The organism is Candidatus Poriferisocius sp. (assembly GCF_965219775.1).
GTDB lineage: Bacteria > Actinomycetota > Acidimicrobiia > Acidimicrobiales > Bin134 > Poriferisocius.
In genome coordinates this window covers 690,985-920,037 of record NZ_OZ244793.1, presented here as the reverse complement: position 1 = coordinate 920,037, position 229,053 = coordinate 690,985, and the positions used below count along the sequence as shown (strand labels likewise).

At 68.3% G+C, this 229,053-nt stretch carries 215 protein-coding genes and 1 pseudogene (2 of these 216 cut by a window edge); 118 read left to right on the top strand and 98 right to left on the bottom strand.

What is annotated here, in order from left to right:
* Positions 1–4, top strand: the 3' end of a protein-coding gene (locus ACOQPQ_RS04185) for a phytanoyl-CoA dioxygenase family protein (protein WP_420638192.1). The gene continues 1,205 nt to the left of window position 1, outside the view; only the last 4 of its 1,209 coding nucleotides appear in the window; its start codon lies off the left edge, out of view; its stop codon occupies positions 2–4.
* Between the two features lie 39 nt (positions 5–43).
* Here ACOQPQ_RS04185 and ACOQPQ_RS04180 read toward each other — a convergent pair.
* From ACOQPQ_RS04180 to ACOQPQ_RS04165, 4 genes and pseudogenes are all read right to left on the bottom strand, one after another.
* A pseudogene (locus ACOQPQ_RS04180) lies at positions 44–274 on the bottom strand (UGSC family (seleno)protein); the annotation flags it as partial.
* Positions 275–286: 12 nt separating this feature from the next.
* The gene (locus ACOQPQ_RS04175; protein WP_420638191.1) at positions 287–592 is read right to left on the bottom strand and encodes a hypothetical protein; all 306 of its coding nucleotides are present in this window, start codon (positions 590–592) and stop codon (positions 287–289) included.
* A 3-nt stretch (positions 593–595) separates the two neighbouring features.
* Positions 596–1,651 (bottom strand): hypothetical protein, encoded by a 1,056-nt coding sequence (locus tag ACOQPQ_RS04170; protein ID WP_420638190.1) that lies wholly within the window; start codon positions 1,649–1,651, stop codon positions 596–598.
* 4 nt (positions 1,652–1,655) lie between these two features.
* Entirely contained in the window at positions 1,656–2,732 is a 1,077-nt protein-coding gene (locus ACOQPQ_RS04165; RefSeq protein ID WP_420638189.1) for an amidohydrolase family protein, read from the bottom strand.
* A 128-nt stretch (positions 2,733–2,860) separates the two neighbouring features.
* Between ACOQPQ_RS04165 and ACOQPQ_RS04160 the strand changes: the two genes are divergently transcribed.
* Entirely contained in the window at positions 2,861–3,763 is a 903-nt protein-coding gene (locus ACOQPQ_RS04160) for an LLM class F420-dependent oxidoreductase (protein WP_420638188.1), read from the top strand.
* A gap of 52 nt (positions 3,764–3,815) precedes the next feature.
* Entirely contained in the window at positions 3,816–4,673 is an 858-nt protein-coding gene (locus ACOQPQ_RS04155) for an MBL fold metallo-hydrolase (RefSeq protein ID WP_420638187.1), read from the top strand.
* Positions 4,674–4,693: 20 nt separating this feature from the next.
* On the opposite strand, the gene ACOQPQ_RS04150 is transcribed toward ACOQPQ_RS04155, so the two are convergent.
* Positions 4,694–5,530 carry a YhjD/YihY/BrkB family envelope integrity protein gene (locus ACOQPQ_RS04150; RefSeq protein ID WP_420638186.1) on the bottom strand — a complete coding sequence of 279 codons (837 nt, stop codon included), beginning with the start codon at positions 5,528–5,530 and terminating at the stop codon, positions 4,694–4,696.
* An 86-nt stretch (positions 5,531–5,616) separates the two neighbouring features.
* Entirely contained in the window at positions 5,617–7,458 is a 1,842-nt protein-coding gene (locus ACOQPQ_RS04145; protein ID WP_420638185.1) for an FAD-binding protein, read from the bottom strand.
* Between the two features lie 83 nt (positions 7,459–7,541).
* Between ACOQPQ_RS04145 and ACOQPQ_RS04140 the strand changes: the two genes are divergently transcribed.
* Positions 7,542–8,501: a cupin domain-containing protein gene (locus tag ACOQPQ_RS04140; protein WP_420638184.1), complete on the top strand. Its 960-nt coding sequence runs from the start codon at positions 7,542–7,544 to the stop codon at positions 8,499–8,501.
* The gene (locus tag ACOQPQ_RS04135; RefSeq protein WP_420638183.1) at positions 8,488–8,970 is read left to right on the top strand and encodes a hypothetical protein; all 483 of its coding nucleotides are present in this window, start codon (positions 8,488–8,490) and stop codon (positions 8,968–8,970) included. The genes ACOQPQ_RS04140 and ACOQPQ_RS04135 overlap by 14 nt, the downstream gene beginning before the upstream one ends.
* 81 nt (positions 8,971–9,051) lie before the next feature.
* Here ACOQPQ_RS04135 and ACOQPQ_RS04130 read toward each other — a convergent pair whose 3' ends face one another.
* From ACOQPQ_RS04130 to ACOQPQ_RS04105, 6 genes are all read right to left on the bottom strand, one after another.
* Positions 9,052–10,917, bottom strand: coding sequence for a flavin-containing monooxygenase (locus ACOQPQ_RS04130; RefSeq protein WP_420638182.1), 1,866 nt, complete (start codon positions 10,915–10,917; stop codon positions 9,052–9,054).
* 142 nt (positions 10,918–11,059) lie between these two features.
* Complete coding sequence (locus ACOQPQ_RS04125) at positions 11,060–11,542, bottom strand: (2Fe-2S)-binding protein (protein WP_420638181.1); 483 nt, start codon at positions 11,540–11,542, stop codon at positions 11,060–11,062.
* On the bottom strand, positions 11,539–13,878 hold the full coding sequence (locus ACOQPQ_RS04120) for a xanthine dehydrogenase family protein molybdopterin-binding subunit (RefSeq protein WP_420638180.1): 2,340 nt from the start codon (positions 13,876–13,878) through the stop codon (positions 11,539–11,541). Before ACOQPQ_RS04120 ends, ACOQPQ_RS04125 begins: the two co-directional genes overlap by 4 nt.
* Positions 13,879–13,946: 68 nt before the next feature.
* On the bottom strand, positions 13,947–15,224 hold the full coding sequence (locus ACOQPQ_RS04115; RefSeq protein ID WP_420638179.1) for an ABC transporter permease: 1,278 nt from the start codon (positions 15,222–15,224) through the stop codon (positions 13,947–13,949).
* Positions 15,225–15,265: 41 nt separating this feature from the next.
* A complete protein-coding gene (locus ACOQPQ_RS04110; RefSeq protein ID WP_420638178.1) occupies positions 15,266–16,912 on the bottom strand; it encodes a sugar ABC transporter ATP-binding protein in 1,647 nt (548 codons plus the stop codon).
* 22 nt (positions 16,913–16,934) lie between these two features.
* Positions 16,935–18,191, bottom strand: a complete 1,257-nt coding sequence (locus ACOQPQ_RS04105; protein WP_420638177.1) for a substrate-binding domain-containing protein — start codon at positions 18,189–18,191, stop codon at positions 16,935–16,937.
* Between the two features lie 272 nt (positions 18,192–18,463).
* Between ACOQPQ_RS04105 and ACOQPQ_RS04100 the strand changes: the two genes are divergently transcribed.
* Positions 18,464–18,676: a hypothetical protein gene (locus ACOQPQ_RS04100; protein ID WP_420638176.1), complete on the top strand. Its 213-nt coding sequence runs from the start codon at positions 18,464–18,466 to the stop codon at positions 18,674–18,676.
* Entirely contained in the window at positions 18,618–18,977 is a 360-nt protein-coding gene (locus ACOQPQ_RS04095) for a type II toxin-antitoxin system PemK/MazF family toxin (protein WP_420638175.1), read from the top strand. The genes ACOQPQ_RS04100 and ACOQPQ_RS04095 overlap by 59 nt, the downstream gene beginning before the upstream one ends.
* Positions 18,978–19,035: 58 nt before the next feature.
* Here ACOQPQ_RS04095 and ACOQPQ_RS04090 read toward each other — a convergent pair whose 3' ends face one another.
* A complete protein-coding gene (locus ACOQPQ_RS04090) occupies positions 19,036–20,163 on the bottom strand; it encodes an aromatic ring-hydroxylating oxygenase subunit alpha (protein WP_420638174.1) in 1,128 nt (375 codons plus the stop codon).
* 95 nt (positions 20,164–20,258) lie between these two features.
* Positions 20,259–21,506 (bottom strand): DUF222 domain-containing protein, encoded by a 1,248-nt coding sequence (locus ACOQPQ_RS04085; protein WP_420638173.1) that lies wholly within the window; start codon positions 21,504–21,506, stop codon positions 20,259–20,261.
* A gap of 223 nt (positions 21,507–21,729) precedes the next feature.
* Here ACOQPQ_RS04085 and ACOQPQ_RS04080 point away from each other — a divergent pair, with 223 nt between their 5' ends.
* From ACOQPQ_RS04080 to ACOQPQ_RS04070, 3 genes are all read left to right on the top strand, one after another.
* The gene (locus ACOQPQ_RS04080) at positions 21,730–22,104 is read left to right on the top strand and encodes a hypothetical protein (RefSeq protein WP_420638172.1); all 375 of its coding nucleotides are present in this window, start codon (positions 21,730–21,732) and stop codon (positions 22,102–22,104) included.
* A gap of 13 nt (positions 22,105–22,117) precedes the next feature.
* A complete protein-coding gene (locus ACOQPQ_RS04075; RefSeq protein WP_420638171.1) occupies positions 22,118–22,576 on the top strand; it encodes a VOC family protein in 459 nt (152 codons plus the stop codon).
* A 71-nt stretch (positions 22,577–22,647) separates the two neighbouring features.
* A complete protein-coding gene (locus tag ACOQPQ_RS04070) occupies positions 22,648–23,541 on the top strand; it encodes an NAD-dependent epimerase/dehydratase family protein (protein WP_420638170.1) in 894 nt (297 codons plus the stop codon).
* Between the two features lie 23 nt (positions 23,542–23,564).
* On the opposite strand, the gene ACOQPQ_RS04065 is transcribed toward ACOQPQ_RS04070, so the two are convergent.
* A complete protein-coding gene (locus ACOQPQ_RS04065) occupies positions 23,565–24,344 on the bottom strand; it encodes an enoyl-CoA hydratase-related protein (protein ID WP_420638169.1) in 780 nt (259 codons plus the stop codon).
* A gap of 290 nt (positions 24,345–24,634) precedes the next feature.
* Between ACOQPQ_RS04065 and ACOQPQ_RS04060 the strand changes: the two genes are divergently transcribed.
* From ACOQPQ_RS04060 to katG, 9 genes are all read left to right on the top strand, one after another.
* Complete coding sequence (locus ACOQPQ_RS04060; protein ID WP_420638168.1) at positions 24,635–25,486, top strand: ABC transporter ATP-binding protein; 852 nt, start codon at positions 24,635–24,637, stop codon at positions 25,484–25,486.
* A 121-nt stretch (positions 25,487–25,607) separates the two neighbouring features.
* A complete protein-coding gene (locus ACOQPQ_RS04055; protein WP_420638167.1) occupies positions 25,608–26,393 on the top strand; it encodes an ABC transporter permease in 786 nt (261 codons plus the stop codon).
* Between the two features lie 165 nt (positions 26,394–26,558).
* Entirely contained in the window at positions 26,559–27,905 is a 1,347-nt protein-coding gene (locus tag ACOQPQ_RS04050; protein ID WP_420638166.1) for an ABC transporter substrate-binding protein, read from the top strand.
* A 51-nt stretch (positions 27,906–27,956) separates the two neighbouring features.
* The gene (locus ACOQPQ_RS04045) at positions 27,957–29,195 is read left to right on the top strand and encodes an amidohydrolase family protein (RefSeq protein WP_420638165.1); all 1,239 of its coding nucleotides are present in this window, start codon (positions 27,957–27,959) and stop codon (positions 29,193–29,195) included.
* 72 nt (positions 29,196–29,267) lie between these two features.
* A complete protein-coding gene (locus ACOQPQ_RS04040) occupies positions 29,268–29,510 on the top strand; it encodes a type II toxin-antitoxin system VapB family antitoxin (RefSeq protein ID WP_420638164.1) in 243 nt (80 codons plus the stop codon).
* Positions 29,507–29,896: a type II toxin-antitoxin system VapC family toxin gene (locus ACOQPQ_RS04035; RefSeq protein WP_420638163.1), complete on the top strand. Its 390-nt coding sequence runs from the start codon at positions 29,507–29,509 to the stop codon at positions 29,894–29,896. The genes ACOQPQ_RS04040 and ACOQPQ_RS04035 overlap by 4 nt, the downstream gene beginning before the upstream one ends.
* Positions 29,897–30,022: 126 nt before the next feature.
* Entirely contained in the window at positions 30,023–31,234 is a 1,212-nt protein-coding gene (locus ACOQPQ_RS04030) for a cytochrome P450 (RefSeq protein ID WP_420638162.1), read from the top strand.
* A gap of 108 nt (positions 31,235–31,342) precedes the next feature.
* Positions 31,343–31,798 carry a Fur family transcriptional regulator gene (locus ACOQPQ_RS04025; protein ID WP_420638161.1) on the top strand — a complete coding sequence of 152 codons (456 nt, stop codon included), beginning with the start codon at positions 31,343–31,345 and terminating at the stop codon, positions 31,796–31,798.
* 81 nt (positions 31,799–31,879) lie between these two features.
* Positions 31,880–34,063 carry a catalase/peroxidase HPI gene (gene katG / locus ACOQPQ_RS04020; RefSeq protein ID WP_420638160.1) on the top strand — a complete coding sequence of 728 codons (2,184 nt, stop codon included), beginning with the start codon at positions 31,880–31,882 and terminating at the stop codon, positions 34,061–34,063.
* Between the two features lie 4 nt (positions 34,064–34,067).
* On the opposite strand, the gene ACOQPQ_RS04015 is transcribed toward katG, so the two are convergent.
* Positions 34,068–35,372, bottom strand: coding sequence for a cytochrome P450 (locus ACOQPQ_RS04015; protein ID WP_420638159.1), 1,305 nt, complete (start codon positions 35,370–35,372; stop codon positions 34,068–34,070).
* A gap of 76 nt (positions 35,373–35,448) precedes the next feature.
* Between ACOQPQ_RS04015 and ACOQPQ_RS04010 the strand changes: the two genes are divergently transcribed.
* Positions 35,449–36,483, top strand: a complete 1,035-nt coding sequence (locus tag ACOQPQ_RS04010) for a zinc-dependent alcohol dehydrogenase (RefSeq protein ID WP_420638158.1) — start codon at positions 35,449–35,451, stop codon at positions 36,481–36,483.
* A gap of 69 nt (positions 36,484–36,552) precedes the next feature.
* Here ACOQPQ_RS04010 and ACOQPQ_RS04005 read toward each other — a convergent pair whose 3' ends face one another.
* On the bottom strand, positions 36,553–38,487 hold the full coding sequence (locus ACOQPQ_RS04005) for a glycogen debranching N-terminal domain-containing protein (RefSeq protein WP_420638157.1): 1,935 nt from the start codon (positions 38,485–38,487) through the stop codon (positions 36,553–36,555).
* A gap of 134 nt (positions 38,488–38,621) precedes the next feature.
* On the opposite strand from ACOQPQ_RS04005, the gene ACOQPQ_RS04000 reads away from it, so the two are divergent.
* The 5 genes from ACOQPQ_RS04000 to ACOQPQ_RS03980 all read left to right on the top strand — a co-directional run bounded on the left by ACOQPQ_RS04000 (position 38,622) and on the right by ACOQPQ_RS03980 (position 44,163).
* On the top strand, positions 38,622–39,674 hold the full coding sequence (locus ACOQPQ_RS04000) for a LacI family DNA-binding transcriptional regulator (RefSeq protein ID WP_420638156.1): 1,053 nt from the start codon (positions 38,622–38,624) through the stop codon (positions 39,672–39,674).
* A gap of 17 nt (positions 39,675–39,691) precedes the next feature.
* On the top strand, positions 39,692–41,086 hold the full coding sequence (locus ACOQPQ_RS03995) for an extracellular solute-binding protein (protein WP_420638155.1): 1,395 nt from the start codon (positions 39,692–39,694) through the stop codon (positions 41,084–41,086).
* Positions 41,087–41,243: 157 nt separating this feature from the next.
* Complete coding sequence (locus tag ACOQPQ_RS03990; protein ID WP_420638154.1) at positions 41,244–42,152, top strand: carbohydrate ABC transporter permease; 909 nt, start codon at positions 41,244–41,246, stop codon at positions 42,150–42,152.
* Positions 42,149–43,165 (top strand): carbohydrate ABC transporter permease, encoded by a 1,017-nt coding sequence (locus tag ACOQPQ_RS03985; RefSeq protein WP_420638153.1) that lies wholly within the window; start codon positions 42,149–42,151, stop codon positions 43,163–43,165. Before ACOQPQ_RS03990 ends, ACOQPQ_RS03985 begins: the two co-directional genes overlap by 4 nt.
* A 2-nt stretch (positions 43,166–43,167) precedes the next feature.
* A complete protein-coding gene (locus tag ACOQPQ_RS03980; RefSeq protein WP_420638152.1) occupies positions 43,168–44,163 on the top strand; it encodes a glycosyl hydrolase family 32 in 996 nt (331 codons plus the stop codon).
* A gap of 36 nt (positions 44,164–44,199) precedes the next feature.
* On the opposite strand, the gene ACOQPQ_RS03975 is transcribed toward ACOQPQ_RS03980, so the two are convergent.
* On the bottom strand, positions 44,200–45,516 hold the full coding sequence (locus ACOQPQ_RS03975) for a DUF427 domain-containing protein (RefSeq protein WP_420638151.1): 1,317 nt from the start codon (positions 45,514–45,516) through the stop codon (positions 44,200–44,202).
* Positions 45,517–45,560: 44 nt separating this feature from the next.
* Here ACOQPQ_RS03975 and ACOQPQ_RS03970 point away from each other — a divergent pair, with 44 nt between their 5' ends.
* Positions 45,561–46,331 (top strand): TauD/TfdA dioxygenase family protein, encoded by a 771-nt coding sequence (locus ACOQPQ_RS03970; protein ID WP_420638150.1) that lies wholly within the window; start codon positions 45,561–45,563, stop codon positions 46,329–46,331.
* A gap of 29 nt (positions 46,332–46,360) precedes the next feature.
* Here the strand turns inward: ACOQPQ_RS03970 and ACOQPQ_RS03965 are convergent, their stop codons facing one another.
* The 4 genes from ACOQPQ_RS03965 to ACOQPQ_RS03950 all read right to left on the bottom strand — a co-directional run bounded on the left by ACOQPQ_RS03965 (position 46,361) and on the right by ACOQPQ_RS03950 (position 49,962).
* Entirely contained in the window at positions 46,361–47,944 is a 1,584-nt protein-coding gene (locus ACOQPQ_RS03965; RefSeq protein ID WP_420638149.1) for an acyl-CoA dehydrogenase family protein, read from the bottom strand.
* Between the two features lie 65 nt (positions 47,945–48,009).
* Complete coding sequence (locus ACOQPQ_RS03960) at positions 48,010–48,420, bottom strand: MaoC family dehydratase (protein WP_420638148.1); 411 nt, start codon at positions 48,418–48,420, stop codon at positions 48,010–48,012.
* Complete coding sequence (locus ACOQPQ_RS03955) at positions 48,417–48,875, bottom strand: hypothetical protein (protein ID WP_420638147.1); 459 nt, start codon at positions 48,873–48,875, stop codon at positions 48,417–48,419. Before ACOQPQ_RS03955 ends, ACOQPQ_RS03960 begins: the two co-directional genes overlap by 4 nt.
* 4 nt (positions 48,876–48,879) lie before the next feature.
* On the bottom strand, positions 48,880–49,962 hold the full coding sequence (locus tag ACOQPQ_RS03950) for an LLM class flavin-dependent oxidoreductase (protein WP_420638146.1): 1,083 nt from the start codon (positions 49,960–49,962) through the stop codon (positions 48,880–48,882).
* A 131-nt stretch (positions 49,963–50,093) separates the two neighbouring features.
* Between ACOQPQ_RS03950 and ACOQPQ_RS03945 the strand changes: the two genes are divergently transcribed.
* Positions 50,094–50,861, top strand: a complete 768-nt coding sequence (locus ACOQPQ_RS03945; protein WP_420638145.1) for an enoyl-CoA hydratase family protein — start codon at positions 50,094–50,096, stop codon at positions 50,859–50,861.
* 16 nt (positions 50,862–50,877) lie between these two features.
* The gene (locus ACOQPQ_RS03940) at positions 50,878–52,401 is read left to right on the top strand and encodes a GMC family oxidoreductase (RefSeq protein ID WP_420638144.1); all 1,524 of its coding nucleotides are present in this window, start codon (positions 50,878–50,880) and stop codon (positions 52,399–52,401) included.
* A 22-nt stretch (positions 52,402–52,423) separates the two neighbouring features.
* On the opposite strand, the gene ald is transcribed toward ACOQPQ_RS03940, so the two are convergent.
* Complete coding sequence (gene ald / locus ACOQPQ_RS03935; protein ID WP_420638143.1) at positions 52,424–53,548, bottom strand: alanine dehydrogenase; 1,125 nt, start codon at positions 53,546–53,548, stop codon at positions 52,424–52,426.
* A gap of 200 nt (positions 53,549–53,748) precedes the next feature.
* On the opposite strand from ald, the gene ACOQPQ_RS03930 reads away from it, so the two are divergent.
* From ACOQPQ_RS03930 to ACOQPQ_RS03920, 3 genes are read left to right on the top strand one after another with little or no spacing between them, the layout of a single operon-like run.
* Positions 53,749–54,210 (top strand): Lrp/AsnC family transcriptional regulator, encoded by a 462-nt coding sequence (locus ACOQPQ_RS03930; protein ID WP_420638142.1) that lies wholly within the window; start codon positions 53,749–53,751, stop codon positions 54,208–54,210.
* 16 nt (positions 54,211–54,226) lie between these two features.
* Positions 54,227–55,210, top strand: coding sequence for a hypothetical protein (locus ACOQPQ_RS03925; protein WP_420638141.1), 984 nt, complete (start codon positions 54,227–54,229; stop codon positions 55,208–55,210).
* Between the two features lie 35 nt (positions 55,211–55,245).
* Positions 55,246–55,794 carry a UGSC family (seleno)protein gene (locus tag ACOQPQ_RS03920; protein WP_420638140.1) on the top strand — a complete coding sequence of 183 codons (549 nt, stop codon included), beginning with the start codon at positions 55,246–55,248 and terminating at the stop codon, positions 55,792–55,794.
* Positions 55,795–55,855: 61 nt separating this feature from the next.
* Here the strand turns inward: ACOQPQ_RS03920 and ACOQPQ_RS03915 are convergent, their stop codons facing one another.
* The gene (locus ACOQPQ_RS03915) at positions 55,856–56,176 is read right to left on the bottom strand and encodes a hypothetical protein (RefSeq protein ID WP_420638139.1); all 321 of its coding nucleotides are present in this window, start codon (positions 56,174–56,176) and stop codon (positions 55,856–55,858) included.
* Between the two features lie 104 nt (positions 56,177–56,280).
* Here ACOQPQ_RS03915 and ACOQPQ_RS03910 point away from each other — a divergent pair, with 104 nt between their 5' ends.
* The 3 genes from ACOQPQ_RS03910 (at position 56,281) to ACOQPQ_RS03900 (ending at position 58,412) form a co-directional block, all read left to right on the top strand.
* Positions 56,281–57,639 (top strand): phosphotransferase family protein, encoded by a 1,359-nt coding sequence (locus ACOQPQ_RS03910; protein ID WP_420638138.1) that lies wholly within the window; start codon positions 56,281–56,283, stop codon positions 57,637–57,639.
* Positions 57,640–57,753: 114 nt separating this feature from the next.
* Positions 57,754–58,017 (top strand): hypothetical protein, encoded by a 264-nt coding sequence (locus ACOQPQ_RS03905; RefSeq protein ID WP_420638137.1) that lies wholly within the window; start codon positions 57,754–57,756, stop codon positions 58,015–58,017.
* Positions 58,014–58,412: a type II toxin-antitoxin system VapC family toxin gene (locus tag ACOQPQ_RS03900; RefSeq protein ID WP_420638136.1), complete on the top strand. Its 399-nt coding sequence runs from the start codon at positions 58,014–58,016 to the stop codon at positions 58,410–58,412. The genes ACOQPQ_RS03905 and ACOQPQ_RS03900 overlap by 4 nt, the downstream gene beginning before the upstream one ends.
* A gap of 22 nt (positions 58,413–58,434) precedes the next feature.
* Here the strand turns inward: ACOQPQ_RS03900 and ACOQPQ_RS03895 are convergent, their stop codons facing one another.
* On the bottom strand, positions 58,435–58,569 hold the full coding sequence (locus ACOQPQ_RS03895; RefSeq protein ID WP_420638135.1) for a hypothetical protein: 135 nt from the start codon (positions 58,567–58,569) through the stop codon (positions 58,435–58,437).
* Positions 58,570–58,734: 165 nt separating this feature from the next.
* Between ACOQPQ_RS03895 and ACOQPQ_RS03890 the strand changes: the two genes are divergently transcribed.
* Together ACOQPQ_RS03890 and ACOQPQ_RS03885 are read left to right on the top strand one after the other, a co-directional pair.
* Positions 58,735–59,901, top strand: coding sequence for a hypothetical protein (locus ACOQPQ_RS03890; protein ID WP_420638134.1), 1,167 nt, complete (start codon positions 58,735–58,737; stop codon positions 59,899–59,901).
* The gene (locus ACOQPQ_RS03885; protein WP_420638133.1) at positions 59,898–63,347 is read left to right on the top strand and encodes a patatin-like phospholipase family protein; all 3,450 of its coding nucleotides are present in this window, start codon (positions 59,898–59,900) and stop codon (positions 63,345–63,347) included. Before ACOQPQ_RS03890 ends, ACOQPQ_RS03885 begins: the two co-directional genes overlap by 4 nt.
* A 121-nt stretch (positions 63,348–63,468) precedes the next feature.
* Here the strand turns inward: ACOQPQ_RS03885 and ACOQPQ_RS03880 are convergent, their stop codons facing one another.
* Entirely contained in the window at positions 63,469–64,314 is an 846-nt protein-coding gene (locus tag ACOQPQ_RS03880; protein WP_420640351.1) for an SMP-30/gluconolactonase/LRE family protein, read from the bottom strand.
* A 99-nt stretch (positions 64,315–64,413) separates the two neighbouring features.
* Between ACOQPQ_RS03880 and ACOQPQ_RS03875 the strand changes: the two genes are divergently transcribed.
* The 3 genes from ACOQPQ_RS03875 to ACOQPQ_RS03865 all read left to right on the top strand — a co-directional run bounded on the left by ACOQPQ_RS03875 (position 64,414) and on the right by ACOQPQ_RS03865 (position 66,904).
* Positions 64,414–65,313 carry an oxygenase MpaB family protein gene (locus ACOQPQ_RS03875; protein WP_420638132.1) on the top strand — a complete coding sequence of 300 codons (900 nt, stop codon included), beginning with the start codon at positions 64,414–64,416 and terminating at the stop codon, positions 65,311–65,313.
* A gap of 112 nt (positions 65,314–65,425) precedes the next feature.
* Positions 65,426–66,223, top strand: coding sequence for a glucose 1-dehydrogenase (locus tag ACOQPQ_RS03870; RefSeq protein WP_420638131.1), 798 nt, complete (start codon positions 65,426–65,428; stop codon positions 66,221–66,223).
* Positions 66,224–66,247: 24 nt separating this feature from the next.
* Positions 66,248–66,904 (top strand): PaaI family thioesterase, encoded by a 657-nt coding sequence (locus ACOQPQ_RS03865; RefSeq protein ID WP_420638130.1) that lies wholly within the window; start codon positions 66,248–66,250, stop codon positions 66,902–66,904.
* Positions 66,905–66,923: 19 nt separating this feature from the next.
* Here ACOQPQ_RS03865 and ACOQPQ_RS03860 read toward each other — a convergent pair whose 3' ends face one another.
* Positions 66,924–68,183 carry a sulfotransferase family protein gene (locus tag ACOQPQ_RS03860; protein WP_420638129.1) on the bottom strand — a complete coding sequence of 420 codons (1,260 nt, stop codon included), beginning with the start codon at positions 68,181–68,183 and terminating at the stop codon, positions 66,924–66,926.
* A gap of 73 nt (positions 68,184–68,256) precedes the next feature.
* Here ACOQPQ_RS03860 and ACOQPQ_RS03855 point away from each other — a divergent pair, with 73 nt between their 5' ends.
* Positions 68,257–68,982 (top strand): hypothetical protein, encoded by a 726-nt coding sequence (locus ACOQPQ_RS03855; RefSeq protein ID WP_420638128.1) that lies wholly within the window; start codon positions 68,257–68,259, stop codon positions 68,980–68,982.
* 622 nt (positions 68,983–69,604) lie between these two features.
* Positions 69,605–71,938 carry a DUF2339 domain-containing protein gene (locus tag ACOQPQ_RS03850; protein ID WP_420638127.1) on the top strand — a complete coding sequence of 778 codons (2,334 nt, stop codon included), beginning with the start codon at positions 69,605–69,607 and terminating at the stop codon, positions 71,936–71,938.
* A 30-nt stretch (positions 71,939–71,968) separates the two neighbouring features.
* On the opposite strand, the gene ACOQPQ_RS03845 is transcribed toward ACOQPQ_RS03850, so the two are convergent.
* The gene (locus ACOQPQ_RS03845) at positions 71,969–74,143 is read right to left on the bottom strand and encodes a malate synthase G (protein ID WP_420638126.1); all 2,175 of its coding nucleotides are present in this window, start codon (positions 74,141–74,143) and stop codon (positions 71,969–71,971) included.
* A gap of 133 nt (positions 74,144–74,276) precedes the next feature.
* Here ACOQPQ_RS03845 and aceA point away from each other — a divergent pair, with 133 nt between their 5' ends.
* The gene (gene aceA / locus ACOQPQ_RS03840) at positions 74,277–76,547 is read left to right on the top strand and encodes an isocitrate lyase ICL2 (protein WP_420640350.1); all 2,271 of its coding nucleotides are present in this window, start codon (positions 74,277–74,279) and stop codon (positions 76,545–76,547) included.
* 6 nt (positions 76,548–76,553) lie between these two features.
* Here the strand turns inward: aceA and ACOQPQ_RS03835 are convergent, their stop codons facing one another.
* A complete protein-coding gene (locus ACOQPQ_RS03835) occupies positions 76,554–77,762 on the bottom strand; it encodes a CynX/NimT family MFS transporter (RefSeq protein WP_420638125.1) in 1,209 nt (402 codons plus the stop codon).
* 47 nt (positions 77,763–77,809) lie between these two features.
* On the opposite strand from ACOQPQ_RS03835, the gene ACOQPQ_RS03830 reads away from it, so the two are divergent.
* The 12 genes from ACOQPQ_RS03830 to ACOQPQ_RS03775 all read left to right on the top strand — a co-directional run bounded on the left by ACOQPQ_RS03830 (position 77,810) and on the right by ACOQPQ_RS03775 (position 88,151).
* Positions 77,810–78,523 (top strand): SDR family NAD(P)-dependent oxidoreductase, encoded by a 714-nt coding sequence (locus tag ACOQPQ_RS03830; RefSeq protein ID WP_420638124.1) that lies wholly within the window; start codon positions 77,810–77,812, stop codon positions 78,521–78,523.
* Between the two features lie 645 nt (positions 78,524–79,168).
* A complete protein-coding gene (locus ACOQPQ_RS03825) occupies positions 79,169–80,005 on the top strand; it encodes a hypothetical protein (RefSeq protein ID WP_420638123.1) in 837 nt (278 codons plus the stop codon).
* On the top strand, positions 80,002–81,411 hold the full coding sequence (locus ACOQPQ_RS03820) for a hypothetical protein (RefSeq protein ID WP_420638122.1): 1,410 nt from the start codon (positions 80,002–80,004) through the stop codon (positions 81,409–81,411). The genes ACOQPQ_RS03825 and ACOQPQ_RS03820 overlap by 4 nt, the downstream gene beginning before the upstream one ends.
* The gene (locus tag ACOQPQ_RS03815; RefSeq protein WP_420638121.1) at positions 81,408–82,067 is read left to right on the top strand and encodes a hypothetical protein; all 660 of its coding nucleotides are present in this window, start codon (positions 81,408–81,410) and stop codon (positions 82,065–82,067) included. The genes ACOQPQ_RS03820 and ACOQPQ_RS03815 overlap by 4 nt, the downstream gene beginning before the upstream one ends.
* Entirely contained in the window at positions 82,060–83,649 is a 1,590-nt protein-coding gene (locus ACOQPQ_RS03810; RefSeq protein ID WP_420638120.1) for an ATPase, T2SS/T4P/T4SS family, read from the top strand. The genes ACOQPQ_RS03815 and ACOQPQ_RS03810 overlap by 8 nt, the downstream gene beginning before the upstream one ends.
* Positions 83,646–84,461, top strand: a complete 816-nt coding sequence (locus ACOQPQ_RS03805) for a hypothetical protein (RefSeq protein ID WP_420638119.1) — start codon at positions 83,646–83,648, stop codon at positions 84,459–84,461. Before ACOQPQ_RS03810 ends, ACOQPQ_RS03805 begins: the two co-directional genes overlap by 4 nt.
* A 31-nt stretch (positions 84,462–84,492) precedes the next feature.
* Positions 84,493–85,206 (top strand): hypothetical protein, encoded by a 714-nt coding sequence (locus tag ACOQPQ_RS03800; protein WP_420638118.1) that lies wholly within the window; start codon positions 84,493–84,495, stop codon positions 85,204–85,206.
* Between the two features lie 34 nt (positions 85,207–85,240).
* Positions 85,241–85,441, top strand: coding sequence for a hypothetical protein (locus ACOQPQ_RS03795; RefSeq protein ID WP_420638117.1), 201 nt, complete (start codon positions 85,241–85,243; stop codon positions 85,439–85,441).
* 6 nt (positions 85,442–85,447) lie between these two features.
* Positions 85,448–85,849 (top strand): hypothetical protein, encoded by a 402-nt coding sequence (locus ACOQPQ_RS03790; RefSeq protein ID WP_420638116.1) that lies wholly within the window; start codon positions 85,448–85,450, stop codon positions 85,847–85,849.
* Positions 85,850–85,871: 22 nt separating this feature from the next.
* Complete coding sequence (locus tag ACOQPQ_RS03785) at positions 85,872–86,291, top strand: hypothetical protein (protein WP_420638115.1); 420 nt, start codon at positions 85,872–85,874, stop codon at positions 86,289–86,291.
* Positions 86,292–86,294: 3 nt separating this feature from the next.
* Positions 86,295–86,666 (top strand): hypothetical protein, encoded by a 372-nt coding sequence (locus ACOQPQ_RS03780; RefSeq protein WP_420638114.1) that lies wholly within the window; start codon positions 86,295–86,297, stop codon positions 86,664–86,666.
* 60 nt (positions 86,667–86,726) lie between these two features.
* Positions 86,727–88,151: a hypothetical protein gene (locus ACOQPQ_RS03775; protein WP_420638113.1), complete on the top strand. Its 1,425-nt coding sequence runs from the start codon at positions 86,727–86,729 to the stop codon at positions 88,149–88,151.
* Here ACOQPQ_RS03775 and ACOQPQ_RS03770 read toward each other — a convergent pair whose 3' ends face one another.
* The 9 genes from ACOQPQ_RS03770 to tatB form a co-directional block, all read right to left on the bottom strand.
* Positions 88,152–88,655, bottom strand: a complete 504-nt coding sequence (locus ACOQPQ_RS03770) for an NUDIX hydrolase (RefSeq protein WP_420638112.1) — start codon at positions 88,653–88,655, stop codon at positions 88,152–88,154.
* Positions 88,652–89,188: a GNAT family N-acetyltransferase gene (locus ACOQPQ_RS03765; RefSeq protein ID WP_420638111.1), complete on the bottom strand. Its 537-nt coding sequence runs from the start codon at positions 89,186–89,188 to the stop codon at positions 88,652–88,654. The genes ACOQPQ_RS03770 and ACOQPQ_RS03765 overlap by 4 nt, the downstream gene beginning before the upstream one ends.
* Before the next feature lie 3 nt (positions 89,189–89,191).
* Positions 89,192–89,434, bottom strand: a complete 243-nt coding sequence (locus ACOQPQ_RS03760; RefSeq protein WP_420638110.1) for a hypothetical protein — start codon at positions 89,432–89,434, stop codon at positions 89,192–89,194.
* Positions 89,431–89,940 carry a hypothetical protein gene (locus ACOQPQ_RS03755; protein WP_420638109.1) on the bottom strand — a complete coding sequence of 170 codons (510 nt, stop codon included), beginning with the start codon at positions 89,938–89,940 and terminating at the stop codon, positions 89,431–89,433. Before ACOQPQ_RS03755 ends, ACOQPQ_RS03760 begins: the two co-directional genes overlap by 4 nt.
* A gap of 47 nt (positions 89,941–89,987) precedes the next feature.
* Positions 89,988–91,604 carry an FAD-dependent thymidylate synthase gene (locus tag ACOQPQ_RS03750; RefSeq protein WP_420638108.1) on the bottom strand — a complete coding sequence of 539 codons (1,617 nt, stop codon included), beginning with the start codon at positions 91,602–91,604 and terminating at the stop codon, positions 89,988–89,990.
* Between the two features lie 48 nt (positions 91,605–91,652).
* The gene (locus ACOQPQ_RS03745) at positions 91,653–92,831 is read right to left on the bottom strand and encodes a M20 family metallopeptidase (protein ID WP_420638107.1); all 1,179 of its coding nucleotides are present in this window, start codon (positions 92,829–92,831) and stop codon (positions 91,653–91,655) included.
* 99 nt (positions 92,832–92,930) lie between these two features.
* Complete coding sequence (locus tag ACOQPQ_RS03740; protein ID WP_420638106.1) at positions 92,931–93,542, bottom strand: hypothetical protein; 612 nt, start codon at positions 93,540–93,542, stop codon at positions 92,931–92,933.
* Between the two features lie 5 nt (positions 93,543–93,547).
* Complete coding sequence (gene tatC / locus ACOQPQ_RS03735) at positions 93,548–94,357, bottom strand: twin-arginine translocase subunit TatC (RefSeq protein ID WP_420638105.1); 810 nt, start codon at positions 94,355–94,357, stop codon at positions 93,548–93,550.
* Complete coding sequence (gene tatB, locus ACOQPQ_RS03730; RefSeq protein ID WP_420638104.1) at positions 94,354–94,620, bottom strand: Sec-independent protein translocase protein TatB; 267 nt, start codon at positions 94,618–94,620, stop codon at positions 94,354–94,356. The genes tatC and tatB overlap by 4 nt, the downstream gene beginning before the upstream one ends.
* A gap of 110 nt (positions 94,621–94,730) precedes the next feature.
* Between tatB and ACOQPQ_RS03725 the strand changes: the two genes are divergently transcribed.
* Positions 94,731–95,480, top strand: coding sequence for a glycerophosphodiester phosphodiesterase (locus ACOQPQ_RS03725; RefSeq protein WP_420638103.1), 750 nt, complete (start codon positions 94,731–94,733; stop codon positions 95,478–95,480).
* Positions 95,481–95,485: 5 nt separating this feature from the next.
* Here the strand turns inward: ACOQPQ_RS03725 and lepB are convergent, their stop codons facing one another.
* The 9 genes from lepB to arc all read right to left on the bottom strand — a co-directional run bounded on the left by lepB (position 95,486) and on the right by arc (position 104,481).
* Positions 95,486–96,073 carry a signal peptidase I gene (lepB, locus tag ACOQPQ_RS03720; protein ID WP_420638102.1) on the bottom strand — a complete coding sequence of 196 codons (588 nt, stop codon included), beginning with the start codon at positions 96,071–96,073 and terminating at the stop codon, positions 95,486–95,488.
* Positions 96,066–97,022 (bottom strand): helix-turn-helix transcriptional regulator, encoded by a 957-nt coding sequence (locus tag ACOQPQ_RS03715; RefSeq protein ID WP_420638101.1) that lies wholly within the window; start codon positions 97,020–97,022, stop codon positions 96,066–96,068. Before ACOQPQ_RS03715 ends, lepB begins: the two co-directional genes overlap by 8 nt.
* A complete protein-coding gene (locus tag ACOQPQ_RS03710) occupies positions 97,022–97,933 on the bottom strand; it encodes a helix-turn-helix transcriptional regulator (RefSeq protein WP_420638100.1) in 912 nt (303 codons plus the stop codon). Before ACOQPQ_RS03710 ends, ACOQPQ_RS03715 begins: the two co-directional genes overlap by 1 nt.
* Positions 97,934–97,974: 41 nt before the next feature.
* Positions 97,975–99,333 (bottom strand): Pup--protein ligase, encoded by a 1,359-nt coding sequence (gene pafA / locus ACOQPQ_RS03705; protein WP_420638099.1) that lies wholly within the window; start codon positions 99,331–99,333, stop codon positions 97,975–97,977.
* Positions 99,333–100,010 carry a proteasome subunit alpha gene (gene prcA, locus ACOQPQ_RS03700; RefSeq protein WP_420638098.1) on the bottom strand — a complete coding sequence of 226 codons (678 nt, stop codon included), beginning with the start codon at positions 100,008–100,010 and terminating at the stop codon, positions 99,333–99,335. The genes pafA and prcA overlap by 1 nt, the downstream gene beginning before the upstream one ends.
* Entirely contained in the window at positions 100,007–100,807 is an 801-nt protein-coding gene (gene prcB / locus ACOQPQ_RS03695; RefSeq protein ID WP_420638097.1) for a proteasome subunit beta, read from the bottom strand. Before prcB ends, prcA begins: the two co-directional genes overlap by 4 nt.
* A 64-nt stretch (positions 100,808–100,871) precedes the next feature.
* Positions 100,872–101,066 (bottom strand): ubiquitin-like protein Pup, encoded by a 195-nt coding sequence (locus tag ACOQPQ_RS03690; RefSeq protein ID WP_420638096.1) that lies wholly within the window; start codon positions 101,064–101,066, stop codon positions 100,872–100,874.
* A gap of 124 nt (positions 101,067–101,190) precedes the next feature.
* Positions 101,191–102,714, bottom strand: coding sequence for a depupylase/deamidase Dop (dop, locus tag ACOQPQ_RS03685; protein ID WP_420638095.1), 1,524 nt, complete (start codon positions 102,712–102,714; stop codon positions 101,191–101,193).
* Between the two features lie 9 nt (positions 102,715–102,723).
* Positions 102,724–104,481, bottom strand: a complete 1,758-nt coding sequence (gene arc, locus ACOQPQ_RS03680) for a proteasome ATPase (RefSeq protein WP_420638094.1) — start codon at positions 104,479–104,481, stop codon at positions 102,724–102,726.
* A 201-nt stretch (positions 104,482–104,682) separates the two neighbouring features.
* Between arc and ACOQPQ_RS03675 the strand changes: the two genes are divergently transcribed.
* The gene (locus tag ACOQPQ_RS03675) at positions 104,683–104,916 is read left to right on the top strand and encodes a ferredoxin (protein WP_419851045.1); all 234 of its coding nucleotides are present in this window, start codon (positions 104,683–104,685) and stop codon (positions 104,914–104,916) included.
* A gap of 68 nt (positions 104,917–104,984) precedes the next feature.
* Here the strand turns inward: ACOQPQ_RS03675 and ACOQPQ_RS03670 are convergent, their stop codons facing one another.
* The 8 genes from ACOQPQ_RS03670 to ACOQPQ_RS03635 form a co-directional block, all read right to left on the bottom strand.
* Positions 104,985–105,764, bottom strand: coding sequence for a tRNA (adenine-N1)-methyltransferase (locus tag ACOQPQ_RS03670; protein WP_420638093.1), 780 nt, complete (start codon positions 105,762–105,764; stop codon positions 104,985–104,987).
* A gap of 10 nt (positions 105,765–105,774) precedes the next feature.
* Entirely contained in the window at positions 105,775–105,999 is a 225-nt protein-coding gene (locus ACOQPQ_RS03665) for a hypothetical protein (protein WP_420638092.1), read from the bottom strand.
* A 4-nt stretch (positions 106,000–106,003) separates the two neighbouring features.
* On the bottom strand, positions 106,004–106,225 hold the full coding sequence (locus ACOQPQ_RS03660; RefSeq protein ID WP_420638091.1) for a hypothetical protein: 222 nt from the start codon (positions 106,223–106,225) through the stop codon (positions 106,004–106,006).
* Positions 106,188–106,562, bottom strand: a complete 375-nt coding sequence (locus ACOQPQ_RS03655) for a hypothetical protein (RefSeq protein ID WP_420638090.1) — start codon at positions 106,560–106,562, stop codon at positions 106,188–106,190. Before ACOQPQ_RS03655 ends, ACOQPQ_RS03660 begins: the two co-directional genes overlap by 38 nt.
* 61 nt (positions 106,563–106,623) lie before the next feature.
* On the bottom strand, positions 106,624–107,253 hold the full coding sequence (locus tag ACOQPQ_RS03650; RefSeq protein WP_420638089.1) for an LON peptidase substrate-binding domain-containing protein: 630 nt from the start codon (positions 107,251–107,253) through the stop codon (positions 106,624–106,626).
* Between the two features lie 60 nt (positions 107,254–107,313).
* Entirely contained in the window at positions 107,314–108,798 is a 1,485-nt protein-coding gene (locus tag ACOQPQ_RS03645) for a D-alanyl-D-alanine carboxypeptidase (RefSeq protein WP_420638088.1), read from the bottom strand.
* Positions 108,799–108,802: 4 nt separating this feature from the next.
* Positions 108,803–110,266 (bottom strand): CoA-binding protein, encoded by a 1,464-nt coding sequence (locus tag ACOQPQ_RS03640; protein WP_420638087.1) that lies wholly within the window; start codon positions 110,264–110,266, stop codon positions 108,803–108,805.
* Positions 110,263–110,907 (bottom strand): acetate--CoA ligase family protein, encoded by a 645-nt coding sequence (locus tag ACOQPQ_RS03635; protein WP_420638086.1) that lies wholly within the window; start codon positions 110,905–110,907, stop codon positions 110,263–110,265. The genes ACOQPQ_RS03640 and ACOQPQ_RS03635 overlap by 4 nt, the downstream gene beginning before the upstream one ends.
* A gap of 151 nt (positions 110,908–111,058) precedes the next feature.
* On the opposite strand from ACOQPQ_RS03635, the gene ACOQPQ_RS03630 reads away from it, so the two are divergent.
* The 5 genes from ACOQPQ_RS03630 to cofH all read left to right on the top strand — a co-directional run bounded on the left by ACOQPQ_RS03630 (position 111,059) and on the right by cofH (position 118,553).
* Positions 111,059–111,826, top strand: coding sequence for a fatty acid desaturase (locus ACOQPQ_RS03630; RefSeq protein WP_420638085.1), 768 nt, complete (start codon positions 111,059–111,061; stop codon positions 111,824–111,826).
* A gap of 114 nt (positions 111,827–111,940) precedes the next feature.
* Positions 111,941–113,056, top strand: a complete 1,116-nt coding sequence (locus ACOQPQ_RS03625; protein ID WP_420638084.1) for an FIST signal transduction protein — start codon at positions 111,941–111,943, stop codon at positions 113,054–113,056.
* Between the two features lie 81 nt (positions 113,057–113,137).
* A complete protein-coding gene (gene tkt / locus ACOQPQ_RS03620) occupies positions 113,138–115,120 on the top strand; it encodes a transketolase (protein WP_420638083.1) in 1,983 nt (660 codons plus the stop codon).
* Complete coding sequence (tal, locus tag ACOQPQ_RS03615) at positions 115,117–116,220, top strand: transaldolase (RefSeq protein ID WP_420638082.1); 1,104 nt, start codon at positions 115,117–115,119, stop codon at positions 116,218–116,220. The genes tkt and tal overlap by 4 nt, the downstream gene beginning before the upstream one ends.
* Before the next feature lie 41 nt (positions 116,221–116,261).
* Positions 116,262–118,553: a 5-amino-6-(D-ribitylamino)uracil--L-tyrosine 4-hydroxyphenyl transferase CofH gene (cofH, locus tag ACOQPQ_RS03610; protein ID WP_420640349.1), complete on the top strand. Its 2,292-nt coding sequence runs from the start codon at positions 116,262–116,264 to the stop codon at positions 118,551–118,553.
* Positions 118,554–118,580: 27 nt separating this feature from the next.
* On the opposite strand, the gene ACOQPQ_RS03605 is transcribed toward cofH, so the two are convergent.
* Genes ACOQPQ_RS03605 through ACOQPQ_RS03590 form a run of 4 tightly spaced genes read right to left on the bottom strand, consistent with a single transcriptional unit; the run spans position 118,581 to position 122,399 of the window.
* Complete coding sequence (locus tag ACOQPQ_RS03605; RefSeq protein ID WP_420638081.1) at positions 118,581–118,757, bottom strand: hypothetical protein; 177 nt, start codon at positions 118,755–118,757, stop codon at positions 118,581–118,583.
* A gap of 33 nt (positions 118,758–118,790) precedes the next feature.
* Entirely contained in the window at positions 118,791–119,990 is a 1,200-nt protein-coding gene (locus ACOQPQ_RS03600) for a (Fe-S)-binding protein (protein WP_420638080.1), read from the bottom strand.
* Positions 119,987–120,940, bottom strand: coding sequence for an FAD-binding protein (locus ACOQPQ_RS03595; protein WP_420638079.1), 954 nt, complete (start codon positions 120,938–120,940; stop codon positions 119,987–119,989). Before ACOQPQ_RS03595 ends, ACOQPQ_RS03600 begins: the two co-directional genes overlap by 4 nt.
* Positions 120,941–120,947: 7 nt before the next feature.
* Positions 120,948–122,399 carry an FAD-binding oxidoreductase gene (locus ACOQPQ_RS03590; RefSeq protein ID WP_420638078.1) on the bottom strand — a complete coding sequence of 484 codons (1,452 nt, stop codon included), beginning with the start codon at positions 122,397–122,399 and terminating at the stop codon, positions 120,948–120,950.
* Positions 122,400–122,433: 34 nt separating this feature from the next.
* Here ACOQPQ_RS03590 and ACOQPQ_RS03585 point away from each other — a divergent pair, with 34 nt between their 5' ends.
* A complete protein-coding gene (locus ACOQPQ_RS03585; RefSeq protein WP_420638077.1) occupies positions 122,434–124,134 on the top strand; it encodes a chloride channel protein in 1,701 nt (566 codons plus the stop codon).
* A 41-nt stretch (positions 124,135–124,175) separates the two neighbouring features.
* On the opposite strand, the gene ACOQPQ_RS03580 is transcribed toward ACOQPQ_RS03585, so the two are convergent.
* The 7 genes from ACOQPQ_RS03580 to pyk form a co-directional block, all read right to left on the bottom strand.
* Entirely contained in the window at positions 124,176–124,394 is a 219-nt protein-coding gene (locus ACOQPQ_RS03580) for a hypothetical protein (RefSeq protein ID WP_419851027.1), read from the bottom strand.
* Between the two features lie 167 nt (positions 124,395–124,561).
* Entirely contained in the window at positions 124,562–125,074 is a 513-nt protein-coding gene (locus tag ACOQPQ_RS03575) for a phosphoribosyltransferase (RefSeq protein ID WP_420638076.1), read from the bottom strand.
* Complete coding sequence (locus ACOQPQ_RS03570; protein WP_420638075.1) at positions 125,071–126,270, bottom strand: ribonuclease D; 1,200 nt, start codon at positions 126,268–126,270, stop codon at positions 125,071–125,073. The genes ACOQPQ_RS03575 and ACOQPQ_RS03570 overlap by 4 nt, the downstream gene beginning before the upstream one ends.
* Positions 126,271–126,280: 10 nt before the next feature.
* Positions 126,281–126,865, bottom strand: coding sequence for a molybdenum cofactor guanylyltransferase (gene mobA / locus ACOQPQ_RS03565; RefSeq protein WP_420638074.1), 585 nt, complete (start codon positions 126,863–126,865; stop codon positions 126,281–126,283).
* A 6-nt stretch (positions 126,866–126,871) separates the two neighbouring features.
* On the bottom strand, positions 126,872–127,435 hold the full coding sequence (locus ACOQPQ_RS03560; RefSeq protein ID WP_420638073.1) for a flavin reductase family protein: 564 nt from the start codon (positions 127,433–127,435) through the stop codon (positions 126,872–126,874).
* 1 nt (position 127,436) lies between these two features.
* Positions 127,437–127,883, bottom strand: a complete 447-nt coding sequence (locus ACOQPQ_RS03555; protein WP_420638072.1) for a DUF3151 domain-containing protein — start codon at positions 127,881–127,883, stop codon at positions 127,437–127,439.
* A 105-nt stretch (positions 127,884–127,988) separates the two neighbouring features.
* Positions 127,989–129,407, bottom strand: a complete 1,419-nt coding sequence (gene pyk / locus ACOQPQ_RS03550; protein ID WP_420638071.1) for a pyruvate kinase — start codon at positions 129,405–129,407, stop codon at positions 127,989–127,991.
* 100 nt (positions 129,408–129,507) lie between these two features.
* Here pyk and ACOQPQ_RS03545 point away from each other — a divergent pair, with 100 nt between their 5' ends.
* Together ACOQPQ_RS03545 and ACOQPQ_RS03540 are read left to right on the top strand one after the other, a co-directional pair.
* A complete protein-coding gene (locus ACOQPQ_RS03545) occupies positions 129,508–130,263 on the top strand; it encodes a glycerophosphodiester phosphodiesterase (protein WP_420638070.1) in 756 nt (251 codons plus the stop codon).
* A gap of 43 nt (positions 130,264–130,306) precedes the next feature.
* Positions 130,307–131,242, top strand: coding sequence for an alpha/beta hydrolase (locus ACOQPQ_RS03540; protein WP_420638069.1), 936 nt, complete (start codon positions 130,307–130,309; stop codon positions 131,240–131,242).
* A 6-nt stretch (positions 131,243–131,248) separates the two neighbouring features.
* On the opposite strand, the gene ACOQPQ_RS03535 is transcribed toward ACOQPQ_RS03540, so the two are convergent.
* Positions 131,249–132,022 carry an SDR family NAD(P)-dependent oxidoreductase gene (locus ACOQPQ_RS03535; protein WP_420638068.1) on the bottom strand — a complete coding sequence of 258 codons (774 nt, stop codon included), beginning with the start codon at positions 132,020–132,022 and terminating at the stop codon, positions 131,249–131,251.
* A gap of 34 nt (positions 132,023–132,056) precedes the next feature.
* Positions 132,057–132,926, bottom strand: a complete 870-nt coding sequence (locus ACOQPQ_RS03530) for an SDR family NAD(P)-dependent oxidoreductase (RefSeq protein WP_420638067.1) — start codon at positions 132,924–132,926, stop codon at positions 132,057–132,059.
* Between the two features lie 87 nt (positions 132,927–133,013).
* On the opposite strand from ACOQPQ_RS03530, the gene ACOQPQ_RS03525 reads away from it, so the two are divergent.
* The 3 genes from ACOQPQ_RS03525 (at position 133,014) to ACOQPQ_RS03515 (ending at position 136,422) form a co-directional block, all read left to right on the top strand.
* Positions 133,014–134,150, top strand: a complete 1,137-nt coding sequence (locus tag ACOQPQ_RS03525) for a sulfotransferase family protein (protein ID WP_420638066.1) — start codon at positions 133,014–133,016, stop codon at positions 134,148–134,150.
* 2 nt (positions 134,151–134,152) lie between these two features.
* The gene (locus tag ACOQPQ_RS03520) at positions 134,153–135,217 is read left to right on the top strand and encodes a hypothetical protein (protein ID WP_420638065.1); all 1,065 of its coding nucleotides are present in this window, start codon (positions 134,153–134,155) and stop codon (positions 135,215–135,217) included.
* Between the two features lie 521 nt (positions 135,218–135,738).
* A complete protein-coding gene (locus ACOQPQ_RS03515; RefSeq protein WP_420638064.1) occupies positions 135,739–136,422 on the top strand; it encodes an alpha/beta fold hydrolase in 684 nt (227 codons plus the stop codon).
* Positions 136,423–136,448: 26 nt separating this feature from the next.
* Here the strand turns inward: ACOQPQ_RS03515 and ACOQPQ_RS03510 are convergent, their stop codons facing one another.
* Positions 136,449–137,909 (bottom strand): glutamate synthase subunit beta, encoded by a 1,461-nt coding sequence (locus ACOQPQ_RS03510; protein WP_420638063.1) that lies wholly within the window; start codon positions 137,907–137,909, stop codon positions 136,449–136,451.
* Positions 137,902–142,521, bottom strand: coding sequence for a glutamate synthase large subunit (gltB, locus tag ACOQPQ_RS03505; protein ID WP_420638062.1), 4,620 nt, complete (start codon positions 142,519–142,521; stop codon positions 137,902–137,904). Before gltB ends, ACOQPQ_RS03510 begins: the two co-directional genes overlap by 8 nt.
* Positions 142,522–142,687: 166 nt before the next feature.
* On the opposite strand from gltB, the gene ACOQPQ_RS03500 reads away from it, so the two are divergent.
* A complete protein-coding gene (locus ACOQPQ_RS03500; protein WP_420638061.1) occupies positions 142,688–143,950 on the top strand; it encodes a M18 family aminopeptidase in 1,263 nt (420 codons plus the stop codon).
* Between the two features lie 47 nt (positions 143,951–143,997).
* On the opposite strand, the gene ACOQPQ_RS03495 is transcribed toward ACOQPQ_RS03500, so the two are convergent.
* From ACOQPQ_RS03495 to ACOQPQ_RS03480, 4 genes are all read right to left on the bottom strand, one after another.
* Positions 143,998–145,527: a TrkH family potassium uptake protein gene (locus tag ACOQPQ_RS03495; protein WP_420638060.1), complete on the bottom strand. Its 1,530-nt coding sequence runs from the start codon at positions 145,525–145,527 to the stop codon at positions 143,998–144,000.
* 7 nt (positions 145,528–145,534) lie between these two features.
* Complete coding sequence (locus tag ACOQPQ_RS03490; RefSeq protein ID WP_420638059.1) at positions 145,535–146,839, bottom strand: TrkH family potassium uptake protein; 1,305 nt, start codon at positions 146,837–146,839, stop codon at positions 145,535–145,537.
* 7 nt (positions 146,840–146,846) lie between these two features.
* Entirely contained in the window at positions 146,847–148,190 is a 1,344-nt protein-coding gene (trkA, locus tag ACOQPQ_RS03485; RefSeq protein ID WP_420638058.1) for a Trk system potassium transporter TrkA, read from the bottom strand.
* A 78-nt stretch (positions 148,191–148,268) separates the two neighbouring features.
* Positions 148,269–148,874, bottom strand: coding sequence for a 5-formyltetrahydrofolate cyclo-ligase (locus ACOQPQ_RS03480; RefSeq protein WP_420638057.1), 606 nt, complete (start codon positions 148,872–148,874; stop codon positions 148,269–148,271).
* 226 nt (positions 148,875–149,100) lie between these two features.
* On the opposite strand from ACOQPQ_RS03480, the gene ACOQPQ_RS03475 reads away from it, so the two are divergent.
* The 3 genes from ACOQPQ_RS03475 (at position 149,101) to ACOQPQ_RS03465 (ending at position 152,950) form a co-directional block, all read left to right on the top strand.
* Complete coding sequence (locus ACOQPQ_RS03475; protein ID WP_420638056.1) at positions 149,101–151,197, top strand: sodium-translocating pyrophosphatase; 2,097 nt, start codon at positions 149,101–149,103, stop codon at positions 151,195–151,197.
* 63 nt (positions 151,198–151,260) lie between these two features.
* A complete protein-coding gene (locus tag ACOQPQ_RS03470) occupies positions 151,261–152,049 on the top strand; it encodes an alpha/beta fold hydrolase (RefSeq protein WP_420638055.1) in 789 nt (262 codons plus the stop codon).
* 388 nt (positions 152,050–152,437) lie between these two features.
* On the top strand, positions 152,438–152,950 hold the full coding sequence (locus tag ACOQPQ_RS03465) for an alpha-ketoglutarate-dependent dioxygenase AlkB (RefSeq protein WP_420638054.1): 513 nt from the start codon (positions 152,438–152,440) through the stop codon (positions 152,948–152,950).
* Positions 152,951–153,143: 193 nt separating this feature from the next.
* Here the strand turns inward: ACOQPQ_RS03465 and ACOQPQ_RS03460 are convergent, their stop codons facing one another.
* Positions 153,144–154,388, bottom strand: a complete 1,245-nt coding sequence (locus tag ACOQPQ_RS03460; RefSeq protein ID WP_420638053.1) for a DUF222 domain-containing protein — start codon at positions 154,386–154,388, stop codon at positions 153,144–153,146.
* A 494-nt stretch (positions 154,389–154,882) separates the two neighbouring features.
* On the opposite strand from ACOQPQ_RS03460, the gene ACOQPQ_RS03455 reads away from it, so the two are divergent.
* Together ACOQPQ_RS03455 and ACOQPQ_RS03450 are read left to right on the top strand one after the other, a co-directional pair.
* Positions 154,883–155,419, top strand: a complete 537-nt coding sequence (locus ACOQPQ_RS03455; RefSeq protein ID WP_420638052.1) for an alpha-ketoglutarate-dependent dioxygenase AlkB — start codon at positions 154,883–154,885, stop codon at positions 155,417–155,419.
* Positions 155,420–155,957: 538 nt separating this feature from the next.
* Positions 155,958–159,134: a type ISP restriction/modification enzyme gene (locus tag ACOQPQ_RS03450; protein ID WP_420638051.1), complete on the top strand. Its 3,177-nt coding sequence runs from the start codon at positions 155,958–155,960 to the stop codon at positions 159,132–159,134.
* 263 nt (positions 159,135–159,397) lie between these two features.
* Here ACOQPQ_RS03450 and ACOQPQ_RS03445 read toward each other — a convergent pair whose 3' ends face one another.
* The 6 genes from ACOQPQ_RS03445 to ACOQPQ_RS03420 form a co-directional block, all read right to left on the bottom strand.
* Complete coding sequence (locus ACOQPQ_RS03445; protein WP_420638050.1) at positions 159,398–159,619, bottom strand: hypothetical protein; 222 nt, start codon at positions 159,617–159,619, stop codon at positions 159,398–159,400.
* 232 nt (positions 159,620–159,851) lie between these two features.
* Positions 159,852–161,114 (bottom strand): DUF222 domain-containing protein, encoded by a 1,263-nt coding sequence (locus ACOQPQ_RS03440; RefSeq protein ID WP_420638049.1) that lies wholly within the window; start codon positions 161,112–161,114, stop codon positions 159,852–159,854.
* 252 nt (positions 161,115–161,366) lie between these two features.
* A complete protein-coding gene (locus ACOQPQ_RS03435; RefSeq protein ID WP_420638048.1) occupies positions 161,367–162,464 on the bottom strand; it encodes a Zn-dependent alcohol dehydrogenase in 1,098 nt (365 codons plus the stop codon).
* Between the two features lie 25 nt (positions 162,465–162,489).
* Positions 162,490–163,272, bottom strand: a complete 783-nt coding sequence (locus tag ACOQPQ_RS03430) for a 3-hydroxyacyl-CoA dehydrogenase family protein (protein WP_420638047.1) — start codon at positions 163,270–163,272, stop codon at positions 162,490–162,492.
* On the bottom strand, positions 163,269–163,985 hold the full coding sequence (locus ACOQPQ_RS03425; RefSeq protein ID WP_420638046.1) for a dienelactone hydrolase family protein: 717 nt from the start codon (positions 163,983–163,985) through the stop codon (positions 163,269–163,271). The genes ACOQPQ_RS03430 and ACOQPQ_RS03425 overlap by 4 nt, the downstream gene beginning before the upstream one ends.
* Before the next feature lie 36 nt (positions 163,986–164,021).
* Complete coding sequence (locus ACOQPQ_RS03420; protein ID WP_420638045.1) at positions 164,022–164,582, bottom strand: nuclear transport factor 2 family protein; 561 nt, start codon at positions 164,580–164,582, stop codon at positions 164,022–164,024.
* Positions 164,583–164,696: 114 nt separating this feature from the next.
* Between ACOQPQ_RS03420 and ACOQPQ_RS03415 the strand changes: the two genes are divergently transcribed.
* The 3 genes from ACOQPQ_RS03415 (at position 164,697) to ACOQPQ_RS03405 (ending at position 167,007) form a co-directional block, all read left to right on the top strand.
* Entirely contained in the window at positions 164,697–165,005 is a 309-nt protein-coding gene (locus tag ACOQPQ_RS03415) for a DUF2510 domain-containing protein (RefSeq protein ID WP_420638044.1), read from the top strand.
* Between the two features lie 94 nt (positions 165,006–165,099).
* On the top strand, positions 165,100–165,843 hold the full coding sequence (locus ACOQPQ_RS03410; RefSeq protein WP_420638043.1) for a hypothetical protein: 744 nt from the start codon (positions 165,100–165,102) through the stop codon (positions 165,841–165,843).
* A 39-nt stretch (positions 165,844–165,882) separates the two neighbouring features.
* Positions 165,883–167,007, top strand: a complete 1,125-nt coding sequence (locus ACOQPQ_RS03405) for a zinc-binding dehydrogenase (RefSeq protein ID WP_420638042.1) — start codon at positions 165,883–165,885, stop codon at positions 167,005–167,007.
* Positions 167,008–167,049: 42 nt separating this feature from the next.
* Here the strand turns inward: ACOQPQ_RS03405 and ACOQPQ_RS03400 are convergent, their stop codons facing one another.
* Entirely contained in the window at positions 167,050–168,216 is a 1,167-nt protein-coding gene (locus ACOQPQ_RS03400) for an amidohydrolase family protein (RefSeq protein WP_420638041.1), read from the bottom strand.
* Positions 168,217–168,273: 57 nt separating this feature from the next.
* Here ACOQPQ_RS03400 and ACOQPQ_RS03395 point away from each other — a divergent pair, with 57 nt between their 5' ends.
* Positions 168,274–169,554, top strand: a complete 1,281-nt coding sequence (locus ACOQPQ_RS03395) for an alpha/beta hydrolase family protein (protein ID WP_420638040.1) — start codon at positions 168,274–168,276, stop codon at positions 169,552–169,554.
* 94 nt (positions 169,555–169,648) lie between these two features.
* The gene (locus tag ACOQPQ_RS03390) at positions 169,649–170,464 is read left to right on the top strand and encodes a sugar phosphate isomerase/epimerase family protein (protein WP_420638039.1); all 816 of its coding nucleotides are present in this window, start codon (positions 169,649–169,651) and stop codon (positions 170,462–170,464) included.
* A 31-nt stretch (positions 170,465–170,495) separates the two neighbouring features.
* On the opposite strand, the gene ACOQPQ_RS03385 is transcribed toward ACOQPQ_RS03390, so the two are convergent.
* From ACOQPQ_RS03385 to ACOQPQ_RS03375, 3 genes are read right to left on the bottom strand one after another with little or no spacing between them, the layout of a single operon-like run.
* A complete protein-coding gene (locus tag ACOQPQ_RS03385) occupies positions 170,496–171,536 on the bottom strand; it encodes a Gfo/Idh/MocA family protein (RefSeq protein ID WP_420638038.1) in 1,041 nt (346 codons plus the stop codon).
* Between the two features lie 31 nt (positions 171,537–171,567).
* Positions 171,568–172,329, bottom strand: a complete 762-nt coding sequence (locus tag ACOQPQ_RS03380; protein ID WP_420638037.1) for an inositol monophosphatase family protein — start codon at positions 172,327–172,329, stop codon at positions 171,568–171,570.
* Positions 172,326–173,267, bottom strand: a complete 942-nt coding sequence (locus tag ACOQPQ_RS03375) for an acyl dehydratase (RefSeq protein ID WP_420638036.1) — start codon at positions 173,265–173,267, stop codon at positions 172,326–172,328. The genes ACOQPQ_RS03380 and ACOQPQ_RS03375 overlap by 4 nt, the downstream gene beginning before the upstream one ends.
* 91 nt (positions 173,268–173,358) lie before the next feature.
* On the opposite strand from ACOQPQ_RS03375, the gene ACOQPQ_RS03370 reads away from it, so the two are divergent.
* The gene (locus ACOQPQ_RS03370) at positions 173,359–174,261 is read left to right on the top strand and encodes a 3-keto-5-aminohexanoate cleavage protein (RefSeq protein WP_420638035.1); all 903 of its coding nucleotides are present in this window, start codon (positions 173,359–173,361) and stop codon (positions 174,259–174,261) included.
* A gap of 90 nt (positions 174,262–174,351) precedes the next feature.
* Here the strand turns inward: ACOQPQ_RS03370 and ACOQPQ_RS03365 are convergent, their stop codons facing one another.
* Positions 174,352–175,176: a fumarylacetoacetate hydrolase family protein gene (locus ACOQPQ_RS03365; RefSeq protein ID WP_420638034.1), complete on the bottom strand. Its 825-nt coding sequence runs from the start codon at positions 175,174–175,176 to the stop codon at positions 174,352–174,354.
* A gap of 51 nt (positions 175,177–175,227) precedes the next feature.
* Complete coding sequence (locus tag ACOQPQ_RS03360) at positions 175,228–177,234, bottom strand: FAD-dependent oxidoreductase (protein WP_420638033.1); 2,007 nt, start codon at positions 177,232–177,234, stop codon at positions 175,228–175,230.
* Positions 177,235–177,323: 89 nt separating this feature from the next.
* Between ACOQPQ_RS03360 and ACOQPQ_RS03355 the strand changes: the two genes are divergently transcribed.
* The 9 genes from ACOQPQ_RS03355 to ACOQPQ_RS03315 all read left to right on the top strand — a co-directional run bounded on the left by ACOQPQ_RS03355 (position 177,324) and on the right by ACOQPQ_RS03315 (position 187,103).
* Positions 177,324–178,271: an ABC transporter ATP-binding protein gene (locus ACOQPQ_RS03355; protein ID WP_420638032.1), complete on the top strand. Its 948-nt coding sequence runs from the start codon at positions 177,324–177,326 to the stop codon at positions 178,269–178,271.
* 70 nt (positions 178,272–178,341) lie between these two features.
* Entirely contained in the window at positions 178,342–179,136 is a 795-nt protein-coding gene (locus tag ACOQPQ_RS03350; protein WP_420638031.1) for an ABC transporter permease, read from the top strand.
* A gap of 34 nt (positions 179,137–179,170) precedes the next feature.
* Positions 179,171–179,947: an ABC transporter permease gene (locus ACOQPQ_RS03345; protein ID WP_420638030.1), complete on the top strand. Its 777-nt coding sequence runs from the start codon at positions 179,171–179,173 to the stop codon at positions 179,945–179,947.
* A gap of 170 nt (positions 179,948–180,117) precedes the next feature.
* Entirely contained in the window at positions 180,118–181,137 is a 1,020-nt protein-coding gene (locus ACOQPQ_RS03340; RefSeq protein WP_420638029.1) for a cyclase family protein, read from the top strand.
* A gap of 77 nt (positions 181,138–181,214) precedes the next feature.
* Positions 181,215–182,324, top strand: coding sequence for a zinc-binding dehydrogenase (locus ACOQPQ_RS03335; RefSeq protein ID WP_420638028.1), 1,110 nt, complete (start codon positions 181,215–181,217; stop codon positions 182,322–182,324).
* Positions 182,325–182,400: 76 nt separating this feature from the next.
* Positions 182,401–183,153 carry an SDR family NAD(P)-dependent oxidoreductase gene (locus ACOQPQ_RS03330; RefSeq protein WP_420638027.1) on the top strand — a complete coding sequence of 251 codons (753 nt, stop codon included), beginning with the start codon at positions 182,401–182,403 and terminating at the stop codon, positions 183,151–183,153.
* Between the two features lie 41 nt (positions 183,154–183,194).
* Entirely contained in the window at positions 183,195–184,694 is a 1,500-nt protein-coding gene (locus ACOQPQ_RS03325) for a sugar ABC transporter ATP-binding protein (RefSeq protein WP_420638026.1), read from the top strand.
* Positions 184,695–184,789: 95 nt separating this feature from the next.
* Positions 184,790–186,010, top strand: a complete 1,221-nt coding sequence (locus ACOQPQ_RS03320) for a sugar ABC transporter substrate-binding protein (RefSeq protein ID WP_420638025.1) — start codon at positions 184,790–184,792, stop codon at positions 186,008–186,010.
* Positions 186,011–186,071: 61 nt separating this feature from the next.
* Positions 186,072–187,103, top strand: a complete 1,032-nt coding sequence (locus ACOQPQ_RS03315) for an ABC transporter permease (RefSeq protein WP_420638024.1) — start codon at positions 186,072–186,074, stop codon at positions 187,101–187,103.
* A 49-nt stretch (positions 187,104–187,152) separates the two neighbouring features.
* Here the strand turns inward: ACOQPQ_RS03315 and ACOQPQ_RS03310 are convergent, their stop codons facing one another.
* From ACOQPQ_RS03310 to ACOQPQ_RS03300, 3 genes are read right to left on the bottom strand one after another with little or no spacing between them, the layout of a single operon-like run.
* On the bottom strand, positions 187,153–187,788 hold the full coding sequence (locus tag ACOQPQ_RS03310; protein WP_420638023.1) for a nucleotidyl transferase AbiEii/AbiGii toxin family protein: 636 nt from the start codon (positions 187,786–187,788) through the stop codon (positions 187,153–187,155).
* A 7-nt stretch (positions 187,789–187,795) separates the two neighbouring features.
* Positions 187,796–188,116 (bottom strand): hypothetical protein, encoded by a 321-nt coding sequence (locus ACOQPQ_RS03305; RefSeq protein ID WP_420638022.1) that lies wholly within the window; start codon positions 188,114–188,116, stop codon positions 187,796–187,798.
* A 36-nt stretch (positions 188,117–188,152) separates the two neighbouring features.
* Positions 188,153–188,506, bottom strand: coding sequence for a hypothetical protein (locus ACOQPQ_RS03300; RefSeq protein ID WP_420638021.1), 354 nt, complete (start codon positions 188,504–188,506; stop codon positions 188,153–188,155).
* Between the two features lie 116 nt (positions 188,507–188,622).
* Here ACOQPQ_RS03300 and ACOQPQ_RS03295 point away from each other — a divergent pair, with 116 nt between their 5' ends.
* Positions 188,623–189,828 (top strand): amidohydrolase family protein, encoded by a 1,206-nt coding sequence (locus ACOQPQ_RS03295; RefSeq protein WP_420638020.1) that lies wholly within the window; start codon positions 188,623–188,625, stop codon positions 189,826–189,828.
* An 89-nt stretch (positions 189,829–189,917) separates the two neighbouring features.
* Here the strand turns inward: ACOQPQ_RS03295 and ACOQPQ_RS03290 are convergent, their stop codons facing one another.
* The gene (locus tag ACOQPQ_RS03290; RefSeq protein ID WP_420638019.1) at positions 189,918–190,583 is read right to left on the bottom strand and encodes a hypothetical protein; all 666 of its coding nucleotides are present in this window, start codon (positions 190,581–190,583) and stop codon (positions 189,918–189,920) included.
* 36 nt (positions 190,584–190,619) lie between these two features.
* Positions 190,620–191,072, bottom strand: a complete 453-nt coding sequence (locus ACOQPQ_RS03285; RefSeq protein WP_420638018.1) for a glycine/sarcosine/betaine reductase selenoprotein B family protein — start codon at positions 191,070–191,072, stop codon at positions 190,620–190,622.
* Positions 191,073–191,184: 112 nt separating this feature from the next.
* Between ACOQPQ_RS03285 and ACOQPQ_RS03280 the strand changes: the two genes are divergently transcribed.
* The 4 genes from ACOQPQ_RS03280 to ACOQPQ_RS03265 all read left to right on the top strand — a co-directional run bounded on the left by ACOQPQ_RS03280 (position 191,185) and on the right by ACOQPQ_RS03265 (position 194,851).
* Positions 191,185–192,363 (top strand): amidohydrolase family protein, encoded by a 1,179-nt coding sequence (locus ACOQPQ_RS03280; RefSeq protein WP_420638017.1) that lies wholly within the window; start codon positions 191,185–191,187, stop codon positions 192,361–192,363.
* A 4-nt stretch (positions 192,364–192,367) separates the two neighbouring features.
* Positions 192,368–192,823, top strand: a complete 456-nt coding sequence (locus ACOQPQ_RS03275; protein ID WP_420638016.1) for a YbaY family lipoprotein — start codon at positions 192,368–192,370, stop codon at positions 192,821–192,823.
* 102 nt (positions 192,824–192,925) lie between these two features.
* Positions 192,926–193,507: a hypothetical protein gene (locus ACOQPQ_RS03270; RefSeq protein WP_420638015.1), complete on the top strand. Its 582-nt coding sequence runs from the start codon at positions 192,926–192,928 to the stop codon at positions 193,505–193,507.
* 219 nt (positions 193,508–193,726) lie between these two features.
* Positions 193,727–194,851: a YaaC family protein gene (locus tag ACOQPQ_RS03265; protein WP_420638014.1), complete on the top strand. Its 1,125-nt coding sequence runs from the start codon at positions 193,727–193,729 to the stop codon at positions 194,849–194,851.
* 1 nt (position 194,852) lies between these two features.
* Here the strand turns inward: ACOQPQ_RS03265 and ACOQPQ_RS03260 are convergent, their stop codons facing one another.
* Positions 194,853–195,098: a hypothetical protein gene (locus ACOQPQ_RS03260; RefSeq protein ID WP_420638013.1), complete on the bottom strand. Its 246-nt coding sequence runs from the start codon at positions 195,096–195,098 to the stop codon at positions 194,853–194,855.
* Positions 195,099–195,405: 307 nt separating this feature from the next.
* On the opposite strand from ACOQPQ_RS03260, the gene ACOQPQ_RS03255 reads away from it, so the two are divergent.
* The 5 genes from ACOQPQ_RS03255 to ACOQPQ_RS03235 all read left to right on the top strand — a co-directional run bounded on the left by ACOQPQ_RS03255 (position 195,406) and on the right by ACOQPQ_RS03235 (position 199,672).
* Positions 195,406–195,714 carry a hypothetical protein gene (locus ACOQPQ_RS03255; RefSeq protein ID WP_420638012.1) on the top strand — a complete coding sequence of 103 codons (309 nt, stop codon included), beginning with the start codon at positions 195,406–195,408 and terminating at the stop codon, positions 195,712–195,714.
* A gap of 71 nt (positions 195,715–195,785) precedes the next feature.
* A complete protein-coding gene (locus ACOQPQ_RS03250) occupies positions 195,786–196,745 on the top strand; it encodes an IS481 family transposase (protein WP_420638011.1) in 960 nt (319 codons plus the stop codon).
* 230 nt (positions 196,746–196,975) lie between these two features.
* The gene (locus tag ACOQPQ_RS03245) at positions 196,976–197,458 is read left to right on the top strand and encodes a hypothetical protein (RefSeq protein WP_420638010.1); all 483 of its coding nucleotides are present in this window, start codon (positions 196,976–196,978) and stop codon (positions 197,456–197,458) included.
* Between the two features lie 423 nt (positions 197,459–197,881).
* A complete protein-coding gene (locus ACOQPQ_RS03240; protein ID WP_420638009.1) occupies positions 197,882–198,058 on the top strand; it encodes an antitoxin Xre/MbcA/ParS toxin-binding domain-containing protein in 177 nt (58 codons plus the stop codon).
* Between the two features lie 366 nt (positions 198,059–198,424).
* Entirely contained in the window at positions 198,425–199,672 is a 1,248-nt protein-coding gene (locus ACOQPQ_RS03235; RefSeq protein WP_420638008.1) for a DUF222 domain-containing protein, read from the top strand.
* A gap of 108 nt (positions 199,673–199,780) precedes the next feature.
* Here the strand turns inward: ACOQPQ_RS03235 and ACOQPQ_RS03230 are convergent, their stop codons facing one another.
* The 4 genes from ACOQPQ_RS03230 to xylA all read right to left on the bottom strand — a co-directional run bounded on the left by ACOQPQ_RS03230 (position 199,781) and on the right by xylA (position 203,360).
* Entirely contained in the window at positions 199,781–200,125 is a 345-nt protein-coding gene (locus ACOQPQ_RS03230) for a type II toxin-antitoxin system PemK/MazF family toxin (RefSeq protein WP_420638007.1), read from the bottom strand.
* Entirely contained in the window at positions 200,109–200,288 is a 180-nt protein-coding gene (locus ACOQPQ_RS03225; RefSeq protein ID WP_420640429.1) for a hypothetical protein, read from the bottom strand. The genes ACOQPQ_RS03230 and ACOQPQ_RS03225 overlap by 17 nt, the downstream gene beginning before the upstream one ends.
* 128 nt (positions 200,289–200,416) lie before the next feature.
* A complete protein-coding gene (gene xylB, locus ACOQPQ_RS03220) occupies positions 200,417–201,952 on the bottom strand; it encodes a xylulokinase (RefSeq protein ID WP_420638006.1) in 1,536 nt (511 codons plus the stop codon).
* A gap of 46 nt (positions 201,953–201,998) precedes the next feature.
* Positions 201,999–203,360: a xylose isomerase gene (gene xylA, locus ACOQPQ_RS03215; RefSeq protein WP_420638005.1), complete on the bottom strand. Its 1,362-nt coding sequence runs from the start codon at positions 203,358–203,360 to the stop codon at positions 201,999–202,001.
* Between the two features lie 219 nt (positions 203,361–203,579).
* Here xylA and ACOQPQ_RS03210 point away from each other — a divergent pair, with 219 nt between their 5' ends.
* The 18 genes from ACOQPQ_RS03210 to ACOQPQ_RS03125 all read left to right on the top strand — a co-directional run bounded on the left by ACOQPQ_RS03210 (position 203,580) and on the right by ACOQPQ_RS03125 (position 226,094).
* Entirely contained in the window at positions 203,580–205,277 is a 1,698-nt protein-coding gene (locus ACOQPQ_RS03210) for a formate--tetrahydrofolate ligase (RefSeq protein WP_420638004.1), read from the top strand.
* A 60-nt stretch (positions 205,278–205,337) separates the two neighbouring features.
* Positions 205,338–207,350, top strand: coding sequence for a molybdopterin oxidoreductase family protein (locus ACOQPQ_RS03205; protein WP_420638003.1), 2,013 nt, complete (start codon positions 205,338–205,340; stop codon positions 207,348–207,350).
* Positions 207,343–209,103, top strand: coding sequence for an NADH-ubiquinone oxidoreductase-F iron-sulfur binding region domain-containing protein (locus tag ACOQPQ_RS03200; protein WP_420638002.1), 1,761 nt, complete (start codon positions 207,343–207,345; stop codon positions 209,101–209,103). The genes ACOQPQ_RS03205 and ACOQPQ_RS03200 overlap by 8 nt, the downstream gene beginning before the upstream one ends.
* A 74-nt stretch (positions 209,104–209,177) precedes the next feature.
* Positions 209,178–210,017, top strand: a complete 840-nt coding sequence (locus ACOQPQ_RS03195; protein ID WP_420638001.1) for a 2Fe-2S iron-sulfur cluster-binding protein — start codon at positions 209,178–209,180, stop codon at positions 210,015–210,017.
* 81 nt (positions 210,018–210,098) lie between these two features.
* Positions 210,099–210,992 (top strand): bifunctional 5,10-methylenetetrahydrofolate dehydrogenase/5,10-methenyltetrahydrofolate cyclohydrolase, encoded by an 894-nt coding sequence (locus ACOQPQ_RS03190; RefSeq protein ID WP_420638000.1) that lies wholly within the window; start codon positions 210,099–210,101, stop codon positions 210,990–210,992.
* Entirely contained in the window at positions 210,985–212,139 is a 1,155-nt protein-coding gene (locus ACOQPQ_RS03185; RefSeq protein WP_420637999.1) for an acetyl-CoA C-acetyltransferase, read from the top strand. The genes ACOQPQ_RS03190 and ACOQPQ_RS03185 overlap by 8 nt, the downstream gene beginning before the upstream one ends.
* Positions 212,140–212,179: 40 nt before the next feature.
* Entirely contained in the window at positions 212,180–212,713 is a 534-nt protein-coding gene (locus ACOQPQ_RS03180; RefSeq protein WP_420637998.1) for a VOC family protein, read from the top strand.
* A gap of 48 nt (positions 212,714–212,761) precedes the next feature.
* Positions 212,762–213,760 carry an LLM class flavin-dependent oxidoreductase gene (locus ACOQPQ_RS03175; protein ID WP_420637997.1) on the top strand — a complete coding sequence of 333 codons (999 nt, stop codon included), beginning with the start codon at positions 212,762–212,764 and terminating at the stop codon, positions 213,758–213,760.
* A 91-nt stretch (positions 213,761–213,851) separates the two neighbouring features.
* Positions 213,852–215,237, top strand: a complete 1,386-nt coding sequence (locus ACOQPQ_RS03170; RefSeq protein WP_420637996.1) for a phytoene desaturase family protein — start codon at positions 213,852–213,854, stop codon at positions 215,235–215,237.
* Positions 215,238–215,344: 107 nt separating this feature from the next.
* Entirely contained in the window at positions 215,345–216,505 is a 1,161-nt protein-coding gene (locus ACOQPQ_RS03165; protein ID WP_420637995.1) for an acyl-CoA dehydrogenase family protein, read from the top strand.
* A 39-nt stretch (positions 216,506–216,544) separates the two neighbouring features.
* Positions 216,545–217,348, top strand: coding sequence for a glucose 1-dehydrogenase (locus ACOQPQ_RS03160; protein ID WP_420637994.1), 804 nt, complete (start codon positions 216,545–216,547; stop codon positions 217,346–217,348).
* Positions 217,349–217,382: 34 nt separating this feature from the next.
* Positions 217,383–218,270 (top strand): CoA transferase subunit A, encoded by an 888-nt coding sequence (locus ACOQPQ_RS03155; RefSeq protein WP_420637993.1) that lies wholly within the window; start codon positions 217,383–217,385, stop codon positions 218,268–218,270.
* Positions 218,270–219,136 carry a CoA-transferase subunit beta gene (locus ACOQPQ_RS03150; protein ID WP_420637992.1) on the top strand — a complete coding sequence of 289 codons (867 nt, stop codon included), beginning with the start codon at positions 218,270–218,272 and terminating at the stop codon, positions 219,134–219,136. Before ACOQPQ_RS03155 ends, ACOQPQ_RS03150 begins: the two co-directional genes overlap by 1 nt.
* A gap of 13 nt (positions 219,137–219,149) precedes the next feature.
* Entirely contained in the window at positions 219,150–220,256 is a 1,107-nt protein-coding gene (locus tag ACOQPQ_RS03145) for an LLM class flavin-dependent oxidoreductase (RefSeq protein ID WP_420637991.1), read from the top strand.
* Positions 220,253–220,651 carry a nuclear transport factor 2 family protein gene (locus tag ACOQPQ_RS03140; protein ID WP_420637990.1) on the top strand — a complete coding sequence of 133 codons (399 nt, stop codon included), beginning with the start codon at positions 220,253–220,255 and terminating at the stop codon, positions 220,649–220,651. The genes ACOQPQ_RS03145 and ACOQPQ_RS03140 overlap by 4 nt, the downstream gene beginning before the upstream one ends.
* 87 nt (positions 220,652–220,738) lie before the next feature.
* Positions 220,739–222,313: an FAD-dependent oxidoreductase gene (locus ACOQPQ_RS03135; RefSeq protein ID WP_420637989.1), complete on the top strand. Its 1,575-nt coding sequence runs from the start codon at positions 220,739–220,741 to the stop codon at positions 222,311–222,313.
* A 98-nt stretch (positions 222,314–222,411) separates the two neighbouring features.
* Entirely contained in the window at positions 222,412–224,352 is a 1,941-nt protein-coding gene (locus tag ACOQPQ_RS03130) for a YfbK domain-containing protein (RefSeq protein ID WP_420637988.1), read from the top strand.
* 101 nt (positions 224,353–224,453) lie between these two features.
* Positions 224,454–226,094, top strand: coding sequence for a class I adenylate-forming enzyme family protein (locus ACOQPQ_RS03125; protein ID WP_420637987.1), 1,641 nt, complete (start codon positions 224,454–224,456; stop codon positions 226,092–226,094).
* Between the two features lie 18 nt (positions 226,095–226,112).
* Here ACOQPQ_RS03125 and ACOQPQ_RS03120 read toward each other — a convergent pair whose 3' ends face one another.
* Entirely contained in the window at positions 226,113–226,697 is a 585-nt protein-coding gene (locus ACOQPQ_RS03120; protein ID WP_420637986.1) for a VOC family protein, read from the bottom strand.
* Between the two features lie 70 nt (positions 226,698–226,767).
* On the opposite strand from ACOQPQ_RS03120, the gene ACOQPQ_RS03115 reads away from it, so the two are divergent.
* Positions 226,768–228,381 carry an AMP-binding protein gene (locus ACOQPQ_RS03115; RefSeq protein WP_420637985.1) on the top strand — a complete coding sequence of 538 codons (1,614 nt, stop codon included), beginning with the start codon at positions 226,768–226,770 and terminating at the stop codon, positions 228,379–228,381.
* A gap of 124 nt (positions 228,382–228,505) precedes the next feature.
* On the top strand, positions 228,506–229,053 hold the 5' portion of the coding sequence (locus ACOQPQ_RS03110; RefSeq protein WP_420637984.1) for a CoA transferase subunit A. 325 nt of this gene lie beyond the right edge of the window; the window shows 548 of its 873 coding nt (coding positions 1–548); it begins with the start codon at positions 228,506–228,508; its stop codon lies off the right edge, out of view.

Below are 229,053 nucleotides of genomic sequence, written 5' to 3'. Positions count from 1 at the left end.
CTGAGGTCTACCTGACCGAGGAGGAGACAGGGGCTCCCGGCGGTCAGCGGACCAACAGCCGCTCCAGCATCTCGTCCAGCAGGGGCTCCAGCTTCTTGGCGATGGCCTCGTCGTCCTCGCTCAGGTAGTCGTGGGGCACCACCACCCGGGGCACCTCGGGCATGCCCAGCGAGCGGGCCACCGTGTCGGCCGCCTGGCTGAACGGCTCGGTGACCACGGTGACGGTGGGGATGCCCCGCCTCTCCAGATTCACGGCGTCGAGCACACTGCCCGACGTGCAGGAGCCTCATTTGGCCAGGCCGTTCACCACCCCGGCACAGGCCCGATAGGAGGCCAGCAGGTCGTCGCCCGCCGGTCGGCTGAGCACCGGCTTGTGCTGGCGGACCACGGCGTCCACCTCGAGGCGGTGGCGGAACTCCCGCTCCAGCACCTCGGTGTAGCGGGTGAAGTCCGGTCCCGAGGAGGGGTTGAACTCGTTCACCAGAAAGCCGATGGTCACCGGCCCCTGGGTGTGGCCCCGCCGGGGGGCCAGGGCGGCGTGGTCCACCACCACCTCGCCCCGGGGATCGATCAGCTCGCCGGAGATCTCCATACCTCAATCCTGCCAGGAGCGGTCGTCGAGTGCCCGACTCACGGCGTGGCCCCCCAGGTTGCCCCACCCGGCGCACACCGCCATCCAGGGGATGGACTCGGCGCCGGTGACCAACACGTGGATGTCCTCGGGCCGCTCGGTGACCGGCACCAGGAAGTCGGGGTCGTCGCCGTCCACCCAGTGGGGCCACCAGGAGTACGGGGCGACGCCGGGGGCCAGCAGATCGCCGATCCGCCGCCGGGCCCGCTGCCACAGTTCCCGTTGCACCTCGGCTCGGCCGTACCCCTGCTCGGCCAGGTGGCGGGCCTCGTTCGGGGTGAGCACCACCAGGGTTTCCCCCATGGTGTGGGTGTTGTTGCCCCCCTTGACGGCCATGGCGTCGGCCAACTGGTCCAAGCGACGGGAGGGGGAGTCGTCGGTACCCCACAGGGCCACGCTGGTGGGGGATTCACAGGCGAACACCGTGACGCCGCTGTCGGTGTCGATGCCCCGATCCCGGTGCAGGGCAGGCCACGGGCTCACCGGCGATTCGGCCACGCAGTAGGCGTAACGGCCGGGGTGGCCGAACACCTCCTTGACCGGCTCACCGGGGTGGGCCCCACCCACGTTCCACAACAGGAGCTTGACGGCGCGCCCGATGGCTGCGTTGGCGTGGGATCCGCCGCCGCTGAACACCGACTCGGCGTGGGCCATGCCCAGTCGCTCCACCACCGGGCCCGACACGATCACCAGGGGCCAGCACGGGTGGGTGGTGGTCACCACCCCCCGCAGGTTGAACTTTTCCTCCAGCATGGCCTCCACCGCGCCCAGCGCCGTCGGGAAGTGCTCGGGCCGACAGCCGGCCATGGCCGCGTTGGCCGCCACCACCTCCACGGTGGCTGCCCCACCCCTCGGGGGAATCACCCCCAGCAACCGGCCCGGGTCATCCCCCGAGGTCGCCACCAGTGCATCCACCGCCGCCCGAGTCGGCGGATACACCGGCAGCCCGTCGGTCAGCCCCTCGGCGTGGGCCAACGCCACCCACTCCTCAATGGTCGTTGCCGTGGTCAGCGTGCCCATTGGGTCACTCCCAGCCGAACAACCGCTTCGGGTTGGTCTCGAAGATGGCTCGCTTGGCCTGATCTTCCAGATCGGGCCGCCGGGTCACCTGGGTCACGCTCGCCGGGAAGTCGCTGTCCCAGTGGGGGTAGTCGGAGGCCCACACGATCAGGTCGCCGCCGATCTGGTCGATCACCTGGGGGAGCCCCGCCTCACCCTCGGTGGACACGAACAACCGTCCCTCGGCCACGTAGTCGCCGGGCGATTTGGAGACGGCCGGGAACTCGTGGCCCCGGTACTCGTAGTGCTCGTCCAAGCGCTCGAGCGTGTGGGGCAGCCAGCCCACGCCCCCCTCCAACAGCACCACCCGCAGCTTCCGGAACCGCTCGAACACCCCGCCGCACAGCAACGTGGTGGCGGCGAACATCAGGTTGAACGGGAACTCGATCACGTGGAGCTGGGCGTAGGCGTCGGTGAACCGGTGGTTGGCGAAACGGCAGCCTCCGGCGTGGAACCCCACGGGCACGTCCAATTGTTCGGCCACCTCGTAGAGCGGGTGGTTGTCGGGGTGGTCAGGGTTGCGATCGCCGACGGCACAGGGAACGGTCAGCGACACGAAGTCCAACTCGGTTACGCAGCGCTCCGCTTCCGCCACTGCCACCTCCATCCACTTGAGAGGGAGGGCGGGCGTGCCCCGGAGCCTCCGGGGGTCGGCGGAGCACCAGTCGGCCAACCAGTTGTTGTAGGCCCGGCAGCAGGCCACGGTCAGGTCCCGGTCGGTTCCGGCGTAGAGGCCGAGGGACACGGCCCCGTACAGCACGGCAATGTCGATGCCCTCGGTGTCCATGTCGGCCAGGCGGAGTGCCGGGTCGAGCCCGCCCTCGCGATGGGTGGTGGACTCCCGGATGCCCTCCGGGGCCCAGGCCCCGACCCCGGTGCCCGGCGGAATCACCTTGCCCTCCACCACGTACCGGGTGGTCCCCCGGTCGTCCTCGATCAGTCGGGGTCGCCGGTCGTGGAATCGCCGCGGCAGGTACTGCTCCCACAGTTCGTCGGGCTCGAAGACATGACCGTCCACGTCGATGACCAGATGACCGGACATCGCCCCGACGCTATCGGGTGATCGCCGAGCGGGCATCGGCGGCGACAGCGGGGTGGGGGAGAGGACTGATCCCGCCGCTGGAGGCCGCCCGCCGGTGGGGTGGTGCGGCACACCACTAGGGTGGGGGAATGGTCAAGCTCGGCATCCTGCCCCCCATGCACGAGTCGGTGATCACCGATGGGCGCTGGGTGGCGGAGTTCGCCCGGGCGATGGATGCCGACGGGGTGGAGTCCATCTGGACGGTCGAGCACGTGGTGGTGGCCAAGAACTACGAGCCGCGCTATTCCTACTCGGAGTCGGGCCGGATGCCCAGCGCCCCTGGGGTGGTGATGCCCGACCCGTTGGAGATGCTGGCCTTCATGGCTTCGGCCACCGAGCGGGTGAAGCTGGCCACCGGCGTGATCGTGTTGCCGCTGCACCCCGCGGCGGTGATGGCCAAGCGAGTGGCCACGCTGGACGCCCTCAGCGGCGGCCGGGTCATCCTCGGGGTGGGCAGCGGCTGGCAGATCGAGGAGTACGCCGCCTGCGGTGTGCCCTACGAGGGGCGGGGCGAGCGGCTCGACCAGTGCATCGGCGCCCTGCGGGAACTGTGGGCCCCGGGCCATCGCACCTACACCAGCGATGCGGTGAGCTTCACCGAGTGCGAGAGCCTGCCCGATCCGGCCCAGCCCGGTGGGCCGCCCATCGTCATCGGCGGGAGCACCCCGAGGGCGGCCCGGCGGGCCGGTCGTTTGGGTGACGGGTTCTACCCCTATGTGATCTCCCCGGAGGACTACGCCGACCGAGTGGCCACCATTCGGGCCACGGCGGTCGAGCACGGTCGGGATCCCGACGCCGTCGAGTTGACCGTGTGGCCCGGCAGCTACCGGCACGGAGGCTCGTTCGACCTCGCACTGATCGAGGAGTACGCCCAGTCGGGCGTGGACCGCTTGATCGTGTCGGCCGCCGAGTCGGGCGGGGCCGACATCGACGGCATCCGTCGCTTCGTCGGTCGTTACCAGGCCGACGTGTTGGACAAGATCGGAGGCTGACCCCCCTGAGCGTCTTCGGGGTGGTCAGCACGACAGAACAAGGAGGCCGAAGATGGCGCTGACAACCCAAGTGGGCGACGTGAAGGTCACGCTGGTGCGCGAGACCCTGCAGGGCGTGTCCGCCGACGGGCTCTACGTGGACCCCGAGCCCGCGGTATTCGACGCCAACCGCGATTGGTTGTGTCCCGAATTCATGGACGAGTCGGGTGAGTTGCCGCTGTCCATCCACGCGCTGGTGCTGGAGTCCCAGGGCCAGATCATCATGGTGGACACCTGCATCGGCAATCGGCCCATCGACATGATCCCCCAGATGAGCAACCTGGGTTCCGGCTTCCTCGACGAGCTGGCCGCGGCCGGCTACGAACCGGAGGACATCGACGTGGTGTTGTGTACCCACCTGCACTTCGACCACGTGGGGTGGAACACCGTGCTGGTCGACGGGCAATGGGTGCCCACCTTTCCCAACGCCAGGTACCTGTTCAACCGCACCGAGTACGAGTACTGGGATTCCGGTGCCGAAGGGGCGGCCATCACCTTCGGCGACGCGGTGCGACCGGTCCTGGAGGCCGGACTGGCCGATCTGGTGGACAGCGACCACGCCGTGACCGACGAGATCCGACTGGAACCCACCCCCGGCCACACCCCCGGCCACGTCAGCGTGGGCATCTCCTCGTCCGGCCAGCAGGCGGTCATCACCGGGGATCTGGTCCATCACCCGGTGCAGTTCGTGGCCCCCGAGTGGGTGATGACCGCCGACGACGACCCGGACCGGGCGTCAGCCACCCGGGTGGCGTTCCGTGAGCGCTACGGCGACTCCGGCATCCTCATCTTCGGCACCCACTTCGCCGGGCCGAGCTGCGGCCACCTCTCCCACACCGACGGCCGCTGGACCTTCACCGCCCACCACTGACCACCCCACTCGCAACCCGTCTACTGGTCGTCGTCCGGTGGTGAGGCGGCGGGGGGGAGTTGGCGGTCGAGGGCGCCGGCGACGGCGGCTCCGGCGGTGATGCTGCAGGCCGCGGCCCACAACCAGCTCAATGCGGCCAGGGTTCCGGCGGTGGCCACGGTGACCGCGGTGCCCCCGACGGTCCAGTTCACCGCCACCGCGGCGACGGCCGACACCGCCGAGAACCACACCGCGGACACCAGCCCTCCGACCACATGGTGCCGGCGAGGTCGATTGGGGCAGGCCATCTTCTGGACCAGGACGAAGACGGCCACCGCCGACAGGAAACCGACCATCGGGCCGAGCCGAGGGTCGACCCAGACGGCCACCACCGCCGGAACGGCCACCAGGGGAACCGCCCCGGCCAGCAGTCCCAAGCCGGTGATCCGCTCCAGCCACCACGAGCGGCGCGGCGCTCCCCGCACCCGTCGCACGGCCCGGCAGGCGGTGGCCGCCGCTCGCATCGAACCCCAGAGGGCGACCGCGGCGGCAATGGAGGTGGCCGCGGGCGGTGCCGAGACCACCGCGGCGAACTCCTCTCCGATGGTCGGGTCCACGTCACCCAGTGCGGTCTGCCCGGCGTCGGCCAGCCACTCGTTGAACCGGTCGGCGATGCGGTCGGACACCGCCCGAATTGTGGAGGCGATGGCGGCCGCGGCCACCGCAGCGGGAAACAGGGACACCGCCGACCAGAAGGCGATCTCGGCGGCCCCGGTCCCGCCTTCCCCCGATCGCCAGCACGACACCGACTGGGAGACCAGTCGGCTGCTTCCGGACAGCCCTCGTCCCACTGCGGTCGCCCATCTGCCGACGGCCACGATCACGACCCCATGGTCACCACGGCCGCATGGGCCGGTGGCTCACGGGCAAACGCACCGAGAACAGGGCGCGCGTCACGCGGGGTTCATGGTGACGCTTGGGCGGCGGCCAGGCGGGGGATGAGCACGTCGAGCACCTCGGCCCAGTCGCCCACGATGCCGATGTCCACCACGTCCCACAGGGGGGCATCGGGGTCGGTGTTGATGCCCACCACGGTGCCCGCGTTGCGGACCCCGACGGTGTGGTTGAACTTGCCGCTGGTGCCGATGGCCACGTACAGCCGGGGGCTGATGCTGTGGCCGGTGATGCCCACCTGGCGGGCGCGGGGCATCCAGCCGTAGTCGGTCACCTTGCGGGTGGCGCACAGGGCGGCGCCGATGGCGGCCTGGTGCTTCTCCAACGTGGGGTAGTCGGCGGGGTCCACCCCTTGGCCGACGCCGATGACCACCGCGGCATTGACCATCTCGTCACTGTCGTCGTCGCGAAACCGCCCGGTGACTTCCAGTCGGCTGTTACCGGGGGCACTGAGCACCGTACGCCGAGCCGCCGGCCGGTCGGGATCGGGGCGGTACAGGGGGAGCACACCCGGGCGCACGGTGGCCATTTGCACGGCCGACGAGCAGTGGATGTCGGCCACCAGCCAGCCCCCGAAGGCCGGCTTCTGGGCGATCAACCGGCCGTCGTCGCCCACCTTCAGCCCGACGGCGTCACCGGTGAGCCCCGCCCCCAGAGTGGCCGCCATCCGGGAGGCGATCTCCCGCCCCCAGGCCGTACCGGGGGCCAGCACCGCCCAGGGCTGTAACTCGCCCGCCCACCCCGTGACGGCGGCGGCCAGATCCTCTTCCACCGGAGGCCGCTGCGCTCGGGTGCCGTTGACGTTGATCTGCTCGTCGGCGCCCCAGCGGCCGAGATCATCGTCGGGGTCGTCCAGGCCGGGACCGAGAGCGGCCACCCGACCGCCGATGTCGCCGGCGAGCCGGGCGGCGGTCCCCAAGAGTTCTCGGGTGACCCGGATTCGATCGGGTTCCACCAGAACGGCCACCACCGGGCCGCCCTCGTTGGTGGCCGCAGGGCCGGGAACCGTGGGTGGCGCGGACTCGGCACCGGGGTGTAGCGCCCCCCTCTCGGTGAGGATGGCCATGGCCTCATCGACCTGCTGGTGGAGCGATCCCGCCAACATCCGGCGACCCCGTTGGACGTCGACCATCTCCACCGATCCCACCGTGGTGGGGCTGGCCGCCTGCCCCCACGGGCCGGGGCCGAGTTCGGCGGCGCTGACCGTTCGGATGAGCGAAGGGTCCACCGTCGCCCAGGCCTGCGGGTCCTTGATCTTGCAGGGGTCGCACAACCGTTCGGCGCACGACACCACCGCGGGGAGGTCCACCGAGACGTCCACCCACTCGTCGTCGTGCTCCAACCGCAGCGACAAGCGGTCGCCGTGCAGGGACAGGTGGCGGGCCCCGGTGGCAAACGGCAGCCCCAACAATTGGGCGAGCTGCGGGGGCACCTGTCCGGTGTCGGCATCCACCGAGTTGCGTCCCATCATGACCAAATCGAAGGGTCCGAACCGCTCCAAGGCGGCGGCCAAGGCCTTGGCGGTGGCCCAGGTGTCGGAGCCCGCGAACTCCGGGTCGCAAATGTGGACGCCGCCGTCCGCCCCGTAGAGGATGGCCTCCCGGCACACGTTCTCCGCCGAGGGCGGCCCCAGGGTGAACACGGTGATCTCCCCGCCTCCGGCCCGGGCCACCTCCGTGCCCTTGGCCACTGCCCGCCGGCAGTAGTCGTTCATGTGCATGTCGATGCCGTCTCGCACCATGCGGCCGTCGGGTCCGAGCACCATGTCCTCGAAGACGGGGATCTGCTTGGCCAGCACGGCCACTCGCAAGGGGCGGCTCGGGGAGATGTCGTCAACGGGAGGCTCGGCCATCGGACCCGAGGCTACTTTCCCGCCTTCCCTGCCTAGGGGTTGGACGGCGGCGGTCGGCCCCCACACACCACTAAGGTGATCCGATGGCTTTCACCAAGCGGCGAGTGGTCACCGGGCACAACCCCTCGGGCGATCCGGTGATCACCTCCGACGCAACCGCGGCCCCCAGCATCCTGGGGCCGAGCACGGTCAACATGTGGTACCTGGGGGAACGGCCCGCCACCGCCGCCGACGGCGGCGATGAGCCCGACGGTCTCACCGACTTCGTGCCCCCGCCGGGGGGCATCTCCTGGCGGTTCCTGGTGTTGCCGCCCCGAGGGGGCGAGCCCGCCGGACCCAAGCACGACCCTCGGTTCGACAAGGAGCGGGTGGGCTTCCACGCCACCGACACCATCGACTTCATCGAGATCGTCTCGGGACGGATCCTGTTGGAGCTGAACGACCACTCGGTGGAGCTGGGGCCCGGCGGCTGCGTGATCCAGCGGGGTACCTGGCACCGGTGGATCGTGCTGGGCGACGAGCCCTGCGTGTTCAGCGCCGTCATGCTGGCGGTGGGCGACGGTGCTTCGCCCGGCTTCGTGGGGGCGAGTTCCGGCACCACCGGACCTCGTCGGGTGGTGACCGACGGCGACGGTGTGTGCGCCGATGGTCCCCCGGCCACGGTGTCGGCCTCGGCCGGCGGGGTGGTGACCGCCGAGCTGTGGCACACGTTGGCCCCGGTGGCCGACGCACTGCAGGGGGGCGACGCCCCGGTGTCGCAGATGCAGCTCAATCCTCCCGGCGGGGGTGTGACCTGGAAGCACGTGACCATCCCGGCGTCCATGGCCGAGCAGGCCGCGTTGATGCACCGGACCCCGACGATCGACTTCGTGCGGATCACCGAGGGGACGGTGGACTTGGAATTGCCCGACCGGCCCCCGGTTCACCTCACCGCCGGCGATTGCGTGGTCCAGCGGGGGACGGAACACGCCTGGCGCAACACCGGCGATGGCCCGTTCACCCTGTCGGCGGTCATGGTCGGGGTGGGGGATGGCCCTCGATAGGCGTCCGGTCCGCTTCGAGCCCGCCGACCCCCAGGAGGTCGTCCACGAGATGCTCACCCTGGCCACCCGAGGGGACGGCTCGGGCTGGCTGAACGTGCAACCGTTGGTGGCCGACGAGGACCGTCCCCCGGAGTCGCCCATCTTCAAGCTGTTCACCGCCAAGGGCCCGGCGGTGCCCCTGGGCACATGGGTGCCGGGGCACCATTACCGCGACAAGTGGCAGCCCGCGTCGGTGGGGCTCCAGCACGCCGGGGGGCGGCACGCCTCCAAGCTTCTGGAGGAGCGGGGGGTGACGGAACTGCCGGGCTGGAACCGCCGCCAAGACCACATCAAGCGGGGCTTGGTGTACGAGTTGCCCGACGGCCACGACCCCACCGTGGCCCTGGGGTTCCTCACCGACGCCATGGCCCAACTGGTGGACTTTCCGATCAGCGGCACCTGGCAGGCGGTGATCCTCACCCAGCACTAGCCAGACACGCTACCGGGGCGGGGGGCCGTGATCCGGTGGGGAGGCCGTCTGGCTGCTGCGTAGGAGCCGGTGAGGAGCCGGCTAGGAGATGGTGATGTCGTCCCATTCCACGTCGGTGCAAATCCGGTGGAACTCCGGGCCGTACCAGGGGGCGTTCATCTGCAGCCGACGGTGGGTCTGGTTGAGGTAATAGTTCTTGTCCGGGGCGCCCATGTCGTTGAGGAGCAGGAGCTTGGAGGCCTCCTTGTCGAGGGCCTCGTTGTAACGCTCGTAGGCGTCCATGGTCACCTCGACTTGGGACTTGCCCTCCTCCAGCATCCGCACGATGAGCTGGGCGGCGTAGCCCGACCACACCTGATACCAGATGGGCAGCCCGGTGCCTCCCGAGAGGGGCTGCGAGTTCGGGCCGTAGATCATGAACATATTGGGGTAGTTGGGCACCATCATGGACAGGTAGGCCCGGGGCCCGTCCTTCGACCAGAAGTCGTGCACGCTGAGCCCGCCGCGCCCGAAGAAGTCGGCCGGCCACAGGTACTCGGCGATCTCGAAGCCCACGGCGGCCACGATGGTGTCCACCTCCCGCACGGTGCCGTCGGCGGTCTCCACCCCGGTGGAAGTGAATCGGGTGATGGGGTCGGTCACCAGCTCCACGTTGTCGCGGACAAGGGCCCGGTACCAGCCGTTGTCCACCACCGGTCGCCGGGAGAACGGGGCATAGTCGGGCACCAGCTTGTCGGCCAGTTCCGGACACTCGGCGGTCTGCTCGTGGATGTAGTTGGTGAGGAAGTCCCGGAGCTGGTCGTTGACCTGGTTCCAGTGGCCGCCCTCGGCCTGCCATTCCTCGTCGGCGATGAGCTGGTCGTGGGTCTTGAACAAGGCGGCGATGGACATGTAACGCCACCAATTCCAGTAGCCGGGGAAGTTGTCCAGCAGCCACCGGATTTCCGGTTCGATGGGCTGCCCGTACTTGGGGCGGGGGCTGATCCACTGCTTGGAGCGCTGGAACACGAACACCTCGTCGGCCGCCTCGGCGATCGGGGCCAGAAGCTGTACCCCGGTGGAGCCGTTGCCGATGACGGCGACGCGGTCGCCGCGGTAGTCGTAGTCCTCCGGCCACCGGGAGGGGTGGATGATGCGACCGGGAAAGTCCTCTTGACCCTGGAAACTGATGGGCCGGGTGTTGGCAAAGGCCCCCACCGCATTGATCACCACGTTGGCCTCGATGGTCTCCACCCCGTCGGGGGTGGCTGCTTCCAACACCCACACGCTGCGGGCTTCGTCGAAGGTGGCCCGCTGCAGTTCGTGGTTGAAGCGGGTGTTCTCGTACATCCCGTACTTCTGGGAGATGTGCAGCAGGTAGTGCCGCACCTCCTCGCCCTGGCCGAAGTACTCCGACCACGGATAGTTCTTCTCGAAGGCGAACTCGTAGGTGACCGAGATGGTGTCCACCCGGATGTCGGGATAGCGGTGGCGGCTCCACGTGCCGCCGGGTTCGGACCGCCGCTCCAGGATCACGTACGGCAGCCCCAGCAACTCCATCTGAATTCCCGCGGCCAAGCCACTGAAGCCGCTGCCGACGATGGCCACCCGGAAACCCTCGGGCAACTCGGGCTTGTCGTTGGTCCAGTCGACCGTCCAGGGGAAGGGCTTGAAGGCCATCAGATCCCGCCGGGCCTCAAACTCCAGGTCGCCCATGTCCTCACTGGTGGCCAGGTTCATCAGCTTCCGCAAGCGGGGTACGGGCGGCTCCTCGGGCATTCCCGGACCGGCGTGCTCGCTCAGCCAGGCCACCGCCTTGCTGATGAGCAGCTCCCGTTGGTCGTCGTCGAGGGTGGCCGACGTGGGCAGCGCCTCGATCTCGGGATCGTCGGTGTGCTGAAACAACGCCACTCGCACGGCGTCCAAATCGGCCAGCTCCACCGCTCGTCTCACGAATCCTGCGTCCATGCCTCCCAGCCTTGCAAAGTCTCCGTCACCATCCCGCATTGCAGCGGCTCTCCACCCCCGCCCCGGTCGCTCCAGCCCACGGCGCCTCGCCCGGCTCTGTGCGGGGAAGAGACGGCCGCTACCGGTTGGGCCACCGGATGGCCTACTGGTCGGGCTGGGGGTGCTCGGCGGCCCATCGGATGGACCGGACGATCATCTCGTACCCGGTACACCGGCAGAGGTTGCCCTCCAGGCCTTGGCGAATCTCCCTGTCGGTGGGGGAGGGGTTCTGGGCCAACAGCGAGGTGGAGGCCATGATCATGCCGGGGGTGCAGTAGCCGCACTGCAGGCCGTGTTCCTGGCGAAAGCCCTCCTGCACGGCGCTCAGCCCGTCGTAGGGTCCGCGCAGGCCTTCGATGGTGGTCACCTCGGCGCCATCGGCCTGCACGGCCAGCACGGTGCAGCTCTTGGCCGAATCCCCGTCGATCAGCACCGTGCAGGCCCCGCAGTTGGAGGTGTCGCAGCCCACGTGGGTGCCGGTCAGGCCCAGTTCGTCCCGCAGGGTGTGGACCAGCAGGTGGCGGGCCTGCACCCGGAGCTCGTGGCGTCGACCGTTGACGATCAGCTCGACATCGTGGCGGCTCATGGGGCGGTTCCCTCCGGTGGTCGGGCGGGGGCATGCATGGCCCGCCAGATGCGCTGGGGGGTCAGCGGCATGTCCAGGTGGTCGACGCCGAAGGGGTCCAGGGCGTCGACCACCGCGTTGACCACCGCCGGGGGTGCGCCCACGGCCCCGGATTCGCCGATGCCCTTGGCCCCCAAGGGGTTGTTGGGGCAGGTGGTGGAGATGCGCCCGGCGGTGTAGTCGGGCAGATCGGCGGCGGTGAGGATGCCGTAGTCCATGAAGGTGGCGGTGACGTTGCTGCCGAACTCGTCGTAGGCCACCACCTCGGTGAGAGCCTGGGCGATGCCCTGGGCCACCCCACCGTGGACCTGCCCTTCGGCCAGCAGGGGATTGATGACCGTCCCGCAATCGTCGACCACCACGTAGCGGAGGATGTCCACCGCCCCGGTGTCGGGGTCCACCTCCACCACGCAGGCGTAGCAACCCGACGGGTAGGTGAAGTTGGGGGTCTCCTGGTAGAGCCGCTCCTCCAGCGCCCCGGCGGTGAGTTCCTCGGGAAGGCTGAGGGGCTGGTACGAGGCCCAGGCCACGTCCGACCAGGCGACGGTCCGCCCCGGCGTGCCCCGCACGTTGAAGGCGCTGTTGTTGACCTCGATGTCGGCGGGATTGGCCTCGAGCAGATGGGCGGCGATCTTCTTGGCCCGCTCCAACACCAGAAGGGCCGCGTTGTGGACCCCGACCCCGGCGGTGGTCACCCCCCGGGATCCCATGGTGCCGACCCCTTGCAGCACGGTGTCGGTGTCGCCGTGCACGACCTTGACGTCCTCGAAGGCGATGCCGAGGGCGTCGGCCGCGATCTGGGCGTAGGTGGTCTCGTGGCCCTGCCCGTGGGCCGAGGCGCCGGTGAACACCACCGCGGTCCCGTCGGGTTGCACCCGCACCTGGGCCGATTCCCAGGACCCCAGATGGCCGAAACCCTCCAGCGAGCCGTTGGGGCCGAAGCCCCCGATCTCCAGCCACGAGGAGAAGCCGATGCCGAGCAGCTTGCCCGACCCCCGGTCGCGCCGGAGTTGCCGCTCCGCCTTGAGGCCCTCGTAGTCGAAGAGCCGCAGACATTCGTCGAGGGCGCCGGCGAAGTCGCCGCTGTCGTAGACCACGGCCGGTTGGTGGGGAACCTCGTAGGGGAAGCGCTCGGGGGGGATGAAGTTCCGCCGGCGCACCTCGGTGGGGTCGAGGCCCGTGCGCTTGGCCACGAGGTCGACCACCCGCTCCACGGCGTAGGCCGCCTCCGGTCGGCCCGCACCCCGGTAGGCGGCCACCGGGGTGGTGTTGGTGACCACCGTCCGGTGCGACACCGAGACGTGGGGAATGCGGTAGCAGCCCGCCGCCATCCAGGTGGTCAACACGGGCAGGCCGAGCCCGGTGGGATCGGGGTAGGCACCCAGGTTCTGGCTGACCACCAGGCGCAAGGCGTTGATGGTGCCGTCGTCGCGGAAGCCGACGTCGATGCGGTGGGACTGGTCGCGCCCGTGGGCCATCTGCAGCATGGCCTCGGAGCGGGTCTGGGTGAACTTCACCGGGCGTCCCAACCACTTGGACAGCAGGGGGGCGATGAAGAGTTCGGGGTACCAGACGATCTTCGAGCCGAAGCCTCCGCCGACATCGGGCGCGATCACCCGACAGCTCGTCTGGGGGAGGTCGAGCCAGGCGGCCAACTGGTTGCGGAGGTGGTGCGGGGCCTGCACGCTGGCCCACAGCGTCAGGCCTCCCGGCTTCCAGTCGGCCAGCACCGACATGGTCTCGATGGGCGCGGCAACACAGCGCTGATTCCTCAGCTCCAGGGTGGCCCGCCCGGAGGACCGTTGCAGTTCCCGCTCCAGGTCGTCGTTGGTGGGCACCGCGGTGATGATGTTGCTGCCGTGGTGCTCGAACAGCCGAGGGGCGTCCGGTGAGGTGGCCGCCTCCACATCGGTGACCGCGGGGAGGGGTTCGATGTCCAACGCCACCGCAGCGGCCCCGTCGGCGGCGGCATACTGGTCCTCGGCCACCACCACGGCCACGGGCTCGCCCGCCCACATCACCTTGTCGCGGGCCAGCACCGGGCGCTCGAAGCCCTCCATCCCCTGGGGCAGGTCGGGATGGTCGGTGAAGTCGTGGGCCGTCCACACCCCCAGCACTCCGGGTATGGTCAGCGCCTCGCGGGCGTCGATGGACAGGATGCGACCGTGAGCGTCGTTGGTGGCCACGAAGGCCATGCACACGGTTTCACTCAACCGCACGTCTTCGACGAATTGCCCTTTGCCGCTGATGAGGTTCGGATCCTCCTTGCGGACCACTCGGGCTCCGACCAGGCTCATCGGCGGGCTCCGTGACGTCGGCTTCGGCTTCGGCCCCTGATTCGTCGGATGTGGTTCACGGCCGGTTCCTAGTCCTTCGGTGGCTTGAGGTGGTGGCCCTCACGGTCGGCGGGGTCGAACCACCACTCCTCCGCATTCTGGCGCGACTGGGCGGTGCGGGGACGACCCCAGCCCAACAACCGTCCCAAGAGGCGGTCGGGCCCGGACTCGGTCCGACGCCACCACCGGCGCTCCCCGCCGTACACCTTCTTGCGGTAGGTGGACAGCCCCACCGCCACCACCAGGGCCAGGCCGAAGAAGAGGTCGTCCAGCCAGCCCTCGTTGCCCCACCCGGCCAACTGGAAGCCCTTCACGCCGGCGGCCATGACGAAGACGGCCAGCAGGGTGCCCACCACGTTGAATCGGCCCTTGAATTGGGTGGATCCGAAAAAGGCGGCGGCAAAGGCGGGCAACAGGTAGGGAGGCCCCGCCGACGAGTTGACCGAGGAGAAGTTGGAGGCGAACAATACCCCGCCGAGGGCCGCGGCGAACGACGAGGCCAAAAGGGAACCCACCACGTAGCGGTCGACCTGCACCCCGGCCAGTCGGGCGGCCTCGCGGTCTCCGCCGGTGGCGAACAGGTAGCGACCCAGGGCGGTGTGCTCCAGCACGAACCACACCACCACCGACAGCACCACCAGGTAGACGAAGGTCCACTTGAAGCCCCACTGGGCCACCCCCGTGATGGCCTTGAAGCCGTCGTTGCCGTTGATGATCGACCGCCCGCTGGCCAACCACAGGGCGTACGCCCCGAGCACCGAGGTCATGCCCAAGGTGGCGATGAAGGAGTCGATGCGCACCTTGACGATGAGAAACCCGTTGATGCACCCGGTGGCCAGGCCGATCGAGAGGCCGAGGGCCACCGCGGTCGGCCACGGCCAGTCCATGATGGTGAGAGCCCACGAGGTGGTCACCGCGCTGGCGGAGATGACCCCGCCGATGGAGAGGTCGAACACCCCGGCGGACAGTGGAATGATGAGCCCGAGGGCCACGATGGCCCGTACGGCCTCGTTGTTGAGGTAGAAGCGATGGGTGCCCCACACCAGCCAGGTGTCGGGGATCCAGATGGCGAAGCCGATCACGATGATCAGCGCCAGGTAGATGACGCTGATGTTGCGTGGATGCAGCATCCGCCAGCGAAACGGGGAGCGTCGCACGTCGAAGCGACTCTGGCGCGAGTCGCGTCGGCGCTTGTCCAGCCAGTCGATCCTCTTGGCCCTCACCCGGAACTTCCGGCGGCGCAGCCTGCCCTTTTCCAAGGTGAGCTTCTTGGCCACCTCGCGGGTGTGGGGGTCGATCTCGGTCACGTCGTGGTCACCTGTGGGTCAATTCGGTGGTCACTTCGCGGTCACTTCGTGATTCCGGCGGCCACCGGGGCGTCGCCGGCCCGGTTGGCGTCATCGTTGTCGGCGTCGGATCGGAGCACGGAGAAGGCAACCGGCCGCTCGCGCCGGTGTTGGCGGCGCCGCAGTGAGGATTTGCCCAGCACGCCGGCCACCACGGCTGCCTCGGTCAGGTTGGGCCCGGCCAGCTCGGCCACGATCTGTCCGGCCCGCATGATGACGACACGGTCGCAGAGGCGCACCAGCTCGCCTGCGTCCGACGACGACACCAGAACGGCCACGCCCCCGGCGGCGGCCTCGTCGATCAAGCGATACACCCCGGCCTTGGCGCCCACGTCCACGCCTTGGGTGGGCTCGGCCAACAGCAACACCCGGGGCTCGGTTCGCAGCCAGCGGGCCAGCACCGCTTTTTGCTGGTTGCCGCCGCTGAACTTCTCCATGCGGCGCCACACGTCGAGGGGCTGCAGGTCGACCCGTTCGGCCCAGTGGCGGGCCTCGGCCTTTTCCCGGCGGCCGAGGAGCCGCCCCAGCCGTTGCAGGGGTCCGAGGCGGGGGAGGGTCAGGTGCTCGAACGCCCGGTGGCGCGGCAGCAGGCCCAGTTGCTTGCGTTCGGCCGGCACGTAGGCCATCTGGGCCCCGATGGACTCGTGCGGATTGGCGAACACGAGCTGTTTGTCCACCAGCACCTTCCCGAAGAACCGGGGCGTGGCCCCGAACACCGCGCCCGCGATCTCGTCTCGGCCCGATCCGAAGAGGCCGGCCACCCCGACCACTTCGCCGGAATGCACCTTGAGCGACACGCCCCGAAGGGTGATGCCGAACACGTTCTCCACTTCAAGGACCGGGGTGGCGACCGTTGCCCGGCTCGGGCGGGCGCCCAACTCCACCTCGTCGCCGACGATGGCGCGAATGAGGTCGGACTCGGAGAGTTCGCTGGTCAGCCCGGCGGCCAGTACCACCCGACCGTCGCGCAGCACGGTCACCCGGTCGGCCAAGCTGAGTACTTCGTCGAGCAAATGGGAGACGAAGATGACGCCGATGCCGCGTCGGGTGGCGGCCCGCACGGCGGCGAACAGGGCGTCGACCTCGCCGCGATTGAGCGAAGCCGTCGGCTCGTCGAGGATCAGGATGCCCCGGTCGCCGAGGCCGCGCAGGGCCCGCACGATGGCCACGGCCACTTGCTCGGCCGCCGACAGCGCACCCACGGGGGTGCGCACGTCAGGCATGACGCCGAAGTCGGCCAGGAGTCGCTGGGCGTCGGCGATTTCGCGACGCCACCGGATGCGGCCCAGCCCCGTGGTGGGCCCGGTTTGGCCCAGGCCCATGTTGTCCACCGCGCGCAGCGTGGGGACGAGGCCCAGGTCCTGGTGTACCACTCGGATGCGGTCCGATCGGGCGTCACGGTGCCAGAGGTCGGCGGGCGATCCGTAGAGGAGGACGTCGGCGCCGTCGTCGGCCTTGAGGTAGCCGGCGAGCAGTTTGATGAGGGTGCTCTTGCCCGACCCGTTCTGGCCGACCAGCGCGTGGACCTCGCCGGGCCTCAAGTCGAAAGCGGCCCGGTCGAGCGCCACCTGTCCGGGGAAGGTCTTGCTCAGGGAACGGATTTCGAGCAGGCAGTCCCCGTGGGTGGTTGCCGCCGGTCCGTTCGCCATCGCTTCCGTCGACCGGGTGTGCTCAGCCGCCCCAGAGTTCGCGGTAGAGATCCTGGAATCCCTCGACGCCGGGCCACAGCAGGTTGGGGTCGGTGGCCAGGAAGCCCATGTCGTCGGCCTCCAACACCTGCAGAGGCAGGCCGGCGGCCAGGATGTCGGGACGGCCCTCGAACTCGGCGGCCTCGGGCAACTCCGAGCGGCCGACCGGTTGGCCCGCCAGGGCTCGGGCGGCGGCGTCCATGGCCCGCCACCCCAGGAACTCCGAGGCCAGGCCCATCTCGGCGGTCTGCACGTTTCCTTCGGCGATGAAGCCGAAGTTCAGTCCGCCTCCGGCCTGAGAAGCGGCCGGAACGTCGAGGCCTGCGTCGGCCATGGCCTCGGGCACGCCGAACAGCATGCCGCCGAACGCGAACACCAAATGCGAGGGGTCGGACTGGGACTGGATGGTGGACACCACCTGTCCGGGCACCTCGCCCGCGAGCAGCGCGGTCAGGTCGATGCTCACGTTGGTGAGGCTGCAGTCGGGGCATACGTCGGCCATTTCGGCGAGGAAGCCCTCCTCCAGGAGGCCGAGGACGGGGAACGCGGGCAGCCCGAAGAAGATGATGTCGCCCTCGCCACCGGTCTGCGCCACCGCGTAGTCGGCGAGGAGCACGCCGTAGAAGTAGTAGTCGTCGGCGGTGAGGAGGTTGGCGGTGATGCCGTCTCCGGGCTCGTAGCCCTCAGGGATCGACCACACCACGACGGGCACGCCGCGCGACTCCAGAACGGCCAGTTGCTCGGCGAAGAACTCCCGGGGGTTGCCCGAGGCCAGCACCACGTCCACGCCGGCGTCCACCGCGCCCTGCCAGGCGGCGGCCACGTTCTCGGGGGTGTCGTCGTGGTTGAACACCTCCACGGACATCCCCAGTTCATCGGCCGCGCCCGCGATGCCGATGCGGATCTCCTCGCACACCGGCACGCCGCACTGGATGTAGGCCGCGGTCTTGCCGGTGGGGAGCTCGGTCAGGGGTTCGGCGATGGGAAGTTGGCCTTGGGGTTGGCGGAAGGCCTCCACCCGGGCGGTTGCCACCTCGATGCCGGTGGGCTCGGGATCGGCGGCGGGTTCGGGCGCCGCGGTGGTCTCCGGTGCCTGCGTGGGTTCCGGGGCCGGGGTGCTCGGCGCTGCGGTTGGCTCCGAGGCCCCGGCATCACCGCTGTCGTCGTCGTTGCCGCAGGCCATCGCCACCAGCGACAAGCCCAGCAACAACGCGAGCAATTTCGCCACAGTCTTCCTCATGGTTGGTTCCTCCTGGGCCCCGCAGACCGGGCCCTGTTGATCGCATCGGTGGCCGCAAAGCTGATCGCATCGGCGACCCACGCGGACGTGACGGGCACCCTTCCGGCCCGACGCCGAATGCTAACGGACAACAATCCCCGTTGGTGAACCGCCATCCCCGCATGGTTGCCCACTTCGGGCCCCTTGCTCTGTTGGCGCGGCTCATTCCCCTTGCATCCCTCCCCTGGCGAAGTGTGGGTATGCTGTGTGGTATGCCAACTGGGATGCCGAAGGTGACCACCATCAAGGTTTCGGTCGAGAGCCGGGATGAGTTGCGGCGGCTGGCCGACCGGGAGGGGCTCACCCTCGAAGGGCAGCTCAAGAAGCTGATGCAACGAGAGCGGCGACGCATCATTGGTGCCCAGGTGGCGAGCGCCCCGCTCAGTGATGACGACAAGGCGGTGCTCGATGCGTCAGCGAGCGATGTGGCTGATGCGAGCCGGTGACGTCGTCCGCTGCGATTTCGGGACTCCGGCCCGAGGCGAACCTGGCTTTGTCCGACCGGCCGTCGTCGTCACTTCCGATGACGTGCTCGAATTCCGCCAGCAAGCGATCTTGGTCGTGCCGTGTACCACCACAAAGCGGGGGTGGCTGAGCGAGGTTGACATCACCGAGTTCGGAGTGGCCCAGGCGCACCTGCCCACCACGATCAGCGTGGACCGCATCATCGAAGCGGCGGGCATCAACATCGGGCCCGTCGCCCTACAACAGATCCGAGAGGTCATCGCCGACCTCCTCGAACTCTGATTGCACCCCGTCAACCGAGGACCAACCGAGCACCAAGGGTGCGAGTGTGTTTCTGCAGCTAGTGGGTGGGGCGGTAGTGGTCGAGGAGGAGGCCGTGGAAGTGGTGGACGGCGTGCTCGGAGAGCCCTGAGCCCGATGGGTCGTTGACGATGCGGCCCTGGGTGAACGCCGGAGTGGTCATGCCCCGCTGCACGCTCTCCACGAGGTTGATGTCCTCCACCTGGAGCACCTCGTCGAGGTAGCGAATCGACTCCAGTTCGGCCTCGGTGGGCTCGGGTGACTCCAGGAAGAAATCGTAAGTCTCCCGGGTGAGGGCGGGGCCCACGGGGACGACCTTGAGGACGATCACGTTGTTGCGCCCCGGATACCGCATGAGGCAGGTGTTGGGCCACAGCCACCACACGGCGTGGTCTCTCACCGTGGCTGCGCTCACGTCGTAGGCGGTGTTGTGGCCGTGGCCAGCCTCGGCCATGTGGCTGGAGTAGATGCCGTGGGTGGTGACCGTGTAGGTGTCCATGTCCACCAGGGACACGAAGTCCTTGTGGGCGATGTGGCAGTGGTAGCACTCCAAGAAGTTGTCGATCACGTTCTTCCAGTTGCTGCGGATCTCGTAGGTGAGCCGGTGGGCGAAGGTGAGCTGATCGATGCCGGGGGCTCGCTGGGCGATCTCGGCGCCGAGGGAACCGGCCTGTTCGGCCAGCGGGGCCGCCTGGGTGTCGAGGTTCACGAACACGAACCCGGCGAATTCCTCGATCGACACCGGCTCCAGGCAGATGGCGTCGCCCTCGAAGTCCCGGAGGTGGGTGGTGTGCCGGGCGGAACGCAACCGGCCGGTCAGGTCGTAGCGCCAGCCGTGGTAGGGGCACACCAGATTGGACACGGTCCCTGAGCCCTCCAGGAGGTGGTGGGCACGGTGTTGGCACACGTTGTAGAAGGCCCGGAGTACCCCGTCGTGGTCCCGTATGGCCACGACGGGCATCCCGGCAATCACCTCGGTGACAAAAGCCCCCGGCGCGGCGAGGCTCTCCGTATGGCAGACCCACTGCCAGGATCGTCCGATGACGGCCCGCTGGTCTACGTCGAACCACCGAGGCTCGGTATAGGCGTCAGAATGTAGCGTGTGTGAGGCACCGGGATCGGGTGTCCACCCCGTGGCGATGTCGACAGGACTCGGTCCGCTGGTCACGCCTTTCACCGGCCAGTGTCCGCAGGTCGATCGTAGGGCAATTCCCGCCGCAGCAACCCCCGGGCCATGGCGAAATCCTAGCGGTGTGTCTCGGGTCAGGAGAGGGAGACGGTGTCGTACGGCTTGGCTGGATCGGGGTGTCGGTGGTGATGGGTGGTCGGGGGTGTGGTTCGGTGGCGGCGCTGCTTGTGGTAGGCGTGTTGGTGGTCGTCGCGGTGGGCTCGGCGGTGGCATTTGGGGCAGAGTAGGACCAGGTTGTCGATGTTGGTGGGCCCGCCGTGCTCCCAAGGGAGGATGTGGTGGACGTCGCAGGCTTGGGCGGCCAGCCCGCAGTCGACGCAGGCCTGGTCTCGGGCGAACAACGCCATGCGTTGGGCTTGGTTGGGAGCCCGCTGGGTGCGACCCAGGTAGAGGGGTTGGCCATCGGAGCCGAAGATGGCGGGGATGATGTCGGCGTCACAAGCCAGGCGGCGGAGTTCTTCCACTTCGATGGGGGTGCCGTCGATCAGTTCGGCGTCTTGGAGCACCCCGTAGATGGGATCCCACTCGGCGGTGACCACCAACACCGTCTTCTGGGGCGCCGGACCGGCCGCAGTGTCCCGCTTCTTTTCTGACTCGTCGGCTGCGGGCGGCAGGGCCAATCCGTTGGCCGGCTCACCCGTCCCGCCGGCCTGCCCACCTGGTTGTTGGGTCATCAGAGCCACGAGGGCATCCGCGTTGCGTTGGTGGTAGGTGCGGTCGTGGCCGTTTCGGGTGTCGTGGTGGAGGAGGCGGGTGTTCATGGCGGCCATGGCGGTCTTGACGCGTTGGCCTGCGATGGCGTCGAGTTCGGCGTGGAGGATCACCATGTCGTCGTCCCCGTCGAACACGCCGGCGGTGCGCCGGGCCCGTTGGCGTTCGGTGCGGGACAACCCGTCAACCGAGGCCCGCTGGTCCTCACGGGTGGCCAGGGTCTTCTTGAACTGGTCGCAGTCCAGGCGCATAGCCTCGAGAATCAAGTCCAGAGGCTCCCCTTCGGCCAACGGTGCTCGGGCGTGGGAGGCGGAGATCATCTCGGCGTGGTCCATGGTGATGTACCCGTCCTTGACCGCCCCCAACACGTCGGGCAACGCCCGCAATCCGGATGCCACCTTGCCTTGGCGGTTGGCCTTGTGGGCCTTGATGCCGAACTGCTTGCACACCGCGAACATGGCGTCATCACCCTCGAGGTCGCCGAACCGGCCCAACACCCCCGCCAGGTACCCGTCCAACTGACGGCGGGCCACATCACCCTGCAACGCCACCTTCATCAAATCCGACGCACCCAACCCCGAATAATCCACCAACTCAAAACCAGCAACCACCGGCCCGCCACCACCACACGTACAACAACCCCCAGCGGCAGATCCCTGAACGGAAGCCCCGTCAGATGCCGCTGCGGATTCGTTGCCGGAAGAGCCAAACTCCATACCTGTCATTGTACCAAGTAGGGTGACAACATCCCCCCAGAATTAGAGAGAAATCTCGGAATCTGCACGAGATTTCTAACCTGCGTGCATTCGTAGAGAAAATTCGCCAACTCTCGGAATGAACTCAAGTTCCGAAATTGCAGAAGGAACCGCCTCTTGGAGTGAATCGGCCTCCCGGTGGAAGTACACACCACTAGACCCCACTGGCCTGGCCGTTGAGGGCATCATCGCATCCAGCCTCGAACAACGCCGTGATGCTTACTTCTGCTTGCAGATCACGGCCGTCTACAATCAGGGCGAGAATGTGGCTCATCTTCATCATTCCACCTCTTCCCTGGCTGAACAGCTCCTGGCGGACGCAGAATTCGCGGGAGGATGGCAGATGACCGCCGAGGATGCCCGAGCGATCGGTGAGCGGATGGAGCGATCTGCGCCATGGGACTATGAGGGGCGATCCACTGGGCAGGAGTCGACAACCCTGGAGGGTCCGTGAGGAAGTCCTTCCCATGACGAGTATCACGCCGTGTTTGTGGTTCGACGGGAACGGGTTGGAGGCCGCGGAGTTCTACGTCTCGTTGTTTCCGGACTCGAGCATTGACAGCGTCAGCCCCGGCCCGGACGGCTCGCCGTTGTTGGTGAGCTTCATGCTCATGGGCGGCCCCTTCCAGGCCCTCAACGGCGGACCGATGTTCCAGTTCACCGAGGCGGTGTCCTTGGTGGTTCCCTGCGAGAGCCAGGCCGAAGTCGACCGGTACTGGGCCGCGCTGACCGAAGGCGGCGAGGAGAGCATGTGCGGATGGCTGAAGGACCGGTACGGTGTGTCGTGGCAGATCGTGCCTACCGTCCTCGGTGAGATCCTCGGTGATCCCGACCCAGAGCGCGCCGCCCGCGCCACCGAGGCCATGCTGAAGATGCGACGCCTCGACATCGCAGCCCTCCGAGCCGCCGCCAACGGAACCATGTGACAGTCTGTAGGGCTGAGCCATGAGGACAGAGCCATGGCGGTTGCCGTAGGAGAGTGCGGGAGGAGTGAGACGTGGGGTTGAAGGGGAAGACCATTGTGGTGACGGGGCCGACGGGGATGGTGGGGCCTGCCCTGTCCAAGGCGTTGGCCGTTGACAATCGGGTGATCGCGCTGGCCCGGTTCTCCGATACCGCGGTGCGGGCCGATCTGGAGGCCTCCGAGGTGGAGTGTCTGGCGGTCGATCTGGTGGCCCCGGACTTTTCGGCGGTGCCCCGAGAGGTGGACGTGGTCCTGAATCTGGCGGTGATCAAGTCGGGCGACTGGCCGACCGACTTGGCGGTGTGTGCCGAGGCCACCGGCCACCTCATGAGCCACTTCCGGGACGCAGAGGCGTTCCTGCACTGTTCGTCGGGTGCGGTGTACCAGCCCAACGGCGGGGAGCCGTTCACCGAGGACAGCCCCCACGGGAACCACCACGAGCACATGATGCCCACCTATTCGATAAGCAAGATCGCCGGGGAATCGGTGGCCCGGTTCGGGGCACAAGAGTTCGACCTGCCGACGGTGATCGCCCGCCTCAACGTGCCCTACGGTGACGGCGGCGGCTGGCCCTATTTTCATCTGCTGATGATGCGGGCGGGCATGGCCATCGAGGTCAACCCGGACGGGGCCCGCTACAACCTCATTCACGACGAGGACATTGCCGCCGATCTGCCCGCCCTACTCGGCCAGGCTTCCGTACCGGCCGCCACGCTCAACTGGGCCAGTCCGGAGTTGGTGTCGATCGCCCAGTGGTGCGAGTTCATGGCCGAGGTGGACGGCTGCGATCCCCCTCAGATCGTGAAGGCCGACGCCGCCATTCCCAGCACGGTGATGGACACCACCCACATCCGGGAGCTGCGACCGGAGCGTCTGGTGGGTTGGCAGGACGGGCTGCGCCGCATGGTGCAGAACAACCCCGCCTGACGGAGTACTCGGTTTCGGACTCGTCAGGCTTCGGGCGTCGCCCAGGTGGCCTTCCGCCGCTCGAAGAAGGCGGCGATTCCTTCGGCGGCCTCCGGGGTGGCCCGCTGGGCGGCGATGAACGGAGGGGTCACTCGGGTGGCCTCGGGCAGCGGCAGCCCGTCGACCGCGGCCACCAGTTGCTTGGTGGCCGTGTGGGCACCGGGTGCCCCCTGAAGGAGGGAGCCGCAGACCCGTTCAACGGCGGCATCGAGGTCGTCGCCAACCTCGTCTACCAGACCCAGGCGGTGGGCCTCCACGGCGTCGAATCGGTCACCGGTCAAGAACAGCCGCTTGGCCGCGGGCAGTCCGATCCGGCGCACGACGAAGGGGGAGATCACCGCAGGCACCAAGCCGAGGCGGACCTCGCTGAAGGCGAACACCGCGTCGCCGGAGGCCACCGCCACGTCGGAAGCAGCCACCAAGCCGACGCCACCGCCGATGGCCGGACCCTGAACGAGGGAGACCACCGGACAACGGCAATGCTCGATGGCCTCGAACAGCGCCCCCAAGCGGCGGGCATCGGCCAGGTTCTCGGCCTCGTCGAAGTCGGCCATACGCCGCATGTAGGCGAGGTCGGCCCCGGCGCTGAAGGCCAAACCGTTGGCTCGCAGCACCACGATCCGAACGTGACGGTCCTCGTCCACCGCCCGGAAAGCCTCGGTCAGGTCCTGGATCAGCGCCTCATCGAGGGCATTGCGCCGCTCCGGCCGGTCGAGCGTGATCGTCCGGCTGGCTCCGTCGTCGGTGACCTGTAGATCAGCCATCGGCGGAACGTCGATCGAAGCTACGTCCACCGGCAGAAGAGCCATCGGGGCTGGCGATGATTCGTGGGGTGCCGCTCATGGGTGGTGTACATCTTCGCCGGGATGACCCCAACAGGGAAAGTCCCTCGGCCAGTGCGCCAGCTCATGACTCTGGAGCCCCGACTACCCGGCCACACCGGTTGCGCCCCGCCTCCCGATTGGCTGCCCACACTTTCCGCTTTGCCGCACGCATCGGCTGATCTGCCTATGCTCTGATTCCCAGTTGCTGCCGCACGGACCCGGAGGCTTGGGTGGCCGACACGTCAGTGAAGATTTCGGCTCGCGATGTCGAGCGCCACTTCGGCATCGACGGCAAGCACCGCCTGCATGCCCTCGGACCCTTCGATTTGGATGTGAACGAGGGAGAATTCGTCTGCATCGTCGGCCCCTCGGGGTGCGGCAAGTCGACCTTCTTGCGCATCCTCGCCGGGCTGCTGCGTCCCTCGAACGGCTCGGTTGAGCTGTTCACCAACGCGGCCACTGAGACCCCGGTGTCCATGGTGTTCCAGGACTACTCGATCTACCCGTGGAAGACGGTGGAGCGCAACGTGAGCTTCGGCTTGGAGCTTCGGGGGGTACCCAAGACCAAGGCCGTGGCCCAGGCCCATGACTGGTTGGAACGCCTCGGCCTGGCCGACTTTGCCCGGGCGTATCCCGACACCCTCTCCGGGGGCATGCGCCAGCGGGTGGCCATTGCCAGGGCTCTCACCGTAGAGCCCGAGATCCTGCTCATGGATGAGCCGTTTGCCGCCCTCGACGCCCAGTTGCGCCAGGTAATGCAAGACGATCTCCTGGAGATCTGGCAGTCGGATGCGGGCCGCACCGTGGTGTTCATCACCCACAGCCTGGAGGAAGCCATCGTCCTGGGAGACCGGGTGATCGTCATGTCGGCTCGTCCGGGAACGATGGTGCGGTCGGTGGACGTGCCTTTTCCCCGGCCCCGCACTCCCGAGCTTCGGGCGCAGTCCGAATTCAACGACTTCAAGAACGAGCTGTGGGACCTACTGAAGAGCGAGGTCGCCCACTACATGGCTGAGATACGGGCCGGCACCGGCGACACCCACGCCGCCGTCGGTCCGTCGCCCGCCGAGCCGGAGGACTGACATGAGCCAAGAAGACACAAGCCGGCTCAGCCCCCCGCAGGCAGCCGCTGCGGCCGGCGCCGAGTCACGGGAAGTGGCCGTGCTGAGGCGAACCTCGCCCAGCGCCGACCAGGATCCATTGGTGGCGGCTCGACGGAGCCGAGAGCTGATGGTCGTGCTTGCCGTGTTGGGCCCCATTGCCTTTCTCGGACTCTGGGAACTGGCGGTGCGCAACGACTGGTGGCTGGACGGTCGATTGATTTCCTCCCCCTGGGAGATCATCAGTTCTGAACGGCTCCGCCAAGCGGAGGTGTGGACGGCGGTGAGAGTCACCACTTTCCGGATGCTGAAGGGTTTTGCGCTGGGTACCGGACTGGGATTGCTCTTCGGGGTGGTGATGGGCGTGAACCGCTACATAAGGGCGGCCCTGAACAGCACCCTCACCGCCCTCTACACCGTTCCCAAGATCGCCCTGTTGCCGGTATATCTACTGCTGTTCGGCTTCGGGGAGTCGCCGCGGGTCTACCTGATCGCCACCGTGGTGTTCTTCTTCGTGTGGATCTACACCATGGCGCCGATCATGGCCGTGGATCCCGGCTACCGCGAAGCGGCGGCATCATTCGGTGCGTCCCGAGGGCAGATGTTCCGTCACGTGCTGTGGCCTTCGGCGCTGCCCCAGATCTTCGTGGGTCTCCGGGTGGCGGCCGGGGTGGCGGTCCTCATGGTCATCGCCGTGGAGCTGATCCTTCCCCGGGACGGCATCGGTTACTTCGTCGAACGGGGGCGGTCGCTGGGACTGCCGGACAACACCTTCCTCGGAGTGCTTCTGGCGGCGGCCCTGGGCATTGTCTTTGTGGGACTCGTGCGGTTGATCGGCACCCTGCTCACCCCGTGGGCCCCGGAGGACAACGCGCCCAACCAACTGTGACCCCACGGCCAAGGGCTCTCGGCCTGCGGGCCTTTCCTTGCATGCGCCGGTCACCCTTGAATGTGCAGGCTGAACGGCAAGAGACTAAACAGCAAGGCAGAACGGCTAACTCATCTGGGGGGAACCATGTCCGAGCAACACCCGTCTGAGCGGCACCATTCTCGGTTGACGTGGACGAGACGAGCACTCGCGTTGCTACTGGCTTTCGGGCTGGTGGCCGCCGCGTGCGGCAACGATGACGACGAGGCCGGCGACATCGGTACGGCTCCAGCACCCACGGCGGCGGAGGAAGCTCCTGCACCGGCCGGCGAGGAGGACATGGCCGACGATGGCGCCGACGACGCCGACAGTGGCATGGCCGACGACGGCGATGCTGATGCCGACGATGGCGCCGACGATACCGACAGCGACGCCGACGGTGGCATGGCCGACGATGGCGACAGCGACGCCGACAGTGGCATGGCCGACGAAACCAGCGGGTGCGCCGAGAACGGCTTGACCGACCCCAGCGACATGTCCAGCGATCGGGTGATCGCCCGGTGTGAGCCCGGCTATCCCGTGCCGCAACCGCTGGCCGAGCGACAGACCGTCCGGTTGGCGAACCGGTTCCGGGCCGAATTCGTGGCCCCGATCCTGTTGGCCGAGCACTACGGGCTGTTCGAGGAAGAGAACATCGAGGTCGAATGGGTGGAGTTGAGCCTCACCGACAGCATGGTGCCGTTGGACAACTGCGACGTGGACTTCGCGGTCGGCGGCACCGAGGCGTCCTTCCACAACGGGGTGGCCCAAGGCCTCGACGTGAGGATGGTGGTGGGCAACTTCTTCCCACCCGATGCCGGGGATGCCTCCATTGCCCAGACCGGCTTGTGGGTGCGCCGGGACGTGTTCAGCGACCCGCAGAACCCCGACATCACCGAGTTGCAGGGCGCCCGAGTGGCCTCGGCGGTCGGCTTGGGGTCGGTGATCGTCTACCCGATGGCTCAGGCCTTTGCCGACGCCGGGTTCTCGCTGCTCGACCTGGAGTTCGAGCGGATTCCCTCCTCGGAGATGCTCATCGCCCTGGAGAACAATGCGGTGCAGGGGGCCTGGTTGCTCGACCCCTATTGGATTGATGCGTCGGAGAACCCCGATGACTACGTCTTGATGGTGACGCAGACGCCAGGCGAGCCCCTCGGCGGCTTGTACGCCGGGCCCTGTGTGCGCACCGGTGACCGTCGCGAAGCGGGCGAGGCGTTCGTCCGGGCCTACATCCGGGCCATCAACACCTACCTCCCGCCCGACTATCAGGACAATGCCGAGGTCATGGAGGCGCTGGTGGAACAGACCGGGGCGCCGCTGGAGTCCCTGGAGCGGACGCCGGGGCTCTACTTCGACTGGGAAATCCGGGACACCACCTCGCAGAACGCCCAGGGGTTCTTCATCGAGTTCGAGACCGTCGAGTACGAAGAGGTGCTGCCCGACGACCAGGTCATCGACCGCTCGCTCTACGAGGCGGCCGTCACCGGCGGCTGAGGTAGCCGTCCTCAGCTCCAGAGCGGCCTCGCGGTCTTGGAGTGACCGGCCATGACCGCACGTGAAGGCCGTCGGTCAACCGGTCGGGTGACGGTGGTGTCGGCCGACACCCATGGTGGGGCCGACCTGCCCGAGTATCGGCCCTACCTGGACCCCGCCCTGCGGGCCGAATTCGACGGGTGGGCCGAGCACCACGCCACGGACTGGCGCGACCTGGAGGGTCCCGATGCCCCCCGCAACTGGGACAGCGACCGACGCCGGCGCGAGCTGGAAGCCGACGGCATCGTGGCCGAGGTGGTGTTCCCCAACACCATTCCGCCCTTCTACCCCGAGCCCCACCTGGCCGGCACGCTGCCCGCCACCGAGGCCGACTACCGGCGCCGGTGGGCCGGGCTGCAGGCCCACAATCGGTGGGTGGCGGACTTCTGCGCCCAGGCGGCCGGATTTCGCCGGGGGCTGGTCCAGGTGTTCCCCAACGTCGTCGAGGACGCGTTGGCGGAGATCCGATGGGCCATCGACCAACCCGATCTGTGCGGGGTGCTCTTGCCGTCGGTACCGCCCAACACGCTGGAGCCGCTGTATCGACCTGCGTACGATCCGCTGTGGCGCCTGTGCGCCGAGACGGGTTTTCCCGTGGTCACCCACGCGGGCGGTGGCGCCCCCACCCTGCCGGACGACCCCGCCACCCTGCCGGTGCTGATCTACGAGTACGGGTTCTGGTCGCACCGGACCCTGTGGCACCTGGTGCTCGGCGGGGTCTTCGAGCGACATCCCGACCTGCGGTACGTGATCACCGAGCAGGGCGGCCCGAGCTGGCTGTCGCGGCTGGCCACCGCCCTCGACGCCAAGTTCGACACGCTGGTTGATCCCTCCAAGCAGACAGCCCGGATCGACGGGAGCGCCATGGCCTCGATGTCGATGCTGCCGTCGGAGTACATCGCCCGCAACTGTTGGCTGGGGGCCAGCTTCTGCCAGGCCCACGAAATGGCCTACCGCTACGACGTGGGCGTCGACCGGATCATGTGGGGGAGTGACTACCCCCACCGGGAGGGCACCACCCCCCACAGCCGAGAGGCGCTGCGGGCCGCGTTCGCCGATGTCCCCGCCCCCGAGACGCAGGCCATGGTGGGTTCCAACGCCGCCGAGTTGTACGGGTTCGATCAGGCCGCGCTGGACGAGCGGGCGGCCCAAGTCGGCCCCGAACTCGCCGAGTTGGCCGTACCCCTGGACGAGCCCCCCGCCGATTCCACCTCCTACGCCTTCCACCCCGAGTACATCGCCACCTACTGAACGGCGTGCCGAGCGGCCCATTGACCGATCCCGGTATGAACCCATTCTACCTTGACTGGTATATTGGTACCTATGGTGTTGAGCATCAAGAGCGAAAGAGCGGACCAGCTTGCTCGTGAATTGGCGGAGATGACAGGGGAGTCCATCACCCAAGCGGTTGTTGCGTCCCTTGAAGCTCAATTGGACCGGGAGCATCGCCGGCGTCGCCGCGATGACCTGAGTGACATCGTGGACCGGTTTCGGGAGTTGCCTGAGCTTGACGATCGCTCTGCGGAGGAGATTCTGGGTTACAACGCTCACGGGCTGCCCGAGTGATCGTCGTCGACACATCGGCCGTTGTCGCGGTACTCTTCGGCGAGCCGGGGAGCGCGGATGTCGAGCAGCAACTCTTGAGTGCGCCCTGCGTGATGTCCGCGGCCACCCGGGTGGAACTCGGCATCGTCATCGAGGCCAAAAGAGGAGCCGCGGGTGTCCTGCTCCTCGATGAACTCATGGCCCGCCTCGACATCCGCATAGAACCGGTAGACGAGGGTATGGCCGAGGAGGCCTTGGCTTGTTGGCGGCGATTCGGAAAGGGTCGACATCCCGCCGCACTGAACTTCGGAGATGTCTTCTCCTATGCGCTGGCCCGCCAGCATGGGCTGCCCCTGCTGTGTGTCGGCGACGACTTCTCCCGTACCGACATTCCACTCGCCGGCTGACCTGGCCTGGAGGCGGAGGGGAGGAGCAACTGGGCTCCTGGCGGGGCATGCGATTGATTGTGGCGGTGGTCGGGAGGGGGTACTGTGCGGGCGCGACGGAACAGGAGCCGTCTCGAAGGGGGAGTGATGGCCGCGATCGAACCGGACGTCCTGTCGGAGGCCTTTGCCGATGACCCGAACGCGGTGTTGGCCGTCATGCGCGAAGAACACCCGGTGGTGTACCACGAGGCCACCCAGGCGTGGCTCATTTCGCGCTATGACGACGTGGAGCGGGCCTTCAAGGACAAGGTCTTCACCTCCAAGAACTACGAGTGGCAGCTCGAGCCGGTTCACGGGCGGACCATCCTCCAAATGGAGGGCCGCGACCACTCGGCTCACCGGAATCTGATCGCACCCGCCTTTCGGGGCAGCGAGCTGACGGCCAAGTTCGTGCCGGTGATCGAGGCCAACGCCCGAGACCTGATCGACGGCTTCCGCACCGACGGCAAGGTGGACCTGGTGGACCAGTTCACCATCCGATTCCCGATCAACGTGATCGTGGACATGCTGGGGCTGGACAAGTCGGATCACGCCCGCTTCCAGAAGTGGTACCACTCGATCATGGCGTTCCTGAGCAACCTGACCGGCGACGAGGACGTCATGGCCGCCGGGCTGCAGACCAAAGAGGAACTGCAGGCCTACATGATGCCGATCATCGCCCAGCGGCGGGCCGATCCCGGTGACGACCTGTTGAGCACCCTGTGTACCGCGGTGATCGACGGGGAGCAGATGACCGATCTGGAGATCAAGGCGTTCGTGTCGCTGCTGTTGGTGGCCGGGGGAGAGACCACCGACAAGGCCATGGCCAACATGATGATGAACCTGATCGCCAACCCCGATCAGCTCCAGGCCGTCCGCGACGACCGGCGGCTGATCGACAACGCCTTCGCCGAGACGCTGCGCCACTCGCCTCCGGTGCAGATGATCATGCGCCAGCCCGAGGCCGACGTGGAGATGCACGGGGTGACCATCCCGGCGGGATCGACGGTGACCTGCCTGATCGCCGGGGCCAACCGGGACCCCCGCCACTACGACGACCCCGACCGGTTCGACATCTTCCGTGACGACCTGGACGTCTCCAAGGCCTTCTCGGGAGCGGCCAACCACACCGGCTTCTGCCTGGGCCGACACTTCTGCATCGGGGCCATGTTGGCCAAGACCGAGGTGGAAATCGCCACCAACCAACTGCTTGACGCCATGGACGACATCGCCTTCGACGGCGTGGCGCCCACCCCGGTGGGCGTCTTCACCCGGGCACCCAAGTCGATGCCCCTCACGTTCACCCCCACCGGCCGGTAAGGCGTCCAGCGCATCACCCGGCGGTGGCCACCCCGCAGGTGGGTGCATTCGGCTATCAGATTTCTTCGATTACTTGACTCAGTCCAGAATCAGTGTCAGACTGACGTCATGACACCGGAGGTCGCCAACCCGACCGACCCGACCGAATTGCTGCGCCACCACGGGGTGCAGGTGACCGCCCAGCGCTTGGCCGTCCTGCGAGCGGTGGCCGCCCGACCCCACGGCACCGCCGACGACGTGGCCGAGACCGTGAACGGCGACATCGGGGCCATTTCCCGCCAAGCGGTGTACGACTCGCTGGGCCTGCTGGCCGACAAGGGCCTGATTCGCCGCATTCAACCGGCCGGCTCACCGGCCCGCTACGAGAACCGGGTGGGCGACAACCACCACCACCTCATCTGCCGTTCCTGCAACCGAATGGTCGACGTGGACTGCGCGGTGGGATACACCCCTTGTCTGACCGCGTCCGACGACGCCGGCTACGACATCGACGAGGCCGAGGTCATCTACTGGGGCCGCTGCCCCGAGTGCGCCCCGGCCAAACCCGAAGCGGTGGCCCGATGATCGCCAACGCCAAACCGATGACCACCAACGCCGAACCAATGACCGACTCACCTGCCAACCCCAAACTTCAGGGAGGAAACCATGACTGAATCCACCAGCCAGTGCCCGTTCTCGGGGGCCAACACCACCACCGGCACCTCGGCCACCCAGCAGTGGTGGCCCGAACAGCTCAACCTCAAGATCCTGCACCAACACTCGCCCGAAGCCGACCCGATGGGGGCCGACTTCGATTACGCCGCCGAGTTCGAGTCCCTCGACCTGGCTGCGGTGAAGCAGGACATCGCCGCCGCGTTGGTGGACTCGAAGGACTGGTGGCCCGCCGACTACGGCCACTACGGCCCCCTCATGATCCGCCTGACCTGGCATGCCGCCGGCACCTACCGGATCGGCGACGGCCGGGGTGGGGGCGGGACCGGGGCCCAGCGCTTCGCCCCGCTCAACAGTTGGCCCGACAACGCCAGCCTCGACAAGGCCCGACGCCTGTTGTGGCCGGTCAAGCAGAAGTACGGCCGCAAACTCTCCTGGGCCGACCTGCTCATCTTGGCGGGCAACGTGGCCCTGGAGTCCATGGGCCTGAAGACCTTCGGCTTCGGCGGGGGCCGCCCCGACATCTGGGCCCCCGAGGAGGACATCTACTGGGGCACCGAGTCCGAATGGCTGGGTGACGAGCGCTACACGGGCGACCGAGAGCTGGAGACCCCGCTGGGGGCGGTGCAGATGGGGCTCATCTACGTGAACCCCGAGGGGCCCAACGGCACCCCCGACCCCATCGCCGCGGGCATCGACATCCGGGAGACGTTCGGCCGCATGGCCATGGACGACGAGGAGACGGTGGCCCTCATCGCCGGCGGCCATACCTTCGGCAAGGCCCACGGGGCCGCCCCCGACACCTACGTGGGGGCCGAGCCCGAAGGCGCCTCCCTGGAGGAGCAGGGCCTGGGCTGGCGCAACACCTTCGGTTCCGGGGTCGGCGGTGACGCCATCACCAGCGGTCTGGAAGGGGCGTGGACGAGCGATCCGGCCACCTGGGACAACGGGTTCTTCGACAACCTGTTCGGCTACGAGTGGGAGCTGACCGAAAGCCCCGCCGGGGCCAAGCAGTGGCGACCCACCGACCGGGCGGCCGACAACACCGTGCCCGACGCCCACGACCCCAGCGTGCGCCACGCACCCATGATGCTGACCACCGACCTGGCCTTGCGGTTCGACCCCGTCTACGAGCCCATCTCGCGTCGGTTCCACCAGGATCCCGACGCGTTCGCCGACGCCTTCGCCCGGGCCTGGTTCAAGCTCACCCACCGGGACATGGGGCCGGTGGCGCGCTATCTCGGACCCGAGGTCCCCGACGAGGATTTGATCTGGCAGGACCCGGTGCCCGCCCCCGAAGGAGAGCCGATCAACGACGCCGACATCGCCGACCTCAAGGCCAGGATCATGGGCTCCGGTTTGTCGGTGTCCCAGCTCGTGGCCACCGCGTGGGCTTCGGCGTCCACCTTCCGGGGCACCGACATGCGCGGGGGCGCCAACGGTGCCCGCATCCGGCTGGCCCCCCAGAACACCTGGGAGGTCAACGTGCAGGCGGGCGTGGCCCCGGTGGTGGCCACCCTGGAACAGATCCAGGCCGACTTCAACGCCGCCGGTGGCCGCCAAGTGTCCCTGGCCGATCTGATCGTGCTGGGGGGCAACGCCGCAGTGGAGAAGGCCGCGGCCGACGCAGGCTGCCCGGTGGCGGTGCCGTTCACATCGGGTCGTACCGACGCCACGCAGGCCCAGACCGACGCCGACAGCTTCGCGGTGCTGGAACCCACCGCCGACGGGTTCCGCAACTACCTGGCCGACATCCACAAGCGGCCCGCCGAGGAACTGCTGGTGGACAAGGCCTTCCTGTTGAACCTGACCGCCCCGGAGATGACCGCGCTGGTCGGCGGGATGCGGGCCCTCGACGCCAATGCCGGTGGGACCTCACACGGGGTGCTCACCGACCGGCCGGGGGTGCTCACCAACGACTTCTTCGTCAACCTCCTCGACATGGACACCACATGGCAGGCCTCCCTCGACCAGCCGGGGGTGTATGAGGGCAAAGATCGAGCCACCGACGAGATTTGCTGCACGGCCACCGCGGTGGATTTGGTCTTCGGATCGAACTCCCAGCTCCGGGCCCTGGCCGAGGTCTACGCCTGCGACGACGGCCACCGGAAACTGGTCGATGACTTCGCCGCCGCCTGGGCCAAAGTCATGAACCTCGACCGCTTCGACGTCTCCTAGAAGATCAGCGGCCCTCGGCCCCGTCGTGGCCGACGGGGTCGAAGGTGACCAACAGCCGGGTGCGACCCCGGAGGATGTAACTGTCCATGAAGGCGTCGGTGTGGTCGGGCGCCAGCGCCAGGTTGGGCAAATCGAGCAGGGCTTCGGTGCCCACCTTGGCCTCCAACCGGGCCAGGCCCTGGCCGATGCAGTAGTGCTCGCCGTACCCGAAGGCGACGTGCTCGTTGGGATCCCGGTCGATGTTGAACTCGTGGGGTACCGGGCAGGCGGCGGGGTCGCGGTTGGCGGCGGCGAAGGACAGCCAGGCGAACTCGCCCTTGGCCACGGGCAGGTCCCCGAGCCGGGTGTCGCAGGTGGCGACCCGGAACAGCCCGGTCACCGGTCCCTCGTGGCGTAGCGCCTCCTCCACGAAGTCCGGCACTTGCTCCCGGTCGGCGGCCAATCGGGACCGCAGTTCGGGATCGGTGGCCAGACGGTGGCCGATGTTGGCCAGCAGGGTGGTGGTGGTCTCGTTGCCGGCCAGCAGGAACTGACGCAACGCTCCCATGCGTTCCTCGTGGGTCAGCGGTTGTCCGTCCACCTCGGCGTTTGCCACGTCGGAGATCAAATCGTCGCGGGGCTCGTGTTGGCGCTGTTCGACCAGGGCCGAGAAGTAGTCCTCGAATTCGGACTCCGATCTGATGTAGCTGCGCACCTCGTCACGGCTGGGTTTGGCCCGCCCGATGGGAATGGCGAAATCGTCCGACCATCCCTTGAACATCTCCAACTCCTCCTCGGGCACGCCCAGCATCCGGGAGATCATCACCATGGGCAGCAACACCGCGTACTCGCGCACCAGGTCGGCTCGGCCCCGATGGGCGAACGCGGCGACCAACGCATCGGACACCGACCTCACTTCGGGTTCCAGGGCCCGCAGCCGTGCCGGTCGAAAGGCCCGGTGCAGCGCCCGGCGCTGGCGCACGTGTTCGGGGGGATCAGCGGTGTTCAGCACCCGGCCCCGGGAACGGCTTCGGAATCGCCGTACGGCGTCGGCCATGTCCGGCTCCTGGGCGATGGCGTCGGCGTGTTCGGCCACCGGATCCCGAAACTCGTAGGTGGCCGTCGGCGACCGATTGGACCAGGTGTCGGTGTCCACCACAATGTCGTGAAGCAGTTGGTAACCGGTGATGACCCAGGCCCCCATGGCCTCGCTGTAGTACGCCGGCTCCGATGCCTCCCGGACGTCGTCGAAGAGTTCCCAGGGCGAGGCCAGCAACTCTTCGTCGCGGTCCAGCAGCCTGCGGATCCGCTCATCCAGCCCCCCGGTCACCACCGGTGAAGACTAACGTGGTCGGTGCTGCGGCACCGGCTGCCCACCGGGCAGGCAGGTGGCGACAAGGGGTGCGATGAAGACCGTCATGTTCACCGGCGAACGCCGGGCCGAATGCGTGGAGGTGGAGGATCCGGCCATCGGCGCTCCCCATGAAGCCATCATTGCGGTGGAACGCACGGCGATCTGCGGCAGCGACCTGCATCCGTACCGGGGTGAGTGGGGCGACCCGACCGGTCAGCGGCCGGGCCACGAGTTCATGGGCGCCATCGTCGAGGTCGGGGCCGAGGTGGCCTCCTATCGGGCCGGCGATCGCGTCCTGGTGTCGGGCGCGGTGGGCTGCGGGCGCTGCGCTTCCTGCGGTCAGGGACTGTCCTCGGCCTGTCCGCAGATGCAGGTTCTCGGCATACCGGCCCTCACCGAGTATCCCGGAGGGCAAGCCGAATTCGTCGTCGTTCCCCATGCCGACACCAGCCTCCTGCCCATTGCCGACGGCATGAGCGACGAGGCCGCCCTCCTGTTGACCGACAACTTGGCCACCGGCTGGCAGGGTGCCCGCCGGGCCGGCATTACCGAAGGCGACCGGGTGGCGGTTGTGGGCCTCGGACCGGTCGGCATGTGTGCGGTCATGTCGGCCCGTGCCCTCGGGGCTTGGGAGGTCTTCGCCCTCGACCCCATCCCCACCCGACGGGACTTTGCCGCGGAGTTGGGGGCCATCCCGATGGAGTCCACCCCCGATGCCGTGGCCGAAGTACTCGACCGCACCGGCGGTGGCGTTGACGCCGCGGTGGAAACCGCCGGGCGAAGCGCCTCCGTGGCCGCCGCAGTGGAAGTGACCCATGCTGCCGGCCGCATTTCCTCGGTTTCGGTGGCCAGCGAGCCCTACGAGCGCACTCCGAAGGATCTCCTGGCCCCCACTCAGCGCTGGGTGGAATCCGTGGCCTCACCCCAGCGGGCCTGGCCCCAACTACTGCCGGCGTTGGACTCGGCTGCCTTCTCCGAACTCGACCGGATCTTCAGCCACCGATTCGACCTCACCGATGCCGCCGCCGCCTATGAGTTGTTCTCCGAACACCCGGCGAACTGCCGCAAGGTGCTGTTTGCCCCGTAGGTGAAATTGACAGCCACGTAGGTTGCACCGATCGACAATCGGCAGTCCGGGGGGGATCCCTGGAGACAGTCAGTCGCCGATGGTGATGGTCAGGCCGGCGAAGTCGCCGCGGACCTCGGCGTCGGACCCTTGCGCCTCGATGTCGAGCGTCCGGTCGCCGAGGCGCAGGCCACTCACGATGATCCGCTGGTCGGCATCGAGCACGGGGCGGAGCTCGAGCCGGTTGTGGTGCATTTGCGGCTGCACCCCCAGCAGGGCGCTCACGATCTGGAAGGGGACGGCGGCCGCCCAGGCCTGGGGGCGGGCCGAGGCGGGATAGGGAATCGGCTCGGGGAACTGATCCCGGGCAAAGCCGCCCAGGAGTTCGGGGAGCTGGTAGCGCTCGGCGGCGGACAGCTCGATGAGCGCTTTGGCCAGCCGGCGGGTGGCGTCGTCGAAGCGCCGACCGGCCAAGCCGCGCAGCAGGACGGCGTTGTCGTGGGGCCACACGCTGCCCACGTGATAGCCGAGGGGGTTGTACGCCGCCTCGGAGGCCGCCAGCGTGCGGACTCCCCACCCGGAGAACTCCTCCTCGCTGAACAGGCGCCGGACGAGCCGGGCGGCGATGTCGTCGTCCACCAGGCCGGTGTCGAGGAGGTGGCCGACATTGGACGCCCGAACGGGAATCGGCTCACCGGCTGCATCCAGCGCCAAGGCCACGATCACCGGTTCGTCCACCACGAAGTGCTGGTGGAAGAGCGCCTTGAACCGGTCGGCCTCCTCGAGCAGCGTCGTGGATCGGTCGGGACTCCCCAGGGCGGCTTCCAGTTCGGCCAGCCCGCACAGCGCCTGGTGAAAGTACCCCTGTACTTCCACCGGCGAGGTGACCTCCTGCACGACGGTGCCGTCGGGACGGACGATGGAGTCGCCCGAGTCCTTCCAGTTCTGATTGGTGATGCCCCCGTCGTGAGGTACGGAATGCATGAAGCCCCGGACGTCGGTGTGGGACCGGCACCAATCCAGCGCGGCCCGAGCGGCGGGCAGCAAGCGCTCCAGACGGGAGCGGGGTGCGCCCCAGCGGAGGCACTCCGCCATGGCCACCACGAACAGGGGAGTGGCGTCGATCGACCCGTAGTACGCCGTGCCCGGGTCGAGACCGAAGACGCCCATGTCGCCGATCCGCAGCTCATGGAGCACCCGCCCGGGGCTCTCGAGGGTGCGAGGGTCGTGCGCCTTGCCCTGGTAGGCAGCCAGAACCTCCAGGGTTTCGAGGGCCCGGAGTGGGTCGGCCAACATGGCCATGACCGAGGAGCACAGCGCATCTCGGCCGAAGAGAGCCAAAAAGTGCGGGGCTCCGGCGGCCAAGAAGGGAAGTCCGGTCCTCGGTTCGCAGACCGTGAGCGACTCCAGGATCCAACCGCTGGTGTGTACCGCTTGCTGTAAAGACCCGACATCGGCCCGAACGGTGGTGGCCGGGCGGTGTTCGGGCGAAGTGGTATCGAGTTGGACGCCCCACGAGAACGTCGCCGGGAGGCCCGGCTGGGCGGTGAGGGTCCGGGAGATCGTCTGCCCGGACACGGCTGCGCCCTCGGCCCACACCGAGCGGCTCAGGTCAGCCGAATCCGGCGGGGGCTCGCCCTCCTGATCGAGGTGATACACGGTGGCGCCTCCCGGGGCGAGCTGCAACTCCACCCGCAGGGTCACGGGTCGGCGGAAGCAATGGATGCTGACGCGCTCTTGGTAACCCGAGTCCAGCGAACGCTCACGCACGATGACGGCCTGGGGGTCGGGCTCGCCGTCCCAGTAGCCGTACGTCAACCGGTCGGCCGCCGCTCCGGTGGGCGCGCCGTTCAGGTACACCGGCGGGTGGCCGTTCACGTGAAACCGCAGCCGGGAGAGGACGCGCCGGTCGCGGTGGTACAGCCCGGTGGCCTGTTGACCGCTGATGGTGCCGTCGGCATCGGTCACCAGGGCGACCCCGGCACGGGTCAAGCTCCAACCGTCGTCGGGTATGGGTGCGGGCATGGGCTCCTGACGAGTATGGCCAACGGGCTGACCATCGAATCGGACCTGACGGGGGATTCCCTACAGCGGTGCCAGTCTTGCACATTTTGAAACGTTTCTTGAAACGCTTCAAAGGCTGTAGTAGATTGCCCGCCATGCCTGCTGGGCGGCGCCCCACGATACGCGACGTGGCCGAGTTCGCCGGTGTGTCCACGGCCACCGTGTCCAACGTGGTCAACGGTCATGCCCATGTCCGCGACCGGACCAAGCAACGAGTGCTCGACGCCATCGAGGTGTTGGGCTACCAGGCCAGCCGGGCGGCCAGGAGCTTGCCCGCCGGCCGCACGTTCCTGCTGGGCTACTGCCTACCCGACGACACGTCGCCCAACGCGGCACTGGACGTGTTCTTGCACCACGTGGTGTCCACGGCCGCTCGGGCCGACCTGGAGGTTCTCCTCTTTACCCAGAAGAATCGTGACCGCGTGCAGCCGTACGCCGAGATGCTGCGTCGGGGGGGTGCCGACGGCTTCGTTCTGTCGGGGATCGACTACGAAGACCCCCGAGTGGAGTTCCTCCGCCAGCGGGGCATCCCGTTCGCCTGCTTCGGTCGGGTAGGGGACGACTCCGTGATCTCCGTCGATGTGGACGGTGCCGCCGGCATACGCGCCGCGGTGTCCCACCTGCACGCCGTCGGTCACGAGCGGATCGCCTTTGTGGGCTGGCCCGAGGGCTCGGCCACCGGCGACGACCGGTGTGGCGGATTCGTATCGGCCACGGCCGAACTCGGACTGGAAGGCGGGCGGGTGGTCCGCACGGTGGACGACTTCGATCTTGCCCGGAAGCTGGTGCCCGCGCTGGTGGCCGAGCACCAACCGACGGCGGTGGTGTGCGTATCGGACACCGTTGCGTTGGGGGTGATGTCCGGCTTGCGAGATGAGGGCCTGATGCCGGGTGCTGAAATTGCCGTGGCCGGCTTCGATGATGTCCCGGCCGCCTCGTTGAGTGCCCCGTCACTGACGTCGGTGCGCCAGCCCATGGATCGGGTTGGCTCGCTGCTCGTCGAACGGCTGGTGGGACGACTCACCGGCGAGGGCACATCCGGCTCCGTACTCGTTGAGCCCGATCTGATCGTTCGTGAATCAACCATTGGCGCTGCCGAGGCCAATTCGGCCCCAGGGGCGCCCCTGACCCAGGAGGGATTGTTGTGAGAGATTGCTGGAAGGGCGTGCTTGCGCTCGTACTGGCCTGTTCGTTGATTGCCGTTTCGTGCGGCAACGATGACGACGATGCGGGTGCGGCCGATCCACCGGCCGCAGCACCGGCGGCCGATGAGCCGATGGACGAGCCCGCAGGCGATGAGCCGATGGATGAGCCCGCGGCCGACGAGCCGATGGATGAGCCCATGGACGAGCCCGCAGCCGATCAGCCGATGGATGAGCCCGCGGCCGACGAACCCATGGACGAGCCGATGGAGGAGCCGGCCCCGGGTGTTGACCTGACCGGCGCCGACCTGGTGGTCTGGGGATGGGCGTCCTCGGAGGCCGAGGACGTCCAGTTGACGGCTCTCGTCGACCAGTTCAACGCCGACACCGGCGCAGACGCTTCCTTTGAGCCGCAACCCGAGTTCGACACGTCGCTGCAGGCCGCCCTGGTCGCCGGCGACCCCCCGGACCTGTTCTACGTGGACTCGTCCCGGCTGCCCGACCTGGTGGCATCGGGGGCGTTGGCCCCGGTACCGGACGGGGTGTTGAGCGATCCCGATGACATCTACCCGGCGTTGCGGGAGATCTTCACCATCGACGGCACCTGGTACTGCCCGCCCAAGGACTTCTCCACCCTCGGCCTGGTGTACGACCCGACGGCCTTCGCCGAGGCGGGCGTGGACGTGCCCACCACCTGGGAGGAGTTGGCCGCCGCCGCCGAGGCGCTCACCACTGATGACCGCGTAGGCCTGAGCTTCGGCGCGGAATACGCCCGGGCCGGAGCTTTCCTGTTCCAGGCCGGCACCAACATCCTCACCCCCGACGGCACCGCGGTGGCCATTGACTCCGACGGGGCCCGGGCCGCACTGGGGTTCCTGGCCGACCTGTTTGCCGCCGGACACGCGGCGACCCCGCAAGCCATCGACACCGGTTGGGGTGGCGAAGCGTTCGGCTCGGGCAACGCGGCCATGACCATTGAGGGCAACTGGATCGTCGGCTACCTCAACAACAGCTTCCCCGATCGCGAATGGGCGGTGGCCGAGCTGCCCTCCGGCCCTGCAGGTCCCGGCACTTTTGCCTTCACCGTGTGCTACGGGGTGGCCGCCAGCGCCGACGACCCGGAGCGGTCGTGGGCCTTTGCCGACTACCTGACCAACGCGGCGGGAGCAGCCGCCTGGACCTCCGGGTTCCAGGTCATGCCCGCCCGGGCGTCGGTGCGCGACGGGTGGGTCGCCGACAACCCCGAGCTGGGCGCGTTCATCGCCGGCGCCGCCTACGCTTCGCCGTTCCAGTTCCCCACCGGGGTGGGCGACATCCAGGGCGTGTTCAATGACAACTTCCAGCAACTCATCTCCGGGGACGTCACCGTCGATGAACTCATCGAGGAAGTGGTCGAGGCGGGCGAAGATCTCTTGTAGCACTTCGTTGCGGCGGACCGGCGGGTGGTTCCGGCGGGCGAGAAACCAGAGCCAGCCTCACAGGGCCCAAATCTTCAAAAGAGAGGGACTGTGGGGCTGGCTCTTCATCTCCCCCGCGCTACTGGGGCTGCTCGTCTTCTTGGCCATCCCGGTGGTCATGTCGATACTCGTCAGCCTGCGCGATTGGACGGGGATCACTGCTCCGTTCAACAGCCAGTTCGTCGGCCTCGACAACTATCGGGAGTTGCTGACCGAGGACGGGATCCGGCGCAAGGACTTCGCCATCTCGATCCGCAACAACCTGTACTACGTGCTGGGGGTGGTGCCCACCCAGACGTTCGTCGCCCTGGTGTTGGCCGTGATCGTCAACCAGAAGCGGCTCAAGGCCAAGGGTTTCTTTCGCACCGCCTACTACTTCCCCTCCATCACCGGGTCGATCGCCATCTCGCTGATTTTCCTGTTCTTGTTCCAGACCCACGGTGCGGTCAACGCCATCCTCCCCTTCCAGGACATCAACTGGTTGGCCAACGCCAACGGGGTGATCCACAACTTCCTGGGGGTCCTGGGGCTTGAGTCGCCCCCCGACTGGATGGACGACACCGAGGTGATGAGCCTGTCCCTGTGGGAGTGGGTCAGCGGGCCCTCCATCGCCATGGTCTCGATCATGATCCTGACCACGTGGACCACCATCGGCACGTTCATGCTCATCTTTTTGGCCGCCCTCCAGAACATCCCGCCGTCGGTCGAAGAGGCGGCCGAACTGGACGGGGCGTCGGCCTGGCAGCGGTTCCGTTACGTGACCATCCCGCTCATGAAGCCGACCATCACCTTCGTGGTCACCCTGGGCTTGCTGGGGACCTGGCAGGTCTTCGACCAGATTTTTGCCATCAGCTTCGGTGGGCCGGAGAAGACCACCATGACCCCTGCCTTCCTCACCTACTTCCAGACCTTCCAGAACGGCAAGGCCAGCCTGGGAGCGTCGATGGCCGTGCTGCTGTTCTTCATCATCATGGCCTTCACCGGGCTGCAGCGATTGATGATGCGGAACAAGGAACTGCTCTCGTGACGGCGGACACGACGGCAGCCGAGGGCTCGACGGATACGACGGCAGTCGAAGACCTGCCGGCCTTCCTCGAACGGGAAGAGGTGCAGCGGTGGCTGCGACCGCGCCGGATGTTCGATGATCTCACCGAAGCCGTCAAGAGCTTCTTCGAACGGGAAGATGTGCAGCGGTGTCTGCGCCTGCTCAAGATGCTGGCGTCGTATGCCGTGCTGGTCCTGTTCGCCTTGGCCTTCGTGATGCCCTTCGTGCTTGCCGGTGTCTCCTCGTTCAAGTCGCTGCCCGACATCGCCCAGAATCCGACCAGTCTGATGTTCGACGGGGAGCTGGACAGCCCCACCCTCGACGGGCTCGACCGGCTGGACAACGATCGGGTCCGGATTCCCCGCTGGGCGCTCAATTCCACCATCCAGACGGTCTCGGTCACCCTCGGCCGGCTGTTCCTGGCCACCCTGGCGGGTTACGCCCTGTCGCGGCTGCGGTTTTGGGGGCGCTGGTTCGTCTTCAGCGCGGTCATCGCCGTGCAGGGCATCCCCGGCATCGTGCTCATCATTCCCCGATTCCTGGTGCTGAAGGAACTCGGCATCCTCAACACCTACTGGGCGCTGATCCTGCCGCTGGTGTTCGACGCCTTCGCCATCTTCATGATGAAGGGATTCTTCGACTTGGTACCCCGTGAACTGGAGGAGGCCGCCGCCCTGGACGGGGCGTCGCTGTGGCAGACCTACAGCCGGGTCATGCTGCCCCTGGTGAGCCCGGGCCTCATCGCGTTGACGGTGCTGAGCGTGCAGGGGGTGTGGAACGAGTTCCTGCAGTCGCTGCTGGCTGCTCCGAGCAATCCCGACATCCGCACCCTGCCCGTCGGGCTGGCGCTGCTCCGCGGCGCCTTCGGGGAGAACAATCCGTGGAACACCCTTATGGCGGCCAGCCTGATCACCACCATCCCGATGGCCATCATCTTCTTCACCTTCCAGCGCTACTTCCGCCAAGGCATCGCCACGGTGGGCATCAAAGGCTGAGGGTGTACCGGCCAGAGGACCGGTGGGTGTGGGACTTCTGGCTGGTGCAAGAGGAATCCCTCTGGCACCTGTTCCACCTGCAAGCGCCTCGCTCGCTGCCCCCGGTGGAGCGTCATTGGCACGCCACGGTGGGTCACGCCGTCTCCTCGGACCTGGTCGAGTGGACGCCACGGGCCACCGCGGTGGTGCCGGGGGCCGCGGGGGAGTGGGACGACCTCGCCATTTGGACGGGATCGGTGATTCGACACCACAGCGGGCGGTGGCTCATGGCCTACACCGGGATGACCCGCCGGGGCGGTCACCATGTCGAGCGCATCGGGCTGGCCTGGTCCGACGACCTGGATTCCTGGGAGAAGGACCCGTCGAATCCGGTGCTCGCATCAGATCCCCGTTGGTACGAACGGCCCGGTACCACGACGTGGCAGCACGGGTGGCGCGACCCGTTTCTGACGCGAACCCACGGCGACGGCTACGCCATGTTGCTGAGCGCCCGGGTGGCCGACGCCGAGGACCCCTATCGCGCCGGAGCCGTGGGGCTGGCCACCTCACCGGACGGACTCCGTTGGACGGCTCGGCCGCCCCTGCCCGGTACCGGAGGGCACTTCGCCCAACTGGAGGTCCCGCAGCTCGTGGAGGCCGGGGGCAGGCACCATCTGATCTTCTCGACCAACAGCGACGGGCCGTGGCCTCGCAATGACCCCTCGGGCTCGCCCCGGATCGGAACCGCCGAGCTGATCGGTGACCGGCCCTTCGGTCCCTACACCGAGCCCCCGTCGTTCATCGACGCCGACGCAACCGGTGCCCACTACGCCGGTCGGGTCGTCCCGGTGGGATCGCAACGGTACGTGTACCTGGCTTTCTCCGACGGAGGCAACGACGCTTTTCGGGGCGGCGTCTGCGACCCCGTCGAGGTCCACCTGGACCACGAGTCCGGTCGCTTCGTTCTCGGTCATCGCCTTGCGCCGGTGCCCGACGGGGAACACGTCGCCGACCGATAGGCGACGGTCCCGGCACCCGACCCGTTCGGCGAGGGGCTACATGGCCGAGGTGTAACCGCCGATTCGGTTGGGGTCGGTGTCGAAGGAGCGGACCATGGCGTGGACGCTGTAGGTGGCCACCAGGCGACCGTCTTGAGCGAAGATGCGGCCTTGGCCCTGCACTTGGCCCTTCCCGGCGTAGACGGCGGGGTTCTCGTAGAGGTGCCAGTCGGCCACATCGGCCTCTTCGTGAAAGGCGATGTCCACCGACATCGGCCCGGTGGACAAGGTGACATGGGCCTGGGCCTCGGTGATGCCCCGGTGGGGCCGCATGGATGCCGCGATGGTGTAGTGGGTGGTGGCCTGGGCCAACAGGGCCGCCTGGAGGGCCGGGCCCTGGGGGCGGTTGCGATAGCGCATCCACACGTGAAGCTCGGCGGGGCCCACCTCGTCGGGATCGCTGTTGTAGGCACCGTCCACCACGCGGATGTCGCGCCCGATCACGCCGAAGTCCCGCAACGGGCAGTCCAGGGGTGAGGGCACGTCGGGCATGGAGGCCGCTCCCCGGTACACGTCGTCGGCCCCTCGGTCCAACAGCACCAGGCCGACGGCGCACAACTTCTCGTGTTGGACGGTGCGGGTCTGCACGGTGGAGTAGGTGCGCCCCCGGCGCAACATGTCCACCTCCACGGCCAAGTCGGCGTCGAAACGGGCTGCTCGGGTGAACACCATGGAGGCGGAGACCACCCGCTGGTCGGGAACGGTCTTGGAGGCGGCCACGATGGCCTGGCCCAACAGGTGGCCGCCCTCGATGACCTGGCGGGGTCGGCGATGGTCGGGGATGTCCAGGAAGGTGCCCAGGGGAGGATCGGGATACGACGGGCTGGTGAAACGGCCGCCGCTCTCTTGGTCGACGTCGATGAGTCGGGTGAGGTCCTCCGCGGTACCCCACACGGGGAAGGGGTAGACCACCTCGGCACCGTCGTCTTCGGGCACCGCCTCGAGGAATTCGAGTTCCACACGATGGGCGTAGAAGCCGATATGACCCTCGAGCCCGGCGACTTCGGGGAACGGCTGCGGGTAGGACCACGCCACGTTCTCCTCGGTGGTTTCCCCGACGGTGAGCGACCAGTAGTCGGCCTCTCCCTTGAAGGGACACACCGTGTGCTCATCGGTCTTGGTGAAGTGCTCCCAGTTGACGTCGGCGACGGGGAAGTAGAGCTGGTCCTGGTGGTCGGATTCCTTCACGATCACGCAGGCATCGCTCTCGGCCAGCACCACCGAGCCGAGGCGGGCCCGGCCCCGCCCCTCCCAGGGCACCAGGTCGACGGCGTAGCCGGGGTAGCGGTCCCACGCGGAAGCAACAGAAGCCATCGCCCGATAGTACGGGCATCGGCCCACCAGTAGTGTCTCCCACCATGGAGATTCGACCGTTGGCCGGGGCGTTGGGGGCGGAGGTGCTGGGGCTGGACCTGACCGGCGACCTCGATGGCGCGGCCTTTGCCGCCGTGCGCGGTGCGCTGCACGACCGGGGCGTCATCTGCATACGGGATCAGGCGGCCATGTCCCCCGAGGATCAGCTCGGCTTTGCCGCCCGGTGGGGAGAGATATCCATCCATCCCTACGTGCCGTCGATCGAGGGGTATCCGGGGATCATGAAGATCTACGACCCCAACCCCATCACCCAAACGTGGCACTCCGATTCCACCCACATGCAGCGTCCTCATGCCTACACCCTGCTGTTGGCCCGGGTGTTGCCCTCGGTGGGGGGCGACACCATGTTCGCCAGCGCCACCAAGGCATTTGAGTCGCTGACTCCGGGATTTCAGGCCATGCTCCGCGGCCTGTCCGCCGTCCACGAGGGCACCGATTTGGCCGCCAGTGCCGGATTGGACCACGACGCCGTGGTGGCCGTGCATCCGGTGGTGCGGGCCCACCCCGACACCGGGGCCGAGGCCCTGTTCGTGAACGACAACTACGTGACCCGAATCGACGGCTGGACTCCCGAGGAGAGCCGCCCGCTGCTGGAGTACCTCTATGGGGTGATCGGACGGTACGAGAACACGTATCGCCATCGCTGGCGCGACGGCGACTTGGTGATCTGGGACAACCGCTCCACCCAACACGCGGTGGTGGGGGACGTGTCCGGTGAGGAGCGGGTGCTCCACCGGGTCACGATTGCCGCCTAGGGGTAACCCCCGGCGGACTGGGGATGCCCCTACGGGGGAGTGGTCAGGCGGGCCAGGCGATCCAGGTGCTCGGCGGTGGTGCCTGCTTGGGCTTGGGCGGCCCAGGCCCGGCGGGCGTAGGGGGCCAGCGGGTGGTCGCGGTAGTAGCCGTCGGCCCCGTGCAATTGGTGGGCCCCGGCCACCACGTCCAGCAGGTTCTCGTTGGCGGTGACCTTGGCGGCGGACGCCAGGTAGTCGCGCGGCGGACCGGCGGGGACGAGGGCGGCTTGGCCGGTGGTGAGTTCCATGGCCTCCACCGCGACGGCCATGTCCACGAACCGGTGGGCCGCCGCCTGAAACTCGCCCACCCGCTTGGCGTACAGCGGGCGGCTGAGGGCGTGCTGGGCGGTCAGGGCCAGGACCTGGCGGGCGTCGGCGGCCATCGTCGCACACGCGGCCAGCACGGGGTCGTCGCCGACGTCGGGGAGGGGTGGGGCCGCCGACAGGTCACGGTCCGCCAACGCGGCGGCGATCATGTCGCGGTGGGTCTCGTTGGCTCCCACCGAGAGAGTGGGGTGGATGGCCTCGAGGGCGTCGTAAACATACGGAGGCCCTTCCTCGAACATGGCCGTCCAGCCCCGTTCGTCCGGTGGCGCCGCAGCGGCGGCCGCCCGGGCGATGTCCTGCAGCAACTCGGTGGCGGTCACTTTCACCACCGACGCCTCGTAGCCCACCGGTGCGTCGGCCAGTTCGAGGTCGATGAGCCGTTGGGAGAAGGCCCGGACCCGGCTGGCCGAGGCGTGCAGCCGGGCCCGCTCCGGGCCGGACATGGTGACCGGGAGGCGCCCCAACCAGCACTCGGCCCAGCCGTAGTAGGCCAAAGAACCCCGCTCGGCCGCCACCGCGGCCATGACCTGGGACCAGCCTCGACCTGTCTCGCCCAACACGCAGTGGTCGTCGAGGCGGACCTGGGTGAACGTGATCTCGCCCAGCGTCCACCCGTTGAGGGTGGGGCGGCGCACCACCTGCACGCCGGGGGCATCGAGGGGCACGAGGAACATGGTCATGGACGACCGGGGTGGGCCACCGGGATCGGTGACGGCCAACACCACCGCCACCTCGGCCTTGTGCGCCCCGGTCACGTGCGACTTGGTACCCGACAGCACCCAGCCGCCGGCGTCGCGAGTCGCGGTGGTGGCGATGGCCGCCAGGTTGTTGCCCGCTCCGGCCTCGCTGTAGGCGATGGCGCCCAACGTGTCGCCGGTCACCATGGGGGCCAACCAGCGGGCCCTTTGGGGGTCGGTGCCGAAGCGGGAGAGCACGAAGCCGCACAAGGTCACGCCGGTGTCCACCGACGGGGCGCCGTGGTAGGCGGCCTCCAGGTCGTAGACGTGCTTGTAGGCCCGTGACCGGCCACCGCCCCCGTCGGCTACCGGCAACGACACGGCCACGAATCCTCGCCGGGCGGCGGCCTGGTGGTGTCGTCGCTCGAAGTCCCGGTCGAGACCGGTGAGGTCACCGGGATCGGTGTGGCCGGACACGTTGCCGGGGGCCATCTCGGCGCGGAGAAACGCGCGCACCTCCTCACGCCAGCGGTCGAACTCGGTGTCGAGCCACAGCTCGGTCAGCCGCATCGCCGGAGAGAGCCTGCCGTCGGGTCAGCGGTGGTTGCCGCTGCCCGGTTGACCGGGGTAGGCGGTCAGCCCCACTGGAGCGTCGCGGTACCGGCCAGCACCGGGTGGGTTCCGTCGCGGGCGAGCCACACGTCGCACTCGACCGACCCGTCCTCGGAGACCGAGGTGACCGACCCCCCGGCCTCCAGGCGATCGCCGGCGAACACGTTGTCCAGGAATCGGACTCGGAAGTGAGAGATGCGCTCGGTGCCGCCGGCCCACTGGCCCAGCATGTTCATCACGTAGGCCATGTTGTTGGGCCCCTGGTTCACCGGCTGGTCGCCCATGCCCAGTTCCTGGACGGTCTCCACGTGCCAGTGGATGGGATTGGGGTCGCCCAAGAGGGCGGCCATGGTCTTCATCTTCTCGGCGTCCACCGACTCTATGACCAAGCGGGGGATCTCCTCGCCCACTGCGGGGACTGGGGGCGTGCTCATGGCGTCCTCCGGGGGTAGATGAAGGAGTTGGACACCACCGCGGACACCTCTCCGTCGGGGGCCACCACCTCCAGGCGGAAGGCCACGATGTCGAAGGTGCCGGTGCGGGCTCCCTGTTTGCGGACCGCGCTGGTGATCTCACCTCGAACGGTGTAGGTGGTGCCGATCTCCAGCGACCGGTGCTGGGTGATGTCCGACTCGCCGAACATGGGACCGTCGTCGGCGGAGGCCGAGCAGAGGGTGAACAGCTCGGCGATGCTGAGGCCCATGCCGGCCATGGCCGCGTAGTAACAGAACATGGGGTGGGCCACGCCGTCGGTGCGCTGGTCGGCGCCCACCACGTCGTTGGTGAGCCACACCCGCCACGGCTCCACGGTGTAGGTCCCGCCGGGGAAGCGCCAACCCACCAGGGCCTCCAACTCCTCGGTGGTGGGGACAGCCAGATCGGAGGTCATCGGATCACCACCGGCAGGCCGCGGGGATGGCCGGATGGTCGGGGGCGGGGTACTTGCGGTGCAGGGGCTGCACCACCTCCTCGCCGAAGCGCTGAATCTGTTCCCGGGTGGCCTCGAAGGACGGGCCGGTCACCATGCGGAACTGCACGGTGAAGTACTGCACCCCCAGCTCCTCGTGGTACCGCTCCAACCGTTCTCGGCACTGGGCGGGCGACCCCACCACGATGTGCTCGCGGGCCGATTCGGTGGTGATCTTCTCCGGAGAGTCGAACTCGGGGTGGTGGGCCAGGATGCCCTGTTCGCAGTAGAAGCGCATCTCGGGCACGTAGTGGGCGCCGTACTGCTCGGCGGCCTGCTCGAAGGTGTCGGCCACCCAGGCCTTGCGCATCAACACGATGAACGGCTCCTTGCCGCATTCGACCGCCTTGGCCCGGTACGCCCCGGCTTGTTGGTCCCACACCTCCTGGAGGATGGGGAAGTCGTCGCAGGTCCACGACTCGGCGTAGGTCCCGCACCGCTCGATGGCCGCCGGGAGCTGGCCGCCGCCCCAGAACGGGAATCGGGGCTGTTGGTAGGAGTTGGGGGACAGTAAGCCGTCGTTCACCTGGTAGAAGTCGCCGTCCCAACTGAAGCGCTCCCCCTTGGATCGCAGGGCCCGGTCGATGATGGCCACGTTCTCCAGGTAGCGGCCCAGCATCCGTTCGGGCGGAACCCCGAACTGGCCCCAGTAGCCGGCGTGGAAGCCCCGGCCCCACGTCATGTACAGCCGTCCCCGGGAGATGTTGTCGATGATGGCGCACTGCTCGGCCACGTGCATGGGGTGATAGAGGGTGTTGACCAGGCAATAGGAGCCGATGGCCACCTTGGAGGTCTCCCGGGCCAGGATCATCAGCAGGTTCAGGGGCGAGCCGAAGTACGACTCGGTGCGGCCGTGGCGGTCGGGCACCTGAATGGAGTGGAACCCGGACTGCTCGGCCAGGATGCCCTCCTCGATCATGGCGTCGAGGGCGTCGGCGGCGTTGGCCGGATCGGGGAGCGGTTGGTCGTAGGTCCCGTGGTTGGTGTCGATCAGATAGCCGATTCGCACACTGGGCTCGCTTTCTGAGGCTGGTCGGAGGGGTGGAGGCTCGTGGCCCCGCCGGGTGGGATGGCACCAGAAGGGTAGTCGCCGGGCCGTGGCGGGCCTACGCTGGCAGCCGCGAGGCAAAGGAGTTCACCGTGGCCATTCACACCGAGATCGATGAGCAGGGCATCGCCGTCGTCACCATGGACAACCCCCCGGTGAACGCCCTCAACATCGCCGACACCTACCGGCTGGCCGAGGTCTTCCGCGGCTTCAAGCACGGCACCGACGTGCGGGTGGCCATCCTCACCGCCGTGGGCCGGGGATTCAACGCCGGGGTGGACATCAAGGAGATGCAGGCCATGGAGGGGTTCGACGGCGTGCTGGGCACCGGTGACGCCTGCTACGAGGCGTTCGGGGCGGTGTACGACTGCGCGGTGCCGGTGATCGCCGCCGTGCAGGACTTCTGTTTGGGCTTGGGCATCGGGCTGGCCGGGAACTGCGACCTGGTAGTGGCCGCCGAGGGGGTCAAGTTCTCCATGCCCGAAGTGGACAACGGCGCCCTCGGGGCGGCCACCCACACCGCCCGGCTGGTGCCGGAGAAGGTGATGCGCTGGATGATGTACTCCTGCGAGCCGGTGGCCGCCGAGGACTTGCACCGCTGGGGGACCATTCTTCGGGTGGTCCCCGCCGACCAGCTCATGGAGGAGGCCCGGACGGTGGCCGGGGTGATCGCCGCCAAGCCGCCCGCGGTGATCCGCAAGGCCAAGTGGTCCATCAACGGCATCGACCCGGTGGACGTCCACCGCAGTTACCGCTTCGAGCAGGGCTTCACCTACGAGCTGAACCTCATGGGGGAGGGGGACAAGGCCCGCGACGCCTTCTTGGCCGGGGAGCGGGAGTCCAACAAGGCCGCTCGCTAGGGCGGGACTGTTCCCTGTGCAGGCCGGGCCGCCGTGGGACACGGTGATCGTGGGCGGGGGTTCCGCGGGGGCGGTGTTGGCCGCCCGATTGTCCGAGGATCCCGACCGCCGGGTGGTGCTGCTGGAGGCCGGCCCCGACTACGGCACCCGCCTGCCCCCGGAGCTGGCCGACCTGGCGGTGTCGTCGCATCCCGACCACGACTGGGGCGACGAGGTGCGGTTGCCCGGCGGGCGGACCCAGGCCTATCCCCGGGGTCGGGTGCTGGGCGGCGGCTCGGCCGTCAACGGCGGCATCGCGGTGCGGGCCATGCCGGGCGACTTCGACGCGTGGGGCTTCCCCGAGTGGCGGTGGGAGGCGATGCTGGACAGCTTCCGGCGCCTGGAGTGCGACCGGGAAGGCGAAGGCCCCTGGCACGGTCGCCAGGGGCCGCTGCCCATCGAGCGCACCCCTGAGACCGAACTGCACCCGGTGCAGGCCGCTTTCTACGACGCCTGTGGCGCGGCGGGCTTCGGCTACGTGGCCGATCACAACGCGCCCGATTCCGAGGGTGTCGGACCGTTGCCCCGAAACCGGCGGGGCCGCCGGCGGGTGTCGGCCGCCGACGCCTACCTGACGCCGGCGGTTCGGGGGCGCCCCAACCTGGAAGTGCGAGGCGATTGCCTGGCGCGGCGGGTGCTGTGGCGGGGAACGCGAGCGGTCGGGGTGGAGGTGGCGTTCGACGGGCAGACGGAGGCCGTTTCCGCGGGTGAGGTCATCGTGGCCGCCGGAGTGGTCCAGTCCCCGATGCTGCTGTGGCGCTCGGGGATCGGTCCGGCATCGGAGCTGGCCGGAATGGGCATCGAGGTGGTGGTCGACCGGTCCGGGGTGGGGGCCAACTTCTCGGACCACCCCGCGGTGTACCTGTTCGCCGCCCCCAAGCCGGGCATGGTGGCCGGCGATGACGTCACCATCCAAACCCTGCTGCGGTACACCAGCTCCTCGGGGCCGGACAACGACCTCCAGTTGTTCCCGGTGGGTGCCGTCGACCTGTCGTCCAGTCCACGCCGGCGGGCCGAAGCCGGCGGGCTCGACACCGTGTTCGCCTTCATCGCCGCCCTGCAGCAGGTGGACACCCGCGGATCGGTCCGCCCGGTGTCGGCTGATCCGCAGGACCGGCCGTCGATCACCTATCCGTTTCTGGCCCACCCACCCGATCTGGCCCGGCTGACGGAGGCGTTCGCCCTGGGGCTGGACCTGCTGGGCTCGCCGTCGTATCGGCAAGTGGCCGACGGGACGGTGTTCCTACCCGACCGCTTGGGCCACGAGGATCTCCTGGCCCACGTGTTCGGGCACCACGTGGCCTTCTACCACGGGGCGGGCACCTGTGCCATGGGTGCCGATGACGACCCCGCCGCGGTGGTCGGCCCCGACGGTGCGGTGTGGGGGACCGAGGGGCTTCGGATTTGTGACGCTTCGATCATGCCGCAGACCCCGAGGGCCAACACCAACCTGAACGTCATCGCGGTGGCCGAACGAATGGCCGAACTGCTCTCGGGGTGACCCGAGAATTGCCTGGTGCCGTTCAGGCGGCCAAGCCCAAGAGCCTTTCGGGCGGGGTGTGGTCGAGGCCGAGCGAATCGGCCACCGCGGGCTCGGTCACCTGACCCCGGCACACGGTCAACCCGGCCCGAAGGCCTCCGTCGGCGGCCATGGCCTCGGTCGCCCCCAGATCGGCCAACTGGGCCACGTAGGGAAGGGTGGCGTGCTCCAGGGCAAACGTGGAGGTGCGGGGAACGGCGCCGGGCATGTTGGCCACGCAGTAGTGCACCACGTCGTGGGCCACGTACGTGGGATCGGCGTGGGTGGTGGGGCGGGAGGTCTCGAAGCAGCCCCCCTGGTCGATGGCCACGTCGACCACGGCGGAGCGGGGCCGCATGGTCTTGACCATTTCGGTGGTGACCAGACGGGGGGCCCGGGCCCCGCGGACCAGGACCGCGCCGATGACCAGGTCGGCGCCGAGCACCGCCTGCTCGAGGGCGCCGCCACTGGAGTGCAGGGTGCGCAGCGCGGGTCCGAACCGGGCATTCAGACCCTCCAGCACGGAAAGATCACGGTCGATCACCGTCACATCGGCACCCAGGCCGATGGCCATCTGGGCCGCGTTGCGGCCCACCACCCCTCCGCCCAACACGACCACCTTGGCCGGGGCCACACCGGGGACGCCGCCCAACAGCACCCCTCGGCCCCCGGCGGAAGACTCCAGGCAGTGGGCGCCGGCCTGGATGGACATGCGCCCCGCCACCTGCGACATGGGGGCCAACAGGGGCAGGCCCCCGTTGGGTCCGACCACCGACTCGAATGCGATGGCGGTGACCCCCTGGTTGATCAAGTCGGCCGCCTGGGCCTCGTCGGCGGCGAGGTGCAGGTAGGCGAACAGGACATGGTCGTCGCGGAGCCGAGCCCGTTCCTCGGCCTGGGGCTCCTTGACCTTGACGATCATCTGGGCCCAGTCGAAGACCTCCTCGGGTGAATCGGCGATGCGAGCGCCGTGGGCGGCGTATTCCTCGTCGGCAAAGCCTGCTCCCTCGCCGCAGTGGCGCTCCACCAGGACCTGGTGGCCCCGGTGGGCCAAGTCGGCGGCGCCTCCGGGGGTCAACGCCACCCGATGCTCTTCGTTCTTGATCTCCTTGGGAACCCCGATGCGCATGGCCAACCTCCCCCGTCGGTCTTAGTCAGTGATGACATCATATCCGCGGGGTGGGCGAAGAATCTTTGATAATATTGCTCAGATTCTCGTGATTGTGGTGAAATATTGTACAGATCGCCCTAGATTCGGATAAATTGCCTGTTCAGGGCAACCACCGCACCATCAGGTGGCTCGTCACCGCCCAGGGGGGAGGCCGATCAATGCCGGACTTCGACGAGATCGACCGGTCCATTCTCAACGAGCTGCAGGGGGATGCCCGGATGTCCAACGCCGAGTTGGCCGACCGGGTGGGCCTGTCGCCGTCGGCCTGCTACCGGCGGGTCCGCCGTCTGGAGGCCGACGGCGTGATCGCGGGGTACGTGATGATTCTCAACCCCGAGGCCATCGATCGGTCCCTGGACGTGTTCGTGGAAATCTCTCTGGTCAGCCAGAGCGAGCCCTCGCTTCGTCAGTTCGAGAAAGAGGTGGTGGAGTGCCCGGAGGTCATGTCCTGTCACTTGATGGCGGGCGACGCCGACTACCTGTTGCACTTGGCGGTGGCCGACCAGCGCGATTTCGAGCGCATCCACAACCAGTACTTGTCGCGGTTCACCGGTGTGGGTCGCCTGCGGTCCAGCTTCGCCATCCGCTCGGTGTGGGACACCACCCGCCACGAGCTGTAGTGGCTAGGTTGAAGAGATGACCGCCACGGCCCAGCACGCCTACGACACTGCCGACGACCTGATCGAGGACTACCACCGCCGGGGGTGGACCGACGGGCTGCCCATCGTCCCGCCGACCCCCGAGAGGGTGGCCGGGTTCTTGGCCCACGCCGGATTGGGGGGCCACGAGGTGTTGGGCACCGTGCCCACCCGGGAGGTGACCTGCACCGCCGAGCAGGTGGCCGCCAACGCGGTGATGGCCGGTTGTCGACCAGAGGACTTCCCGGTGGTGGTGGCCGCCGTTCGGGCCCACCTGCATCCCAAGGGCAATTGCCACTCCACCACCGGCACGTTGTCGGGGGCGGCCCAGGCGGTGATCGTCAACGGCCCGGTACGCCACGACCTGGGCGTGGCGTCAGGGGCGGGGTGTTTCGGACCGGGATTCCGGGCCAACGCCACCATCGGTCGGGCCCTGCGCCTGGTGATCCGCAACGTGTGCCGAGGGATTCCCGGCTTCTTGGACCGGGCCAGCTTCTCCACGCCGGCCCGCTACTCCTTCTGTTTCGGGGAGAACGAGGAGGCCTCGGCTTGGGAGCCGCTCCACGTACAACGGGGACTGGCCCCCGACCAGAGCGCGGTGACCGTCCACTCGCTGATGAAGATGGTGGAGGCCACCGACTTCACCAGCCGCTCGCCCGAAGGGGTGTGCGACTCGTTGGTGACCTGCATCCGGGCCAACGGCATCGCCGGGGACTCCTGGCTGGGCGAGGACGGCAACGTGGTGATCGTGATCGGCCACGAGCATCACCGCTACTTCATCGAAGAGGGGTGGTCGAAGGCCGACCTGCAGGAGTACCTGTGGCCCCGCCTCAACGCCCCGGCCACCAGCGCCACCGACCGAATGGCCCGTATCGGCAAACCCGAGGGCATCCTGGTGGTGGCCGCCGGGGGAGCGGGCATGGCCGCGAGTTGGCTGTTGCTGCCCCATCTGGCCTTGGCCATTACCGAGCCGGTCGTATGACAGCACCGCAGCAGGCCACCGGCTAATCTCCGGGCATGACGCAGCTCATCGGTCTCGATCCCACCTCCGGCCCGCTCGACCGGGCCGGTGATCACGACTTCTCCCCTCGGCCGGCCAGCCTGGACGGGGCGGTGGTCGGCTTGGTGGCCAATGGCTTGGGCGAGGGGGAGATCTTCCTGGATGCCCTCTACGACGAGCTGGCCAAGCTGAGCGACCTGCAGGCCCCGCTCAAGGTGGTCAAAGGTTCGGTGTCGATACCCCCTGATCCGGGGGATTGGAGCCGCCTGACCGAGGAGGCCACCGTCGCCATCACCGGCTTCGGGGGTTGAGGAAGCTGCAGTGCCCGCAGTTTGCGGGACGCCGTCGAGTTGGAGTGGGCCGGGGTGCCCAGCATCGCCATCGTTCACGAGGAGATGCGGGGTTCGGCCCAGGCCATCGCCCGGGTGAGCGGATGCCCCGACTACGAGTTCCTGGCCGCCGACTATCCGTGGATTCCCACGGCCATCTGGTCGAAGGAGGAGTGCCTGGAACTGGCCGAGATCATGGCCCCCAAGGTGCTGGCCGCGCTGACCGGCCAAAACTGACGGTTCGCCCGGTCGAGATCTCCTCGTCGAGGGCCTCGGGCCTGCTGTCCGGCGCTGGGGTTTAGTCTTTCAGTTCGACCAGGATTTCGTAGTAGGGCTCGGTCCCGGTGTTGACCGCGGTTTCGATACCGCCCTTGGCGATGAACATGGCCTGACCGGGGACCACCTCGCCCTCCACCAAGCCGGAGAACTCGCCCGCGGTGTCGGGTTCGAAGTCGCCCGCGATCTTGTCGCCGGCCACCTGCACCAGCACGTAGTCGTGGTCGTGGCGGTGGAGGTCGGACCGCTCGCCCGGTTCGAGGCGCATCTCCCAGATGCGCACCCGGTCGTTTTCCATCAGCAACGTGGTGGCCACGTCGCCCAGTACTCGCTCTGCACTCATGGCAGGCAGTTTAGGCGTGGTACGCCTTTCGGGTTCCGCCCTGGCAGCGTCACGCCGTGTCCCGGTTTTCCTGCCGGGTAGCGTCGGCGTGGTAAGCCTTTCGGATGGCTGAGGAGTTCACACACGATCTGCCCGACGGGATGACCGACTGGATCGCCGAAGCGGGAGGTGGTCGCATCACCCGGCTGGAGCGCCACATTGCCCGGCGGGAGGCCTGGGTGGTGGACGTGACCCGCCCTGACGATTCGGTGGGGGAGTACTTCTTGCGGTTGGACCGCGAGGGCGACGGCAGCGGCACGCATTCGGTGAAGCACGAGGCCAAGGTGCAGACCGCCCTGGCCGAGGCCGGGCTGAAGGTTCCCGCCATCTGTGCGTGGAACGAGGGTCTGCAGGCCGCCCTGCACGAGCGGGTGCCGGGCCGGGCCGATCTCGACAACGCCGAGCCCGCCGAGCAGGCCGCCGTGCTCGAGGACTTCGTGCATCAGCTTGCGCACTTGCACTCGTTGGATCCGGCGGCGTTGAGCCTCGACCACATGCCGGTTCCCACCACCTCGGCGGAGTGCGCCCTGGGGGAGATCGACTTCGTCGAGAAATTCCTGGACGGCATGGTCACCGATCCGCTGTACACGTTCGCGCTGCAGTGGATTCGCAACCAGGTGCCGGAACACCTGGACCGGGTGTGCCTGTTGCAGGGCGACACCGGGCCGGCCAACTTCCTGTTCGAGGATGGCCGGGTGAGCGCCATCGTGGACTGGGAGTGGGCCCATTTCGGCGACCCCATGGAGGATCTGGGCAACATCTGCACCCGGGAGTTCTTCGCTCCTTCCACCCCGGACGAAGGTCTGGGGCCGGTCTTTCGCCGCTACGGGGAGCTGTCGGGTATTCCCGTCGACCTCGACTCCGTGCGCTACTACCGGGTGCAACAGTTCGTGCGGTCCATCGTGTCGTTGGCCCGCATCACCGAGATCAACGACCCGCAGATGCCCAACGCCATGAACCGGGCCTACCGCTACATCTGCGAGCGGGCCACCTGCGAGGCCATGGCCGACGCCATGGGCATCGAGCTGGAGCGCCCCGAGCTGCCCGAAGTGGAGACGACGGCCACGTTGGAGGGGGTGATCGCCACCAACCTGATGGACGAGGTGCGGCCCGCGGTGGCCGACGACTTTGCCCGCCACCGGTTGGAGCACGCTGCCCTGTTGGCCGAATGCCTGGACCGCCAACGGGGGCTCGGCCCCCACCTGGAGCACATCGAGAACGAAGAAATAGCCGCGCTCACCGGCCGGGTGCCGAGCAGCCTGGCCGACGGGCTGATGGAGCTGGACGGCGCCATCCGGGAGGGCGACGCCGGTCCCGACGCCGAGGTGCTCCGCTATCTGGCCCGCCGGGCCTGGCGGCTGGAGTATCTCTGGAAGCCGGTGGTGGATCTCTTCCCCGGCCGCACTTTCTCCCGCATCGACTAGGGGAGGCCGGCGGCGAAGCCGAAGCCGGGTCGGTGGCTGGTCCGGGATCGGGCCGTGGGTGACTCATACCTTGAGGTACAATGACTCATCAGTGAGTCACCCTAGGAGGCCGCTATGGAGCAACTGACCGTTCGAGGCTTCGGCGACGAGTTGGGCGCGGCGGTGCGCGACCTCGCTGACCGTGAGAGGATCTCGCTCAATCAGGCTGCGCTCAGGCTGCTGCGGCGTGGGGCCGGCCTGGAGGGTGGCAGAGGCAACCCGAAGGCGGTGGGTACGTCCCTCGACCACCTGATCGGCAGTTGGACTGCAGAGGAGGCCGACGAGTTCGACGCCGCCCTCGAGGATCTCCAGAACCTCGACGAAGACCTCTGGACGTGAAGGCCCTCCTGGACACCAATGCCTATTCCCTGCTTATGCGGGGAAATGCGCAGGCCGCAGAGATTGTGCGGGCGGCGGATGAGTTGCTGTTTTCCGCGGTTGTCATCGGTGAGCTTCTCTACGGATTCCGCCGCGGGTCGCGTTTTGAGGAGAACACCGCTGATCTTCGTTCCATGCTCGACAGCCCGTTTTCCCGATTCGTGGAGGTGGGTCCGGTCACCGCCGACCGGTATTCCCGTATCGCAACCGCGCTTCGAGCCAAGGGCCGCCCCATACCCACCAATGATGTCTGGATCGCCGCCCACGCCATGGAGACCGGCGCCGACCTCATTTCGGCGGACGGCCACTTCACCCACGTCGACGGAATCGCCTGGGTTCCCCTGGGGGTTACGTGAGGAGGAACTCGACAGCCCCCGACTAGGGGAGGCCGGCGGCGGGGATTTCTACGGTGACGGTTTCGATGCGGCCCTGGCCGAGGCCCTGCACTTCGTCGGGGTGGGAGCCGGGCGCGGTCACCAGAAAGAGCGTCCTGGCGTCGTCACCGCCCAGCATCACGGCGAAGAGCCAGTCTTGTCACGAGGTCAAGGTGGGGGCCACTCCTACCCACAGTTGCCTCATGGCTCACCTGTAGTGAAAACCAGTTGGTGCCGGTAGCCTGACTCGAATGACACGAGTGCAAGTACATATCCGTGATTTGATGACCCCAAAGGAGGCGACGTGAAGAAGCGTGATGACTTGCCCGACGTGGGCCTAGTGGCTTGGTACGTCGGCGCTGGAGACAGCCTGACGCTGCTGACCGGTCAGGAGCGCGATGGCGCTGAGTTGATCGTGCAAGTTGATCTGAACCACATGTCGCTTGGCGAAGACGATCAAGAACCTCATGTGCCGGTCATCCGTCAGCTCGTTGAGATCCTGCCGGTAGTGGACGAACGCCCATATCTCGCGGCTTTTGTCCTCACTCACCCGGACCAGGATCATTGCCGGGGTTTCAGACAACTGTTGGAGGAGGAAAAGGTCCTGATAGGCGAACTCTGGATGACGCCGCGCATCTTCGAGGAGTACCAGTCTGAGCTTTGCGACGACGCCATTGCTTTTCGAGAGGAAGCAGACCGGCGGCTCGCAGCGATCAAAGTTGGAGCGTCAGGATCCGGCAATCGACTGCGAGTCGTGGGCCGTGACGATCTCTTTGAACTCAGTGACCTCCAGGTGCTGCCTTACGACGCGAGGTCGTCGATCGGGTCGGTGACCACGTTCTTGGATGGTTGGGATCTCGAGGGATCCTTCGAGGCCGGGTTCCACGGGTTGCCCGATGTCGGGGAGGACGTGGATCGCAATGACACCAGCTTGGTGATGCGGGTGACGATGTCGGCCGGAGATTGTGCACAGCGGGTGTTGTTCCTCGGGGACCTAGCCCACGACCGCTTGGGCTCCATCTTGGGCGGTTCAGAGAGCGATGAGCTTGAATTCGATGTTCTTATCGCGCCGCACCATTGCTCCAAGCGTGCCCTGTTCGATGACGACGGCAACGAGGCAGGCGCCGTCATCTCGGGCCTCACGGCGAACGCGGCGGACGGAGCTTGGATGGTCGCCAGCGCACCTCCGATCCCGTCATCGGACACCGACGGTGCCGACCCTCCTCACCGAGTCGCATGGGACAAGTACTCGGAGATCTTTGGTGTTGATCATCAGGTCTGCACCGGTGAGCACGGCAGTGAGATCAATCCTGACCCCGTGGTCTTCGGTGTAGGCCATGAGTCCTCCGGCTACCTCAAACCGTCTACCGACGCTGCCATCGGTGCCTCCGCCCTTATCGGAGCCGCGGCTGCTGCTCGATCGCGCCCGCGACCCACCGACCGGCGCGGGTACGGCATAGCCACCCAATGACACCTGGCCAAGCCCGGGCTGTCGCCGAACTCCGCGCCCTGGACCGGTGGAGCGACGGCATCGTCACGATCCGCGGCGAGGTCGAAGACTCGTCGACGTTCGTCAAGGTGCCGATCACCGTGTCGACTCAGGGAGTCCGTCGGTACCCGGGCGGCATTCCGGTCAAGACTCTGGAAGACCTTGAGGTCTGGATCCCCGACGACATGCCCCTCAATCCACCACACCTGCTCGCTTCGGACTCTCGTTGGGCGGCCCATCCACACGTGACTGGCCGCTGCCTGTGCCTCTACATTGATCCAACCAACCAGTGGTCCCCGTCCGATGGAATGAACGGATTCGTTCAGAGGATGGGGGAGTGGTTCGTTGCCGCAGCAGCAGGCGAACTCGATCCGCACGGGGGTCCGATCCATCCGCCCGTTCCGTTGGGAATCGGATTCAGCCAGACCCGCCTCGTCATAGTCCGGGACATCCCGGAGCGCGAACGCAACCGCCTCTTGTGGGCAAATCTCGTACCCCACGGTGACCACCGCCTCGACGTAACCGAGTTTCACCGGGAGGCACCCAGGGCCACCCCAAGAATCGCCGCCGCTGTCGTTTCGAACCGACCGCTTGAGGGCGACTACGCCTCCACTTACGGCGCCCTGGTCACCCAACTTGAATCCCTGGGCTATTCCAGTCGGGAGCTAGGTCGCCACATTGTCGAGACCGCCCAACGTAATCCAAACGGCACTCCGCTCGTGGTCTTGGTCGGGACCCTGAATCGCGGCCAGGATGGCCGCCGATTCCATCACCTCGTCGCATGGGAACTCCCCGCAGGTCTTGCCGACCGGTTCCGATCCCCGGGCGAGGCCGAACCCGAAGTTGATGACGCAGAGTCCCTCGAGAAGTTCTACCGGTGGGCTGAGGGCGACCCACTCAAGTGGGCCCAAATCTACGAGGCACGACCACAGGTGACCCGGGGCCGAGACCAGCAGAGCTCCACCTCCGTGTTCGCCAACAAGTCGATCGAGGTATGGGGTTGCGGTGCCCTCGGAGGATGGATCGCCGACTTCATTGCCCGAGCCCGGCCGCGCGCACTCATGCTCCGCGACAGGGCAACGGTCGGTCCGGGCCTGGTTGTGCGTCAACCCTATGACAACTGTGACGTCACTCTGACAAAGGCTGGCGCCCTCGCCAAGCGACTGCAACGGATCCATCCCGATTCCTCTGAGATCAAGTACTCTCCCTGTGACGTCATCGGAGTAGAAGGAATCACCGCCGACCTCACCGGCGTCGACCTCGTTATCGACGCAACCGCGAGCCGAGGCGTCGGCGCCGCCCTTGACCGCTACGCCGCCTCGCACCCAGAGCACCCGCCGATAGTCTCTGTCGTCACCGACGCCCGCTGCGAGTTCACCGCGATCTTCGCGGCCCCGACAGGCAGCGCTGGCCCAGGGTTCAGTGCCCGCGACGCGCTCAAGCAGCTTGAGTCCAGCCCTCACGGCCAGCGCTTCATCGAGGCTTTCTGGAAATCCCCCGAAATCGAGGATCTCGTCCACCCCGAGCCCGGCTGCTCCGCACCGACGTTCCACGGCTCTGCTGCCGACGTAGCCAGTGCCGCATCCACCCTCACCAACCAGACTGCTCAGTTTCTCGAAGACCCGACTGGCCACCAAACACTCCTCACCGCCCTTCCACACGCCAAGTCCCCTCCACGACGGAGTCCGTGGACGATCAGGACTCCGCTACCGACCCGGGTCGACTCCGCTGGCGACTACCCAGTATTTCTGACAGAACGCGCACGAGCGGTCATACACGACATTGCATCCCAGACTTTCGAGGCGGCCCGACCAGTTGAAACCGGAGGCCTTCTCTTCGGTGAGCGCAATGACGCCACCGAAACGATCACCATCGACTCAGCCTCGGGCCCGCCCGCCGACAGCAGTCACAGCCACCTCGGATTTGACCGCGGCACCGCCAACCTTGACGAGATCTTGTCCGCCCTCCACCACAGGTCCACGGATGGAGCGCAGTACCTCGGAGACTGGCACACCCACCCCCATGGCCCAGCCGCCCTTTCGACAACGGACTGCAACGCAGCGAAGGGGCTGTGCAGCGACGGAGCGTCCGTCCTCCTCATCTGGGCTGGGACTCCAGATGACACCAAATGGACCGCTCGGGTGCTCCACCCCGACATTGTTTCGCAACCACCCCGCAAGGAGTCCACTGCCGCCTGGAATCCCACCGAAGCCGTAGCCCCACGCACGCGACCCACTCCCCAGGTGAAGGCCAGCCAACGCCACTGCGGCGCACCCATGCCGCCCCGACGCCCCCTCGAACCACCCCGTAGCGGCAGGCCAGCGATCCTGCTAGCTCTGTCCGGGGGTGGGTTTCGAGCAACACTCGCTGCCCTGGGTGTACTCAGGTTTCTGGCCGACGCCGTGCTGCTCGATGACGTACGCATCATTTCCAGCGTGTCCGGCGGTTCGCTCGCCAACGCCGCCATCGCTACCCGCTGGAACGACGCCCGAACGCAACCCGCATTCGATTACCTCGTCCTCAACCCCTTCCTCACTTCCGTCACCACGAAGTCATTTCTTGCCGATCTCCTCCGAAATTGCTGGCGCGCCGCGAAACCACGAGCAAGCCGAACGACAGTCCTCGCCGACCGACTGGACCGACGATTCCTAGACGGCCATATCCTGGAGGATCTCCCCTCCGGATGCTGGTTCATGTTCAACGGGACCAATATCAACGAAGGCATCCGCTTCCGATGCGATGCCGACGTCGTCGGCGACTACGTCAACGGAAGCGTGCCGACTCCTGGCACTGGCCTCCGGGTCTCTACGGCCGTTGCCGCTTCCGCTGCCGTCCCCGGCTTATTTCCGCCCCTACGATTCGATCACCTCGATTTCCCCTGCAATGCCGGCACTTCAGTTGAGGTCGCCGACGGCGGCATCTACGACAACCTTGGCCTCGAAGCAATCCAGAGGGAACGACTCGAGTTCGAGCATTCTTTCCTGATCTCCCTCAACGCTGGATCACGACTCCCTTCCGACACCCGGGCCGGCCTTGGTCGCCTCCCCATCGCAGGCGCGCTCTGGCGCGCCAACGCAGTGATGTACCGCCAAACCAGCGCCTTACGCACCAGACGACTCTTTCGTGAGGCCGACACGACTCACGGACGACCCTTCGTTGCTTTCAACCTGGCGACGGAGTTCTCCGCAAGCGCACCTGAGATCGAGCGGGAACGAATCGAAGAGTGGCGAAGCCGCAATCAAGAACACAGCCGCCCCGAGCGGGATGCAATTGTGGCGATCCCGACTAACTTCGCAAAGCTGGCACCCCAGGACGCCCTAGCCCTGGTCCAGAGGGGGTGGTGGCTCACGGGAGCGACCCTGGCGGTGCACCACCCCGAGCTGTTGACGAATCGACCGGTTTGGACAAACCCGCTCGAACCCCAATGATCTCCCAAACTCCGCTGGAGGCCATTTGCCGTCACAGGCAAGGGCCCAGACTGGGACTTGCGGGCCTTAGTAGCGTGGGTCTCCCTGGGGGTTACGTGACGAGGAGCTCGGCAGCTCCCGACTAGGGGAGGCCGGCGGCGGGGATTTCTACGGTGACGGTTTCGATGCGGCCCTGGCCGAGGCCCTGCACCTCGTCGGGGTGGGAGCCGGGGGCGGTCACCAGAAACAGCGTCCTGGCGTCGTCACCGCCCAGCATCACGGCGAAGCAGTGCAACTCCGTCTCCACCCGGTGGGTGATGTCGCCACCCTCGGTGACCCGCTGGGCCGCCCGGCCCACGGCGTCGGCGTACCAGATGCCCCCCTCGGCGTCGAGACAACAGCCGTCGGGAATGGTGCCGGGCACCGCCGCCCACAGTCGACGGTTCTCCAGTCGGCCGTCGGCGGTGATGTCGAAGGCGGTGAACTGCCCGGCGAAGCTCTCGCCCACGATGAAGGTGGCACCGTCGGGGGTGATGACCGCCCCATTGGGGAACAGCAGGTTGTCGGCAGCCGCCTCGACGGTGCCGTCCGGTTGTACCAGGGCCAAGGTGGCGGGGCAGACGTCCTCGCCGCCATGGAGGTCGAACCCGAAGTTGCCCACGTAGGCCCGACCGTGGGCATCCACCGTCATGTCGTTGCAGTGGGCAGTGGCAATGGGGGACAGGTCGGCGTGTTCGCGCAGGCCGGCGCCGTCGTAGCGCATCACCCGGCGATCCAGCATGGAGACCACCAGCAGATCGCCGTTGGGCATCCACCCCAGACCGGACGGCTGGCCGGGAACCTCCACGACGATCTCCACGGAACCGTCAGGGGCGGCCGCCTTCACGGCGTGCTGGTAGAAGTCCGAGAACCACAAGCGGCCGTCATGCCAGCGGGGGCCCTCGCCGAAATCGACGCCTCCGATGAACGGCTCCGGGCGGGCAAGCATCTCCATGCCGGGCACAATAGCCACCGCGGATGACGGCGACGGCTCCGTCACCGCAACCGGGGCCAAGTAGCAGGCGCAGGCCGGTAGGGTGAGGCCGCCATGTTTCGATGGGTGCAGTCTCGGGTGGTGGACTCGGTGAGCGGCATGTTCGCCCACGCCGAGATGCCGCTGCAGCACACCGGCGACTTCCCGGGCGATCCCGGCTTGTGCGGCCCTGATTCGGTGAGCTGGCGGGTGATCGGCGACGTGAGCGTGTTCGTGGGCGGCATTCGGGCTCTGTTGATCCAGGCCGCCCACCCGGAGGTGGTGGCCGGGGTGGACGAGCACAGTCGCTACCGGGAGGACCCACTGGGACGGCTGAGTCGTACCTCGTTCTATGTCACCTCATCCACCTACGGTGCCCGTCCCGAGGTGGACGAGGCCATCAAGCTGGTGCGGTCGGCCCACCAGGGCGTGAGCGGCACCTCCCACCGGGGTCGGTCCTACTCGGCGTCGGCTCCCGAGCTGGCCGCCTGGGTCCACAACACCCTCACCGACTCCTTCTTGACCGCCTACCAGCGGTTCGGAGGCCGACTGAGCACCGAAGAGGCCGACCGCTTCGTGGCCGAACAGACCCAAGTGGGGGCGCTGCTGGGGGCATCCCCGTTGCCGACCACCGCCGGGGATCTGCGGACGTGGATCACCGGACATCCGGCCCTGGCCCCCAGTCCCGGGATGCGAGCCGCCATCGACTTCTTGCAGAATCCCCCCATCCCGGCGGCGCAGCGCACGGGCTATCGGCTGCTGATGCAGGGGGCCATCACCACCATCCCCCGAGACCTGGCGGGCATTTTGGGGCTGGTCGCGCTCCCCGGTGCCCGACTCAGCAGTACCACGTTGGTGCTGGGTTTGCGCCGCCTGATGAAGAACAGCCCGGCCTGGCAGGCCGCCCTGGAGCGATGCCACGTGCCCTACGATCCCCGGCTGTTTCGCGACCAACCCAACGGCGCCGCAGCCTGATGGCCGGGGTCAAGCCGGCGCCGCAGCCCTGACTCCCCCCGGTTCGGGCGGTTGTCGTCGGGCCGATAGGGTGGCCCGACAATCCGAACCGGTTAGCGAAGGAGGCACCAACATGGGACGACTGGACGGCAAGGTGGCAATCATCACCGGGGCGGCCCGGGGACAGGGCGAAGCCGAGGCACGGCTGTTCGCCTCCGAGGGTGCCCAGGTGGTGCTGGGCGATGTGCTCGACGACGAGGGGCAGCAGGTGGCCGCCAACATCGGGGACCAGGCCCGATTCGTACACCTGGACGTCTCCCGGGAAGCGGACTGGGCCGCGGCCGTGGAGGTGGCCACCGGCATGGGTTCGCTGCGGGCGCTGGTGAACAACGCCGCCATCTTGATGCCCGCGGCCATCGAGGACACCAGCCTCGAGGACTACATGAAGGTCATCAACGTCAACCAGGTCGGCACTTTCCTGGGGATGAAGGCGGTGTTGGAGCCCATGAAGACCGCGGGCGGGGGCTCCATCGTGAACATCAGCTCCATCGACGGACAACAGTCCAAGAACGGGCTCATCAGCTACACCGCCTCGAAGTCGGCCATCCGGGGCATGACCAAAACGGCGGCCATCGAGTGGGGCCGGTTCGACATCCGGGTCAATTCCATCCACCCGGGCGGGGTGAACACCGCGATGGGGAATCCCACCAATGACCCCCGGGCCGAGAAGGAACCCTACGTGTACCAACCCATTCCCCGCATCGGCGAGCCCATCGAGATCGCCTACGCCGCCCTGTTCCTGGCCAGCGACGAGGCGTCGTACGTCACCGGGGCCGAGCTGAACGTGGACGGCGGTTGGCGGGCCGGTGCGGTCACCCCCGGTTTGCCCGGCACCGACCACGTGATCGACTACGGCTACAGCCCCGGCTGAGCACCGCAGACCCGGTTGCGCATCTTGAACAAACAGCCCCTCTGGGACGCCCCCAGCGCAGGGAGCGGTCCCGATTACGGGGCGGGACCCCAGCGCTTGGCGGTGGCCGAAGCCGCTCGGCGGGTGGTCCGCGCCGTACGGGTGACCGCGGTCGGTGACGACGAGTTGGCCGACGCCACCGCGTTGTTGGACCAAGCAGCCGCCCTCATCGAGTCGAAACAGGTGGGCAACGCCCACACGCAGGGCGTGATGGGAAACCAGGAGCCCGATTTCGAGTCCCGTGACCCGATGGCGTTCTTCCCCTACAGCCCGATCATCGGGCGCTTGAATCCGGCGTCACCCCCGGTGGAGTTCTGGGCGGATCAGGATCAGGTGCGGGGACGCATGAACCTGTCGCCGGTGTACGCCGGTCCGCCGGGGATGATTCACGGCGGGGTGATCGCCGAGGTCTTCGACGAGCTGTTGGGGGTGGTGAACGTGGTCAACGGGACCGGCGGCTACACCGGCACCCTGAAGGTGGTGTATCGACGGCCCACCCCCTTGCTCCAGGAGATATCCCTGCGGGCGTGGCCCGCCGGAGCGAAAGGGCGCAAGCAGTACGTGGCCGGTGAGATGGTGTGTGACGGCAAGGTCACGGCCACCGCCGAGGGCACTTTTGTGCGGGCCGAGCTGCGGGCCTAGCCCCTCGGGCTCGGGACCCCTAGTGCTCCAGCTCGACGGCGAAGCGATCGGTGTAGAAGCTGAGGGCTCGACGGCGCTCGGCCGGATCCATGCCGAAGTCGGCCAAGTCGTAGATCACCCGGCCGTGGCGGCCTCGGGGATGGTCGGCCATGTAGTCGTCCATGGCCGCCTTCACCCCGGAGTCGAACGGCTGATCGGCCAGCCGGTAGATGCGCTCCACCGTGGCCACGTCGTCGGCCATGAACTCGTGGAACAACACGTCGATCGACTGCTCCGGCGGCACCAGATCACGGTCGTTGGTGCAGGAACGGAGCATGTCCTCGATGAGTTGGCCCCACCACTGCCCTATGCGGTGGGTGTCCACCGGGTGGGCGGCGCTCATGCGGGCCGAGTAGCAGATCATGGTGGCGAACGAAGCGGTGATGGAGACGGGGTCGCGGTGGGTGAACACCACGGTGGCGTCGCCGAACACGTTCATCAATGGGCCGATCTGTTCGAGGTGCTGGGGGGACTTGAGCACCCAGCGCTCCCGGGGAGGCCGCTGGTGGGTGAGCACCTGTAGGAGCCGCTTGAGGTACCGGTAATGGGGGGTCTGGTCGTGGGACTGGTAGTAGGACCGCCAGGTGGGCATGGGGGCCATGCAGTCGAACAGCATGGTGGAGAAGTCGATGCCCAGCAGGTGGATCTCCTCGTGCACGTGATCCCAGGTCATCTCGTGCATCCGGTCGTAGTGGGGCAAGGCGGTGTGCAGGACGGCGAGGCCGGCCTTGGCCCGCTCGATGCGCCCTTCGGTGGTGCCCGCTTCCTCGGGCGGGGGCACCGGCTCCATGGCCTCCCACCAGGGGAGGGAGCGCAGCGCCGGGTCGGCGGACATGAGATTGTGCAGGTGCGTGGTACCGGTGCGGGGCAACCCGGCGATCACGATGGGTCGGTCGATGGGCACTTCGAGGGCCTCGGGATGGTCCTTGATGTACTGCTCCACCCGCAGCCGGTTGGCGGCGAAGGCGGCAAGCTGGCTGAAGCTGCTGACCCTGCCCATGGGGGAGAGGTCGGACTCGGTGTCCAGGGCGGCGCACAGCACCTCCAGCGGGGCCCGGAACTCGTCGGAGCCGAAGTCGTGGAGCCCGGTTTGGGCGGTGGCGGCGCCCAGGACCGCCTCGGGGCTGAGTTCGATCTGCTCGGCCATCGGGGCGGTCTGTTCCATCATCTCCACGATCTCGGCGGGCAACTCCGGCTCGGCCAGGTCGTCGATGCGAATGGGGGCGGGGCGGTCGTTCACCCTGGGCAGGTTAGCGTTGCGGTGCGGGCCCGAGCGGCCCTCGGGTCCGTAGGGGGGGCAGTAGCATCGCGACATGCCCCAACACGTACCGGAGATCGAATGGACCGATGACGCCCTGGTCGTGCGCAAGTTCGTGTTCGACTTCTGGGCCGAACACGGGCGGGCGCCCAACCTGGCTGCCATGCACGCCGCCACCGGGATCGACCGCCGCTGTCTGATCGAGGCGCTCAAGCTGCTCCAGCTCGGGATCGTGTTTGTGATCGACGAGACCTCCCCCAACTGCGACATCCTGAAGGCGCCGCCGTTCTCGGCCTTTCCCAGCCAGGTGGAGATGTACATCGACGGGGAGTTCCACAGCTACATTGGGTGCGCCCACGAGGGCGTCGGGGTGTCGTGGACGCCGCACTTCCGGGACACCGAGGTGGAGTTGCGAACCTACGACGCCCACACGCTGGAGCCCATCACCTTGGTGTCGAAGGACTTCGTGTTGCAGTCGGCGGAACCGTCAGAGCCTCTGGTGCTGTGTACCGAGGTGGTGTGGGACTGGGTGAACACCGACATGAAGCACATGTGCGACCACACCAATTTCGTGCTCAGCCGTGAATCCGGGGCGGCCTACGAGGCGTCCATCGGCCGACGCGGCATCTACTTCACCATCGAGCAGGTGTCGGAGTACATCTCCTTCGTGCTGGAACAGCGCATCTACGACTACCACTGGCCCGCCATGACCATGGATCCCCCCGCCATCATCACCCGCCTACGCGAACTCAACGTGGACCTCTCCCCCTGGGGCCTGTGATGGGGTGGGTCCCACCGGGTATGGTGGAGGAGCCCCCATTCCTGTCCGGCGCGACGGCATGGGGGCCCCTGAGACCGCTGGTCGGAGGGACACCATGACCGTTGACGGTGGACAAATTTCAGTGAGAAGGCCCAAACGGGAAAGGCCGTCCCGGAGTGGCGGGTGGGTTCTGTCCCTGGGCCTCGCCGTGGTTGGGGCGATCGTGGGTTCGGCGATTGACCCAGGCCTGGGGACGCTCATCGGGGCGGCTGTCGGCTACCTGTTGGGGCGGGAAATTGCCAACCAAAGTAGGATCCGCCGCATTGAGCAAGTCAACGCGGCACAGTCCGTCGCCCCGCCGAGCGGGCAACCCATGTTTCCCCCGCCGTTGACCCCGCCGAGCCAGATCCCGCCGCCGCCCGGTGCCCCGCCGAGCCAGTTCCCCCCGCCGGCGACCCCGTTGAGCGAGATTCCGCCGCCGCCCGGTGCCCCGCTGAGCCAGATCCCGCCGCCACCGGGTGCCCCGCCGAGCCAGACGCCCCCGCCGCCGCCCCGGCCCTTGACCGGATCGGGGAAGGGGTTCGCGACATCGGCGCCTGCAAATGACTTCTCAATTCGCCTGAAGACAGCTCTCAAGCGCTGGGTGGCCACCAGCAACCTGCCGGTCAAGGCCGGAATCGTGGTGACCCTGGTGGGCCTGGGCCTCCTGCTGGGGGAGGCCAACCGGCGAGGCATTGTCACCATCACGGCCAGGTTGGTCTTGATTGCGGTGGGGCTCGTCGGTGTCGCGTTGTTGGTGTTGGGCTGGCGCTTCGCTCGACGCCAGCCGATTTACGGGCTCAGCCTTCAGGGGGGCGGACTCGCCACGTTGTATCTGGTCACCTTTGTGGCCTACGCCGGCTATGACCTGTTGGCGGCTGTGCCGGCCCTCGGGTGTGTGGTCGCCATCACCGTGACGGCTGGCGTGTTGGCCCTCGTCAACGACTCCCGTTCCCTGGCAGCTCTGGGACTCGCCGGTGGACTCTTGGCACCGGTCCTCACCCATTCCGGTGTTGACGACCAATTGAGCTTGTTCAGCTTCTACGTGGTCCTGAACGTGGCAATCATCTGGATATCCCGGCAACGGAGATGGCAAGAACTCTATCTGCTGGGCTTCGGCTTCACCTTCGGAGTCTCATCATTCTGGCTCTTGCATCGGCACGTGGAAGAAGACTGGTCGGTCACCCAACCGTTCATTGCCTTGTTCATTGTCACATATTCCATGATTCCCGCTATACAGCCACCGGGTATCGACCAAGGTCAAGACACAAAGATACGGGCACTGTGGTGGCTGCCACTCGTCTTCGGAACCGCCCTGGCAGGTATCCTGCTGCAGGGAGGCCTGGTTGGTCACCTCGAATATGGCATGACCGTCAGTGCCCTTGGTCTTTCTGCGTTGTATGGGGCACTTGCCGCGTATGTGCAAAGGACCAGGCCAGCTACGCGAGAACTCCTGTTGTCCTATGTGGCACTTTCTGTCGTCTTCCTGGTGTTGGCCGTACCCCTCTCTTTCGGAACACCTTATGGTGCAGTGATTGGGACGGCTCAGGGGACTCTCCTGGTGTGGGCAGGTAGTCGTTACCGACAAGAGGCGGTGATGGCCATCGGAGTGTTCTTGCAGGTGCTGGCCGGAATTGTCTTCGCTTCCGACTTGACCATCTATGTTCCAGGGTTGCAAGACGAGGTACCGGTCGCCAACGGATTCTTCCTCCGTGCTGCTGTTGTCGCGGTTGCAGGGTTGCTGAGCGGCTGGTTTGCGTTCAGGGCTTCAAGGTCCAGGGACCTCTCGGTAGCCATCAGTTGGATTGCCCTGGCGTGGGGCAGTGGCTGGTTGCTGGCGGCCGGCCTGCTCGAGATCGGTGCCCACGTGACAACCGTACAGCTCTCCGCTTCCTCGGGTTTCGTCATCGCGTACTTCTTGCTGGCGGCGTGGGCCGCAAGACGACTCCAGTGGCCGGATCTGGGTGTGGCGGGCCTCTTGGTGTTGCCCACCATGGCGGTGTCGTTGGTGGTTGCTCTCAGCGTGCAGGCCCATCCCTTCGAGGACTACGGATGGGCGGTATGGCTCCTCGCATTCGGTGCCCATTTCGCCGTCTTGCGCTGGAGGACGCATTTGCCCTCTGAACTACTGGATGGACTGCACGCAGGTGGACTTTGGGTGCTGGTGCTGCTGGTGTGCACTGAGGTGCGTTGGCAGGTGGAGCGGATAGGAGATGGCGTGTGGCCGACGGCCGCGGCGTTGCTCGCCGGAGTGTTGATCGTCGGTTCGATCCTGGCCGGCCGCTGGGAAGGGACGTGGCCGATTGGGGCGTTCCGAAGCGCCTACGTGCTCCCGGGATGTGGGGTTGTGCTCGGCGGGTTGTCCTGGCTCGGAGCAGTGATGCTCCTGTCCTTCGACGGTGACGCGCCGCCGCTTCGCTATGTGCCGGTGTTGAACCCGTTGGAGGTGAGTGGCTTGGCCCTGGCCGCAGTGGTGGCGTTGTGGGGCAGGCAGGCCAAGTTGGTCGGCGGCCAGGATCTCAAGAGGTCGCTGGGGGTGATCTGGGCTCCGGCGCTAGGTGCGTTCGGCACCGTCTTCGTCTCCATGGCGCTGGTGAGGACCGTCCACCACTGGGGTGGGGTGTCTTTCGACACCGTATCGATGTTCGACTCCACGGCGCTGCAGGCATCACTTTCCGTTGCCTGGGCCGTGTTGGGGCTGTCGGCCATGGTGAGCGGTGTTCGCCGGATCAGTCGTCCGCTGTGGATGGTCGGCGCGGCATACATGGCTGTGGTCCTGCTCAAGCTGTTCCTGTTTGACCTGGGCAACCAACCAACGGAAGGGCGGTTGATCTCGTTCCTCTCCGTCGGCCTGCTGTTACTGGTAGTGGGCTACTTCGCCCCGTTTCCCCCGGCCGCGCAAGAGCAGCCTGATCAGTTGGAGGCCACCGGAGTCTGAGACCGGTGATGGGGTGGGTCCCACCGGGGGTCAGGGGGTGGCTTTTTGGCGGAGGCGGTGGGCGGTGAGGATGGGTTCGGTGTAGCCGTTGGGCTGAACCCGGCCCTCCAGCACGAGGGCCAGGGCGGCGGCGTAGGGGATGTGGGCGTCGAGAGCGTCGCTCATGGGCCGGTAGTCGGGGTCGTCGGCGTTTTGACGGTCCACCACCGCGGCCATGGTCTCGAAGGCGGCCACCACCTGCTCCCGGGTGAGCACGCCGTGGTGGAGCCAGTTGGCGATGTGCTGGGAGGAGATCCGCAGGGTGGCCCGATCCTCCATGAGGGCCACGTCGTCGATGTCGGGCACCTTTGAGCATCCCACCCCTTGGCCCACCCAGCGGGCCACGTACCCCAAGATGCCCTGGACGTTGTTCTCCAGCTCCCGCCGGATTTCCTCGGGCGAGAGTTCCCGACCCGGTTCGAGCACCGCGGGCCTCAGCATCTGTCGGGCCAGCTCATCGGCGTCAGGGGGATCGGCGGCCAACTCGGCCTGGCGGGCGGCCACGTCCACGTCCAGATAGTGGAGCGCATGGAGGGTGGCCGCGGTGGGGGAGGGGACCCAGGCGGTGGAGGCCCCCGACCGGGGATGTCCGATCTTCTCGGTCAACATGGCGGCCATGTCGTCGGGCCGGGCCCACATGCCCTTGCCGATCTGGGCGTGTCCGGGCAAACCCATGGCCAGACCCACGGCCACGTTGGCCTGCTCATAGGCGGTCAGCCACGGCGACGACTTGATCTCGGCCTTGGGGACCACCGGGCCGGCTTCCATGTTGGTGTGGATGTCGTCACCGGTGCGGTCCAGGAATCCGGTGTTGATGAAGACCACCCGATCGGGGGCTTGGGCCAAACAGGCGGCCAGGTTGAGCGACGTGCGGCGCTCCTCGTCCATGATCCCCATCTTCAACGTGGTGTCGGGCAGGCCCAGCAGGGTCTCGGTGGCGGCGAAGATGTCCCGGGCCACGGCCGCTTCGGCAGGGCCGTGCAGCTTGGGCATCACGATGTACGCCGAACCGGTGGTGCTGTTGCGATGCGGTCCCCGGCCCGACAGATCGTGGCGGGCGCACCACGCGGCCATGGCGACGTCCACCAGGGTCTCGGGAATCGGGTCACCGTGGAGGCGGACCATGTCGGTGTCCATGTGCAGGCCGACACTGCGGATCATCATCACGCTGCGCCGGCGCACGTCCATAGCGCTGCCCGCAGGGTCGAAGGCCGGGGTGTCGGGGTTCAGACGGCGGATCACGCTCTCGCCACCCTTGGTGAAGGTGGCCTCCAGGGTGCCCTGCATCAAACCGAGCCAGTTGCCGTAGGCCACCGTCTTGTCGTCGGCGTCCACCGCGGCCACCGAGTCCTCCAGATCCATGATGGTGGTGAGAGCCGACTCCATCATCACGTCGGCCACGCCCGCCCGGTCGTCGCGACCGATGGGGTGGTGGCGGTCGATCACCACCTCGAGGTGCAGCCCGTGCTTGGTCAGCAGCACGGTGTCGGGGGCCGACGGCGCCCCGGTGTAGCCGGCAAACCCCGCGGGAATGGCCAATCCGGTGGTGCTTTCGTGGGCCTGCGCCACGTGAAGGCGGCCGTCCGCCACCGTGTAGGCGTCGGCGTCGCCGTGGCTACCGGTGGCCAGCGGGAAGTGGGTGTCCAACAGGGTTCGGACCCGCTCGATGACCCGGGCGCCCCGCACCGGGTTGTAGGGCCCCGACCGATGGGCCCCGCCGGACTCGTCGATGACGTCGGTGCCGTAGAGGGCGTCGTACAGGCTGCCCCAGCGGGCGTTGGCCGCGTTCAGGGCGTAGCGGGCGTTGTCCACCGGCACCACGAGTTGGGGACCGGCCAGGGTGGCGATCTCGGGGTCCACGTTCTGGGTGGCCACGGCCACGGCACCGGGATCGCCCACCAGATAGCCGATGGCGCGCAGGAAGGCGGGGGCCTCCTCCCGCTGGGTTTCCGGGAGTTGGTGCCAAGCGTCGATACGGGCCTGCAGGTCGTCCCGCTCGTCCCGGCAGGCATGAATGCGGGGCCGGAATCGGCCGACCATCTCGGCGAAGGCCGGCCAGAATCGGTCGGGGGGAATGCCGGTCTCCGGGGCCAGCCGGTGCTCGGTGAAGCGGGCCAGCGGCTGAGCCACCTCGAGGGAACCGAATGTCTGGTAGGTCACTGCCACCGCCACAGGGTAGAACCGCCGCGGGTGATAACTGCGGCCAGAATCCGGGTCGGCGGGATATTGGTGCCCGCCACGCCGGCTCGGTTGCTAGCCTCGGCACAACATCCCTCACGTGATCAACGAGGTATCCGCCATGGCCGCCAATGCTGTCGGTTCGTTCGATGCCGAGGTCCGCTCCACCCAGGCGTGGATGGCCTCGCCCCGCTTCGAGGGGGTGACCCGGCTGTACTCGGCCCGCCAAGTGGTGGAGCAACGAGGGGTGATCGGCCAAGACCACACCGTGGCCCGCCAGGCGGCCGAACGGTTTTACGCCCGGCTGCGGGAGCTGTTCGAGGCCCGGCGCTGCATCTCCACGTTCGGGCCGTACTCGCCGGGCCAGGCGGTGGCCATGAAGCGGGCTGGTATCGAGGGCATCTACCTGGGGGGATGGGCCACGTCGGCCAAGGGCTCCCTGCACGAGGATCCCGGCCCCGACCTGGCCAGCTACCCGTTGAGCATGGTGCCCGACGAGGCCGCCGGGTTGGTGCGGGCCTTGCTGACCGCCGACCGCAACCAGCGGTTTGCCCGCTCCCGGATGAGCCCGTCGGAGCGTCAGGCCGCACCCGAGGTGGACTACACCCCCAGCATCATCGCCGACGCCGACACCGGCCACGGCGGCGACGCCCACGTTCGCAACCTGATCCGCCGCTTCGTGGAGGCCGGGGTGCCGGGCTACCACATCGAGGACCAAAAGCCCGGCGTGAAGAAGTGCGGTCACCAGGGGGGCAAGGTGCTGGTGCCCTGCGACGAGCAGATCAAGCGGCTGAACGCGGCCCGCTTCCAGCTCGATGTGATGGGGGTGGCGGGCATCATCGTGGCCCGCACCGACGCCGAGGCCGCCAACCTGCTCGACGGGGGCACCGACGAGCGGGACCAACCCTTCATCATGGGGGCCACCCAGCTCTCGGTTCCCTCCTACAAGGACGCCTACCTGGCCGTGCTCCGCCGCCTCTCCGAAGTGGGCATCGACGGGGTGAACGGGCACCTGCTGTACGCCGTGCCCGATCACCGCTACAAGCGGGCCATGGGGTGGCTGGACCAAACCGGGGTCAACCAGATCATCGAGCGGGCCGCGGTGGCCTACCACTCCGCACCCGATCCCCGGGCCGACGAGGCGGTGGACGTGGCCTCCGATGCCCTGGCCGAGGCCTGGCATCGGGCGTCCGGGTTGGCCACGTACTCCCAGGCGGTGGCCGACCAACTGGCCCTGCGATCCTCGGAAGGGGAGAAGTTCGGCATGGACGTGGGGGAGTGGCTGGCCTTCTCTTCCACGGTGGACTCCGAGACCGCCCGGGAACGGGCCGCCGAGATGGGGTTGGACGTGGCCTGGGATCCCGAGATCGCCCGGACCACCGAAGGCTACTACCAGGTGCAGGGCGGCATTCCCTTTGCCGTGGCCAAGTCGCTGGCGGTGGCCCCGTACTGCGATCTGTTGTGGATGGAGACCAAGACGGCCGACCTGGCCGACGCGCGGGAGTTCGCCGAGGCCGTACACGCCGTGTATCCCGACAAGATGCTGGCCTACAACCTGTCGCCGTCGTTCAACTGGGACACCACCGGCATGAGCGAGAGCGAGATGCAAGAGTTCCCCGCCGAGCTGGGACGGTTGGGATTCGTCTTCAACTTCATCACCTACGGCGGCCACCAGGTGGACGGCATGGCCGGTGAAGAATTCGCCGCCTCGTTGCAGCAGGACGGGATGTTGGCCCTGGCCCGGCTCCAGCGGAAGTTCCGTCTGGTGGACTCCCCGTACCGGACCCCCCAGACCCTGGTGGGCGGGCCCCGCCTGGACGCGGCGCTCATGGCCAGCTCCGGGCGCACCGCCACCACCTCGGCCATGGGCAAGGGCTCCACCCAGTTCCAGCACCTGGTGCAGACGGAGGTGCCCACCCGGGAACTGGAGGTGTGGCTGGAGCGGTGGGCGGCCCACAACCAGGTGGACGCCGAACTGAAGGTGCGGCTCCGGCCCTACACCGCCGGATCGGAAGTGCTCGAACTGGTGGTGTACAGCGGGGCCAACGACCTGGCCAACGTGGTGTTCGGTGTGCTGAACGACCGCCGGGGCCGGGCCATCTTGTCGGTGCGGGACCAGAACACCCACAGCCCGGCGCTGCGCCGCAAGCGGTTGATGGCCCTCATGCACCTGTACCTGATCCGGCGCTACAACGCGGTCTCGGTGCAGTACCTCACGCCCACCGAGGACAACTACCGTCAAACGGCAGGCATGAAGGAGTTGGGCTTCTTCGCCTCGGTGTCCGACGAGGTGGGCGAGATCATCGTAGCCGACGTGGACGAGGCCCTGGTGTCCAAGCTCATGAACGACGAGGAGACCCTCCAGGGGCTCATCCAGGGACGGGGGGCGTAGTCAGCGTCAGGGGGCGCGGGCCAGGGATGACTGCAGGGCCAGGGCCAAGGCGGCGGTGGTCGCGGCCACCGCGGTGAGCAAGACCAGTCCGGCCGTGGATCCCCCCACGTCGGCCATGACCCCGAAGAGGATGGGGCCGGTCACCCCGCCGATCTCCCCGGCGGTGAAGAACAAGCCGCCGGCCACCCCCAGGTTCCTCTGCGAGACACCGGGGAGCAGCATCATCCCCAGCAGGGCGATGGGCGCCGCCATGCCCCGGCTGAGGCCGACCAGCACCAACCCGGCCAGGGTCGACGGTCGGCCCTCGATCATGATCAAGATGGTGGCGGTGCCGAGCACCGACATCACCGCGCCCAGGGCGGCGAAGCGCCGGTGGGCGGGGATCAGCCGTGGTCCGAACAGGGCGCCGACGATGCTCAACGAGATGACGGCCCCCACCAGGTAGCCCGCCGTCGAGCTGGCGAACCCCCGGTCCTCGATCACCGTCGGCAGCCAGCCGTTGAGGGCATGGCCGAAGAAGAACATCCCGATGGCCATCAAGAGCAGGTTCTGCACGGGGCGGAGGCCGAGGAGTTGCCAGGCGCCGGCGAAACCCGGACTGGACTGTTGGCTGCGATCCGCACCGGGGGCAACGCGCTCGGCCACGGTGGCCGCCGCCAGCCAGATGGCGATCACCGCCACCGCGACCAAGGCGTAGACCAACAACGTGGTCCGCCAGTTTTGGTCGAAGGCGGGCATCAGCACGCTGTTGGCGGTGACCAGGGGCAGCACGTTGCCGATGGTCGGGGCGGTCAGGGTGATGCTCATGGCCAGCGCTCGCTCCTCCTCGGCGAACCACACGCTGACCAGCTTGGGGGCGCCCACCGAGACCAGCGGCCCGCCCAGCCCGAACATCGCCACCGCACCGAACATCGGCCAAAAGTCGCCGGCCAACGGTCGCAAGAGCGCGGAGATGGCGATGATCACCGTGGCTATGGCCAGGGAATGGCGCAGTCCCAGTTTGTCGATCAACGTGCCGGCGGGGAGGGCGGACACCAGGTACACCAGCGGCCACGCCCCCAACACGGCTCCCATGGCGCCCTTGCTGATGCCCAGATCGGCTCGGATGGTCTCCAGCAGCGGCGCCATGGACAACACGGTCAGCCCGAAGGAGAAATACACCATCCACAAGGCGCCCAGCAGCACCCAGCGGTACCGCTGGTGGTGGGGATTCACGCCGGGACCGTAGCAATCGCCGGGAGAGTTTCTGCCATGCTGGGTTGATGGCAACTGCGGTGGTCACCGGAGCGGGACAAGGGATCGGGCGGGCCATCTCCCGACGATTGGCCGCCGACGGCTACGACGTGGTGGCCGTGGACCGGGATGGCGATGCCGTTCGGGAAACGGCCGAGATGGTTACGGGCGACTGGCGCCGTTGCGATGTGGCCGACCCGGCGTCGGTGGCGGCCTTGGCGGAGTCCCTGGACCGGGTGGATGTGCTGGTGAACAACGCAGGCATCTGGATCTTCGCCGACTTGGCGGGCACCTCCAGCGACGACGTGCGCCGGGTGTTGGAGGTGAACGTGATGGGGGTGTTCCACTGCACGCAGGCGTTGGCCCCGCTCATGGGGCCGGGGTCCTGCATCGTCAACCTCTCGTCGAACGCCAGCTTCTCCAACTCGCCGGGGATCGGCATCTACCCCCCGTCCAAGGCCGCGGTGGAGAGCCTCACCAAGCAAACGGCCCTGGAACTGGGCTCCCGGGGCATCCGGGTCAACGCGGTGGGCCCGGGCATGATCCAAACCGAGGGCACTCAGGCCAACTACGAGGGCGATCGGGGTGCCCAGCGGGCCCGGGCGGTGCCGCTAGGCCGTACCGGGTGGCCCGAGGACATCGCCGACGTGGTGGGGTTCTTGGCCTCCGACGACGCCCGCTACGTGACCGGCCAAGTTCTCTACGTGGACGGCGGCCTCAGCGCCGGTCGGGCCGCCCTCTAGGTCGCCAGCGGAACCAGGCCAGCACGATGGAAGCGGTGCTGGGAATCACCCCCCCATAACTAAACATAAGCCCGCCCGCGAAACCACACCCCATAACTAAACATAACATACATTCTCAACGTTCAGGGATCGAAAGCAGGAGAGATATGGAAATTGCCCCTGGACAATGAGAATGGGCTGAGCTAGGGTGACGAGGCCGGTCAGAGCCGGCGCTATCGGCCCTTTGGGGCCCCTGTCGAGTCACGTTGAAACGAGGGCCTCATGGGTACTACCCGACACGCTGCCATTCTTCTCCTGCTGGTGCTCGTCCTCTGCGTGAGCTGCGGCAACCCCGATGAGGGGCCGCTCGAGGGTGCGCCGACGCCTCCGGCGGAGGCCTCCCCGTCGGAACCCCCGGTCATGGCGTCACCCACGGTGACTCCGACGGCCGTCCCGGCCCCGACATCCGAGCCTTCGGAGGCGCCGCCGGCGACCCCGGCGGCCACGCCGGAAGCCACCTCCGCCCCGGAACCAACGCCGGAGCCCGTGGTGACGCCCGCAGTGACCCCAGAATCCACACCCGAACCGGACCCGACCCCGGAGCCGGCAGGGACGCCGGCGGCGACCCCGGAGGCAACCCCGGCATCCACGCCCGCGTCCACCCCGGTGGCGGAGCCTGAGGTGACCCCGGCGGCAACCCCGGAATCCACGCCCGCAGCCGAGCCGACGCCGGAGCCGGGTTCCGTCGCAGCCCTGCGGGAGGCGGCCCAGGCCAGCCCGCTCCACGTGTTCGGCGACGGGGTCTACACCTGGGACGACGACCGCCGTCCGGTCATCCTGGCCGTTCCCGCTGATCACCCGGCCCTGGCGGAAATCCGGTGGCTCCGGGGCATCCAGCACGGGACGGTGGAGGACAGCCCGGAGTCCCGCTCGTGGGTGCAGGAGTGCGTCCGCGGCTACGCCCAAGCGGCTTACGACGCTCCCGACGTGGTGTTGGGCACCATCACCGCCCAGGGGGTACACGCCTGCATGGGTGCGCTGGCCTACCTGGCCGAACTCCGGGTCGGTTTCTGGTGGGGTGAGGGGGCCGACGCCTGCCTGACCCCGGCGGTCAGGGCTCTTGCCTTTCGGGGCGACGCCGTCACCCGCCCGCTGGCCGCCTGTGCGTCGATTGGGTACGACCCGGCCGCCCCCCGCCCGTCCGGCTGGCTGGCCGCCCGGTGTGCCGACATCGTGGCCGCCCACCCCAACGAGCGCTATCCCACCGACCCGGCGGGGTTTTTTCCCACGGGGGAACCCCTCCCCTCCTGTTGGGAACCCCGGGTGGGCATCATCGAGGCCCACGCCGACGAACGGGTAAGCCTCGGGCTTCCTGACAGCCCCCACGAGTGCTACCACGCCTTCCTGGGCTATGTGTGGGCCCGCCAAACCGACCGCGACCGCCGCTCCCCCCACGGTCTGGTCGTCGGCTGCGACTACCGCGCCTTTCAGGCCCTCCCATGACCAGAACCCGAGGGGCATTGGCCACCAGAGCGCTCCTCGGGCTGCTGCTGGTGGCCATCTTGGCCCTCGGCTTGGTCATTTCCTCCTCCGACACCGCTCCCCTGCTGGCCCACCGCCAGACGTCCACCGTGGACCTCGACGGCATGGGTCGGTGCCCGGCCTCGGTGCAGCAATGCGTGGAGACGTGGACCCACATCAACTACTGGACCCACTACACCACCCACGTGCCCGACCACTGCACCATCGACATCATCGGGCTGTGTGGCATGGAAGTGATTGCCGAACCAGCCACAAGCTCGTGCTACAGCCGCAACAACTGTCATCACGGTCCCCACGACAGCACCCCCCGCCCGACCGGCGAGGGCACCTGGACCGTGTGGAACGGCCACAGCAACACGAACTACCAATGGTCGGGGAAGGTGACCACCGAGGTTGAGCACGAGCACACCTGTCCTCCAGGGCAGGTGCCGGGCAACTTCGGCATCTGCCTGCGGCCGTGCCCCGACGGCACCTACGTGATCCCGCCGAACAACTGTCCCACCCCTGACCCCAGTCCCGATCCGAGCCCGTCGCCCAGCCCTGAGCCGACCACCGCCCCGACGGCGGATCCCACGCCCTCGCCCACCTCGGGGCCGGTTGTCCCCCCAACCCGACCCAATCCCTGCTACCACTGCACCCGACCCACCAATCCGGTTCCGGATCCCGATCCCGAACCCATCGACAAGCAGTGCACCACCACCTGGGGCGACGCCACCCATCGGGAGGTGCTCAGCCGCCTGCGTTGGGAGTCGGTGGTGCCCTACGCCGCCGACTTCACCGATTACCACCACCCGGAGGTACCCGGTGGGCGGCTGTTCCTGACGGCCGCGTCCTCGTCGGCCGGGCCCGCCCGCCACTGGACGGCGCGCCAACCCGGCACCTCGCTGGACGTGCAGGACAACTCCGACGACCAGTGCCTCTGGGAGGCCACCGAGGTGGGGGTGTCGCTTCGCCAACTCCTCCCCTACCAAGCCGCCGACCTGGCCACCCTGCGATCGGCCTTCGACACCGCGGCGGCCGACGCCGCCGCCCAGGCCGCCGCGCTGTGGGATCGGCTCAGCAGCCAACGCCGCCAGTGGTACCGAACCGCCTTTCCCCGGGTCGATCCGGCCACCGTGTGGTGCGCACCGGACGACCTGCCCCCGTGGACCGAGCCGACCGACGAGGTGTTGTCCCTGTCGGCCGACTGGCAGCGCCGCCACGGGGACTGCCGGTGGACCATTCCCCGGCGCGGCCTGTGGGAATGGGAGCTCCAGGTCCGCTACACCTCCGAGGCGGGCGACCGGCACACCGCGGTGGTGGCCGCCGATTTGTCGTGGTTCCGGGAGCCCACCGGCTACCTGGGCCCGCAGGTGACCCTGTGGTGAGCGGTACCGAGCAGGCGTCGTGGTCCCCCACCTCGTGGCCGGTCAGCTTTCGCCGCCGCCTGTTGGCCACCGCGGTGGTGCTGGTGGCCACCCTGGTGACGATCATCGCCCTGTCCCGAGACGGCGAGGGGTACCGAGAGGTCTCGGTGGTGGCCACCACTCAGCGGTGGCCCGCGGGGTTTCCGCCGGGCGAGCACGCCACCGTCGACGTGCCCACCAATTTGGCGGTGCTCTTCGTCCGACCGGCCGACCTGGCCGACACCGTGGTCACCGTGGAGATTCCCGCAGGCACATTGATCTCCCCCGGGATGCTGCGCCCGCGCCAGGGGGAAAGCGGGCAAGGCGACGCCCGCACCACCTCGCTGTTGGACTTCACCGTCAACGCCGCCATGTGGCCCGCCCCCGGCCCCCAGCCCGGACGCCGGGCGGTGTTCGCGGCCGCCCCGGGGGGATGCGCCGTGGCGCTGGTCACCCTGGCCGGGGTGGCGGGCGACGGCTCCGGCACCGCCGCCACCGTGGAAGCCGGCCCCGACCTGGCCGCCCGGCTGGCCGATGAGGAATGGTGGATTTGGGAGTCGCCTCCGGGCGGTTGGCCGCTGTGCGACCGGCCGCCACCCCAGGCCGACCAAGGCGTCAACGGCGAGAGCGGTGGCTGAGCCGGTGCTGTGCGCGATCGGGGATCAGTGGCTCCCCCCGGATTCGGTGGATCGGGTGCTGAGCCTGGTGTTGGAGGGAATCGCCACCTCGGCCCCCGGCGTCATCCTGGCCACCTCCCCCACCGAAGTGGATCAGGCCTCGGCCGCGGGCCATCCCACCGTGCTCAGGCTGCGAGACGATGAACCCGCCCAGCGCCTGGAGGCGGCGGTGGCGTCGTCGGCAGCGGTACTGCGGATCACCACCGCCGACTGGACCGATGTGCGGTCCCAGCTCCGGCTGGACAGCGGATCACGTCGGGCCACCCCCATCGTGTCGGTGATCGTCTCCGAGGAGCCTCCCGACACCGACCGCTTCCGCCGCCAACGGATCGTCAGCCTGTGGGTTCCCCCGCAGCTTGCTCGCACCCACCGCCGCCGCCTGCACCGGTTGGGCCGCCAATTGGCATGGACGGCGGCGGCTCCCCGGCGGCTCGACCCGCTCGACCGGGAAACCCACCTGTGGTCGGCCTCCCAAGCGGCCCAGACCCGCCTGGCCGCTCTGCTGGACGAATCCGGGGTGGAGGAATTCCAGATCCGAGGGGGCGAGTGCATGATCGTCCACCACGCCCGGGGTCGGCGGGAACGCCGACAGTCCCCGTTCGCATCCAACGAGGAGTTGATCGAAACGGCCCGGCACCTGGCCAGCTTCTCCGGAGGCCACCCGCAACGCTTCGACGTGCTCGACAGCCGCCTGGACATCCGACTCGGGGATCGCTGGCGGCTCCACGCCGAGGCGTTCATGTGCCATCCCCCCACCATGGTGCTGCGATCCAACATGGCGGGCAAGGCCACCCTCGACGACTTGGGCGTGGCCGGACCGGAACTGCAGAAGCTGCTGGTGGCCGCCGTGTCGGGGCCGGTCCGGGCCAACATGGTGATCGCCGCCGCCATGGGTGGGGGCAAGACCACGTTGTGCCAGGCCCTGTTGGCCACCGTGGACGATTCCGAGCGGATCGACACCATCGAGGACACCCCCGAGCTGCGGCTGGCCCAGTACGGCATCCACCCCAACAGTTACGAACGCCTGACCCGGGACGCCAACAACGACGGTGTGGGGAAGCTCTCCATGAGCGACCACATACGCGACGCCAAACGGGCCAACTCCTCCAAGCTGGTCATCGGCGAGACCCGAGGCGAGGGCACCCTGGCGCTGCTGGACGCCATGAGCAGCGGCCTCAACGGCTGCCTGGTCACCCTCCACAGCCAACCGGGGCCGGGGGTCTTGGCCAAGCTCTTGTCCTACGCCTGCAGCGAAGGGGCCGACCCCCGCTTCGCCCGCCAACAGATCGCCATTGCCGTCCACCTGCTGGTGTGGATGGGCCGAAACGAGCGGGGGGAGCGGGTCATCTCCGATGTCTCCCAGATCGTGAGCTACGACGATCGCCACGACACCATCGACACCCGGTGCCTGTGGTCACTGAGCCCCGGCCGGCGGTGGGCCGAGCCCGTCGCCGGCCCGCACGGCCGCATCGAGCGGCTGTACCGGTCGGTGGGCCTCGGCGGACGACACCGGCCGGCCGCGTCCTCCCGGGTGGCTCCGTGAGCTCGCAGGCCGTGGTGGTGGTGGCCGCCGCCCTGGTGTTGCTGGCCGTCTGCTGGTGGCCGACCTCGACCGGGAGCCCGCAGGCCCTGCTGGTGGGCAGTCTCCTGATGGCCCGTCGACACTCCTTTCCCGTCGGTCCGGTGGTGGCGACCCTGCTGGTTGGAACCGGATTCCTGGCCGGGCTGGTGCTGGTGGGCGTGGCCACCGCGCTGGCCACCATGGTGTTGACCGGCACGTCCGTGGGGGCCATGGCCGTGCAGGCCCGGTCGCGTCGCAGCCTGGGGGAGGCCGACGAACTCGCTCAGCTCACCAACGGGCTGGCCAACCAAGCCCTGGTGGCCCCCACGGTGGTGGAAGCCGTCCGGCAGTCGGCACCGTTGGTCACGGGCCGAGTCGGGGCGGCCGCCCGGCTGATGGCCGACGAGTGTGAGACCGGCGGCCTCATCGAGGCGGCCAATCGGTTTTCCACCACCGTTCGCCGACCGATCGCCGAGATGTTGGCCACCGTGTTGGCCGAGGCCTTTCGGGGGGGATCCCAGTGGGTGGGGCTGGCCGGCGTCCTGGCCGAGGAGGCCACCGAGGCGGCGGAGACCGCTCGCCACTTCCACCGCTACGTGGCCGCGCTGATGCCGCAGGTGGCGGTGACGGTGGCCATGGCCGCGGGGATGTTGGCCCTGACCGGCTTTGCCGCCAAGGACGTGGGCCGCTGGCTGCTCTCGCCGGTCGGGCAGCAACTCCTGTTGCTCATGGCCGTGTTCACCGCGGTGATCTGTGCCCGCGTGCTGGTACCGGCGTGGCGGTTGAGCCGATGACGGCGGTGGTCTCGTACCCTGGGTCGAGCCGATGACGGCGCTGGTGGGGTTGTCGGGGATGGGTGCGGTGGCGGTGCTCCTGTTGGCCCGACCGGCCGGTCGCGGCACCGTCGTGCTCCAGGCCGCGGCCATGGGGTGGACGCCCAATCGAATCGCCAACGCCGGCCACGTCCTGGCCGGGGCGGGCGCACCGGCCGGGGCCCTGGTCGGTTGGGTGGTCTGGGACTGGCCGCAGGGACTGGCGTTGGCGGTGGTGGCGGCCACCTGGCTGCCCGGCACGGCATCGGCGGCCATCCGGTCGCTGGTGGCTGCGTCCTACCGTGCCGAACGCGACCAAAGGATGATCGAGTGGATGCGCAAGCTGCGGCTCTTGACCTCCGCGGGCCAGCCCATCAACGCCGCCGCGGTCAACGCCGCGCTCACCGTCACCGGACGGGCCTTCACCGTGGCCCGAGGGGCGATCGGGGCGGCCCTGGACGCGGGCCGGGATCCCCTTCCCGCGGTGTCCGCCGTGGTGGCCGGCTCCCCCGCCGGACCGTTGTTGGCCTCGGTGGTGGCCGCCGAGCGGGCCGGCGCGGCCTCATCGGAGCTGTTGGACGCGTCCCTTTCCCGATCCGTTCGGAGTCTGGATTCCGAACGGCGCCTGGCGATCGACCAGCTCAGCCGGGCCATCGGAACCACGGTCACCCTGGTGGCCGCCCTCGCTGGTCTTGTTGTCATGGCCGCCGTGGTCTTCGTGCTCTGAAGACCGTGTCGGCACCGAACCAAGGAGAACCCCCATGCAATCAGCCATCGTCCAATTGATCCTGACCGTGGTCGGCATTGCCGCCGCGGCCATCGTGTCCATCATCGTCTACGCCCAGCTCAGCTCCAGTGCCCCCGAGTCGGGGGACAACATCGACCACTCTCGGATCACCACCGAGACCCTGTGCGATGCCGTGGGCGGCACGTGGAGCAGCACCAGCAAGACGTGCGCGTGAGCGGTTGTGGCCTCCTCGCTGATCGTGCTGCGCACCTCGGCGCTGCTGCTGTTGCTGCTGGCGGTGATCACCGGGCTGTACGTCGGGCACGTCACCCGGATGGCCGCCGACGCCGCGGCCCAAGCGGCCGCCACCGCGGCCGCTCACGTGGCGGTGGCCGAGGGATGGCCGTGCGGGCCGAATCCTCCGGGCGCCGCGGTGACCGCCGCCGCGCAGGCCTCCCTGGAACAGATGGAGCACCTGGCCGTGCAGCCGGTGGCGGTCGACCTTGCGGCCGAGGGCTGCAATCTGGTGGCCACCGTGACGGCGGTGCCCCTGGATGCTCGGGTATCGGCCTTGCAGACCACGGCGGTGGCCTGCCGGGCGGCCACCGGCCAAGCCCCCCTCAGCGTGCCCGGCTCGTGCTGAGCGCGCCGCCAGGGTCGAGACCGTGAGCGAGGCGCTGGGGTTTCTGTTGGTGCTTCCCGTGCTGGTGCTGGGCATCGCCGTGCTGGACGCGGCGGGCTCGCTGGGCACGGCCCGGCACCGCACCGCGGTGTTCGCCGAGGCGGCCGCCACCCAGGCGTCCGACGCGCTGGCCCAGACGCCGGCTTCCCCCGTCCCACCCTCCGACCGGGATCGGTGGGACGAGGTGGCGGCCACGGTCGAGCAAGCCGGCCGGGTGGCCACCGCCGGGGTCTGTGATCAGACCGACGGGGCGTTCCACGTGGGTTTGGTCTCACAACCGCCGGCAGCGGGGGACGACCAGTCGTCGCCCACGGTGGCCGCGGTGGTGACCTGCCCGGTTGCGCTGGGCCGAGGCCTCGTTGTGGACCGAGTGGTGGCCACCGCCATTGTCCCGGTGCGCTAGCCGGTGTCGACCGCGGTGACCCTGTTGGCCCTGGGCCTGGCGGTGGCCGTGGCCGCCGGATCGTTGGGTGACCACGCCACGGTGATCACCAACCGCAATCTGGCGGCCCACCGGGCGGAACGGGCGGCCACCACGTTCATCGCAAGCTGCGCCGGTGGCGGGTGCGATCCCTCCACGGTGAACTCGGACCGCAGCGACGGCACCGTGTTGTCCGGTTGTTTGAGCGGGTCGACCGGTTCGCCTGCCATGCGGGTGGTGGCCCACGTCCCCTGGAATCCCCGGGTGCTCTCCGGGCTGGCTCCGGCCACGGCGACCACCGTGGTGGAATTGGCGGGTTTCGGGGCGTCGGCCTACGAGGTCCTGGAGTCGTGCTGATCCCGATCGCTCGGCCCAGCAGTTCTGCCCTCAGGTGTCGATGCGGTAGCGTGACCGCCGGTGTCCCGCAGGATTGAAATCGAGCTGACCAGCCAGCGGCCCGATGGCTCCTGGACCTGGAGAGCCGCCGGTGCCCGTGAGCCCAAGGGCGAACTGGCCAATGAGTTGCTGGGCTTCCCCGCCAGCGTGGGTGACGAACTCACCGTCGAGGCCGACTTCCACATGGACGGCATCGAGATCATCGAGGCGTTCGCCCACAAGGAAAAGCGGCCCATGCCGGAGACGCTGGAGATCCTGGGGTCCGGTCGGGATCAGCCCCTGGTCACCACCCAGTTGGTGTCCGGAGGCAAGGGCCGCGACCGTGACCGGGGTGACCGCCGGGGCCGTGACCGGGGTGACCGCCGCGACGGTCGTGACCGGGGTGATAGACGGGATGGCCGCGATCGGGGTGACCGCCGGGAGTTCCGTCGGGAGGATGACCAGCCCAAGGCCAAGCGACTGCGCCCCGGGCGGACCCACCGGCAGGCACTGATCGACAGCTTGCCCGAAGAGCAGAAGCCGGTGGCCGAGAAGATCATGCGCGACGGCGTCGCCTCGGTGGAACAAGCCCTGCGCGACCAGCGGAAGAAGGCCCGCGACGAGGCCCAGGCCCGCCGGGAGGCCGCCAAACAGGCCGCCGAGGCCCAGGCCGAGGACCAGACTGTCCAAGAGGAGGCCGAGACAAAGGCCGCCGAAGCCCAGGCCGAGGACCAGACTGTCCCAGTGGAGGCCGCCAAAGAGGCCGCCGAGCCTGTTCCGGCCCAGGCCGAGGAGCTGGACAAAGCCGCTAAAGAACAGGCCCCGGCCCCCGAGAAGGCAACAACCCCTAAAACCGAAGAACCGGACAGCTTCCTGCGGGCGGCCGCCAAGCTGCTGTCGCGGATGCAGGCGGCGGAATGGCGGGATCGGGTGGAGGCCGCTCTGGCCGGCATGGACGAGATCGACCTGCGTGACCTGCGATCCGTGGTGGTCGCCGCCGAGACGGGGGCCACCGACGACGAGGCCAAGGCCCTGGCCGAGGAGTTGCGCACCAAGCTGAGCGAACGGGTGGATCGGGAACACGCCGAATGGTTGGCCGAGGTGGCCGCCACCTTGGCCGACGGACGCATGGTTCGGGCGTTGCGGCTCAGCTCCCGCCCGCCGAAGGCCGGGGTCCCCCTCCCCCAGGACATGGTGACCCGGCTGACCGAGGCGGCCAACGCCGCGTTGACCAGCGAGACCCCGACCAAGCGCTGGGCCACGGTGTTGGGAGCGGTGGCCTTCTCCCCGGTGCGTCGCACCGTGCAACCCCAGGGAATCCCGGAGAAGCCCGACCAGGAGTTGCTCGGCGAGGTGACCAAGCTCTCCCAGCGCGTGCCCCACATCGCCGCTCTCTTCGGCGTGGAGCCCACCCCTCCCCCCAAGCGACCGCGCCGGGGCGGCAACCCGAGAGCGGCCCAGAGGTAGCTACGTTTCGGTCGCCTGCTCCACCGCCTGCTCCGCCACCTTCTCTATCACGTGGTGGTCGGCCAGGAATTGGCGCAGGCCGTCCACCAAGTCCCACCGGTCGACATCATCGAGCCCAACCCAGGCGGCATCGGTGGCGTCGCTGCCCGCCCTGGGGGGCCCGTCGGGGGTGACGGTGACCCAATAGTCCACCACCACGTAGTGGCGGCGGCGGCCGATGAGTTCGGTCCAACCCATGGCATCCCCCACGTGGCCGTCGAGCCCGGTTTCCTCCCGGAGTTCCCGGCGGACGGCGTCCACCAGGCGCTCACCCCGGTGCACGCGGCCGCCGGGTACCGACCACCGGCCCTCACCGGGAGGGTTGCCCCGGCGGATGAGCAGGATCGAGCCTTCCCGGACCACCACCGCGCCCACGCACAGTTCGGGGCCGTTCACCGAACTCACCGAAGGGGTTCGGAGGGGGCCGACTGCCGCTGCCTCCTCGTCCGGTTCGGGGCTGCTCATGGGCGCTCGCCCTCGCCGATCGGGGTGTGCATGATCAGGGCGTGGGCGGTCATCTTGAACGTCTCGAAGAAGTTCTTGGCCTCGCGGTGGCCGGGCAACACCACGGCGTCCATGGCCACCGCGCCCTGGTCGACGGCCCACCGGGTGAGCGCGTCGAACAACGACTCCCCCACCCCCACGGAACGGGCCTCCGGGCTGACGAACAGCTCCTCGATCCGGGCGATGGCGGCGCCGTCCACCCGGACCTGGCGTCGAGCCCAGCCGTACCCCACCACCGCCGTATCCCAGACGCCCACCATCACCATGGCCTGAGGATCGGCCAACTGGGCGCCAAAGTGATCCTCCAGAGGTTCCGAGGCCGCCTCGGTGGCGATCCACCGCTGCCCACCCCGGTACTCCAGGGCCTCTTGGCGGGCCTCACGGGCCAATTCGGCCACCCCGGCAACGTCGTCGGGGCGGGCGGGCCGGGCTGTGGCCTCAACCCCCCGCCGCCGGTCTCCCCCCTTCGGGGCCTCGGCGGGACGCTCCCCCACCGGTCAGCCCTGGTCGGCGGGCGATGCTGTTGGCCCACCGCCGGCGGGAGCGGGGGGCGCCGATGCCTGCCCCAGGGCCATCCGCCCGAGCAGGCGAGCCGCCTCCAGTTGGCGCCGACCGTGGGCGGCCAACTCCGCGGGCGGTGCATGGGTCGACAACAGCAACCCCAGCGGGGCGTAGACCACCGCGTCCAGCAGCTTCTCGAGGCCCTCCCGGTCGATGGCCGGGTCGCCGGCGCTGCTCACAGTCGGGCCAGCGACGGGCAGGGCTCCTCACCGGACGGACACCGAGGGTTGCTTCGCGGCCCGAACTGACTGGAACTGACGATCAAAAAGCACCCCTCGCACATCCATTCGTTGTCGCGCTTGGGGGCCACCTGGCCGGAGGCTTCCGGGGCGGGCTCGGGGGTGTCCTCGTCTTCGTCCTCGTCGTCACCGGCGGCCAGGCGATCCTTCAGGATGGTGTCGAGATCGGCCTCCACGTTGTCGGGGTCGATGTCCTCCCCGTCGCCTTCCTCGTCCTCGGTTGCGGTCGCGTTGCGGCCCGCGCCGTTGTCGGCGTCGTCCTCTTCCTCGTCGATGTCGTCGATGTCGTCGTCCAGGTCGTCATCAAGATCGTCCTCGAGGTCGTCGTCCAGGACCCCGTCGAATTCTTCGTCGATGTCCTCGTCGATGGCCTTGTCGAGGTCTTCCATGGCTTCCTGGTCGAACTCCTCTTCGGCCATGTCGTCGTGTTCCTCAGGGTCTGTCATCGTGCCCCGCCACCTCCTCCGCCATTATGCCCGAAGACTCGCGCAAATCAGGCCTGCTCGCGAACGTGTCGGCGAAGATCGGCCTTGCGCTCCGCCTCCAGGCGGCCCAGGGAAGGCTCCTCCGTCAGGTCGACGAACTTCATCATCTCGGCCACCACCGGGTGCCCGGCCTCGTCGCGAATGAGCCGCCACATGTCCTGGCCGATGCCGCGGTACACCGAATGGCCCTGCGGCGTGGTGCGCAGCTCGATGAGGTGCATGGCCGCCCGGGCGTTGAGGGTCATGGCGAAGCGCACCTTGTAGGCAAAGCTCACCGCGTAGGACGCCTGCTCGGGGAAATCCCGTTGCAACAGGTCGTACAGCGCCGAGGAACGCTCCATGACCTCGTCGAATTGGGGGGCGCACCCGGCGGCGTCCACCGCCGACGGTCGGGTGTAGCCGTGTCGGGTGCTGAGCTTTTGCCACTCCAGCGTCAACATGCGGTGGCGCTGCAGGTCCCGGAAGGCCCCGTAGTCGGCCAGGATGTCGAACCGGTAGTACGGTCGCTCCAGGGCGCGGCCGGGCTTGTGGCGGCGATTGGTGCGATTGCCCACGTAGGCCCGCATCACCGAGAACCGGTCGTCGACGCTCATCGCCTCCACCTCCCGCTCGAGCTGCTCCTCGGGCAGGTGGGTGTAGGGGTAGAGCATGGAGGCCACCATCTTGACCTCGGCGTCGGGGTCGAAATCCACCAACTGCACCGTCGGGACCTCGTCGGCGGCGGTGTCGGGGGGTACCAGGTAGTCGACCACGCTCTCCATCGACTCCTGGACGTCGCTCAGGTAGCCGGTCCAGGCCACGCCCCGATCGGCCAGGTCCACCCGCTTCAGAAAGGAGGGGATGACCTTGCGCAGCTCGGCCAGCATCATGGCGGCGTAGTCCTGGACCTCGGGCAGCTCATGGGCTCGCATCCGCAACAGGAGCAGTTCGTAGGACTGACCGGTGCCGTAGATGCCCACGTTGGAGACGGTGGCCGCGGGCAGCACGCCCCGCACCGAGTCCAGGGCCTTGGCCTGCACCGCCTGGCGGTAGGCGAAGTCGGAGGAGCGGTCGTCCTTGGGCGTGTGCTGCCGGTAGAAGTCGGCCATCCGCGGCAGGAGCCGGCCGTAGGACTCGAACATGCGGTCCATGTCGCTGACGTAGCGGCCCGACAACGGCGACTCCCCCACCTGGGGATCCCGGTAGTAGCGGTAGCGGCCGCCGATCCGAGCCATGTAGTCGATATAGCGGGTGGACTGTTCCAAATAGGACATCAAGCGGCCCCACTCCAACACCTTGGTCAAGATGTTGGAGGCCTGCTCGCAGGCCAGGTGGACGCCGCCGAGCTGGGCCACCGAATCGTCCCCGTACTCGAAGAACACCCGGTCGTAGAGTTCCTCGGCCCGCCGCAGCCCGACGGTGGCGTCGATGGTCAGGTCCCCGCTGATGTCCAGCTCGCCCACGAACTCGTCCAGGAACAGGCGGCGCAGGGACTTGGCCGACCGGCTGTAGCGGGCGAACAGGGCGCCCTTGACCACCTCCGGCAGGTTGACCAGGGCGAACACCGGTCGGTCCAGGTTGGTGAAGTACCGGCGGAGGATGTCGGCTTCCTCGGCGGTGAACTGTTCGGCCACGTACTGGGTCATGGCCGTGGGCTCGAGATCACCTTCGATGGGCCGGTTCTCGACAACGTCTCAGCTCCGGACCGAGTCCAACTCGCAGCCGGCCCGGTCGGCGGCCTCGGGGTGGAGCCACAGGTCGGCGGTGGTCATGGCCATGATCTTGGCCCCGTCCAGCACCGCCTGGTCACCGCTCTCGGAGGCGGCGTAGTGGGCGAACTCGGGGGTGTGAATGGCCACGTCGTCGGGGGCGATCTTGATGATGGGGTGGATGGAGGGAACCGCGTAGCTCACGTTTCCCATGTCGGTGCTGCCCACCACCGCGGCCGCGGCTTCGGGTTCGGCCATCTGCCGTCCGGTGAGCGCTGCGTTGTGCCGGTAGAGGTCGAGCACGACCTGGTTGTCGAGCATGTCGGCGTACACCGGCGCCACCTGCCGGCACTCCACGGTCACCCCGGCCGCCGCCGCCCCCGCTTCGAGGCAGGCCAGCACCCGGGGGCGCAACTCGCCGAGGCTGTCCAGGGTGGGAGAGCGCACGTACCAGTGGGCGGCGGCATCGTGGGGCACGATGTTGGGCTTGTCGCCGCCTCGGGTGAAGACGCCGTGGATGCGTTCGTCGGGGCGGATGTGCTGGCGCAGCGCGGCCACGTTCATGTACCCCAACACGGCGCCGTCGAGGGCGTTGCGGCCCTTGTGGGGCGAAGCGGCCGCGTGGGCCGACCGACCGGAGTAGACGGCTTCGAATTGCTCGACGGTGATGGCGCTGATGCGGGTCAGGTCGTGGTTGGCGGGGTGGATCATCATGGCCGCGTCGATGCCGTCGAACGCGCCCCGTTCCAACAGGAAGCACTTGCCGCCACCGCCTTCCTCGGCGGGCGTCCCGACCACGCTGATGCGCCCCCCCAGCGCCTCGGCCAGAGAGGCCGCCGCCAACCCCGCCCCCAGTCCCGCGGCGGCAATCACGTTGTGGCCGCAGGCGTGCCCGATCTCGGGCAGGGCGTCGTACTCGCAGATCACCGCCACGTGCGGACCGGTGTGCCCGGCCCGGGCCACGAAGGCGGTGTCGAGGCCGTAGGCCGATCGCTCCACCTCCAGTCCGGCGTCCTCCAGAGCCGAGCACAGCACGTGATGGGCGGTGTGCTCCTCGAAGCACAGCTCGGGTTGGGCGTGGATCTGGTGGGAGATGTCGATGAGGCGGGGGGCCTGGGCATCAACCGCGGCGGCCACGTGCTGCTTGGCCTGGTCGGGGGTCACGGGCCGGATGTTAGTGGCCACCCTTGCCGGGGTGGGTCTTATCCGTCGCCGGTTTCCGCCCGGCCATCGGCTGTTCGGCCGGCCGGGCCGCGGCGGGACTCATACCACCACGGTGAGCGCGGCGGGCTCCACCCGAATGGACAGGGTTGTGGCCCGCTGCACCGGGCGTCCGTCCAGCTCCACCAGCAAGGGTTGCTCCAGGTCCACCTGGAAGGCCGAAGTGCGACGGACGCGAATCTGGGGGTGGGGCAGGTGGTCGCCGGTGCGAACCCGCCGCCGGGCCCGCAGCCGGTCCCCGGCGCTCAGACGGCCATGGGAGATGTCCAGCAGGCCGTCGCCCGGGTGGGCCTGGGGTCCGAGGCGCCAGCTTCCCCGCCACGCGGCGTTCATGGCCACCAGCGCCTCGCCCGCCCACCCTCGTCGGCGGGCCACCAAATGGGCGCAGAACCAGAACAGCCGCCCGTCCAGCAACACCGCGCCCAGGTCCACGGCGAACCGCCAGGCGTCGGGGGAGCGAATGGCGTCGGCCCGGCCCCGGCCGCCGAGGGTGCGGCACAGATCACCGCCCACCAGGCCGATGTCGGGCACCGGTTGGTTGGACCGGCGTGCCTCCTCGATCAGGGTGCGGGCTTGGTCGTCGCTGCTCACCAACACACCGTCGGGTCCCAGCCCGCCGGGTTCCCCCCAGTCTTCCCCTCGTTGAATGGGCACGGTCTTCAGTCGGCGGCGTCGCGTCGTTGGCGGCGAGCCCGCGTCCACCCGAAGGCGATGGCCAATTCGTAGAACACGTACATGGGCACCGACAGCACCATGAGGGTGAACGGGTCCCCGCTGGGGGTGATCACCGCCACCAGGGCCACGATGCCCACGATGGCGTAGCGCCGGGCTCTGATGAGCTGCCGGTAATGGATGATCCCGGCCATCTGCAGGAACACCAACAGGATGGGGAACTCGAAGCCGATGCCGAACGCGGCCATCATCTTGACCACGAACGACAGGTACTTGGCCGGGGAGAACCCCGTCACCAGGTCCTCACCCCCGATGTCGGCCAGGAAGCTGAGCGCCCGGGGGATGCTCCAGTAGGCCAAGGCGGCCCCCAGTGCGAACAACAGGGCGCCGAGCACGGTGAAGGCCGCCGCGTGGCGACGCTCCCTCGGATAGAGGCCGGGCTGCACGAACCGCCAGACCTGCCAGAGCACCACCGGAATGGCCAGGGCCAGCCCCCCGTAACCCGCCACCGTCAACCGGACCGAGAACGGCTCCAGGGGATCCAGCACCAATAGCTCGCACCCGCCGAAGAGGTTCTGGCGAGCCTCCTCCTCGGCCAGGGCCTCGTCGGGCACCACGTCGCAGTACGGCTGGACCAAAGCGTCCAGAATCCAGGGGTAGAACACCCAGCAGACCACCGCCCCCACCAGCACCGCCAGGATGCACTTGATGAGCCGGGCTCGCAGCTCCACCAGGTGCTCCATCAAGGGCATCGTCCCGTCGCCCGTCCGGGAGGTGCCGGTGTCGGAGGTGCTCACGGGCGGGGCGCGGGTGGGTCGCCGTTGGAGGGGCTCTCCGACGGGCCTTGCGCCACGGCCTCGTGGCCCCGGCGTCGGGCCTCGGCCTCAATGGGTTCGTCCAGCGCGTTCTGCAGTTCCTGCTGGAACCCAGTGGAGATCTTCCGAAGCTGACGGACCACGTTGCCCACCTGTCGGGCGGCGGCCGGCAGCTTGTCCGGTCCCAGAACGACCAGGGCGACCACCATGATCACCGCGATCTCGGCCCAGCCCAGGTTTCCCACGCCCCGAGGCTACCGCCGCGGATGGGCGCTGGGGTTGTCCGGGGGCGCGAGGGCAACCGATGATGGCGTCATGGCCAGTGGCGAGTCGCCCCGTCGGCGCCGGGATTGAGATGCCCTCTCGGATCGCCTCCCTGCGCACACCCCCGATCGGTTTTGCCCATCGGGGGGCTCGGGCGCACCGGCAGGAGAACACCCTGGGGGCCTTCGAGTTGGCCCTGGAGATGGGGGCGACCGGTTTGGAGAGCGACGTCTGGGTCACCGCCGACGGCGAGGCCGTGCTGGACCACGACGGTTGGGTGCGCCGGGGGCCCCTGGCGAGGAAACGGTCGATGGTCGCTTGCCGCCGCGCGGAGCTCCCCGACCACATCCCGACCCTGGCCGAGCTCTACGACGCTTGCGGCGGTGATTTCGAGTTGTCGCTGGACCTCAAGGACCACGAGGCCGCCCCGGCGGTGATCCGCAGCGTGGACGCCGCCGCCGAGCGCACCGGGAGGGCGTTGCGCGACCGGTTGTGGCTCTGCCACCCCGATGTGGACCTGCTGGCCGACCTGCGCCGGCAGTGGCCCGACGTGCGGCTGTGCAACTCCACCCGGCTCAGCCGTATGGGCAAGGGGCCGGAGCGGCGGGCGGCGGTGCTGGCCGAAGCGGGCATCGACTCGGTGAACCTGCACCAAACCGACTGGACGGGGGGTCTGGTCACGCTGTTTCACCGGTTCGGGGTGTGGTGCTTCGGCTGGGATGCTCAGCAACCCCGCGTGCTCGATGAGTTGCTGGACATGGGCATCGACGCGGTGTACAGCGACCACGTCGACCGCATGACCACCGCCCTGGGCCGGTGGTACCCCGACCGGCCCGGCTGATCAGGTTAGATCCGCCCGAACTCGTTCACGGGCCACAGCCGCAGGAAGGCCCGCCCCACGATCAGGTGCTCGGAAATGGGGCCGAACATCCGACTGTCGGTGGAGTTGGGCCGGTTGTCGCCCATCACGAATACCTCACCGGCGCCGACCAGGCAACCGTCGTCCACGATGGCCGCACACCCCGAGGGCATGGCGCCCTGGGTGATACCGGGTGACTCCAGGTAGGGCTCGTGGAGTCGGCGGCCGTCCACGTACACGTGACCGCCAACGAAGGTGATGATCTCCCCCGGCAGGGCGATGACCCGCTTGATCAGATCGTCCTCCTCCTGGCCACGGATGTCCTGGGGTCGCTCGAACACCACCAGATCGCCACGATTGATGTCGTGCAGGTCGTAGCCGAACTTGTTGACCAGGACCCGATCGCCGTTGCTCAAGGTCGGCTCCATGGAGGTGAACCGGATGTAGTAGGCCTGAAACAGCACCGTGCGCAGCACCAAGGCCAGCACCAGGGCCCCGGCCAACACCAGCACCCACTCGGCCAGCACCCGCGCCGGTGACTTCTCCCGACGATCCTCGCCGCGCTCTTCAGCCATAGCGAGCCAGCACCCGTCGGGCCGCCCGGCGGGCCTGGTCCATGGCCACCGGCGGATCGGCCTGTCGAATCTCGGCCTGCGGTCCGAGCTGGAGCAGGAGCCGTTCCAGCCGGCCCACCTGGCTCACCGGCAGGGTCACCTCGATGTCGCCGCCCTCGAGGGGTACCTGATGCTCGGAGGGGTAGCGCTCGATGGCCCAGGCGGCACCCGGCGCCAAGCGCAGCACCACCCGGGGGTCGGACGGGTTGGCCTGGAAGGCGGTGGGGATGCCGGTTTCCCGGGGCGGATCGAACGTGGCCTCCAGCACCTCCAGGTGTCGGATCCGGTCGAGGCGGAACACCCGCACCCCGAGGGCCTGTTCGCAGTACCCGTGGACGTACCAGTTGCCCATCTCCGAGAAGACCCGGTACGGGTGGATGACCCGATCGGTTTCCTGGCCCCGTCCGAAGCTGAAGTACCGGACGTGGACCTGCCGGCGACCTCGGGCGGCCCCCAACAGGGGTTCCACCCACTCGTCGGCCGAGTCACCCAGGCTCACCACCAGGTCCTCGCCGACGCTCACCCCCAGGCCGGCCGCCAGCTTGGCCAGCCCCCGGCTGAGCGGGCCGTCGGGGTCGGCTCCGGTCAACAGCGCCTTGGCCGCGCCGATCAGTCCCAGGGCCTGGGCCGGGGTCAGTCGCAGCGGCCGGGAGAAGTAGTCGGCGTTGCTGATGGCCACCTGGCTGCCGTTGTCCTCGTCGTCCAGGCCGATCACGTTGATCAGCTCGTCGGGGGTGAACGGGTGCAGCCCGACCACGAACAGCACCCGCACCAGGTCCTCCCGCAGATCGGCCTCGGGGTAATCGAAACGCTGGGCCACCTCGGTCAACTCGGCGCCGCCCTGGGCCATGACCCACGGCACCAGCTCCAACATGCGCCGCAAGCGGTCCCCGGCGCTCAGGCGACCCATCAGCTCATCTGCTCCAGCCAGGCCACCATGTCGGCCCGCAATTCCGGCGGTCCGAGGACCTCGGCATGGTCCAGGAACTCCAGCACCAGCGACCGAAACGCCTCCGGACTGCGAACCGCCACGTGGAACACCGAGGAGCCGTCGGGTTGCACCAGCGCGGGCTCTTGGCCCAGACGCCGGGCCGCCCACGCGGACTGGTCGGAATCCACCAGGAGCTGGGCGGTCACCGCCGGGGCGGTGCCGAACTTCCAGGGCTGGAGGGCAACCCAGCCCCCCGCCTCGCCGGTCTGGGTGAACCCGTTGGGTGGACCCAGGGCCACGTCGCCGTCCAGTCGGTCGATTCGGAAGGTGCGCCGTTCGCCGCGATCTCGGTCGTGGCCCACCACGTACCAGTGACCTTGGTCGAAGGCCAGGGTCCAGGGCTCCAATCGACGGGACTCCCCGCCGTAGGTGAAGGCGGCCACCCGCTGTTCGGTGACCGCCCGGAACAGGTCGGCCAACGCGGGCAGCACCGGCACGGCGGCCAGCTCGGTGTCGGTCCCCTCCCCCACTCGGCCCCCCAGCTTCCAGAGAGCCTCGGCCCCCGACACCCCCTCGAAGCGCACCGCGGTGGCCGCCCGGTGCAGGGCGGCCAGCTCGGGGGCCTCCAGGTCCATCTCCGGCAGTGAGTAGTCCTGCTTGCGGATGCGGTAGCCCCACACCGGCGGGTCCTCGCCGGGGACCGTTCCGGAGATGACGGGGATGCCGACCTCGGCCAATTCGTTCATGTCCCGGTGGAAGGCCCGTTTGGCCGACTTCCGGTCTCTGGGGTAGCCCGCGGAATCCGGCCCCCGGGACACCCCCACCCGGGTGTGCAGTTCGTCGATGGACAAGAAGCGGGTGGTGTCGATCAACGCGGCGATGAGTCGCAACAGGCGCTCTAGCCTGACCTGCTCCGGCTTGCGGACGGAGGTCACAGCGATTCGATCAGCTTTTCCACCCGTTCGTCGTGGGCCCGGAACGGGTCTTTGCACAGGACGGTGCGTTGGGCCTGGTCGTTGAGCTTCAGGTGAACCCAGTCCACCGTGTAGTCCCGCTTGCGCTCCTTGGCCCGCCGGATGAACTCGCCCCGGAGACGGGCCCGCGTGGTGGCCGGGGGGTGCTCCACCGCGGCTTTGATGTCGTCGTCGAAGCAGAGACGCTCGGCCAGCCCCCGTTGCTGCATCCGGTAGAAGAGGCTGCGGGAGCGGTTGACGTCGTGGTACTGAAGGTCCACCAGGGCCACCCGGGGATCGCTCAGCCCCAGATCGTGACGGGCCCGATAGCCCTCCACCAGGTGGTACTTCATCACCCAGTCGCATTCCCGGGTCAGGCTCAGGGGGTCGTCGGCGATCCGGGTCAAACAGTGCTCCCACATGTGCAGGGCCTGCTTCTCCTGGGGATCCAGATCCCGGGTCTCGGCGTACTTGAGGGCCCGGTCCAGGTACTCCGACTGGATCTCCAGGGCGCTCACCTCGCGGCCGCCGGCCAGCCGGATGCGGCGGGTGCAGGTGGGGTCGTGGCTGATCTCGCGGATGGCCCGGATGGGGTTGTCCAGCGTCATGTCGCGCAGCGCCACCGACGGATCCTCCAGCATCCGCAAAAGGATGCCGGTCGCCCCCGCCTTCAGGAAGGTGGCGTACTCGCTCATGTTGGAATCGCCCACGATCACGTGGAGCCGCCGGTAGCGCTCGGCGTCGGCGTGCGGCTCGTCGCGGGTGTTGATGATGGGCCGCGACCGGGTGGTGGCGCTGGAGATCCCCTCCCAGATGTGCTCGGCCCGCTGGCTCATGCAGTAGGTGGCCCCCCGAGCCGTCTGCAGCACCTTGCCCGCCCCCGCGTAAATCTGGCGGCTGACCAGAAAGGGGATCAGCACCTCGGCGTACTCAGCGAAATCGTCGCGGCGGGTGGTCAGGTAGTTCTCGTGACAGCCGTAACTGTTGCCCGCCGAGTCGGTGTTGTTCTTGAAGAGGTAGATGTCGCCCTGGATGCCCTCCTCCCGGAGCCGCTGCTCGGCGCTCTCGATGAGCGTTTCCAGGATGCGCTCCCCCGCCTTGTCGTGGGCCACCAGGTCGTACACGGAGTCGCACTCCGGGGTGGCGTACTCGGGATGCGAGCCCACGTCGAGGTACAACCGGGCGCCGTTGACCAGGAACACGTTGCTGCTGCGCCCCCAGGACACCACCCGGCGGAAGAGATAGCGGGCCACCTCGTCGGGGCTCAACCGGCGGTGACCACGCAGCGCGCAGGTCACCCCGTACTCGTTCTCAATCCCGAAAATGCGTCGGTCCATCAGCCCAACAGCTCGGCCAGCTCGTCGCCCTCGATCCTCTGGAAGGCCCGCCGACCGGTTTCCCGCACCAACACGGCCACCTCCAGATCCTCGGCCCCCAGGGTCCGCTCCTGGCCGGACAACGCCGCGGTGGCCGCCTGCAGGGCGTTGGCCACCTCCCAGTCGGCGTCGAAGCCCTGACCCAGTTGCTCGGCGATGGTGTCGGCCTCTCCCCCCAGCACGGTGAAGCCGGACTCGTCGTTGACCGTGCCGTCGTAGAGCACGTGGAACATCTGGTCGCCACCGGGATCCGAGGCCACCTCCGCCACCAGGATCTCCACCTCCATGGGCTTCATCTCGTGGGTGAAGGTCTGGCCCAGCAACTGGGCGTACTGGTTGGCCAGGCTGCGGGCGTCCACGTCCTCGCGGCTGTAGGTGAACCCCTTGAGGTCGGCGTGGCGCACCCCGGCGATGCGCAGTTGGTCGAACTCGTTGTAGCGGCCCACCCCGGCGAAGGCGATCCGGTCGTAGATCTCGCTCACCTTGCGCAACGTGCTCGACCGGTTCTCGGCGCAGATCAGGATGCCGTCGCGGATGCTGAGCGCGGCCAGCGCCCGACCTCGGGCGATGCCCTTGCGGGCGAAGTCGGCCCGGTCCTTCATCAACTGCTCGGGGGCGACGTAGAAGGGCATGTTCATGAGCGGTCGCCCCCGTCGGTCTCCAGGCTGGCCAGGAGTTGGCGGAACCGGGCCTCCACGTCGGAGTCGGCCACCCGCTGGAAGCCGTCGGCCCCGATCACCGCCACCACCGGATAGATGCCCCGCACCAGGTCGGGGCCCCCGGTGGCCGCGTCCTCTTCGGCGGTGCGGAACAACGCCGACACGGCCAAATCGATCATCTGGTCGGCGTCGGCGTCGGGCCGATGGCCCAGCTTGATCACCGTTCCGGCGTGCAGGCTGCCCGATCCGCCCACGGCGTACTCCCGCTCCTCGTAGCGGCCGCCGGTGACGTCGTACTGGAACAGCCGGCCGATGCCCCGGGCGGTGTCGTAGCCCGCGAACAGCGGGACCACGGCAAAGCCCTGCAGGGCCGCGGGCAGGTTGTTGCGCACCATCATGCCCAATTGGTTGGCCTTGCCGTCCAGGCTCAGCACCTTGCCCTCCACCTTTTCGTAGTGCTCGAGCTGCAACTGGAAGAGCCGCACCATCTCCATGGCCGGTCCCGCCGCACCGGCAATGGCCACCCCCGACCAGCGGTCCGCCGGGAAGACCTTTTCGATGGTCCGGTGGCTGATGAGATGGCCCGCGGTGGCCCGGCGGTCCCCGGCCATGACCACACCTTGACGACAGCGGATGGCCACCACCGTGGTGGCGTGGGACAGCATCAGGTCGGAAGCCGGGACGTCGGGTGGAGCCGGTAGCTTGCCGGTGGAGCGCAACAGCGCGGCGAAGTCGGGGCCCGGGTCGCCCCCGGCTTCAAAGAGGGGCAACGTCACGGCGGCCAGGCTACCCCGAACAGCGGCTCGGCGCGGTTGTCCAAGGGGGGGATCCGAGGGGGTGTTACTGCCCACCCTTTTGGATGTACGACTTCACGAAGTCCTCGGCGTTGGACTCCAGCACCTCGTCGATCTCGTCGAGCAGGTCATCGAGTTCGGCCTTCAGGTCGTCGCCTTGACCGGTGACCGCGGGGGCCTCTTCCGGTTGGGACTGCTCCCGTTGCGGTGCCGGTCGCTTGATCTGCTCTCGTTCGGCCATGTCACTCCCTCATCGGCGGGCTCATCTGCGGGTGCTCGACGGTCACGATATCGCAGCAAGCCCCTGAGGTGGTCATAGTGGCTCGTCGCTCCCCCGGTCCGGCCGAGGGGTCGACGCCCCCGCTCTACCGGGGGCGGGACTCGTCCAGTCGGGTGAGCAGCGCGCCGGCCGTCGCACATTCGGCCAAGAGGGGGCCTACGTGCTCTCGCGTGCCTCTCGCCGGCTCCATCATGGGGACCCGCCTCAGTGGTTCGTCACCCACGTCGAACACCATGGAGTCCCAGTTGGCGGCCACGATGTTGGGGGCCCACCGCCTGAGGCACTGGCCGCGGAAGTAGGCCCGAGTGTCGGTGGGCGGCTCGGAGATGGCGGCCTGGGCCTCCTCCGGGGGCACCAGCGTCTCCAGGCCCACCCGAGCGGCCACCGATCGCTCGGGCCGCAAATCGTGGTACTGCAGGTCGAGGGCGGCCAACCGGGGATCGTCGGGGCCGAGCCCGTGGCGCTGGGCCAATCCCTGGATCAGGCGGTACTTGGCCACCCAGTCCAGTTGGCGGGCCAAGCCGGAGGGGTCCGTCTCCAGACCGGCCAACACCTGCTCCCAGCGGTCGATCACCATGTGGCCCACCGGTCCGCCCACCGAGTCGAGCCCGTGGCTGTCGGCGAACTTCCGGGCCTGGTCCAACAGATCCCACTGAATCTCCAACGCGGTGGCCGAGCTACCGTCGGCCAGTTCCAGCGGCGTGGCCAAGCCCACGTCGTAGGACACCTGGCGCATGGCTGACACCGGGGATCGCAGACGGAACTCCCGCACCAAGGCGTTGTCCTCCACCATGGCCAGCACGATGGCGGTGGTGCCCACCTTCAGGAAGGTGGCCACCTCCGACATGTTGGCGTCACCGGTGATGACGTGCAGCCGGCGATAGAGCCGGGCGTCGGCGTGGGGCTCGTCGCGGGTGTTGATGATGGGCCGCTTGAGGGTGGTCTCCAGCCCAACCTCCTCCTCGAAGAAGTCGGCCCGCTGGGTGATCTGGAAGGGAATGTCGGCGGTGGTGAGCCCCGGCGCCTCGGAGCCCACTTTGCCCGCGCCGGTGAAGATCTGGCGGGTCACCAGATGGACGGTGGCGTTGACGGCGATGCGGGAGAAGGGGGTGGCCCGCGCCATGAGATAGTTCTCGTGACAGCCGTAGCTGTTGCCCTTGCCGTCGGAGTTGTTCTTGTAGACCACCAGCTCCTGGCCGCTGGGCAACAGCTTGGCGGCCGCCTCCATGGAGCGCCGCAGGATCAGCTCGGCCGCCTTGTCGTAGCGGGTCACGTCCAGGGCGTTGCTGCACTCGGGGGTGGACAACTCGGGGTGGGCGTGGTCCACGTAGTACCGGGCGCCGTTGGTGAGCACCGCGTTCACCAGGTGGGTCTCGATCTCGGGGGCCAGCGACCCCACCGGGGCGATGCCCCGGATGTCGTTGCCCGGCATCTCGTCCTCGAAGTCCCAGGTGACCCCCACCGCCGGTCCCCCCTCGCCGGTGCGCTCCACCTCCGACAGGTAGGAGTTGATGAGCAGGGAGGAGGCGGTGATGGGGTTGGCGTCGTCGGTCCCGGTGTGGGCAATCCCGAATTCGGTCTCGATCCCGCAGATCTTGGGAACCGCCATGGGGAAACGCTACAGGTACTGGCCGGGGCCGATGGCCTCGATGGAGCGTCCGCCCTGGCTGACCTCCTCGTTGGACAGCAAGGTGCGCACGAACACGATGCGCTCGCCCTTCTTGCCGGAGATCTTGGCCCAGTCGTCGGGGTTGGTGGTGTTGGGCAGGTCCTCGTGCTCCCGGAACTCCTGGTTGACCGACTCCAAGAGGTCGTTCACGTGGATGCCGGGCCCTCCCCCGGCGAGCAGACGCTTGATGGCCAGCTTCTTGGCGCGGCGAACCACGTTTTCGATCATGGCCCCGGAGGCGAAGTCCTTGAAGTACATGATCTCCTTGTCACCGTTTTGGTAGGTGACCTCCAGGAACTGGTTGCGTTCCTCCTCCAGGAACATCTCGTCCACCGTTTGCTCGATCATGGCCTGAATGGCCTTGCCCACATCCCCCCCGCCGAGCCCCTCCACCATCTCGGCGGCGATGGGCAGGTCGGCGGTGAGGTAGCGGGCGAACACCGCACAGGCGGCTTCGGCGTCGGGCCGCTGGATTTTGATCTTCACGTCGAGGCGACCCGGCCGCAGGATGGCCGGGTCGATCAGGTCCTCCCGGTTGGAGGCCCCGATGACGATCACGTTCTTGAGGGCCTCCACCCCGTCGATCTCGGCCAGGAGCTGGGGCACCACGGTGGATTCCATGTCGGAGCTGATCCCGGTGCCCCGGGTCCGGAACAGCGACTCCATTTCGTCGAAGAACACGATCACCGGCCAGCCTTCGACCGACTTCTCGCGGGCCCGCTGGAACACCAGGCGGATCTGCCGTTCCGTTTCCCCCACGTACTTGTTCAACAGCTCCGGGCCCTTGATGTTCAGGAAGTAGGAGCGGGCCTCCCGGTCGGGGCTCATTTCCGCCACCTTGCCGGCCAGGGAGTTGGCCACCGCCTTGGCGATCAGGGTCTTGCCGCAACCCGGCGGCCCGTACAGCAAGATGCCCTTGGGGGCGGGAAGCTGGTACTCGGAGAACAGATCCTGGTGCATGAACGGGAGTTCCACCGCGTCGGTGATCTGCTCGATCTGCTCGTCGAGGCCGCCGACCTGGTCGTAGGTGACGTCGGGAACCTCTTCGAGGACGAGATCGTCCACCTCGGGGCGAGACAGGCGCTCCACCAACAGGCCCGAGCGGGGATCCATCAACACCGTGTCCCCGCTCTTGAGGGGCCGGCCGATCAACTCCGAGGCCAGCTCCACCACCCGCTCCTCGTCGGCCCGCCCGACGATGATGGCCCGGTGGCCGCCGCTGAGCAGCTCCTTGACGGTGACCACCTCGCCGGTACCGTCGCCCACCCGGGCCAGCACCACGTTCAGCGAATCGTTCAACACCACCTCTTGGCCCCGGCTCAACGACTCGGCCTCGATCTCCGGGTGGAGGGCCACCCGCATCTTGCGTCCCCCCGAGAACACGTCGGCGGTGCCGTCGTCGTTGCGGGCCAGGAAGGTGCCGTAGGCCGACGGGGGTTGGGTGAGCTTGTCCACCTCGTCGCGGAGGGCGGAGATGTGCTCGCGGGCTTCCCGCAGGGTGTAGGTGAGCTTCTCGTTCTGGGACACGGCCTTGGCCAGTTGCCCCTTGGTTTCCAGCAGGCGCTCCTCCAGCGTGCGCACGCGCTGGGGGGCATCCTGCAATCGCTGCCGGAGCACCGACACCTCGTTCTCCAGCGCGGCCAGCTTCTCTGCCGTCGGTAGATCGCCGTCGGGGACGGCCGCTTCCGCCGAGTCGCTGTCAGCCATACCTGCTCGACTCTACACGCCTGCTGGGGGGTTGCCGAGACCGGGTGGGACACGACTCCCTCGCTCGCGTGGCGGGGATCGGCCCCCGGTCGGTTACACTGAGGGCGCACTCGGCGTCTACCATGCTCGCCGAGGACCAGCTCTCAAGAGAGCGCTTGTCACAAGAGTGTTTTTCACGAAAGGGCCACCGTACCGATGCAAATGAAGGTCTGGATTGATCAGGATCTCTGCACGGGTGATGGACTCTGCGAAGAGATCGCCCCGGATGTGTTCACGCTGCTCGACGATGGCTTGGCCTATGTCAAAGAGGGTGACAAGGTGTTCAGCGAGCCGGGCGGGGTCGAAGGATTGGCCATTGTGCCCGAGGGGCAGGAAGAGGCCACCATCGAGTCGGCCGAGGAATGCCCCGGCGAGTGCATCTTCATCGAGGTCTGATCTTCGACTGATCGGCGCCCGTCCCCCGGTGCGGGGGAGGCCAATGTTCCGCCGACTCTCCGGGGGCCTCAATCCTGGTCGGCCAGTCGGCGCACGGTGGTGATGAAGCCGGTGTGAGCCACCATGCGGTGGTTGGGGCGCACGGCGTCGCCTTGGATGTGCCAGCCCCGGTGCAACACCTCCATGGTGGAGGCGGCGGCCCAGGGTCCGGTCTCGCAGGCCCGGCGCAACTGCACGGCCTGCTGGATGCTCGGGGTGTAGGCCACCAGAGAGCCACCGGGGTGCAGGGCGGAGGCGGCATGGTCCATGACCTGCCAGGGCTCGGGCAGATCCAGCACCACCCGGTCCAGGCCCTCGGCGTCGATGCCCTGGTAGCAGTCCCTGATCTCCACCCGGTACCGAGCGGTGACCTCCGAGCCCAAGAAGCGGGTGACGTTGTCCACCGCCTGTCGGGCGAAGTCCTCCCGGATCTCGTAGCCCACCACCTCGGCCCCGGCCCGCAGGAGGCTGAGTGACAGGGCCCCCGACCCCACGCCGGACTCCAGCACCCGGGCGCCGGGGAACACGTCGGCCTGCATGAGGATTGCCGCGCTGTCCTTGGGGTACACCACCTGGGCGCCCCGGGGCATCTTCAACACGTAGTCACGCAGGGTCGGACGCCACACGGTCAGCTCGGCGTTGCGGGCGGTGCGCACTCGCATCCCCTCGGTTCCGCCGATGAGGGCATCGTGGTCGACGGCGCCGGCGTGGGTGTGGAACTCGCCGCCGGCCGCCAGCGTCACCAGGTAGCGGCGGTCCTTGCGGTCGGTGAGCAGCACCAACTCGCCGGCCTGCAGCGGGCCGCTCATCTCGGAGGGGTCACCCGGTGGGTGGGCGGGGCCGTTCGGATTGATGGGAGATGAGCAGGCTCTCACCCGGCCGCAACTCTTGGGTGAGGGCCGGTCGCAACCTGCGGGTGCCGGCCACCCGGGCCAGGAGCCGAATCAGCCACGCCGCGCCCCCGAGAACGAGCCACCCTCGATGGCCCCCCAAGACGCCGCGAACGAGGGCCTGGCGGCGCAGATAGCCCAGCGGATCGACCATCCGGTCAGACCCGCCGTACTTCCACCAGGGTCCGAGACGCTCGCCCTCGCCGCCGACCCAGCAGAAAGGCCAGCACCACCAGCAGAACGACCGCGGTGGCGCATCCGGCCAGGATGGGCGAACGAGCCGACGCCGCGGTGTGGTCGACGCCGCCCCGCAACTCCTCGAACTTGGCCAGGATGTCCTGCCTACTGATCGTCGGTTGTTCCCGTTCCGCTTGGCTCACGGCCACCTCCTCTCGATGTCCGGCCCTTCACCGCAACCAACCCCGCGAGCACGACCAGCAATCCCAGCAGCACCGCCACGTAGGGCAGGGCGCTCATGTTGCCGTCGAACACCCCCGACGCCTCCTCCTGCAACAGGCGCAACCCGGCGATGACCAAGAACACCAGGCCCACCCCGATGCTCAGCGCCCCCAGGATGCCGAGCTTCAACGTGGCGCCGAGGTTGGTCAGCGGCGTCACGATCTCCTGGCGGGCGTACGCCACCAGCAGCTCCTTCAATTCGGCGGCCACCTGGTTGGGAGGGCTGCTCCCCCGGGGGGTGGTTGAACTCTTGGCCACGTCTACCTCCTGGAGAGGTCAGCCTAACCGGGAGCAGGCATCTGACCCATCTTGGTTCCGACTACCCCATCTCGATTCGGGCGCGGATCAATTCCTCGGCGTCGCTCAGGAGTTCGGCCAAGAGTTCCAAGCGCTGAGCGCCGGTTTCGGCGGTCAGCAAGCGCTGGCGGTCCCACGGCCCTGCCGGAGCCATGGACGCGAGCTGCCACTGGGCAACGGCAGGGTCGTCGGCCAGCTCGAAGTCGATCGGCGGTCCGGGCCCCCCCAGCTCGGACTGCAGGGCCAGCACCTGGCGGGTCCGGGCAGCAACCGCGGCCAACGAATCGGCGACGTCCCCGTCGGCCGGGGACGCATCGGGCCAGTCCCGGACCTCGGCCCGGGGATAGGGATCGTCCGGCAACCACCGGTCGATCCGGATCCGGCGAGTGCCGGCGATCACGAGGCGCCACCGCCCGTCGGGAAACTCCTCGGCGGCGACGATGGTGGCGGCCGTGCCCGCGTCGGACCGAACGTCACCGCCGCCCACCTCGCTGCCCCGCTCGATGAGGGCCACGCCGAACTGGCGGTCGCCGTCCAGGCAGTCCTTGGTCATGGCCCGGTAGCGGGGCTCGAACACGTGGAGGGGAACGATCATGCTGGGAAGCAGCACCATGCCCAGGGGGAACATCGCCATGGGGCTTGCTTCGGTCATGTCCCGAATCCGTCGGGGAACATGGCCATGGTGCTTGCTTCGGGCTCCATGGAATGAGGGTCAGCCGAGGCGGAGGGGTTCGAGGCCGATGTCGTCCAGGCTGGGCTGGGCGGTGAGGGTAGCCAGGTGACGAACGATTCGGGTCTCGAGTTGCCGGATGGCCTGATTGTCGTCGGCCCCTTGCTGATTGGCGATGAAGGCGAAGGTCAGCTCCTGATCCCGCCCGATGTCCACGTAGCCCATGATCACCGTGGTATCGGCGGTTCCACCGGTGAGCGCCCGGATACGGGACGGGCGGTCCACGTCGGCGAAGCGGGCCAGCAGCCCGGCATCCTCGGCGGCTGTGGGCAGCAGATCGTGGAACAAGGGGCGAAACTCCGAGCTGCGCAGCAACGAGGTGAACACCGGGCAGGTGGCGATGTTGGCCGGGTCCACCCCGGAGCCGTCGAACTGCAGGAGCTGGAATTGGTCGATGTCCACGCCGATGCCGGCCACTACGGCGGCGATGGCCTGGGTGCCCGCCCGAGTGCTGCCCGTGCCCGAAGTCACCCGCCCCACCTCCTTGAGCAGCATCTCGGTGGTCTCGATGTCCCGGTTGTCGAGGATCTGGTGGTAGAGGTCGGACAGGGGTGCCGACTCGATGGCGGCCAGGACGTTGGGCTCCTCCCCGTCGGGAAACGCCTCGGCCCGGGGGCTGCGCCGGATCACCACGTCCCGGGCCTCGAGCATGTCGTCGAACAGGGCGGCGGCGTAGAACGGCGGATCCTCGGCGGCCACGAAGCCCTCCGGCTCTTCCTCGGCGTCGGTGTCGCCCTCCTCGTTCGGCTCTTGGGTGGGGAACTGCACCCAGCCGTCGTCGAACTGCAGGGCCAGCAGGGTGCCGATGTTCTGGGACGCGATGATCCTCTCCGGCCAGGATCCCGCGTAGCGGAGGTCGTCGAAGCGGTCGGCGTCGCCCACCACGGCCCCCGTCACCAGAGCGAGTCCTTGGTCGACCAGGTCCTGGGCCAAGTCCTCGATGGGAGTGTGCAGGGGATTGTCGCCCTCGTCGCGGGCGGCGGCGTACGCCGGGGTGTACAGGAGCGGATCACCGCCGCCCACCAGGTAGATGTCGCCGTTGACCACCCCGTTCTCCACCGGGACGACGGACTGAACCGTGGTGGTGAAGGTGTGGTCGGGCCCGAGCACCTTGTGGGCGGTGGCCAGGGTGGGCAACAGCATGGCTTCGGACGGCATCACCTGGATGCCCCCGCCGCTCTCGTAGAACACGCGGTCGTCCAGCATCACGGTGAGACAGGACGACACCGGGGCGGTGGCCATCAGGGCGTCCAAGCCGGTGAAGAACTCGGGCTCGGCCAGGGAGGGGGCCAGCATCTCGGCCAATCGCCGGGTGGACACCAAGGGCGTCCCCACGCCGGGCGGGGCGGCGTCGGTGTCGGCCACCTCACCCAGGTTCTCGTGGAGCTGATCGCTCAGGGAGTTGGCGCCGAAGAGCGCGGCGAGGGCGACCGCGAGCAGCAGAACGGGCGTGACGATTCGGCGCACCGGGTCATCCTACGTGGCGCTTGCGCCATTGGGCGTACCACCAGAGATGGTGCAGGGCGCGCACGGCCCGCTCCGCGGAGGGGAAACAGTACCCCCCGCCGGCGGCCACCGCCGCCGGTCCGGCGTTGTGGGGTTGGGTGACGGCCAACTCGGTGGCCGCCAGCACGGGCTTACCGGTTCGGGACGAGGCTTCCAGCGCGGCCTCGGCGAATCGTCGGTCCTGGCGCTCGTGGTACTGACTGATGCGATCCAATTGGGCGCTCTCGAAGTACGGTCCCGACCGCAAATGGGACGCGGTGTTGGCCTGAATGCCCATGCCCAGATAAATCACCGCGTCCACTTCGGGGTGATCGGTGACCACTTTGATGGCCTCGGGAATGGTGTCGCGGCTCTCGCCCCCGGCCAGGTCGATGGGGTTGTTGCGGCTCCAGCGGGGCGGAACCAACCGGTCGATGGCCGCCTCCAAGTCGGCGGGCAACGGCATCAACTCCAGGTTGGAGCGCGACACCGCGTCGGCGGTGATCACCCCCCACCCTCCGGCGCTGGACAACACCAGGGTCCGGGGTCCGGCGGGCAGCGGTTGGGTGGCGAAGGCGGCCACCGCGTCGAACGCCTCCTCGATGGTGGCCGCCCGGATGCCGCCGCATTGGCGCACCATGCCGGTGAACACCCGGTTGTCGGTGGCCAACGCACCGGTGTGGCTGGCCGCGGCCCGGGCGCCCGAGGCGGTGGCCCCACCCTTCACCACCACCACCGGTTTGACGGCCGACACCGACCGCAGGGCGGCGGCGAACTCCCGGCCGTCCTCCACCCCTTCCACGTACGCGGCCATGGCCTTGGTGTGGGGGTCGTCGGCGAACCAGCTCAGATAGTCCACCACCCCCACCATGGCGGCGTTGCCCGCACTCACCGCCCGGCTGATGCCCACGCCGCTGTGGGTGGCGTGGTTCATGAACGCCGACACCAGGTTGCCCGACTGGCTGGCCACCGCCACAGGACCGGGTGGCGGCACCGGGGCCACGATCTGGGCGGCCAGGCGGGCCGGTGAGGAGATCAGGCCCTGGCCGTTGGGTCCGGCCATGACCAGGCCCAGGGACCGGGCCAACTCGACCAGTTCCTGTTCGGCCCGCACCCCTTCCGCCCCGGCTTCCCGGAAGCCCCCCGAGGCGATGAACGCCGCGCCGATTCCCCGGTCGGCGGCCGACCGCACGATGTCGGCACAGTGGGGGGTCGGCGTGCAGACCACCACCAGGTCGGCCGTCCCGGCGGGCACCTCGCTCACGGACGCCCGGGTCTGGACCCCCAAGATGGACGGGCGGTCGGGATTGGTGGCGAACACCGGGCCCTGGTAGCCCCCGGCCAAGACGTTGTGCAGGGCGACGAAGCCGAACTTGCCCGGGTGGCTGGAGGCGCCGGCCACCACCACCCCGCGGGGATTGAACAGCAAGTCGAACGGGGAGCGAGTCATGGGCCGGTGCGGACCACCAGGGCATCCACCGCCACCGGTCGACCGTCTCGAATGACCAGGGGGTTCACGTCGATGCTCTCGATCTCGTGGCCCTCGGCGGCGTCGGCCAGCCCCAACAGGGCGGCACCCAGGGCGTGTCGGTCCACCGCGGGCTCGCCCCGAAAGGGCCCCAAGAGGGCGGGCATGCCCAGGTCGTGGATCATGTCCTCGCAGTCGACTGCGGTCACCGGGAGGATTCGGAACACCGCCTGGGTCAGGGCCTCGGTCAGCACCCCGCCCAAGCCGAACATGAGGGCAGGCCCGAACTGCTCGGTCGCGACCACCCCGGCGATGAACTCCCGGTGCCCGACCACCATCTCCGACACCAACAGGGCCACCTCGCCGTGGTCCTCGGTGGCCAAGCCCAACAGGTCACCGGCCGCGGCCCGCACGGCGTCGTCCCCGTGGAGTCCCAATCGCACCAGGCCCTGCTCGCTCTTGTGGGCCAGGGCGCGGCCGCACAACTTGACCGCCACCGGGCCGCCGATGTCCGCAGCGGCGGCCACCGCCTCCTCGGCGGAAACGGCCAGGCGGTCCCGGCTCACCGGGACGCCGTGGCCGGCCAGGAACTGCTTCGACTCGAACTCCGACAACACCCCCACGCCCCGACAAGCTACCCGCCGGCCCGCGAATTCCTCACGCCGAGACCGGTGGCTACGGGGGGCCGCTTCGGGGCCACAACCTCGTGTAACCCGCACCGTTGCTCTAGGGTCACAACTCTGGCCGGCAGTTTCAGGTGTCGGCTGTCCACCCATGGGGGTTCATTTCGTGCAGATTGTGATGGCGGTCATCGTGGGTCTGGCGCTCACCCAACTGGCCAATCTGGCCACCACGGTGTACCTGCACCGCGACCTGGCCCACCGGGCGGTGCAGCTCAACCCGGTCCTGCGCGCGTTCTTCAAGGTGTTCCTGTGGATGGCCACGGGCATCTGCGCCCGACAGTGGGCCGCCGTCCACCGCAAGCACCACGCCTTCACCGACGAGGTCGAGGATCCCCACTCCCCGGCCCGGCTGGGTTGGGTGCGGGTGCAGCTCACCAACGCCGCCCTCTACCGGCGGTCGGCCCGCGATCCCCGCACCACGGAGCGCTACGCCCGGGACATTCCCGTGTCGAGGGCCGACCGGTTCCTCCTCAACCGCGGGATCGTCGGTTTGGGTCTGGGCGTGGCCATCCTGGTCTTGTGGTTGGGCTGGCTGCCCGGCGTGGTGGCCGCTGTGGTCCACACGGTGGGGTACATCGGCCTGGGCGGTTCGGTGAACGGTGTGGCCCACACCTTCGGGCGTCGGCCCTTCGACAACAGCGCCACCAACGTCACCTGGCTGGCCTGGCTGACCTGTGGCGAGGGGTATCACAACAACCACCACGCCGCCCCGACCTCGGCTCGCTTCGCCCGTCGCTGGTACCACTTCGACCTGGGCTGGTGGTTCATCAGCGCAGCCCAGCGTCTGAGGCTGGCCCGGGTCCGCCACCACGACGTGGACTCCCTGGCCAATCGTCCCACCGTTACCGCCCCGGCCTGACCCGAACCCTGTAGCGCAGCGGCCACCGCGAGCGAGCCCCTCGGCCCTGCCAGACCGCGGTAACCGCCAATAGTTGCCGTTGTCCGGGCGAGCCACCCGGCTAGCGTGCTGAGGGTGAGCAGGTATGGGGCCGCTCTGTCCGAGCATCCCGACGCCGCGGGGGCCGCGGGCGAGGTCATCGGGGAGATTCTGGAGACCGTGGGCCCGTCCCCGGACCTGGCCGTGTTGTTCACCTCGGCCTCCCATCTGGATGCCATCGGCGAGATTGCCGACGCCGTGAACCAAGTGCTGTGCCCGGCCACGTTGGTCGGCGCGGCCGCGGTGTCGGTGATCGGCGGTGCCCGTGAGGTGGAGGAACGCCCGGCGGTGAGCCTCTGGGCCGCGGCCCGGTGTCCGTCCCGCCCGGTCCGCCTCGAAGCCGTGCGCGGACCCGAAGGTTGGGTGGTGGGCGGGATGCCGGCCGACACCGAGGGCACGCTGTTGGTGTTCCCCGACCCGTTCACCTTTCCCAGCGAGGCCCTGCTGGGGGCGGACTCGCCGTGGACCGTGGTCGGAGGACTGGCCTCAGCGGCGGGCCGGCCCGGCGGCAACCGGTTGATCCTGGGCAACACCACCCACACCGACGGGGCGGTGGGTGTGCTGGTCGACCCGGCGGTGGAAGTGCGCACCGTGGTGTCCCAAGGGTGTCGCCCCATCGGCCAACCCTTCACCGTCACCAAATCGGAGGGCAACATCGTGGCGGAAATGGGGGGTCGCCCGGCGGTGGACCGCCTGCGGGAGATTCTCCTGGCCCTGAACGAGACCGACCGGGCCCAGGTGGCCCGGGGCCTGCACTTCGGGGTGGTGATCGACGAACACCAGTCGGAGTTCGGCCGGGGCGACTTCTTGATTCGCACGCTGATGGGCGCCGACGAGGACACCGGGGCCCTGGCGGTGGGCGACGCCGTGGCGGTGGGCACCACGGTCCAGTTCCAGGTGCGAGACGCGGCGGCCGCCGACGAAGACCTGCGCGAGCTGATGGCCGATGCCTCCGCCGGCTCGGCGCTGATCTTCACCTGCAACGGTCGGGGTACCCATTTGTTCGACGGTCCCGACCACGACGCCGCCGTCGTCCACGCCGCGCTGGCGCAGGCCCCGGTGGCCGGCATGTTCTGCGCGGGCGAGCTGGGGCCCATCGGCAACCGCAACTTCATGCACGGCTTCACCGCTTCGGTGGTGCTGTTCCCGTGATTCCCGCCTGCCCGTCGTCTCCGGGGGCCCACCGCTCCGGTAGTGCTGCTCGCCGGTACGACTGAAAGGATGGCCCGGTCTATGGCTGCGTTCCCCGCCGAATTGGAAGCCCAGGGCATCAGCGTGATCCGCGGACTGGCCATGGACGCGCCCCATCAGGCCCGCTCGGGACATCAGGGAACGGCCATGGCCATGGCCCCGTTGGCCCACGTGCTGTGGACCCGCATCCTGCGCTACGACGCCGACGACCCGGCGTGGCCCGACCGCGACCGGTTCGTGCTCAGCGCCGGCCACACCTCCATCTTGTTGTACGCCATGCTCCATCTGACCGGCCAGGGGCTCTCCCTGGACGATCTGCGCGACTTTCGCCAGTGGGACAGCTCGACCCCCGGCCATCCCGAGACCGGCCACACCCCCGGCGTGGAGGTCACCACCGGGCCGTTGGGCCAGGGAATGGCTAACGCGGTGGGCATGGCGGTGGCCGAACGCTGGCTGCGTCACCGGTTCGGCGCCGACGTCTGTGACCACCGGGTCTTCGCCCTGTGCAGCGACGGCGACCTCTCCGAGGGCATCAGCCACGAGGCGTCGTCGCTGGCCGGGCACCAACGGCTGGGACGGCTGATCTGCGTCTACGACGACAATCGCATCACCATCGACGGGCCCACCGATCTGGCCCTGTCCGACGACGCCGCCCAGCGGTTCGGGGCCTACGGCTGGCATGTGGTGAACCTGGGGGAAGCGGCCGACGACCTCGACGCCCTGGAAGCCGGCCTGCGGTCGGCCATGGCGGTGGACGACGCCCCGTCGCTGGTGATCGTGCGCAGCCACGTGGCCTACCCCTCCCCCGGCCAGACCGACAATCACGAAGCCCACGGCTACTCGCTGTTCGACGACGAGATCGCCGCCACCAAAGCGCTGATGGGGCTGCCGGTTGATGAGCGGTTCCACGTACCCGCCGAGGTGGTCGGGGCCTATCGGGCGACCGGGCGCCGCGGCGGGGTCGAGCGGTCGGCCTGGCAGCAGCGGGTGGAGGCCCTGGGGCCCCGGCGCGCCGAGTACGAGGCCTGTCTGGCCGGCCGGGGGCTGCCCGGTTGGGAGAACAAGCTGCCCTCGTGGTCGGCGGACCAGTCGGTGGCCACCCGCAAAGCCAGCTCGGGCTGCCTGAACGCCATCGCCGAGGTGGTGCCCGGCCTGATCGCCGGCGGGGCCGACCTCACCGGCAACACCGGCACCGATCTGTCGGGCGTCGAACCCCTCAGCCCGGCCAATCCGGCAGGGCGCAAGCTGTACTTCGGCATCCGGGAGCACGCCATGGGGGCGTTGATGAACGGCGCCGCCCTGCACGGCGGTCTGATTCCGGTGGGGGGCACCTTCCTGGTGTTCAGCGACTACATGCGCCCCGCCGTCCGCTTGGCCGCCCTGTCGCAGGCCCACAGCATCTTCGTGTGGAGCCACGATTCGGTGGGCGTAGGCGAGGACGGCCCCACCCACCAGCCCGTCGAGCACATCATGTCGCTGCGGGCCATTCCCGGCCTGCGGGTGTTCCGGCCGGCCGACGGCAACGAGGTGGCCCAGGCCTGGCGGCTGGCCATCGACCGGGACGGTCCCAGCGCCATGATCCTGACCCGCCAGAATGTGCCCGGCCTGGAGGGTACCGCCACCACCGAGGGGGTGGCCCGGGGGGCGTATCCGGTGGCCGACAACGGCCACCCCGACGTGGTCTTGATCGGCACCGGCAGCGAGGTGTCGGTCTGCTTGGCCGCGGCCGCCACCCTGGGCGAACAGGGCATTGCCGCTCGGGTGGTGTCCATGCCCTGCTGGGAGCTGTTCGCCGAGCAAGAGGCCGCCTACCGGGCGGCCGTCCTGCCCGCCGGTGTGCCCCGCCTCTCGGTGGAGGCGGGTGTGACGTTGGGCTGGGAACGGTGGGCCGATCGGGCGGTGGGCATCGACCGCTTCGGGGCCTCGGCGCCGGGTGCAGAGGTGCTCGACAAGCTGGGGATGAACCCGGCCAACGTGGCCACCCAAGCGGCGGCCCTGGTTGCCGGACAAGGGGGGAACCCATGAGCAGCCTGCACGACCTATATCACCGCTACGGCCAGAGCCCCTGGCTGGACAACCTGCGCCGAGAGTGGCTGCACGACGGGGAGCTGGCCCGCTGGGTGGAGCGCGGGGTGCGGGGGCTCACCTCCAACCCCAGCATCTTCCAGAAGGCCATGACGTCGGGCAACGCCTACGACGGCCAGTTCGCCTCGCTGCTGGCCGACGGGCTGAGCGTGGCCGACGCCTACTGGGAACTGGTGCTGACCGACATCGGCGGCGCCCTCGACGTGCTGGCCCCGCTCCACGACGACAGCGACGGGGTGGACGGTTACGTCTCGGTGGAGGTCGATCCCGCCCTGGCCCGGGACACCCAGGGCACCCTGGCCGCGGCCCGAGCCCTCCATCAGCGCATCGACCGCCCCAACCTGTACGTGAAGATCCCCGGCACCGCCGAGGGCCTGCCCGCCATCCAGGCCATGACCGCCGAGGGTCGCAGCATCAACGTGACCCTGCTGTTCTCCCTGGAGCGCTACGCCGAGGTGATCGAGGCCTACCTGCAGGGCTTGGAGGCCTGCCCCGGCGACCTGTCCTCGGTGTCCGGGGTGGCCTCGTTCTTCATCAGCCGCACCGACACCGAGGTGGACCGCCGCCTCGAGGCCATCGGCACCCCCGACGCCCTGGCCCTTCGGGGGCAAGCGGCGGTAGCCCAGGGCCAGGTGGCCTATCAGCTCTTCACCGAGAAATTCTCGGGATCCCGCTGGGAGGCCCTGGCCGCCCGGGGCGCTCGGGTGCAACGGCCCTTGTGGGCTTCCACCTCCACCAAGAACCCGGCGTATCCTGACACCTTGTACGTGGATCGACTCATTGGTCCCCACACGGTGAACACGCTGCCCGACGCCACCCTGGAGGCCTTCACCGACCACGGCGCGCTGGCCCGCACCGTGGATGCCGACCCCGACGCCGCTCGGGCGGTGCTGGCTCGGGTGGGCGAGGTCGGAGTGGACCTGGAGGAGGTGGCCCGCCAACTGGAGGACGAAGGCGTCTCGGCGTTCGTGAAGTCGTTCGACGACCTGTTGGCCAGCCTGACCGCCACCGCCGACCGACTGGTGGAGGCGGGCCGGTGACCCTGGCCCCTGCCCCGGCCACCGGCCCGGAGCTGTTGGCGATGAGCCTGGACGACCTGATGGCGCACGCCCGGTCTATCCGGGATCGGGTTCACGGCACCCGGATCACCTACTCCCCCAAGGTGTTCATCCCGCTGACCATGCTGTGTCGGGACAAGTGCGGCTACTGCACCTTCGCCCAGCCCCCGGCCCGTCTGGAATCGCCCTACCTGGGCGACGACGAGGTGCTGGCCATCGCCGAGGCCGGCGCCGCCGCCGGCTGCCACGAGGCCCTGTTCACCCTGGGCGAGCGCCCCGAGTTGCGCTACCCCGACGCGGCCCGGTGGCTGGACCAGCACGGATTCGCCTCCACCGTGGACTACCTGGCCCATGCGGCCCGGCTGGTGCGGGACCGCACCGGCCTGTTGCCCCACGCCAACGCCGGTGCCCTGTACCCCGAAGAACTGGCCCAACTGCGGGCCACGGCTCCGTCGCAGGGCATGATGCTGGAGACCCTGGCCGAGCTGGAGTGCCATCGGGGATCGCCGGACAAGACCCCCGAACGCCGTCTGGCCACCCTGGAGGCGGCCGGGGAACTGGCCATCCCGTTCACTACCGGCATCCTGGTGGGCATCGGCGAGTCCCGGACCGACCGGGTGGAGGCCCTGGAGGCCATCGCCGCCTCCCACCGGCGTTGGGGGCACGTCCAAGAGGTGATCGTGCAGAACTTCCTCCCCAAACCGGGCACCGCGCTGCACGCCGCTGCGGCCTGCGGCCGGGAGGAGTTCCTGGAGGCCATCGCCCTGGCCCGCCTGCTGTTGCCCGAGGAGATCCATCTGCAGGCGCCTCCCAACCTGTCCGACGATTTCGGCGAGCTGCTCGACGCGGGCATCGACGACTGGGGCGGGGTGTCGCCGGTCACCGCCGACCACGTGAACCCCGAGCGTCCCTGGCCCGCCCTGGATCGCTTGCGGGAGGTCACCGAGGCCAAGGGGTTCGCCCTGGCCCCCCGATTGACGGTGTACCCCGAGTACGTGCTGAACCCCGACCGGTGGCTCGACGAGGAGCTGCGGTTCCCCGTTCTCGACCGCAGTGACGCCGAAGGCCTGGGTCGCCCCGACGACCGCGGCTGGTACTCCGGGGCCGAGGCCCGTCCGCCCGTGCTGGTGGGCGGGTCTGCCGCCAACGGCACTGGCACCAACGGCGCGGTCAGCGGCGCCACCGGAGGCCACGCCACCGCAGGCAGTGCGTTGGGTGAGGTGCTGGCCGGGGTCCGAGCGGGCCAGGAGGTGGGGGTCGAGGAGATCGTGACCCTGTTCGGGGCCCGCGGGCCCGAGGTCCGGGCGGTGGCCGCCCTGGCCGACGACCTGCGCCGCGCCGCGGTGGGCGACGACGTGACCTGGGTGGCCAACCGCAACATCAACTACACCAACGTGTGTACCTTCAAGTGCCGGTTCTGCGGCTTCTCCAAGGGGCCGCTTTCGCTCAACCTGCGGGGCGACCCCTACCTGCTGACCCTGGACGACATCGCCGAACGAACCGCCGAGGCGGCCCAGGCCGGGGCCACCGAGGTCTGCCTGCAGGGCGGCATCCATCCCGACTTCGACGGCGACTACTACATCGACGTCACCCGGGCGGTGAAGGACGCCGCCCCCGACATCCACGTCCACGGCTTCACCGCCCTGGAGGTGACCGAGGGCGCCCGCCGCCTGCAGGAGCCCCTGGCCACCTACCTGCGTCGCCTGATGGACGCCGGACTGCGGTCGTTGCCCGGCACCGCCGCGGAGATCCTCGACGACGAGATCCGGGCGGTGATCTGCCCCGACAAGATCGACACCGACGAGTGGTTGGAGGCCCACCGCACCGCCCACGGCATCGGCCTGCGGTCCAACGTGACCATCATGTTCGGCACCGTCGAACAGCCGCTCCATTGGGCCCGCCACCTGGTGCGCACCCGAGCGCTGCAGAAGCAAACCGGGGGCTTCACCGAGTTCGTGCCCCTGCCGTTCGTCCACATGGCGGCCCCCATCTACCTGCAGCGACGGTCCCGGCGGGGTCCCACCTTCCGGGAGGCGGTGCTCATGCACGCGGTGGGCCGCATTGCCTACCACGGGTGGATCCACAACATTCAGGCCTCGTGGGTGAAGCTGGGGATGGACGGGGCCGCCCAGATGCTCCAAGCGGGCGTCAACGATCTGGGCGGCACCCTCATCAACGAGAACATCTCCCGCGCCGCGGGCGCCTCCCACGGCCAAGAGGTGACCGAGGACGACCTGGCTGCCCTGTGCGCCCCACTTCACCGCCCTCTGCGCCGGCGAACCACGCTCTACGAAGACGCGGTCCTGGCTCGGTAGCGAGCGGAAGGGTTGGCCGACGAGCAGCTAGCCGAGGATCGAAATCGCCTTTTCCACCGACCGGCGGGCCCTGACCAGCTTCTTCTCCTCTTCGGGCCGGGCGGTGGCCCCCTGGTCCACGGCGTCGCGCAACACCGTCATGGCCAAATCGTCCAGTTGCTCGGCGATCTGCTCAAGCTGACGACAAATGTGCTCGGTGGACATTCCCGGCCGCTCCGTTCTCTCTCGTCTCTTTCGTCAACGGGCTCCGTCCAACGCCTGGGCCACGATCTCCAGGGGGTGGCGCACCTCCACCCCGGCGTTGGCCAGGTGGATGCTGCAACCGGGGTTGGCGCTGGCCACCAGGGTGGCGCCGGAGCGCTCGATGGCGGCCAGCTTGCGCACCCGAATCGAGGCGGCCAGTTCGGGTTGCAGGGCGGAGTAGGCGCCGCCCGCCCCGCAGCACAGACCGTCGTCGTCGAGGGTCACCACCGTGGCCACCCGGGCCAACACCTCGGCCACCGGTTGGTGAACCCGCTGCACATGGCGCAGGTGGCAGGGGTCGTGAACGGCCACCGTGGCCGGACGGTCGGCGCCCTCCACCGACGGCAAGCGGTCGAGCCGGTCGGCCAGCCACTCGTGGACGTCCATCACCCGCTCGCTGAAGGCGGCGGCCTCGGGGGTGCCCAGCAGCTTGCCGTACTCCTTGAGGTTGGCCCCGCAACCCGCTGAGTCCACCAGAATCGGCGCCGAGCCGTCGAACGCCGTCATCGTGCGGCGGGCCAGGGCCCGGGCCTGGTCCTCCAAGCCGGCGTGGACCGACAGCGAACCGCAGCACCCGGCCCGCCCGTCGGGCAGGGCCACCCCGGCCCCGGTGTACTCCAACACCCGCTGGACGGCGGCGTGGGTGGACCGCTGCCAGGCATCCATCACGCATCCGGTGAACAACCACACATCGTGGCCCGACGGCTGCAGCTTCTCCTGGAACACCGGTATGGCGGGCAGCCCCAGTCGTTTCGACGGCACCAGCCGCAGCTTCTGGGCAACGGCCAACACCCGCGACAGCCGGTTCAGCAACCATCGGTGGCCGAGCAGAGAGAACGCCCACCGTCGCCACCGCACCCGCCGCCGGTGGGCCAACTCGGCCTGGGTGGCCTCCATCATGGCCCCGAACGGCACCCCGGACGGGCAGGCGGGCTCGCACCCTCGGCACTGCACGCAGGTGTCCATGGCCGTCGTGAACGTACGATCGATGGCGGCCCCGTGATCCTGCACCTGCCGCATGGCGTTGATCCGTCCCCGGGGCGAGGCCCATTCCTCCCCGGTGACCCGGAACGTGGGGCAATGGGGCAAACACAGCCCACAGGCCACACACGACGCCAAGTCGTCGGGATCGATGCCCAAAGCCAGACGGCGGGACTGATCGGACTCTGCGCTCAGAGCCGGTTGGGCGGTCACGTGACCTCCAGGGGATCGCGGCCGGGATTGAGGCGGCCGCGGGGATCGAACGCCGCCTTCAACCGCCGGTGCAAAGCGACGACGGCCGGGTCGGGATCGGGGGGCGGTGCCGGGTGGTCGCCGTAGGCCCACCCGGTGCCCACCTGAACCAGGTACTCCCCCAGTTGGCCGTCGGCCGGCGGCTTCTCGGGGGCCAATTCTTCGGGGGACAGGGCCGTGGCCACTCGGCGGTACCTCGGAACCGGGGGCGGACCGTCCACCCGCTCACACCCCAGGGACCGGGCCCGCCGGGCCTCGGCCTCCACGTCGTCCTCGTGGCCCTCCAGGTGGACCCACACGGTGTGACCGTTCCACAGGATGCACGTGGGTGCGAACAACCGGCGGCGCAGCTCCACGGGATCGGCCGGTCCGGCCAGCCATTGCTCGGTGGCCGCCCGCGGCCAGGTCCGCAGGATCACCTCGGCGAGCAGCCCGAGGGTACCCAGGGAACCCACCAGCAATCGGCACAGGTCGAAGCCCGACACGTTCTTCACCGTTGGTCCCCCCGCGGTGACCACGTCGCCGTCGTCGTTCACGTAGACGGCCTCCAGGAGGGTATCGCGCAGGCGTCCCCGGCCCAGGGCGAACAGGTCGTCGTGGCCGACGGCCAACACGCCCCCGACGGTGGCGTTGGGCACCACCGGCAGATTGGCCCGCTGGCCCACCTCGGCCAGCACGGCGTCGAGTTCGCTCACCGGGGTGCCCGCCCCCACCCGGATGGTCATGTCGGCGGGGTCGAACGACCGCACCCCGGTCGGGGCCGACACCAGGCGGGTGCCGTCCTCACAGCGACCGCCCACTTCCCAGTGGGTGCGCCCCCCCACCACGGCCACCGGGTCGGTCGGACCCACCTCGGCGGCAAAGCTCGACACCGAGGTGGCCACCTCGGCCGGGGTCACCGCCACGCCCATTCGGGGGTCACCCCCAGACCCCCTCGGGGATCTGCTCCAGGGCGTTCACGTCGGCGCAGCTCGCCCCGGTGGGCAATACCTTGCCGGGGTTGGCCATGGCGTGGGGATCGAAGGCCCGGCGCAACCGGTCCTGGGCGTCCAGGTCGGCGTCGCTGAACATGAGGGGCATGAAGTCCCGCTTTTCGATGCCGATGCCGTGTTCCCCCGACAGCACGCCCCCGGCGGCCAACGAGGCCTCGATGATGGCCGCCCCGGCCGCGTGTACCCGATCCATGACCCCCGGTTCCCGGCGGTCGAACAACAACAGGGGGTGCAGGTTGCCGTCGCCCGCGTGGAACACGTTCATGGCCTGCAGGTCGTGGTCGTCCACGATGTCGTACACCTTGGTCATGACCTCGGCCAGGCGGGTGCGGGGCACCACCGTGTCGTGGAGGTAGTAGTTGGGCATGATCTGGGCGATGGCCCCGAAGGCGCTCTTGCGCGCCTTCCAAATCAGGGCTCGCTCCTGCTCGTCGCCCGCCCGTCGGACCCGGCCCTGGCGGGCGACGGCCAACTCGGCCACCCGGTCGGCGTCGGCGGCCACCCCGGCAGCCAGCCCGTCCACCTCCACGATCACCACCGCAGCCGCGTCGGTGGGGAGTCCGGCGCCGACGAAGTTCTCCACCGCCACGGTGATGTTCCGGTCCATGATCTCGATGGCCGCGGGCACGATCCCGTCGGCGATCACCGCGCTCACGGTCTGGGCGGCGGCCTCCACGGTGTCGAAGTCCAACAGCAGGGTCTGCACCGCCGGTGGATTCGGGGTGAGCCGCACGGCGATGGCAGTGGTGATGCCCAGCATCCCCTCGGAGCCCACGTAGGCCCCCCGCAGATCCAAGCCTGGGGTTGCGCCGTCGGGGTCGCCGAAGACCACGGCCTCACCGGTGGTGAGCACCACCTCCACGGCCAGCACGTGGGCGCTGGTCACCCCGTGGGCCAGGCAGTGGGGCCCGCCCGCGTTGGTGCCCACGTTGCCGCCCAGCGAGCACACCTGCTGGGAGGAGGGGTCGGGGGCGAAGTGCAGACCGTGGGCCGCGGTGGCCCGGCTGAGGTCCAGGTTGATCATGCCCGGCTGCACCCACGCCATGCGACGGTCGGGATCGACGGACAGCAGGCGGTTCATCTTGGTGGTCACCACCACCACCGGTTCCCCCAGGGGCACCGCGCCCCCGGCCAGGCCGGTGCCCGCGCCCCGGGGCACCACCGCCCGCCCGTGGCGGCGGGCCGCGTCGATGCAGCCCTGCACTTCTTCGGTGTTCACCGGGAAGCACACCGGCCCGGCGTGCCCCCCCTCGAAGATGGAGGCGTCCCGGCCCATGATGGATCGTTCCAGTGAGGCCACCCGCAGTCGCTCGGGTGGGAGCACGCGCCCGAGATCCCGCACCAGGGGGTCCCGGGGTTGCGACCGGCGAATCCTCATCGGCCAGTAGGATACCGGCAGTGAAGCAGGCAGGATGCAAGCGCTCCCCGCAGTTCTGAGGCGGTCCGGGGTGGAGCTGTTGGCCTCCTTCCGACCGAGGCGGGCCTTCCCGGCCATGATGGTGCTGTCCATCGCCACCGGCGCCCTGGTGGGGTTGCTGGTGGCCGGGTTCGAGCAACTCACCGTCGAGGTGCTGCTGGAGCGGCTGCTGCACGGTCCGTTGTGGTGGCAGGCCACCGCCCCGGCGGTGGGCTTGATGGCCGCGGTGGCCATTCTGGCGACCCTGGGCCGGGGGGCCACGCCGTCCACCTCCGACGAGTACGTGCGGGCCTTCCACGAGCGTCACCCCCGGTTGCCCCTTTCGCAGCTTCCCGCCAAGCTGCTGGCAGGGGTGGCCACCATCGGCCTGGGCGGGTCGGTCGGCCTGGAGGGCCCCTCGGTGTACGCCGGGGCCACCGTGGGCCACGGCACCCAGGGGCTGTTCAGCCGGTGGCTGCGGCGGGAGGAAGCCAAGATGCTGTTGACCGCCGGGGCGGCGGCCGGCATCGCCGCGGTGTTCAAGACCCCGGCCACCGGGGTGATCTTCGCCCTGGAGGCCCCCTACCGCGACGACGTGGCCCGCCGGGCCCTGCTTCCCGCCCTGTTGGCGTCGGCCTCGGGCTATCTGGTGTACGTGGCCGCCCTGGGCACCGATCCGGTCATCGACCTGGGCAGCCACGACACCGACTTGAGCATCATTCACCTGGGCGGGGGGGCGCTGCTCGGCCTGGTGGCCGGACTGGGGGGACGGGGATTCGCCTGGCTGGTCCGCCAGGCCAAGGGACTGGAGCAACAGCTCCCGCTCACCACCCGGATTCTGGCCGGGGGGGCCCTGTTGGCCGGGCTGGTGCTGGCCACCGAGGCGGTATTCGATCAGCCCCTCAGCCTGGGCCCCGGCGTGGAGGCCACCGAATGGCTGCGCGACGGGAACCACACTTTGTTGCTGATCGGCAGTCTGCTGGCCTTCCGCGTGGTGGCCACCCTCACCACGGTGGGGGCCGGGGGCACCGGGGGGTTGTTCATCCCCCTGGCCGTCCAGGGCGTGATCGTGGGCAGCTTCGTGGGTCAAGCGCTCGGGGTCACCGACATCGGCTTGTACCAAACGCTGGGGCTGGCCGCGTTCTTGGCCGCCGGATACCGGGCGCCCATCACCGCGGTGATGTTCGTGGCGGAGAGCACCGGCACCTCGGCGTTCGTGGTCCCCGCCCTCATCGCCGCCGCGGTGTCGCAGCTCGTGGCCGGATCCAGCTCGGTGGCCTCGTACCAACTGGACAAGCGGGAGGGGTTGGTGGAGCGCCGCCTGGGGTTGCCGCTCACCGCGGCCCTCACCACCGACTCGCTCACCGTGCCGCCCGACGCCACCGTGAGCGAGCTGGTCCACATCCACCTCCTGGGACGACGCGAGCGGGAGGTGCCGGTGGTGGACGGCGGCGCCTACGTGGGCATGTGCGGGTTGGAGCAGATGAGCGACCTGGAGCGCGACGCCTGGGGCCACACCCTGGTGACCGACATCGCCCGTCGGGATCTCCCCCGGGCCCGGCCCTCCTGGACGCTGCGGGACGCCATTGCCCAGATGAACGACAACGACATCGACCAGTTGCCGGTGACCGACGACACCGGAACCTTCATCGGCGTGGTCCGGGCCGACGACATCCTCCGACTCGACGAGATCCTGGAGGAGACCGAGGGGATCTGAGGGGGCCGACGGGGCGACAGGAGGGCCGCCTCAGCGGGTGCTCAGTCGGGAAACAGCTCGTCCACGCTGTCGGCTGACGGCGTGTCCCGGTACTCGCACCAGGGCTTGGCCCCCACCTTGACCAGCCGGCATTCCTCCCCGGGGATGGCTCCGCATTCCACACACGGGTCTTCGTTCTCTTCGAACATCACGTCGAAGTCGTCGCTTGTGTGCTTCAGCGCACGAGCCTCTTCATAGCGACGGTGGCGTCCCTTTTTCATGGGCGGCTCCGCAATTTCGAGCCAACATCTTTTGGACGCCGGCGGCAGGGGAACTTCGCCAGGGGGAGTATTGCCCCCCTAACCTCTCATGGTGGGAAGTGTAGTCGCGCCGCCGTCGGCGTTGGCACACCGGCAGTTCCCACCGGAACCGGCGCCCCGGTGGTGACTCAGGCGTCGAGAACCTTGTGGCGGGCCTCTTCGGCGCTCACCAGCGGACGGTCGGTGGACCACGGGAAGTTGATCCACTGGTCGGTGCGCCGCCACACGTAGTCGCATTTCACCAGGGAGTGGGACTTCTCGTAGAGCACCGCCGAGCGAACGTCGCCCACCCGGTCCACGCAGAAGTCGTGGACCATCTTGAGCGTGTGGCCGGTGTCGGCCACGTCGTCCACGATGAGAACCTTGGAGGTGCGGTGGTCCACCAAATCGACGGCGGGGGGCAGCATCACCGGCACGGGGAGCCGTTCGTCCACCCCGGTGTAGTACTCGCAGTTCATCACGTAGATGTTCTTGATCGACAGGGCATAGCCCAGCGAACCGGCGCAGAACAGCCCACCCCGGGCGATGGCCAGGATCATCTCGGGCCGGTAGCCGTCGTCGGCCACCAGGGCGGCCAACTCCCGCACCGCCTGGCCGTAGGACGACCAATCCAGCCATTCGCGTTCGGTTGCCTCGCTCATGGGTCTCCCTTCGTGGACGTTGTGGAAATGGGGATCGAGGAGCGCTCCTCCAAGACCAGCTTTCCGCGGCCGTCGAAGGCCAGGGCGGCGGTGCCCTCCACCAGGCGGCGGACCGGCTCTGCGATGATCTCGGCCCGCCATCCGGTGAGCGCTCGACAATCCGATTCGCCCCGCAGCAGGGCCTCGATGTCGCCGCGGGTGGCCACCAGGGCCGGATCGATCTCGGCCTCGGTGGCCTGCTGGGCGGCCCAGGAGGTGATGAGGTTCACCGCGGGCTTCAACCCCGGATCCAGCTTGGCCGGCCGTTTCTTCGGCTCCTCGTCGAAGGTGGTGTCGCGGACCTCGTCGAGGAAGGCCAGCAACTCCTTGTCGGTGCCCTTGCGGAGGTTGCGGGGCTCCACCCCCCGAAGATCCCGCAACTGGCCGAGCGACCGGGGCATGCGCTGGGCCACGGCGGCCACCCCCAGATCGGACAGCACATGGCGGACCGGCTGATTCAGCCGGGCGGCGAGTTCTTCCCGCCACCGGGCCACCGCCTGGGCCCGGGCCCGGGGTTGCCCGTCCATGCGGCGAACCTCCTTGATCCGCTCCCAGGCCGTGGCCGGGGATCGCTCCCACGCCGCCTCCTGCAGGAGGCGGTCGCATTCCTCCTCCGCCCACGGCAGGCGCCCGCGGGCGTCCAACTCCTCGTGGAGGAGGTCGCTGAGTTCCAGGAGGCGGGCCACGTCGGCGGCGGCGTAAGCCAGCATGGGCTCGGGAAGCGGTCGCTGCAGCCAGTCGGACATACGGGCCTCCTTGGCCAGCGTCACCCCCAACAGTTGCTGGTGCAGGGTGGCCAGCGAGGGGGAGCTGTAGCCGATGAAGCCCGCGCCGATCTGCGTGTCGAAGATCCGTCGGGGGGGCGTGCCGCACGCCCCGGCGAGCACCTCCAGATCCTGTTCGGCGGCGTGGAGTACGGCGAGGCCGTCGCCCTGCAGCACCTCCGCCAGCGGTGCCACCGACACGGCCAGGGGGTCGATGACGGCCAAGCGGTCACCCCAGGCGATCTGGACCAACGCCAGTTGGGGAAAGTAGGTGCGCTCGCGGTGGAACTCGGTGTCGAGGGCGTAGGCGTCCGCCCGGGCGGCATCGGTGATCACGGCGGCCAGGTCGCGCTCGGTGGTCACCAATTCGAGGTCACGGGGCGGGCGGCTCACGGGAACGACGCTACCTGCGGATCCGGTGCAGGTCTGCGGGACGGTCCACATCGTCCACCGCCTTCGGGGAAGCCGGCACCTCCACGGTGGCCAGCGCATCCAGCAGGGCGGCCATCGAGCGCTTCCCCGACGCGAACAGTTGCTCGGCCACCGTGACGGCCCCGGTGGCCATGGCCAGGGGCAGGTGGTGACGGCGGTGATCGGCGAACGCGGCGGCCACTGGGGGCGGGTCGGCGTTGGCTTGGGCGACCACCCGCACCAGAAGGTCCACGTCATCGGCGCCGATGTCGGGGAGATCGCAGGGCAAGACCACCGTCACCGGGTGATGCGCCCGGCGCAGCGCGGTGATCACCGCCCCGAGCGGGCCCTGGCCGGGCCAGTCGTCGGCCACCACATCGGCACCGGTCGAGGCGGCTGCTTTGGCCAGGCGCGGATCGTCACCCCCCACGATCAGGACTTGTCGGGCGTCGGCCAACGCCTCCAGGGCACAGGTGAGGAGCCATCGCCCGCCCACCTCCACGAACGCCTTGTCCCGGCCCATCCGGCGGCTCCGTCCCCCGGCCAGCACCACACCGGTGAACGCGGGCCGGTCCACGCGCGCTCAGCCCCCGTAGTTCATGCGGGTGTCCTCCATGCGCAGCACCGGCGTGTCCTCGTCGGCCTGGAAGCCGCAGTCCACCACTTCCCCGATGAACAGGGTGTGGGCCCCGGTCTCCACCGTGGTGCGCACCTCGCAGTCCAGAAAGGCCGGGGCGCAGTCCAGGATCGGCGCCCCGGTGATCCCGTCGTGAAAGGCGAATCCGTTGAGGGTCATGGCCGTGGTGTCCACCTCCACCGGCTTGGTGAACTTTCTCACCATGGCCCGATCCTCTCGGGCAATGGTGCACAGGCTGAACACGCCACCTTCGGTGATGAGCTGGTGGGTGTAGGCCGATTGCTCCACACCGATGCCCACCAGCTTGGGGTCGAAGGCCAGTTGGGTGGCCCAATTGAGGGTCATGCCGTTGCGCCGCTCCCCCGCTCGGGATCCCACCACGTACAGCCCGTAGGGAAGACTCCACAGCACGCGTCGGCGCAGTCGGTCGTAGGCGTCCTGGGCCTCGGCGTCGCTCCCCACCCGTTGGGGGAACGGCCCGATGGGCCCGGTGCCTCCGGGCGCGGCCACCTCAGAGTTCCTCTGCGCTCGGGGGCCAGGACGGGTCGAGTTGGTGCAGGAAGAGCAGGCAGCGCTGGTCCTCGTCCGACTCCCCGATGGCCGCGGCGGTGGCCTGCAATCCGGCCAGTGCCCGCAGGAAACCCCGATTCACCTCGTGGGTCCAGCGCACGTATCCCGACCCTCGCCAGCCGTTCTGGCGCAATCGGTCGAGGCCCCGGTGGTAGCCCACCCGGTAGGCGGCGTAGGCCTCGGCGGGGTCGCGGGCCAACTGCCCCAGCCGGGCCCAGCCGTCCAGGAAGCGGGGAAATCGGGCCACCACCTCGGCTACCGCATCCCTTCGTTGGTCCTCGGGCCGGCCCAATGCGTCAGCCAGCGCGGCCACCGCCTGCGGGGGTTCGGGGTCCAGGATCGTCTCCGGAGGCCCGGATCGGGTCAGGTTCACCGGCAAATCACTCATCTTCTACCGCCCTTGCGTCGCGTTGCGGGGCCGGGACGCCTCGTCGTTGCCCCGGTCGTCACCCCGGCGGTTGTACCCGTGGTCATCGCGGTCATCCTTCTACGGTCAGTGGATGCGCACCAAGCGCAAAACGTCGGTGGCCTCGGCCATACCGGCCACCACGGCCACCACGTCACCGGGAGCGACGAGGTCCGCCTCCTGGGCCAGGCTGAGGGCCTCGGACACCCGGGCCTCGTAGCTGCCCACCTCGCGGGCCAGGATGGGGGTCACCCCCCAGCTCAGCGTGAGTTGCTGCACGGTGCGGGCCGAGGTGCTGAACCCCAAGATGGCCGTCTGGGGTCGAAAGCGGGCCATGGACCGCACGGTGAACCCCGAAGCCGAGATGCACACGATGGCGGCCACCTGGAGCTCGTTGGCCGCGGTGGCCGCCGCTCCGGTCATGGCGTCGGTGAGCGATTTGGGGGCATCGGCGTCGGTCATGCGCAGGCGGCGGATGCCCTCACCCCAGCGCACGTAGTCGAACTCCTCGTCGGCCCGCTGGGCGATGCGGGCCATGGTGGCCACCGTGACCGCGGGGTGGGCCCCGATGGCGGTCTCGGCCGACAGCATCACCGCACTGGTGCCGTCGAACACCGCGTTGGCCACGTCGGACACCTCGGCCCGGGTGGGGGTGGACGCCTGGACCATTGAGTCCAACATCTGGGTGGCGGTGATCACCGGCAACCCCCCGGCGATGCAGTCCCGGATGATCCGCTTTTGCAGGTGGGGGGTTTCCTCCATCAGGCACTCGGTACCCAGATCGCCCCGGGCCACCATGATCCCGGCGGACGCCTCGATGATGTCCTCCAGATTCCGGACGGCCGCCTGGGTCTCGATCTTGGCGATCACCAGGGGGCCGTCGGGATGGGGCTCCACGTCCACTCGGCGAACGTCGTCGCCGGTGCGGACGAAGGAAATGGCCACCATGTCCACCGCTTCGCTGATGAACGCGTCCAGTCCCCGGAGATCCTCGGGTGTGGGGGTGGACAGGCTGAGCCGGTCGGAGGGGATGCGGAAGCCGGGCCGACCGCGGATCACGTTGCCGTGGAGTACTTCGGCGGTGGCCAGATCGCCCCGGACATCGGTCACCTCGAGGAGCACCTGCCCGTCGCCGAGGGCCACCTGGTCGCCGGCGGCGATGTCCTGGAAGAGGTTGTCGTAGTCCACCTCGATCACCTGGTCGGTGCACTTGGTGTTGCCCACTCGGATTTCCAACACCGAGTCGGGCGGCAACTCCACGCCGTCGAGCCCGAAGCTGGCGGTGCGCACCTTGGGGCCGGGCAGGTCCACCAAGACCCCCACCCGCCGCCCTTCTTCTTCGGCCACTCGGCGCACGACGCGCATCCGCTCCAGGGCTTCCTCCAGCGTTCCGTGGGCCAGGCCGATGCGGGCCACGTCCATGCCCGCGTTCACCATCTGGCGCAGCACCGCAGGCGACTCCGAGGCCGGCCCGATGGTGGCGATGATCTTGGTACGGCGGGGCACGAGGGCCAACGCTACCGCCGTGGTTCGCCGGAGTGGTGATCGCCACGGTGCCCGGTGGGCGGGCCGTCCGGCGGGGACCGGGGCCCACTACCCTGGGCGGGTGGTGTCCTGGCCGTTTCTCGATCACGACGGCCCCATTCCCATCGCCCATCGGGGTGGGGCCCTGGAGAATCCCGAGAACACCATGGCCGCCTTCGCCGCCGCCGTCGATCTCGGGTTCCGCTACCTCGAGACCGATGTCCACCTCACCCGTGACGGGGTGCTGGTGGCGTTTCACGACGAGGGCCTGCAGCGTCTCAGCGGCCGCCCCGAGACCATCGCCGAGTTGGCCTGGCGTGACCTGGCCACGGTGCGGGTGGGCGGCGAGCACGCCATCCCCCGATTCGACGAGGTGCTGGAGGCCTGGCCCGATGTCCGCCTTGCCGTCGACCCCAAGCACGATCCGGCCACCGAGCCCCTCATCGCCGCCCTCAAGCGGGCCGACGCCATCGACCGGGTCTGTGTGGGGTCGTTCTCCGGGCGCCGATTGGCCACCGCCCGGCGACTGGGTGGACCCCGGCTGTGTACCGGCCTCAGCCCCAAGGAGGTCGGGCAACTGCAGGCGGCCGCCGTCGGGGTGCCGGTGCGCCTGAAAGCGGGGGCCTGCGCCCAGGTGCCGGTGGCGGCCAAGGGGGTGCGCCTGGTCCATCAACGATTCGTGGATGCCGCCCACGCGGCCGGACTGGCCGTCCACGTGTGGACCGTCGACGACGCAAACGAGATGCGCCGACTGCTGGATCTGGGCGTGGACGGCATCATGACCGACCGCCCCACCGTGCTGCGCGACGTGCTCAAAGAGCGAGGATCCTGGCGGTGAGGAGTCCAAGGAACAAGCCCATGCAGGAAGTGAGGTGCCCCGTATGAGCCTGCTCGACCGCTACCCCGACCTCGACCCCGAGGCCGCGGCCCGAATCCGAGAGCACGGACCCCATCTCGAACCGATGACCGGACCGTTGCCCGCCGAACTGCTCGAGCTTGCTCGGGCCCAGGGGGAAACCCCTCCACCTCGAGAAGGCATCAGCGTCCGCGACGCGGCGGTCGAAGGCGTTCCCGTCTGGGTCTATGAGCACACGGCGGGTACGCCGACCGGGATTCTGGTGTACCTGCACGGGGGCGCGTTCATGGTCGGCAGCCGCCTCCTCATGGACGGCGTGGCTCTCAAGCTTGCTCTGTGTACCGGCGCGTCGGTGGTGTCGGTCGAGTACCGCTTGGCCCCGGAGCATCCGTACCCAGCCGGTCTCGACGATGCGGAGACGGTCTTGCGGTGCGCCCTCGTCGAACCAGGAGCCTTGGGCCTGGGGGAAGGTCCTGTGATCGTCGGTGGCGAGAGCGCGGGCGGCAACCTCTCGGCTGCGGTTGCCCTCCGCCTTCGTGATCGCGACGGCCCTCGTCCGGCCGGTCAGATGCTGCTCTACCCCGGTACCGACACGTTCGACGCCGACCACCCGTCGCGACACCTCTACGACGGTCTCGTGCTCTCAAGGCAGGGGTCGAAGTACATCCGGTCGGTGTACTGGGCCGGCCGGGACCTGAGTGACGATCCGTACGCCGTGCCCATGGCCGCGAGTGACCTCAACGGATTGCCCCCTGCCTTCGTCATGGTCGGCGGGTGCGACTGGTTGCGCGACGAGGGCCTGGCCTATGCCGCCCGCCTCGGCGAAGCGGGCGTGGAGACGGAGGTGCTCACCTGTGCGGGCCAGCCCCACGCGTTTCTCAACCTGGACTTCCCGGCCGCGGCCGACGTGTACCGGGCCGCCGGCCCCTGGGCCCAACGGATTCTGGGTGGCACAAACTGAACCAGATCAGAACCGCATGTTGGCGCCACCGTCGATGGCCCAGACCTGTCCGTTGATCCATTCGGCATCGTCGGAAAGCAAAAGGGCAATGACCGCACCCAGGTCGGAGGGCCTGCCCAGGCGGGTGGTCGGCACCTGGGCCAGGAACATGTCCTGCAGTTCAGTGTCGTTCTGTTGTACCTGAGTTGGCCCCATGACGAAGCCGGGCATGACTCCGTTGCAGCGAACCCCGTCGCGCCCCCAGTTGGTGGCGACATGGCGGGTGAGCGCGAGGATCGCCGACTTGGACGCGGCGTACGCCGGGCGCTTGCCGTCGCCTCGGCTGACGGCCGCGCCGGAGGAGACATTCACGATGCTGCCTCCCCCTGCTTCGATCAGCAGCGGCACGACCGCCTTCGACATGCGGACGTAGCCCAGAAGATTGACATCAAGGGTTCGTTGCCAGACGGCCATGTCGGTTTCAAGAAGGTTCTTATCGACACCGATGGTTCGGGGCGAGAGGTCTGCACCCGCGTTGACCAGTCCGTCGATGCCGCCGAACTCGTCGACAACATGTTGAACCAGCTCGACCACCGAAGCCTCGTCGGCCAAGTCGAACTCGTACGCGACCGCGGTGCCCCCTCCCGATCGGATCTCGGCCGCGGTCGCCTCCGCTCCGGCGAGGTTGAGGTCACCGATCACCACGGCGGCCCCTTCTTCGCCGAGACGCACGGCTGCGCCGGCACCGACTCCGGTGGCCGCGCCGGCAAGCACGATCCTCTTTCCCTTCAGACCTCGCATCCGATCCCCTCTTCCTGCCTTGCGAAGCAGGCACTTAGTTCATGTACTGGCCGCCCGAAGCGTCGATGGTCTGACCGCACATGTAGCTGGCAGCGTCGCTCGCGAGAAAGGCCACGATGTTGGCCACCTCTTCGGGAATGGACACGCGCTTGAGCCGAACGTCATGGGCGAGCGACTCCATGACGGATTGGCGGGCGGCACGGTCCATGGCGCTCTTTGGGTTGAGGATGCGCTCCAACAGGTCGGGCTTCACCATGATGCCGGGAGCGCACCCCAGTACGTGGATTCCGAGATCGGCGACTTCGGCGGCCAGGTTGCGAGTGAATCCGATGACTCCGGACTTGGCGGCGGCGTAGACCACGAGCCCTGGCGGCGCGGTGCGGCCCGCCGCGGCCGAGATATTGATGATCTTGCCCGAGGCCTGTGGGATCATGTGTTCAAGGGCGGCGTGGGCGCCGTACATGAGCATGGTGAGGCTCCCGTGTACCGTGTCGTCGATCATCTCCTGGGTGAAGTCGGCAAACGTGCCGGCGAGCGCGTACACCGGGTTGTTGATCATGATGTCGAGCCCGCCCAACGCGGCTTGGCTCTCGTCAACCGCGCGATGGACCTGATCCCACACCGAGAGATCGGCCAGTATCGGCACCGCCCTCACGCCCCACCGCTGCCGAACCTCGTCGGCCCGGCGCTCCACCTTGGCGTAGGTCCGACCGATCAGGGCAACATCGGCTCCGAGCCCGGCAAGGCGATTGGCGACCGCTTGACCGAGCCCATCGCCCCCAGCACCGGTGATGATCGCCTTGCGGCCCGCAAGCGACATGACCTCGGTCACCCGCTTATCGATGATGTGGGACGGCACCCGGTCGAACCCCAGTCTCGACTCCCAATCAGTGCCTCGTGACATGGTCGCTCCCTCGTCGTCAGATCACTACGGTATTGCCTGTGGCCTGCCAACAACGGCCTGCGTCCGAGGTCGCGGGAGGATCCCCTGATGCCCACCGCCAATGACCTCATGGCCGAAGCCGTTGAAGCCACCGGTCTGGACGAATTCGGTGAAGACTCCTTCCGCGAGGGGCTGGAGGTGCTCGTTGCCTCGCTGCGTGATGAGGCTCGCCTCAACGACCGCGGCAACGGCTTCCTCTACCCCCGGATAACCGGCCACCTCGCCCAGCGTCTCCAGGTTGAGGACTGGTACCGACGCCACCCCGAGATCGACGATGTCACCGTCGAGGCGCCATTGTTCGGCCTGGGGCTGCCTCGTACCGGTTCGACGGTCCTGTCATTCCTGCTGGCCCAAGATCCCGATATCCGCTACTTGCGCCAGTGGGAGGCCGCCCGACCCTGCCCGCCACCTTCCACGGTCGAGGGTGACGATCCCCGGATCGACCCGGCCGCCGTCGAGCGGGTGGGTACCCGGTCCCATGTTCCCACTGCCGACGGTGCCGGGCCGATGGAGTGTCTCGAACTGATGAACCTCAACTTGCGCTCCCCCATCTTCACCGCTTTCGCCCACGTGCCGTCCTACGCGGACTGGCTCCTGCACGCCGATCTCACCACGACTTATGCCTACCAAAGGCGAGTGATGAAACTGCTCCAGTGGGGCGAGCCTGCCCGTCCGTGGCGGCTCAAGTGCCCGGCACACATCATCTGGATCGACAACCTGCTCGCGACATTTCCCGACGCCCGCTTCGTCATGACCCATCGCGATCCGACCGACGTGATGTTGTCGGTCTGTGACGTCTACGCCGACATCATTTCCGGCTTCACCGACCATCCCGATCGGGCTGCCATAGGCCGACTCAACGTCGAGACTTGGTCAATCGGGATGGACCGTCTTCTGGTTGCCAGGAACACCGGAATCGGCGATCGCTTCTACGACATCGACTTCCGGGCCGCTCAGGCTGATCCGTTCGGTCAGGTAGAAGGACTGTACGAGTGGTTGGGAGAGCCGGTCGGTGAGGAATTCGCTGCCAATATGCGGTCCTGGTGGGAGCAGAACAACGAGAACCGGGAGCCGAGCCCGAAGCGCGATCCGAAGGACTTCGACCTCGATCTCGACTCGATCCGCCCGTTGTTCGCCGACTACATCGAACAGGCGGCGGTCTGGATCGGTCGCGGTTCCGAGTGACCGTGAGCATCGAACTGACCGGCGGCATCGACGTGGCTCGTGAATTCGTGCTTGCCGAGCGGCCCGGCGATCCCGAGATGCGTGACTCGGTGAGCATGTGGGTCTTCGATGACCAGGCACGTGTCGGCCTTACCCGCATCGGCGTCGAGGCGGTATCGGCCAACTGGGAGCGACACGGCATCCAGGTCAACCTCGCCTACGCCGACGGCCGTGCCTACCGGCTTCGCTCCGACGTGCCGAGTCACCCACCTGGTGGCGCGGACGGCAAGCCGAGAGTGCTCGGGGCGGGACCACTGGCGTTCGAGTGCCTCGAGCCCTTTCGGACTTGGACGATGCGTTTCGACGGTCAGGCTGTCGAAACGAGTGCTGCGGCACTCGCCGCGGGTCACGTCGACGGGCCCCTTGTGGACATCCGATTCGAGGTTATGGCCACCATGACGGTTCCGCCGTGGGAGCCGGGCAGCCTGATTCCCGAGGCCAAGTCGGCTCTGGAGACCCACGAACTCGGACTGATGGGCGGTGACCGCTACGAACAGCTCGGCCGCAGCACCGGCAGAGTTCAGGTGCAGGGCGGACCGGTACTCACCTTCGAGGGGACGGCGCTGCGAGTCCGTCGCCAGGGCGTGCGGCGGCTGGCCGCCTTTCGTGGGCACTTTTGGCCGTCCGGCCTTTTCGCCGACGGGCGGGCCTTCGGCGCCATTACCTACCCGCCCCGTGACGATGGGCTCCCGAGTTACAACGAGGGTTTCGTGATCGACCATGACGGAGTGCGGCTCCCGGCCACTATCCAGCACGCGGCTTGGTTGCGACGCATCCAAGCCCTCGGAGAGGACGTCTCATTCGTGTTTTCCACTCCCAGAGGGAAAATCCGAATCAGCGGGGAGACCGTGCTTTCGACCCACGACATTCACCATTCGGATGCCGGCTTCTCTCAGGACCAACTCCGGGCCGAGCACGCCGCCTTCCCGGCTCTGCAACAGGCCGGGGTCCGCTGGCGCTGGGACGACGTGGAGACCATCGGCATGCTCGAGCGCTCCTCCCGAATGGGCGACATCGACTGGTCGTAAGGGTCTTGCTGTTCTGAGCAAATGGGGGCCGAGGGCCGCCTGTACCTGTGGTCAATTTTGGGTTGCCTGGGGATTTCTACTCACAGTTGGGGATAAGCCTGTGGATTTGCATTTTCCCCTTGACCAGGGGTTTTACCGCGCTATGGTGTCCCCACTCTCCAGAGTCAAGCGGGGATCACAGGTCGAGATCACCGGTCAAGATCAGAGGTCAAAGCCGAGAGGTTGGGATCGCAAGGTCGAGACCGAGGGGTCCAGGCCGAAGGGTCACACCGGGTCGCTGGGAAGGGCCGAGGAAGTCGGTGGCACCACCGAAAGCCAGAGCCCGGAACACCGACCGAGTGCCGTGAGAAACTGGAGCGAGGAAACGGGAAACCGGAGGGCGCCCGCTCAACGGGGAACCGGGACCGGACGGGACGGCCCCGAGAAGTCGACCGGTTTCGACCGGGAGGCTACTCGGGGCCTCCTTCTTTCTCGGCCCCCACTTCTTTCCGGGATTCGGAGCCCGCTACTACAGTGCGCCCATGAGCGGACCTCCGGTGGCCTTGCTGCACGGACTGGCCGGTTCGGCCCGTCGCACCTGGGGGGACAACGCCTGGTTCGACCTGTTGGCCGACGCGGGCCGGGAGGTCATCGGCATCGACCTGATGGGCCACGGCTCCGCCCCCAAGCCCCACGAGCCCGAGGGCTACGCCGGATTCGACCAGCACGTGGTGGACCACTTCCCCCCGGAGCCCATCGACGCCATCGGCTTCTCGCTCGGGGCCTACACGCTGCTCTCCATCGCCTCCCGAACGCCGGAACGATTCCACCGGCTGGTGGTGGCGGGCGTGGGCAAGAACCTGTTCCACCGCGACGAGGACCACAGCCGCATGATCCTGCAGGCGGTCACCGGGGACCCCGACCCCGAGAATCCCGAGGCCATTCACTTCTCCACCCTGGCCGACGACCCCGAGGCCGACCGCCAGGCCCTGGCCGCCCTGTTGGCCGGCCGGACGGCCTTCGACACCGACTGCCTGGCCACCGTCACCGTGCCCACCCTGGTGGTGGTCGGTGACCGGGACTTCGCTTACCCGGCCGACGAGTTGGTGGCCGCCCTGCCCGACGCCCGACCGGTGACCCTTCGGGGGGTGGATCACTTCGCCACCCCCAAGTCGTTCGATTTCATCGACGCCGCGCTGGACTTCCTCGACGCCCAGCCCTTCTGAGCGGCCGGACTACCGGAGCGGCTGGTCTACCGGAGTTGCTGGGCGGTGGGCAACAGCGGCGCCGGCAGCAAGGTGTCGCCGGTGAGGTACTCGTCAACGGCGGCGGCGCAGGCCCGTCCCTCGGCGATGGCCCACACAATGAGGCTCTGGCCCCGACCCATGTCCCCGGCCACGAACACACCGGGCACGGTGCTCATCCAGTTGTGGTCACGGGCCACGGTGCCGCGGTCGGTGATCTCCACCCCCAGGTCGTCGAGCAGGCCCCCGGTCTCCGGACCGGTGAAGCCCATGGCCAACAGCACCAGCTCGGCCGGGTACTCCCGCTCGCTGCCCTCGACGGGGTCGAAGCGCATGCGCCCGTCCTCGAAGCTCTGGTGGACGTCCACCGTCCGCAACGCCTCCACCTGGCCGTTCGAGCCGATGAACTCCACGGTGTTGATGGCGTAGACCTGCGTCCCGCCCTCCTCGTGGGCCGACGACGACCGGTACATCAGCGGCCACGTCGGCCACGGCGTGGAGTCGTCGCGATCCTCGGGAGGCCGGGGCAGGATCTCGAACTGGTGGATGGAGGCGGCGCCGTGGCGATGGGCGGTGCCCAGACAGTCGGCCCCGGTGTCGCCGCCCCCGATGATGATCACGTTGCGACCGGCGGCGGAGAAGGGATGCTCCTCCAGATCCCCCTCTTGCACCCGGTTGGCCGGGGGCAGGTACTCCATGGCCTGGTGGATCCCGGCCAGTTCACGACCGGGGATGGGCAGGTCCCGCCACTGGGTGGCCCCCCCGGCCAACACCACCGCGTCGTACTGTTCGGTGAGGTCGGCCGCGCTCACGTCGACGCCCACGTTCACGCCGGGCCGGAACACGGTGCCCTCGGCCTCCATCTGGGCCAGGCGGCGGTCGAGATGGCGCTTTTCCATCTTGAACTCGGGAATGCCGTAGCGCAGCAGGCCGCCGATGCGGTCGGCCCGCTCGAACACCACCACCTCATGGCCCGCCCGGGTGAGCTGCTGGGCGGCGGCCAAACCCGCCGGGCCCGAGCCCACCACCGCCACCGTGCGGCCGGTTCGGTCCCCCGGAACCACCGGGGTGATCCAGCCCTCCTCCCAGGCCCGATCCACGATCTCCACCTCGATCTGCTTGATGGTGACCGGGTCGTCGTTGATGCCCAGCACACAGGCCGCCTCGCAGGGCGCCGGGCAGAGCCGACCGGTGAACTCCGGGAAGTTGTTGGTGGCGTGGAGACGCTCGATGGCCTCCCGCCAGTGGTCCCGGTAGACGAGGTCGTTCCAGTCGGGGATCAGGTTTCCCAGCGGGCACCCGTTGTTGCAGAACGGGATGCCGCAGTCCATGCAGCGCGACGCCTGGGTGCGCACCGAATCGGCGGCGAAGTCCTCGTAGACCTCGTTCCAGTCCTTGATCCGCACGGGCACGGCCCGGCGGGTGGGCAGTTGGCGATCGTGCTTGATGAACCCCCGGATGTCACCCATGGGCGGCCGCCATGATGGCTGCTTCGGCGTCGGTCCCCGTCCGCTCGGCCTCGGCCTGTGCCTGCAACACCCGCTTGTAGTCCTTGGGCATCACCTTGGTGAACCGGTCGGCCTCGGTGGCCCAGCGGGCCAGGATTCTCTCGGCCACCTCCGAACCGGTGTTGGCCATGTGGCGGCTCAGACAGCCCCCCAGCCACTCCCGGTCGGTGTCGTCCAACGGTTCGAGGTCGACCATCTCCCGGTTGACCTTCGCCGGGAACACGCCCTCGGGGTCGTACACGTAGGCGATTCCCCCGGACATGCCCGCGCCGAAGTTGCGGCCCGTGGGGCCGAGCACCACCGCCCGTCCGCCGGTCATGTACTCGCACCCGTGGTCGCCCACCCCCTCCACCACCGCGGTGGCCCCGGAGTTGCGGACGCAAAACCGCTCCCCCACCAGACCCCGCAGGTACAGCTCCCCGCCGGTGGCGCCGTAGCCGATCACGTTGCCCGCGATCACGTTGTGCTCGGCCGCGAAGGGGGCCCGAGGGTCGGGGGTCACGATGATGCGCCCCCCCGACAGGCCCTTGCCCACGTAGTCGTTGGCGTCGCCCACCAGGGTCATGGTGATCCCCCGGGGCAGGAAGGCCCCGAAGCTGTTGCCCGCCGAACCGGTGAAGTGGATGCGGATGGTGTCGTCGGGCAGGCCGCCCGCGCCCCACTTGGTGGTCACGTGGTGGCCCAGCATGGTGCCGACGGTGCGGTTCACGTTGGCGATGAGCAGGTCGATCTCCACCGGGTGCCCGTCCTCCAGGGCGGGCTCGGCCAGGGCGATGAGCTGCTGGTCGAGGGCTCGGTCCAGCCCGTGGTCCTGGGCCTCGGTGCAGTGGCGGGCGGCCTCCGGGGGAATCTCGGGGGCGTACAGAATGGGCGACAGGTCGAGTCCGGCCGCCTTCCAGTGGTCCACGGCGTCGCTCACGTCCAGGCTCTCCACCTGGCCCACTGCCTCGGCCAGGGTGCGAAAGCCCAGCATGGCCAACAGCTCCCGTACCTCTTCGGCGATGTACTCCATGAAGTTGATGACGAACTCGGGCCGGCCGGTGAACTTCTGGCGCAACTTGGGGTCCTGGGTGGCCACCCCCACCGGACAGGTGTCCAGGTGGCAGACCCGCATCATCACGCACCCCATCACCACCAGCGGGGCGGTGGCGAACCCGAACTCCTCGGCCCCCAACAGGGCGGCGATCATCACGTCCCGCCCGGTCTTGAGCTGCCCGTCGGTCTGGACCACGATCCGGTCCCGCAAGCGGTTCAACAGCAACGTCTGCTGGGTCTCGGCCAGGCCCAGCTCCCAGGGGGTACCGGCGTGTTTGATGGAGGTCAACGGCGACGCCCCGGTGCCCCCGTCGTGGCCGGAGATGAGCACCACGTCGGCGTGGGCCTTGGACACCCCGGCGGCCACCGTGCCCACGCCCAGCTCCGACACCAGCTTCACGTGGATGCGGGCGGTGGGGTTGGCGTTCTTGAGGTCGTGGATGAGCTGGGCCAGATCCTCGATGGAGTAGATGTCGTGGTGGGGCGGCGGGGAGATGAGCCCCACGCCGGGGGTGGAGTAGCGGACCTCGGCGATCCACGGCCAGACCTTGTGGCCCGGCAACTGGCCCCCCTCGCCCGGCTTGGCCCCCTGGGCCATCTTGATCTGGATGTCGTCGCTGTTCACCAGGTACTCGCTGGTGACCCCGAACCGCCCCGAGGCGGCCTGCTTGATGGCCGAGCGGCGCATGTCGCCGTTCGGATCGGGTACGTAGCGCCGGGGATCTTCGCCCCCTTCCCCGGTGTTGGACTTGCCGCCGATGCGGTTCATGGCGATGGCCAGCGTCTCGTGGGCCTCGGCCGAGATCGAGCCGTACGACATGGCCCCGGTGGAGAAGCGGGCCACGATGTCGGCCACCGGCTCCACCTCCTCGAGAGGCACCGGGGCCCGCAGGCCGGTTCGGAAGCGGAACAGGCCCCGCAAAGTGGCCAACCGCTCCGACTGGGCGTCCACTTTCGCGGTGTACTCCTTGAAGATGTCGTAGCGGCCCTGGCGGGTGGCGTGCTGGAGTTTGAACACCGTTTCGGGGTTGAACAGGTGGTACTCCCCCTCCCGTCGCCACTGGTACTCCCCTCCCCCGTCCAGGGACCGGTGGGCCCGCTCATCGGGGTTGTCGGGGTAGGCGATGCGATGGCGCAGCCGCACCTCCTCGGCCAGTTGGGGAAAGCCGATGCCCCCGAGCCGGCTGACCGTGCCGGTGAAGCACTCCTGCACGATGGGATGACCCAGGCCGATGGCTTCGAAGATCTGGGCGCCCACGTACGACTTCACGGTGGAGATGCCCATCTTGGACATCACCTTGAGCACCCCCTTGTCGCAGGCGGTGATGTAGTTGCGGTGGGCGGTGGCCTTGTCGTTGTCGGGGGAGAAGCCGCACAGGCCCTCGTCGATCATCCAGTCGATGGACTCGAAGGCCAGATAGGGGTTGACGGCGGTGGCCCCGTACGCCAAGAGCAGGCACATGTGGTGAACCTCGCGGGCGTCCCCGGATTCCACCACCAGGCCCACCCGGGTGCGGGTCTTCTCCCGGATCAAGTGGTGGTGGACCGCGGCGGTGGCCAACAGCGAGGGGATGGGAGCCGACTGGGGCCCCGCGCCCCGGTCGGACAGCACGATGATGTTCTTGCCCGAGGCAATGGCCCGGCTGACCTGCTCCCGGATGCGTTGCACGGCCAGCCGCAGCCCCGGTCCCCCGTCGGCCACCTCGTAGAGGCAGGGCACCACTTCGGTGTGCCAGTGGTCGTGGCCGCCCGGTCCGTCCACCCCCACCAGGTTGGCCAACTGTTGGTCGGTGATCACCGGGTGGGAGGTGAAGATCTGGCGACACGACCGGGGCTGGGGGTCCAACAGGTTGCCCTCGGGGCCGAGCCAGCCGCAGGTGGCGGTGATGATCTCCTCGCGGATGGCGTCCAGGGGCGGGTTGGTCACCTGGGCGAACAGTTGCTGGAAGTAGTCGTAGAGCAGGCGGGACCGGTCCGACAGCACGGCCACCGGGGTGTCGGTGCCCATGGAGCCCAGGGCCTCTTTGCCCTGTTGGGCCATCGGGGCCACCAACAGCTTCAGCTCCTCGTGGGTGTAGCCGAACAATTGCTGGCGGACCAACAGCGGGGGTTCGTCGAGAGCAGCACGGGGGCGATCCGCCAGGTCGTCCAGGTCGACTTGGTTGTCGGCCAGCCACTGCTCGTAGGGGTGGGCCGAGGCCAGCTCCTGCTTGATCTCCGCGTCCCGCACGATGCGGCCCTGGGCGGTGTCCACCAGGAACATGCGTCCGGGCTGCAAGCGCCCCTTTTCCACCACCGATGCGGGGTCCACGTCCATGACCCCGACCTCCGAGGCCATGATGACCAAGTCGTCGTCGGTGACCCAGTAGCGGGAGGGCCGCAGGCCGTTGCGGTCCAGCACCGCGCCGATCAGCGTGCCGTCGCTGAACACGATGTCGGCCGGCCCGTCCCAGGGCTCCATCAGCGAGGCGTAGTAGCGGTAGAAGGCCCGAAGCTCGGGCGACATGGCCTCGTGGTTCTCCCACGGCTCGGGGATCATCATGAGCACCGCGTGGGGCAGCGAGTAGCCGCCCATGTACAGCAGCTCCAGGACCTGATCGAAGCTGGCGGTGTCGCTCACCCCTTCGGCGCATATCGGGAACAACCGCTCCAGGTTGCCGGGCAACCGCGGCGACGCCAACAGCGCCTCCCGGGTCGCCATCCAGTTGCGGTTTCCCTGCACGGTGTTGATCTCGCCGTTGTGGGAGATGAAGCGGTAGGGATGGGCCAGCGACCACGACGGGAAGGTGTTGGTGGAGAATCGGGAGTGGATCATGGCCAGCGCGCTGGTCACCCGCTGGTCGCTCAAGTCGGGGTAGAACTCCCCGAGCTGGGGGGTGGTGAGCATGCCCTTGTAGACGATGGTGCGGTTGGAGAGGCTGGCGAAGTAGCCGTAGGTCAGCTTGCGGGCCTTGGACCCCAACGCGCCGGTGTCGCCCTGGTCGTCGGTCTCGTAGGTCACCTCGTTGCGGATCCGGGTGCGCACGATGTACGCCCGTCGCATCAAGGCGTCGGGATCCAGGCCGTCGGCGGTGTAGAAGGGCTGCCAGAACGACGGCATGGTGGCCAGCGCGCCCGCTCCCAGTTCGTCGGGACGAGTGGGCACCGCCCGCCACCCCAGGGGCGTGAGCCCCTCGTCGCGGGCGATGGCGTCCATGGCCGCTCGGGCCTGGTGGGCGGCGTCGGGGTGGTCGGGCAGGAAGCCGATGCCGGTGGCGTACTGGCCGACCGGGGGCAGATCCATCTCGCAGACCTCCCGGTAGAACCGGTCGGGTATCTGGATCAACAGGCCCGCACCGTCGCCGGTGTTGGCCTCGGCCCCCAACGCGCCCCGGTGCTGCAGGTTGCAGAGGGCCCCGAATCCCGCGGAGACGATCTCGTGGCGCGCCCGGCCCTTGAGGTCCACCAGGAAGCCCACCCCGCAACTGTCGTGTTCGTTGTGGGGGCTGTAGAGGCCTTGGGTGCGGGGCAGATCGGGAATCTGCGGCCGGTTGCTCATTTCGTCCTTTTGGGCAGGTTGGCGGTGCGCGCCGAGACGACATTGGCCAGCGGCAGGGTTCCAATTTTATTGTTGGCCGCCGGAGTCCTACCAAGTCTGTTGCCGCCGGAGGGCGGCGACAGGACACGACCGCCGGGTGACTGCACCTGTTGAGAATGGGGCTGGAGTGGCACCAGACACGAAGAGCACAGGCATTCAGGAGCTGATCGAGTTCATCGACGCCTCCCCCACCCCGTTCCACGTGGTGGCCGAGGTGTCGGCTCGGTTGCGGGACGCCGGATTCACCCCTTTGGACGAGGCCGATCATTGGCCCGACACCACCGGAGACCGCTTCGTCTGCCGAGGCGGGTCGCTGGTGGCCTGGCGCCACCGATCCTGCGAGCGGGGCTTTCGCATCGTCGGCGCCCACACCGACAGCCCCAATCTGCGCATCACGCCCCGTCCCGACACCGGGGCGGCGGGATACCGCCAACTCGGGGTGGAGGTGTACGGCGGGGTCCTGCTCAACAGTTGGCTGGACCGCGACCTGGGGGTGGCCGGGCGGGTGACCACCCGTTCGCAGACCCGGCTGTTCCGCATCGACCGACCGGTGCTGCGGGTGCCCCAGTTGGCCATCCATCTGGATCGAGAGGTCAACCAGAAGGGTGTCCAGCTCAACCCCCAGCATCACCTGACCCCGGTGTGGGGGCTGGGGCCTCGGGCCGACGGGGCCTTCGCCGAGGTGGTGGCCGAGGCCGCGGGGCTGGCCCCCGGCGAGGTGGTGGCCTGGGACGCCATGCTCCACGACCTCACCCCGTCGACGGTGGCCGGCCTCGACGGGGAGTTCCTCTTCGCCCCCCGGATCGACAACCTGGTGTCGTGCTGGGCCGGGCTGCGGGCCTTGATCGATGCCCCCGACGACACCGCGGCAAGCTCGGTGCTGTGCCTGTTCGATCACGAGGAGGTGGGCAGCGTGTCGGCCGAGGGGGCCGCCTCCACCCTGTTGCCCACGGTGTTGGAGCGGATCGCCGGTAGCCGGAGCGCCCTGCACCCGGCGTTGGCCCGATCGCGGTGCGTGTCGGCCGACGGGGCCCACGCCACCCACCCCAACTATCCCGAGCGCCACCGGCCCGACCATCCCGTCGCCATCGACGGTGGGCCGGTGATCAAGCGCAATGCCGCCCGGCGCTACGCCACCGACGCGGTGGCCGAAGCCGCCTTCGTGGCCGCCTGTGAGCGGGCCGGGGTGAGCCACCAAATGTACGTCCACCGAGGCGACATGGTGTGTGGCAGCACCATCGGTCCGATGGCCTCGGCGGGCATCGGGGTGAGCACGGTGGACGCCGGGGTGGCCCAGCTCTCCATGCACTCGGCTCGCGAGATGTGCGGCGTGCAGGATCCGATTGACTTCGCCCGGGCCCTGGGCCAGTTCCTCAGCGACGCAGGTTGATCCGAGCCACCCTGGGCAACGCCGTCACCGAGCCCTGGGCCAGTTCCTCAGCGACGCAGCTTGACTCGGGCCACCCGGCGGGTTCGCTCGTAGGCGGCCACCACCACCAGGAACACGGCGAAGAACTCCAGCCGGCCGATGAGCATGAGCGCCATCAGCACCGCCCGGGCCGGCCGGGTGAACACCAAGAAGTTGGACGTCGGCCCGGCCTCACCCAACGCGGGTCCCATGTTGCTCATCGCGCTGATCGCCCCCGACGACGAGGTGACCAGGTCTTGGCCCAGCATCGACAACACCATGGTGCCGACGAAGGCGGTGAACGCGTACAGGGCCACCAAACCGGCCACCCGCTGCAGCACCGGGGCCGACAAGGCCATTGTCCCCAGCTTGACCCGGGCCACCACCCTCGGGTGTTTGATCCGCAGGAGCCCCACCCGCATGTACTTGGCCATCACCTGGGCCCGCAGCACCTTCAGGCCCCCGGCGGTGCTGCCGGACATGCCGCCCATCACCATGAGTGGCAACAACAGGGCCTGCGCCCCCGGCGTCCAGGCGGCGAAGTCGCCCCCCGGATTGGCCCCTGAAGCGTTGCTGAACCCGGTGCTGGTGCCCAAGGTGGTGGCGTTGAAGACGCCGTTGCGGATCCCGGCGGCCAAGTCGGTCACGTCGTGCCCCCAGTTCAACAGGGCCGTGAGGGCGGCAGCGGCGAGGATGACCACCAGATACACCCGGAACTCCGACGAGTGTCCGTAAGCCCGGGGGTTGCCCGACACGGCTCGCCAGTGCAGGGTGAAGCTGGCCCCGCACACCAGCATCCCCACGATGATCACCGCCTCCACTGCCTGGCTGTCGAAATGGCCGATGGAGCTGTCGTAGGGCGAGAACCCCCCGGTGCTCGCGGTGGTGAAGGCGTGGGCCACCGCGTCGTACAGGCTCAGCCCGGTGGCCAACAGGGCCACGGCCACCGCCACGGTGAAGCCCACGTACAGCGCCCACAGGCGCCTAGCGGTGGAGCTCACCCGAGGGGCCAGCCGATCGGAGGTGGGTCCGGGGGCCTCGGCGGTGATGAGGCTGAGCCCGCCCACCCCCAGGAACGGAAGGACGGTCACGGCCAACACAACCATCCCCATGCCCCCGTACCACTGGATCACCTGGCGCCACATGAGCACCCCCCGGCCGGCCTCCTCGATGGGGTGGAGCACGGTGGACCCGGTGGCGGTATAGCCCGACACCGACTCGAACAGGGCGTTGTCGAAGCTGCCCAACTCCCCGGAGAACCAAAACGGCAGCGCCCCGGCCACCGACGAGCCGATCCAGGTCCAGGCCACCGCGGCGAACACCGACGCGGGCGGCATCTCCTCATCCAGGCGGGTGAACGTCACCAGGAGGGCCCCCGCCGCCAGCGTTGCCAACGCCCCCAAGCCCAGGGCGGCCTCGTCGTGGGAGGTGGACGAACCCCATTCCACCATGGTGGCGAACAACATCCCCGGCACCAGGAACAACAGCCCCAGGCCCACCACGAACCCCACCCGGCTGGTCACGTTCCACCGGCGGACTTTCAGGATCCGTGCCCTCATCTCAACCTCATCGACGCAATCTCATCCGCTGGGCCTCCCCCACCCCCCAGCCGATCACCACCACCAGCGGATAGATCGACAGCCGGCCCAGCAACATCAACGCCATGGTCACCGCCCGGGCCGGGGCGGCCAACACGGTGGCGTCGGCGAAGCCGGACAGGTCGCCCAATCCGGGCCCGGCGGTGGCCAGCGCCGAGATGGCCCCCGACACCGCGGTGGGCACGTCGCTGCCCAACGACGCCAGGGCGAACACCCCGATGGCCGCGGCCAACACCCACAGGATCTGAAACGTCTGGACCCGGATGAGCGACGACTCCGAGACCGCGGCGCCCGACACCTTCACCTTCACCACCGCCTGGGGATGGAGCTGCATCACCAGCTCTCGCCGCACGATGCCCAGCAACTGGATGACCCGCAACATGCGGAACCCGCCGCCCGCCGAGCCCGCCATCGATCCCACCCCGATGAGGATGAGCAGCAGGGTCTGGGGGGCCTGCACCCACTGCCCCCAGTCGGTCACCCGGAAGCCGGTGGTGCTCATGGCCGAGGCCACCGTGAAGAACGACTGGCGAACGGTGGCCACCCCTCCGCCGGTGTCCTGCCAGGTCCAGGCGGACACCAGCATTGTGGCGCCCAACATCAACCCGGCGTAGAGCTTCAGTTCGGTCGACCGCCACAGGGCTTGGGCCTGGCCGCGAACGATCCACACCAACACCGCCACCGACATGCCGGCCACGGCCATGGCCCCGGCCCCGACCCACTCCACCGCGGCCGAGTCGAAGTGGGCGAATGAGTCCCGGTAGTTGGAGAACCCACCGGTGGAAGCGGTGGTCAGCCCGAAGGTGGCGGCGTCTCGGGCCCCCATGCCGGCCAGGGCGTAGGCCGCCATCACCACCAGGGTCAAGCCGCCGTAGGCCAGCACCACCCGACGGGTGGTGTGCGACCAGGCGCTGGACAGCACCGCCCGTCGGCCCCGCCCTTCGGCCACCTCGCTCAGCCGCCGCTGGCCCCCGAAGGTGGGCACCACCACCAGGGCGAACACGAGCGCGCCAAAACCCCCGGCCCACTGGGTGACCGCCCGCCACCACAGCAGCCATGCCGGCAGGGCCTCGGGGTCCAGAACCGTCAGCGACGTGGTGGTGAACCCGGCCACCGACTCGAACAAGGCGTCGTCGACGCGCTCCACCTCCCCCGAGGCCCAGTAGACCACGGTGGAAACCAGCACCAGGGCGACGGCGATAACCACCACCGACGTCAGGACTCGAACCGCGGAGCGGTGCCAGGGGAAGCGGACCCGTGACGGGTCGCTCATGGGCGGCTCACCCGAAGAAGCGCTTCACTTCGTCCACCGAGTCGGGGCGGGCGAAGACCACGATGTGGTCGCGGCTGCGGAGCTGGCTGCGTCCCCGGCCGATCTGCGGCTTGCCGTCCCGCACGTAGGCGCCGATGAGCACGTCCTTGGGCAGACCCAGCTCGTTCACCACCACCCCGTCGGCCGGGGAGCCCTCTTTGATTTCCGCTTCGATGATCTCGAAGTCTCCCGACAGGTAGGTGGCCACCTGGGCCACCTCCCCCCGCACGTAGCGGAGCACGCCGTTGGCGCTGGCCGTGCGGGGCGACAGGGCCACGTCGATGCCCACCTCCCGCAGCAGGGTCCGCAGGGCCAGGTTGTGGATGGCGGCGATCGTCTCGCTGGCCCCCATCGACTTGGCGTACAGACAGGCCAAGATGTTGGCGTCGTCCTTGCCGGTCAGGGCAATGACCGCGTCGAAGTTGCCGACGTCCTCGGACTCCAGCAGTTCGGGGTCGGTGATGTCGCCGTGGATCACCAGCACCCCGTCCAGGTCCTCGCTCAGCTTCTCCGCCCGCTCCAGGTTGCGTTCTATGAGCACCACCTCGGCGTGGCGCTCGGCCAGGCGCCGTCCCACGATCTCGGCGGTGCGCCCCCCGCCCAGCAGCATGACCCGGCGGTGCGTTCCCGGCGCCAGGCCCATCAGCGGCAGCAGGGTGCGGCGGGCCCGCCGCTTGCACACCACCCGCAAGAGATCGCCGGCCGCCAGGGTGGTGTCGGCCCGGGGGATCCGGGTTTCGCCCTCCCGGGTGAGCACCGCCACCAGGAAGTCCCAGTCGGGTTCGTACTCCTCGGCGATGTCGGCCAGCCGTTGATCGGCCCACGGGGCGTCGTCGGTGAGCTTGGCCCCCACCACCACCACCTCGCCGTCGGCCATGACGGTCACGTCGGTGGCCCCCGGATAAGACAGGAGATCCATGATCTCCAGCGCGGTCTCCTCGTCGGGGTCGATGATGGTGTCGGCCTTCATGGCCTCCCGCAGCTCCCGGGCGTCCTTCTCCCGCAGGTTGCGGGCCTGGATGCGGGCGATGGTGCGCTCCACCCCGTGCTGTTTGGCCAAGAGGCAGGCCACCAGGTTCACCTCGTCGCTGGCGGTGACCGCCACCAGCAGGTCGGCCCCCTTGATGCCCGCCTGGCGGAGGATGTGGGGGTGGGTGCCGCTGCCCTCCACGGCCAGCACGTCGAGTTCCTCGGCCACGTTGTGCAGCTTCTTGGCGTCCAACTCCACCACCGACACCGTGTTGCCTTCTTGGCTCAGAATCTGGGCGACGTAGAACCCCACCTCGCCGGCGCCCACGACCACGATGCGCACGGTCTCATCCTTGCCGAAATTCTCCCCGGTGGCGAGCCCTGCACCCGGTTCGCCGGCAGCCGTTCGAGCCGTCCCCGGTCACGACCCAGGCGACGCATCCAGCCCCGACGTGAACACCCGCACCCGTTGCTCGGTGACCACCGCGTCCATGGGTACGTCGCCGGGGTGGGTGGGCACCTCGTCCACCCGCTGCAGCTCGTAGGCCAGCCCCACCACCAGGGGTTGGGCCGGGCGGGGGCCGCCCAGCAGGTGGGCCAGGGCCCGGTCGTAGTAGCCCCGGCCCCGACCCGCGCGGTGGCCCATGTCGTCGAACACCACCAGCGGGGCCAACGCCACGTCCAGGTCCACCGCCGACACCAGCGTGGCCGGGTTCACGTCGGGCTCGAGAATCCCGAAGCGGTTGGCCACCAGGGGGGTGTCGGCGTCGGCGGGGGCGAACCGCAGGGGATCCGGATCCCGCATCACCGGGAAGTACACCCCGATGCCCCGAGCGCGACAGGCGGCCACCACCGGCGCCGGGTCGAGTTCCCCGTCGTCGGCCAGGGTGGCCGCCACCCTCCGGGCACCGTCCAACCAGCCGGTTGACAGCACCGATCGGCAGACGGCCTCCGCGGCACCGGTGGGATCGGGGAAGGATCGACGGGCCTGCCGGGCTTGCGACCGCATCCGGGGGAGGCTGTCCACCCCGCCAGGGTACCGGGCCGGAAGTCGAGCATCCGGGCGGTCACCGGCGCGTACCGGTACCTCGGGCAACCTTGGCAGGCCGCTCACGTGGTGGATAACTTCACCGAGGATTCCCACGCTGACTGCGCTTGCGAGCGTTTGTGGGCACTCGTGGGCGCTTGCGAGCGCTTGTGCGTGCCGTGGTTGCGCGAGGGAGTCCCACTCACCGTAGACACAGGGGGTCAACGTGGACGCCGTTCCTTATCTTGCCGGTTTGAGCGCCATTCTTGCGCTCGTACTCGCCTTCTTCTTCTTCAGGCTGGTCAAGGCCGCCCCGCCGGGCAACGACCGCATGGTCCATCTCATGACCGAGATCCAGTCGGGGGCCCGAGCGTTCCTCAAGCAGGAGTACACCTGGGTCACCGGGTTCGTGATCATCATGGCCGTACTCATCCCCCTGCTCACCGGGGTGGAGCTCACCTTCATCAGCTACATCCTGGGCGCGGTCCTGTCGGCCGGCGCCGGGTACGTGGGCATGACGGTGGCCACCATGGCCAACGCCCGCACCACCCAAGCGGCCACCGAGGGCCCGGCCCGGGCGCTGCCGTTGGCCTTCCGGGGCGGCGCGGTCATGGGCTTCTCCGTGGCCGGATTGAGCCTCTTGGGTTTGGCCTTCACCTACCTGCTGTTCGTGGAGTGGCTCTCGGTGGACGATCCGTTCGAGATCTTCACCGCGTTCGGCCTGGGGGCCAGCTCCATCGCCCTGTTCTCCCGCGTGGGCGGCGGCATTTACACCAAGGCCGCCGACGTGGGGGCCGACCTGGTGGGCAAGGTGGAAGCGGGCATCCCCGAGGACGATCCCCGCAATCCCGCCACCATCGCCGACAACGTGGGCGACAACGTGGGCGACGTGGCCGGCATGGGGGCCGACCTGTTCGAGAGCTACAGCGGATCGATCATCGCCCCCATCGCGCTGACCGCGTTCTCGTTCGCGGTGCTCGGCACCGAGGCCACCGGCAGCGACATCGGGCTGGCCCAACTCATGTTCCCTCTGGCCGTGGCCTTCGTGGGGATGCTGGCCGCCATCGTGGGCTCGTTCGCGGTGCGGGGCAGCGCCAGCGCCGACGTGAAGAGCCTGTCCCGTCAGCTCCACATGGGCACCAACGTGGCCATGGCCCTGACCGTGGTGGGCACCGTCCTGATCGGCTTGTGGTTCTTCACCGGCGACGACTTCGAAGGCTGGTGGGGGCTGCCCGTCTCGGTGATCGGCGGCCTGGCCGTGGGCTGGGCCATCGGCAAGGTGGCCGAGATCTGGACCAGCGACCACTACTCCCCGGTACGCAAAATCGCCAAGCAGTCCGAGACCGGCCCGGCCACCACGGTGCTGTCGGGCATCAGCGCGGGCATGGTGTCGGTGGCGGCGTCGGTGGTGCTCATCGGCGCCGGCGTGCTGGTGGCCTACTGGGGCGGCCAGCAGACGCTGGGCGACTCCACCGCATCGGGCATCTACGGGATCGCGGTGGCCGCCATCGGGATGCTGGCCACCACCGGCGTGGTGGTGTCGGTGGACGCCTACGGCCCCATCGCCGACAACGCGGGCGGCATCGCCGAAATGTCCGAACTCGACCCCAAGGTGCGGGAGGTGACCGACGCCCTCGACTCGCTGGGCAACACCACCGCAGCCATCGCCAAGGGGTTCGCGGTGGGCTCGGCCGCCCTCACCGCTCTGGCCTTGTTCAAGACGTTCGAGGTGGCCCTGAAACTGGAGGATCCCGACTTCATACTCTCCTTGGACGTCGGCAAGGTGGACGTGTTCATCGGCCTATTCCTGGGAGCCATGCTGCCGTTTCTGTTCGCGGCCCTCACCATCGACGCGGTGGGTCGGGCGGCCAACAAGATGATCGAGGAGGTCCGCCGTCAGTTCCGGGAGATTCCCGGCCTGCGCGACGGAGCCGAAGGGGTGTCGCCCGACTCGGCCCGGTGTGTGGCCATCTCCACCAAGGCCTCCCTGCGGGAGATGCTGGCCCCCGGCGCCCTGGCCGTGGTGGTACCGCTCGTGATCGGGTTCATCGACGTGGACACCCTGGGCGGCTTTCTGGCCGGTGCCCTGGTGACCGGTTTCGCCCTGGCCATCTTCATGGCCAACGCGGGCGGGGCGTGGGACAACGCCAAGAAGTACATCGAGGCCGGCGCCCACGGGGGCAAGGGCTCCGAGCCCCACAAGGCCGCCGTGGTGGGCGACACCGTGGGTGATCCCTTCAAGGACACCTCGGGGCCGTCCATGAACATCCTCATCAAGGTCATGACCATCGTGTCGTTGGTGTTCGCCTCGGCGTTCGTCTGAGCCCGGACGGGGGCAGGCAGGGGCCTCGTGGCTCGTGGTGTGTCGCAGCAATACGCTTGAGGGATGCCGCGAGCCAAGGTCCGGGATCTCAACCTCTACTTCGAGTTGCACGGCTCGGGGCCACCGCTCCTCAACATCAGCGGCAGCGGGGGCGACCTGCGCCTGACCGCTCCCGACCAGAACCCGCTCAATGCGGCGTTCTGTGTGGCCCACTACGACCAACGGGGCCTGGGGCAGACCTCCACGCCTCCCCTGCCGTGGACCATGGCCGACTACGCCGACGACGCGGCGGCCCTGTTGGACTTTCTGGGATGGGAGCGGGTGCCGGTGGTGGGTACCAGCTTCGGCGGCATGGTCGGCATGAACCTGGCCGTGCGCCATCCCGGACGCATCAGCAAGCTGGTGCTCAACTGCACCTCGCCGGGCGGCCCCGAGTACAGCTCGTGGCCCCTGCACACCCTGGCCGATCTCGATCCGGCCGAGCGGGCGGAGACCACCCTGGAGATCATGGACACCCGCTACGAGCGGGGTGGGCCGCTGCCTCCCGGCATCGAGACGTTTGTCACGGCGATACGCCCCGACGGCCCGGCCCTACCCCAGGAGACGCCGGGTGCGGTGGGCCAACTGGAAGCCCGCCGGGGTCACGACGTGGTGGATCGGCTGGGCGAGATCGACGTCCCCACCCTGGTGTGCGCCGGGGCGCACGACGGCATCGCCCCCCTGCGCAACAGCGAACTCCTGTGCGACCGCATCCCCAACGCCCGCCTGGAAGTCTTCGACGGCGGCCACGTCTTCATGATCCAAGACCCCGCCGCCTACCCGGCCATGCTGGAGTTCCTCGCTGAAGAGTGAGGGAGGAGCGAGAGAAGTGGCTGAGCTGCCACTGCCCATCTCCTGAACATCCCCTGGGCTGCCACTGAACAACCCCTCAGTGTCCACCGGGGCTTCTCCCAGCTACGACGTGTAGAGCCCCCAAAAAGGCAATGTCACTGCCGAGAGCACTGACCCGCTTGCGGAGGTGAGAGACGGTGAGGCATCCCGTTCGCCGGGCCTAGCTCGGCAATCCGGCAATGTTGTCACCCGGTGCCCGTAGAGTGTGCGGCCCATGTCAGTAGCTTCTCCGCCCTTGCCTTCCTGCGGTACCACCGTCCAGCCTGCCTTGTGGAGTTTGCAGGAGCCGGTTGCGCTCGAGCTTGCCGTCACTCGTGTGGCCCTCGGCAACGATGCGTGGGTGGACACAATGACCGAGTTCATACGAGGGGGCGACACCCTGTTGGACACCCTGGTGGCGAGAGTCCCGCTGTTCGCAGAGCGGCGCCCCATGTACGACAAGACGGTGGAGGTTCCCCGGCTGTCCAACCACCTCGACGCCGACGTGCTCGGTTCGCTCGTTCCCGTGGTCAACGACATGGCCGGGATACTGGAGACGTACTACCGGCAGGCGTTCCCCCGGGTCGGCATCAACCTCTACCGCCATGAACGCGACAGCGTGGCCTGGCATGCCGACAGGGTGGGTCGGACGTTCAGGCAACCGGCCATAGCTGTCGTCTCACTGGGCGCAGCCCGTCCCTTCTTGCTCCGCCCTGTGGGTGGGGGCAAGTCCAGGCGATTCGTGCTCGGCTCCGGTGACCTTCTGGTCATGGGCGGCACCTGCCAACACTGCTTCGAACACTCGGTCCCGAAGCTCTCCCGCCCCACCGGCCCCCGCCTCAGCATCACCTTCCGCCACGACCCCCCGCCGAAGGATGCCTGAAAGCCCCGACACCCATCCCCTTCTACCTCTCCCCACGGCGTACAGACCGCTCCCCCAAGAGATGGCTGGCCAAGGAACCGCCGCCAGGCCGTTCCTCAGTACCACCGTCCATGCCCAAACGGGGGGCAAGTACCGCTTCGGATGCCCCGAAATGGGCTAAGGGGAGGCGGAGCCTTGGGCGGCTCGTCTTGGGTCAGGAGCGTGGGACGGTGTCGGGTGGCCTGGCCGGGTCGGGGGGTTGGTGGTGGGTGGCTGGGGGTCTCGGCTTGTGGCGGCGTCGTTTGTGGTAGGCGTGTTGGTGGTCGTCTTGGTGGGCTCGGCGGTGGCATTTGGGGCAGAGCAGGACGAGGTTGTCGATGTTGGTGGGTCCGCCTTGTTCCCACGGGAGGATGTGGTGGACCTCGCAGGCCTGAGCAGCCAGCCCGCAGTCGACGCAGCCCTGGTCTCGGGCGAACAGGGCCATCCGTTGGGCTTGGTTGGGAGCCCGCTGGGTGCGGCCGAGGTAGAGGGGTTGGCCGTCGGCTCCGAAGATGGCCGGGATGATGTCGGCGTCACAAGCCAGACGGCGCAGTTCTTCGATTTCGATGGGTGTCCCGTCGATCAGCTCGGCGTCTTGGAGCACCCCGTAGATCGGGTCCCATTCGGCGGTGACCACCAAGGTCGTCTTCTGCGGCGCCGGTCCGCAATCGGCTCCGCCCACGGGATCTGGCTCGTCGGCTGGGGGCGGTAGGGACAGGCCGTTGGCCGCCATACCCTTCCCGCCGGCCTGGCCTGCGGGTTGTTGGGTCATCAGAGCCACCAAGGCGTCGGCGTTGCGTTGGTGGTAGGTGCGTTCGTGGCCGGCCTTGGTGTCGTGGTAGAGGAGGCGGGTGTTCATGGCGGCCATGGCGGTCTTGACTCGTTGGCCTGCGATGGCGTCGAGTTCGGCGTGGAGGATGACCATGTCGTCGTCCCCGTCGAACACACTGGCCGTACGGCGGGCCCGTTGGCGTTCGGTGCGGGACAACCCGTCGACCGAGGCTCGTTGGTCCTCGCGGGTGGCCAGGGTCTTCTTGAACTGGTCACAATCCTGGCGCATGGCCTCCATGATCAACTCAACGTGTTCACCTTCGGCCAACGGTGCTCGGGCGTGGGAGGCGGAGATCATCTCGGCGTGGTCCATGGAGATGTACCCGTCCTTGACCGCCCCCAACACATCGGGCAACGCCCGCAACCCCGAGGCCACCTTGGCTTGACGGTTGGCCTTGTGGGCCTTGATCCCGAACTGCTTGCACACCGCGAACATGGCATCATCACCCTCGAGGTCGCCGAACCGGCCCAACACCCCCGCCAGGTACCCGTCCAACTGACGGCGGGCCACATCACCCTGCAACGCCACCTTCATCAAATCCGACGTACCCAATCTCGAATAATCCACCAACTCAAAACCAGCAATCACCGGCCCGCCACCACCACACGTACAGCACCCCCCGGCGGCAGTTATCCCGCTAGATGGCTCGAAAGTTGTCTCGGCAGAAGACCCAAACTCCATACATGAAAGTATACTAACCCCAGTGACAACATCCCCCCGAACTTCCCTCAATTCCCCTGAATTCTCCTGAATTATCGACAATTTGTCCCAGAAATCCCCAAAGATGATGCTTCCATCACCATCCTCGACGCCCCCTGCGGGGCAATGACACTGCCGAGAGCACTGACCCGCTTGCGGAGGTGAGAGACGGTGAGCCATCCCGTTCGCCGGGCCTAGCTCGGCAATCCGGCAATGTTGTCACCCGGTGCCCGTAGAGTGTGCGGCCCATGTCAGTAGCTTCTCCGCCCTTGCCTTCCTGCGGTACCACCGTCCAGCCTGCCTTGTGGAGTTTGCAGGAGCCGGTTGCGCTCGAGCTTGCCGTCACTCGTGTGGCCCTCGGCAACGATGCGTGGGTGGACACAATGACCGAGTTCATACGAGGGGGCGACACCCTGTTGGACACCCTGGTGGCGAGAGTCCCGCTGTTCGCAGAGCGGCGCCCCATGTACGACAAGACGGTGGAGGTTCCCCGGCTGTCCAACCACCTCGACGCCGACGTGCTCGGTTCGCTCGTTCCCGTGGTCAACGACATGGCCGGGATACTGGAGACGTACTACCGGCAGGCGTTCCCCCGGGTCGGCATCAACCTCTACCGCCATGAACGCGACAGCGTGGCCTGGCATGCCGACAGGGTGGGTCGGACGTTCAGGCAACCGGCCATAGCTGTCGTCTCACTGGGCGCAGCCCGTCCCTTCTTGCTCCGCCCTGTGGGTGGGGGCAAGTCCAGGCGATTCGTGCTCGGCTCCGGTGACCTTCTGGTCATGGGCGGCACCTGCCAACACTGCTTCGAACATTCGGTACCGAAGCTCTCCACACCCACCGGCCCCCGCCTCAGCATCACCTTCCGCCACGACCCCCCGCCGACGACACCACCCCAACAACCATCCGCCGGATCATGAGCGCCAACACCACTGTCAACAGACTCCTACACCACCATCACCTCATCGTCACCACCGGCGACATAAGCCGCCTAACCCAAGCCACCTCCGGAATGGAGGTCACACTCCTGCACCAACCCCCACCGCGCGGCAACAACGGCCACCACCGCGCGGTCCCACTGTCCGCCATCGCGCGATACCCAAAGACCGTTGACAATCGCCTGGATCGCCGCTTCTACTCGGCCATCGGCATGGTCCAACCCATAGGATACGAACAAGCCCACACCCCCAGACCCGGCGGACAACGTGGCCACGACTGGGGTGGGAAGTTCAGACTGATATCCTTCGGGAGGACCATTGACCGGACGAGCAACTCGGGTTCATCGGCTGTGCTGAAGCGTCGGCACGGTAAGACGCTGAATTGTATGAACTATTCCGGGACACCCCCCTGCTACTCCTCCATGCGCCGGAGGGCCGAAATTGCTGCCACCGTCCGCCCGCAGTCGAGCGATGCGGTTCCGCCTCTTGGTTCGTACCCGGTGGCTGGAAGGAGGTTGGCATGAGTACAACGATCATCGATACCTACCTGCGAGAAGTGCGGGCAACATTGGCCTCAGGTGTAGGCACCAAGGAGCGGTCCCACTACCCCGCGTTGAAGCAATTGCTGAGGGGACTTGGAGGGATGACGAGCCCCCGAGTACGAGCCGAGACCGACCCAGCAAGTGTGAGCAGGTCCTTTCCCGACCTTGTAGTGATCGAGGCCCCAACGAACGTCCTTGTGCTGCCCGTTGAGGCCAAGCCGCCGAAATGGTCAATCCAGGACATCTTGGACGAGCCCAAGACTAGGGCCTATGCGATGCGTTTTGGAGGCGGACGAGTGATGGTCACAAACCTCCACACTTTCGCCCTGGCTGAGTTCGACTCGACAGGCTCACGAGATGTGCTGTCGGAATGTTCCCTTATCGATGAAGCTGATCTGACAGATCCGTCGGTAGCACCAACGGCAACCGACGATGACCTGGCAGCTCTATTGAAGTATAGTACCGCGCTAAGGGCCACCCTAGTGCAACCAAAGCAAGTCGCTCACCACCTTGCAGAGCATGCAGTGGCGATGCGCGACCAGATCCTCGATGTTGGCGACGCGAAGGATCTCTTGCGACCGATCTGGGACCTCTTCGAATCCGGTCTGGGCACCGAACTCGACGACGAGTTCTTTGTTCCTGCGGTTGTCCAAACACTCGTCTACGGCCTCTTCGCCGGATGGGTCGTAAGCGAGGACGACCCGACAACGTTTGACTGGCAGTCGGCGGCGTATCGAGTTGAGGTACCGCTATTCGCTGACGTCCTCCATGCAAGTCTCAGTCCTCAACTCATCCGCCGGTGCGACCTCTTCCCACGACTGGCCGCGATCGCAGGTGTTCTACGCCGTGTCGATCGGGATCGCTTCAACGAAGCACTTGCGGTGGGCGCGATCGAATACTTCTACGAGCCCTTCCTAGCGGAGTTTGACCCCCTCCTCCGCGATCGCCTGGGCGTCTGGTACACACCGAGGGAAGTCGCAGAGTTCCAGGTCGCTGCGTGTGACTATCAACTTCGCCATGAACTAGGGATAGCGAGCGGGCTGGCTGACGAAAACGTGGTCGTCCTTGACCCCGCGGTGGGAACGGGCACCTACCTGAAAGCCGTGTACCGCTTCATCTACCAGCACCACGTTGAAAACGGCGAGGCAGAGTCGGTGGCGGCTGCCCGCGCCAAGGATGCAGCGTTGAAACGCATCATTGGATTCGAGATCCTCCCGGCAGCGTTTATCATCGGCCACTATGCCCTGTCGCAGACGCTTGCCAATCTGGGAGCACCAGTAGAAGAAGGGGAACGGCTTCGGGTATACCTCACCAACAGCCTGACTGGTTGGGATCCTACCCAGAATATCTCGACCACCACACTGTTTCCAGACTTTGATGATGAACTCGAAGAGGCCCGACAAGTCAAACAGCAGGAGCCAGTGATCGTTATCCTTGGCAACCCTCCCTATGAAGGCTACTCGTCTGCAGAAAGCGATGAAGAGAAGGAGCTGATTCGGCCTTGGGTCGACCCACTGTACTCCAATTGGGGGATCCGGAAACACCGTCTTAATGATCTGTATGCCCGGTTCTGGGCTGCTGCAATTGGACGCATAGTGAAGACTGAACGAGGGGTGGTTTCGTTCATCACCAATAGTCAATGGCTTACTGGACGTTCCTACCCTGAGATGCGTCGCACAGTGTTGTCCACATTCGACATGGTACAAGTAGTGGACCTGCATGGAGATGTACACGATCGATCACACCCGGAAGATCAGTCAATCTTCACCACCGAAAGCGCCCCGGGAATCCAGGTAGGCACGGCCATCGTCACGGCAACCAGAATCGATGGAACAACTACTCCTGCACAGGTTCATGTACAAGACCTCCGCGGAGCTGCCGACCAGAAGCGCTCCGATCTGGCAGCGCGCCACGACAAACCTTTTGGGGGTTCGACCGTCGTCACACCTACTCTAGGTTGCAAGTGGCGGTTCAGCTCAGGAGTTGGGAGCGAGTTCCCCTGCCTCGATGAGTACTTCCTAGTGAATGACGCCGGGCTGTCTTTCTTTTCCGGTGTCCAGCCGGGACGTGGGAATGTTGCGACCGACCAAGACCGAGCCTGCTTAGAGCAGCGGATTAAGGACTACTTCGATCCCTCGATCGCCTTTGATGACCTCGCCGCGCGCTACCCAGATTTCGCACAGAGGCAAGCGCGTTATGACCCTCCCGAGGTTCGACGAAAACTACTCGGAAGAGGAGTTGGATTCAATGCCGACCAATTGAAGCAGTTCCTTTTCCGGCCGATGGATGTCCGCTGGTTGTACTGGGAGACCGAGCATAAGTTCCTCACTGAGCCCAGAAAACAGATGCTGCCCTTCTGGAACGTCGACGGTCAGCGTGCCCTGGTTGTCGGGCAGACCCGTCGGAGGCAAGGCGCGGCACGGCCAGTGGTTGCGAGCCAGGTCCCCAGCTATCACGCGTTCGATCCCGATGCCCGTGTCTTCCCCCTGTGGCGCCCCGACGTGCTGGCAGCGGCTGGCGGCACTTCCGTCTCCGGAAGAACGCCGGCAATCGATCCGATGTGGATCGCGGCAGCCAGAGCCGCTGGCTCGCCCGGTAGCGACGAAGAAGTCGCCGAACGGCTCTTCTACGCGATCGCCGGAGTTTGTCTCTCGGCGAAATGGCTTGCCTCACAAGAGATGGACTCCGGAGACTTCCCGTATGTGCCGTTGCCCTCCGATCCAGCCGGACTCGAACAAGCCGCCAACGTTGGACGCCGCTACGCAGATCTGGTCGACCCGGACATCGATGTAGAGGGCGTGACGATCGGTTCAATCGATCAGGAGTTGCGGGGGATCGGCACGCCTGACGTTCCCTCTGGTTCCGCAACGCTCACAAAGGGTTCCTCCGGGCGGACGGGTGGTCAACGATCTGGAACCGCCGTGCTGTGGAGTGACATCGGAGGATGGCGGAATGTCCCGGACGACGTGTGGAATTTCCGGCTAGGAGGGTACGCAGTCCTTTCCAAGCTGCTCTCCTATCGGGTCGGCACGAGCATCGATCAAGGCTACCGCGAGTCGGTCATGCTACTCGTCCGCCGAATTCAGGCCATCAACCTGCTCATCCCGGTTGCGGACAAAGCGTTCGCAATGGCAAGTGCTAACCCGCTGGACTGAATGTTTCCTGGGGTTCGCCTGGGCAGGAACCATGGCCAGCAACTCACACAGTGTTTCCGGTCGGGCAGCCTGAGCCCGAGAGACAGACTCGCAGTGGCGGCGGCATCCGTTCTATGAGCAGGAACAACCCTGCTCTCTGTGTCGGCGCGGTCGTATTGAAGGCCTCGGATACTGCATGGGGCCACGGTTCCGACTGCTGTGCTGGCATGTTGGCAGGGTCCACGCCGCTGGCGTCCACTGAGGATCGGCGTCGGTTGCCGTTTCTAGGCAGCAAATTTGGGGAGATTGGGCGACGCATCGGCAGGGATACGGGTGGCGTAGGATTGCACCTGCTTGAGGAGGTCGGACAGGAACAGTTCCAGGTGGAGGGCGTGGGCCCAGACCATGATTCCGACGTTGCGGACCTCGTGGCCCGTCTCGGGCTCGTTGCCGTTGGCAAAGGTGAGGTACCCCTCGTCCAGGTCGAAAGCGGTGTAGTAGGCCAACGTATGTGGCTCTACGCGTTGATTCTGTGACGTCGGGGACCCGGCCCCGGAGAACGGTCAGCGTGTCGTACACCTCGACGTATCCCTGGAGCAGAACGGACTCCAGTGCATGGTTGGCTTGATCGACAAACGCTCCGGCGAGTGCAGAGAGCAGGACGTCTACCTAGCGGCGCGCCACAACTTCGGACGGATCCACACCGTGGTCTCGCCAACGTGGACGGTTCGCTTCGGGTCAGGAGAGTGAGACGGTGTCGGGTGGCCTGGCCGGGTCGGGGGGTTGGTGGTGGGTGGCTGGGGGTCTCGGCTTGTGGCGGCGTCGTTTGTGGTAGGCGTGTTGGTGGTCGTCTTGGTGGGCTTGGCGGTGGCACTTGGGGCAGAGCAGGACCAGGTTGTCGATGTTGGTGGGTCCGCCTTGTTCCCACGGAAGGATGTGGTGGACTTCACACGCCTGGGCGGCCAGGCCGCAGGCGACGCAGTGTTGGTCTCTCGCGAACAGGGCCATCCGTTGGGCTTGGTTGGGGACACGTTGGGTGCGACCCAGGTAGAGGGGTTGGCCGTCGGTGCCGAAGATGGCGGGGATGATGTCGGCGTCACAAGCCAGACGGCGGAGTTCTTCGATTTCGATGGGGGTGCCGTCGATGAGTTCGGCGTCTTGGAGCACCCCGTAGATCGGGTCCCATTCGGCGGTGACCACCAAAGTCGTCTTCTGCGGGGCTGGTCCGCAATCGGTTCCGCCTACGGGCTCGCCAGCATGACCGTGGCCTGGCTCGTCGGCTGCGGGCGGTAGGGACAAGCCGTTGGCCGCCATACCCGTCCCGCCAGCCTGGTCGGCGGGTTGTTGGGTCATCAATGCCACTAAGGCGTCGGCGTTGCGTTGGTGGTAGGTGCGTTCGTGGCCGGCTTTGGTGTCGTGGTGGAGCAGGCGGGTGTTCATGGCGGCCATGGCGGTCTTGACGCGTTGGCCGGCGATGGCGTCGAGTTCGGCGTGAAGGATGACCATGTCGTCGTCCCCGTCGAACACACTGGCCGTGCGCCGGGCTCGTTGGCGTTCGGTGCGGGACAACCCGTCAACCGAGGCCCGCTGGTCCTCACGGGTGGCCAAGGTCTTCTTGAACTGGTCGCAGTCCAGGCGCATAGCCTCGAGAATCAAGTCCAGAGGCTCACCTTCGGCCAACGGGGCCCGGGCGTGGGAGGCGGAGATCATCTCGGCGTGATCCATGGAGATGTACCCGTCCTTGACGGCCCCCAACACGTCGGGCAACGCCCGCAACCCCGAGGCCACCTTGGCTTGACGGTTGGCCTTGTGGGCCTTGATCCCGAACTGCTTGCACACCGCGAACATGGCGTCATCACCTTCGAGGTCGCCGAACCGGCCCAACACCCCAGCCAGGTACCCGTCCAACTGCCGGCGGGCCACATCACCCTGCAACGCCACCTTCATCAAATCCGACGCACCCAACCCCGAATAATCCACCAACTCAAAACCAGCAATCACCGGCCTTGTCTCAGCACAATTGCAGCACCCCCCGGCGGCAGATACCCCGCTAGATGGCTCGAAAGTTGTCTCGCTTGAAGACCCAAACTCCATACATGAAAGTATACCGACCCCGGTGACAACTACCCCCTGAATTTTCCGGAATTATCGAGAAATCCCCCCGAAAATTGCTGAATATGATGTGTACCTGGTGGCCTGGATGGCCCTTGCGGAAGGCTGATTCTGGGCTCCCGCCATTGCCGAAGACGGAGTTCAGCTCACGTTGAGGACGGTGCGGATGCCGATGCTGGCTCTCAGGTCGTCGAGGGCGGCGTTGATGTCGGCGATGGGGCGGCGGGCGGTGATCATGGGTTCCAGGTCGAGGCGGCCCTGTTGCCACAGGGACAGCAGACGGGGTACTTCCCGCTGCGAGCTGCAGTCGCCGTAGAGGCAGCCGAACAGCTTCTTGCCCTCCACCAGGAACTGCACCGCCGGGTTGATGGTGACCGAGTGCTCGACCGCCGGGGCCCCCACCATGACGGTGGTGCCCCCGCTGCGATTGGCGGCCAGGCCGGTTTCCACCAGCGGCCCGGCCCCGGCGGCGTCGAAGGCGTAGTCCACCCCGATCCCGGCGGTGGCCTCCTTCACGTGCTCCACCACGTCGATGTCGGTGGGGTCGAGCAGGTCGGTGGCCCCAAAAGCCACCGCGGCGTTGCGACGCTCGGCCACCGGATCGGAGGCGAAAACCCGGGCCGCCCCGGCCAGCCGGGCCCCCTGCACCACCGACATGCCCACGCCCCCGAGGCCCATGACCAGCACGGTGGCCCCTTCTTCCACCTGGGCGGTGTTGAGCACCGCACCCACGCCGGTCTGAATGGCGCAGCCGATCACCGCGGCCACCTCCAAGGGCACGTCGTGGTCGATCTTCACCGCGGCGGAGGCCGCCACGATGGTCAACTCGCCGAAGCCGGCCACCCCCAGCCCCCGGTACACCGGCTCGCCGTCCATCGAGAACGGCACCGAGCCGTCCGACATGGTGCCCCCGAACATCGACATGGCCGCCGCGCAGTGGGTGGGCTCCCCCCGCACGCACCAATAGCACTGCGAGCACGGGCCGAACGGCGACAGCATCACGTGGTCGCCCGGCGCCAGCGTGCTCACTCCCGGACCGACGGCGTCGATGATGCCGGCGGCCTCGTGGCCCAGGATGATCGGGGTGAGGCTCTCCTGGGCATCGATCATGGTCAAGTCGGAATGGCACAGTCCGCAATGGGTGACCCGCACCCGCACCAGACCGGGACCGGGATCAATGCAGTCGACGTCGGCCATCACCAGGGGTGTGGCTGGGGATGCCAGCAAGGCGGCCTTCATGGAACCCTCTTTTCTGCTCGTGCTTTCAACTGTTTTCGGTCTTCGACTTCCAGCCGGTGGTGGCCCCGCTCACCATGCCGAACGGGCCCGACGGCCACCGGAAGCAATCAATCATGAGCTGGTCGACCTCGGCTCGGGTGGCCACCCCCTCGGCCACCGCGGCGTTGGCCTCTCGCATCATGGCCCCGTACACGCGGTTGGTGATGTAACCCCACGAGGTGGCCGAGTCGTTGACCACGATGGGGTTCTTGCCCGCGGCTGCGGCCAGACGGCAGACGGCCTCGATGGTCTCCTCGGAGGTCTGGGGGGCGCGCACGATCTCGGCCAACCGCATCACCGGCGGCGGCGACGCCCAGTGCCAGCCCACCACCCGGTCTCCCCGGTTGGTGGCCGCGGCCAAAGCCTGCACCGGGAACCCGCTGGAGTTGGACGCCAAGATGGTGTGTGCGGGGCACCGCTCGTCCAGTTCCCGGAACAGGTCGATCTTCAGATCGAGCCGTTCGGGCACCGCTTCGATGATCACGTCCACCGCTTCGGCCGCATCCCGGTCGGTGGTGAAGGTGATGCGATCCAACGCGGCTTCACCCTCCGGTGCGGTCAGCTTGCCCCGGGCCACCGCTCCCTGGATGCCGAAGCGACCTTCGGCCACCAACTGGGGAGCGGCGGCCACCACCTCGGGGTCGAGGTCGAACGCCACCACCGGGTGCCCGGCAATGGCCATCACCTGGGCGATGCCCGAACCCATCACCCCCGAGCCGATGACCCCGATGGTCTCCGGGCCCGCTCCCGGCTGCTGCTCGGCGCTCACGACAGGTGGGTGCCGAACCACGCCGTCATCCGGCTCCAGGCGTCGGCGGCGGACTCGGCGTGGTACGACGGGCGTTGGTCGCAAAAGAACCCGTGGTCGGCGTCGGCGTATCGCACCAACTCGGTGGGCTGGGCGTTGCCCTCCAGGTCGGCCCGGAGTTGCTCCAAGCCCTCGACGGGGATCATGCCGTCCAGGTCACCGAACAACCCCAGCCACGGGCACTGCAGGTCGGCGTGGCGGTCGGCCAGCTTGGGTTGGCCGGGCGTGAACCCGTCGGTGACGATGGCCCCGCCGTACCAGGTAACCGCCGCGCCCACCGGGCGGTTGATGGCGGTCAGGAACGTGACCCGGCCACCCATGCAGTAACCGGTGATGCCCACCCGATCGGCGGCATAACCCTGGCCGGCCAACCACTCGAGGGCGGCGTCCACATCCATGAGGGAGTGGTCGTCGAGGAGGTTGCCCATCATCTCCATGATCTCGGCCATCTGGTCGTAGCCGGCCACATTGTTGTCGTAGCGGTGGTACAGGTCGGGGGACACCGCCAGATAGCCTTCGGCCGCTACCCGGCGGGTGACGTCCTCGATGTGGCCGTTCACCCCGAAGGCCTCCATGATCACGATCACCGCGGCCCGGGGTTCCCCGTCCGGACGGGCCACGTACAGCCGCATCGGGCCGTCGGCGGTGGTGAGTTCCACGTTTTCGGTCTGCATGGCCGCCGATGGTAGCCGTCGGCCCTCGATGCCGGCTCAGCCGGGTGGGACAGGAGGGGCGTACAGCGGGTCGGAAGCGTCGCGACTTCCCCGGAGGAAGCGGCTGTCAAACGGACGGAACGCTTCTTCGCGCACCCATTCGGTGGTGGCCACCCGCCGGTGGATGAGCCACGGTCCCCCGTCGCGCCGGCTCACGTCGTCGATGAAGCGAAAGCCCACCGACAGGTTCAACTCCGGTGGCCCGCCATCGGTCCAGTGCCGGGCCACACCGTGGGCTTCCGAGCGGGCCCACCACCCGCCGCCCGCTCCGCCGGGGCCGGCGGCGGGGGTCCCCAACTCGATCAGCACGTTGGCCACCGTGTGGACGGTGCCGGTGTAGCGGCGCAGCAGTCGCTCGCACCACACCAGGTATTCCTCCACCGTGCCCTCGAAGCTGCCGTGGGAATCAGTGGCGTCGGGGTGATAGCACGAGCGGACCAGGTCCAGGTCGAGACGGTCCACCCCCCGGCAGTACCGGTACAGCAACTCGGTGATCTCCTGTTTGGCCACCACGACGTCCAGGGGTGTTGGTTCGGCGGGCATCCTCGGGGGTTCCACGGCTTCCATTGTGCATCGCTGTCGCCCGACTCGCAGTCCTGGAGTGGGTTGCCACCCCGGCCGGCCGGGATTCTCCAACGCCGGTTTTCTCTGAGGGCTAGACTTGCCGCCGAAGTGAGTGCGAATCCCGAATCCGAGGCCGCGTGGCACACCGACCCGTTCGGTCGGCACGAGTCTCGTTGGTGGGATGGCACTAAATGGACGGAAAAGGTCCGTGACCAGGGGCTGTCGGGCATCGACCCGCCGGGCATCGCGGTGGCCCCCCGAGGGGTGCCCCTCAACGAACCGGCGCCACCTCTGCCCAGCCGGCGCACCGTCCGGCTGTTCGGCCGCCGGCTGCCCGGCGCCATGCTGTTGGCCTCGGTGGCCCTGGTGGCGGTGATCGTCCTGCTCATCGTGGCCCTCGCGGTGGCCATGGTCTGACGGCCCATCACTCGGGCACCCTGCCCGGTGACCTGGCCGAGCCGCAGAGTTCGGTCCCCCCACCGTGTCGCCACGGCCCGGTAGTGTGCTGGCCGTGGCCAAGCGAGAGATCATCCTGCACGAGTACGTCGACATCACCGGGCAGGCGGCCTGGCCCTACATGGAGCACACCAAGATGCAAAGCCGTGATGCTCGGGTGGGGTTCGAGCTGCTGGGCACCTGGTACACCATGGGGATCACCGCCCGCTGGCCCCAGGTGGTGAACCTGTGGGACTCCGGGGGTTGGGACGGCTGGCAGGAGCGGGTGGACCGGCTCAACCTCAAGCGGAAGTCCAACGACCTGCTCGACGACTGGTGGGAGGAGGCCTACAAGCTCCGCACCGGTGGCTACGACCGGGTGCTGGGATCAGTGCCGGAGTCGCCCCCGGTGGCCTCGGTGCTGGCCAGCGACGTGCGGGGCACGCTGTACGTCCACGAGCTGAGCGAGGTGCGTCCGGGATCGGCCCGCGACTACCTGGCCGCCATGGCCGCCGACTACCTGCCGGTGGCCGCCGAGTACGGCTACACCTGCATGGGGCTCTGGGAGGTGCTGCACCACGACTACGAGGTGTGCACGGTTTGGGCGGCGTCGCCCGAGGCCTACGTGGCGCTGAACAAAGCGGCCGACGCGGCCCAGGGTTTCGACGAGGACGCCGACGGTGACGACCGCCTGGTGGCCTGGCGGGCCACCGCCCAGCAGTACACCACCCGCTTTCGCGAGGAACTCATGACCCCGGCGCCGGGCACCCGTACCGGCCCGGAGGCCTACGAGGAAGACACCTACATCAACCGGGCGTAAGTTGGGCCCGCCGGACGGCACAAGACGAAGGAGCACACGATGAGGGGCATTTTGTTCGACGGTGAGGCCGCGGTGGTGGCCGACGGCCTGGGGGTGACCGATCTCGAACCCCACCAGGTGCGGGTGCGGGTGGGGGCCGCCGGGGTGTGTCACTCCGACATGTCGGTGGTCGACGGGAAGTTCGGGGCCATGTTCCCACCCCCGTTCGTCATGGGCCACGAGGGGGCCGGGGAAGTGGTGGCGGTGGGCGCCGACGTCACCACCGTGGCTCTGGGCGATCACGTGGTGGTCGCCACCATCGACAACTGCGGTCGCTGTTCGGTATGCGCCACCGGCCACCCCACCCTCTGCCAGACGTCCAAACTGGGGGCGGCCATAGCCCGGCGCAACCAAACCGGGGAGGAGCCCGGCCCCGGCGACCTGCCCGCCTACTTCACCTACGAGGGAGAACGCATCCTGGGGTTTGCCAACACCGGCGTGTTCGCCGAAGAGGTGGTGGTGGGCCAGGGCCAGGTGGTGGCCATCGACAAGGGGGTGCCGTTCACCAGCGCCTGCCTCATCGGCTGCGCCGTGCTCACCGGCACCGGGGCCATCTTCAATCGGGCCAAAGTGTACCGGGGCGAGAGCGTGGCGGTGATCGGGGTGGGGGGCATCGGCCTCAACGTCATCCAGGCCGCCCGCATCGCCGGAGCCACCAAGATCATCGCCGTCGACAACAACCCGGCCAAGGAGAACTTCGCCCGGCAGTTCGGGGCCACCCACTTCGTGGACTCCGGGCGCGACCCGGCGGTGGCCGCCGTACACGACATCTCATCGGGCGGGGTTCACTGCTCGGTGGAGTGCGTGGGCCACACCACTTTGATGCAGGAGGCGGTGGAGATGCTGCGCCCCGGCGGCAACATGGTGATCCTGGGGGTGGCTGGCATGGAGTCCACCATGGAGGTCGCCCCGTTCCAGCTCTACCAGAACAAGTCCATCATGGGCTGCCGCTACGGCTCCGCCCGCCCGGCCTTCGACATCCCCGCCCTGGTCGACCTGTACCTCGACGGCAGGCTGCTGCTGGACGAGCTGGTGTCGGCCACCTACGACATGTCCGACCTGGACAAGGTGTTCGCCGACCTCGAGGCCGGGAAGCTGGCCCGAGGGGTGCTGGACCTGAGCTGACGCCGCGAGCCCGCCGCCGCCTCGGCTACCGGTGGTCCCCGGTCAGGCCGCGGGCGTCTCGGTGATGTCGGCGTCGAGATCCAGGTCGAAGTACTTGGCCGGATTCTCCAGCAGCACCTTGCGGGAGATGGACTCGTCCACCTTGGGGAAGTGCTCGGCGATGTACTCCTGGGAGTCGGGGTAGGACCCCACCGAGTGGGGGAAGTCGGAACCCCACATGATGTTGTCCCACGGGATGATGTCGACCATGTCGAACACCACCGGGTCGCGGATAACGCTGAAGTGGAAGTGGTCCACCACCTGCTCGCTGGGCTTGCGCTCGTAGCTCACCTTGAACCAGTCGCTGAACAGGTCGTAGTTGTCGTCCATGAAGTAGAGCGTGCCCGGCAACCAACTGGCGTTGGTCTCGGCGAAGTAGAACTTGATGTCGGGGAACCGCTCCAGCACGCCGGCGGCGATGAGCTGGGCCATGCAGTACACCGGGGCGTGGTTGCCAGCCCGCTGCACCAGGGCGCTGGCCCACGGGCTCTCGGACGTGCCCTTGGCCGCCGACTGCAACGGTGCCTCCCGGGCCCCGAAGCCGAAGTGGGGGGCCAGCTTGAGCCCCAACTCCAGGCTCTTCTCCCAGAACCGGTCGTCCTCCGGGGCGGCGTAGGGGGTGCCGTTGGGGAAGTTGTAGAACGCCACCGAGGGCAATCCCGATTCGGCGATGAACTCCAGCTCCTCCACCGCGTGGTCGATGCCGCTGATGGGGATGACCGCGTTGCCGACCAGCCGGTCGGGGGCCACCGAGCAGTAGTCGTAGGCCAAGAAGGTGTTGTAGGCCCGGATCATGGAGCGGTAGACGTCGGGATCCTTGATGCCCTCCAGGAAGCGGCTGGCGAACACCGGCGGGAACAGCACCTCGGCGTCCACACCGTCGAGATCCTGCTCCCGTAGCCGCTGTTCCGCCGGACCGGCCCCCTCTGCCGGGCTGCCGTCGGCCTTGTAGTAGGTGCCGCCGGAGAACTTGACCTTGTCCCGCCCGGCGATGTTCTGTCCGTTGCGGAGCATGGGTTGACCCTCAATGAGCCACCCCTCCCCGCCCTCGGGGAGGTGGATCAGCCGGGGTGCCCGATCCTTCCACCTCTCGGGGACGTACTTGACGAAAACATCCGGGGGGGTCTCCACATGCCCGTCAGCGCTGATCACCTTGTACTTTCGGCCCATGGCCGCAGTGTATGCTCACGACCCGAACCAGGAAAGCCGCAACCGGAAGGGAACCACGTGAGAAGCGCTTTGGCCGCAATCGGGCTGTGCCTGTTGGTTGCTCTGGGAGCAGCGGGCTGCGGCTCCGACGCCGACACTCCCCCACCCGCCGCCCAGCCCACCCAGCCGCAAGCCGAGTCAACGCCACCGGCGACTCCCGAGCCTGCGCCCACCGAGGCGCCCGCACCCACGGAGGCGCCCGCAACCCCCGAAGCCACCCCAGATCCGCCCGAGGCCACCCCGGAACCGGCGCCCACCGAGGCGCCCGCACCCACGGAGCCGCCCGAGGCCACGCCCGAACCCCTGCCCGAGGTGCTCAGCGAGGCGGGGCCCCACCCCGTGGGAACCACCACCCTGGTGTTGGGGGACGAGGCCGACCAGCGCATCCTGGAGGTCTGGTACCCCACCACCGACGAGGCGGTGGCCGGGCAGGAAACCGACCAGTTCGACTCCGGCAGCGTGATCCCCGAGGCCTTTCGCAGCCTGCTGCCCGAGGAGCTGCAGAGCGTGGTGGAGACCAATGCCTACCGTGACGCCGAGGTGGCATCGGGCGAATTCCCCGTCGTCATCTACAGCCACGGCTTCGGTGGGCACCGCAACGTGGCCATCTTCCACACCGTGCATCTGGCCTCCTGGGGGTTCATCGTGGCCTCCCCCGAGCACATCCACCGCAACCTGCCCGCACAGTCGTTCGGTACGGCCCGGTCGGACCCGGAAGCCGACATGGCCGACATCGCCGACACCCTGGCCGCCCTCGACCAGACCTTCGCCGACACCGTGGACACCTCCCGCACCGGGGTGATCGGCCACTCCGCGGGCGCGGGCACCGCCGTGCGGGCATTGGCCGACGACCGAGTGCTCAGCGCGGTGGCCCTGGCCGGCGGCTTCTCCGGGGAGATCGCCGGAGGGGACAAGCCCGTGCTGGTGATCTCGGCCGAACTGGACGAAACCGTGCCCGCCCAACGCGGCCTGGAGTTGTTCGAGGCCTTGACGGGACCCCGACGCTTCATCGTGTTGGAGAAAGCGGGGCACAACAGCTTCACCGACAGTTGCCCCCAGATCCTGTCCATGGGCGGACTGGGCATCCTCGAACCGTTGTTGGGGGCCGCCCAGGTGGCCCGGGCCGAAGACGGTTGTACCCCGGACTTCGCCGACCCGGCGGTGACCTTCGCCGCCCTCAACCACCTGGTCACCTCGCAGTTCCTCCAGGAGCTGGCCGGTGCCGACGCCCCCATCAACCCGGCGTTCGCCGACGAGATCGGCATCGGCCTGACCGAATACCTCGAAGCCGGCCTATAGGGCAGGCCCCCGGCCAAGCCCTGGCGAAGGCCCGGATCTCCCCCGCTATGGCCAACTCCGGCGTTGGCCCCGTGAGGATGCCAAGCTGGTGGGGATGAACCTCGGCCCCGACGACCTGGTGCTCAGTTCGGGCTCGCTCGACAACCCGCCCGTCGAGGTGCTCATCGAGGCGGCGGTGGCCGGGGGTTTTGCCGGGCTGACCCTGTGGCCCGCCGTCTATCCGCCCGACCCGGCCATCGGCGAACGCATCCGCGACGCCGGGCTGGCGGTGGTCGACATGGACGCCGCCATCGTGTGGGTTGGTCCCGACGACCCCGGCGGGCCCTACTACGAGGAGGCCCCTCGGGGGACCGTCTTCGAGGCGGCCGCCGCCCTGGGGGCCACCGGGGTGAACACGCTGCTGGTGTGTCCCGGCCCCACCTCCCGAGAGCAGGTGGTGGCGGCCATGGCCGACCTTGCGGACCAGGGCGCGTCCGTCGGGGTGGACGTGTACATGGAGTTCAGCCGCAACCGGCCCGTCCCCGATCCCCTGGCCGCCGCCGAGGTGGTTGCCGCCACCGGCCGGCCCAACTGCGGGCTCACCGTGGACTTCTGGCACGTGCATCACGGCCCCGGTGACTTCTCCGACTTCGCGGCGGTGCCCGGCCATCTGATCGGCGCCATCCAGCTCAACGACGCCCCGGCCGAGCCCCCGTCGGACCTGGCCTGGGCCACCCGCCACTGCCGGGGCGTCCCCGGCGAAGGGGCCATCGACCTCTTGGGCGCTCTGCGGACCATGCGGGAGGCGGGATGTGCCGCCCCGATCACCCTGGAAGTGTTCGACGGCGAACGGCTGGCGTCGCTGGGTCCGGTGGGTTTCGCCCGCCTCCTCGGCGACGCCACCCGCCGGGTGCTGGCCGGGACGGGCTAGCCCTGGCCAGCGGGGAGTGTCGCCAGGCCGGCTAGCCGATCCCCTGGCGCACCGGCAGACCGGCGGCCTGGTACACCGCGTCGATCAGCTCCATGGTCTTGATCGATTCCGACGGCGGGTAAAGGTTGGGTCCGCCGTCCTCCACGCAGGCCCGAAAGTCCCGGAGCTGGCAGGTGTAGGTGGCCACCTGCTCGGCCGCTTCGTGCAACACGGTGGCGCCGTCGGCGTCGGTCAGCGTCAGGCCTTGGCCCCACATGGGGGCCAGCGGGTTGTCGATGTGGAGCTTCCCGTCGGTACCGCTCACCACCACCTCGGCCCGGAAGTCGGCGGCCAGAGCATCAATGTCGATGGCCTCGGTGGTGTCCAGCTCCACTTTCTGGTCGATGCCGGTGAACGCCGACACAACGGAAGCGGTGGCGTCACCGTCGCGGTACCGCAGCTCCGCGGTGGTGCGCTGGTCGACGTCGGGGGCCATCTCCACGGCCTCGGCCCGCACCACGTCGAGCTCCCCGAACACCCGTAGGTTGCTGAGGGCGTAGGAACCGGTGTCCATGAGGGCGCCACCGGCCAGGTCGTAGCGGTAGCGGATGTCGTCGGGGCCGTGCATCGAGGGGAAGATCATCGCCGCCTCCACGTGGGTGATCTCCCCCACCGCCCCCTCACCCACCAGTTGGATGGCCCGGGCGGCCTGGGGGTGGAACCGCCAGTGGAAGGCCTCCATCACCACCAAGCCGGTGCGCTCCGCCACCTCCGCCACCCGACGGGCCTCCTCGGCGTTGGCGGTGAACGGCTTCTCCAAGAGCACGGGCTTGCCCGCCTCCAGGGCGGCAATGGTCCACAGGGCGTGATGGGAGTTGGGCAGCGGGTTGTAGATGGCGTCCACGTCCTCGGAGGCCACCAGGGCCTCGTAGCTGTCGAACACTCTGGGGATGCCGTGCTCATCGGCGTAGGCCCGAGCCCGGCCCGGATCGCGGGCGGCCACCGCCGTCAACTCCACCCCGTCGATCTCCCGGGCCGGTTCGATGACACCCATCGGACCGATCCAGGCCGCCCCCAACATGCCCAATCTCATGGCCAGAACCTAGACCACCGGCAATGCCCGCTCAGGCGGCGAAGGCGGCCTGCAGGGTGGCGGCCAACTCGGGACGGCAGATGAGAATGCCCCACTGGGCCACGTCGGCCCGGTTGAACCGCAGCGGCGAGCCGTCCAGGTGGGAGACGTGCAGGCCGGCGGCCACCGCCACCGCCGCGGGCGCGCAGGTGTCCCACTCGTACAGCCCACCGGCGTGGACCCAGGCGTCGGCCTCACCCACCACCACGGCCATGGCCTTCACCCCGGCCGAGCCGACCCCGTACACGTCGGCGTCCAGGTGGCGAGCCAGACGATGGCCGTCCCAGCGCACCCGGGAGCGGGACATCACCACCAGGGGCCGACGACGGTCGGCATGGGCCGGCGGCTCCGGAGCGTGCCCCGTGCTGAACGTGCGACCCCACGGGGGTACGGCCACGGCCCCGGCAACCGGTTCGCCGTTCACCGTCAAACCCACGTGTACCGCCCAGGTGTCGCTCCACTGGTCGGCGAAGTCCGAGGAGCCGTCGAGCGGATCCACGATCCACACCCGCTCGGCCTCCAGTCGGGTCCGGTCGTCGTGGCCCTCCTCCGACAGCACCATGTCGTCGGGCCGCAGTTGGGCCAGGGCCCCGGTCAGGAAACGGTGGCTGAGCTGGTCGCCGGCCAGCTCCCGATGGAGGTAGCCGGCCCGGGAGTTCTCCATCTCCTCCCGCAGTTCGAGGAGCTGCTCGCCCGCCCGCTGGGCCAACCAGTGGGCCAACTGGTGGTCGTCGGGCTCCGGCGGGCCGCTCACCGGGCCAGCACGATCGGCCGCCAATCCAGCACCGGCACCGGGTCGTGGCCGTCGCGTTCGGCGGTCACGACCACGGTGAAGGCCAGCAGTCGGCCGTTGGCCACCCGGTGTTCGGCGTCGACGGTGGCGGCCACCTCCAGCACATCGCCCTCGAACACCGGCCCGGTGTGGTCGCAGAGGTGCCAACCCACCACGGTGGCCGCGCCGGGGAACAGTCGCACCAACCCGGCCTGGGCCAGGCCCACCGTGTGGCCCCCGTACACCAGACGACGGCCCCCCTGGCCCAACGTCGCGTCCCGATGGGGCGGGGCCAGGTTCTGGGTGAGGCGCACCAGGGCGGGGGCGTCGGTGACCGTGTCCCGCAGGGGGTCACGCCGGGTCTCGCCCACCGGCCACTCCTGAGGCGGCCCCAGCGGCGTCAGGTCCCAGTGGGTGGGAGCCACCTCGGCGAAGGGGGAAAAGTCCAGTTGCTCCGGGCTGCCCCCCAGGTCGTCGTGTCGACCGGTGGGGGCATCGGAGCGCTGGCGCACCAGGGCGCACCGCTCGAAGTCCAAGACGAGCCCGCCGTCGGTGTCCACCGTCCGCATGGCGAGCAGGACCAAACCACGGGGCGGTCGGTCGGGCCGGGCCGACGCCTCCCGCAACCCCTTGACCGTCACCGTGGTCGTGAGCGTCTCCCCCACCCGCACGGTGCGCAGCAGGCGAACCCCGCGGTAGAACAGGTTGGCCACCACCTTGCGGGTGGCCACCGTCGACTGTCCGATGGCCATCTGCATCACCAGGGCCGGGTTCACCACCGCTCCGGGCCGGCCGGTGACGGCCTCGGCCAGGGGGCGGCTCAAGCTGACGGCCAGCGGGTCGCCGCAGATGGCCTGGTAGACGGCCGCCTCCCCCGGTCCGATGGTGATGGCGGGCGCCGGGTCGAGCTGCTCGCCCACCGTGAAATCCTCGAACCACGGGCCGTCAGTCGCCGGTGCAACCACGATGGGCAGTAAACCACGCCGGACGCGCCCGCAATAGGATCGGGCCATGGCAACGACGGCAATCCAGGACATCCCGGTCATCATCGAGGTGGCCATCAACGGCATCACCACGCCCGAGATCAACCCCCACGTGCCGCTCACCGCCGAGGCCATCGGCGCCGACGCGCTGGCCTGCCTGGACGGGGGTGCGGCCATCATCCACACCCACAACTTCGACATCAGCCTCACCGGCGCCGACGCCGCCGGGCCCTACATCGAGGCCATGGGGCCGGTGCTGGCCGCCCGGCCCGACGCCCTCTGGTATCCCACACTCACCTCGGGGGGCGACCACCAGGCCCGCAACGCCCACCTGCCCCTCATCGCCGCCGAGGTGCCGCTGCGCATGGGGGTGGTGGACCCCGGCTCCACCAACATCGGCACCGCCGGGCCCGACGGCCTGCCGGTGGGCGGCACCTACAGGAACGACTACGCCGACATCCGGGCCAGCTTCGAGATGTGCCGGGATCACCAGTGGGGACCGGCACTGGCCATCTACGAGCCCGGCTTCTTGCAGTGCGTGCTCTCCTACCACCGGGCGGGTCGGCTCCCCGCCGGGTCGATAGCCAAGCTCTACTTCGGGGGCGAGTGGGGTCTCACCCGCCGATCCCGGGGGGTGACGTTCGGGCTGTCACCCACCAAGCACGCCCTGTTGGCCTATCTCGACATGCTGGAGGGCACCGACATCCCGTGGTCGGTGTCGGTGTGGGGTGGCGACCTCATGGCCACCCCGGTGGCCCGGCTGGCCCTGGAGCTGGGCGGCCACCTGCACGTGGGCATCGAGGAGTTCTACGACCCCGACCGCAGCCCCACCAACCAGGAGTTGCTGGCCGAGGCGGTGGCGCTGTGCGCCCGGGTGGGCCGCCCGGTGGCCACCAGCGCCGAGACCGCCGACATGCTGGGTCTGCCCTGATCACCCCGTGGGCTACCACTGGGGCCTGCCCTCGTACCTGCCCTGATTACCCCGTGGGCCAGCACTGGGACCTGGCCAAACTCGGGGGCGTCAGACGCAGGTGTTCTCCAGGGTGCCGAGGCCCTCGATTTCCGAGGTGATCCGGTCGCCGGGCTGCAGGTAGATGCCCTGGCCGTGGCCCACGCCACCGGGGGTGCCGGTGAACACCAGATCGCCGGGGTGCAGGGTCAGAATCGACGACAAGTAGGCCACCATCTCCGCAACCGGGCGCAGCAGCAGGCTGGTGCGGCTGTCCTGGCGCACCTCGCCGTTGACCCGACAGGAAATGGCCAGATCATCCGGGTCGGGCACCAAATCGGGGCTCACCAACGCAGGACCGGTGGGTCCGAACGTGGACCGGGACTTGCCCAACGAGAACTGCGGCGGTGAGGCCGCGCCCTGCAGGGCCCGGTCGGAGATGTCCTGGCCGATCATGAGGCCGGCCACCCGGTCCCAGGCCTGGCGCTCGTCGATGTTGCGGGTTTCGACGCCGATCACCACCACCAGTTCGCACTCGTAGTCGCAGCGGTCGCCCACGAGCTGCACCGACGCCGCCGGGCCCACCAAACAGGTGGGGAACTTGGTGAACACCACCGGGGCCTCGCCGGCGGCGGCGCCCAACGGGTCGTCGCGGTCGATCTCCTCGATGTGGTCCCGATAGTTCAGCCCGTAGCCGAACACCTGCAGGGGCGTCGGCACCGGGGGGCCCAACTCGGCCATGGTGACCTGTCCGTCCGGGCGCCCCCGGTTGGCCCACTGCTCGTGCAGTTCCTCTCGGCGCGCCAGGGCGCTCATCGGTTCGGTCCCGGTGGCCCAGAAGTCGTCGCCGTCCAGCAACACGGCCTCGCCGGAACGGTTGGCCAATCGAAAACTCATGACGATCTGCTCCTCGTGCGGTCGCGGTTTCTCGGCCTACAGGTTCTCGGCCTACAGGGTGGCGGCCAGCTCCACGGCGGAGCGCATGGCGCCCTCCAGGTAGCCGGGTTGGGCGCAGTCGCCCACCGCGTGGGTCTCCAGGCCGAGGCCTCGGAGTTCGTCGGCCAAGGTGGCATCGGCGGTCACCTCCGAGGTCACCACCACCAGGTCGGCCGGGGTGGTCTGCTCGGTCCCGTTCGACCGCCACACCACGCCCTCGGCGGTGAGGGCCACCACCTCGGCGCCGGTCACCAAGTGGACCCCGGCCTGGGCGAAGTCGTTGACCGCCCGCCAGCGGCCCGGCAACCCCAGCGCTTCGCCGAAGGCCGGGCCCGACTCGATCAGGGTCACGTCGGCCCCCTGCCGGGTGGCCGCTTCGGTCACCCCGATGCCGGGCACGTTGCCCCCGAGCACCACCACCCGCTCGGCGTCCAGGGTCTCCCCTTCCAGCAGCCAGGGCCCCAGGTCGTCCACGCCCCACACCCGGGGGTCGTCAAAGCCGTCCACCGCGGGCCGTCCCCACCGTCCCCCGGTGGCCACCACCACCGCGTCGGGGGCCATCGCCTGCACCTGGTCGGCGTCCAGGTGGGTATCGAGCCGGACGTCCACGTCGAGTTGGTCGATCTGACGCCGGAGCCACTCCAGGAGTTCGCCGTTGGTCGGGTTGGCGGCCGACGCCAGTTCCCAGCGGCCCCCCAACCGGGAGGAGCCCTCGGCCAGGGTCACCTCGTGGCCCCGCAGGGCGGCCACCCGAGCGGTCTCCATGCCCGAGGGGCCACCGCCGACCACCAGGATCCGCTTGGCCACCGGGGCGGCCTCGGTTGTGAGGGTGTCCTCCCGGCCGAGGAAGCCGTTGGCCGCGCAGCGGGTGCCCACCCGCAGGAAGATGTTGCCGATGCAGCGGTAGTGGTAGGCGCACGGTCGCACGTCGTCGGGCTCGCCTGCGCCCAGCTTGGAGGGTAGGTCGGGGTCGGCCAGGATCTTGCGGCCCATGGCCACGAAATCGTAGGCGCCGTCGGCGATATGACCGTCGGCGGCTTCGGGGCTGATCCGGCCCACCGCGATCACCGGCACGTCCACCACGGCCTTGACGGCGGCGGCGTTGGCCACCAGCAGCTCGGGCACGTGGGGGGCGTAGGACTCGGTCGGACCGGTGGCGATGCCGGGATCGTGGTAGGCCGACACGTGGATGGCGTCGGCCCCGGCGGCCGCCGCCACCCGGGCGTTGTGGAGGGCGTCGTCCAGCACGATGCCGTCGATGCCCACCTCGGTGCTGTTGAGCCGCACCCACACCGGGTAGTCGTCGCCCACCCGTCGGCGGATCTCGGTGAGGATCTCCACCAGGAAGCGGGATCGGTTCTCCACCGATCCGCCGTACTCGTCGTCGCGGGTGTTGATGGTGGGCGACAAGAAGGCGTCGATGAGGTAGCCGTGGCCGCCGTGCAGCTCCACCGCGTCCACCCCGGCCTCCCGGGACCGCACGGTGGCGGCGGCGAACTGGTCCACCACGGTGGCGATGTCGTCGTGGTCCATCACCCGGTAGTGGACCTTGGAGTCCGGGGTCATGAGCGGCTCGGCCATCATGGCCCCTTCTTCGGCGGTGACCATCCCGTAGAGGGGGTCGACGGTGGCCGGACCGGGTTCCGACGGCACCCACAGGGGGCGGCCCGCCATGGTGTCCTGCAGGGCGATCTTGCCCGCGTGCGTGAGCTGCATGGCGATCTTGCCCCCGTGGGCGTGGACCCGGTCGGCCGCCCGCCGCCACGACGGGATGAACCGGTCGTGGGACATGGCGGTCTGGCGCTTGTTGGAACAGCCCACCGGATGGGCCACCCCCACCGACCCCAGCATGACCACGGCCATCCCGCCCTTGGCCCGGGCTTCCAGGTAGGCGGCTTGGTCGTCGGACACCTCGCCGTTCTCGTCGCCCAACTCCTCGCCCATGGGGGCCATGATCAGTCGGTTGCGCAATTCCAGGGTGCCGATGCGTCCCGGCGACAGCAGATGGTCGTAACTCATGACCCCATCATGGCCCATTCGAGCGGGAGCCGACGGCCTCGGTGGCCAGAACTGCCTCGGCGCGGTGGCCGGGCCGTATCCTCCACCGAGTGTCTCTGATCGTGGCGTGGGGGTTGACCAAGCAGTTCGGCGAGTTCACCGCGGTGGACGGCATCGACTTCGAGGTCAACCGGGGCGAGGTCTTCGGGTTCCTCGGTCCGAACGGGGCGGGCAAGTCGTCCACCATGCGGATGATCGGCTGCGTGTCGGCCCCCACGGGGGGCGCACTGCGGGTGATGGGCATGGATCCCGCTCGCGAGGGCACCCGGATCCGATCCCGCCTGGGGGTCGTGCCCCAGCAGGACAACCTCGACGAAGAGCTGTCGGTGGCCGAGAACCTCTACGTGTACGGACGGTACTTCGACCTGCCCCGGTCGGTGCTGCGCCCCCGCATCGCCGAGCTGTTGGAGTTCGTGCAGCTCAGCGAACGAGCCGACGACCACGTGGAACCGCTGTCGGGGGGCATGAAGCGCCGCTTGACCATCGCCCGGGCCCTGATCAGCGAGCCCGAGGTGCTGCTGTTGGACGAGCCCACCACCGGCCTCGACCCCCAGGCCCGCCACGTGGTGTGGGAGCGCCTGTGGACCCTGAAGCGCCGGGGGGTGACGCAGGTGCTCACCACCCACTACATGGACGAGGCCGAGCAGCTCTGCGACCGCCTGGTGGTGATGGACCGGGGGGAGATCGTGGCCGAGGGCTCGCCCCGCCAACTCATCGAGCGCTACTCCACCCGGGAGGTGGTGGAGCTGCGGGCCCACGACCAGACCACCGCGCTGGCCGACCAGCTCCGCCGGTTGCCCGCGCAATCCGACGGCGACGGGGCCCACCGGCTGTACGAGCGGGCCGAGGAGCTGCCCGATCGGGTGCTGTTGTACACCGACCACGGGGAGCGGGTGGTGTCCCAACTCGGCGAGGTCAAGCCCGAGAGCGTGCTGGTGCGCCGCAGCACCCTCGAGGACGTGTTCTTGCACCTCACCGGGCGGTCGTTGGTGGACTGATGACCCGCGCCGACGTGTCGACCGATCGCTCCGACCCTGGCCTCTCACCCGCTCTTCGCGGGGTTTGCTGATGGCCCGCGCCGACGTCATCCCCAGTCCCCGGTTGGCCTACGAGTACTGGCTGGTCACCTACCGTCGGAACTGGAAGGGGTCGCTGTTCACCATCTTCTTGAGCCCGATCCTGTTCCTGGCCGCCATGGGGCTGGGCCTGGGCTCGCTGGTGGACGCCGAGGCCGGGGCCCGCCAGGGCCTGGGCGGCCTCGACTATCTGGACTTTCTGGCGCCGGGCCTGTTGGCCGGCAACGCCATGATGCTGGCCGTCAACGAGTCCACCTATCCGGTGATGGGCGGCTTCAAGTGGTACCGCACCTACCTGGCCATGGCCGCCTCGCCGCTTCGGGACCGCGACATCCTGCTCGGCCACTTCTGGTTCATGGCGTCCCGGGTGGCGCTGGCCAGCGTGGTGTTCCTGGGGGTGATGGCGGTCTTCGGGGCGGTGTCGTCGCCGCTGGCCCTGCTGGCCCCGTTGGCGGCCACCCTGTGCGGCATGGCCTTTGCCACCCCCACCACCGCCTTCGTGGCCACCCGCACCCAGGCCGACAACTTCAGCACCTTCACCCGGTTCGTGATCATGCCCATGTTCTTGTTCTCGGGCATCTTCTACCCGGTGTCGCAGTTGCCGGTGGTGCTGGAGCAGATCGCCTGGATCACCCCGGTGTGGCACGGCGTGCGCCTGTGCCGGGCGCTGTCCACCGGCGGGGGCCTGGGGTGGGATTTGGCGGGCCACGCCGTCTACCTGGTGGCGCTGATCCTGCTGGGGTGGCGGGCCGCCGCCCACACCTTCGCCCGAAAGCTCTACGAATGAGCCTCCGGGTGCCTTTGCGCCGAGGGTTGCGGCCATGACGCTGCTGGTGCCGTCGCGGCGGTTCGTACGGGTGGTGGAGCGGAATGTCACCGTCTACCGGCGCACCTGGCTGGTGCTGTTCACCGGCTTCTTCGAACCGGTGTTCTACCTGCTGTCCATCGGCATCGGGATCGGCGAACTGGTGGGCGAGGTGTCCGTGGGCGGGCGCTCGGTGGACTACCGCACTTTCGTGGCCCCCGGCCTGTTGGCCACCTCGGCCATGAACGGCACGTTCTACGACAGCACCATGAACATGTACTACAAGCTCACCTGGGCCAAGATCTACGACGCCGTGCTGGCCACCCCGGTGGGCGTGCTGGATCTGGCCCTGGGGGAGATGGGCTGGTCGGTGCTGCGAGCCACCATGTACGGGGCCGGTTTCCTGGGGGTCATGGCCGGATTCGGCCTGGTCGATTCGATGTGGGCCATTGTCGCCCTGCCGGGGGCCACGCTGATCGGGTTCACCTTCGCCGCGGTGGGCATGGCGGCCACCAGCTACATGCGAAGCTGGAACGATCTCGACCTGGTGACGGTGCCGCTCATCGTGCAGTTTCTGTTCTCGGCCACCTTCTTCCCCCTCGACACCTATCCCCGGGCCGTGCAGTTCCTGGTGCAGGCCACCCCCCTCTACCACGGGGTGGCCCTGGAGCGGGCCTTCATCTCCGGTGACGTGGGCTGGAGCCTGTTGGTCCACGCCGCCTACCTGCTGGCCCTCGGGGCCTTGGGGGCCACCATCGCCAGCCGCCGCCTGGGCCAACTCCTCACCCCGTGACCCCCGGCGGGGGCCGGCGGAACAACCCCGCCTGTTGGGGTGGTGGGTGCCCGGGGACGGTTGGTGGGTGAGCAGGCCCGGCCCCGCCCGGCCGGGCCGGTTAGTGTGACCACCCAACCCGCCGGAGCGAACAACGGCTCGCCCGAGCCGGTCACAAGGAGGTTGTCATCATGGGCCGCAAGGACTTCGCCCAGTACGCCACGGCTTGGTCGGCCCCCGACTACACCGTGGACGACGCCGGGAAGGTGGTCGGTGGCTATCAGCCCGACCAGCCCAACAACTGGGGACGCTGGGGCGACGACGACCAGATCGGCACCCAGAACCTCATCGGTCCCGACCAGCGGGTGAGGGCGGCATCGCTGGTGCAATCCGGCAAGGTGTTCTCCCTGGCCCTGCCCATCGACGCCAGCGGTCCCCGCTTCCACTCCCGTCCGGCCCCGCTGCACTGGTTCCTCATGTCGGGTTCCGACCAGGTGGTGGGCTCGCCCTACAGTGCCCTCGACCCCGACTTCCAGTGGAACGACGACATGTTCCAGATGCCACTGCAGGGCTCCACCCAGTGGGACGGGTTCGGCCACGTCATGTACCGCGACACCCTGTACAACGGCTACTGGGGGGGCAACATCACCGCTTTCGGGGGCGCCGCGTTCCTGGGCATCGAGCACCACCGCCAGAGCTTCGTGGGCCGGGCCATTCTGTGCGACCTGGCCCGGTCGGAGAGCTGCGACGTGCTGGCTGAATCCACCGTGGTCGATTCGGCCATGCTCGACCGCTGCGTGGAGGCCCAGTCCACCACCGTGGAGCCCGGCGACATGCTTCTCCTGCGCACCGGCTACCTCGCCCAGTGGAACCCGGAGTTCTCCCCCGCCCAGCAGGGGGCCTACTTCCAGGGGTCACCGGGATTGGGCATCGATGCGCTCAGTTGGTGCGATCGCCACGACATCTCCGCGGTGGCCGCCGACACCATCGGCGTGGAGGTGCTCGTCCCCGAGGATCCCGACGGCCGGCGCTACCCGGTCCACTGCGGGGCGCTGGTGGACCGAGGCCTGCCCCTCGGCGAGTTCTGGGTGTTGGACGAGCTGGCCGCGGATTGCGCCGCCGACGGTCGCTACGAGTTCCTGCTGGTGGCCCCCCCGCTGAACGTCCCCGGCGCCGTCGGCTCCCCCATCAACCCCATCGCCCTGAAATAGCCCAGCCCGCCCCGAGAATCCCGAAAGCAGGAACTGACCCCAAACACCAACCGGACCCCGCCCATAAGGAGAGAGCGATGAAAGCTGCGGTTGTCTACGAGTTCGGCACGCCGATCCAGGTGGTGGACGCCACCCCCGGAGCGGTCGGGCCCCACGATGTGCGGGTGCAGGTGCGGGCCAGCGGCCTGTGCCACTCCGATGTGGCGGTGCAAACCGGGGAGTTGCCCTTCCCCCTCCCCATGGTGCTCGGCCACGAGGGGGCCGGCGTGGTGGTGGAGGCCGGAGATGCGGTCACCACGTGTGCGGTGGGCGACCACGTCGTGCTGTCGGCGCTCATCCACTGTGGGCAGTGCACCAATTGCCTCAAGGGTCGACCCAACCTGTGCATGTGGGGCCTGGAGACCATTTTCTCCGGCACCAACGCCAACGACCGGGCCCTGCGGGCCACCGATCCGGAGGGCAACGGCCTCTACCAGTTCGCTTCCATCGGCACCCTGGCCGAGGAGTTGATCTGCAGCGAGAAGCACGCGGTGCCGATCCCCGATGACGTGCCCTTCGAGGCGGCCGCGCTCACCGGCTGTGGCGTACTCACCGGTGTCTCGGCCGTGTTCAATCGAGCCGGGGTGCAGCCGGGCTCATCGGTGGTGGTGATCGGCTGCGGGGGGGTGGGCCTCAACGTGGTGCAGGCCACCGCCATGGCCAACGCCGCCACCATCATCGCCGTGGACCTGCACGACGCCAAGCTGGCCATGGCCAGAGAATTCGGCGCCACCCACACCATCCGAAACGACGACGCCGAGGCCACCGTGGCCCAGGTGTTCGACCTCACCGGCGGCGAGGGGGCCAACTACGCCTTCGAGGTGGTCGGGGTGCCGCCGCTGGTCCGGCTGGCCTGGGATTGCCTGCGGGTGGACGGCACCCTGGTGGCCATCGGGGTGCATCCGGCGGGCTCGACCGTGGCGTTGCCCGCCGAGCAGTTTGCCACCACCGAGAAGACGCTCATGTCCTGTCTGTACGGCACCTCCCGCCCCACCAAGGACATCCCGATGCTGGTGGACATGTTCCGTCAGGACCGCATCCGGCTCAACGAACTCGTCACCCACCACTTCGCCCTCGAGGACATCAACGACGCCGTCGCCAAAATGGAAAACGGCCGCGACGCCCGCGGCGTGGTGCTCTTCGACTGACCGGTTCATGCTTGACAATCTTCGGCCCGCTTCTTAGGTTCTCGCGCCACCGAGCACGGGATCCGGGGGAGGCACCATGCGTATCCAGGGACAGACCAGCATCATCACCGGCGGGGCCAGCGGTATCGGCGAGGCCATCGTCCGTCGGTTCGTCGACGAGGGGTCGGAAGTCTGCATTGCCGACATCAACCTTGAGGGGGCCAACCGGCTGGCCGCCGAGCTGGGCGACGCCGCCTGGGCCATCCATGTGGATGTGCGCGACGAAGCTTCGGTCAAGCAGGTGGCCGATGCCGCCATGGATCGCTGGGGGCGGGTGGATGTGCTGGTCAACAACGCCGGGGCGGAGCTGAACAAGGCGTATGACGAGGTCACCGAGGACGAGTGGGATCTGGTGATCGATACCGACCTCAAGGGGCCGTGGCTGTTCACCAAACACGTGGTTCCCCACATGGTGGCCGCCGGATCGGGCAGTGCCATCTACATCGCCTCACTCAATGGCCTGGTCGGCTTTCCCCTGGCCAGCCCCTACGGCGGTTCCAAACACGGGCTGGTCGGTTATGTGAAGCACGTGGCCATCGAGCTGGCCCAATCGGGTGTTCGCTTCAACTGCGTGTGCCCCGGTGTCATCCAGACACCGATGATGGAACGCTGGACCCAGCTCATGCCCGACCAGGAGGAAGCCCAAGAGATGCTCCGGGGGATGATGCCCATCGGCCGCATGGGCCGCCCCGAAGAAATTGCGGGCGCCGTGTTGTTCTTCGCCACCGAGGACTCCAGCCTTTGCCAGGGCTCCATACTTGCCGTCGACGGCGGTTGGGTGGCCCAGTGATAGCCGCCGTGGTGTCGTAGTCGGGCGGGATTGCTCCAGCCATGAGCGACGACGCCCTGCTCCAGGTGAGGGGTCTGTCCAAGCGCTTTCCCGGCGTTCAGGCCTTGGACCAGGTGGACTTCGAGGTGCGATCCGGAGAGATTCACGCCTTGATCGGCGCCAACGGCGCGGGCAAATCGACCCTCATCAAGATCTTGGCGGGTGTGGAACATCCCGACGAGGGTCGAATCGCTCTGGGCGGCCGGGAGGTCACCATCTCCGATGCCAATGCCGCGCGCCACCTGGGCCTGGCCTTCATTCACCAGGAGCTGGCCTTGGTCGGCCGAATGAGCGTGGCCGAGAACCTGTTGCTGGGTCACATGCCGAGCCGAGGCGGCCTGGTGCAGCGTCGGCAGTTGCGGACGCGAGCGCTGGAGGCCCTCGAGGACTTCCTGCCCGATGTCGATCCCAGCGTCACCGTTGGCGACCTTCCGGTAGCCCGTCAGTGGTTGGTCTCCCTGGCCCGGGTAACCCTGGAGGAAGCCCGGGTGGTGTTCCTCGACGAGCCGACCGCAGCACTGGGTGCCCAGGAGGTGGACGTGCTGTTCGAGGTGGTGCGATCGGTGGTGGCCGGAGGCTCGTCGGTGGTCTTCGTCTCCCACCGACTGCCGGAAGTCCTCGAACTGTGCCACCGCGCCTCAGTACTTCGGGGAGGTCGCCATGTGGGTACCTTCGATGTCTCAGAGGTTGATCGTGCAACGCTGGTCGAGCTGATCGCCGGCGAGGCCCTGCCCACCTCATCGGTGTCGGAGGTGGCCGATGCACCGGGAGAACCCGTCTTGGAGGTGGCCGATCTCACTGCCGGGCCGATCCGTGACGTGTCGTTCACCCTGCGCCGCGGCGAAGTGCTCGGGCTGGGGGGATTGGTGGGATCGGGACGCAGCGAGTTGCTGGAAGCCCTCTTCGGAGCCCGGCCCAAGGACCACGGGCAGATCCGCCTCGAAGGGCGTGAGGTTGCGTTCTCTTCGCCGGCCGATGCCGTGCGCGCCGGGGTGGCCATGCTCCCCGAGGACCGAAGGGAAATGGCCCTGTTTCCCGAGCGCTCACTTCGGGTCAACACGGTGATGGCGCACCTAGGAGCCTTCGCCCGTGGCCTCCTGCGAATCCCGAACATCGGTGCCGAACGCCAGGCCACCGAGGAGAAGATCGGACGGCTCGGGATCGTCACCTCCGGCGTACGCCAGTTGGTGAGCCAACTTTCCGGTGGGAATCAACAAAAGGTCGTGGTGTCGCGCTGGTTGTGCGGCGACGTGAAGGTGTTCCTGGTGGACGAGCCCACCAAGGGAGTCGACGTGGCCGGCAAGGCCGAAATCCTCCGCCAACTGCGACTGTTGGCCGCCGAAGGCGTCGGGGTGATTGTGGCCTCGTCGGAGCTGGAGGAGGTGGCCGACGTGGCCGACAGGGTCCTCGTACTGAGAGAGGGCCGGGTGGCCACCACGCTGGTCGCCCCAACCACCGAGACCGAGATTCTGCAGGCGTGCTTTACTGAACATGCCGCGTAAGCGTTGAACGGGAGAGGGTGACAAGATCACCCCATTCCACTTGGAGGCAAACAACCATGAAGAGACATACGAGAATCAACGAAAGGCAGACTTCCATGAGGAGAAGCAGTCTGCTCGCTTTGCTGGCGATGCTGTTGTCGCTGGCTCTGGTGGCCGCCGCGTGCGGCGACGACGATGACGGCCCCGTGGGGGACGCAGGAGCCCCCGCCACCGGGGAACCGGATGCCGCCGCGGATGCCGGCGGTTCCGGCGACGGGGATACCTCCGGCGATGGTGATGCCGCGGCCGACGGGGACGGTGCCGAGAGCGTCGAGGTCGTGGTGACCTCCGGCGATCAGCGGCTGCGCCCCGAGGAGGAAGCGGGCTCTGTCGGGGTGGTCGGGGCCCAGATGAGCCAATCCGGTTGGGAGGTGGACTTCGGGGCGTTCGACGGCACCAGCATCGGCATCGTGGGCGTGCTGGCCGTTCCGGAGGTGACCATCCAGACCGACCCCTGCATTGCCACCATTGAGGCCAACGGAGGCTCGGCCGAGTTCGTGAACGCCAACTTCGACGCCAACGCCGCCGTCCAGGCGGTGGAGACGTTCCTTGGTCGGGGAGACGACGCCATCTGGAATGTCTCCAACGCGGGAGAGGCCCTGCGCCCCGCCATCGACGCGGCCAACGCCGACGGCACCCCGTTCATCGGCACATACGCCGGCAATGAGGTTGGCTCGGCCGACATCCGCGAGGACGAATGGGCCGCCAGCCCGCTCATCGCCCAGTTCATCGGCAACCAGCTCAACGGTGAGGGCAAGGTGGCCGTGCTCGGGATTCCCGGCATCTACACCCTCGACCAGCGCACCCACATCCTCAAGTCGGTGCTGGCTTTCGAGTTCCCCAACATCGAGGTGGTGGATTGGCCGCCCGGTGACGGCACCCCTGAGGGCTTCCGGTCGATCACCGAAGCCAACCTTCAGGCCGATCCCGACATCGGAGCGATCTTCGCCCACTGGGACGTACCCGCCCTCGGTGCGCTGCAGGCCTTGGATGATCTGGGGCGCGACGACATCGTCATCACCAGCTACACCGGCGACAACGTGACCGGATTCGACCTCTTGCGGTCCGGTGACATTCACGCCACCGTGGGCCAGTCCAACGCCCAGATCGGGATGCTCGCTTGTGAGTACCTGGCCTTGGCCCTTTCCGGGGTGGACCTGCCTGAGGACACGCTCGTTCCCACCGGCTTCTTGACCGCCAACGACGAGATTCCCGGACCCGAGGGCGTGTTCAATGCCCCGCCCTACGTGCTGAATCCCAACATGGTCAGCAACTGAGGACACCTGCTCGGGGGGTGCCCGTGGTGCCTCCCGAGCAATTCCTCCCCGGAGTTCTGCCATGACCGACACCCCATCCGCCGCTGCCCCCTCGGACTCAGTGCTGAGCCGTCTCGACCCCCGTGCCATTGCCCGAATGGCCCCGGTGGCCATCCTGCTGGCGGAGATCGCGTTCTTCGGGATTCTGCGATTCGACACCTTCTTCACGGCCAACAACTGGCACGTGATCGTTAACAACACCGCCTTGTTGGGCATCGTGGCCGGCGGTTTGACCATCGCGTTGATCGTGGGCGACTTCGACCTGTCGATCGCCGGGGCCATCGGATTGGGCGGCATCATCGCCGCCGAGGTCATCGATCCGGGATCGATCGCCGACCCCCTCACCCAGCCGGGCAACATGACCATCCTTCTCGCCATGTTGGCCGCTGTGGGTGTGGGGATTCTGATCGGGCTGTTCAACGGGGCGATCGTGACCGGGTTCGGCATTCACGCGTTCGTGGCCACCCTGGGTTCCGGGGCGGTGTTGGCCGGCTTGGCGCTGTGGCGGACCGACCGCAATATCTCGTTGCGCAACCGCTTCCAGGAGTTGGCCAACAGCGAGTGGCCGGGCTTCCACTTCCTGCACCCGAGAATGATGGTCTGGATCATGGTAGGGGTGCTGGTGGTGCTGGCCCTGATGATGGCCCGCACCGTGGCCGGTCGGCGTCTCGATGCCATCGGGGGCAACATGACCGCCGCTCGGCTGTCGGGCATCCGTGTTTCGCGTTACCGGATCCTGGCCTTCGTGATCAGCGGGGGGTGTGCAGCCGGGGCCGGCGCCCTTTTGGCCGCCCGAACCGGCGTGGCGGCCACCAACGCCGGCAACCCCTTCCTCCTAGAGGCCTACACCGCCGCCTTCTTGGGGGCGGTCACCCTGCGCAACGGTGAGTTCCACATCCTCGGAACCTTCATCGGCGTGCTCTTCCTGAAGGTCACCTTCAGCGGAATCGCCCTCATGGGCTGGCCCAGTTTCTGGCCCGACATCGTGACCGGGGGCATCCTCATCCTGGCCGTTTCTGCGTCAGGCCTGGTCACCAAACTCCTGCGCCGCTGACCCGCCCACCCAGCTTCAGCCCCCTCTCCCAAGCACACATGTGCTGGCATCACTCTCGTTGGGAGATGGCTTCTTCGAGGTCGGCCAACGCAGCCTCAATGGACACTCTCAGTCCTTCGTAATCGCTGTCGTCCAACCTGAACACTCTCGGTGGCAACTCGAAAAACCGCGCAAGCCTCTCGGCAAGCCGGGCCCGGTCGAACCCCACGTCCTTTCCTCCCGCGAGTTCACACATCTCGGCCACGCCGAAACGGTCGCAGAGAGCTGCAAAGTCGATGTAGTCGCGGGGCGCGCCCCTGGCCTCCAGCGCAAGCACCTTGTCAGCCGCCAATTCGTCGACCACGAGCACGAACCCTTCCTCCGTGATCCTCGCTTCCATCATCCGATAGTCGGTCGCAAGGTCGATGTTGGTTGTCTCGTCGCCAGTGGAGACCTGCAACTGGACATAGGATTCGCTACTCCTGATCACCGTTACGGTCAGGCCGGCGTCACTTAGTGCGGCCTGAACCGCGTCGGAGAGGTCCCCGACCGTTTGAGGGTGGGGCGTGAAGTAGTCGAGGTCATTCGTCAATCGATCGACAACACCCGTGACGATGAGTGCGGCACCACCCGCAAGAGCGAAGGTCTCAGCTTCCGGCAGTCCCGCCAGGATCTCGCGTACCCTTCGTTGCAGATCGCTGAGCACTCGGGAATTACTCGATCAAGCCTCGTGAACAGAGCCACTCGGCCCACGCCTCCCGAACATAGGGAGACAGGCAGAGCTCATCCCACACTGCCAGCAGCACATCGAGGTCGATGTAGCGCAAGACGTCCTCCTCCATACCCTCGGTCATCACCTGGGCATAGGCGAGGAGCAGTTCGCACCGGTCGCCGAGGTCGTACTCGAATGGTTCACTCCATGCGATATGGCCCGGCAAGCGGACCACTCCGCAGGCCTTGGGGATCGAGCGATCCGCGATGTTTCGGGGAATCGCCACCGGGGGACGCCCCAACGGTCGCACTCGAGCGCTCATACCCGAACAATACCGTCCCAGGCGCCGACCCGGACTTCAGGGGTGGTGGATGATGTCGCCTGGGGAGATGGCGGTGTCGGGGCCGACGTCGTCGAGTTGGAGGGCCATGAGCATGTGGAACTCGCCCTCGTCCTGCACGGTGTGGTCGATGGACGCCACCCGGGTGGCGATCATACTGTCGCCCGTCTGCACCACCACGGGGTCTCCGGGCTGGACCCGGCCCGAGACGCTGCGACCGATCACGAAGAAGGCCTCGGCCGACATGGCCTCGGTGCGGACGACCTCGAATCGGAAGGGCTCCTTGCCGCGCCGCCACCGCCTGAAGAACGTGCGCCAGTTGTGGGGTTGGTCGTCCCACTCCCCCTTGACAACTCCCGGCGTGGAACCCATGGGGAGCAACCTAGCGCACGCCGAACTGCACTCGGGCATCACCGGCGTGGCATCCTGAGGGTTGCGTTCTCGTCAAGACGTGCGTTCCGTCAGTTCCCGAGCCACCAGGAGCAAACATGAGCGATCGCTACACCATCATCTCGGCCGACTGCCACGCCGGGGCCAACCACGAGACCTACCGGGGCTTCCTGGAGTCGAAATACCACGACGACTTCGACGCGTGGCGGGAGAAGTACCGGAACCCGTTCCGCGACCTCCAGGACGGCGGCCGGGTGCGCAACTGGGACAACGAGCGGCGCCTGGGCGACCTGTACGCCGACGGCCAGGTGGGCGAGGTGGTGTTCCCTAACACCGTGCCCCCGTTCTTTCCCAGCTTCATCCTTTTCGCCCGCCCGCCCCGAGACGACCAGCTCGAGCACCGACTGGCCGGTATCCGGGCCCACAACCGCTGGCTGGCCGACTGGTGCGCCCAGTACCCCGACCAGCGGGCCGGTATCGGGCAGACCTTCCTCAACGACGTGGACGAAGCCATCGCCGACGTGGAGTTCATCGCCGCCAACAACCTGCGCGGCGGCGTGCTCATCTCGGCCATCCCGCCCGATTGCAAGGACCTCGCCCCGCTCTACGACCCGGTGTACGACCCGTTCTGGGCCGCCTGTGAGGATCTCGGGGTGATCGTCAACAGCCACGGCGGCACTGGGGCGCCCAACTACGGGCGCTACTCGGTGGCCGACCTGCTGTTCATCCACGAGGTGAGCTTCTACTCCCACCGGCCCTTCTACCAGCTCCTGCTGTCGGGGGTGTTCGAGCGGTTCCCCAAGCTCAAGTTCGTGATGACCGAACAGGGCTGCGCCTGGTTGGTGGGGGCGTTGGCCCACATGGATGAGACCTTGGCCACCATCCGCGACACCGGCCGCATGGGCGAGATGCGCTACGACGAGAGCCACATCCTGCCCCGCTCGGCCACCGAGTACTTCCAGCGGAACTGCTGGGTGGGCATCAGCCAGCCCGGTCACGCCGACGCTGCTGCCCGCGAAGTGCTCGGGGTCGACAAGGTGATGTGGGGCTCCGACTATCCCCACAACGAGGGCACCGGCCCCTACACCCGCGAGCACCTGCGCCAGGTGTTCTGCGACACCGATCCGGTGGAGCTGCAGCAGATTCTGGCCGGCAACGCCGCCGACCTCTACGGCTTCGACCTCGACGCCCTGGCGCCGCTGGCCGCCCAGCACGGCCCCACCCATGCCGAGATCGCCGAGCCCCTCACCGATCTTCCCGCTGAGCCCAACGAGGCCTTGCTGAAGAACGCCATCGCCGCCTGAGCCCTGGGCTGCTCGCGGCCCTCAGTGGCGGCGCGGCGAGAACAGTCGTGGGCCGTCGGCGCCTATGGCTGGCCTGTCCTCTTGATGCGTCAGCGACCGGCGGGGGCCATGTAGAAGACGATGCCGTCGGGGGCGCCCTGTTCGGTGAGCGCGGCCCGGGCGGCGCTCAGGGTGGCCCCCGCTTCGGTCTGGTCGAAGAACCAAGTCTCCATCTGGCGGGCGCCGAGAGCAGGCCGGTCGGCCAACTCCAGCGCCGCCTCCTGGTAGTAGGCCCGGATGTCGTGGGACAAGGCAATGGTATCGAGCCGGGGCCCGTACACCTTTTTCCAGTGTTCCCCGCCGGCCACCCGTTCCAGGTCGGCCAGCGCGGCGGGCACTCCGTCGGCGTCCACCGCCCGGCCCACCTCGGTTACCCCTCGACGGGCCACCGCCCGGTCGTAGGCGGCCCGCAGTCCTCGGGCCTCGTCCACCGACGCCGGCAGATCGGGGTCGAACCGGGAAGGGAGCGCACAGGCCATGGGCGTCTCCTCGGCCTCCACCACTTCGGGGAAATCGGCCAACACCGGTCCCGCCGGGGCGTCCAGCAGATCGAAAGCAGCCCGCAGCACCCGGTGCTGCAAGGCGGCGTCGTTGGGCGCCCCCAGAGGACGCCCGAGGGGGAACTTGCAGTACAGGGCCCGGGGCACCCGCATCTTCTCGGCCACCGGGCGCATGGCGGCCAGCACCACGGTGGCGATCCCGGCTGCTTCCAACACGTGGGCCAGCACACACACGGTGCGCGTGCACAGGGGTCAAACCGGGGTCAGGATGGCCACGTCCACCCCGTCGGCCCGCAGATCGGCGGCGGCCGCCGGTCCGGTGTCCATGCGGACCTCCGACACCGTGTCGGGCTGGTTGCCGGCGAAGGCCACATGACGAGGGGCCACCTCGCCGATCACCCCGTCGGCCGCCAACTCCTCCAGACGGTCCACCGGGTACACCACGTTGAGATCCAACAGGAACGCCGACCGGTCGAAGTTGGAACTCCAGTGCCCCAGTACCAGGTTGCGATCCTCCCGGTCGAGCAACCGGTAGCCGGCGTCGCCCCGAGCGGAGAAAGGCTCGTCGTCGGGGCGGTGCAGGGCCGCACTGGTCACGACGGCCACGGTGGCCCGGGACAACTCCGGGGCCGGGGCCCAAGCCGTGGTCTCGAATTCGGGCACCGGCAGGGCCGCCGCGAACTCCCGCATCATCTGATCGGTCATGCCGGTCCCTCCCTTGTGTGTTGAGCCAACACCGGCCTCCGCCGAGGCCGCTGGCGGCGAGAGTACACGGTGTCGCCGACACAACGGCGACCGACATCACTACGCTGAGGAGATGATCGTCGACGTCGACACCCACTGGGAGATCACCGGGCACAACGCCAGCGACGACCCGATGCTGGCGTGGGCCGATCAGATTCCCGACAATCGCACCCACTTGGCCAACGCCATCGCCGGGGATTTGCTGCAGGTGCTGCCCGCGGAACGGCTCCCCTCCCCCGCCGAGCTGCTGCCCAAGCTGTTCGACCGGGCCGAACGCAGCGGGGGTCCGGTGGTCCTCCATCCCCGCCACGACTCCACCGCCGCCGAACGGGTGGCGTGGATGGACGGGGTGGGCATCGACCACTGCCTGGTGAACCCCGGCGGCTATTGGCAGAAGCTCGACTACCTGCGGGCCGAGGACCGTCCCGTGGCCGCCCGGCGGTGCAACGACTTCCTCACCGAACAGCTTGCCGACCAATCGGGGCGACTTCATGCGGTGGCCACCATCGACTTCTCCGATCTCGACGCCGCCGTCGAGGACCTGCAGCGATGCCGCAGCCGTGGGGCCCGGGCCTTCTTCCTTTACACCCGCCGGGGTGTTCCGGCCGGCGGACCGCCCGGCCATCCCCGCTGGGATCGGATCTGGGCGGCGGCCATCGACCTCGGCATGGTGGTGGTCATCCACGTGGGCAACACCGAGGCCGACTTCACCGAGTGGGCCGACATCGGTTGGGACCAACCCGACGGTGCCGGCGTCGGGGGCCTCATCCGTCTGGCCAACACCCAGCGGTTGCACGCCGCCCAGAATCTCATCGCCAGCATGCTCTTCGGCGGGGTGTTCCACCGCTTTCCCGATCTCACCGTGCTCGTCGAGGAGATGCGGGCCGGATGGCTGCCCTGGTACGTGACGACTCTGTCGCGCCAGAGCCAGTCGTCGGCGTCGCTGGGCGACTGGCCGTGGCCGACCAGCGGGGCCGACATGTTGCACCGCAACCTGCGCCTCACTCCCCTGCCCGGCTTCGGCGACGCCGACGCCCTCGACGTGCTGGCCGAGTTGCCCGACATGGTGGTGTTCTCGTCGGACTACCCCCACCAGGAGGGCAATGCCGACCCCATCGAGCTGTACCGCCCGGGGCTCGACCGCCTCGACGACGACCTCCGGGCTGCCTTCCTGGGCAACACGGCGGCCGACGCTTTCGCCCGCATGGGTGACCCGTTGCCCGCTCCCCGGTCCGCGGACGCCCCGGCATGAGCCGATGAGGCACCTCGTCGCCGCCTTCCTGGTTGTTGCCGCCGTGTTCGCCGCGGCGTGTGGGTCCGGCGAGCCGGGGCCCACCGTCGACCCCGGTGGTGGTACTCCAAGCCCGTCGTCGAACTCGTTGTCGGGGACGGTGGAACTCGGTGAACTCGACGGCACCATCATCCCCGCCGGAGCCCGGCTTCCTGACGGAGCGGTGGTGGTGGTCACCCTGGCCGACGTGAGCCGCACCGATGTCGCCTCCGAGCCCATCACCCGACAGACGGTGCCCACTACCGCCATCCCCTTCGACTACGAACTGACCTGGAGCGGCAACCTGGTAGCCGGACGGACGTACGCCGTGTCGGCCCGAATCGAAGACGCCGACGACAACCTGCTCTACATCAACGACACCGCGTTCGACATCACCCCCGGCCAAACCACCCAAGACTTCTGGGTCATCGCCGTCTCCTAACCATCAGAGCCCCACCTTGATCCCATCTGGCCTTTCTCCTGCCCCTCCGCCAGGAGGAATCAGACTGGACTAGTTGAGAGTATCTCGTTACGGTTATCTCTTATGAGTACGGCTGAGCGTGTCCGCGAACGGATCGAGAACGCACCGGTGCGCAGCTTCATCCAAATCGCCGACCTGGCGGGGCCGCGGCGCGCCGTGGAGTGCGAGTTGTCGCGACTCGTGGCCAAGGGGGACGTCGCCAGGGTCCGCCGGGGCCTGTACTGGAAGGGGCCACGCACTCCCGTCGGGGTGCCACTGCCCCGTGCCTTTGACGTCGGTATGGAAGTCGCCGGGCCCGGTGCAGGCCCTGCTGGCGCGACCGCGGCCGCCTACCTGGGCTTGACCACTCAGGTTCCTGCCATCGAGACGATTGCCGTTCCCGGCAGGGTTCCGTCACCTGTTGACAGTGTCCGGTTCGTGGGCCGGTCCATCGAACGACGCGTCCTGGGTCTGGAGGCCACCGAGATCGCCGTCCTGGAGCTTCTTCGGGAGGGACCCACCGCGATCGAGACTCCGTGGTCGGACTTCACAGAAGCCGTGGCTCGACTCATTCGAGATGCTCTCGTCCGCCCCAACCTCATCTCCCAGCAACTCACCCACGAGCGCCACATAGCAGCGCGACAGCGTTGGAGCGATCTCCATTGACCACCCCACCCCAGCGACAATTGCGTGACCGCCTCCCATGGAGGAGTGCTGCCGTCGAGTGCAGGAATTCGGCGACCTCCTGCAGGTCACTCCCCCGCCGGAAGTACCTCATGGCCTAAGCACGAAGGCACCAACATGCATCTGCCTTATGACCATCACTTCTGCACCGCCACCCGTATGCTTCAATGAAGGACTATGCATCTGAAGGTCAAATAGGCAGTGGCAGCTCCCCCATCCGCTCGGGAAGGCAAGCCGGGCTGGTCGAAGGGCAGACTTATCGTTGCCGGTGTAGCGCCACATGCCCGGTTGCTCTCGCACCGTGCCTCAAGCGCGGATCTCTGGTCCAGCCTTGACGCATTTGCTGTTGAGGGTGCTGGCATCCACCGGCTCCAGAGCAAGCACGGGACGAATCTTGATGCGGAGGCAGGTCGTAGGTTCATCTCCTACATCAAGCAGGCCAAGGAGTACTTCGAGGCAACAGCAAACGTGGGACCAGTCTCCAAGCCTCTTCTGGCGTACTACTTTGCCCTAAACTTAACTAAGGCCTTCCTTACCGCGATTGATCCAGCCACGACGAAACCAGATTTCATCCATCATGGAGCATCCGCCAAATTCGTACGAAAGAGGCGCTACCGAATTGAACAGGAGAGCTTTACGATTGGGAAGAAGGGTGTCTTTCATCTCTTGGCCTCCCGTACTGGTGCTAAGTTCTGTCATGAGGATAGCGCACGTGACGGAAAGACTATTGCGCTACTAAGGCTACTTCCCTACCTTCCTGAGGCTTGTGATCTCTACACAGACTCAACAGACCGACTCCCAAAGCTGTTACCAATCACTTCCTGCTACCCCCTATTCGCGAATAAGAAGGGCTGGCTTAGGGTCGAGATTGATAGAAATACTCTGAGGCGTCACAAACTAAAGCCCGAATCTGTACTTAAGAGTTGCCAGATCTTTGGAGGTTCATTCCGACTTGTTCAATCACCAGAGTCTACAGTATCTTACGAGTCTACTGCCGCATATACCTATGGGAGGTCTACGCAGGAAGCAGCTCCAAAACTGTGTTCTCTGTACGACAAGATGCTTATGGCTACTGACCGATCTTATCGAGGTCCCCGGCGATACCTAGTGATCTCCGACCGCACTGATCTTCATTCCCATGAAGCAGTAGCATTCTTGATTCTCCTTCACCTCTCCAACATGGTCAGATATCGACCGCAAGACGTTGAGCGACTCCGAGCCACCCGCTACTTCTGGCTATTCTCAAGCTGGGTTGACCGAGCGTGTGAAAGCTACCTCTTGAACCTCTCCAGCCGCATTACTGGTGAGGAGCACTTTGTAGATTAGGTCACGAGATCTCTCGGCTGCCGACGCCATCCAGGATGGAGTCGGCCCGGGCCAACTCCTCCGCTGTCAGCTCTCCGTGCTCCGCCTCCCAGGCTCGCACCGCCGCCTTGCCTGCCCTCAGAATGTGGGCACGCGCCGCGACCTCGTCCTTCCATGCTGAAGATCTCCGCTCGCGGTGCTCAACGGGCTGAGGATCGTCTTTGGCCTCGGACTCGTCCATGGAGACAGCTTCCTTTCCCATCGTCACCTATCAAGGCTGGGAGTGTGGTACCACCGACAGGCTAGAGATTCTGGAGGAACGAGACGTCCTGCATTGTCAGAGCATCCCGGTGACCACAGCTCTTCTCCCCACCAGCATTGGCGAAACCAACCCCGACGGGCCCCGCCCAGGCCCCACCTTCCACCCCTTGGAGCCGGCAGCAAGGACATATTGCTCAGAAATTTGTATTACCTCACTGCCATAGTGAGGTAATATTACTCGCTGAGGTAACACTACGATGCCATCGACAATGCCCGCCCTTCCTCGGATCAAGCAGCGAGCCAAGGAAGCCCTGATGAACGTCTTGCCGCGCTCGGTAGAGTTCGAGACCACCGCCGGGGGCGAGACGGCCGACGAGATCGTCGTTGCCGGCCAAGACTTCGAACTGCATTGGATCGGGGAAGGAACACTGGGAAGAGTGCAGGAACTGCTGGGCCGAAGGCCACCTCGCTCGACAATCGTGGTTGCTCGCCATCTCTCCCCCGGTGCCCGTGAGGCACTCTCGGAAGCTGGCATCGGGTGGGTAGACGAGACCGGTGCGGCTGAGATCGCTGCACCGGGGCTAATTGTTCTGTCCATAGAGGTTGTTAGCTCAGGCAGGTAGCTCCGCTATTGGGTGAGCCTCCGATGCCAGTGTGGTGTTTGCGAACTACCGCACTGAGCAAGGGAGGCTCGATGTCGCACGCTAATGCACGCCTGACCCCATTGGGGAGGTTGTTGATTGTCCAGCGGGTCGAGGCGGGGATGCCCCAGGCCCATGTGGCCGCCCAGATGGGTCTGTCGCGGGCCACGGTGGCCAAGTGGTGGCACCGTTTCCAGGCCCACGGCGAAGCCGGTTTGGAGGACCGGTCGTCAAGGCCGCGCCGGTCGCCTCGGCGTACCGACTCCAAGACCGAGGAGCGGGTGTGCCGGCTGCGCAAGACCACCCGGCTGGGACCGGCGCGGCTGGCGGCCCGCACTGGGGTGCCGGCGTCGACGGTGCACCGGATCCTGGTGCGCAACGGTCTGAACCGCCTCGACTGGATCGATCGGCCCACCGGGCGGGTGATACGCCGCTACGAGCGCCCCCATCCCGGCGACCTGGTGCATCTGGACGTCAAGAAGGTGGGCAAGATCCCGCCCGGGGGCGGGTGGAGAGCCCACGGAAGAGCCAACACCTCGGCCCGCGGGACAAAGCGGCGCCCACGGGTGGGCTACAGCTACCTGCACGTCGCCGTCGACGACCACAGCCGCCTGGCCTACGTCGAGGCCCTCGACAACGAGACCGCCGACACGCTCTGCGGGTTCTTCGAGCGGGCCCGCATCTGGTTCCGCTCCATCGGCGTCGCCGTCGACGAGGTCATCTCCGACAACGGGGCCAACTTCAGGTCCAAGAAGTTCGCCGCCCAGCTCGCCTCCCGCGCCATCGCGCACACCTTCTGCCGCCCCTACCGGCCCCAGACCAACGGCAAGGCCGAGCGCTTCAACCGAACCCTCGCCGACGAATTCCTCTACAACTGCAAATTCCGATCAGAGCCCGACCGCCGACGCCGACTCCAAACCTGGGTCCACCACTACAATCTCCACCGCCACCACACCGCCATCAACGGCACACCCGCCTCACGCGTACACAACCTCTATGGGCTCTACAGCTAATCGTCTCGCGAAGCGGATTCCCGCCGGCGGCCAACGAAAGACCAAAGCGGTGGACCCCATCCGTGCTTTCTGTGGCCGAGGCCCTCCTCTGTGGCACCGCACCCACAGTTTCGACTGTGTCCTCGACCACAGGGCTCTCTACTGGAGGCTGTACGGCAGCCCTTCGCTTCCTTACCGATGAGAGTCTCCTCGAAGCCACAGCGCAGAGGGGCCGGCACTCGGGGCGCCGCTTGTCCGACCCCGACACGCTGCTCGAAGCCTACGCCCAAGCCGCCACCGCCCTGAGACCTCAGCCCAGCCTGACGGTTGGCCTGGTCGGGCAGGACATGTTGCGCGAACTCACTCTTATTGGCGAACTATGGAACGCAAGCGATCAGCCTTGGGCCGCGACCGGCCTTGCCGCGGCAGCAGTGCTTGCACCCCTGGTGACCGATATCTCTGCGGTCGAGGTCTATTTCAGCTCGAACACTCAGATCGGCCTCGAGGCAATCGCCGCGAGTGTCGGTCTTCGCCCTCTAGAAGGCGGCCGCCTCACCCTCCGGCCCTTCCCGACCGTAGGCACGGCACGCCTGGCAACGAGAATCGACAACCTGCACCTCGCCCCCTGGCCTCGAGTCTTCGTAGACCTTCGCCTCGCCGGAGTTCGGGGTGAACAAGCCGCAGAACACCTCAGGGAGATCCAGCTCTCGCCCGGCGTCGACCCCCTGCGCTGATTCCCAGTGCAGGGAGCATGACCAGGCTCCGACCCCGATAGGGGATCTGGCGAAGCCTGGGCGGACTGGCACGTCGCCCCGACGTAGTGGGTTCAGAAAGGCAAGACCCCGGACGCGTGCCTCGAAGGCACTTGCGACACCGGGGAATTGCCAACCACCCTACCGTGCACCAAGGCGCATCCTCTCCGAACTTTCGAGCAAGGCAACCGTCGGCCTGGATTCCCCGACAGCCATAGCCGCACTTTGACGAAGTAGGGGCAGAATGACAGGTAGCCTTGCCGTGTCGGGCTACGGGACAACTGTGAAGCGTCAGGGCCACCGAGTAGGAGGGCGCAGGTGAGCGGGATCCAACCAGAGGGTATGGCTGGCCCCTCCTCCGTAGAACCAGTTCCCACGCACGGCACTGAAGATCGACTCCTTGACTTGCAGGCGGTCACCGACCTCGCTCGAACGGTGCTTGCCGACGATGCTGTGAAGGTCTGGATGCGGGCCCCGAACCGCCTCCTCGGCCATCGGAAGCCGCTCGATTTGGTCGCATCCGGTCAACACCAGCGCGTAAAGGACCTCCTGCTCGCACTGGCGGAGGGCGTCACTGTCTGATGGGTGTCGAGAAGAATTCTCACCCTTGCGCGAAGTGCATTCTCCCTAGTGTTGTCCAGGCCTCGCAGCCAGTCTGGGTCATGGTTCGCTTGGGGGCACTGGGGGTGTCGGGGTGGAGGGTCGAGCGGTCTACCCCTTGATGACGGGGATGGCGTGGAAAAGCCGGTCACCCGTGGCAAGTTGCCAAGATTTCTGAAAATTCTTGAGATTGTTGGGCAATTCCGGGGGGATGTTGTCACCCTGCCCAGTACAATGACAGGTATGGAGTTTGGCTCTTCCGGCAACGAATCCCCAGAGACATCTGACAGGGGTTCTGTCGAGGCATCTGCCGCTGGGGGTTGCTGCACGTGTGGTGGTGGCGGGCCGGTGATTGCTGGTTTTGAGTTGGTGGATTATTCGGGGTTGGGGACGTCGGATTTGATGAAGGTGGCGTTGCAGGGTGATGTGGCCCGCCGTCAGTTGGACGGGTACCTGGCGGGGGTGTTGGGCCGGTTCGGCGACCTCGAAGGCGACGACGCCATGTTCGCGGTGTGCAAGCAGTTCGGGATCAAGGCCCACAAGGCCAACCGCCAGGCCAAGGTGGCCTCGGGGTTGCGGGCCCTTCCCGATGTGTTGGGGGCGGTCAGGGACGGGTACATCTCCATGGACCACGCCGAGATGATCTCCGCCTCCCACGCCCGGGCCCCGTTGGGCGAAGGGGAGCCTCTGGACCTGATTCTGGAGGCCATGCGCCTGGACTGCGACCAGTTCAAGAAGACCCTGGCCACCCGCGAGGACCAACGGGCCTCGGTCGACGGTTTGTCCCGTACCGAACGCCAACGAGCCCGGCGCACCGCCAGCGTGTTCGACGGGGACGACGACATGGTCATCCTCCACGCCGAACTCGATGCCATCGCAGGCCAACGAGTCAAGACCGCCATGGCCGCCATGAACACCCGCCTGCTACACCACGACACTCGAAACGGCGACGAACGCACCTACCACCAACGCAACGCGGATGCCCTCGTCGCCCTCATCACCCAACAACCAGGTGGAAGGGCAGGCAGAGATGGTGAGGCGGCCAACGGCCTGTCCTTACCGCCCGCAGCCGACGAGTCAGAACAGAAGCAGGCCACGGATTGTGGCCCGGCGCCGCAGAAGACGGTGTTGGTGGTGACTGCCGAGTGGGATCCCATTTACGGGGTGCTCCAAGACGCCGAGCTCATCGACGGCACCCCCATCGAAATTGAAGAACTCCGCCGTCTGGCTTGTGACGCCGACATCATCCCCTCCATCTTCGGCTCCGACGGCCAACCTCTCTACCTGGGCCGAACGCAGCGGGCCCCGAACCAGGCTCAACGGATGGCGTTGTTCGCCCGAGACCAACACTGCGTCGACTGCGGGTTGGCCGCCCAGGCCTGCGACATCCACCACATCCTTCCCTGGGAACAAGGTGGCCCCACCAACATCGACAACCTGGTCCTGCTCTGCCCGAAGTGTCACCGCCGGGCCCACCGCCACGACCACCAACACGCCTACCACAAACGACGCCGCGACCGAACCCGACCCCCGATCCCCCGCCAGCAGCGACCGCCCGACTCGGTCAGGGGGACTCACACCGTCTCAAGAGATTGACTGAAGTCAATTCACATTGCTCGGTGAACCTTCCGAAGGGCCGAGTCACCACAATTTGTTGGCCCACTCTCGACTTGCCCCGGTCTACGCAATGACCTCCTCGCCCCGCTACCCAGGGACGTCAAGGATGACACCAAGCAATTCCCGTATCTGCAAGAGGGCAGCGGGTCCGACGTTGCCACGCGTGCCCTTGATGCGATTCGTAGCTATGGTACGAATCTGTTGGCATTGAGCGGCTGAATTGCGAGCTAGGCCATTCCCGTGATCAGGCTCAAGCTCAACTTCCGAAGCAAAGCCCCGAAGCGTGGAGGTCACTGGCACGACTTGCACCACGCTCGGTTCAGCATCCAGTGTCTGCTGGGCAGTCACGACTATGGCTGGATGGACAAAGCCCGCCTCGCTTCCAGAGGGAAGGCCGAAGTCAAGGTCGACTACGTCACCCGAGGTCAGCATCAAGCCAAGTCATTTCTTCATCAGTGAGATCACAGCGAAGCTGAACACCGATCTCGTACTGCCTGAGCCGTAGCACTGCGAGCGCCACCGTGTCTCCGACGGTCGCGCCGCGAGATTCGGCGAGCTTCTTCAGCTCTCGATGTGTCGCCCTGTCAATCCGCACGCTCGTACTCTGCATATGAGTATGTTATCGACTCTGCATACACAACAGCATCCCTGATCTGTGGTTCCTCAATCTTCCGGCTCCAGTGCGTCTGTCGGGCAGCGAAGCAGCCATGCTCAGTGCACATCTCAGTGGAGCAGGGTGGTTTGGGATTGGTAGTGCTTTCGGATGGTGGCGGGGTCGACATTGGGGTCGGGGGGGATGGTTTGGCCCTGGCCGAGGTTCCAGTCTTGGGCGATGTCGGCGAAGGGGTTGGTGACAGTGCTTCCCGTAGCCACCACGGCGGCTTGGAGGGCGGCGCCGGTGGCGACGGTTTCGTCGTCGGTGGGGACGGTGACCTCCCGGCCCGACAGTGCCGCGGCTCTGACTTGGTAGGCGGGAGATCGGGCGCCGCCACCTACCAGGTAGCAGCGGGCTCCGGTATCGGCCGCAGCTCGGTCAGTCCTGGAGGAGGCAGTTCCGGAGGTGACAGCGCCGGTCATCTCAGCACCGGCACGGGCAATGGCGTCCAGGCCGTCGAGCAGGCCGCACAGCACCCCGTCGTGGGCGGCCAGGGCCAGATCGGCCCTTGACGTGTCCACCCTCAGCCCCGTGAATGCCCCAGTGGCGTCGGGGAGGTTGGGAGTCCGCTCGCCGTCGAAGTAGGGCACGAGGACCGGGGGTGTGGGGTTGGGCTCGGCGGCCAGCGCCAACGCAGCCAGTTCGGCGGGGTCGACGCCCAGCCATCGGGCCACGGTGTCGGTGACCCGAGTGGCGTTGAGGGTGCAGACCAGGGGCAGGTAGGCCCCGGTGGCGTCGGCGAATCCGGCCACCGCCCCGGAAGGGTCCTTCACCGGAGTCGACGACACGCAGTAAGCCGTGCCCGAGGTGCCGAGGGAGATCACCGCGTCGCCGGGGCGGAGGCCCAGGCCCAGCGCCGCGGCCATGTTGTCGCCGGTGCCCGGCCCCACCAGAACTCCTTCGGGCAGACCCAGGTCGGCCGCGGCCTCGGCGGTGATCTCACCGGCGGCGGTCGTTGGGGCCAGCACCTGGGGCAGTCGGTCCATCCACGGGGCGGCATCACCCACCGCAGCGGCCAGCAGGCCTGGGTCCACCGCATCCCGAACGGGATCGAACCAGCCGGTGCCCGAGGCATCCCCCCGGTCGGTGACGTGTGCTCCGGTCAGCCTCCAGGTGAGCCAGTCGTGAGGCAACATGACGCGGGCGGTCCGCTCCCCCATTTCGGGTTCGTGCTCCAGCACCCAGGCCAGCTTGGCAATGGTGAACGCAGCCAGGGGCACCGAGCCGCACCGCTGGGCCCACTCCCCCGCCCCGAGACGGGCCACCAGGTCACGGGCCTGGGGTGCCGAGGTGGTGTCGTTCCACAGTTTGGCCGGACGCAACACCGTGCCGTCCTCGGCCACCAGCACCAACCCGTGCTGTTGCCCGGCGACGCTCACCGCCACCACGTCGGCCCGATCGGCCTCGCGGCACTGGGCGAAGCAGTGGCTCAGGGCCTCCCACCACACCTCCGGGTCCTGCTCGCTCACCGGGGGGTCCCAGCGAACGTGGCTGTGGGGGGCACTGGCCCGGCACACCAGTCGGCCTGAATCCCGCTCGCGTAACTCCAGCTTGGTCGACTGAGTGGACGAGTCCACCCCGGCCACCAGGGCGCGACCGGTCATTGCCGGGGTGACCACAAGCGAGCGGGGCCGGTCATTGCCGGGGCAATCACAAGCGGCGTCGACCACTCATGAAATGGGGCGTGGACCAGATGATGCGGTTCACCTCGTTCTCCAGGTGTTCCTGGCGCCCGGACACCGGCTGAGGGTTGAGGCCGTCGGCCACCGCGGCGTCGGCCAGCGAGGCCAGGGTGGCGTCGCCCTTCATGATGTCGGCGCCCAAGTCGGATTCCCAGCGGGCGTAGCGTTGCCGGCGGGCTTGTTCGATCACCCCGTCGGTCACCATGGCCTCGGCCACCAAGAGTGCCCGGGCCAGGGTGTCGATGCCGCCGATGTGGCCCCAGAACAGGTCGTCGCGGGCCAGGCTCTGGCGGCGCAGCTTGGTGTCGAAGTTGAACCCCCCGGTGGTGAATCCCCCGCCCTGCACGATCTCGTAGAGGGCTGGGGCCAACTCGTCCACCGAGTTGGGGAATTGGTCGGTGTCCCATCCGTTCTGGGGATCGCCCCGGTTGGCGTCCACGCTGCCGAAGATGCCGTTGTCCACGGCGTAGGCCACCTCGTGATGAAAGGAGTGGCCCGACAAGGTGGCGTGGTTCACCTCGATGTTCACCTTGAACTCGTCGACGAGGTCGTAGCGGTCCAGGAACCCGTGGACCGCCGCGCAGTCGTAGTCGTACTGGTGCTTGGTGGGTTCCTGAGGTTTGGGTTCCAGCAGCAGGGTGCCGCCGAAGCCGATGTGGTGCTTGTGCTCGGCCACCAGGGTCAGGAAGCGGGCGAGTTGGTCGGCTTCTTGCCGCAGGCGGGTGTTGAGCAGGGTCTCGTAGCCCTCGCGCCCGCCCCACAGCACGTAGTTGGCCCCGCCGAGGCGATGGGTGGCGTCCAGCATGTGGCGTACCTGGGCGGCGGCGTGGGCGAACACCTCGGGGTCGGGGTTGGTGGCCGCCCCCGCCGCGTACCGGGGATGGGAGAACAAGTTGGCGGTGCCCCACAACAGCCGCACCCCGGTGGCCTCCATTTTGGCGGCCGCCCGTTCCACCATGGCGTCGAGGTTGGCCCGGCTCTCGGCCAGATCGGCGCCCTCGGGGGCCATGTCCACGTCGTGGAAGCAGTAGAACGGGGTGCCCAGCTTCTGGAAGAACTCGAAGGCGGCGTCCTGCTTGTGGCGGGCGGCGGCCATCGGGTCCTGGCCGGGTTCCAGCCACGGACGGTCGAAGGTTCCTGCGCCGAAAATGTCGCTACCCGGCCAGTTGAAGCTGTGCCAGTAGCAGACGGCCACCCGCAGGTGCTCGGCCATGGGCTTCCCCAGCACCATCCGCTCGGGGTCGTACACCCGGTAGGCCGGGGCATCGGGCGGGGCCTCTTGGCCGGCAAAGGCCACCGGCTCGACAACCGTGTCAAAGAAGTCAGTCATGATCGGCCTCCAACCTGGCTCTCTCCAAACCCAATTCGGCGGCGACAGAGTCCACATAAGAAGTAAGTCATGATCGGCCTCCCGCCGGGTGCTTCGCCGTCATCGTCGGATTCTACGGTTCGTCTTCCCGCACCGCCCGATTGCGCCTACGCTGGCGGGGTTGGCCACCCGTCGGGCCGCCAACATCGGCAACCAACCCCGAGCAGAAGAGGCAGGTCCATGTCGTTTCCCTCTGATCTCGAGATCGCCCGGGGGGCGAATCTCCGTCCTCTGACCGACATCGCCACCGAAGCCGGCATCCCCACCGAGATGCTGGAGCCCTACGGGGCCGGGGCGGCCAAGATCAGCCTCGACGCGGTGGAGGCGCTGGCCGACCGCCCCCGGGCCCGCTACGTGGTGGTCACCGCCATCACCCCCACGCCGTTGGGCGAGGGAAAGACCACCACCACCGTGGGTCTCGGCCAGGGGTTCGGCCACATCAACAAGCGGGCCACCATCGCCATCCGCCAGCCCTCATTGGGCCCCACCTTCGGTATCAAGGGCGGGGCCGCGGGCGGTGGCTACAGCCAGGTGGTGCCCATGGAGCTGTTCAACCTCCACCTCACCGGCGACATGCACGCGGTGACCGCGGCCCACAACATGTGCTCGGCCATGCTCGACGCCCACCTGTTCCACGGCAACGAGCTGGGCCTCGACCTGCACAACATCACCTGGCGCCGGGTGGTGGACATCAACGACCGGGCCCTGCGCAACGTGGTGCTCGGATTGGGCGGGCGACTGGATGGGGTGCCCCGCGAGAGCGGATTCGACATCACCGCCGCCTCCGAGGTGATGGCCACCTTGGCGTTGGCCACCTCGCTGAGCGACCTGCGGGCCCGGTTGGGCCGCATCGTGGTGGGCTACACCAAAGCGGGCGAGCCGGTGACCGCCGAGGACCTGAAAGCGGCCGGGGCCATGGCCGTGCTGTTGAAGGACGCCCTCAAACCCAACCTGATGCAGACCCTGGAGGGCGGCCCTGCCCTGGTCCACACCGGGCCCTTCGGCAACATCGCCACGGGTAATTCCTCCATCGTGGCCGACCTCATCGCCATCCGCACCGGCGACTTCCTGGTGACCGAGGCCGGGTTCGGCGCCGACATGGGCGCGGAGCGGTTCTTCAACATCAAGTGCCGCTACTCGGGCCTGGCTCCCGATGCCGCCGTAATGGTGGCCACCGTACGGGGGCTGAAGGCCCATTCCGGCAACCACCGCATCGTGGCCGGGCGCCCGCTGCCCGAGGCGCTGTTGGCCGAGAACCCCGACGAGGTCCACGCCGGGGGCGACAACCTGCGCAAGCAACTCGCCAACATGGCGGCCCACGGGGTGACCCCGGTGGTGGCGGTGAACGCCTTCCCCGGAGACCACGACGCCGACCTGGCCGCCATTGCCGAGATCGCCGACGAGTACGGGGCCCGCTGCGCGGTCACCACCCACTTCGCCGACGGTGGGGCGGGTGCTGCCGAGTTGGCCGAAGCGGTGGCCGAGGCGTGCGAGGACCCCAGCTCGTTCCGGGTGCTGTACGGGGACGAGTTGCCCCTGCGGGACAAGATCGCCGCGGTGGCCACCACCGTGTACGGGGCCGACGGCGTGGAGTATTCGGCGACCGCCAACCGCCAGCTCGACACCTACGAGGCGGCCGGTTTCGGCAACCTCCCGGTGTGCATCGCCAAGACCCACCTGTCCATCTCCTCGGATCCGTCCCTCAAGGGGGCCCCCACCGGCTGGACCCTGCCAGTGCGGGAGGTGCGGGCCTCGGTGGGCGCCGGCTTCGTGTATCCCATCTGCGGGGACATGCGGACCATGCCGGGCCTGGGCCGGGTGCCGGCGGCCATGGGGATCGATCTCGACGAGGACGGGGAGATCGTCGGGCTGAGCTGAGGGCCTGATAGCCTGCTGCGGAGTGGAGGGGCGACGATGCCGGGAACGACACGGCCGGGCATGAGCAGGCGGGGGGCCAACGGACAGGGCTCCCGGCCGCGGCTCACGGTGCCGATGGTGCGCGACGCCGATGGGCTGCGGGAGGCGTCGTGGGACGAGGCTCTCGGTCGGGCCGCCGCCGGGTTCACCCAGGTGGTGGACCGCCACGGGCCCGATGCGTTCGGCATGTTCAGTTGCTCCAAGGCCACCAACGAGATGAACTACATCGCCCAGAAGTTCATCCGCACGGTGATCGGGTCGAACAACATCGACTCCTGCAATCGAACTTGACACGCACCCTCGGTCGTCGGTCTGGCGACAGTGTTCGGAGCCGGAGGGGGAACCTCCTCGTACCGGGAAATCGAGGAGACCGACCTCATCTTCCTGTGGGGCTCCAACGCCCGTGAGGCCCACCCAATCTTCTTCCACCACCTGCTGAAGGGACTCGACAACGGGGCCCGCATGTACTGCGTGGACCCCCGCTACACCTCCTCGGCCCGCTTCGCCGACGTGTGGGCGGGCATCAACGTGGGCACCGACATCGCCTTGGCCAACGGCATCGGACGGGAGATCATCCGCGCCGGGCTGGCCAACCAGTCGTTCATCGACCGGGCCACCCAGGGCTTCGAGGCCTACGCCGACTCGGTGGCGTCGTTCACCCCGGAGGCGGTGGCCGCCATCTGCGGCATTCCCGCCGGGGTGGTGGTGGAGATGGCCCACGCCTACGCCACCGCCGAGAAAGCCCAAATCCTGTGGACCCTGGGCATCACCGAGCACCACAACGCGGTGGACAACGTGCTGTCGCTGTGCAACCTGGCCTTGCTCACCGGCCACGTGGGCCGATGGGGGTCGGGCCTGGTCCCGCTGCGGGGGCAGAACAACGTGCAGGGCGGCGGCGACATGGGGGCCATTCCCAACCGATACCCCGGCTTCGCCGACATCGACGATCCCGCTCATCGGGCCCGCTTCGAGGCTGCCTACGGCCGTCCCCTCAACCCGGTGCCCGGCCGTCACCTCACGCTCATGTTCGAGGCCATGGAACAGGGTGACCTGCGGGCGCTGTATGTGATCGGCGAGAACCCGGTGGATTCCGAGGCCGACGCCCACCACGCCCGGGCCCAGCTTCAGAGCCTGGACATCCTGGTGGTGCAGGACATCTTGATGACCCGCACCGCCGAGATGGCCGACGTGGTGCTGCCCGCTTCGGTGGCCTGGGCCGAAACCGAGGGCACCGTCACCTCCAGTGAGCGACGGGTGCAGCGGGTACGCCCGGCGGTGACCCCGCCCGGCCAGGCCCGACATGACATCGACATCCTCTGCGATATGGCCGAGGCCATGGGCGCCGAACTCGGGCCCCGTGACCCGCGGGCCGTGTGGGAGGAGCTGCGCACCGTGTCGGCGATGCACCGGGGCATGAGCTGGGATCGGCTGGAGGCCGCCGGTGGGCTGCAGTGGCCGTGCCCCGGCGACGACCACCCCGGCAGCCCCTTCCTCCACGGCTGGCTGTGGGCCGACGATCTGGAGGGCCGCGACCCGGCCCCCTTCTCTGTGCTGGAGCACGAGGGACCGACCGAGGAGCTGAGCGAGGAGTTCCCCCTGCGGCTGACCACCGGCCGGGCCTTGGACTCCTACAACACCGGGGTGCAGAGCGGGGACTACGACTCGCCGCTGCGGTATGCCGGTTTGGACATGAACCCGGCCGACGCCGCCGCCCTGGCCGTGGCCGACGGCGACCGGGTGCGGGTGTGCTCGCCTCGGGGGTCGGTGGAGATGAACGCCCGGCTGGTGTCGAGCCTGCCTCCCGGACTGGCCTTCACCACCCTGCACCATCCCGAGATCATCGACGTCAACGTGCTCACCAACCCCGACTGGGATCCCAAGTCGGGCACCGCCGAGTTCAAGGCGGCCGCCATCCGGGTAGAGAGGGTCCCGCCCCGGCCCGCCGAGTCCCCTTCAGCGTCCCCCACGACGTCCTCCATCGAGTCCTCCTCTGGGTCCCCCATCGAGTCCACCGCAGGCGCAACCGTTGGCTGACCTGCATTTCGGAACCGAACAACCCACCGCCGCCGAGCAGGCCGCCATCGACGCCGTTGTCGCCCCCGACGACGCCGCCACCGTCTCCGAGTCCGAGCGGTTGGCCCGCGGCGGTCGGGCCCGCCGCCACGCCCGGCGCCATCTGCTGTTGCCGATGCTCCACGCTCTGCAGCATCGCATCGGCTGGATCAGCCCCGGCGGCCTCAACGGCGCCGCCGAGCGGCTGGGCGTGCCCCCCGCCGAGGCCTATGGCGTGGCCACTTTCTACGAGATGTTCCGCACCACCGATCCCGGTCACCGCGACGACGTGGTCCACGTGTGCGTGGACCCCGCATGCGCCCTGGCCGGGGCCGACGACCTGCAAGCCTCATTGGCCGGCGGCGGGGCCAGGGTTCACCCCAGCCCCTGTCTGGGCCAGTGCGACCGGGCCCCGGCCCGGTTCATCCAGGGGGTGGACCGCCCCGACCGGGTGCCCGCCGATGATGACGAGGTGTTCCGCTTGCCGCAGGCCGGTGAGCCCGGTCTGCGGGTGCTGGGCCGGGTGGGCGAGGTGGACCCCACGTCGCTGGACTCCTACCGGGCCCACCGCGGCTACCGGGCCCTGCAGCGGGCAGTCGAGAAGGGTCCCGACGCCGTCATTGAGGCCATCCGGGCGGCGGGGCTGTCGGGACGGGGCGGGGCCGCCTTCCCCACAGGCGTCAAGTGGCGGGCGGTGGCCGACGAACTCGGACCGGACAAGCACGTGGTGGCCAACTGCGACGAGTCGGAGCCGGGCACCTTCAAGGACCGCATCCTGTGCGAGCACGACCCGTTCGCCCTCATCGAGTCGATGACCATCGCCGGGCTGGCCACCGGCGCCCCCCACGGCTGGATCTACATCCGGGGGGAGTATCCCCGGGCCACCGCCCGGCTGGAGGGGGCCATCGCCGCGGCCCGGGCGGCCGGGCTGCTGGGCGACGACGTGGCCGGGAGCGGCCTGCGCTTCGACATCGAACTGCGCCGGGGGGCCGGGGCCTACATCTGCGGCGAGGAGACGGCCCTGTTCAACTCCATCGAGGGCTTTCGGGGCGAACCCCGCAACAAGCCCCCCTTCCCCACCACCCACGGCCTGTTCGGCCAACCCACCGCCATCAACAATCCCGAAACCCTGGTGAACGTGCTCGACATCGTGAACGACGGCCCCGAGGCCTATCGCTCGGTGGGCACCGAGCAATCACCCGGTACCCGGCTGTTCTGCCTCTCGGGCCGTGTGGGGGCACCGGGCCTGTACGAGGTGCCCTTCGGCACCACCCTGGGCGAGCTGCTCGACCGGGCCGGCGGGCCGGTGGGCCGTTTGGCCGCCGTGCTGTTGGGCGGAGCCGCCGGAGTGTTCGTCGGACCCGAATCGCTCGACCTGCGGTTGACCTTGGAGGACGCTCGAGCGGCGGGGGCCACCCTGGGGTCGGGGGTGGTCACGGTGTTCGACGACACCGCCGACATGGAGGCGGTGGTGGTGCGCATCGCCGAGTTCTTCCGCGACGAGTCCTGTGGGCAGTGCGTTCCCTGTCGGGTGGGCACCCAGCGCCAATACGAGGTGCTGGTGGAGCTGCAGGCCACCGGGGGGTCGATGCGCCCGAAGCGGGCCGACCTGGTGCACGACATGGCCCGGGCCATGGCCGACGCCTCCATTTGCGGGCTGGGCCACACCGCGGCCTCCGCCGTGCGCTCTGCGCTGGCGCTCGGCCTAATCGGGCAGGGCGACGGGAACACCTGACGGGAACACTTGATGGAAGCACCTGATCGAAGCCACTGATGGAAGCACGTGCTAGGAACTAGGAAGAGGAAGCCATGAGCCCCGTGACCACCGAGACCGCGGTCACCCTCCGGGTGGACGACCGGGACGTGACCGTCCCCGAGGGAAGCACCATCCTGGACGCGTGCAACGCGGCGGGGGTGGAGACGCCGGTGATCTGCTACGGCCCCACCCTCACCCCCGTCAACGTGTGCCGGGTGTGCGTGGTGGAGCTGGACGGCAGCCGCACCCTGGTGCCGTCGTGCTCCCGCCCGGCCACCGACGACATGGTGGTCCACACCGACAGCGAGCGGGTGCGCCACAGCCGCAAGATGGTGCTGGAGTTCCTGGCCACCGGCGTGGACCTCTCGCAGGCCGACGAGCTGGGCCGCTGGTCCGAGCACTACGGGGCCGACCCCGACCGTTACGGGTCCGACGTAGCACAGATGGACGAGCCGGTGCGGGTGCAGGACAACCTCTACATCCGCGACTACGACAAGTGCGTGCTGTGCTACCGCTGCGTGGAGGCCTGCGGCGACGACGCCCAGCACACCTACGCCATCTCGGTGGCCGGGCGGGGCTTCGGCGCCCGCATCTCCACCGAGTACGACACCACCCTGCCCGACTCGGCCTGCGTCTACTGCGGCAACTGCGTGGCCGTGTGCCCCACCAACGCGCTGCAGTTCAAGACCGAGTACGACCTGCGCCAGGCCGACGATTGGCGCCCCGACGACCAGACGGTCACCCAGACGGTGTGCTCGTACTGCGGGGTGGGCTGCAACCTGGAGCTTCACGTGCAGGACAACCGCATCGTCAAGTGCACCTCCCCCGACGACCACGACGTGACCCGGGGCAACCTGTGCATCAAGGGCCGCTTCGGCTGGACCTACGTGTGAGGGATTCCCACCGGGAGACGGGGAATCGGGTGCTGCCCCCAATCGGGGACACCCACCGGCGACTGGGCTAGTTTGGGGCCGATGACGGCAATCAAACTCGACGGTGAGCTGCTGGCCTCCGAGGTGCGCGACGGCCTGCGCACCCGCATCGCCGCGCTGGCCGAACTCGGCAAAGTCCCCGGCCTGGGCACCCTTCTGGTGGGCGACGACGGCCCGTCGGCCAACTACGTGGCCATGAAGCACCGCGACAGCCAGGAGCTGGGCATGGCCTCCCGTGAGGTCCATTTGCCCGCGGACGCCACCGCCGCCGACGTGGACGCCGTGGTGGACGACTTCAACGCCGACCCGGCCGTGGACGCCTACATCATCCAGTATCCGTTTCCCGGCGACCTGGACTACGAGGCCGCCCTCATGCGGGTGCGGCCCGAAAAGGACGCCGACGGCCTGCACCCGGTGAACCTGGGGCGGCTGGTGCAGGGGGTGGACGCCCCGCTGGCCTGCACCCCGGCGGGCATCCAGATGATGCTGGTGCGCTACGACGTGCCCATCGCCGGCCAACACGTGGTGATCATCGGCCGGGGCCTCACCATCGGGCGGCCCCTGGCCAACCTGTTGTCGCTCAAGCAGCCCAACGCCAACGCCGCGGTCACGGTGGTCCACACTGGGGCGGGCGACATCGCCCGCTACACCCGCACCGCCGACATCCTCATCGCCGCCGCCGGAGCACCGGGCATGGTCACCGCCGACATGGTCAAACCGGGCGCGGCGGTGGTGGCCGCCGGGGTGAGCTTCGTGGACGGCAAGCTGCGGTCCGACGTGGCCGACGACGTGGCCGAGGTGGCCGGTTGGCTGTCACCCCGCATCGGCGGGGTCGGCCCCATGACCCGGGCCCTGCTCATGGCCAACACGGTGGCCGCCGCCGAGCGTTCGGTGGCCCCCGGTGGAGCCCCCGGAGAAGGAGCCTCCCATGGCTGACGCCTACATCATCGACGCCGTTCGCACCCCGATGGGCCGCTTCGGCGGCGGGCTGAGCAGCCACCACCCCGCCGACCTGGGGGCCCACGTGCTGGCGGGCCTGTTCGAGCGCACCGGGGCCGACCCGGCCGCGGTGGACGACTGCATCATGGGCTGCGTCGGCCAAATCGGCGCCCAGGCGTTCAACGTGGCCCGCAACGCCTGGCTGTCGGCCGGGCTGCCCGAGCACGTGCCCGCGGTGACCATCGACCGCCAGTGCGGGTCGTCGCAACAGGCCGTCCACTTCGCCGCCCAGGGCGTGATGTCGGGCACCCAGGACCTGGTGGTGGCGGGCGGCGTGGAGGTGATGAGCCTCATCACCCTCAACAGCCAGGGCGACGTGGGCCCCGACCTGGGCATGCGCTACCCCTTCGACGGCGAGGGTTGGGCCGCCCGCTTCGGCGACGAGGAGGTTCACCAGTTCCGGGGCGGGAATCTCATCGCCGAGCGGTGGGACATCACCCTGGAGGACATGAACGGTCTGGCCCTGCGCAGCCACCGAAACGCCGCTCGGGCCTGGGAGGAAGGCCGCTTCGATCAGGAGGTGCTGGCGGTGGGCGACTGCGCCCGCGACGAGGGCATCCGGCCCGACACCTCCATGGAGAAGATGGCCAAGCTGCGCCCCTTCTCCCACCACGGACCGTTGACCGCGGCCAACTCCAGCCAGATCACCGACGGGGCCGCCGCCCTGCTCGTCGCCTCGGAACGGGCGGTGGCCGACCACGGCCTGGTCCCTCGGGCCCGCATCCACACCATGGCCGTGGTGGGCAGCGATCCGGTGCTCATCCTCACCGGCCCCATCCCGGCCACCGCCAAGGTGCTCGACCGGGCCGACATGGGCCTGGACGACATCGACCTGTTCGAGTGCAACGAGGCCTTCGCCTCGGTGGTGCTGGCCTGGGCCAAGGACACCGGGGTGGACATGGACAAGGTGAACGTGAACGGCGGGGCCATCGCCCTCGGCCACCCCCTGGGGGCCAGCGGGGCCCGCATCATGACCACGCTCTTGCACGAGCTGGAACGCAGTGGGGGCCGTTACGGCCTGCAGACCATGTGCGAGGGTGGCGGCCTGGCCAACGCCACCATCATCGAGAACCTGGCCGCGTAGGCCGAACCCACCCCCACTGCCGGAGCCTGAGGAGGCGAACATGGGAATCCACATCGACCACATCTCCCTCTTGGTGAAGGACCTGGACCAGGCCGAGGCCGACTGGCGCCAGATCCTGGAGGCGCTGGCCCCCGGCCACACCATGAAGGTCACCCGGGGCGCCGGGGCCGACGACGCCGACGGCACCCCGATGCACTGGGTCACGTTCCAGAACCCCGACCCCACCGGGGTGTCCATCCAGTTGTGGGCCGCGGCCGAGCCCGGCCACTGGCCCGACAAAGTGTTGGCCAAGCGGGGGGAATACGTCCACCACATCGCCTTTTGCTCCGACGACTTCGACACCATGATCGACGATGTGCGCGGCGCCGACATCCCCCTGGTGATGGACCAGCACAGTCACCCCGATTCCCAGCCGTGGCTGAAGTGGAACTTCATCCCGCCCGACAAGGCCCACGGCCCCCTCATCGAGCTGGCCACCCGGTACCTGTCGGTGGGCGAAGAGTGGCTCCCCCACCCCGACAACGCCGAGAACCAGCCGCTGGCCGACGAGCTGCACGACCGATTCGCGAGCTGAGACCCGCCGGGTAGCGCCAGCACAGGATCTCCCGCTCGAGCCGACGCCATGTCCGAGTACCCGGTGGGCATCACCATGCCGGTGGAGGACGGGCTGTCCATCGGCTGGCTGGCCGATTTGGTGGCCGACGCCGAGCAGGTCGGCATCGACACCGCCCTGGTGGGCGAGGTGGCCGGACCGGAGGCGTTCGCCACCCTGGGGGCCATGGCGGCCCGCACCGAGCGCATCCGGCTGGGGAGCGGCATCGTGGCCGCCTACACCCGCTCCCCCGCCCTGACGGCCATGGGCTTCGCCACCTTGGCCTCGTTGGCCCCCGGTCGCATCGTGGCGGGCATCGGCGCCAGCAGCCCCATCGTGGTGGGCCGCTGGCACGGCCTGGACTTCGAGCGGCCCCTGGCCACCGTGCGGGAGTTCGCCGGGCTGTTGCGGGCCGCCATGGCCGGGGAGCGCCTGGACCACGACGGCCCCCGGTTCCGCTCCCACGGATTCTCGCTCGATTTGCCCGCCGTGGAGGTGCCCATCTGGCTGGGGGCCATCAACCCCAAGATGCTGGCCCTGGCCGGCGAGCTGGCCGACGCCGCGTTCCTCACGTGGTGTCCGCCCGCCGAGGTGGCAGCCAAGCGCAAGATCGTCCGGACCGCCGCGCTTGACGCCGGGCGCAACCCCGACGAGGTCGCCACCGTGCTGTCGTTTTGGGCCTACACCGGCCCCGACCCCGAGCAGGCCCGAGAGCGGATGCGCCGAGCGGTGCTGGCCTACGCCATGGTGCCCACCCACCGCCCGGCGTTCACCCAGAGCTTCGACGCCCTGCCCGCGGCGGTGGAGGCCTGGCACGCAGGCGACCGGGCCCAGGCCCTCTCGTTGGTGTCCGACGAGGCGGTGGACGCCATGTGCGCCATCGGGCCCGACGCGCTGGCCGACCGCATCGCCGACTATCGGCGGGTGGGTGTGGATCTGCCCATCGTGTTGCTCACCGGGGCCTTTGTGGGCGACACCGTCGGCCCCCGGGCCACGGTGGACACCGTCGCCCACCTGATCGGCCACTGATGGAAACCGCCAGGTTTGACCAATATCGTCCGCAGTGGTTCCATCGGGGCCGACGACCGCGGTCGAACACCGCAGGAAAGAGGGCTTTCCCATGACCAAAACCGATGTTGTCGTGATCGGGGCCGGGGCGGCCGGGTTGAGCGCCGGGGCCCTGTTGGCCGCCGAGGGCCGTTCGGTCACCATCCTGGAGCAGTCGCCCTACCTGGGGGGCCGGGCCCTGGCCGTGGACGACGAGGGGTTCAAGGTGAACCTGGGCGGTCACCTCATCGAGGATCCCGGCTCGGGGCTCACCAAGGTGTTCGAGCACGTGGGCAAGGAGCTGATCCACGGCGAGGTGTCCCACGACATGCCCATCTGGGACAACGACACCGGCACGTGGGGGTCGATCCGCGACCGCTACCCCGACAAGACCGAGGTGAAGAAGGTCATCAAGGCTATCACCGAGAGTTCCTGGGACGAGCTGGAGGAGTGGGACGACCGGCCCCTGCGGGAGTGGCTGGCCCAGCACACCACCGATCAGGGGGTGTACGACCTGTACGAGTTCATCGCCGTGCTGGAGTGCATGACCGACGAATGGTACGACCACTCGGCCAGCGACAACCTGTGGGTGCGCAAGATGCATTACGAGGAGCGGCACATGGCCGCCTACTCCTGTTGGCCCGGCCAGGGCTGGGACGGCATGTGGCAGGACCTGGCCGACGGCTTCACCGAGCACGGCGGCGAGCTGCGGATGCAGACCTCCGCGGGGCGGGTGCTGATCGAGAACGGGGCCGTGGTCGGCGTGTCCATCCCCCACGAGCCCAACGTGCCCAACGACTGGGACGTGGGCGAGGTGATCGAGTGCGACGCCGTCATCTCCACCCTGCCGGTGTGGAACGTGTTCAACGTGGTACCCGAGTGGGAGCTGCCCGAGTGGTACACCAACCAGGTGCGCTACCTGGCCCAGGACCAGTACCGGGTGTCGCTGCTCAACCTGTACTTCGCCACCGAGGAACCGGTGACCATGTTCGACCCCCGGGAGCTGGCCACCTGGGTGGCCACCCCCCACAGCCCCACGCCGGGCTACATGTACGACCAGGCGGCCATGGATCCGAACGGCATCCCCGACGGGATGCACCTGTACTGCACCGGCGGGGTCATCCCGGGGAGCCGGGGCCGGGACCGCCGCTACCTGGAGGACATGTTCGACCGCCTCGAACAAGGGCTCTACGTGATGTATCCCGGCTTGGCCGAGCACGTGTGGAAGCGGCGGGGCCTGGTGTTCAACCCGCCCTTCGGCGTCACCCAAAAGCCCATGCTGGTGGGCAAGTTCCGCCCCCACTGGCGGGCCCCCACCGTCGACGGCCTCTACTTCGCCAGCGAGACCTTCCGCAGCCGGGGCATCGGCACCGACCGGTCGGCCCGGGCCGCCCTCACCTGCGTGGAGGACATCATCGGACGCCGCATCCCCGCCTTCGGGGACGGCTGGCGCTACTAGGCGCCGGCAACCGGGGTCCCCGTCGCCGAGACCAACCGAGACAACGAGCCTGACCCGAGATCCTGACCCGAGATCACGAAACCACGAGACAAGGAGCAACCGATCCCATGGAGTTCACCCTCACCGACGAGCAGACCCTGTTCCAGGAAACCGTCCGCAACTGGGTGGAGAAGGAATGCCCCAAGGACGCGGCCCGCGACTACGAGGCCCAGGAGTTCGAGTACCCCTTCGAGCTGTGGGACAAGATGTCCGACGCCGGCTTCCACGCCATCGGCCTGCCCCCCGAGTTGGGCGGCCAGGGGGGCGACGTGGTCACCCAGATGATCCTCACCCGGGAGCTGGCCCGCTCGCTGGCCGGGCTCACCTGGATCTTCGGCATCTCCTCCTTCTGCGCCAAGTCCATCAACAAGTTCGCTTCCGACGTGGCCCGCGAGGAGCTGATCCCCCAGTTGGCCGAGGGCAAGCTCCGGGTGGCCATCGCCGTCACCGAGCCGTCGGGGGGTACCGACCTCATGGGGGCCATGCGCACCCGGGCCACCAAGGTGGACGGCGGCTGGAGCATCACCGGCCAGAAGATCTGGTCGACGGCCGCCCACGTGTCCGACTACCTGTTCTTGATGGCCCGCTCCGAGGACATCGTGGACAAGCCCGCCAAGGGGGTCACCCTGTTTCTGGTGAAGAACCCGTCGGAGGGCCTGGAGTGCCGCCAGATCCCCAAGGTGGGCATGAAGTCGGTGGGTTCGTGCGAGGTCTTCCTCGACGAGGTGTTCGTGCCCGACGAGTACGTGGTGGGCCAGCCCGGCCAGGGCTTCTACCAAATGCTGTCCACCCTCAACAACGAGCGCATCATGGTGGCCGCCCTGTGTACCGGCATCATCGACGGCTGCATCGAGGAGACCCTCAGCTACCTCATGGAGCGGGAGGCGTTCGGCAAGAAGATCGGGGCCTTCCAGGTGTGGCACCAGAACGTGGCCGACATGGCCATGATGCAAAAGCAGGCCGAGTTGATGACCTACTACGCGGCCTGGAAGTCGGAGTCGGGCGAGGACTGCGGCCGGGAGGCCAACATGGCCAAGGTGGCGGCCTCGGAGTACGCGGGCAAGTGCGCCGACATCGCCATCCAGGTGCTGGGCGGCATGGGGTACGCCCTGGAGACCCATCCCCAGCGCTACTGGCGGGACAGCCGGCTCTACCGCATCGGCCCCATCACCAACGAGATGGCCCGCAACAGCATTGCCGAGACCTTCGGCCTGCCCCGAAGCTTCTAGTGGCCTGATGCCCCGGCAGCAGGTGGAGTCTCGCGTTTGATGGGTGCTGTGCTTCAGGGCCGGGTGGCCCTGGTCACCGGGGCCGGACGGGGCATCGGTTTGGCGGTGGCCGACCGGCTGGCCCGCGACGGGGCTTCAGTGGTGGTGAACGACGTTGACGCCGAGGTGGCGGCCGACGCGGTGGCCGCCATCACCGCCGGCGGGGGCCGAGCCGTGGTCGCACCGGGCTCGGTGAGCGACGCCGCCGAGGCTGCGGGCATGGTGGACACGGCCGGTGAGGCCTTCGGCGGGCTCGACATCCTGGTCAACAACGCGGGCATCACCGCCGACTCCATGGCCCACACCATGACCGACGAGCAGTGGGACCGGGTGTGCGACGTGGTGTTGCGGGGCACGTTCAACCTGTGCCGGGCGGCGCTGCCTGCGTTGCGGGGCAGCCGGGACGACCCGCCACCCCACCACCGCAAGGTGGTCAACATGGCGTCCATCAACGGGATCTACGGGATCGCGGGCAACGTCAACTACTCAGCGGCCAAGGGCGGGGTCATCGCCCTGACCAAGTCGCTGGCCCGGGAATGGGCCCGCCACCGCATCAACGTCAACGCGGTGGCGCCGGGCTACATCGCGGGCACCCGCCTGACCGGGGCCCGCGACGACGCCACCGGCCTGGGCATCCCCGAGTCGGTGATCGAGCGCATCGAGGCGCAGATCCCGATCGGGCGGGCGGGCACGCCCGAGGACGTGGCCGGGGCCTGTGCCTGGCTGGCGTCGCCCGATTCCGACTACGTCACCGGACAGGTGATCGAACTCCACGGAGGCAAAGAGATGGTGGATCTGTTGTGACCACGGAGAAGCTGGCATCGCGGGGCACCCGGCCATGAGCGCGGAGAAGCTGACCACCCTGACCGAGGCCGCCGCGCTGGTACGAGACGGCGACACCGTGGCCATCCAGAACATGGCCACCCAGGCCGCCCCCATGGCCCTGGTGCGGGAGCTGATCCGCCAGGGTCGGCGGGAACTCGGGGTGGTGTGTCTGGTGGGCGGCATCCCGGTGGACTGGCTGGCCGCCGCCGGGGCCATGAACCGCCTGACCGGGGCGGCGGTGTCCATGGAGCAGTTCGGCCTGTGCCAGCGGTTTCGCAAGGCGGTGGAGGCCGGGGCCATCGCCATGGAGGAACTGTCGGAGACCGCGCTGAACGCCCGCCTGGGGGCCGGGGCCCGCAACCTGCCGTTCCTGCCCACCCGAGGCCTGATCGGCACCGACCTGATCGATGTGAACGACAACCTGGTGATGCTGGACGACCCCTTCGGCGGGCCGTCGGTGGTGGCCTGCAAAGCGCTGGTGCCCGACGTGGCCCTGGTACACGCCCACCGGGCCGACCGGTTCGGCAACATCGGCTACGAGCCCACCGCCCTGTGGCCCGACCTGGGCATCATGCCCAAGGCGGCCACCACGGTGATCGTCACCGCCGAGGAGATCGTGGACTCCGAGGTGCTGCGGGCCGACCCCGACCGCACCGTGTTGCCCGGTTTCATGGTGGACGCGGTGGCCGAGGCCCCCTACGGCGCCCATCCCACGTCGTTCTTCCCCCGCTACGGCTACGACACCGCGCTGCACACCGAATGGATCGGCGCCACCCGGGACGACGACGCAGTGGCCGGGTTCCTGGACCGGTACGTGACCGGCCCGGCCGACCACGCCGCCTACCTCGAAGCGGTGGGCGGGGCCGACCGGCTGGCCGCCCTGGAAGCCTGGGAGTCCTGATGAGCAACACCACGAGCAACACCACGAGCAAGACGACCAACACAAGCATGAGCGCCTGGCGGGACAGCCCCCCGGCGGAGGACTGGACCATCGACGAGCTGATGATCGCCCGGTTGGCCGCCTGCTTCGCCGACGGGGACCAGGCCTGCAACGGCATGGCCTCGTTCGTGCCGGTGAGCGCCTTCTGGCTGGCCCGGCTCACCCACGCCCCGGAGCTGGTGTGGCTGGCCGGGGCGGTCGGCCTGGAGCCCCGGCCCGACCGGGTGCCCGCCTCCACCCTGGAGGCCCCGCTGTGGCGCGACTCCATCATGTACGTGGAGCAGTACGGGGACTTCTGGAACTTCGCCCTGAACGGGCGGTGGCTCACCAAGTTCTGCGTGGGGGCGGCCCAGCTCGACCGCTACGGCAACGGCAACAACTCGGTGATAGGGGGCCAGTACCACGCCCCCCGGGTGCGCCTGCCGGGCACCGCCGGGCTGGGCGACATGGGCTCCATCGGCAAGCGGCTCTACTACTGGAATCCCAACCACAACCCCCGTTCCCTGGTCGAAAAAGTGGACTTCATCTCCTGCGCGGGCTACCTGGGCGGGGGCACCGAGCGGGCCGACGCCGGCCTGGAGGGCGGCCCCGAGCTGGTGATCACCAACCTGGGCGTGCTCGACTTCGACCCCGCCACCCGCCACATGCGGGTGGCGTCGCTGCACCCCGGTGTGACCTTCGAGCAGGTGCAGGAGGCCACCGGGTTCGAGCTCCCCGCCCCGGCTGAGCCGGTGCCCACCACCGCGGTGCCCACCGTCGAGCAGGTGCGGCTCATCCGTGAGGTGATCGACCCCGACGGGATGCGCCGCCGGGAGTTCGGACGATGAGGACGGCCCGGCCATGAAGGATCTGGAGATCGGCGTACCCGGTCAGATCATGCCCCCCGCCCACCGGGCGGTGGAATTGGGACAGCGGGCCGAGGCCGACGGGTTCGACGCCCTGTGGTGGCCGTGCCACCTGATGGGCTGGCACCCCGACTCCATCTGGACCCCGGACATGAGCCCGTTGGCCGAGGTGCAGCCCAGCTCCCACGTGTACTTCGATCCCCTGCTGATGATGGGAGCGGTGGGGTCGCAGACCGAGTCCATCAAGGTGGGGGCGGTGGTCACCGACCTGATCCGTCGCCACCCGGCCATGGTGGCCAACATGGCCCTCACCCTCGACCACCTCACCCGAGGGCGGGCCATCCTGGGGCTGGGCTCGGGCGAGATGATGAACGTCACCCCCTACGGCATGAGCTTCCAGCAACCGGTCGGCCGCCTCGAGGAGGGCATCGAGATCATCCGGGCCCTGTGGGCCGCCGACGGCCCCATCGACTACGAGGGGCGCCATCACCGGCTCACAGACGCCGTTATGGGCCTGTCCCCCTACGGCGACGCTCCCCCGCCGATCTGGACTGCGGCCCATGGCCCCCGGATGCTGCGTATCACCGGACGGCTGGCCGACGGTTGGCTGCCCACCAAGCTGGCTCCCGACGTCTACGCCGATTCGCTGGCCACCATTCGTGAAGCCTCGGTGGCCGCCGGTCGGGACGCCGAGGCGGTCACCCCCGGCCTTCTGGCCTACGTGCTGGCCGCCCCCGATGAGGCCACCCTCCGGCGGATGCAGGAAGCCCCGCTGCTGCGGGCCATCATGGTGATGCTGCCCCCGGCCATCTTTCGCCAGTTGGGGGTGGAGCCCCCCGAGGGCTTCCACGAGCTGATACCGGCTTCGGTGCCCCGGGAGCGGGCCGAGGCCATCATCGCGGGCATCCCCCCCAAGGTGGTGGACTACTACTGCTTCTGCGGCACCCCTGAACAGATCGCCGACGAGGTCCGTACTTACTACGACGCCGGGTTGCGCCATCTCATCATGTGGAACGTCACCGCCTTCGGTGATCCCGAGCTGGCGGGCTGGTCGTTCCGGGCCATGCGGGAGGTCAAGGACATCTTGCGGGCCGACGCATGACGGCCACTGCGGGCGACTCGGCCCGGAGCCCCCGGGCGACGGTGGAGGGCTACTTCACCGCGCTGAACGCCGAGGACTGGGACCTCATGGCCTCGGTGCTGGACCCCGGCGTCGAGCTGGTGCCGGTGGGGTCGCGGCCCCGCACGGGATCCGACAAGGCAATTGCCTTCTTCCAGAAGGTGTTTCAACGGTTCCCCGTCCACGACGACCACCCCACCCGCTATCTGGAGGCGGGCACCACGGTGGTGGTGGAGATCGCCTTTTCCGGGGCCACCGCGGAGGGCGTGGCCGTGGCCTTCGACGCGGTGGACGTGTTCGACGTGCACCAAGGGCGCATCCGGCGGCTGTCCCAGTGGTTCGACACCGCTGCCCTGGCCGCCATGCTCTCGGACTGATCCCCGCATGGTTCCCGATCCGCGCTCGGTGGTGGTGGTCGGGTCGGGAGCCGGTTCTCCCTTTGGCGTCGAAACGGACCGGTTGACATGACCTCGGTGGTGGTTGTCGGGTCGGGAGCCGCGGGCCTCACCGCCGCGGTGGCGGCCGCCGAGGTCGGGGCCGCGGTCACCGTGTTGGAACGGGCATCCGTGCTGGGCGGCACCACCGCGCTGTCGGGCGGGTTGGCCTGGCTGCCCGCCAACGGGTGGATGGCCGCCGAGGGTGTGGACGACTCCCCCGCCGAGGCCCGCCGGTACCTCTCGGCCCTGCGGCTGGGCGACGTCGACGACGAAGCGTTGGACCATTTCGTGGATGAGGCCCCGGCGGTGGCCGCATGGATGGAGGCGGCCACCCCCCTGCGGTGGCAGACCGTCCCCTACCCCGACTACCACCCGGAACTGCCCGGTGCCCGCGGTGGGCATCGCCCTCTGGAGCCCCGGCCCCGCCCGGTGCCCCCCGAGCTTGGCCGTCGCATCCGCACCGCCCCCAACGTGACCGCGCCGATCACCTACCGGGAGCTGGCCTCCGGGGTCTTCGACCGCCGGGAGGTGGCCGAGCGGACCGAGAACGGCGTGCTCACCATGGGACGGTCGATGATCGCCTCGCTGGTGGAGGCGGCCGAGGACGCCGGGGTGACCATTCGCGCCGGTTGTGGGGTGGACGGGCTGGTCCGGTCGGGGCAATCCGTCACCGGCGTACGGGTGGGAGACCAGGCGATATCGGGGCGGGTGATCTTGGCCTCGGGCGGGTTCGAGCGGGATCCGGGGCTGGCGCGGACTTTCCTGCGGGGACCGATGACCGGACCGGTGGGCGCCCCGGGCGCCGACGGTACCGCCCTGCGGCTGGGGATGGCGGTCGGGGCCGAGTTGGGCAACATGGCCGAGGCCTGGTGGTGCCCGGCCCTCACCGTGCCCGACGAAACCATCGACGACGAGGCCTTCCACCGGCTGGTGCTCACCGAGCGGGCCCGGCCTCGTTCGCTGATGGTGGACGTCCGGGGGCGGCGGTTCGTGAACGAGGCCCGCAACTACAACGACGTGGGCCGGGCCATGCACGCCTTCGACCCCACCGGCTTCCGCTTCCTGGCCGCCACCGCCTGGTTGGTGTTCGACGCGGGCTACCGCGACGCCTACCACCTGGGTCCGCTGCGCCGCGGCCACCCCGACCCGCCGTGGGTGCTTCGGTCCGACACCCTGGCCGGTCTGGCCGATTCCATGGGCGTGGACGCCGCCGAACTCACCGCCACCGTGGCCCGGTTCAACGAGATGGCCCGCGCCGGGGACGATCCCGATTTCGGCCGGGGTCGTTCCCGCTACGACCGCTTTGTCGGCGACCCCGGCGCCCCCCATCCCACCCTCGGGCCGGTGGATCGCCCCCCGTTCTTCGCCGTGCGCCTCCATCCGGGCTGTTTGGGCACCAAGGGCGGCCCCCGCACCGACCGCCACGGTCGGGTGCGTCACGGCGACGGCGGCGTGATCGAGGGTCTGTACGCCGCAGGCAACGCCGCGGCCAGCCCCCTCGGGGCCGCCTACCCCGGCGCCGGGGGCACCATCGGCCCCATCCTGGTGGCCGCCCACGCCGCCGGGCGCGCCGCGGGCCGGGCCGCCGGCACGGGGAGCTGACCGAGAAATCTGTCCCGACCGGGGAACCCAGTTGCAACCCCCGGTCGTCAAAACCCCCCAAATGATGCCGCGGGCATCCGCGACTCCGAGGGGGCCACATGACAACCAGCAGGGACATCACTCTCCGGTCAATCCAGTGGACCAGGGCAGCGACGGCGGCACTGGCCGTGATGCTGGCCCTCAGCGTGGTGGCCCAGGCCTGCAGCCGTGACGGAGGCAATGACGCGGCCGAGGGCCAAGCGGCACCGTTCTTCGAGGAGCAGGACGACACTGCATGGGAGTGGGAATGGACGAGGGAAGGCGACGACTCCGGCACTGGCCAGAACGACTCGGACAGCCCAGCATCGGGAGAGTGGCCCGCCGACTATTCCGACGACAGCGGCCCCGACCAGAGCTACGACAACGGCTCGGCATCGGAACAGTGGCTCGACGAAGGCCCTGCCTCGGGGAACCCGGACTCCGGCCCGGACCTGGAACCCATGAGCGGCGACTCCGGCCCCGACCCCGCCGAGGCGCCCATGGCGTCCTCCGCCGGGGAGTCGGCCACCCGGTCGGCACAGTCAGCACAGCCGGCCGCAACCAGCCCGGTGCCCCCGCCCCCCGACGGGCAGCGCCGGCGGCCCTGCCGGAACTGCGATCCCGACACCTTCCAGGACTACGGCGTCAACCCTTTCGTGGACACCTGGAGCGACCCGCTCTCCACCTTCGCCCTCGACGTGGATACCGCGTCCTACGCCGTGACCCGCAACTTCCTGCAAGGCGGACAGCTCCCGCCGATCGAAGCGGTGCGCGTCGAGGAGTTCGTCAACTACTTCGACGGGGGCTACGAGAGCGTCACCGATGAGTTCATGATCAGCCTCGAAGCGGCCCCGACCCCGTTCACCGACTCGCGCGACCTGTTGCTGCGGGTGGGCGTCCAAGCGCCCCGGCGGGTCTCCCACGCCGCCCAGCCCGACACCGTGGTGCTGGTGATGGACCGCTCGGGGTCGATGGACGAGCCCACCGGCAATCGCAACCAACCCATGTCGAGGATGACCTTGGCCCACCGGGCGGTGGAGCTGTTGATCTCCGGTCTGCCCCGCCACACCAGGGTCGGCGTGGTCGCCTACGAGAGCGGTTCGTCCACCGTGCTGGAGCCGACGGTGATCGACGGCAACGCCAAGTCGATCATGGACCGAATCCGCTCGGAGGTGGTTCCCGGCGGGTCCACCAACGTGGAGTCGGGCCTGGTGCGGGGCTTCGACATGGCCCTGGCGGAGGCCGACGCCCGGCGCCAGGTGCTGGTGCTGTTGTTGTCCGACGGGGTGGCCAACGTGGGCGCCACCCGCACCGACGAGATCCTGAGATCCATCGGCGAGCGGGCCGACATCGGCCTGTCCACCATCGGTGTGGGCCTCGGCCCGTTCAACGATGAGCTGATGGAACAGCTCGCCAACCGGGCCGACGGTACCTACCACTACATCGACACCCCGTCGGAAGCGGTGCGGATCTTCGTGGACGATCGGGACGGGCTCCTCACCCATGTGGCCCGCGACGCCAAGGTGCAGGTGGAGTTCAATCCCGAGTTGGTGCGCTCCTACCGCTTGTTGGGTTTCGAGAACCGCGACGTGGCCGACGAGGCCTTCCGCGACGACAGTGTCGACGCCGGAGAACTGGGGGTGGGGCACAGCTCCACTGCCCTCTACGAACTGGAGTTCAACGACGAAGCGGTCCGGGCACGCGACACCCTGGCCACGGTCAAGATGCGCTACCTGCGGCCCGCCACCGGCACGGTGGTCGAGTTGATCACGGTCCTCACCGCTTCGGGGACCGAGCGCCGGTACGCCGACACCAGCCCCCACTTCCGGCTGGCCGCGGTGGCCGCGGAGTTGGCCGAAGTGCTGCGTGGGAGCCCGTACACCACCCGCCGGTCCCTGCCCGAGGTCATCGACCAGGCCGACGAACTGGAGGGCCTGTTGCCGCGCGACCCCGATGTCGCCGAGCTGGCCGAGTTGGCCCGCACGGCCCAGGACCTCCTGGAGCGACCGGCCCGGCGATAGCCGTCCGACACCCTCCTCGTGGGGACGGGGCCGGGCCGGCGGGTGGCGGAGCGACCCACTGGGCCCGGCACCGACGGGGGCCGGTGCGCGAAGCTACGGGGATGAGCACGTGGATTGAGGTGACCACCTACGGGGATCTGCTGGTACGGGCCACCGCCCGCTACGGCGACGGCGACGCGGTGGTGTTCCCCGACCGCCGCCACAGCTTCGCCTCCCTGGAGGCGGCCGCCCGACGGTCGGCCCGGTCGCTCCTCGGGTTGGGGGTGCGCCCCAAGGACCGGGTCGGCATCCTCATGCCCAACTGCATGGACTTCGTGGAGGTGATGTTCGGCGCGGCGCTGATCGGGGCCGTCCCCGTCCCCATCAACGCCCGCTTCAAGGGCCGGGAGCTGGCCTACGTCACCGAGAACGCCGACCTGAAGGTGCTGGTCACCAGCGACATCATCGACCAGCACACCGACTACGTGGTGATCCTGCACGACTGCCTCCCCGGCCTGGCCGACGCTCCCGATCCGGCCCACCTCAACCTGGATTGCGCCCCCGAACTCACCGCGGTGGTCCTCCTGGGTGACTCCTCGCCCGCAGGGATGGTGGAGCGGGCCGCCTTCGAAGCCCTGGCCGACCACGCCACCGACGACGAGGTGGAGTTGCTCCGCAGCCAGGTGGCCATCCGGGACCCGGCCCTCATGATCTACACCTCGGGCACCACCGCCGAACCCAAGGGCTGCCCCCTGAATCACGAGGCGCTGGTGCGCACCGCGGTGACCGCTTGTCGCACCCGGTTCGAGCTCACCGGCCAGGACGTCTTCTGGGATCCGCTCCCCCTGTTCCACATGAGTTCGATCCTGCCGCTCATCGGCTGTCTGGACGCGGGCTCGTCGTACGTGACCATGACCCACTTCGAACCGGGCGCGGCCATCGCCCAGATGCGCGACGAGAAAGCCACGGTGTGCTTTTCCACCTTCCCGCCGGTCACCCAGGCCATGATCAACCATCCCGACTGGGACGCCGAGGAGTTCCAGCGCATCCGGCTGATGAACAACGTGGCCCCGCCCGACGCCCTGCGGGCCATCCACGCCCAACTCCCCTGGGCCCGCCACACCAACGCCTACGGGCTGACCGAGTGCGGCGGCGTGGTGGCCTTCTCCGGCCCCGAAGACCCGCCCGAGACGTGGGCGGTGGCCTCGGGCCGCCCGTTCCGGGGCATCGAGGTCAAGATCAAAGACCTGGAGACCCGGGAAGCGGTGACCGAGCCCAACCAGCGAGGCGAGATCTGGGTGCGGGGCTACAACCTGTTCGAGGGCTACCACAAGGACCCGGCCAAGAACGCCGAGTGCTTCGACGACGACGGGTGGTTCTTCACCGGCGACATCGGCGCCCTCGACCCCGACGGGCGCATCAGCTACCTGGGCCGCACCAAGGACATGCTCAAGGTGGGGGGCGAGAACGTGGCCGCGGTGGAGATCGAGAGCTACCTGCAGACCCACCCGGCGGTGGCCATCGCCCAAGTGGTGCCGCTGCCCGACGAGAAGTACCAGGAGGTGCCCGCCGCCTTCTGCGAACTCAAGCCGGGTGCCGAGGCCGGCGAGGAAGAACTGATCGAGTTCTGCCGAGGCCAGATCGCGGGCTTCAAGATCCCCCGCCACGTCCGTTTCGTGCGGGCCGACGAGTGGCCCCTTTCGGCCACCAAGATCCAGAAGTTCCGCCTGGCCGAGAAGCTCCGAGCCGAACTGGGCCTCTGAGCGACCGATCCGGCCCGGCTACTCCCGGTAGCCGGAGGGCAGGTGGTCGACGTGCCAGACCTGGCTGCGCCACCAGCGCCATCGTCCGGCCACCACGTCCTCGACCGTGCAATGGGGGTGGGGCTCCAACCACCCCAGCTCGGAGTTGACGATCTGAAACAGGCAGCCGTGCCCCGACGAGGGCCGCACGAAAGTCTCGCGCCAGTGGGGCTCCTGCAGATCGGTGTCCACCACCTCGTAGCCGGCGGCCTCCAGGTCGGCGATGGTGGCCTCCACATCGTCCACGAAGATGGTGGCGTGGTGGAAGCCCTCGCCGTGGCGTTCGATGTACCGGTGGAGGTAGCTCTGCTCCGACAGCGGCTCCAGCAACTCCACCTTCACGGTGGCAGGCAGCTTGAACATGGCGGTGCGGATGCCGAGCGGCACGTCGTCGCCGCCCATCACGAACTGCCCGCCGAACACGTCGCGGAACAGGGGCACGGCGGCACCGAGAGAGCGCACCGCGATGGCGATGTGGTCAAAGCGTTGAATGCGGGCCGCCGTCGTCGGGTTGGCGGCCAAGCCGGCGGGATAGCCGTCGGCCCCCATCGTTCTCCAACCCATGGCAAGCTCCCCTTTGCCTCGGCATATTCCTCGGGCGGTGGCCCGGTGTGGTATCTAGCAGGGTATGGGCGTGCTTGACGAAGCGGCTGACCGGCCCCCCACCATCGGGACCTGGATCCGGGACAAGGCCGAGCGCAACGGGGATCGGTTGGCCCTGACGGTGGAGGGGCGACACAAGACCTACGCCGGTGTCCATCAAGACTCCGACCGGCTGGCCGCGGGGCTGGCCTCGCTCGGTCTCGGGCCCGACGACCGGTCGTGTCTGATGATGCAGAACTCGCTGGAGTGCATCGACGCCTGGTTCGCCATGGCCAAGGCCGGGGTGGTGGAGGTGCCCGTCAACCAGGCCTACCGGGGGCACCTCCTGGAGTACCTGATCGGCCAGTCCCGGTCCCGGGCGGTGGTGTGCGACGCCGACTACCTCGACCGCATCGCCGAGGGGGCCACGGCCCTGCCCAACCTGGAACACGTGGTGGTCAACCGGGCCGAGGGTGCGGCCCGAGAAACCGGCACCCCGGAGTTTCCCGCTCACGTGAACGTACACGAGTTGGCCGATCTGTACCGGGACGCACCGGCACCCGAGCCCGACCTGGACTGGCGGGACACCGCCGTCATCCTCTACACCTCGGGCACCACCGGGCCGTCCAAGGGCGTGGTGCTGTGCCACGAGGCCAACCTGAACCTGGCCCGCCACACCGTGGACCTGGTGGGCTACGGCCCCGACGACGTGCTCTACACGGCTTTCCCGCTGTTCCACATCAACGCCAAGTACACCAGCGTCATGTGCGCCATGGAGGCCGACGCCCGGCTCATCATGGACCGGCGATTCTCGGCCAGCCGGTTCTGGGACCGCTGCCGTGCCGACGGCATCACCGCCTTCAACTACCAGGGCGGGCTGCTCATGATGCTGTGGAAGCAGCCCGAGCGGCCCGACGACGCCGACAACCCGGTGCGCAACGGCTTCGGCGCCCCCTGCCCGGTGGACATCTGGGCCCCGTTCGAGGAGCGGTTCGGCGTCCACCTCACCGAGGTGTACGGCATGACCGAGGTGGCCATCACCACCGAGAACCGCCGGGGCCGGCGCAAGATCGGCACCGCCGGTCGGGAGTCGCCCCTGTACCACGTGATGGTGGTGGATTCCCAGGACCGACCGGTGCCTGCGGGCACCGCCGGGGAGATCGTGGTGCGACCCAAGCGGCCCCACATCATGATCGACCGCTATTTCGACATGCCCGACGCCACCGTGGAGGCCTTTCGCAACCTCTGGTTCCACACCGGAGACCGGGGCCGCCTGGACGAGGACGGCTATCTGACCTTCATCGACCGGATGAAGGACTGTGTGCGCCGCCGGGGCGAGAACATCTCCTCCTACGAGGTGGAGGCGGTGATCAACACCTGCGACGCGGTGCTGGAATCGGCGGTCATCGGGGTGCCCTCCGAGTTGGGCGAGGAGGAGGTGATGGCGGTGGTGGTGCGCAAAACCGACCACGACCTGAGCGAGATCGAGCTGCTCGACCACTGCGTCCCCCGAATGGCCCACTTCGCCGTGCCCCGCTACGTGCGCTGGGCCGACGAGCTGCCCAAGACCCCCTCCGAGCGGGTGCAGAAGTTCAAGCTCCGGGAATCCGGTGTTACCCCCGACACCTGGGACCGCGACGCCGCGGGCTACGTGGTGCCGAGGTGAGCGCGCTCCCGATTGGCCCTGTCTCTCGGCTGTTCGAGTCCGGTGACGGGGGCCGTATAGTACGGCGGTCGAAGGCTTGGTCGACGCCCAGCCGGGGAACCAACCGATCCGTGAGCGAGATCCGATGAGCAAGATCACCACCGTTGAGCAGGCCGTGGCCGACATCCCCGACGGCGCCACCGTGGCCATCGGCGGGTTGTCCATGAACAGCGCGCCCATGGCCCTGGTGCGCGAGCTGGTCCGCCAACAGAAGCAGGACCTCACCCTGGTGGCCATCGTTTCGGGCATGGCGGTGGACTGGCTGGTGGCCGGGGGGTGCGTTCGCAAGGTGATCGCCGGGCTGGTCAGCTTCGAGGGCCTCGGGCTGGCCCCCAACTTCCGGGCCGCCGTGCAGGCGGGAAAGGTCGAGATCGAGGAGTACAGCGAACACCTGCTGATCTGCCGTCTGCAGGCCCAGAGTTCCAACCTGCCGTTCGTGCCCACCAAGGCCGGGCTGGGCACCGACGTGCTCGGGCTGCACGCCGCGTCGGGCACGGTGCGGGAGGAGAAGGACGGCCCCACCGGGGAACGGTACGTGGCCTGTGCCCGGCTCCCGGTGGACGTGGCCCTCGTCCATGCCCACGAGGCCGACGACCGGGGCAACACCCGGGTCAACCCCAAACTGGTGTGGAT

Excerpts from the sequence above, each read along its gene's own strand:
- ACOQPQ_RS04175 (WP_420638191.1), bottom strand. The coding sequence starts at position 592 with ATGGAGATCTCCGGCGAGCTGATCGATCCCCGGGGCGAGGTGGTGGTG.
- ACOQPQ_RS04170 (WP_420638190.1), bottom strand. The coding sequence starts at position 1,651 with ATGGGCACGCTGACCACGGCAACGACCATTGAGGAGTGGGTGGCGTTG.
- ACOQPQ_RS04165 (WP_420638189.1), bottom strand. The coding sequence starts at position 2,732 with ATGTCCGGTCATCTGGTCATCGACGTGGACGGTCATGTCTTCGAGCCC.
- ACOQPQ_RS04160 (WP_420638188.1), top strand. The coding sequence starts at position 2,861 with ATGGTCAAGCTCGGCATCCTGCCCCCCATGCACGAGTCGGTGATCACC.
- ACOQPQ_RS04155 (WP_420638187.1), top strand. The coding sequence starts at position 3,816 with ATGGCGCTGACAACCCAAGTGGGCGACGTGAAGGTCACGCTGGTGCGC.
- ACOQPQ_RS04145 (WP_420638185.1), bottom strand. The coding sequence starts at position 7,458 with ATGGCCGAGCCTCCCGTTGACGACATCTCCCCGAGCCGCCCCTTGCGA.
- ACOQPQ_RS04140 (WP_420638184.1), top strand. The coding sequence starts at position 7,542 with ATGGCTTTCACCAAGCGGCGAGTGGTCACCGGGCACAACCCCTCGGGC.
- ACOQPQ_RS04135 (WP_420638183.1), top strand. The coding sequence starts at position 8,488 with ATGGCCCTCGATAGGCGTCCGGTCCGCTTCGAGCCCGCCGACCCCCAG.
- ACOQPQ_RS04130 (WP_420638182.1), bottom strand. The coding sequence starts at position 10,917 with ATGGACGCAGGATTCGTGAGACGAGCGGTGGAGCTGGCCGATTTGGAC.
- ACOQPQ_RS04125 (WP_420638181.1), bottom strand. The coding sequence starts at position 11,542 with ATGAGCCGCCACGATGTCGAGCTGATCGTCAACGGTCGACGCCACGAG.
- ACOQPQ_RS04120 (WP_420638180.1), bottom strand. The coding sequence starts at position 13,878 with ATGAGCCTGGTCGGAGCCCGAGTGGTCCGCAAGGAGGATCCGAACCTC.
- ACOQPQ_RS04110 (WP_420638178.1), bottom strand. The coding sequence starts at position 16,912 with ATGGCGAACGGACCGGCGGCAACCACCCACGGGGACTGCCTGCTCGAA.
- ACOQPQ_RS04105 (WP_420638177.1), bottom strand. The coding sequence starts at position 18,191 with ATGAGGAAGACTGTGGCGAAATTGCTCGCGTTGTTGCTGGGCTTGTCG.
- ACOQPQ_RS04095 (WP_420638175.1), top strand. The coding sequence starts at position 18,618 with ATGACGACAAGGCGGTGCTCGATGCGTCAGCGAGCGATGTGGCTGATG.
- ACOQPQ_RS04080 (WP_420638172.1), top strand. The coding sequence starts at position 21,730 with ATGAACTCAAGTTCCGAAATTGCAGAAGGAACCGCCTCTTGGAGTGAA.
- ACOQPQ_RS04075 (WP_420638171.1), top strand. The coding sequence starts at position 22,118 with ATGACGAGTATCACGCCGTGTTTGTGGTTCGACGGGAACGGGTTGGAG.
- ACOQPQ_RS04065 (WP_420638169.1), bottom strand. The coding sequence starts at position 24,344 with ATGGCTGATCTACAGGTCACCGACGACGGAGCCAGCCGGACGATCACG.
- ACOQPQ_RS04045 (WP_420638165.1), top strand. The coding sequence starts at position 27,957 with ATGACCGCACGTGAAGGCCGTCGGTCAACCGGTCGGGTGACGGTGGTG.
- ACOQPQ_RS04040 (WP_420638164.1), top strand. The coding sequence starts at position 29,268 with ATGGTGTTGAGCATCAAGAGCGAAAGAGCGGACCAGCTTGCTCGTGAA.
- ACOQPQ_RS04030 (WP_420638162.1), top strand. The coding sequence starts at position 30,023 with ATGGCCGCGATCGAACCGGACGTCCTGTCGGAGGCCTTTGCCGATGAC.
- ACOQPQ_RS04025 (WP_420638161.1), top strand. The coding sequence starts at position 31,343 with ATGACACCGGAGGTCGCCAACCCGACCGACCCGACCGAATTGCTGCGC.
- katG (WP_420638160.1), top strand. The coding sequence starts at position 31,880 with ATGACTGAATCCACCAGCCAGTGCCCGTTCTCGGGGGCCAACACCACC.
- ACOQPQ_RS04010 (WP_420638158.1), top strand. The coding sequence starts at position 35,449 with ATGAAGACCGTCATGTTCACCGGCGAACGCCGGGCCGAATGCGTGGAG.
- ACOQPQ_RS04005 (WP_420638157.1), bottom strand. The coding sequence starts at position 38,487 with ATGCCCGCACCCATACCCGACGACGGTTGGAGCTTGACCCGTGCCGGG.
- ACOQPQ_RS04000 (WP_420638156.1), top strand. The coding sequence starts at position 38,622 with ATGCCTGCTGGGCGGCGCCCCACGATACGCGACGTGGCCGAGTTCGCC.
- ACOQPQ_RS03990 (WP_420638154.1), top strand. The coding sequence starts at position 41,244 with ATGTCGATACTCGTCAGCCTGCGCGATTGGACGGGGATCACTGCTCCG.
- ACOQPQ_RS03975 (WP_420638151.1), bottom strand. The coding sequence starts at position 45,516 with ATGGCTTCTGTTGCTTCCGCGTGGGACCGCTACCCCGGCTACGCCGTC.
- ACOQPQ_RS03970 (WP_420638150.1), top strand. The coding sequence starts at position 45,561 with ATGGAGATTCGACCGTTGGCCGGGGCGTTGGGGGCGGAGGTGCTGGGG.
- ACOQPQ_RS03965 (WP_420638149.1), bottom strand. The coding sequence starts at position 47,944 with ATGCGGCTGACCGAGCTGTGGCTCGACACCGAGTTCGACCGCTGGCGT.
- ACOQPQ_RS03960 (WP_420638148.1), bottom strand. The coding sequence starts at position 48,420 with ATGAGCACGCCCCCAGTCCCCGCAGTGGGCGAGGAGATCCCCCGCTTG.
- ACOQPQ_RS03955 (WP_420638147.1), bottom strand. The coding sequence starts at position 48,875 with ATGACCTCCGATCTGGCTGTCCCCACCACCGAGGAGTTGGAGGCCCTG.
- ald (WP_420638143.1), bottom strand. The coding sequence starts at position 53,548 with ATGCGCATCGGGGTTCCCAAGGAGATCAAGAACGAAGAGCATCGGGTG.
- ACOQPQ_RS03930 (WP_420638142.1), top strand. The coding sequence starts at position 53,749 with ATGCCGGACTTCGACGAGATCGACCGGTCCATTCTCAACGAGCTGCAG.
- ACOQPQ_RS03925 (WP_420638141.1), top strand. The coding sequence starts at position 54,227 with ATGACCGCCACGGCCCAGCACGCCTACGACACTGCCGACGACCTGATC.
- ACOQPQ_RS03915 (WP_420638139.1), bottom strand. The coding sequence starts at position 56,176 with ATGAGTGCAGAGCGAGTACTGGGCGACGTGGCCACCACGTTGCTGATG.
- ACOQPQ_RS03910 (WP_420638138.1), top strand. The coding sequence starts at position 56,281 with ATGGCTGAGGAGTTCACACACGATCTGCCCGACGGGATGACCGACTGG.
- ACOQPQ_RS03905 (WP_420638137.1), top strand. The coding sequence starts at position 57,754 with ATGGAGCAACTGACCGTTCGAGGCTTCGGCGACGAGTTGGGCGCGGCG.
- ACOQPQ_RS03895 (WP_420638135.1), bottom strand. The coding sequence starts at position 58,569 with ATGCTGGGCGGTGACGACGCCAGGACGCTCTTTCTGGTGACCGCGCCC.
- ACOQPQ_RS03885 (WP_420638133.1), top strand. The coding sequence starts at position 59,898 with ATGACACCTGGCCAAGCCCGGGCTGTCGCCGAACTCCGCGCCCTGGAC.
- ACOQPQ_RS03880 (WP_420640351.1), bottom strand. The coding sequence starts at position 64,314 with ATGCTTGCCCGCCCGGAGCCGTTCATCGGAGGCGTCGATTTCGGCGAG.
- ACOQPQ_RS03875 (WP_420638132.1), top strand. The coding sequence starts at position 64,414 with ATGTTTCGATGGGTGCAGTCTCGGGTGGTGGACTCGGTGAGCGGCATG.
- ACOQPQ_RS03870 (WP_420638131.1), top strand. The coding sequence starts at position 65,426 with ATGGGACGACTGGACGGCAAGGTGGCAATCATCACCGGGGCGGCCCGG.
- ACOQPQ_RS03855 (WP_420638128.1), top strand. The coding sequence starts at position 68,257 with ATGCCCCAACACGTACCGGAGATCGAATGGACCGATGACGCCCTGGTC.
- aceA (WP_420640350.1), top strand. The coding sequence starts at position 74,277 with ATGGCCGCCAATGCTGTCGGTTCGTTCGATGCCGAGGTCCGCTCCACC.
- ACOQPQ_RS03830 (WP_420638124.1), top strand. The coding sequence starts at position 77,810 with ATGGCAACTGCGGTGGTCACCGGAGCGGGACAAGGGATCGGGCGGGCC.
- ACOQPQ_RS03820 (WP_420638122.1), top strand. The coding sequence starts at position 80,002 with ATGACCAGAACCCGAGGGGCATTGGCCACCAGAGCGCTCCTCGGGCTG.
- ACOQPQ_RS03800 (WP_420638118.1), top strand. The coding sequence starts at position 84,493 with ATGACGGCGCTGGTGGGGTTGTCGGGGATGGGTGCGGTGGCGGTGCTC.
- ACOQPQ_RS03795 (WP_420638117.1), top strand. The coding sequence starts at position 85,241 with ATGCAATCAGCCATCGTCCAATTGATCCTGACCGTGGTCGGCATTGCC.
- ACOQPQ_RS03770 (WP_420638112.1), bottom strand. The coding sequence starts at position 88,655 with ATGAGCAGCCCCGAACCGGACGAGGAGGCAGCGGCAGTCGGCCCCCTC.
- ACOQPQ_RS03755 (WP_420638109.1), bottom strand. The coding sequence starts at position 89,940 with ATGACAGACCCTGAGGAACACGACGACATGGCCGAAGAGGAGTTCGAC.
- ACOQPQ_RS03750 (WP_420638108.1), bottom strand. The coding sequence starts at position 91,604 with ATGACCCAGTACGTGGCCGAACAGTTCACCGCCGAGGAAGCCGACATC.
- ACOQPQ_RS03725 (WP_420638103.1), top strand. The coding sequence starts at position 94,731 with ATGCCCTCTCGGATCGCCTCCCTGCGCACACCCCCGATCGGTTTTGCC.
- lepB (WP_420638102.1), bottom strand. The coding sequence starts at position 96,073 with ATGGCTGAAGAGCGCGGCGAGGATCGTCGGGAGAAGTCACCGGCGCGG.
- ACOQPQ_RS03715 (WP_420638101.1), bottom strand. The coding sequence starts at position 97,022 with ATGGGTCGCCTGAGCGCCGGGGACCGCTTGCGGCGCATGTTGGAGCTG.
- pafA (WP_420638099.1), bottom strand. The coding sequence starts at position 99,333 with ATGGACCGACGCATTTTCGGGATTGAGAACGAGTACGGGGTGACCTGC.
- prcA (WP_420638098.1), bottom strand. The coding sequence starts at position 100,010 with ATGAACATGCCCTTCTACGTCGCCCCCGAGCAGTTGATGAAGGACCGG.
- ACOQPQ_RS03690 (WP_420638096.1), bottom strand. The coding sequence starts at position 101,066 with ATGGCCGAACGAGAGCAGATCAAGCGACCGGCACCGCAACGGGAGCAG.
- dop (WP_420638095.1), bottom strand. The coding sequence starts at position 102,714 with ATGGCGGTTCCCAAGATCTGCGGGATCGAGACCGAATTCGGGATTGCC.
- arc (WP_420638094.1), bottom strand. The coding sequence starts at position 104,481 with ATGGCTGACAGCGACTCGGCGGAAGCGGCCGTCCCCGACGGCGATCTA.
- ACOQPQ_RS03675 (WP_419851045.1), top strand. The coding sequence starts at position 104,683 with ATGAAGGTCTGGATTGATCAGGATCTCTGCACGGGTGATGGACTCTGC.
- ACOQPQ_RS03670 (WP_420638093.1), bottom strand. The coding sequence starts at position 105,764 with ATGAGCGGCCCGCTGCAGGCCGGCGAGTTGGTGCTGCTCACCGACCGC.
- ACOQPQ_RS03665 (WP_420638092.1), bottom strand. The coding sequence starts at position 105,999 with ATGGTCGATCCGCTGGGCTATCTGCGCCGCCAGGCCCTCGTTCGCGGC.
- ACOQPQ_RS03650 (WP_420638089.1), bottom strand. The coding sequence starts at position 107,253 with ATGACCGAAGCAAGCCCCATGGCGATGTTCCCCCTGGGCATGGTGCTG.
- ACOQPQ_RS03640 (WP_420638087.1), bottom strand. The coding sequence starts at position 110,266 with ATGACTCGCTCCCCGTTCGACTTGCTGTTCAATCCCCGCGGGGTGGTG.
- ACOQPQ_RS03630 (WP_420638085.1), top strand. The coding sequence starts at position 111,059 with ATGGGGGTTCATTTCGTGCAGATTGTGATGGCGGTCATCGTGGGTCTG.
- tkt (WP_420638083.1), top strand. The coding sequence starts at position 113,138 with ATGGCTGCGTTCCCCGCCGAATTGGAAGCCCAGGGCATCAGCGTGATC.
- tal (WP_420638082.1), top strand. The coding sequence starts at position 115,117 with ATGAGCAGCCTGCACGACCTATATCACCGCTACGGCCAGAGCCCCTGG.
- cofH (WP_420640349.1), top strand. The coding sequence starts at position 116,262 with ATGAGCCTGGACGACCTGATGGCGCACGCCCGGTCTATCCGGGATCGG.
- ACOQPQ_RS03605 (WP_420638081.1), bottom strand. The coding sequence starts at position 118,757 with ATGTCCACCGAGCACATTTGTCGTCAGCTTGAGCAGATCGCCGAGCAA.
- ACOQPQ_RS03595 (WP_420638079.1), bottom strand. The coding sequence starts at position 120,940 with ATGGGCGTGGCGGTGACCCCGGCCGAGGTGGCCACCTCGGTGTCGAGC.
- ACOQPQ_RS03590 (WP_420638078.1), bottom strand. The coding sequence starts at position 122,399 with ATGAGGATTCGCCGGTCGCAACCCCGGGACCCCCTGGTGCGGGATCTC.
- ACOQPQ_RS03585 (WP_420638077.1), top strand. The coding sequence starts at position 122,434 with ATGCAAGCGCTCCCCGCAGTTCTGAGGCGGTCCGGGGTGGAGCTGTTG.
- ACOQPQ_RS03580 (WP_419851027.1), bottom strand. The coding sequence starts at position 124,394 with ATGAAAAAGGGACGCCACCGTCGCTATGAAGAGGCTCGTGCGCTGAAG.
- ACOQPQ_RS03575 (WP_420638076.1), bottom strand. The coding sequence starts at position 125,074 with ATGAGCGAGGCAACCGAACGCGAATGGCTGGATTGGTCGTCCTACGGC.
- ACOQPQ_RS03555 (WP_420638072.1), bottom strand. The coding sequence starts at position 127,883 with ATGAGTGATTTGCCGGTGAACCTGACCCGATCCGGGCCTCCGGAGACG.
- ACOQPQ_RS03540 (WP_420638069.1), top strand. The coding sequence starts at position 130,307 with ATGAGCCTGCTCGACCGCTACCCCGACCTCGACCCCGAGGCCGCGGCC.
- ACOQPQ_RS03535 (WP_420638068.1), bottom strand. The coding sequence starts at position 132,022 with ATGCGAGGTCTGAAGGGAAAGAGGATCGTGCTTGCCGGCGCGGCCACC.
- ACOQPQ_RS03530 (WP_420638067.1), bottom strand. The coding sequence starts at position 132,926 with ATGTCACGAGGCACTGATTGGGAGTCGAGACTGGGGTTCGACCGGGTG.
- ACOQPQ_RS03525 (WP_420638066.1), top strand. The coding sequence starts at position 133,014 with ATGCCCACCGCCAATGACCTCATGGCCGAAGCCGTTGAAGCCACCGGT.
- ACOQPQ_RS03515 (WP_420638064.1), top strand. The coding sequence starts at position 135,739 with ATGAGCGGACCTCCGGTGGCCTTGCTGCACGGACTGGCCGGTTCGGCC.
- ACOQPQ_RS03510 (WP_420638063.1), bottom strand. The coding sequence starts at position 137,909 with ATGGGTGACATCCGGGGGTTCATCAAGCACGATCGCCAACTGCCCACC.
- gltB (WP_420638062.1), bottom strand. The coding sequence starts at position 142,521 with ATGAGCAACCGGCCGCAGATTCCCGATCTGCCCCGCACCCAAGGCCTC.
- ACOQPQ_RS03495 (WP_420638060.1), bottom strand. The coding sequence starts at position 145,527 with ATGAGGGCACGGATCCTGAAAGTCCGCCGGTGGAACGTGACCAGCCGG.
- ACOQPQ_RS03490 (WP_420638059.1), bottom strand. The coding sequence starts at position 146,839 with ATGAGCGACCCGTCACGGGTCCGCTTCCCCTGGCACCGCTCCGCGGTT.
- ACOQPQ_RS03470 (WP_420638055.1), top strand. The coding sequence starts at position 151,261 with ATGCCGCGAGCCAAGGTCCGGGATCTCAACCTCTACTTCGAGTTGCAC.
- ACOQPQ_RS03465 (WP_420638054.1), top strand. The coding sequence starts at position 152,438 with ATGACCGAGTTCATACGAGGGGGCGACACCCTGTTGGACACCCTGGTG.
- ACOQPQ_RS03455 (WP_420638052.1), top strand. The coding sequence starts at position 154,883 with ATGACCGAGTTCATACGAGGGGGCGACACCCTGTTGGACACCCTGGTG.
- ACOQPQ_RS03450 (WP_420638051.1), top strand. The coding sequence starts at position 155,958 with ATGAGTACAACGATCATCGATACCTACCTGCGAGAAGTGCGGGCAACA.
- ACOQPQ_RS03435 (WP_420638048.1), bottom strand. The coding sequence starts at position 162,464 with ATGAAGGCCGCCTTGCTGGCATCCCCAGCCACACCCCTGGTGATGGCC.
- ACOQPQ_RS03425 (WP_420638046.1), bottom strand. The coding sequence starts at position 163,985 with ATGCAGACCGAAAACGTGGAACTCACCACCGCCGACGGCCCGATGCGG.
- ACOQPQ_RS03405 (WP_420638042.1), top strand. The coding sequence starts at position 165,883 with ATGAGGGGCATTTTGTTCGACGGTGAGGCCGCGGTGGTGGCCGACGGC.
- ACOQPQ_RS03400 (WP_420638041.1), bottom strand. The coding sequence starts at position 168,216 with ATGGGCCGAAAGTACAAGGTGATCAGCGCTGACGGGCATGTGGAGACC.
- ACOQPQ_RS03390 (WP_420638039.1), top strand. The coding sequence starts at position 169,649 with ATGAACCTCGGCCCCGACGACCTGGTGCTCAGTTCGGGCTCGCTCGAC.
- ACOQPQ_RS03385 (WP_420638038.1), bottom strand. The coding sequence starts at position 171,536 with ATGAGATTGGGCATGTTGGGGGCGGCCTGGATCGGTCCGATGGGTGTC.
- ACOQPQ_RS03370 (WP_420638035.1), top strand. The coding sequence starts at position 173,359 with ATGGCAACGACGGCAATCCAGGACATCCCGGTCATCATCGAGGTGGCC.
- ACOQPQ_RS03365 (WP_420638034.1), bottom strand. The coding sequence starts at position 175,176 with ATGAGTTTTCGATTGGCCAACCGTTCCGGCGAGGCCGTGTTGCTGGAC.
- ACOQPQ_RS03360 (WP_420638033.1), bottom strand. The coding sequence starts at position 177,234 with ATGAGTTACGACCATCTGCTGTCGCCGGGACGCATCGGCACCCTGGAA.
- ACOQPQ_RS03350 (WP_420638031.1), top strand. The coding sequence starts at position 178,342 with ATGGCCCGCGCCGACGTCATCCCCAGTCCCCGGTTGGCCTACGAGTAC.
- ACOQPQ_RS03345 (WP_420638030.1), top strand. The coding sequence starts at position 179,171 with ATGACGCTGCTGGTGCCGTCGCGGCGGTTCGTACGGGTGGTGGAGCGG.
- ACOQPQ_RS03340 (WP_420638029.1), top strand. The coding sequence starts at position 180,118 with ATGGGCCGCAAGGACTTCGCCCAGTACGCCACGGCTTGGTCGGCCCCC.
- ACOQPQ_RS03335 (WP_420638028.1), top strand. The coding sequence starts at position 181,215 with ATGAAAGCTGCGGTTGTCTACGAGTTCGGCACGCCGATCCAGGTGGTG.
- ACOQPQ_RS03330 (WP_420638027.1), top strand. The coding sequence starts at position 182,401 with ATGCGTATCCAGGGACAGACCAGCATCATCACCGGCGGGGCCAGCGGT.
- ACOQPQ_RS03325 (WP_420638026.1), top strand. The coding sequence starts at position 183,195 with ATGAGCGACGACGCCCTGCTCCAGGTGAGGGGTCTGTCCAAGCGCTTT.
- ACOQPQ_RS03320 (WP_420638025.1), top strand. The coding sequence starts at position 184,790 with ATGAGGAGAAGCAGTCTGCTCGCTTTGCTGGCGATGCTGTTGTCGCTG.
- ACOQPQ_RS03315 (WP_420638024.1), top strand. The coding sequence starts at position 186,072 with ATGACCGACACCCCATCCGCCGCTGCCCCCTCGGACTCAGTGCTGAGC.
- ACOQPQ_RS03305 (WP_420638022.1), bottom strand. The coding sequence starts at position 188,116 with ATGAGCGCTCGAGTGCGACCGTTGGGGCGTCCCCCGGTGGCGATTCCC.
- ACOQPQ_RS03300 (WP_420638021.1), bottom strand. The coding sequence starts at position 188,506 with ATGGGTTCCACGCCGGGAGTTGTCAAGGGGGAGTGGGACGACCAACCC.
- ACOQPQ_RS03295 (WP_420638020.1), top strand. The coding sequence starts at position 188,623 with ATGAGCGATCGCTACACCATCATCTCGGCCGACTGCCACGCCGGGGCC.
- ACOQPQ_RS03285 (WP_420638018.1), bottom strand. The coding sequence starts at position 191,072 with ATGACCGATCAGATGATGCGGGAGTTCGCGGCGGCCCTGCCGGTGCCC.
- ACOQPQ_RS03280 (WP_420638017.1), top strand. The coding sequence starts at position 191,185 with ATGATCGTCGACGTCGACACCCACTGGGAGATCACCGGGCACAACGCC.
- ACOQPQ_RS03275 (WP_420638016.1), top strand. The coding sequence starts at position 192,368 with ATGAGGCACCTCGTCGCCGCCTTCCTGGTTGTTGCCGCCGTGTTCGCC.
- ACOQPQ_RS03270 (WP_420638015.1), top strand. The coding sequence starts at position 192,926 with ATGAGTACGGCTGAGCGTGTCCGCGAACGGATCGAGAACGCACCGGTG.
- ACOQPQ_RS03255 (WP_420638012.1), top strand. The coding sequence starts at position 195,406 with ATGAACGTCTTGCCGCGCTCGGTAGAGTTCGAGACCACCGCCGGGGGC.
- ACOQPQ_RS03250 (WP_420638011.1), top strand. The coding sequence starts at position 195,786 with ATGTCGCACGCTAATGCACGCCTGACCCCATTGGGGAGGTTGTTGATT.
- ACOQPQ_RS03230 (WP_420638007.1), bottom strand. The coding sequence starts at position 200,125 with ATGCTGACCTCGGGTGACGTAGTCGACCTTGACTTCGGCCTTCCCTCT.
- xylB (WP_420638006.1), bottom strand. The coding sequence starts at position 201,952 with ATGACCGGTCGCGCCCTGGTGGCCGGGGTGGACTCGTCCACTCAGTCG.
- xylA (WP_420638005.1), bottom strand. The coding sequence starts at position 203,360 with ATGACTGACTTCTTTGACACGGTTGTCGAGCCGGTGGCCTTTGCCGGC.
- ACOQPQ_RS03210 (WP_420638004.1), top strand. The coding sequence starts at position 203,580 with ATGTCGTTTCCCTCTGATCTCGAGATCGCCCGGGGGGCGAATCTCCGT.
- ACOQPQ_RS03195 (WP_420638001.1), top strand. The coding sequence starts at position 209,178 with ATGAGCCCCGTGACCACCGAGACCGCGGTCACCCTCCGGGTGGACGAC.
- ACOQPQ_RS03190 (WP_420638000.1), top strand. The coding sequence starts at position 210,099 with ATGACGGCAATCAAACTCGACGGTGAGCTGCTGGCCTCCGAGGTGCGC.
- ACOQPQ_RS03185 (WP_420637999.1), top strand. The coding sequence starts at position 210,985 with ATGGCTGACGCCTACATCATCGACGCCGTTCGCACCCCGATGGGCCGC.
- ACOQPQ_RS03180 (WP_420637998.1), top strand. The coding sequence starts at position 212,180 with ATGGGAATCCACATCGACCACATCTCCCTCTTGGTGAAGGACCTGGAC.
- ACOQPQ_RS03175 (WP_420637997.1), top strand. The coding sequence starts at position 212,762 with ATGTCCGAGTACCCGGTGGGCATCACCATGCCGGTGGAGGACGGGCTG.
- ACOQPQ_RS03170 (WP_420637996.1), top strand. The coding sequence starts at position 213,852 with ATGACCAAAACCGATGTTGTCGTGATCGGGGCCGGGGCGGCCGGGTTG.
- ACOQPQ_RS03165 (WP_420637995.1), top strand. The coding sequence starts at position 215,345 with ATGGAGTTCACCCTCACCGACGAGCAGACCCTGTTCCAGGAAACCGTC.
- ACOQPQ_RS03160 (WP_420637994.1), top strand. The coding sequence starts at position 216,545 with ATGGGTGCTGTGCTTCAGGGCCGGGTGGCCCTGGTCACCGGGGCCGGA.
- ACOQPQ_RS03155 (WP_420637993.1), top strand. The coding sequence starts at position 217,383 with ATGAGCGCGGAGAAGCTGACCACCCTGACCGAGGCCGCCGCGCTGGTA.
- ACOQPQ_RS03150 (WP_420637992.1), top strand. The coding sequence starts at position 218,270 with ATGAGCAACACCACGAGCAACACCACGAGCAAGACGACCAACACAAGC.
- ACOQPQ_RS03145 (WP_420637991.1), top strand. The coding sequence starts at position 219,150 with ATGAAGGATCTGGAGATCGGCGTACCCGGTCAGATCATGCCCCCCGCC.
- ACOQPQ_RS03140 (WP_420637990.1), top strand. The coding sequence starts at position 220,253 with ATGACGGCCACTGCGGGCGACTCGGCCCGGAGCCCCCGGGCGACGGTG.
- ACOQPQ_RS03135 (WP_420637989.1), top strand. The coding sequence starts at position 220,739 with ATGACCTCGGTGGTGGTTGTCGGGTCGGGAGCCGCGGGCCTCACCGCC.
- ACOQPQ_RS03130 (WP_420637988.1), top strand. The coding sequence starts at position 222,412 with ATGACAACCAGCAGGGACATCACTCTCCGGTCAATCCAGTGGACCAGG.
- ACOQPQ_RS03125 (WP_420637987.1), top strand. The coding sequence starts at position 224,454 with ATGAGCACGTGGATTGAGGTGACCACCTACGGGGATCTGCTGGTACGG.
- ACOQPQ_RS03120 (WP_420637986.1), bottom strand. The coding sequence starts at position 226,697 with ATGGGTTGGAGAACGATGGGGGCCGACGGCTATCCCGCCGGCTTGGCC.